The sequence below is a fragment of the Kitasatospora sp. YST-16 genome, from assembly GCF_026802215.1.
In the GTDB taxonomy this organism is placed as follows: domain Bacteria; phylum Actinomycetota; class Actinomycetes; order Streptomycetales; family Streptomycetaceae; genus Kitasatospora; species Kitasatospora cineracea.
In genome coordinates this window covers 394,026-624,711 of record NZ_CP113837.1, presented here as the reverse complement: position 1 = coordinate 624,711, position 230,686 = coordinate 394,026, and the positions used below count along the sequence as shown (strand labels likewise).

Annotated in this window: 196 protein-coding genes, 6 pseudogenes, 2 CRISPR repeat arrays and 1 riboswitch (2 of these 205 only partly in view); of the genes and pseudogenes, 117 read left to right on the top strand and 85 right to left on the bottom strand. The window is 74.3% G+C overall.

Going from position 1 to position 230,686, the window contains the following annotated elements; translation table 11 throughout:
• From OU787_RS02845 to OU787_RS02825, 5 genes are all read left to right on the top strand, one after another.
• Positions 1–880: the 3' portion of an NAD(P)H-dependent flavin oxidoreductase gene (locus tag OU787_RS02845; protein ID WP_268658434.1), read on the top strand. The gene continues 170 nt to the left of window position 1, outside the view; the window shows 880 of its 1,050 coding nt (coding positions 171–1,050); its start codon lies off the left edge, out of view; its stop codon occupies positions 878–880.
• Positions 881–900: 20 nt separating this feature from the next.
• On the top strand, positions 901–1,395 hold the full coding sequence (locus OU787_RS02840; RefSeq protein WP_268658433.1) for a holo-ACP synthase: 495 nt from the start codon (positions 901–903) through the stop codon (positions 1,393–1,395).
• A gap of 27 nt (positions 1,396–1,422) precedes the next feature.
• Positions 1,423–1,668 carry a hypothetical protein gene (locus OU787_RS02835; protein WP_030461690.1) on the top strand — a complete coding sequence of 82 codons (246 nt, stop codon included), beginning with the start codon at positions 1,423–1,425 and terminating at the stop codon, positions 1,666–1,668.
• Positions 1,665–2,885 (top strand): hypothetical protein, encoded by a 1,221-nt coding sequence (locus tag OU787_RS02830; protein WP_268658432.1) that lies wholly within the window; start codon positions 1,665–1,667, stop codon positions 2,883–2,885. The genes OU787_RS02835 and OU787_RS02830 overlap by 4 nt, the downstream gene beginning before the upstream one ends.
• Before the next feature lie 120 nt (positions 2,886–3,005).
• Complete coding sequence (locus OU787_RS02825) at positions 3,006–3,752, top strand: class I SAM-dependent methyltransferase (protein ID WP_268658431.1); 747 nt, start codon at positions 3,006–3,008, stop codon at positions 3,750–3,752.
• A gap of 103 nt (positions 3,753–3,855) precedes the next feature.
• Here OU787_RS02825 and OU787_RS02820 read toward each other — a convergent pair whose 3' ends face one another.
• Entirely contained in the window at positions 3,856–4,707 is an 852-nt protein-coding gene (locus tag OU787_RS02820; protein WP_030461693.1) for a lysozyme, read from the bottom strand.
• A 278-nt stretch (positions 4,708–4,985) separates the two neighbouring features.
• Between OU787_RS02820 and OU787_RS02815 the strand changes: the two genes are divergently transcribed.
• The 4 genes from OU787_RS02815 (at position 4,986) to OU787_RS02800 (ending at position 9,881) form a co-directional block, all read left to right on the top strand.
• A complete protein-coding gene (locus OU787_RS02815) occupies positions 4,986–5,897 on the top strand; it encodes a metallophosphoesterase family protein (RefSeq protein WP_051817237.1) in 912 nt (303 codons plus the stop codon).
• A gap of 360 nt (positions 5,898–6,257) precedes the next feature.
• Entirely contained in the window at positions 6,258–8,084 is a 1,827-nt protein-coding gene (locus tag OU787_RS02810; RefSeq protein ID WP_268658430.1) for a hypothetical protein, read from the top strand.
• A gap of 11 nt (positions 8,085–8,095) precedes the next feature.
• Entirely contained in the window at positions 8,096–8,992 is an 897-nt protein-coding gene (locus OU787_RS02805; protein ID WP_268658429.1) for a hypothetical protein, read from the top strand.
• Between the two features lie 283 nt (positions 8,993–9,275).
• Positions 9,276–9,881 carry a GNAT family N-acetyltransferase gene (locus tag OU787_RS02800; RefSeq protein WP_268658428.1) on the top strand — a complete coding sequence of 202 codons (606 nt, stop codon included), beginning with the start codon at positions 9,276–9,278 and terminating at the stop codon, positions 9,879–9,881.
• Positions 9,882–9,888: 7 nt separating this feature from the next.
• Here OU787_RS02800 and OU787_RS02795 read toward each other — a convergent pair whose 3' ends face one another.
• Both OU787_RS02795 and OU787_RS02790 read right to left on the bottom strand, forming a co-directional pair.
• Positions 9,889–11,946: a glycosyl hydrolase family 28-related protein gene (locus OU787_RS02795; protein ID WP_268658427.1), complete on the bottom strand. Its 2,058-nt coding sequence runs from the start codon at positions 11,944–11,946 to the stop codon at positions 9,889–9,891.
• A gap of 121 nt (positions 11,947–12,067) precedes the next feature.
• Entirely contained in the window at positions 12,068–12,445 is a 378-nt protein-coding gene (locus OU787_RS02790) for a YkvA family protein (RefSeq protein WP_081967069.1), read from the bottom strand.
• 193 nt (positions 12,446–12,638) lie between these two features.
• Between OU787_RS02790 and OU787_RS02785 the strand changes: the two genes are divergently transcribed.
• Complete coding sequence (locus OU787_RS02785) at positions 12,639–12,872, top strand: hypothetical protein (protein WP_030461700.1); 234 nt, start codon at positions 12,639–12,641, stop codon at positions 12,870–12,872.
• A gap of 129 nt (positions 12,873–13,001) precedes the next feature.
• Here OU787_RS02785 and OU787_RS02780 read toward each other — a convergent pair whose 3' ends face one another.
• Together OU787_RS02780 and OU787_RS02775 are read right to left on the bottom strand one after the other, a co-directional pair.
• Positions 13,002–13,586 (bottom strand): isochorismatase family protein, encoded by a 585-nt coding sequence (locus OU787_RS02780; protein ID WP_268658426.1) that lies wholly within the window; start codon positions 13,584–13,586, stop codon positions 13,002–13,004.
• 119 nt (positions 13,587–13,705) lie between these two features.
• Positions 13,706–14,200 carry a glutathione peroxidase gene (locus OU787_RS02775; protein WP_030461702.1) on the bottom strand — a complete coding sequence of 165 codons (495 nt, stop codon included), beginning with the start codon at positions 14,198–14,200 and terminating at the stop codon, positions 13,706–13,708.
• Between the two features lie 159 nt (positions 14,201–14,359).
• Between OU787_RS02775 and OU787_RS02770 the strand changes: the two are divergent.
• The 4 genes and pseudogenes from OU787_RS02770 to OU787_RS02755 form a co-directional block, all read left to right on the top strand.
• Positions 14,360–14,629, top strand: a pseudogene (locus tag OU787_RS02770) (flavodoxin family protein); the annotation flags it as partial.
• A gap of 71 nt (positions 14,630–14,700) precedes the next feature.
• On the top strand, positions 14,701–16,260 hold the full coding sequence (locus OU787_RS02765) for a recombinase family protein (RefSeq protein WP_268658425.1): 1,560 nt from the start codon (positions 14,701–14,703) through the stop codon (positions 16,258–16,260).
• Positions 16,261–16,403: 143 nt separating this feature from the next.
• Positions 16,404–17,021, top strand: a complete 618-nt coding sequence (locus tag OU787_RS02760; protein WP_268658424.1) for a recombination directionality factor — start codon at positions 16,404–16,406, stop codon at positions 17,019–17,021.
• Between the two features lie 109 nt (positions 17,022–17,130).
• The gene (locus OU787_RS02755; protein ID WP_268658423.1) at positions 17,131–17,847 is read left to right on the top strand and encodes a flavodoxin family protein; all 717 of its coding nucleotides are present in this window, start codon (positions 17,131–17,133) and stop codon (positions 17,845–17,847) included.
• A gap of 37 nt (positions 17,848–17,884) precedes the next feature.
• Here OU787_RS02755 and OU787_RS02750 read toward each other — a convergent pair whose 3' ends face one another.
• The 8 genes from OU787_RS02750 to OU787_RS02715 form a co-directional block, all read right to left on the bottom strand.
• Positions 17,885–18,844 (bottom strand): hypothetical protein, encoded by a 960-nt coding sequence (locus OU787_RS02750; RefSeq protein WP_268658422.1) that lies wholly within the window; start codon positions 18,842–18,844, stop codon positions 17,885–17,887.
• 98 nt (positions 18,845–18,942) lie between these two features.
• Positions 18,943–20,097, bottom strand: coding sequence for a hypothetical protein (locus OU787_RS02745; RefSeq protein WP_268658421.1), 1,155 nt, complete (start codon positions 20,095–20,097; stop codon positions 18,943–18,945).
• Positions 20,094–20,948, bottom strand: coding sequence for a thiopeptide-type bacteriocin biosynthesis protein (locus OU787_RS02740; RefSeq protein ID WP_268658420.1), 855 nt, complete (start codon positions 20,946–20,948; stop codon positions 20,094–20,096). The genes OU787_RS02745 and OU787_RS02740 overlap by 4 nt, the downstream gene beginning before the upstream one ends.
• A 17-nt stretch (positions 20,949–20,965) precedes the next feature.
• Positions 20,966–22,126: a lanthionine synthetase C family protein gene (locus OU787_RS02735; RefSeq protein WP_268658419.1), complete on the bottom strand. Its 1,161-nt coding sequence runs from the start codon at positions 22,124–22,126 to the stop codon at positions 20,966–20,968.
• Positions 22,123–25,206, bottom strand: coding sequence for a lantibiotic dehydratase (locus OU787_RS02730; RefSeq protein WP_268658418.1), 3,084 nt, complete (start codon positions 25,204–25,206; stop codon positions 22,123–22,125). The genes OU787_RS02735 and OU787_RS02730 overlap by 4 nt, the downstream gene beginning before the upstream one ends.
• A 113-nt stretch (positions 25,207–25,319) precedes the next feature.
• Positions 25,320–25,484 carry an FxLD family lanthipeptide gene (locus tag OU787_RS02725; protein WP_268658417.1) on the bottom strand — a complete coding sequence of 55 codons (165 nt, stop codon included), beginning with the start codon at positions 25,482–25,484 and terminating at the stop codon, positions 25,320–25,322.
• Between the two features lie 43 nt (positions 25,485–25,527).
• A complete protein-coding gene (fxlM, locus tag OU787_RS02720; RefSeq protein WP_268658416.1) occupies positions 25,528–26,760 on the bottom strand; it encodes a methyltransferase, FxLD system in 1,233 nt (410 codons plus the stop codon).
• Positions 26,761–26,940: 180 nt separating this feature from the next.
• The gene (locus tag OU787_RS02715) at positions 26,941–27,375 is read right to left on the bottom strand and encodes an ATP-binding protein (RefSeq protein ID WP_268658415.1); all 435 of its coding nucleotides are present in this window, start codon (positions 27,373–27,375) and stop codon (positions 26,941–26,943) included.
• A gap of 175 nt (positions 27,376–27,550) precedes the next feature.
• Between OU787_RS02715 and OU787_RS02710 the strand changes: the two genes are divergently transcribed.
• Complete coding sequence (locus OU787_RS02710; protein ID WP_268658414.1) at positions 27,551–28,942, top strand: Tat pathway signal protein; 1,392 nt, start codon at positions 27,551–27,553, stop codon at positions 28,940–28,942.
• 44 nt (positions 28,943–28,986) lie between these two features.
• The gene (locus OU787_RS02705; protein ID WP_268658413.1) at positions 28,987–29,490 is read left to right on the top strand and encodes a TrmO family methyltransferase domain-containing protein; all 504 of its coding nucleotides are present in this window, start codon (positions 28,987–28,989) and stop codon (positions 29,488–29,490) included.
• A gap of 108 nt (positions 29,491–29,598) precedes the next feature.
• On the opposite strand, the gene OU787_RS02700 is transcribed toward OU787_RS02705, so the two are convergent.
• Positions 29,599–30,216 (bottom strand): hypothetical protein, encoded by a 618-nt coding sequence (locus tag OU787_RS02700; protein ID WP_268658412.1) that lies wholly within the window; start codon positions 30,214–30,216, stop codon positions 29,599–29,601.
• A 515-nt stretch (positions 30,217–30,731) separates the two neighbouring features.
• On the opposite strand from OU787_RS02700, the gene OU787_RS02695 reads away from it, so the two are divergent.
• The 9 genes and pseudogenes from OU787_RS02695 to OU787_RS34740 all read left to right on the top strand — a co-directional run bounded on the left by OU787_RS02695 (position 30,732) and on the right by OU787_RS34740 (position 40,872).
• Entirely contained in the window at positions 30,732–31,781 is a 1,050-nt protein-coding gene (locus OU787_RS02695; protein WP_268658411.1) for a hypothetical protein, read from the top strand.
• Entirely contained in the window at positions 31,781–32,488 is a 708-nt protein-coding gene (locus OU787_RS02690) for an ATP-binding protein (RefSeq protein WP_268658410.1), read from the top strand. Before OU787_RS02695 ends, OU787_RS02690 begins: the two co-directional genes overlap by 1 nt.
• Before the next feature lie 110 nt (positions 32,489–32,598).
• Positions 32,599–32,976, top strand: coding sequence for a hypothetical protein (locus OU787_RS02685; protein WP_268658409.1), 378 nt, complete (start codon positions 32,599–32,601; stop codon positions 32,974–32,976).
• An 86-nt stretch (positions 32,977–33,062) separates the two neighbouring features.
• Positions 33,063–33,287, top strand: coding sequence for a hypothetical protein (locus OU787_RS02680; RefSeq protein WP_268658408.1), 225 nt, complete (start codon positions 33,063–33,065; stop codon positions 33,285–33,287).
• 178 nt (positions 33,288–33,465) lie between these two features.
• Positions 33,466–33,906, top strand: a complete 441-nt coding sequence (locus OU787_RS02675; RefSeq protein WP_268658407.1) for a MobC family plasmid mobilization relaxosome protein — start codon at positions 33,466–33,468, stop codon at positions 33,904–33,906.
• Positions 33,903–35,641, top strand: a pseudogene (locus OU787_RS02670) (relaxase/mobilization nuclease domain-containing protein). The gene OU787_RS02675 and the pseudogene OU787_RS02670 overlap by 4 nt, the downstream one beginning before the upstream one ends.
• Positions 35,642–36,490: 849 nt before the next feature.
• Positions 36,491–37,768 carry an esterase/lipase family protein gene (locus OU787_RS02665; RefSeq protein WP_268658406.1) on the top strand — a complete coding sequence of 426 codons (1,278 nt, stop codon included), beginning with the start codon at positions 36,491–36,493 and terminating at the stop codon, positions 37,766–37,768.
• Positions 37,765–40,125, top strand: a complete 2,361-nt coding sequence (locus OU787_RS02660) for a hypothetical protein (RefSeq protein ID WP_268658405.1) — start codon at positions 37,765–37,767, stop codon at positions 40,123–40,125. The genes OU787_RS02665 and OU787_RS02660 overlap by 4 nt, the downstream gene beginning before the upstream one ends.
• A 366-nt stretch (positions 40,126–40,491) precedes the next feature.
• A complete protein-coding gene (locus OU787_RS34740; protein ID WP_442788414.1) occupies positions 40,492–40,872 on the top strand; it encodes a transposase in 381 nt (126 codons plus the stop codon).
• A gap of 403 nt (positions 40,873–41,275) precedes the next feature.
• Here the strand turns inward: OU787_RS34740 and OU787_RS02650 are convergent, their stop codons facing one another.
• Positions 41,276–41,476 carry a hypothetical protein gene (locus OU787_RS02650; RefSeq protein ID WP_268658404.1) on the bottom strand — a complete coding sequence of 67 codons (201 nt, stop codon included), beginning with the start codon at positions 41,474–41,476 and terminating at the stop codon, positions 41,276–41,278.
• A 308-nt stretch (positions 41,477–41,784) separates the two neighbouring features.
• Here OU787_RS02650 and OU787_RS02645 point away from each other — a divergent pair.
• The 15 genes and pseudogenes from OU787_RS02645 to OU787_RS02575 form a co-directional block, all read left to right on the top strand.
• Positions 41,785–42,225: pseudogene (locus tag OU787_RS02645) on the top strand (flavodoxin family protein); the annotation flags it as partial.
• Positions 42,226–42,414: 189 nt separating this feature from the next.
• Positions 42,415–42,765: a hypothetical protein gene (locus OU787_RS02640; protein ID WP_268658403.1), complete on the top strand. Its 351-nt coding sequence runs from the start codon at positions 42,415–42,417 to the stop codon at positions 42,763–42,765.
• A complete protein-coding gene (locus OU787_RS02635) occupies positions 42,762–43,022 on the top strand; it encodes a hypothetical protein (protein ID WP_268658402.1) in 261 nt (86 codons plus the stop codon). The genes OU787_RS02640 and OU787_RS02635 overlap by 4 nt, the downstream gene beginning before the upstream one ends.
• A gap of 154 nt (positions 43,023–43,176) precedes the next feature.
• Positions 43,177–43,692: a CRISPR direct-repeat array (repeat unit 29 nt; unit sequence GGGGCCATCCCCGCGCGGGCGGGGAGCAG).
• Between the two features lie 248 nt (positions 43,693–43,940).
• On the top strand, positions 43,941–45,050 hold the full coding sequence (locus OU787_RS02630; protein WP_268658401.1) for an IS630 family transposase: 1,110 nt from the start codon (positions 43,941–43,943) through the stop codon (positions 45,048–45,050).
• A 25-nt stretch (positions 45,051–45,075) separates the two neighbouring features.
• A protein-coding gene (locus OU787_RS02625) for an IS5 family transposase (RefSeq protein WP_442788620.1) occupies positions 45,076–45,962 on the top strand; the annotation gives its coding sequence in 2 pieces (ribosomal slippage) (positions 45,076–45,421 and positions 45,421–45,962; 888 coding nt in all).
• Between the two features lie 426 nt (positions 45,963–46,388).
• Entirely contained in the window at positions 46,389–49,259 is a 2,871-nt protein-coding gene (gene cas3 / locus OU787_RS02620) for a CRISPR-associated helicase Cas3' (protein ID WP_327059349.1), read from the top strand.
• Positions 49,246–51,003, top strand: a complete 1,758-nt coding sequence (casA, locus tag OU787_RS02615; protein ID WP_268658399.1) for a type I-E CRISPR-associated protein Cse1/CasA — start codon at positions 49,246–49,248, stop codon at positions 51,001–51,003. The genes cas3 and casA overlap by 14 nt, the downstream gene beginning before the upstream one ends.
• Positions 51,000–51,677 (top strand): type I-E CRISPR-associated protein Cse2/CasB, encoded by a 678-nt coding sequence (gene casB, locus OU787_RS02610; protein ID WP_268658398.1) that lies wholly within the window; start codon positions 51,000–51,002, stop codon positions 51,675–51,677. Before casA ends, casB begins: the two co-directional genes overlap by 4 nt.
• Positions 51,674–52,870, top strand: coding sequence for a type I-E CRISPR-associated protein Cas7/Cse4/CasC (cas7e, locus tag OU787_RS02605; protein WP_268658397.1), 1,197 nt, complete (start codon positions 51,674–51,676; stop codon positions 52,868–52,870). The genes casB and cas7e overlap by 4 nt, the downstream gene beginning before the upstream one ends.
• A complete protein-coding gene (gene cas5e, locus OU787_RS02600; protein WP_268658396.1) occupies positions 52,867–53,625 on the top strand; it encodes a type I-E CRISPR-associated protein Cas5/CasD in 759 nt (252 codons plus the stop codon). Before cas7e ends, cas5e begins: the two co-directional genes overlap by 4 nt.
• A complete protein-coding gene (cas6e, locus tag OU787_RS02595) occupies positions 53,625–54,329 on the top strand; it encodes a type I-E CRISPR-associated protein Cas6/Cse3/CasE (RefSeq protein WP_268658395.1) in 705 nt (234 codons plus the stop codon). The genes cas5e and cas6e overlap by 1 nt, the downstream gene beginning before the upstream one ends.
• A gap of 4 nt (positions 54,330–54,333) precedes the next feature.
• Positions 54,334–55,269 (top strand): type I-E CRISPR-associated endonuclease Cas1e, encoded by a 936-nt coding sequence (gene cas1e, locus OU787_RS02590; RefSeq protein WP_268658394.1) that lies wholly within the window; start codon positions 54,334–54,336, stop codon positions 55,267–55,269.
• A complete protein-coding gene (cas2e, locus tag OU787_RS02585) occupies positions 55,266–55,616 on the top strand; it encodes a type I-E CRISPR-associated endoribonuclease Cas2e (RefSeq protein WP_268658393.1) in 351 nt (116 codons plus the stop codon). Before cas1e ends, cas2e begins: the two co-directional genes overlap by 4 nt.
• Before the next feature lie 101 nt (positions 55,617–55,717).
• Positions 55,718–57,944: direct repeats of the CRISPR family, unit length 29 nt; unit sequence CTGCTCCCCGCGCCTGCGGGGATGGTCCC.
• Positions 57,945–58,041: 97 nt separating this feature from the next.
• Entirely contained in the window at positions 58,042–58,248 is a 207-nt protein-coding gene (locus OU787_RS02580) for a hypothetical protein (protein WP_268658392.1), read from the top strand.
• Positions 58,249–58,405: 157 nt separating this feature from the next.
• Positions 58,406–58,846, top strand: a pseudogene (locus OU787_RS02575) (flavodoxin family protein); the annotation flags it as partial.
• Between the two features lie 377 nt (positions 58,847–59,223).
• Here OU787_RS02575 and OU787_RS02570 read toward each other — a convergent pair.
• The 4 genes from OU787_RS02570 to OU787_RS02555 form a co-directional block, all read right to left on the bottom strand.
• On the bottom strand, positions 59,224–61,308 hold the full coding sequence (locus tag OU787_RS02570; RefSeq protein ID WP_268658391.1) for a prolyl oligopeptidase family serine peptidase: 2,085 nt from the start codon (positions 61,306–61,308) through the stop codon (positions 59,224–59,226).
• 293 nt (positions 61,309–61,601) lie between these two features.
• On the bottom strand, positions 61,602–62,606 hold the full coding sequence (locus tag OU787_RS02565) for an MASE1 domain-containing protein (RefSeq protein WP_051818270.1): 1,005 nt from the start codon (positions 62,604–62,606) through the stop codon (positions 61,602–61,604).
• Positions 62,607–62,707: 101 nt separating this feature from the next.
• A complete protein-coding gene (locus OU787_RS02560; RefSeq protein ID WP_030464601.1) occupies positions 62,708–63,538 on the bottom strand; it encodes a PP2C family protein-serine/threonine phosphatase in 831 nt (276 codons plus the stop codon).
• A 221-nt stretch (positions 63,539–63,759) separates the two neighbouring features.
• Positions 63,760–64,479 (bottom strand): TetR/AcrR family transcriptional regulator, encoded by a 720-nt coding sequence (locus OU787_RS02555; RefSeq protein WP_268658390.1) that lies wholly within the window; start codon positions 64,477–64,479, stop codon positions 63,760–63,762.
• A 135-nt stretch (positions 64,480–64,614) separates the two neighbouring features.
• On the opposite strand from OU787_RS02555, the gene OU787_RS02550 reads away from it, so the two are divergent.
• The 8 genes from OU787_RS02550 (at position 64,615) to OU787_RS02515 (ending at position 75,419) form a co-directional block, all read left to right on the top strand.
• The gene (locus OU787_RS02550; RefSeq protein ID WP_268658389.1) at positions 64,615–65,202 is read left to right on the top strand and encodes a flavodoxin family protein; all 588 of its coding nucleotides are present in this window, start codon (positions 64,615–64,617) and stop codon (positions 65,200–65,202) included.
• A gap of 141 nt (positions 65,203–65,343) precedes the next feature.
• Positions 65,344–66,333 carry an aldo/keto reductase gene (locus tag OU787_RS02545; protein ID WP_268658388.1) on the top strand — a complete coding sequence of 330 codons (990 nt, stop codon included), beginning with the start codon at positions 65,344–65,346 and terminating at the stop codon, positions 66,331–66,333.
• Positions 66,334–66,482: 149 nt separating this feature from the next.
• Positions 66,483–66,881, top strand: coding sequence for a trypco2 family protein (locus OU787_RS02540; protein WP_268658387.1), 399 nt, complete (start codon positions 66,483–66,485; stop codon positions 66,879–66,881).
• A gap of 11 nt (positions 66,882–66,892) precedes the next feature.
• Positions 66,893–67,672 (top strand): trypsin-like peptidase domain-containing protein, encoded by a 780-nt coding sequence (locus OU787_RS02535; RefSeq protein WP_268658386.1) that lies wholly within the window; start codon positions 66,893–66,895, stop codon positions 67,670–67,672.
• Positions 67,630–71,103, top strand: coding sequence for a hypothetical protein (locus OU787_RS02530; RefSeq protein WP_268658385.1), 3,474 nt, complete (start codon positions 67,630–67,632; stop codon positions 71,101–71,103). The genes OU787_RS02535 and OU787_RS02530 overlap by 43 nt, the downstream gene beginning before the upstream one ends.
• Before the next feature lie 148 nt (positions 71,104–71,251).
• Positions 71,252–71,614, top strand: a complete 363-nt coding sequence (locus OU787_RS02525; protein WP_268658384.1) for a hypothetical protein — start codon at positions 71,252–71,254, stop codon at positions 71,612–71,614.
• A gap of 35 nt (positions 71,615–71,649) precedes the next feature.
• Positions 71,650–72,576, top strand: a complete 927-nt coding sequence (locus tag OU787_RS02520) for a class I SAM-dependent methyltransferase (RefSeq protein ID WP_268658383.1) — start codon at positions 71,650–71,652, stop codon at positions 72,574–72,576.
• Between the two features lie 203 nt (positions 72,577–72,779).
• On the top strand, positions 72,780–75,419 hold the full coding sequence (locus tag OU787_RS02515) for a glycosyl hydrolase (RefSeq protein ID WP_268661789.1): 2,640 nt from the start codon (positions 72,780–72,782) through the stop codon (positions 75,417–75,419).
• 112 nt (positions 75,420–75,531) lie between these two features.
• Here the strand turns inward: OU787_RS02515 and OU787_RS02510 are convergent, their stop codons facing one another.
• A complete protein-coding gene (locus OU787_RS02510) occupies positions 75,532–76,749 on the bottom strand; it encodes a cation:proton antiporter (RefSeq protein WP_268658382.1) in 1,218 nt (405 codons plus the stop codon).
• Positions 76,750–77,070: 321 nt separating this feature from the next.
• Positions 77,071–77,541 carry a cation:proton antiporter regulatory subunit gene (locus OU787_RS02505; protein ID WP_268658381.1) on the bottom strand — a complete coding sequence of 157 codons (471 nt, stop codon included), beginning with the start codon at positions 77,539–77,541 and terminating at the stop codon, positions 77,071–77,073.
• Positions 77,542–77,980: 439 nt separating this feature from the next.
• Between OU787_RS02505 and OU787_RS02500 the strand changes: the two genes are divergently transcribed.
• Complete coding sequence (locus tag OU787_RS02500) at positions 77,981–80,590, top strand: discoidin domain-containing protein (protein ID WP_442788412.1); 2,610 nt, start codon at positions 77,981–77,983, stop codon at positions 80,588–80,590.
• A gap of 92 nt (positions 80,591–80,682) precedes the next feature.
• Here OU787_RS02500 and OU787_RS02495 read toward each other — a convergent pair whose 3' ends face one another.
• Together OU787_RS02495 and OU787_RS02490 are read right to left on the bottom strand one after the other, a co-directional pair.
• The gene (locus OU787_RS02495; protein WP_268658379.1) at positions 80,683–82,332 is read right to left on the bottom strand and encodes an ABC-F family ATP-binding cassette domain-containing protein; all 1,650 of its coding nucleotides are present in this window, start codon (positions 82,330–82,332) and stop codon (positions 80,683–80,685) included.
• Positions 82,329–83,954, bottom strand: coding sequence for an ABC-F family ATP-binding cassette domain-containing protein (locus OU787_RS02490; RefSeq protein WP_268658378.1), 1,626 nt, complete (start codon positions 83,952–83,954; stop codon positions 82,329–82,331). The genes OU787_RS02495 and OU787_RS02490 overlap by 4 nt, the downstream gene beginning before the upstream one ends.
• A 745-nt stretch (positions 83,955–84,699) precedes the next feature.
• Between OU787_RS02490 and OU787_RS02485 the strand changes: the two genes are divergently transcribed.
• A complete protein-coding gene (locus OU787_RS02485) occupies positions 84,700–86,703 on the top strand; it encodes a sigma-70 family RNA polymerase sigma factor (protein ID WP_268658377.1) in 2,004 nt (667 codons plus the stop codon).
• Between the two features lie 54 nt (positions 86,704–86,757).
• Here OU787_RS02485 and OU787_RS02480 read toward each other — a convergent pair whose 3' ends face one another.
• The gene (locus tag OU787_RS02480) at positions 86,758–88,227 is read right to left on the bottom strand and encodes an amidase (RefSeq protein WP_268658376.1); all 1,470 of its coding nucleotides are present in this window, start codon (positions 88,225–88,227) and stop codon (positions 86,758–86,760) included.
• Between the two features lie 201 nt (positions 88,228–88,428).
• On the opposite strand from OU787_RS02480, the gene OU787_RS02475 reads away from it, so the two are divergent.
• The gene (locus OU787_RS02475) at positions 88,429–88,935 is read left to right on the top strand and encodes a hypothetical protein (RefSeq protein ID WP_268658375.1); all 507 of its coding nucleotides are present in this window, start codon (positions 88,429–88,431) and stop codon (positions 88,933–88,935) included.
• A 124-nt stretch (positions 88,936–89,059) separates the two neighbouring features.
• On the opposite strand, the gene lanL is transcribed toward OU787_RS02475, so the two are convergent.
• From lanL to OU787_RS02460, 3 genes are all read right to left on the bottom strand, one after another.
• On the bottom strand, positions 89,060–91,720 hold the full coding sequence (lanL, locus tag OU787_RS02470) for a class IV lanthionine synthetase LanL (protein WP_268658374.1): 2,661 nt from the start codon (positions 91,718–91,720) through the stop codon (positions 89,060–89,062).
• Between the two features lie 2 nt (positions 91,721–91,722).
• Entirely contained in the window at positions 91,723–91,890 is a 168-nt protein-coding gene (locus OU787_RS02465; RefSeq protein WP_162870071.1) for an SflA family class IV lanthipeptide, read from the bottom strand.
• Positions 91,891–92,488: 598 nt separating this feature from the next.
• Positions 92,489–93,499 (bottom strand): NADP-dependent oxidoreductase, encoded by a 1,011-nt coding sequence (locus OU787_RS02460; protein WP_268658373.1) that lies wholly within the window; start codon positions 93,497–93,499, stop codon positions 92,489–92,491.
• Positions 93,500–93,613: 114 nt separating this feature from the next.
• On the opposite strand from OU787_RS02460, the gene OU787_RS02455 reads away from it, so the two are divergent.
• Together OU787_RS02455 and OU787_RS02450 are read left to right on the top strand one after the other, a co-directional pair.
• Positions 93,614–94,192 (top strand): TetR/AcrR family transcriptional regulator, encoded by a 579-nt coding sequence (locus tag OU787_RS02455; RefSeq protein WP_030461097.1) that lies wholly within the window; start codon positions 93,614–93,616, stop codon positions 94,190–94,192.
• Between the two features lie 104 nt (positions 94,193–94,296).
• Positions 94,297–94,386: riboswitch (ZMP/ZTP riboswitch) on the top strand.
• A 37-nt stretch (positions 94,387–94,423) separates the two neighbouring features.
• Positions 94,424–95,587 (top strand): phosphoribosylaminoimidazolecarboxamide formyltransferase, encoded by a 1,164-nt coding sequence (locus tag OU787_RS02450; RefSeq protein WP_268658372.1) that lies wholly within the window; start codon positions 94,424–94,426, stop codon positions 95,585–95,587.
• A 28-nt stretch (positions 95,588–95,615) separates the two neighbouring features.
• Here the strand turns inward: OU787_RS02450 and OU787_RS02445 are convergent, their stop codons facing one another.
• The 4 genes from OU787_RS02445 to OU787_RS02430 form a co-directional block, all read right to left on the bottom strand.
• Positions 95,616–96,110 (bottom strand): protein-tyrosine phosphatase family protein, encoded by a 495-nt coding sequence (locus tag OU787_RS02445; RefSeq protein WP_268658371.1) that lies wholly within the window; start codon positions 96,108–96,110, stop codon positions 95,616–95,618.
• A 324-nt stretch (positions 96,111–96,434) separates the two neighbouring features.
• Positions 96,435–97,085, bottom strand: coding sequence for a response regulator (locus tag OU787_RS02440; RefSeq protein WP_268658370.1), 651 nt, complete (start codon positions 97,083–97,085; stop codon positions 96,435–96,437).
• Entirely contained in the window at positions 97,073–98,335 is a 1,263-nt protein-coding gene (locus OU787_RS02435) for a sensor histidine kinase (RefSeq protein WP_268661788.1), read from the bottom strand. The genes OU787_RS02440 and OU787_RS02435 overlap by 13 nt, the downstream gene beginning before the upstream one ends.
• Before the next feature lie 243 nt (positions 98,336–98,578).
• The gene (locus OU787_RS02430) at positions 98,579–99,331 is read right to left on the bottom strand and encodes a TetR/AcrR family transcriptional regulator (RefSeq protein WP_268658369.1); all 753 of its coding nucleotides are present in this window, start codon (positions 99,329–99,331) and stop codon (positions 98,579–98,581) included.
• Positions 99,332–99,492: 161 nt separating this feature from the next.
• On the opposite strand from OU787_RS02430, the gene OU787_RS02425 reads away from it, so the two are divergent.
• Both OU787_RS02425 and OU787_RS02420 read left to right on the top strand, forming a co-directional pair.
• Complete coding sequence (locus OU787_RS02425; protein ID WP_268658368.1) at positions 99,493–100,560, top strand: alpha/beta fold hydrolase; 1,068 nt, start codon at positions 99,493–99,495, stop codon at positions 100,558–100,560.
• Positions 100,561–100,657: 97 nt separating this feature from the next.
• A complete protein-coding gene (locus tag OU787_RS02420) occupies positions 100,658–101,854 on the top strand; it encodes an aminotransferase class V-fold PLP-dependent enzyme (RefSeq protein WP_268658367.1) in 1,197 nt (398 codons plus the stop codon).
• 596 nt (positions 101,855–102,450) lie between these two features.
• Here OU787_RS02420 and OU787_RS34735 read toward each other — a convergent pair.
• Positions 102,451–102,643 (bottom strand): annotated as a pseudogene (locus OU787_RS34735) (TetR family transcriptional regulator); the annotation flags it as partial.
• Positions 102,644–102,801: 158 nt separating this feature from the next.
• Between OU787_RS34735 and OU787_RS02410 the strand changes: the two are divergent.
• Complete coding sequence (locus tag OU787_RS02410) at positions 102,802–104,004, top strand: FAD-dependent oxidoreductase (protein ID WP_268658365.1); 1,203 nt, start codon at positions 102,802–102,804, stop codon at positions 104,002–104,004.
• An 85-nt stretch (positions 104,005–104,089) separates the two neighbouring features.
• On the opposite strand, the gene OU787_RS02405 is transcribed toward OU787_RS02410, so the two are convergent.
• Together OU787_RS02405 and xylA are read right to left on the bottom strand one after the other, a co-directional pair.
• Positions 104,090–104,323: a hypothetical protein gene (locus tag OU787_RS02405; RefSeq protein WP_030461087.1), complete on the bottom strand. Its 234-nt coding sequence runs from the start codon at positions 104,321–104,323 to the stop codon at positions 104,090–104,092.
• Between the two features lie 151 nt (positions 104,324–104,474).
• Positions 104,475–105,641, bottom strand: coding sequence for a xylose isomerase (xylA, locus tag OU787_RS02400; protein WP_268658364.1), 1,167 nt, complete (start codon positions 105,639–105,641; stop codon positions 104,475–104,477).
• A gap of 238 nt (positions 105,642–105,879) precedes the next feature.
• Between xylA and xylB the strand changes: the two genes are divergently transcribed.
• Positions 105,880–107,307, top strand: coding sequence for a xylulokinase (gene xylB / locus OU787_RS02395; protein WP_030461085.1), 1,428 nt, complete (start codon positions 105,880–105,882; stop codon positions 107,305–107,307).
• 299 nt (positions 107,308–107,606) lie between these two features.
• Positions 107,607–108,956, top strand: a complete 1,350-nt coding sequence (locus OU787_RS02390) for an ROK family protein (protein ID WP_268658363.1) — start codon at positions 107,607–107,609, stop codon at positions 108,954–108,956.
• A 149-nt stretch (positions 108,957–109,105) separates the two neighbouring features.
• On the opposite strand, the gene OU787_RS02385 is transcribed toward OU787_RS02390, so the two are convergent.
• Complete coding sequence (locus OU787_RS02385; RefSeq protein WP_268658362.1) at positions 109,106–109,723, bottom strand: polysaccharide deacetylase family protein; 618 nt, start codon at positions 109,721–109,723, stop codon at positions 109,106–109,108.
• A gap of 217 nt (positions 109,724–109,940) precedes the next feature.
• Positions 109,941–110,972, bottom strand: coding sequence for a LacI family DNA-binding transcriptional regulator (locus OU787_RS02380; RefSeq protein WP_081967005.1), 1,032 nt, complete (start codon positions 110,970–110,972; stop codon positions 109,941–109,943).
• 264 nt (positions 110,973–111,236) lie between these two features.
• Between OU787_RS02380 and OU787_RS34515 the strand changes: the two genes are divergently transcribed.
• Positions 111,237–111,578, top strand: a complete 342-nt coding sequence (locus OU787_RS34515) for an AraC family transcriptional regulator (protein ID WP_327059348.1) — start codon at positions 111,237–111,239, stop codon at positions 111,576–111,578.
• Positions 111,579–111,637: 59 nt separating this feature from the next.
• Here OU787_RS34515 and OU787_RS02370 read toward each other — a convergent pair whose 3' ends face one another.
• Positions 111,638–112,438 carry an SDR family NAD(P)-dependent oxidoreductase gene (locus OU787_RS02370; RefSeq protein ID WP_030461080.1) on the bottom strand — a complete coding sequence of 267 codons (801 nt, stop codon included), beginning with the start codon at positions 112,436–112,438 and terminating at the stop codon, positions 111,638–111,640.
• A gap of 439 nt (positions 112,439–112,877) precedes the next feature.
• Between OU787_RS02370 and OU787_RS02365 the strand changes: the two genes are divergently transcribed.
• The 11 genes from OU787_RS02365 to OU787_RS02315 all read left to right on the top strand — a co-directional run bounded on the left by OU787_RS02365 (position 112,878) and on the right by OU787_RS02315 (position 125,881).
• Entirely contained in the window at positions 112,878–113,339 is a 462-nt protein-coding gene (locus OU787_RS02365) for a DUF1508 domain-containing protein (RefSeq protein ID WP_268658361.1), read from the top strand.
• Positions 113,336–113,755, top strand: a complete 420-nt coding sequence (locus OU787_RS02360; RefSeq protein ID WP_157852409.1) for a hypothetical protein — start codon at positions 113,336–113,338, stop codon at positions 113,753–113,755. The genes OU787_RS02365 and OU787_RS02360 overlap by 4 nt, the downstream gene beginning before the upstream one ends.
• Before the next feature lie 560 nt (positions 113,756–114,315).
• The gene (locus OU787_RS02355; protein WP_030459799.1) at positions 114,316–115,347 is read left to right on the top strand and encodes a substrate-binding domain-containing protein; all 1,032 of its coding nucleotides are present in this window, start codon (positions 114,316–114,318) and stop codon (positions 115,345–115,347) included.
• A 200-nt stretch (positions 115,348–115,547) separates the two neighbouring features.
• Entirely contained in the window at positions 115,548–116,132 is a 585-nt protein-coding gene (locus OU787_RS02350; protein WP_268658360.1) for a hypothetical protein, read from the top strand.
• A 362-nt stretch (positions 116,133–116,494) separates the two neighbouring features.
• Positions 116,495–119,050 carry a hypothetical protein gene (locus tag OU787_RS02345; RefSeq protein ID WP_268658359.1) on the top strand — a complete coding sequence of 852 codons (2,556 nt, stop codon included), beginning with the start codon at positions 116,495–116,497 and terminating at the stop codon, positions 119,048–119,050.
• 113 nt (positions 119,051–119,163) lie between these two features.
• Positions 119,164–120,210 (top strand): phosphate ABC transporter permease subunit PstC, encoded by a 1,047-nt coding sequence (pstC, locus tag OU787_RS02340; protein ID WP_268658358.1) that lies wholly within the window; start codon positions 119,164–119,166, stop codon positions 120,208–120,210.
• Positions 120,211–120,224: 14 nt separating this feature from the next.
• Positions 120,225–121,454, top strand: coding sequence for a phosphate ABC transporter permease PstA (gene pstA, locus OU787_RS02335; RefSeq protein ID WP_268658357.1), 1,230 nt, complete (start codon positions 120,225–120,227; stop codon positions 121,452–121,454).
• Positions 121,451–123,226 carry a substrate-binding domain-containing protein gene (locus tag OU787_RS02330; protein ID WP_268658356.1) on the top strand — a complete coding sequence of 592 codons (1,776 nt, stop codon included), beginning with the start codon at positions 121,451–121,453 and terminating at the stop codon, positions 123,224–123,226. The genes pstA and OU787_RS02330 overlap by 4 nt, the downstream gene beginning before the upstream one ends.
• Before the next feature lie 136 nt (positions 123,227–123,362).
• Positions 123,363–124,271, top strand: coding sequence for a sortase (locus OU787_RS02325; RefSeq protein ID WP_268658355.1), 909 nt, complete (start codon positions 123,363–123,365; stop codon positions 124,269–124,271).
• A 47-nt stretch (positions 124,272–124,318) separates the two neighbouring features.
• Positions 124,319–125,218, top strand: coding sequence for a phosphate ABC transporter ATP-binding protein (locus OU787_RS02320; protein WP_268658354.1), 900 nt, complete (start codon positions 124,319–124,321; stop codon positions 125,216–125,218).
• 111 nt (positions 125,219–125,329) lie between these two features.
• Positions 125,330–125,881 carry a YceI family protein gene (locus OU787_RS02315; RefSeq protein WP_268658353.1) on the top strand — a complete coding sequence of 184 codons (552 nt, stop codon included), beginning with the start codon at positions 125,330–125,332 and terminating at the stop codon, positions 125,879–125,881.
• 65 nt (positions 125,882–125,946) lie between these two features.
• Here the strand turns inward: OU787_RS02315 and OU787_RS02310 are convergent, their stop codons facing one another.
• Positions 125,947–127,170 (bottom strand): hypothetical protein, encoded by a 1,224-nt coding sequence (locus tag OU787_RS02310; RefSeq protein WP_268658352.1) that lies wholly within the window; start codon positions 127,168–127,170, stop codon positions 125,947–125,949.
• Positions 127,160–127,765, bottom strand: coding sequence for a SigE family RNA polymerase sigma factor (locus OU787_RS02305; RefSeq protein WP_268658351.1), 606 nt, complete (start codon positions 127,763–127,765; stop codon positions 127,160–127,162). The genes OU787_RS02310 and OU787_RS02305 overlap by 11 nt, the downstream gene beginning before the upstream one ends.
• Before the next feature lie 160 nt (positions 127,766–127,925).
• Between OU787_RS02305 and OU787_RS02300 the strand changes: the two genes are divergently transcribed.
• Positions 127,926–129,356 (top strand): dihydrolipoyl dehydrogenase family protein, encoded by a 1,431-nt coding sequence (locus OU787_RS02300; protein WP_030459788.1) that lies wholly within the window; start codon positions 127,926–127,928, stop codon positions 129,354–129,356.
• Positions 129,357–129,676: 320 nt separating this feature from the next.
• Positions 129,677–130,621, top strand: a complete 945-nt coding sequence (locus tag OU787_RS02295) for a GNAT family N-acetyltransferase (protein ID WP_268658350.1) — start codon at positions 129,677–129,679, stop codon at positions 130,619–130,621.
• A 23-nt stretch (positions 130,622–130,644) separates the two neighbouring features.
• On the opposite strand, the gene OU787_RS02290 is transcribed toward OU787_RS02295, so the two are convergent.
• On the bottom strand, positions 130,645–131,301 hold the full coding sequence (locus OU787_RS02290) for a hypothetical protein (protein ID WP_268658349.1): 657 nt from the start codon (positions 131,299–131,301) through the stop codon (positions 130,645–130,647).
• Between the two features lie 267 nt (positions 131,302–131,568).
• Between OU787_RS02290 and OU787_RS02285 the strand changes: the two genes are divergently transcribed.
• Positions 131,569–132,588: an LLM class flavin-dependent oxidoreductase gene (locus tag OU787_RS02285; RefSeq protein WP_268658348.1), complete on the top strand. Its 1,020-nt coding sequence runs from the start codon at positions 131,569–131,571 to the stop codon at positions 132,586–132,588.
• A gap of 47 nt (positions 132,589–132,635) precedes the next feature.
• On the opposite strand, the gene OU787_RS02280 is transcribed toward OU787_RS02285, so the two are convergent.
• Positions 132,636–133,673, bottom strand: coding sequence for a LysR family transcriptional regulator (locus OU787_RS02280; protein WP_268658347.1), 1,038 nt, complete (start codon positions 133,671–133,673; stop codon positions 132,636–132,638).
• A gap of 271 nt (positions 133,674–133,944) precedes the next feature.
• Here OU787_RS02280 and OU787_RS02275 point away from each other — a divergent pair, with 271 nt between their 5' ends.
• The 4 genes from OU787_RS02275 (at position 133,945) to OU787_RS02260 (ending at position 139,092) form a co-directional block, all read left to right on the top strand.
• A complete protein-coding gene (locus OU787_RS02275; RefSeq protein ID WP_268658346.1) occupies positions 133,945–135,411 on the top strand; it encodes an MFS transporter in 1,467 nt (488 codons plus the stop codon).
• 146 nt (positions 135,412–135,557) lie between these two features.
• On the top strand, positions 135,558–137,102 hold the full coding sequence (locus OU787_RS02270) for an MFS transporter (protein ID WP_268658345.1): 1,545 nt from the start codon (positions 135,558–135,560) through the stop codon (positions 137,100–137,102).
• Positions 137,103–137,300: 198 nt separating this feature from the next.
• Entirely contained in the window at positions 137,301–138,062 is a 762-nt protein-coding gene (locus tag OU787_RS02265; RefSeq protein ID WP_268658344.1) for a FadR/GntR family transcriptional regulator, read from the top strand.
• Positions 138,063–138,069: 7 nt separating this feature from the next.
• The gene (locus tag OU787_RS02260) at positions 138,070–139,092 is read left to right on the top strand and encodes a hypothetical protein (protein ID WP_268658343.1); all 1,023 of its coding nucleotides are present in this window, start codon (positions 138,070–138,072) and stop codon (positions 139,090–139,092) included.
• A gap of 7 nt (positions 139,093–139,099) precedes the next feature.
• Here the strand turns inward: OU787_RS02260 and OU787_RS02255 are convergent, their stop codons facing one another.
• A complete protein-coding gene (locus OU787_RS02255; protein ID WP_268658342.1) occupies positions 139,100–140,911 on the bottom strand; it encodes a sialidase family protein in 1,812 nt (603 codons plus the stop codon).
• Between the two features lie 288 nt (positions 140,912–141,199).
• On the opposite strand from OU787_RS02255, the gene OU787_RS02250 reads away from it, so the two are divergent.
• Positions 141,200–141,856 (top strand): hypothetical protein, encoded by a 657-nt coding sequence (locus tag OU787_RS02250; RefSeq protein WP_030459779.1) that lies wholly within the window; start codon positions 141,200–141,202, stop codon positions 141,854–141,856.
• Positions 141,857–141,981: 125 nt separating this feature from the next.
• Here OU787_RS02250 and OU787_RS02245 read toward each other — a convergent pair whose 3' ends face one another.
• From OU787_RS02245 to OU787_RS02215, 7 genes are all read right to left on the bottom strand, one after another.
• Positions 141,982–142,689, bottom strand: a complete 708-nt coding sequence (locus OU787_RS02245) for an N-acetylmannosamine-6-phosphate 2-epimerase (RefSeq protein WP_268658341.1) — start codon at positions 142,687–142,689, stop codon at positions 141,982–141,984.
• A 202-nt stretch (positions 142,690–142,891) separates the two neighbouring features.
• Positions 142,892–143,668, bottom strand: a complete 777-nt coding sequence (locus OU787_RS02240) for an ROK family protein (protein WP_268658340.1) — start codon at positions 143,666–143,668, stop codon at positions 142,892–142,894.
• A gap of 235 nt (positions 143,669–143,903) precedes the next feature.
• Positions 143,904–144,827, bottom strand: a complete 924-nt coding sequence (locus tag OU787_RS02235) for a dihydrodipicolinate synthase family protein (RefSeq protein WP_030459776.1) — start codon at positions 144,825–144,827, stop codon at positions 143,904–143,906.
• Positions 144,824–145,843, bottom strand: coding sequence for an oligopeptide/dipeptide ABC transporter ATP-binding protein (locus tag OU787_RS02230; RefSeq protein WP_268658339.1), 1,020 nt, complete (start codon positions 145,841–145,843; stop codon positions 144,824–144,826). The genes OU787_RS02235 and OU787_RS02230 overlap by 4 nt, the downstream gene beginning before the upstream one ends.
• Positions 145,840–147,786, bottom strand: coding sequence for a dipeptide/oligopeptide/nickel ABC transporter permease/ATP-binding protein (locus OU787_RS02225; protein WP_268658338.1), 1,947 nt, complete (start codon positions 147,784–147,786; stop codon positions 145,840–145,842). The genes OU787_RS02230 and OU787_RS02225 overlap by 4 nt, the downstream gene beginning before the upstream one ends.
• A gap of 2 nt (positions 147,787–147,788) precedes the next feature.
• Positions 147,789–148,739 carry an ABC transporter permease gene (locus OU787_RS02220; RefSeq protein ID WP_268658337.1) on the bottom strand — a complete coding sequence of 317 codons (951 nt, stop codon included), beginning with the start codon at positions 148,737–148,739 and terminating at the stop codon, positions 147,789–147,791.
• 103 nt (positions 148,740–148,842) lie between these two features.
• Positions 148,843–150,453: an ABC transporter substrate-binding protein gene (locus tag OU787_RS02215; RefSeq protein WP_030459772.1), complete on the bottom strand. Its 1,611-nt coding sequence runs from the start codon at positions 150,451–150,453 to the stop codon at positions 148,843–148,845.
• A 194-nt stretch (positions 150,454–150,647) separates the two neighbouring features.
• Here OU787_RS02215 and OU787_RS02210 point away from each other — a divergent pair, with 194 nt between their 5' ends.
• Together OU787_RS02210 and OU787_RS02205 are read left to right on the top strand one after the other, a co-directional pair.
• Positions 150,648–151,439: a FadR/GntR family transcriptional regulator gene (locus OU787_RS02210; RefSeq protein WP_268658336.1), complete on the top strand. Its 792-nt coding sequence runs from the start codon at positions 150,648–150,650 to the stop codon at positions 151,437–151,439.
• A gap of 84 nt (positions 151,440–151,523) precedes the next feature.
• Positions 151,524–152,495 (top strand): acetylxylan esterase, encoded by a 972-nt coding sequence (locus tag OU787_RS02205; RefSeq protein WP_268658335.1) that lies wholly within the window; start codon positions 151,524–151,526, stop codon positions 152,493–152,495.
• A gap of 155 nt (positions 152,496–152,650) precedes the next feature.
• On the opposite strand, the gene OU787_RS02200 is transcribed toward OU787_RS02205, so the two are convergent.
• Positions 152,651–153,472, bottom strand: a complete 822-nt coding sequence (locus OU787_RS02200; RefSeq protein WP_268658334.1) for an MBL fold metallo-hydrolase — start codon at positions 153,470–153,472, stop codon at positions 152,651–152,653.
• A gap of 90 nt (positions 153,473–153,562) precedes the next feature.
• Here OU787_RS02200 and OU787_RS02195 point away from each other — a divergent pair, with 90 nt between their 5' ends.
• The gene (locus tag OU787_RS02195) at positions 153,563–154,162 is read left to right on the top strand and encodes a TetR/AcrR family transcriptional regulator (RefSeq protein WP_268658333.1); all 600 of its coding nucleotides are present in this window, start codon (positions 153,563–153,565) and stop codon (positions 154,160–154,162) included.
• 23 nt (positions 154,163–154,185) lie between these two features.
• Here OU787_RS02195 and OU787_RS02190 read toward each other — a convergent pair whose 3' ends face one another.
• Complete coding sequence (locus OU787_RS02190; RefSeq protein ID WP_268658332.1) at positions 154,186–154,986, bottom strand: hypothetical protein; 801 nt, start codon at positions 154,984–154,986, stop codon at positions 154,186–154,188.
• A 182-nt stretch (positions 154,987–155,168) separates the two neighbouring features.
• Between OU787_RS02190 and OU787_RS02185 the strand changes: the two genes are divergently transcribed.
• The gene (locus OU787_RS02185; protein WP_268658331.1) at positions 155,169–156,428 is read left to right on the top strand and encodes a hypothetical protein; all 1,260 of its coding nucleotides are present in this window, start codon (positions 155,169–155,171) and stop codon (positions 156,426–156,428) included.
• 214 nt (positions 156,429–156,642) lie between these two features.
• Here OU787_RS02185 and OU787_RS02180 read toward each other — a convergent pair whose 3' ends face one another.
• From OU787_RS02180 to OU787_RS02170, 3 genes are all read right to left on the bottom strand, one after another.
• On the bottom strand, positions 156,643–159,477 hold the full coding sequence (locus OU787_RS02180; RefSeq protein ID WP_268658330.1) for a cellulose binding domain-containing protein: 2,835 nt from the start codon (positions 159,475–159,477) through the stop codon (positions 156,643–156,645).
• Positions 159,478–159,831: 354 nt separating this feature from the next.
• Complete coding sequence (locus OU787_RS02175) at positions 159,832–161,712, bottom strand: hypothetical protein (RefSeq protein ID WP_268658329.1); 1,881 nt, start codon at positions 161,710–161,712, stop codon at positions 159,832–159,834.
• Between the two features lie 144 nt (positions 161,713–161,856).
• The gene (locus OU787_RS02170; RefSeq protein ID WP_268658328.1) at positions 161,857–162,939 is read right to left on the bottom strand and encodes a LacI family DNA-binding transcriptional regulator; all 1,083 of its coding nucleotides are present in this window, start codon (positions 162,937–162,939) and stop codon (positions 161,857–161,859) included.
• Between the two features lie 474 nt (positions 162,940–163,413).
• On the opposite strand from OU787_RS02170, the gene OU787_RS02165 reads away from it, so the two are divergent.
• Complete coding sequence (locus OU787_RS02165) at positions 163,414–163,893, top strand: DUF4333 domain-containing protein (protein ID WP_268658327.1); 480 nt, start codon at positions 163,414–163,416, stop codon at positions 163,891–163,893.
• A gap of 5 nt (positions 163,894–163,898) precedes the next feature.
• On the opposite strand, the gene OU787_RS02160 is transcribed toward OU787_RS02165, so the two are convergent.
• A complete protein-coding gene (locus OU787_RS02160; RefSeq protein ID WP_268658326.1) occupies positions 163,899–164,606 on the bottom strand; it encodes an alpha/beta hydrolase in 708 nt (235 codons plus the stop codon).
• A gap of 253 nt (positions 164,607–164,859) precedes the next feature.
• On the opposite strand from OU787_RS02160, the gene OU787_RS02155 reads away from it, so the two are divergent.
• Positions 164,860–165,090 (top strand): hypothetical protein, encoded by a 231-nt coding sequence (locus OU787_RS02155; protein WP_051816860.1) that lies wholly within the window; start codon positions 164,860–164,862, stop codon positions 165,088–165,090.
• 46 nt (positions 165,091–165,136) lie between these two features.
• On the top strand, positions 165,137–165,799 hold the full coding sequence (locus OU787_RS02150) for a Type 1 glutamine amidotransferase-like domain-containing protein (protein WP_030459759.1): 663 nt from the start codon (positions 165,137–165,139) through the stop codon (positions 165,797–165,799).
• A gap of 80 nt (positions 165,800–165,879) precedes the next feature.
• On the opposite strand, the gene OU787_RS02145 is transcribed toward OU787_RS02150, so the two are convergent.
• Positions 165,880–166,803: an alpha/beta fold hydrolase gene (locus tag OU787_RS02145; protein WP_268658325.1), complete on the bottom strand. Its 924-nt coding sequence runs from the start codon at positions 166,801–166,803 to the stop codon at positions 165,880–165,882.
• 122 nt (positions 166,804–166,925) lie between these two features.
• Here OU787_RS02145 and OU787_RS02140 point away from each other — a divergent pair, with 122 nt between their 5' ends.
• Both OU787_RS02140 and OU787_RS02135 read left to right on the top strand, forming a co-directional pair.
• A complete protein-coding gene (locus OU787_RS02140) occupies positions 166,926–168,884 on the top strand; it encodes a BTAD domain-containing putative transcriptional regulator (RefSeq protein WP_268658324.1) in 1,959 nt (652 codons plus the stop codon).
• A gap of 209 nt (positions 168,885–169,093) precedes the next feature.
• Complete coding sequence (locus OU787_RS02135) at positions 169,094–170,818, top strand: PP2C family protein-serine/threonine phosphatase (RefSeq protein ID WP_268658323.1); 1,725 nt, start codon at positions 169,094–169,096, stop codon at positions 170,816–170,818.
• Positions 170,819–170,829: 11 nt separating this feature from the next.
• Here the strand turns inward: OU787_RS02135 and OU787_RS02130 are convergent, their stop codons facing one another.
• Positions 170,830–171,693 carry a universal stress protein gene (locus OU787_RS02130; protein WP_268658322.1) on the bottom strand — a complete coding sequence of 288 codons (864 nt, stop codon included), beginning with the start codon at positions 171,691–171,693 and terminating at the stop codon, positions 170,830–170,832.
• 380 nt (positions 171,694–172,073) lie between these two features.
• Between OU787_RS02130 and OU787_RS02125 the strand changes: the two genes are divergently transcribed.
• From OU787_RS02125 to OU787_RS02115, 3 genes are all read left to right on the top strand, one after another.
• Positions 172,074–172,724: a pyridoxamine 5'-phosphate oxidase family protein gene (locus tag OU787_RS02125; RefSeq protein ID WP_268658321.1), complete on the top strand. Its 651-nt coding sequence runs from the start codon at positions 172,074–172,076 to the stop codon at positions 172,722–172,724.
• A gap of 423 nt (positions 172,725–173,147) precedes the next feature.
• On the top strand, positions 173,148–174,617 hold the full coding sequence (locus OU787_RS02120; protein WP_268658320.1) for an SDR family oxidoreductase: 1,470 nt from the start codon (positions 173,148–173,150) through the stop codon (positions 174,615–174,617).
• Positions 174,618–174,705: 88 nt separating this feature from the next.
• Positions 174,706–176,925: an NADP-dependent isocitrate dehydrogenase gene (locus tag OU787_RS02115; RefSeq protein ID WP_030459752.1), complete on the top strand. Its 2,220-nt coding sequence runs from the start codon at positions 174,706–174,708 to the stop codon at positions 176,923–176,925.
• A gap of 165 nt (positions 176,926–177,090) precedes the next feature.
• Here OU787_RS02115 and OU787_RS02110 read toward each other — a convergent pair whose 3' ends face one another.
• Positions 177,091–179,034, bottom strand: a complete 1,944-nt coding sequence (locus tag OU787_RS02110) for a cellulose binding domain-containing protein (protein WP_268658319.1) — start codon at positions 179,032–179,034, stop codon at positions 177,091–177,093.
• 287 nt (positions 179,035–179,321) lie between these two features.
• On the opposite strand from OU787_RS02110, the gene OU787_RS02105 reads away from it, so the two are divergent.
• Positions 179,322–179,792 carry an NUDIX hydrolase gene (locus OU787_RS02105; RefSeq protein WP_268658318.1) on the top strand — a complete coding sequence of 157 codons (471 nt, stop codon included), beginning with the start codon at positions 179,322–179,324 and terminating at the stop codon, positions 179,790–179,792.
• Between the two features lie 56 nt (positions 179,793–179,848).
• A complete protein-coding gene (locus OU787_RS02100) occupies positions 179,849–179,971 on the top strand; it encodes a hypothetical protein (RefSeq protein WP_268658317.1) in 123 nt (40 codons plus the stop codon).
• 3 nt (positions 179,972–179,974) lie between these two features.
• Here OU787_RS02100 and OU787_RS02095 read toward each other — a convergent pair whose 3' ends face one another.
• On the bottom strand, positions 179,975–180,511 hold the full coding sequence (locus OU787_RS02095; protein ID WP_268658316.1) for a GNAT family N-acetyltransferase: 537 nt from the start codon (positions 180,509–180,511) through the stop codon (positions 179,975–179,977).
• Between the two features lie 136 nt (positions 180,512–180,647).
• Here OU787_RS02095 and OU787_RS02090 point away from each other — a divergent pair, with 136 nt between their 5' ends.
• Entirely contained in the window at positions 180,648–181,802 is a 1,155-nt protein-coding gene (locus OU787_RS02090) for an FAD-dependent oxidoreductase (protein ID WP_268658315.1), read from the top strand.
• Between the two features lie 82 nt (positions 181,803–181,884).
• Here OU787_RS02090 and OU787_RS02085 read toward each other — a convergent pair whose 3' ends face one another.
• The gene (locus OU787_RS02085; protein WP_030459746.1) at positions 181,885–182,142 is read right to left on the bottom strand and encodes a hypothetical protein; all 258 of its coding nucleotides are present in this window, start codon (positions 182,140–182,142) and stop codon (positions 181,885–181,887) included.
• 144 nt (positions 182,143–182,286) lie between these two features.
• On the opposite strand from OU787_RS02085, the gene OU787_RS02080 reads away from it, so the two are divergent.
• Entirely contained in the window at positions 182,287–182,976 is a 690-nt protein-coding gene (locus OU787_RS02080) for a TetR/AcrR family transcriptional regulator (RefSeq protein ID WP_268658314.1), read from the top strand.
• Positions 182,977–183,000: 24 nt separating this feature from the next.
• Here OU787_RS02080 and OU787_RS02075 read toward each other — a convergent pair whose 3' ends face one another.
• Positions 183,001–184,752: a sodium:proton exchanger gene (locus OU787_RS02075; protein ID WP_268658313.1), complete on the bottom strand. Its 1,752-nt coding sequence runs from the start codon at positions 184,750–184,752 to the stop codon at positions 183,001–183,003.
• Between the two features lie 204 nt (positions 184,753–184,956).
• Positions 184,957–185,469 (bottom strand): MarR family winged helix-turn-helix transcriptional regulator, encoded by a 513-nt coding sequence (locus tag OU787_RS02070; RefSeq protein WP_268658312.1) that lies wholly within the window; start codon positions 185,467–185,469, stop codon positions 184,957–184,959.
• 42 nt (positions 185,470–185,511) lie between these two features.
• Here OU787_RS02070 and OU787_RS02065 point away from each other — a divergent pair, with 42 nt between their 5' ends.
• From OU787_RS02065 to OU787_RS02055, 3 genes are all read left to right on the top strand, one after another.
• Positions 185,512–186,417: an alpha/beta hydrolase gene (locus OU787_RS02065; RefSeq protein ID WP_268658311.1), complete on the top strand. Its 906-nt coding sequence runs from the start codon at positions 185,512–185,514 to the stop codon at positions 186,415–186,417.
• Positions 186,418–186,597: 180 nt separating this feature from the next.
• Positions 186,598–187,938, top strand: coding sequence for an NAD(P)/FAD-dependent oxidoreductase (locus OU787_RS02060; RefSeq protein ID WP_051816856.1), 1,341 nt, complete (start codon positions 186,598–186,600; stop codon positions 187,936–187,938).
• A gap of 105 nt (positions 187,939–188,043) precedes the next feature.
• Positions 188,044–188,703, top strand: a complete 660-nt coding sequence (locus OU787_RS02055; RefSeq protein ID WP_030459740.1) for a zinc-ribbon domain-containing protein — start codon at positions 188,044–188,046, stop codon at positions 188,701–188,703.
• 84 nt (positions 188,704–188,787) lie between these two features.
• On the opposite strand, the gene OU787_RS02050 is transcribed toward OU787_RS02055, so the two are convergent.
• A complete protein-coding gene (locus OU787_RS02050; RefSeq protein ID WP_035954976.1) occupies positions 188,788–189,039 on the bottom strand; it encodes a hypothetical protein in 252 nt (83 codons plus the stop codon).
• 313 nt (positions 189,040–189,352) lie between these two features.
• Between OU787_RS02050 and OU787_RS02045 the strand changes: the two genes are divergently transcribed.
• From OU787_RS02045 to OU787_RS02035, 3 genes are all read left to right on the top strand, one after another.
• The gene (locus OU787_RS02045; protein WP_030459739.1) at positions 189,353–189,982 is read left to right on the top strand and encodes a helix-turn-helix transcriptional regulator; all 630 of its coding nucleotides are present in this window, start codon (positions 189,353–189,355) and stop codon (positions 189,980–189,982) included.
• Positions 189,983–190,014: 32 nt separating this feature from the next.
• Entirely contained in the window at positions 190,015–190,554 is a 540-nt protein-coding gene (locus tag OU787_RS02040; protein ID WP_081966882.1) for a DUF3291 domain-containing protein, read from the top strand.
• Between the two features lie 187 nt (positions 190,555–190,741).
• Positions 190,742–191,749, top strand: a complete 1,008-nt coding sequence (locus OU787_RS02035) for an NADP-dependent oxidoreductase (protein ID WP_030459737.1) — start codon at positions 190,742–190,744, stop codon at positions 191,747–191,749.
• Between the two features lie 73 nt (positions 191,750–191,822).
• Here the strand turns inward: OU787_RS02035 and OU787_RS02030 are convergent, their stop codons facing one another.
• The 4 genes from OU787_RS02030 to OU787_RS02015 all read right to left on the bottom strand — a co-directional run bounded on the left by OU787_RS02030 (position 191,823) and on the right by OU787_RS02015 (position 197,309).
• The gene (locus OU787_RS02030) at positions 191,823–193,661 is read right to left on the bottom strand and encodes a hypothetical protein (RefSeq protein ID WP_268658310.1); all 1,839 of its coding nucleotides are present in this window, start codon (positions 193,659–193,661) and stop codon (positions 191,823–191,825) included.
• 96 nt (positions 193,662–193,757) lie between these two features.
• On the bottom strand, positions 193,758–195,185 hold the full coding sequence (locus OU787_RS34730) for a CRISPR-associated endonuclease Cas3'' (protein WP_442788619.1): 1,428 nt from the start codon (positions 195,183–195,185) through the stop codon (positions 193,758–193,760).
• The gene (locus tag OU787_RS02020; protein WP_268658309.1) at positions 195,182–195,925 is read right to left on the bottom strand and encodes a hypothetical protein; all 744 of its coding nucleotides are present in this window, start codon (positions 195,923–195,925) and stop codon (positions 195,182–195,184) included. The genes OU787_RS34730 and OU787_RS02020 overlap by 4 nt, the downstream gene beginning before the upstream one ends.
• 445 nt (positions 195,926–196,370) lie before the next feature.
• Complete coding sequence (locus OU787_RS02015) at positions 196,371–197,309, bottom strand: serine/threonine dehydratase (RefSeq protein WP_268658308.1); 939 nt, start codon at positions 197,307–197,309, stop codon at positions 196,371–196,373.
• A gap of 218 nt (positions 197,310–197,527) precedes the next feature.
• Between OU787_RS02015 and OU787_RS02010 the strand changes: the two genes are divergently transcribed.
• On the top strand, positions 197,528–198,871 hold the full coding sequence (locus OU787_RS02010; RefSeq protein WP_268658307.1) for a cryptochrome/photolyase family protein: 1,344 nt from the start codon (positions 197,528–197,530) through the stop codon (positions 198,869–198,871).
• 80 nt (positions 198,872–198,951) lie between these two features.
• Here OU787_RS02010 and OU787_RS02005 read toward each other — a convergent pair whose 3' ends face one another.
• Positions 198,952–199,743, bottom strand: coding sequence for a VOC family protein (locus OU787_RS02005; RefSeq protein ID WP_268658306.1), 792 nt, complete (start codon positions 199,741–199,743; stop codon positions 198,952–198,954).
• Between the two features lie 96 nt (positions 199,744–199,839).
• Between OU787_RS02005 and OU787_RS02000 the strand changes: the two genes are divergently transcribed.
• Entirely contained in the window at positions 199,840–200,448 is a 609-nt protein-coding gene (locus OU787_RS02000; protein ID WP_081966880.1) for an STAS domain-containing protein, read from the top strand.
• A gap of 76 nt (positions 200,449–200,524) precedes the next feature.
• Here OU787_RS02000 and OU787_RS01995 read toward each other — a convergent pair whose 3' ends face one another.
• The 4 genes and pseudogenes from OU787_RS01995 to OU787_RS01980 form a co-directional block, all read right to left on the bottom strand.
• Complete coding sequence (locus tag OU787_RS01995; protein ID WP_268658305.1) at positions 200,525–200,842, bottom strand: CAP domain-containing protein; 318 nt, start codon at positions 200,840–200,842, stop codon at positions 200,525–200,527.
• Positions 200,843–201,777: 935 nt separating this feature from the next.
• Positions 201,778–202,149 (bottom strand): annotated as a pseudogene (locus OU787_RS01990) (sigma-70 family RNA polymerase sigma factor); the annotation flags it as partial.
• A 409-nt stretch (positions 202,150–202,558) separates the two neighbouring features.
• On the bottom strand, positions 202,559–203,284 hold the full coding sequence (locus tag OU787_RS01985) for a transglycosylase SLT domain-containing protein (protein ID WP_268658304.1): 726 nt from the start codon (positions 203,282–203,284) through the stop codon (positions 202,559–202,561).
• Positions 203,285–203,694: 410 nt separating this feature from the next.
• A complete protein-coding gene (locus OU787_RS01980; protein ID WP_030459728.1) occupies positions 203,695–204,948 on the bottom strand; it encodes an SLC13 family permease in 1,254 nt (417 codons plus the stop codon).
• A 218-nt stretch (positions 204,949–205,166) separates the two neighbouring features.
• Here OU787_RS01980 and OU787_RS01975 point away from each other — a divergent pair, with 218 nt between their 5' ends.
• The 3 genes from OU787_RS01975 to OU787_RS01965 all read left to right on the top strand — a co-directional run bounded on the left by OU787_RS01975 (position 205,167) and on the right by OU787_RS01965 (position 206,777).
• Positions 205,167–205,481, top strand: a complete 315-nt coding sequence (locus OU787_RS01975) for a hypothetical protein (RefSeq protein WP_232794928.1) — start codon at positions 205,167–205,169, stop codon at positions 205,479–205,481.
• Positions 205,482–205,571: 90 nt separating this feature from the next.
• Positions 205,572–206,228: a class I SAM-dependent methyltransferase gene (locus OU787_RS01970; RefSeq protein ID WP_030459726.1), complete on the top strand. Its 657-nt coding sequence runs from the start codon at positions 205,572–205,574 to the stop codon at positions 206,226–206,228.
• Positions 206,229–206,279: 51 nt separating this feature from the next.
• Positions 206,280–206,777, top strand: coding sequence for a DinB family protein (locus OU787_RS01965; protein WP_030459725.1), 498 nt, complete (start codon positions 206,280–206,282; stop codon positions 206,775–206,777).
• A 124-nt stretch (positions 206,778–206,901) separates the two neighbouring features.
• On the opposite strand, the gene OU787_RS01960 is transcribed toward OU787_RS01965, so the two are convergent.
• Both OU787_RS01960 and OU787_RS01955 read right to left on the bottom strand, forming a co-directional pair.
• A complete protein-coding gene (locus OU787_RS01960; RefSeq protein ID WP_030459724.1) occupies positions 206,902–207,156 on the bottom strand; it encodes a helix-turn-helix domain-containing protein in 255 nt (84 codons plus the stop codon).
• A 46-nt stretch (positions 207,157–207,202) separates the two neighbouring features.
• Entirely contained in the window at positions 207,203–207,667 is a 465-nt protein-coding gene (locus OU787_RS01955; RefSeq protein ID WP_268658303.1) for a nuclear transport factor 2 family protein, read from the bottom strand.
• A 122-nt stretch (positions 207,668–207,789) separates the two neighbouring features.
• Here OU787_RS01955 and OU787_RS01950 point away from each other — a divergent pair, with 122 nt between their 5' ends.
• Both OU787_RS01950 and OU787_RS01945 read left to right on the top strand, forming a co-directional pair.
• The gene (locus OU787_RS01950) at positions 207,790–208,359 is read left to right on the top strand and encodes a TetR/AcrR family transcriptional regulator (RefSeq protein ID WP_030459722.1); all 570 of its coding nucleotides are present in this window, start codon (positions 207,790–207,792) and stop codon (positions 208,357–208,359) included.
• A complete protein-coding gene (locus OU787_RS01945; protein ID WP_268658302.1) occupies positions 208,346–208,708 on the top strand; it encodes a nucleoside triphosphate pyrophosphohydrolase in 363 nt (120 codons plus the stop codon). The genes OU787_RS01950 and OU787_RS01945 overlap by 14 nt, the downstream gene beginning before the upstream one ends.
• Before the next feature lie 84 nt (positions 208,709–208,792).
• Here the strand turns inward: OU787_RS01945 and OU787_RS01940 are convergent, their stop codons facing one another.
• The gene (locus OU787_RS01940) at positions 208,793–209,635 is read right to left on the bottom strand and encodes a helix-turn-helix domain-containing protein (protein ID WP_268658301.1); all 843 of its coding nucleotides are present in this window, start codon (positions 209,633–209,635) and stop codon (positions 208,793–208,795) included.
• Between the two features lie 117 nt (positions 209,636–209,752).
• On the opposite strand from OU787_RS01940, the gene OU787_RS01935 reads away from it, so the two are divergent.
• The 3 genes from OU787_RS01935 to OU787_RS01925 all read left to right on the top strand — a co-directional run bounded on the left by OU787_RS01935 (position 209,753) and on the right by OU787_RS01925 (position 213,112).
• Positions 209,753–210,817 (top strand): aldo/keto reductase, encoded by a 1,065-nt coding sequence (locus tag OU787_RS01935; protein ID WP_268658300.1) that lies wholly within the window; start codon positions 209,753–209,755, stop codon positions 210,815–210,817.
• Between the two features lie 184 nt (positions 210,818–211,001).
• Entirely contained in the window at positions 211,002–211,769 is a 768-nt protein-coding gene (gene map, locus OU787_RS01930; protein ID WP_268658299.1) for a type I methionyl aminopeptidase, read from the top strand.
• 524 nt (positions 211,770–212,293) lie between these two features.
• The gene (locus OU787_RS01925; protein WP_268658298.1) at positions 212,294–213,112 is read left to right on the top strand and encodes a LysM peptidoglycan-binding domain-containing protein; all 819 of its coding nucleotides are present in this window, start codon (positions 212,294–212,296) and stop codon (positions 213,110–213,112) included.
• Between the two features lie 144 nt (positions 213,113–213,256).
• Here OU787_RS01925 and OU787_RS01920 read toward each other — a convergent pair whose 3' ends face one another.
• The 3 genes from OU787_RS01920 to OU787_RS01910 form a co-directional block, all read right to left on the bottom strand.
• On the bottom strand, positions 213,257–213,613 hold the full coding sequence (locus tag OU787_RS01920) for an immunity 51 family protein (RefSeq protein WP_030459716.1): 357 nt from the start codon (positions 213,611–213,613) through the stop codon (positions 213,257–213,259).
• Positions 213,614–213,657: 44 nt separating this feature from the next.
• Positions 213,658–214,011, bottom strand: coding sequence for a hypothetical protein (locus OU787_RS01915; RefSeq protein WP_268658297.1), 354 nt, complete (start codon positions 214,009–214,011; stop codon positions 213,658–213,660).
• Positions 214,012–214,130: 119 nt separating this feature from the next.
• Positions 214,131–215,192 (bottom strand): YihY/virulence factor BrkB family protein, encoded by a 1,062-nt coding sequence (locus OU787_RS01910; RefSeq protein ID WP_268658296.1) that lies wholly within the window; start codon positions 215,190–215,192, stop codon positions 214,131–214,133.
• 145 nt (positions 215,193–215,337) lie between these two features.
• Between OU787_RS01910 and OU787_RS01905 the strand changes: the two genes are divergently transcribed.
• Entirely contained in the window at positions 215,338–216,465 is a 1,128-nt protein-coding gene (locus OU787_RS01905) for a mechanosensitive ion channel family protein (protein WP_268658295.1), read from the top strand.
• On the opposite strand, the gene OU787_RS01900 is transcribed toward OU787_RS01905, so the two are convergent.
• On the bottom strand, positions 216,456–217,613 hold the full coding sequence (locus tag OU787_RS01900; protein WP_268658294.1) for a polysaccharide deacetylase family protein: 1,158 nt from the start codon (positions 217,611–217,613) through the stop codon (positions 216,456–216,458). The two genes, OU787_RS01905 and OU787_RS01900, sit on opposite strands and share 10 nt — an antisense overlap.
• Positions 217,614–217,732: 119 nt before the next feature.
• On the opposite strand from OU787_RS01900, the gene OU787_RS01895 reads away from it, so the two are divergent.
• Positions 217,733–220,258, top strand: a complete 2,526-nt coding sequence (locus OU787_RS01895) for a SpoIIE family protein phosphatase (protein ID WP_268658293.1) — start codon at positions 217,733–217,735, stop codon at positions 220,256–220,258.
• A 115-nt stretch (positions 220,259–220,373) separates the two neighbouring features.
• Here OU787_RS01895 and OU787_RS01890 read toward each other — a convergent pair whose 3' ends face one another.
• Both OU787_RS01890 and OU787_RS01885 read right to left on the bottom strand, forming a co-directional pair.
• The gene (locus tag OU787_RS01890; protein WP_268658292.1) at positions 220,374–221,036 is read right to left on the bottom strand and encodes a response regulator; all 663 of its coding nucleotides are present in this window, start codon (positions 221,034–221,036) and stop codon (positions 220,374–220,376) included.
• Complete coding sequence (locus OU787_RS01885) at positions 221,033–222,244, bottom strand: sensor histidine kinase (protein ID WP_268658291.1); 1,212 nt, start codon at positions 222,242–222,244, stop codon at positions 221,033–221,035. The genes OU787_RS01890 and OU787_RS01885 overlap by 4 nt, the downstream gene beginning before the upstream one ends.
• 269 nt (positions 222,245–222,513) lie before the next feature.
• Between OU787_RS01885 and OU787_RS01880 the strand changes: the two genes are divergently transcribed.
• Positions 222,514–223,974, top strand: a complete 1,461-nt coding sequence (locus OU787_RS01880) for an alpha/beta hydrolase family protein (protein ID WP_442788410.1) — start codon at positions 222,514–222,516, stop codon at positions 223,972–223,974.
• Positions 223,975–224,012: 38 nt separating this feature from the next.
• Here the strand turns inward: OU787_RS01880 and OU787_RS01875 are convergent, their stop codons facing one another.
• A complete protein-coding gene (locus tag OU787_RS01875; protein WP_268658289.1) occupies positions 224,013–224,438 on the bottom strand; it encodes a MarR family winged helix-turn-helix transcriptional regulator in 426 nt (141 codons plus the stop codon).
• Between the two features lie 105 nt (positions 224,439–224,543).
• Between OU787_RS01875 and OU787_RS01870 the strand changes: the two genes are divergently transcribed.
• The 3 genes from OU787_RS01870 (at position 224,544) to OU787_RS01860 (ending at position 227,759) form a co-directional block, all read left to right on the top strand.
• Positions 224,544–225,392 (top strand): NAD(P)H-binding protein, encoded by an 849-nt coding sequence (locus OU787_RS01870; RefSeq protein ID WP_268658288.1) that lies wholly within the window; start codon positions 224,544–224,546, stop codon positions 225,390–225,392.
• A gap of 109 nt (positions 225,393–225,501) precedes the next feature.
• A complete protein-coding gene (locus OU787_RS01865; RefSeq protein ID WP_268661786.1) occupies positions 225,502–227,079 on the top strand; it encodes a sensor histidine kinase in 1,578 nt (525 codons plus the stop codon).
• Between the two features lie 32 nt (positions 227,080–227,111).
• Complete coding sequence (locus OU787_RS01860) at positions 227,112–227,759, top strand: response regulator (RefSeq protein ID WP_030464177.1); 648 nt, start codon at positions 227,112–227,114, stop codon at positions 227,757–227,759.
• A 43-nt stretch (positions 227,760–227,802) separates the two neighbouring features.
• Here OU787_RS01860 and OU787_RS01855 read toward each other — a convergent pair whose 3' ends face one another.
• The 3 genes from OU787_RS01855 to OU787_RS01845 all read right to left on the bottom strand — a co-directional run bounded on the left by OU787_RS01855 (position 227,803) and on the right by OU787_RS01845 (position 230,090).
• Positions 227,803–228,150, bottom strand: a complete 348-nt coding sequence (locus OU787_RS01855; protein WP_268658287.1) for a hypothetical protein — start codon at positions 228,148–228,150, stop codon at positions 227,803–227,805.
• Positions 228,151–228,300: 150 nt separating this feature from the next.
• Complete coding sequence (locus tag OU787_RS01850; protein ID WP_268658286.1) at positions 228,301–229,248, bottom strand: hypothetical protein; 948 nt, start codon at positions 229,246–229,248, stop codon at positions 228,301–228,303.
• A gap of 179 nt (positions 229,249–229,427) precedes the next feature.
• The gene (locus OU787_RS01845) at positions 229,428–230,090 is read right to left on the bottom strand and encodes an AAA family ATPase (RefSeq protein WP_268658285.1); all 663 of its coding nucleotides are present in this window, start codon (positions 230,088–230,090) and stop codon (positions 229,428–229,430) included.
• Positions 230,091–230,342: 252 nt separating this feature from the next.
• Between OU787_RS01845 and OU787_RS01840 the strand changes: the two genes are divergently transcribed.
• On the top strand, positions 230,343–230,686 hold the 5' portion of the coding sequence (locus OU787_RS01840; protein ID WP_268658284.1) for an ATP-grasp domain-containing protein. It continues 538 nt past the right edge of the window; the window shows 344 of its 882 coding nt (coding positions 1–344); it begins with the start codon at positions 230,343–230,345; its stop codon lies off the right edge, out of view.

Here is a 230,686-nt window from a genome sequence, read left to right as displayed (position 1 = left end):
CGACCGGGCCCTGGCCGCCGCCCTGGTCGAGCAGACCGCCGCCCGCACCACCCGCACCTTCGGCGTCAACGTCATCCCCGAGGTCGCCGACCGGCTGCTCGACCAGCAGCTCGACGCCGTCCTGGAACGGGCCGACCGGCAGCTCACCGTCAACAGCTACGGCCTGCCGCCGCAGCCCTTCGCCGCACGGGTCCGGGCCGCCGGGCACCGGCTGCTGATCCAGACCGGCAGCCACCGCGACGCCCGCACCGCCGCCGCGCTCGGCGCGCACGCCGTCACCGTCCAGGGCACCGAGGCCGGCGGCCACCACCTCGGCGGGCAGCCGCTCGCCGAACTGCTCGCCGAACTGCGCGCCGACCCCGACTTCGACCTGCCGGTGCTCGCCGCCGGGGCCGTCGGCACCGGCGCCGACCTGCTGCGGGTGCTGGCCGCCGGGGCGCACGGGGCGATGTGCGGCACGCTGTTCGTCGCCACCGCCGAATCCGCCGCCCACCCCGACTACCGGCGCGACCTGGTCGCCGCCGACCCCGCCGACACCGTCGTCACCGACCGCTTCTCGATCGGCTGGCCCGGCCGCACCCACCGGGTGCTGCGCAGCGCCGTCACCGACGCGCCCGCGCCGCTGCCCTCCGCACTGATCGCCTGGACCACCGTGATGGGCACCCGGCGCCCCGTCCCGCGCGGCTCCGCCGCCGCCCCCACCGTGGAGGCCGAGGGCCGGGTCGGCGAGATGGCCCGCTACGCCGGGCTCGGCGTCGGCGCGATCACCGGCGTCGAACCGGTGGCCGCGGTCCTCGCCCGGCTGCGCGAGCAGTACGCCCGGGCGCTGGCCGATGCCCGGCTGCCGGAGGACGTCCGGACGCCGGCCGGAGCCCGGTGACCGGGCCGGAGGGCGGGCCGGTGAGCGGGCCGGTGGGCGGGCCGGTGAGCGGGTCGGAGGCCGGTGCGGACACCCTGCGGGCGGCCCTGCACCGGATGCTCGGCGACGCCCCTGCCGGGGCCGACCCCCGGGTGCGGGTCGGCGTCGACCTGGTGCACGTCCCCCGGGCCGCCGACCTGGCCCGGCGGCACGGCGAACGCTGGCTCGCCGACCAGTTCACCCCCCGCGAGCGCGAACAGCTCGCCGCCGCCACCGGCACCCCCGACGCCACCCTCGCCGGACGACTCGCCGCCAAGGAGGCGTTCCTCAAACTCCTCACCCCCGAACGGGAGTTGATCCCGCTGCGGGACATCGAAGTGCTCCGCGCCCCCGGCGGCGCCCCCACCGTCCACCCGCGCGCCGCCGCCCTGCACCGGCTGCGCGCCCAGCACCTCACCCACTGGACCCTCAGCATCACCCACGAGGGCGATTGGGCCGTCGCCGTCACCGCGGCCCTGACCTCCCCCACCCCCTGAACGCCCCCTCTTCAAGGAGCCACCCCCATGCAGCAGATCGCCGACTGGATCCAGGGCAAGAACCCCGCGCTCGGACGGGAGGTCGCGCCCGCCGAGGACCTCATCGAGGGGCGGCTGATCGACTCGCTGGACTTCCTGGAGTTCATCTACCTGCTGGAGAGCGTCTCCGGCCGCCCGATCGACCTCGCCGAGGTCACCGTCGACGACTTCCGGACGCTGGAGCGGATCGAGGAGCGCTTCCTCGCCCCGGCCGCACCCGGCGGCGCCGCGTGAGCGGTACCGCCGCGGTCACCGGCACCGCAGCGGTCACCGGCACCGTCCGGTTCGGCAGTTGCGACGCCGAGGCCCGCTGGCGGCCCGCCGACCTGGCCACCCTGCCCGCGCTGCGCAACCCGCACAGCGAGCGGCTGACCCGAGAGATGGACCAGCTCCAGGCAGTGCTCTGCGCCCCCGGCGACACCCTGCTGATGAACCGTCAACCACCGTCCGCCTTCACCGAGTTGATGCGTACCGCCGGTTTCGGCGCCCGTCACCTCGCCGTCCCCGGCGACCCGGCGGAGCCGGTCGAGCGGCGGCTCGCCGCGCACCCCGTCCCCGGCCTGGCCGGGATGGCGGCCGCGCCGTACGCGGTGCTGGACGGGACGGCCGAGGCGCTGGCCCGACAGGGGCTGGCCGGGACGGCCCCGTCGCTGGAGGCGGTCCGGCTGGTCAACTCCAAGACCTGGACGACCCGGCTCGGACACCCCGGCTCCGGCCGGGTCGTCACCGGCCTCGCCGACCTGCGGGCCGCCGTCGAGGAGACCGGCCCGTGCGTGGTCAAGGACCCGTACGGGGTCTCCGGGCAGGGCAACCTGGTGCTGGAGTCGCCCGAACGACTCGCCTTCCTGGAACGGCACCTGACCCGCGAGGTCGAGCGGCGCGGCGCCCGGATCGAACTGATCGTCCAGCAACTGCACCGCCCCGCCGAGGACTTCGCCGCCCACCTCACCGTCGGCCCGGACGGCCGGGTCCACTGGCACGGCATCCGGCAGGTGCTCAACGACGGCCACGCGTACCGGGGTTCGGACCGCCCGAGCGCCGACCTGCTGGCCCGGCTGGAGCGCGCGGGCTACCGGGAGACCGCCGAATCGGTGGCCGCCGCGGCCGCCGCGGCCGGCTACCGGGGCCCGCTGGCGGTGGACTCGATGACCACCGCCGACGGCACGCTCGTCCCGGTGCTGGAGGTCAATGCCCGGCTCTCGCCCGGCACGATCGCCCAACGACTGGACGCCCGGCTCGAGTTGCGGCTCGTCCCGGTCGACGGCGACGACTGGTTCGACCGGCTGGTCGACGCCCTCGACCGGGCCCGGCTGCTGGCCACCGCCGGCCGCCCCGGCCTGCTCCCGCTGGCCGCCGGTACGCTCGCCGCCCCGCGCGGCTGGCTGTTCCTCGCCGTCCTCGGGGACGCCGACCCCGCCCCGCTCACCCCTGTCCTGGAACGACTCACCTGAGGGGAGCGCCGGTACGCTCGCCGCCCCGCGCGGCTGGCTGTTCCTCGCCGTCCTCGGGGACGCCGACCCCGCCCCGCTCACCCCTGTCCTGGAACGACTCACCTGAGGAGACCGCCGGCCGTGGCCGACACCGTGTACGACGCCAGCACCGCCGCCGACTACCGGGCGGCCCGGGAGATTCCCCGCGAGGGCCTGACCGCCTGGCGGGAGGCGATCGCCGAGCACGCCCCGCTGCGTCCCGGCGCCACCGTCCTCGACGTCGGCGCGGGCACCGGCGCCTTCGCCACCGCGTTCCGCGACTGGTACGGCGCCCACGTCATCGCCGTCGAACCCGCCCCCGCCATGCGGGAGTTGATCCCCGCGGGCGAGGGCATCACGGTGCTGGACGGCCGGGCCGAACGGCTGCCCGTGCCGGACGCCGCCGCCGACGCCGCCTGGCTGGGCTCGGTGGTCCACCACATCGGCGACCTCGCCACCGCCGCCCGGGAACTGCACCGCGCGCTGCGCCCCGGCGCGCCGGTGCTGATCCGCAACGCCTTCCCCGGGCGCTGCGACCGCGACCTGCGGGTGCGGTACTTCCCGGAGACCGCCGCCGGGATCGCCGACTACCCGAGCGTGGAGCGGGTCACCACCGCCTTCGCCGCGGCCGGCTTCACCCGCACCGCCCTGCGCTCCCTGCCGCAGCGCTCAGCCCCCACCCTGGCCGCCTTCGCCGCCGGCCTGCGCCGCGACGCCGACAGCAAACTGCGCGCTCTCCCCGACGACGCCTGGCAGGCCGGCCTGGCCCGCCTCCACCGGGCCGCCGCCGAACGGCCGACCGAGCCGGCCGTCAGCTGGATGGACCTGCTGGTGCTGCACCGGAGTTGACGACCCGTCCGCCCGCGACCCGCCCCGCCCGCGACCCGTCCGCCCGCGGCCGGTGCGGGGCGGATCCGGCCGCGGGCGGAGGCGGGGCGGGCAGGGGAGGGGGTCAGCCGTTGGCGAGGGCCTGGACCCGGTCGAGCGCGCCGTTGAAGTAGTTCTGGTCGCCCGGCAGGGTGCCGGCGTCGGCGTACTGCCAGATGGTCTGGTAGGACCAGCCGGCCGGGAGGGTGCCGACGCTGGAGGAGTAGCGGGCTATCCAGAGCGGGTTGGTGGCGCCGAAGGAGGAGTTGTTGCCGGTGCAGGTGGTCCACCAGTCGGTGGTGGTGTAGATCGTCGGGTAGCGGCCGGTCTTGGTGTGCACGGTGTTGGAGAAGTCGCGGATCCAGCTGACCATCCCGGCCTGGCTCAGGCCGTAGCAGGTGGCGCCGTACGGGTTGTACTCGATGTCCAGGGCGGGCGGCAGGGTCTTGCCGTCCTTGGACCAGCCGCCGCCGTGCGCGACGAAGTAGGCGGCCTGGGTGGCGCCGCTGGAGACGTTCGGCAGCGCGAAGTGGTAGGCGCCGCGGATCATCCCGGCGTTGTAGGAGCCGTTGTACTGCTGGGCGAAGTACGCGTTGGTGTAGCTGGTGCCCTCGGTGGCCTTGACGTAGGCGAACCGGCCGCCGTTGGCGTACGCGGTGCTCCAGGCGACGTTGCCCTGGTAGCTGGACACGTCCATGCCCTTGGTCTGGGTGACGGCCAGTGCTGCGAGGGTGCTCGCGGTGCGGGCTGTGTCGCCGCGGCCCTCGTGGGCGGCGACGGTCGAGCCGGCGAAGTCCCGCTCGGGGTGGAAGTTCGCGGGCTCGCCCGGCTTGGCGGCCTGGGCGGGGACGGCGGCGACGACGCCGACGAGCAGGGCGGCGGAGGCGGCCGCGGTGGCGGCGCGGCGGAGCATCCGGGTGGTGCCGGAAGCGGGCATGACGACTCCTCAATCCGGTGGGCGTGCGGCCGGGTCGGCTGCATGCGGAGAAGATATAGTCATGGCCCCGTCAGTCAACAGAGTGTTGAAACCACATATCGAATGAATGTATGTAGAGCGAACAGCCATAGGTGTGACAACTGAACACCAGTCGTTCCGCTCGATGTTGACGACCCGTCGGACAAAGCGCCTGCTGGCGCGCCCGGCCACCCCGGCGGTAGCGTGTCAACGCGCGTCCCGCTGCCGGGACGCCGGAACGGGACGGGAACGGGGGAGCGGTGCCGGACGGACGCCTGCTCGCGGTCAGCGACCTGCACGTCGGCGTCGCCGAGAACCGCGGCACCCTCGAAGCGCTTCGACCCACCGGCCCCGACGACTGGCTGATCGTCGCGGGCGACGTCGCCGAACGGGTCCGCGACGTCGAGGCCACCCTGGGCTTCCTCGCCGGCCGCTTCGCCAAGGTCCTCTGGACCCCCGGCAACCACGAACTGTGGACCACCACCCAGGACCAGGTCGACCTCCCCGCCCCCGCCCGCTACCGGCTCCTGGTCGAACGCTGCCGCGCCCTCGGCGTCACCACCCCCGAGGACCCGTACCCGACCTGGCAGGGCCCCGACGGCCCCTGCGCCGTCGCCCCCGTCTTCACCCTCTACGACTACAGCTGGCGGGTCCCCGGCGTCACCGACAAGCAGCAGTCGCTGGCCCGCGCCCGCGACAACGGCGTGGTCTGCACCGACGAATACCGGATCGACCCCGCCCCCTACCCCGGCCTCGAGGACTGGTGCCGCGAACGGGTCGCGGCCACCGAGCAGGCGCTCGCCGCGCACGACCCCGCCCTCCCGCTCGTCCTGGCCGGCCACTGGCCGCTCGACCGCCGCCCCACCGACATCCTGCGCCACCCCGACTTCGCCCAGTGGTGCGGCACCGACCTCACCGCCGACTGGCACCGCCGCTTCAACGTCGCCGCCGTGGTCTACGGCCACCTGCACATCCCCCGCACCACCTGGTACGACGGCGTCCGCTTCGAAGAGGTCTCGCTCGGCTACCCCCGCGAGTGGCGCCGCCGCGGCCACCCGCGCGGCCTGCTCCGCCAGATCCTCCCCTACCCAGGCCTGCCCGAGCAGCCCATCCCCGCCGAGCAGCCCATCCCCGCCGAGCAGCCTCTCCCCACCGAACCGCCCGTGACCTGACGGCCCGTCGACGGTGGCGGGCCCGGGCTCCGGACTCCGGGCCCCGGGCCCGCGCGCTCCGGGAGCCGGCCCGGAGGCGTGCGCGCGGTCCGCGGAGCCGGCCGGACGGCCGCGCCCGGTCCGGGGAACGCTGTTGAAACCGCCCGCCCGGCAGGGCGCGCTCCGCCGCGCGCCCGCCCCCGGCGGCCGGGTCCGCCCGGCCCGCGGCCGTGGGGAGTTGCCGGGGCCGGTGGGCGGCGTGAGGCTGGAGGCGGCCCGAAGACGCGAGTGCGTCCGTCCGTCCGGCCGCGGGTCCGCGTTCCGCGCCGCGCCGCCGGTCAGCTGCAGGACGCCCGACAGTGGGATGTGGGTGACTCCCCCATGATCGATGCCAGAACCCATGCCGCCGCACTGGCCGAGCACCGGGAGGGCCTGGCCGCCGCGCCGGTCGACCCCGCGCTGCGCCCCGCCCTGGACGGCCTGCTCGCCGAGGTAGCCGACCACCCCGCGGACGCCGCCCTCGGCAGCCTGCTGGACCACCTGCTCCAGCACGCCCAGTCGGACGGCCTGGAACTCGACCTGCTCGCCGAGGCCGCCGCGATGTGGACCGAGGGATTCGACCTCTACACGGCGATCGGCTCGGTGCGCGCCGACATCGAGACCGCCCTCGCCGACCCGGCGCAGCCGGACGCGGCGGCGAAGTACTGCGCGGCCACGGTGCGCCTGCGGAAGCTGGGCGAGGGGGTGGACGGCAAGCACCTGGAGATCCAGGACCTGGGCCGCCGGCTCGGCGAGATGCGGCACGTCCCGGAGCACCCGCGGCAGGCCGGCGCCCCGCTGGACGCCTGGGGCTGGGGCGACGTCTTCCTGGCCCGGCGCACCGACGCCTTCGTCCGCACGGCCTTCGCGGCGGCGGACACCCCCGCCACCCGGGCGACGGCCTTCGGCATCCTGTCCGGCCACGCGGCGAACGCGGCCGGCTCGGCCTACCTGGGCAAGGTGGTCGGCGGACCCCGGCGCAGCCACCGGTTCCGGGACCGGATCGCCCGCAACACCGTCGGCTGCTACCTGGCCCAACTGCGGCCGGAGGCAGGGGACTTCGGCCGGCTCGCGGCCGCGCTCCGGTACGACGCGGCCCCCGAGGCCCGGCTCCCGGACGACGCGGCGGCGTTCCTGGCCGAGGTGCTGGGGAAGACCTACGACCTCGGCGTGACGGCGCCGCTGCCGGACCTCCAGCTCGGGTACCGGCGCCTGGTGCGGCAGTTGGAGCTGCTCGGCACCTTCCGGCAGCCGCCCCGGCCGACGCTGCCCGCCCCCGGGTTCGTCCGGAAGCTGTGGGCCGACCCGGCGCACCCGCCGGCCTCGGTGATCACCACCGAGACGGCCACCCCGCCCGCCGTCGCCGACTCCGGGCTCGGGCCGGCCTCGTACTCGGGACCCGCGGTGCCCCCGTACCAGCGCCCGCCGACCGCGACGGACAGCACCCGGGGCAGCGACAACCAGTGCGGCAGCTTCTGGCTGGGCGTGCTGGGGTTCCTCGCCTGGGCCGGGATGCTGGGCGGTCCGTGCTGGGTGCCGTGGGGGAGCGGCCACTCGTGCCCCTTCTGGGACAAGTACGTGTCGGACAACTTCAAGCACGCGTTCGAGACCAGCCTCACCCCCGAGGAGCAGGCCGCCCTCGCCGCGCAGAACCAGCCGCTCACCTCGGCGGAGTTCGCCCGGGGCGCCGACCTGCCCCAACTCACCGAGCTGGTGGGCCTGTTGTTCGACTTCCAGGCCCGGCTCTGGGAGGCCCTGCGGAAGGCCGGCGGCTACCTGGCCGGGTGCGGGGTGGCGGCGCCGGACGGGCGGCTGCACCACCCGCTGTACCGGCAGTTCCTCAAGGTCCCGTCCAGCGGCGACAACATCACGCCGCGCCGCCCCGAGGCCGATCCGGTCGCGGTGTTCTACCGCTACCCGCTGACCCCGCTGGAGGAGCCGTCCGACGGCGGCGGCGGGCTGCCGGTCGGCACCGACCCCGGCTGGCTGCTGCGGGAGTCCACCGCCGCGGTGACCGCCCTGTGGACCGGGATCGCCCGGGGCACGTCCGGCGAGGCCAACCCGGACTTGGACGCAGACCGGTTCCGCCGCTACGACTGCTGGGCGGCCGGCGGCTCGATCGACGACGACCCGGTGGACGTGCGGGTCCTCGGCTACGGCGAGACGTGAGGAGGGCGGTCATGCCCGCGCGCAACGACGGCCGCGACCCGGAAGGCACCACCGACGACCGGCCGTACCTGTTCGTCCACAGCTACCCGCCGCCGGTCCTGCCGGCCGGCTCCTACCCGGTCGACAACGGCACCCGGCCGGTGCCGCCGGCGGTCTGCTGGTACCTGTGCTCCGGCATCCAGCCGCTCACCGCCTTCCAGCCGGGGGAGGACCTGACCGTCCAGGTGACGGTCGGGAACTGGCAGGGCGGCAACAGCGAGTCGATCGCCTACCTGGGGCTGTGGTGGTCGCCCCCGGTCAGCGGCCCGCTCGTCCCGGACGCCGACAAGTTCCTCGGCCTCACCACCGTGGTGGTGCCGCCGCACGGCGGGCAGGTGGTCTCCGACCCGCTGACCGGGCGGATCCCCGCGGACGCCGGCGACCACGTCTGCCTGCTGGCCAAGGTCTGGCACCCGCTCGACCTGCCGGGCACGGACATCGCCGACCCGGTCAACGACCGGCACTGGGCGCAGCACAACCTGGTCGTGCTGCCGTCCGGCAGCGCCGGGACCCTCCCGTTCCTGGCGTCCAACCCGCTGGCGGAGGAGGCCGGCTACCTGGTCGGCGTGGGGCCCGTCCCGCCGACCCGCTGGGCGGGCTTCCGGCTCGACGGGGACCCGCAGCCGGTGGCGGTCGAGGCCGGTCCGGTCGTGCTCACCGGCCCGGACGGGCAGGAGCTGGCCCGCGGCGAGGGCGAGGCGTCCTGCGCGCTCACCCTGGGCGCCGGGGAGCGGCGGCCGCTGGAGGTCGCGGTGGAACCGGCCGGGGCGGTGCCGGCCGGGGCGTTCGCGCCGTTCGAGGTCGTCCAGTACCGGCTCGGCGAGGAGGTCCCGGTCGGCGGGATCGGCATCGCGTTCACCGGCGGCTGAGCGGCCGGGCGGTTGGGCGGCTGGGCGGCCGGGCGGTCGGGCCGCTGAGCAGCCGGTGAACGTCGGCCCGCCGGGAGCGGGTTGCGGCGCGGCCGCCCCCGGCCCGGGGCCGACCGCGCCGGTCGGTGGGGAGTGCGCTCCCGGCGGACCTCGGTGGTCGGTGGGGGAGTGCGTTCTCGGCGGGGACGGGCGCTGTGGCACCATGGCGGTTCCGGCGCCCCGCCGCGGGGACCGTTCGCACCCGTCCGTACCCCGTTCGCACCCCGTTCCGAGGAGAGCGCCGATGACCGCCGCCGAGCCCACGTCCGCCCCGGCCACCGACCGGGCCACCGACCGGGCCCCCGACCGGGTTCCCGACCCGGTCTTCCGGACCGCGGGGCCCGCGGACGTGCCGGCGCTGGTGGCGCTGGTGGAGTCGGCGTACCGGGGCGAGTCCAGCCGGGCCGGGTGGACGACCGAGGCGCACCTGCTGGAGGGGCAGCGCACCGACGCGGCCGCGGTGGCCGAGCTGCTGGGCCGTCCCGACTCGGTGGTGCTGCTGGTCGAGCGGGACGGCGCCCTGGCCGCCTGCTGCCACCTGGAGCGGCGCGGCCCGGCGGCGTACTTCGGCATGTTCTCGGTCTCCCCGGCGATCCAGGGCGGCGGCCTGGGCCGCCGGGTGCTGGCCCGGGCCGAGGAGTGGGCCCGGGCCGCGTGGGGCTCGACCGCGATGGAGATGACGGTGATCGAGCAGCGCGCCGACCTGATCGCCTGGTACGAGCGGCGCGGCTTCGCCCGGACCGGCGAGTTCGAGCCGTTCCCCTACGGCGACGAGCGCTTCGGGGTGCCGCTCCGTTCCGACCTGCGGTTCGCCAAGCTGGTCAAGCCGCTGGCGCCGCAGGCCGGTTGACGGTCCGTCACCAGGGCGACGGGGCGGGCGGGGCGACCACCGGCGGGCGGTCGTCGCAGGTGAGGGTGTTGGGCAGCTCCCAGGAGGCCAGCCAGTCGCCGGTGGTGCCGCCGCCGGAGTTGCCGCCCAGGTCGGTGACCGCGAACTCGGAGCCGGCCGGGGTGAAGTGGAAGGTGCCGCAGTTGTTGATGCCGACGGCGCCGACGTTGCGGGCGGTCACGTTCTGGAAGCTGGCCGACCCGGCGACCCGGGCGCTGAGCACCGAGGTGCCGGTGCCGTCGATCTTGACGTCCTTGAACGCCAGGTTGGACAGCTTGTACTGGTCCTTCACGCCCCACTCGGCGACCGCCATGATCGCGTTGTAGGTGGAGTCCAGGTAGTGGTCGCCGGTGACCCGCACGTCGGCGTCGATGTCCCGGTCCAGCACCTCGAACCAGATCGCGCCCAGGCCGATGTTCCAGTTCAGCTCGTAGGTGCCGGCTCGCACGGTGGTGTTGTCGGTGAAGTGCAGGTACCCGGCGAACGGCTCGGCGCCGAACCGGGAGCCGGCGTGCAGGCCGGAGCCCTCGCGGACCGGGTCGGCGACCAGGTTGTCCGAGACGGTGGTGTCGGTGCCGCCGTACACCGCGATGGCGTTGGCCAGGGTCGGCGACTGCACGGTGTTGTGGTCGATGACGGTGCGGGCGTCCGCGGTCTTCTCCGACCAGAGCGCGATGCCGTCGTCGCCGGTGTTGCGCAGGAAGTTGTCGCGGATCACCGAGTCGGCCACGCCGGTGTGGAAGTTGATGCCGTCGGCGATCTGGTCGGCGATCTGGTTGCCGGTGATCTGCAGGTTCTTCATCGGGCCGTCCAGCCAGATGCCGACCTTGGTGTGGTGGATGTACAGGCCCTCGATGCTGGAGTCGCTGAACGCGCCGCCGATGCCGTTGACCTGGTCGGTGTCGATCCGCTCCCGGACGTCGCCCTCGATGGCGAACCCGGACAGGTGGACGTCGTGGCTGCCGCCCTGCGCCGCGTCCTTGCCGTAGACGCCGACGCCGGTGTGCACGCTGCCGTCCGGGGCGGGGGTGGCCAGGGTCTGCTGGGTGCCCTTGAGCACGGTGTACCAGCTGCCCGCGCCGATCACGGTGACGTCGTCGACCACCAGGTGCCGGTTGACCTGGAAGACGCCCGGCGGCAGGTACACCGGCAGGTGCAGGGCCTTGGCGAGCCTGACCGCCCGGTCGATGGCGTCCGCGGAGTCGCGCCGCCCGGTCGGGTCGGCGCCGGTCGCCAGCACGTTGACGGCCTTCAGCTCGACGTGCGGGGCGGCCACCAGTTGGGAGTCCATCAGGTCGATCGCCGCCCACGGGGCCTTCGACCCGGCGGGCAGCGCGATCCGCACCTTGTCGCCCGCCCGGTAGGTGCGGCCGAGCAGCAGCCGCTGCTCGTCGTACATGTGGCCGGGCCGGAACGGGGTGGCGATCGCGGGCGCGGGCGTGGTGGCGGCGGGCACGCAGCCGCACTCGGTGATCCACCAGTCCGGGTGCAGCAGCCCGGCCTTCGGGTCGTTGCTGAACGGGTACTGGTTGTACAGCCAGGAGTACTGGCTGGTGGCCGAGAGCTGCCGCCGGTCCTTGCCGTTGACGGTGACGTCCAGCGGGGCGGTGGTCCCGCCGCCGTCCGCCGCGTCGGGGAGGCTGTAGCGGACGGTGATCGCGTTGGCGTCCTTCGGCAGGGTGAACTCCACGTACTGGCCCGGGGCCAGTTTCACCGCGCTGCGGCCGGACGCCTCGGCGGCCAGGGTGTACGCGGTGCGGTCGGCGGCGATCACGCTGCCGGTGGTGGCGGCGTGCTCGGCCTCCTGCTCCAGGAAGTCCACCCGGGCGCCGCGGCCCGCGGTCAGCGCCGGGTCGATCCCGGCCCGGGTCACCGCGGCGCCCCCGCCGCCGGAGGCGGGCGCGGCCTGCGCGGCCGGGGCGCACAGCGCCACCCCGAGCCCGAGCACGGAGGCGACGACCACCGCCCCCGCGCGGGCCGAACGGGACAGCGCGGAGCGGGAGGGGGATGCGGGGGCAGCAGTCATCGGGGACCGGCTCTCTGAAAGGCGTGGTGGAAGTGAGCCGACAGTAGGGGCGCGCGCCACATCACCACAAGAGAGTTGCGCAGAAATTTCTCGCAGATGTCAGATTCTTGCGAAGTGAGAGTCAGTCGTTGCGGGGCGATCGGTCGCCGGCCCACTCCAGGTACCGGCCCGACTCCCGGGTCAGGCCCATCAGGAACCACAGCAGCAGCGCCGTGTCGTCACCCCAGCCGATCAGCGGCAGGAAGTCCGGCACCGCGTCCACCGGACTGAGCAGGTACACCCCCACCGCCACCGTCAGCGCCGCCAGCTTCCCCGGCCCGACCCCCGGGTAGCGCCCCGCCAGCACGTCCCGCAGCAGCCGGGGCAGCGCCAGTGCCCGCGCCCCGAGCCCGGGCGCACCCGGCCGCCGGGTCTCCCGGTACAGCCCCCACGCCGAACGCGCCACCGCCGCCCCGTCCAGCCCGCGCACCCGGGCCGCCCGGCCCTTGCCCCTGCCCATGCGGTCCTCCCGAACGTTCCCGCCGACTTCCCCTCCACGGTACGGGACCGCGCCCCCGTCCCCGGGGCGGCCGCGGTGCCGGGCCGGGCCGGGGTGCGCGGGGCGGGGTGCGCCGGACTGGGCGGGGCGACGCGTTGCGCGCGGGTGGCGGTGCGGACGTGCGAGGTGCCGCGGCCCGGCCGATGCTGGCCGCATGACGAGCAACAGCACCGCCGAAGAGCCCCTGGTCCGGGTCGCCGAGTTCCGCACCGACAGCCGCTACCGGCTGGTCCACTTCCAGGGCGAGGGGTGGAAGCCGCTCGCCCCCGAGGAGTTCGAACCCGAGCTGCACCACCACTTCCCCGACCTCGATCCGCACGACCCCGCCCGGGTGCACTGGGACGACCGCCCCTGGGAGTGGCCCGCCTGGCGCCCCGGCGAAGCCTGAACCGCGTACCGCGTACCGCGCACCACACGCACTGCACGCACCGCACGCACTGCACGCACCGGAGCCCGTCCGGGCCCGACCCCCGTCGAGGGCCGGGCCCGGACGGGCTCCGGTGCTGCGTGGCGGGCCTCAGCGCTCCGCGGCCAGCAGCGCCAGCACCTCCTCGGTGGTGCCGGTCTCGCCCAGCCGCGGGAAGATCCGTTCGACGCTGTGGCGGTGGGCCTCCGCGTCCATGTCGGTCATCGCGTCGACCACCGGCGTCACGTGGTAGCCGTGCTCGAACGCGGCCCGCGCGGTGGACTCCACGCCGATGCTGGTGGCCACGCCGGTCAGCACGATCTGGGTGACGCCCCGGCGGCGCAGCTGCACGTCCAGGTCGGTGCCGTGGAAGGCGCCCCAGTTGTGCTTGGTGACCACCAGGTCGGACGGGTCGTGCAGCTCGGCGGCCAGCCGGTCCCAGCCCTCCGGGCGGGGTGCCGCGCCGCCGGCCCGGTTCTGCTCGGTGCGGCCGGGCGGCACGTCCCCTCCGTCGGTGGCGAAGGACACCCGCACCAGCACCACCGGCAGCTTCGCGGCGCGGAACGCGGCGGCCAGCGCCACGTTGCGGGCCAGCACCTCGGTGGTCGGGTAGGGGGCGCCGGGGATGGCGAGGATGCCCTGCTGGAGGTCGATGACGACCAGGGCGGTGTTCGGGTCGAGCGCGGTGACGGACACGGCGGGCCTTTCGTCGGGGCGGCTGCGCGGACGGCCCGGGGCCCGGACTGTCCAGTTCCACTGCGCAGGTTACCTGTACAGTTCGGACGGTCCGGGCCCCGGGCCCACCACGCGCGGGCTCAGCCCGCCAGCTGCGCCTCGATCGCGGCCACCAGCTCCGCCGACTCCGGCTCGGTCCGCGGCCGGAACCGCCCGACCACCTCGCCGTCCGCCGACACCAGGAACTTCTCGAAGTTCCACTGCACGTCCCCGGCCTCGCCGGTCGCGTCCGCGACCTCGGTCAGCCGCGCGTACAGCGGGTGCCGCTCCGCCCCGTTCACGTCGATCTTCTCGAACAGCGGGAACGACACCCCGTACGTGGTCGAGCAGAACTCCTGGATCTCCTCCGCCGACCCCGGCTCCTGCCCCATGAACTGGTTGCACGGGAACCCGAGCACCGTGAACCCGCGCTCCCCGTACTTCTCCTGCAGCCGCTCCAGGCCCGCGTACTGCGGCGTCAGCCCGCACTTCGACGCCACGTTCACCAGCAGCAGCACCTGGCTCCGGTACTCGCCCAGCGAGGACGGCTCGCCCGCCAGCGTCCGGATCGGGAGCTCGAACAACGAATCCACCATGGCCTGAACCTGCCTTCTCGACGACGACGTGCCAATGCCCTCCGAACCTACCCCCGACACGGCGCCGTCCGGCGCACGGTCCCCGGCCCCCGGCCCCCCGCGTGGTGCGATGGGCCGCCGGAACAGCGGCGAGACGACGAGACGAACGGACGGACGGCGATGACCCAGTACACCGACCTGCGGGCGGTCTTCCTCAACTGCACCCTCAAGCGCAGCCCCGAACGCAGCCACACCCAGGGCCTGATCGACATCAGCGCCGGCATCCTGCGCCGCCAGGGCGTCCAGGTCGAGGAGATCCGCGCCGTCGACCACGACATCGCCACCGGCGTCTGGCCCGACATGACCGAACACGGCTGGGACACCGACGAGTGGCCCGTCCTCTACTCGCAGCTCATGAACGCCGACATCCTCACCCTGGCCGGCCCGGTCTGAGTCGGCGGAACACTCTGCCTGCCGCCAATCGCGTGCCATGATGGCCCGCCCCGGACGGAGAACGAGTGATGACCGACCTGCCGTACGTAGACCTCTACCTGCGCAAATCGCGCGTCGTCCGCGACGAGGACCCGCGTGACCTGACCTCCATCCAGTCCCAGGAGAACACCGGTCGGGCCTGGGCCGCACGGGAGGGGTGCCGGGTCCGCGAGGTGTGGGTGGACAACCTGTCCGCCTGGAGCGACATCGAGCGGCCCGAGTTCGACAAGGCGCTGGCCGCCGTCCTGGCCGGTGAAGTACCGGCGCTGTGGTGCGCCTTCCTGGACCGGTTCACCCGCAAGGGCATCGACGACATCGGCCCGATCCTGGGCAAGGCCCGCGTGATCTTCGACTACGAGGGGCTGGACTCCTCGATCGAACGGGACCGGCGCTGGATCATCGACCGCGCCGAACAGGCCCGCGAGTACTCCAACCGCCTGTCGTACAACATCAAGTCGACCAAGGCGACGATGCGGGCGCGTGGCCAGTGGACGCAAATGGCCCCCTACGGCCTGTGTGCGGACAAGGCGAGGAAACTGCGCCACGCCCCCGAGACGTGGCGGATCGTCCTGCACGTAGTCAAGTGCGTCGCGCTCGGCTTCTCGCAGCGATCCGTGGCCAAGGCGCTCAACTCCGGCCCGAACCCCGTCCCCGGGCCCGGCGGCGGAAGGTGGCAGGCGAACGCGATATCGCGGATCCTGCACAACCCGGTCTACGAGGGCTGGCAGGTGGCGCCCCGTCGGCAGAAGGCCACCCGCGGCCGCTTCGAGGCGTTCCGGGACCGCGACGGGAACCGGGTGAGCGTGCTCGCCGAAGGTGTCGAACCCGTACCGGCCGACCTGCTCGCCCGGGCCCGGCAGGTCGCGGCCGGCTTCACCTTCGCCTCCCCCGACCAGGCCGCCCGGGTGGGGACGACCCGCGAACTCCTCACCGACGCGGTGAAGTGCCCCGGCTGCAGGAGCGGTGCGTCCCCCGACTCGCAGAACTACCGGTGCTGGCGCGCCGTACAGGGCGATGTCTGCCCCGCGCCGGTGTCGGTCAGCCGGGCACGGCTCGAGGAGTACGTGACCGAAGCCTGGTTCTCCTGGATGAACGCGGCGGAGCCGGACGACCTGCTCCTGGTGAAGGCCGCCCAGCGCTGGAAGGGCCTCCAGCAGCCGGACAACGGAGCTGAACTCGCTGAAGCCACAGCCGCGTTGAAGTCGGCCGAAGCCGGAATCAAGCGGCTGGTGGAACAGCAGGCCTCGGGCTTCTTCGACCCGCCCTTCGACACGCACCTGCCGGTCCTGCAGGCCGAGGCGCGGACCGCCCTGGAGAACGCGAAGCGGAGGGTGGCGGACGCCAGCCCGAAGCGCCTCGACGTCTCGTTCCTCCTGGAGGACGCCGCGATCCGGCAGGCCTGGGCAGAGGCCGACCTGCCCCTGCGACGCGAGTTGCTGCGCCTCGTGATCCGCCGGGTCGTGGTGACGAAAGGCCGTCGAGGATGCAACGTGTTCGACGGCCCGTCGCGCGTGGAGATCCACTGGCTCGACCAGCCCGACCCGTGGTTGAAGCCGAAGGACCAGGGATCCTTCGCCGCGGCAGCCTGACCGACACGGCTGGCCTGCCGCCGTCACGCCGCGGCGGGCCGGTCCCCGGCTGAGCTGGGCTTCGAGACAAGGGGGGACGGCCGAGTCAAACCGCGCCGGATCCGGATGCTCTCACCACTCGACGAGAGGTGAGGAGGCGTCCTGTGGCGACGTACCGTTGTGTGAAGTCCGGTCTTCCGGTGGCTGCTGAGCAGATCAGCGTGATGGCCGAGGGAGGGTGGTGCTTCATCACCGGCAGCCGAGAGAGCGCAGTTGCGGTCGCTTCGGCACTGGGCGGCAGGCTCGACGAAGCTGACCCTCGCGGTTCCTCGCCCGCCAGCATGGTGAGGACCGGAGCCCACTCCCTCTCGATCACCATGCACGGGGCTGAGTCGATTTCGTTCCGGATGGTGCACCGGGGCGTGCGGGGGAGTGGCAAGGTCCGGGCGGATCACCGGAATTGTCACCGCCCTGCTGCTCTCGAAGTGAAGCAGTGCGGCCGTGGTACGGGCCTGGCGGAGCAGCGCTCTGCGGCCAGGTCCGGCCACGGCGCGAAGCCCGAGATCAAGATCGCGTTCCGGCTGACCGAGGCGCCCTCGCTCGGGGTGTTCGAGTTCGCCACCTCGTCGTGGACGCTGGCCGGGATGCTGGAACCCGTACTGCGGGCGTTCTCTGGGGGCCGGGCGTCGCTGCGATGCGAGCTCAGGATCGAGTCCCGCGGCTTCGAGACGTCCGACGGCGTGCAAGTGACCTACCACGAGCCGGTGCTCGTCCTCGGCTGAGCCGTTGGAGCGGGATCACGGCCCGACCGGGTGAGCCTGTCAGCCGGTCGGGCCCGTGGCTGGTGAGCTGACCCGAACGACCTGAGCAGCAGTCGAAGGAGAGGAAGCCATGCCCGCGCCTGGCACGTCGTACGGTGACCTTCGAGCCCTGGTGATCAACTGCACGCTGAAGCGATCGCCGGAACGGAGCCACACCCAAGGCCTCATCGACATCAGCACGGGAATCATGGAACGCCAAGGCGTGGCGGTCGAAGTCCTTCGTGCCGTCGACATCGACATCGCGACCGGCGTGTGGCCGGACATGACAGAGCACGGGTGGGAGAGCGACGAATGGCCGGTCATCTACTCGAAGGTGATGGCCGCCGACATCCTTACGCTAGCCGGGCCTGTGTGGCTGGGAGACAACTCCTCCGTCATGAAGCGCGTCATCGAGCGGCTGTACTCCTGCTCGTCGGTCCTCAACCAGCACGGCCAGTACGCCTACTACGGCCGGGTCGGCGGCTGCCTGATCACCGGCAACGAGGACGGCGCCAAGCACTGCGCGATGAACGTGCTCTACAGCCTCCAGCACCTGGGGTACACGATCCCGCCGCAGGCCGATGCGGGCTGGGTCGGCCCGGCCGGCCCGGGGCCGTCGTACCTCGACGAGGGCTCCGGCGGGCCGGAGAACGACTTCACCAACCGGAACACCACGTTCATGACGTGGAACCAACTGCACCTGGCGCGGATGCTGAAGGACGCGGGCGGCCTCCCGGTGCACGGCAACCAGCGGTCCGAGTGGGACGCGGGCTGCCGTTTCGACTTCGAGAACCCCGAGCACCGGTAGGGATCTTCGCTTTCGGGGCGCGGCGCCGTTCCTAGGATCAGTGGCGGACGAGCTCGACCTCGGCGTCCATCACTTCCCACCACACCTCTGTGTCCCATTCGGTGACCTGCGGCAGGTGGTCGGAAACCTCCTGCACCTGCGGCGTGTTCGGGATGGTTGCGGAGATGAGCGCCCGCATCAGCTCCTCGGCGGTGTAGCCGTGGTCGATCCCGCCGAGGCTGCCGGGCGGGAGGTCTTCGCCGGGGATCCGCTGACGGGCCTTCTTCGGACCGTCCCAGGTGGTGGGCCCGTCCGCGCCGGCCTGTCCGAGCACGGTGGCCGCGTACCTGCCGATGTTGACCATGCCGCGGAGGGTCATGAGCCGGTCGGGCACGTCGTCGGGCCGGGTCGTTCCGTCGGGCAGGACGATCGAGCGGTCCACCACCCATGCCTTGTCCTCAGCCCCGTCGAGGCGGAGCGGGCAGCCCCACACCGGCCAGGAGTTCATGTCGCCCTGGAAGAAGGCCAGCCACCGGTCCTTGTACATGTTGGCCAGCAGCCAGCGGATCTGGTGCTCGCGGTCGCCGGGGTCGCCGAAGTTCAGGTGGACGGATGCCACCGAGACCTCGCGCTTGCTGAGGGCGCCGGTGTGGGGGTGGATGCAGCGCAGTTTGGCCGTGGCGGGCCGGTGCCGGACCGCGTTGGTGTAGGGGATCCACTCGGGGTCGGCCTGGAACAGCTCGGGCGCGAAGAACAGCGCGTTGCGGCTGCCGGGACGCTCGTTGGGTGCCTCCACGAAGTCCAGCTGGAGCTGCTGGGCGACCTCGGCGGCCTGGTCCTCCTGGAGTTCCTGGAGGGTGAGCAGGTGTGGGCGCTCGGCGCCGCGCTCCTGGGCGAACTGACGCAGGTGATCGATCGCTTGGGTCAGCTTCCAGCCGTGCTGGATGTTCCAGCCGACGTGGACGAAGGAGCCCAGAGCGCCGGGCTCGGGCCTGGCGGTGGTGAGGGTATTGCTCATGCGGTTGCCTCTCGGTGTCGGGTCCTGCTGGAAGGCGCGCCGGGGAGTGCGCCGGACCGGCGGCGGTGCCCGTGTCCGCGGTCGAACGGACGGCCGGGTCACGGCCGCGACGGCGAGAGGGACTTGGCGGCGGCCTTGGTGATGACGGCGGCGGCCAGGGTGAGGGCGGCGGTGATCCGGTCGTCGTGGTCGGTCGTCAGGGTGGCCGGGCCGCCGACGCCGCACTCGGCGGCGATGGCTGCCAGCCGGTGGCGCTGTTCGGCGGGCAGACCGTCGGCGAGGCGGTGGCGGGCGAGGTCGCGGGCGCTGTAGCCCTCGGGGTCGGCGAGGGTGCGGCCGACGGCGGTGAGGTAGACGCGGGCGGCGTCGGGGAGTCGGCCGGCGGCGGTGGCGAGGTCAGCGACGGTCAGGGCGAGCCGGGTGTCGAACACCTCGCTGCCCTGGCGCGGGGTGACGGCGGCGTGGGCGCGGAGCATCACCTCGGCCTGATCGGCGGCCGGGTCGCCGTCGAGCAGCGTGCACGCGACGGTCAGGGCGGCGGCGATGGCGTGCTCCCACGGCTGTTCGGCGGGGGTGTCGCGGGCCAGGGCACGGGCGAGTGCGGTACGCCCTTCGAAGGCCATGGCGACGACGGCGACCTGGCGGCCCTCGAACAGGCGGTCGCTGCGGTCGGTGGACTGTCTGAGGTGGAAGTGAGCTTCGGTCCAGCGCCCGGCGCGGGCCAGGGCGCGGGTGCCCTCGAAGACCTGGATGTCGGTGAGCCACTTATGGACGTCGGCGCGGTCGGTGCTGCTGGCGGTCAGCCCGGCGAGGGGGATGATCAGGCCGCCGGGGAGGGTGGCGTCGTCGTTGTCGGCGACGGCGCGCAGCAGCTCGTCCAGGATCGCGAGTGCCGGGATGCCGTTGCCCGCCCGCAGTTCGAGGTGGGCGAGGTTGACGAGGGGCTCGAAGACCAGGCGGGCCAGGTAGACGGTCAGCGGCCGACGGGCGAGGTAGAAGCCGGCGTGGTTGAGGCACAGCACGCGGGCCAGGCCCGGCAGGCCGCGGTCGGAGGCGAGCAGCGCGGCGCGGTTGTGGACGCTGGCGGCAGTGGCCGGGTTCTCGGTGTCGGTGGCCTGCCGGGCGAGGTCGGTGAGCTGGTGCACCCGCTGCTCCAGCGGGGCGGCGAGGGCGTGCCTGCGGGGGACGAGGGGCAGGCGGGCGAGGGCGTCGCCGAGCGGACCCGTGGGCTGTGCAGTGCGCTGGGCGCTCATCGCAGCACCGCCTCGTTGGCCTCGACCAGGTCCAGGACCGCACCGGCAGCGGCGGAGGCAAGAGCGGCCTGCTGGTGGTAGGGCAGGCCGAGGCGGTTCGCGGTGAACAGTTGGTGGTGGGCGAGGACGGCGCGCTGCCCGCGCCACAGCTGGCCCTCGTCGGCCAGCGTCCGCAGGGTCAGGCCGTAGGCGGCGAACGCGCCGAACCAGGACGCGGCGTGCGCGAGTCGGCCTTCCAGGAGCGCGGAGCCGGGGGTGGTGTCGGCCTGCAGCAGGGTGCGGGCGGCGTCGACCAGGCGGCGGTCTGGGACGGCCAGCCCGGGACCGTCAGCGGACCGGTTCTCGGCGACCTGCGCCCAGGTGTCGCCGATCTCGTACCAGTCGAGTCCGGCACCGCGCATCGCGGCCGTGCCGAGCAGAAGCCACAACTCGGCTCGCTGGTCGGACAGTTCGCCGCGGTGCACAGCGGTGAGGTAGGTGAGGGCGTGGCGGCTGTCCTGGTGGAAGAGGCGGTGAGCGGCGGGCAGCGCGGCGGCCCCGCCGAACACGTAGGTCTCCGGCTCGTAGATGGCCGGGGTCCAGTCGCTGATCATGCCCGCCTCGCGGCACATGTCCAGGACCTCGTTGACCGCGGCCGCGGTGGCGGTGGCCTCCAGGGTGCCGGAGGCGGCCTCGCGGTAGCGCAGCCGCCAGCGGTCGCCCTTGCGCAGGAAGTGCCAGCAGCCGATCAGTCCTTGGTCTTCCAGGGCTATCAGGGCGGGGCCGAGGAGCCGAACGGCGTGCTCTTCGGGGGTGTCGGTGGCCAGGTGCAGGTGGACCTGCGTCCAGGTGTGGTCGCCGGTGGCGGGCACCAGAGTTCTCCTTTGGATCAGATGAGCAGCAGCAGGGCGTCCCAGCCAGCGCCGGGGCACTCGGCGGCCAGGGAGCAGCGGGTGAGGGCGATGCCGGCGGTGCCTTCGAGCAGGCCGTGGCCGGTGGCGTCGCTGCCGGGGTCGGGCAGGTTGCTGGCGGCGGCGAGAATGCGCAGGGCGGTGGCGTGGTCGTCGGTGCGTTCGGCGAAGCGCTGGGCGGCCAGGCGGACTCCGGCGGTGCCGTGGCAGACGGTGCCGTCGGTGAGGCTGTGGGCCTGGTCGGGGTCCTCGATCGCGTCGAGGAAAGCGGCTTCGGCGGTGCGGGCCCGGTCGGGGTCGCCGATGGTGCGGGCGGCGTGGTGCAGGGCGGTGGCGATGCCGGGAGTTCCGTAGCACCAGGACGGGCGCAGCGGCTTCGACTGCCGGGTCCGGCCCTCATCGGCCTCGGCGGCGGTCAGCGCCTCGGGCCACCAGGCGCGGGCGGCGCCGTTCTGCTGCCAGGCGTCCAGCCAGTCGAGAATCCGCTCGATCGCCTCCAACTGGCCCGGGACGCGGGTGCCGTCGAGGTAGGTGAGGGCCAGCAGGGTGAGCGGGCCGGGGATGCCGTGCGCGATGCCGAAGTTGCCGTGCCCGCCCGGGTAGCGGTCATCCGGATCGCCGCTGGGCGCGAGGTGCGTCCACCAGCCCGAGCGCCCGTGCACCGGGGCGGTCAGCCACACCAGGTAGGACAGCACTTCCCTCAGCAGCTCCTGGCGGCCTCGGACCCGCAGGTGCGCGCCGAGACCGGTGAGCCCGCCGAGGAGGTCGAACTCGTGGAACTCGGGGCGCTGCCCGGCGTCGATGCGGCGGTGGGCGGCGGCCAGGCGCTGCTCCACCACGTGCTCCACCGCGGTGTCCAGCAGCATGCGCGGCTGGTGGTAGGCGCGCGGTCCGTGGAGCGCGGCCAGGTGAAGGACGTGGGCGACGGCGGGTGCGCCGTAGAACACGGAGGCCCCGGTGAAGGAGTTCACGGGCTGGCTCAAGCACGCGGTGATCCACTCGTGCGCGGTGTCCCAGCTCCCCCGGCCGGTGGCGGCGCGCTCGATGTGTAGCAGCGCGGTGGCGAGGCCGCCCTTGGCCAGGGACTGACCCCACTGGGCGGAGACCTCGGCGGGCGGTGCGAGCAGTTCGGCGGTCATGCCGGTTGTCCTTCCTCGGCGCGAGCGGTTCGGGCGGTGAGGGTGAGCGCGGCAGCGCGGGCCAGGCGGTGGCAGGTGCGCTCGCTGGCCGGGTTGAGGCCGACGGCGCGGGCGTGGTGCAGGTGCAGCAGCGAGCCGAGGACGTCGGCGGGCTCCAACTCCCCGTCCCGGCAAAGCGCCCTGCGGTAGTCGGCCAGCTTCTTGGCCCGCACCCGCCACTCCAGGGAGAGGAGGCGGCCCTCCGCGGTGAGTTCCAACTGGTCGGGCCGGTCGGCGAGTTCGGCGGCCAGCCGCGATGCGGAGCGCGGCAGCGCGATCTTGCTGTGCCTGGGCACCCGCTCCAGCAGCCAGGCGTGGCCGGCCTCCCTGCCCAGCAGCGCGGTGGCGAGGTCGAGCATGCTCGCCGCCGTCATGGTGGCCGGATCGGTGGAGGTGGCGCGCTGGTAGGCGAGTTGGGCCAGCACCGTGCGGGAGTCGAGGGAGAAGAACTCCTCCGCCGCCCGTAGCGCCGCCCCGCGCCCGTACCGGCCGGACTCCGGCAGGTAGGTGTCGAGTTCCATCCGCGTCAGCAGGCCCTCCTCCCGCATCTGCTCCGCCCACCGGCCGATGCGCTCGGAGGCCAGCGACCACGCGGCGACGGCGGAGACCGGGATGCGCAGGCGCACGTGCGGCTCGGGGTCGGTGTGCCGCAGGAACCACCATTGCGGCGGGACCACCCAACCGGCGGCCAACCCGGGTACGCGGGCGAGGAGTTCGTCGGCGCGGCGCGGGTTGCCGAACAGGCGGGCCGACAGCCACCCGGACGCGCCGGGCAGGTGCCCGGACCGGACGGTGACCGGCCTGCCGGGCCGCGGGCGGGCGGCGGGCAGCGGGGTGCGGGTGGAGTGCAGCTGCACGGTGACCTCGTGGGCCCGGCCGCACCACTGGTTGTCGACTGCCCGCGGGGCCTCGATCAGGATCGCGGTCGGCTCCCGCAGCAGGTGATCGCGCAGCAGCACCAGGTGCTCCGGCACGCGCAGGTCCAGCGGCAGCCGCAGGTCCTGCTGCGACAGGTACACCGTCGCCGGGACGTTGTACCGGGCGATCCACTCGCCCGCCGCCGCCCTCCACTCCTCCCAGTCGGCGTCCTTGCCCGGGAGGTCGGCGGCGGGCAGGTGCCAGCGCGCCGGCGAAAGCACCACCTCCCCGTAGCGCACCCGCGGTAGGTAGGGCAGCTGCCCGGCCGCTCCCCAGTTGAACGCGGTCAGCCACGGGGTGTGGGCGTGGGTGATCTCGCACAGGAACCGCACCAGCGGGTCGGTGTTCGCCCGGAAGTCCACCGCGTTGAGGACCCGCACCTCCACCGGGCGGCGGTCGGAGAACCGCACCAGCCACATCCGCCGCTCGTCCGCGCACACCCCCAACTCCTCCAGCCGCAGCAGCCCTTCGCCGATCTGCGGGTACTCCCCCAGTGCCAGCAGGGGCAGCAGCGCCGGGGCCCGGGAGACGTTCTCTGCGCGGGCGTACAGCGGGGGCGCGGAGACCTGCACCACCAGCGCGTCGGCCCGCAGCGGCGGCGCGGCGGTGATCGCCGCCTCCAGCTCGCGGCGGCGCTCGGGCTCCAGCAGGTACAGGAACCGGCCCGCGGTCGTGCCCGCCCCGCGCGGCACCGCCTGCACCACGGGGGCGAACTGCGCGGCCCCGTAGGTGAAAGGCCCTACACCGTAGGCCGACAGCCGCACCGTCAGCTCGGCGTGCGGTTGCACCGCCCCGTCGGGCACCGGGTCCGGGGCGAGGCGCTCCAGCAGCGGGCCGTTGAGGTCGACCTGGTCCAGGCGCTCGACGGTGGCCATCTGCGCCAGCGCCAGAAGCTGGGCGTCGCGCCGTCCGAACTGCGGCGGCACGTCCGGCAGCACCGAGTCCCGGTAGCGGGCGGGGAAGCCCATCCCGGTGTCCGGGTTCACCAACTCCAGCACCGGCACCACCGCGCCCGGCCCGAACCGCTCCGCGAACCGGCGGTGGTAGTCCACCCACACCGGATGGCCGTCCGGGAACGGCGACAGCCGCGTCAGCACCTCGGCCGCGCCGGCCACCAGCGACGCCACCCGCTCCGGTAGCACCGCGGGACCGGCGTCCAGCCGCAGGTCCACCATCAGCGGCGTCGAACCGCCCGGGACCCAGCCCGGTTGGCGGGTCAGCTGCCGGGTCAACCGGGTTCGCAGCGTCTGCTGCTTCGTCGGGTCGTCCAGCTCGTTGTGCCGGGCCAGCTGCTCGCGGACCGTTCGAAGGGTGTTCCAGGTGGCTTCGGCGGCGGGGATCTGGTCGAGGCCGGTGGTGTGGGCGATGGCGAGCAGGTGACCGAGCGGATCGGTCACGGTGGTCGGCAGTCGCAGGATGCTGATCAGGAAGCCCTGGCGCACCAGCTCGCTGAGCATCGCCCGGACCTTGTCCGCCGGGGCTGCCGGGAAGCGGTCGGCGAGTTCGCCGAGCGTCACCGACACCGGGCCGTCGGCCGCTTCCAGCACGGCCAGCACCGGGCCGGTGGCGCGGACGGACACCTCGGCCGGTTCGCTGTCCTGCGGGTTGCGGGTCACCGGCAGCACGACGCGCTCCCCGCGCCGCACCCGCAGCTGGTTGGCCGTTACCGGCAGCAGGTCACCGACCGCTTCCTCCAACTCCCGCACCACAGAGGCCAGCCAGCGCGCATCGGGCCGCGCCACCACCCGGGACGCACCCCAGCGGGGTGCGGCGGCGACCTCGCCGAAGGGCACCGCGGTCACCCCGGCGAACAGCCCGAAGGGCGTGGGCCGCTGCTGGCGCAGCGCGTACTGCATCACCGAGGCGGTCAGGCGGCGCAGCCGCCGCCTCGGGACGTGGTCGAAGTTGAAGACCACCTCGCGTACCCGGGCGGCGAGTTGCGGGCCCGCTCCGACCTCGACGGCCGCCGCGAAGTCGGCGTCCGACCAGACGTGCTGGAGCCAGGCCCGCCAGTTCGCGGTGGCGTGGGGGCCGGTGTCGGCCAGGTCGGGCCACCAGGACGGCCCGGCCGCGGCCGGACGGGCGGCGGCCCGCAGCAGGGCCGGTCCTGCGACGGCGTACACGGGTATTCGCCTCGATTCCGGAAGATTTCAGGAGGTTTCGGGAATGCCGGGGCCCGGCGTGCGGCGGCTTGACGGCCGCACGCCGGGCCCCGGTCACACGGGGAGAGGAACGGTCAGACGTTGCCACCGAACGAGGTGCAGGCGGTGCCCGAGCAGGTGCTGCCGCAGCCGTCGTCGGTGGAGCGCAGCAGCGCGGCCACAGGGTCGGCGCCCTCGACGATCGTCACGTCGAGCTCGAAGTCGCTCGCGGCGGCGGTGCCGGTGATGGTGGTGCTCATGGTGCTTCCTCCTTGAGTCGGTGGTGCAGGACCTGGCCGCGGACTACGGCCAGGAGATCGTGAGTCGGACGTGGGTCTTGTCGACGACCAGCCCGTCCGGGAGCTGGTCGTTGGGGGTGCCGATCGGCTGGGCGGTGAAGACCGGGCCGTCGCTGGTGCGGTGCTCGCGGTCCCACTTGCGCACCTCGGTGTTGATCAGGGCGGCCAGCGGTCCCTCGTCGGGGCCGAAGCCGTGCGCGCCGAACTCGAACGTCACCGGGTCGTCGGCGATCCTGCGCAGCGCGAGGTAGGCGAGGCTGTCGCCGTCCACGATCACCGGGCATGCCATCCGGTTCGCCGGGGCGACCGTCTTGGTGTCCAGCTCCGGGTCCACGGACATCAGGCCGAACCCGGGCAGCGAGGACGCCAGCCACAGGTACAGCGAGTCGAAGGGCTCCTGGTTGCCGACCGTAACCCCGCTCCACCACTCCGCGCGGGGCGTGTCCAGCACGCCGCCCAGACGGCTGGTGTCCGGGCGCTCCAGCTCATCGAAGCGCAGCCCGATCTCCTTGGTGCCGCGCGGCAGCACCAGGAACTCGTCGTGCGCGTCCGCGCCCTGGATCTTGACGAACCCGGAGACCGTGGCGGACACGCTCACCAGCCGCTCGCCCTCCCGGCGGAAGGTGATCGAGCGGGTCAGCCCGTGCATCCGCAGCGGCACGGTGATCGTGCCGCCTTCGACCAGAGCGCCGGTCCACGCCGGCGGCAGGTCCCACGCCCCGACCGTGACGATGATCCGGTCGAACGGGCCGCCCTCCACCGGCCCGGAGCCGTCCGCCAGCACCACCCGCACCCGCTCGTACCCGGCCTCCGCGAGGTACTTCTGCGCGCGGTCGGTGACGAACGGGTCGATGTCGACCGTCACCACCTCGCCGTCCGGGCCGACGACTTCGGCGATCAGCGCCGCGTTGTAGCCCCCGGAGCCGACCTCCAGCACCCGCATCCCCGGCCGTACGTCCGCCTGCTCCAGCATCTGCGCCTGGATCCGCGCGGCCGACACCGAACTGACCGCGAGCCCGTACTCGTCCCGCTTGGTCACCAGCGCCCGCTCGGGCTCGTACGCCTCCGCGACCGGCACCTCGGGCGCGAACACGTGCCGGGGCACGGCCAGCAGCGCGGCCGCCACCCGGTCCGTACGGAGCGCGCCGCTGGAGCGCAGTGCCTCCACCATCGCGGTGCGCAGCGCCTCATCCCCGTCCGGCAACGACCGGCCGACCGAGTCTGCCAAGGTGGACATCGTTCTCCTCTTGATTCGCCGCACGGATGCGGCACCGTCCCGGAGCCGGGACGTGGCAACGTCCCAACTCCCTTTTCTGGGAAAGTCATCAGCGCGTGCCCGGAGCAGATCACCGCGTCGCCGAGCTGCCGTCACCGAGAGATGCGAGACCTGGCGCCGATATCCGAGGCTTGCCCCCACTCAAGCGGCCTCCCCGACGTCCGAGTGTTGCGACTGCCCCGACAGCCGGGCCCACACGGTCTTCGCTCCAAGATCAACCGTCACCCCCCAGTCATCGGACAGATCGGCGACCAGCAGAAGCCCTTGCCCGTCCACGCGCACACCTGCGGGGCGCGGGCGCGGTCGGAGTTCGGACCGGTTGTCGCGGACCTCCAACCAGCAGTCACCGTCGATCTCCTGGAGCCGCACGGGTACGACCTCGCCGGCACGGCAGGCGTGGCGGATGGCGTTGGTGACCAACTCCGAGCAGATCAGGACCATGTCGTCGATGCGCTCCGGAGCCCATCCCCACCCCAGGAGGCTCCGCCGGACAGCGCCACGGGCCAGTCGGGCCGATGCCGGTGTCGCCGGAAACTCCTGCTCCCACAGTCGGAGTCCCTGTACTGTCACGTCCACGCCCGCTCCCTCCGCCGTCTCCGGTCGCTGCCCCACGAACCGCACGGCTGTTCCCGGCAGTTGGTGTTCGGACGGTGCCGCCCGCTTGCTCAAGACAACCGTGGTTGGCGACCGGGAGTAAGGTGTTGGCCACTCCCGGCGGTTTAACCCGTTTAACGGGAAGTCAGGGGACGTGATGGCGAAGGAAGTTCGGGTCAACGAGCGCCTGCAGCAGGCCATCAGGGAATCCCGGATGACGTACGACCGCCTGGCCCTGGAGCTGGGCATCGTCGCAGGTAGCCACGGTGACGACGCCCGCCCGGGCAAGTCGTTGATCAGTCACTGGGTGCGCTACAGCGTGGTGCCGTCGGGGGACATGCCGTCCTACCTCGCCGCCGTGCTGTCCCGTCGGCTCGGGCGGACCGTCACCCCGGCCGACCTCGGCCTGGCCGAAGAGGTGAGCGATCTTCGGGACTGGAGCTTGGATACGCTGAGCGTCTTGGCCGATCTCCGACGAATCGACGTGGACGACGTGGAAGTGGATCGCAGCACCGCCCTCCAGCTGATGGCCTACTCCGTCGGCGCGCTCGCACTTCCCACCGAGAGCTGGTGGGAGTCGATGGCGCGCACGGGCGAGGCGCGCGGACGAGCCGGTGGCCGACGGGTCGGTGAAGCGGACGTCGAGGCGGTCCGCGACATGACCGGTCTGTTCTCCCAGGTCGACCAGCGACGCGGCGGCGGCCACGCCCGCACCGCCGTGGTGCAGTACCTCACGAGCGACGTCGCACGATTCCTGAAGGGCACCTTCGCCTCGGAGGGGACGCGTCGGCAGATGTTCTCCGCTGCGGCCGAACTCGCTTACGTGGCAGGCTGGATGGCCTTCGACAGCGCCGACCACGCCGCAGCCCAGACCTACTTCGGGCAGGCGGTCCGGCTGGCGGCCGAGGCGGACGACCCGGCGATGGCCGGCCACGTCCTGCGGGCGATGGCCCACCAGGCACTCGACCTCGGGCACCCGAAGCAGGCGCTCGACCTCGCCGCGGCGTCCATCAGCGGAGACCGGTACGCGCTCGCCTGCCCGCGCGAACGCGCGCTGCTCGGGGTGATCCACGCCCGGGGCCTGGCGGCGACCGGCCGGCACACGGCCGCCACCGGTGCCCTGCTCCAAGCCCAGCGCGATCTCGCCGCAGCGGCACCGGGCGACGACGAACCGGCCCGGGTGTTCTTCTTCGGCGAGGCGAGCCTGGCGCACGAGACCGCCTCCGCCCTGCGCGACATAGGCGATCTCGCCGGTGCGGTGAAGGAGTTCCGGCACAGCGTCGAGACCCGCAAGGCCAGCTCCTTCGCCCGGACGCACGCCGTCACCCTCGGCTACCTGGGCGCCGTCCACGTCCGGCTCAAGAACATCGAGGAAGCCTGCGCCGTCTGGTCGGACGCACTGGACGCGATGGAGCCCGTCCGGTCCGGGCGCACCCGGCAGACCGCCACGCACATGCGCACCGCCCTCTCGCCGTTCCGGCAGCGCGGCATCCGCAGCATCGACCGGGTCGACAGCCGGGCGGCCGCCTACCTGGAAGCCACCGCGTGAACCGACGTACCGTCACCACCCCGACCGCAGGAGGAGAACCGATCATGACCGACCGCGAGGTGTTCGAAGTCGAGGCCCTCGGCCACGTGGTGGGCGGCCGCACCGAACCCACCGACGACTTCTGGGGCGGCACCCGGGCGATCATCCGACTCGACGGCACCCGCTTCACCCCCGACGCCACCAAGGGATTGGAGGACTTCTCCCACCTGGAGGTCGTCTTCCGCTTCCACCTCACTGACCCCACCGACCTCAACCTCGGCGCCCGCCGCCCGCGCGACAACCCCGACTGGCCCGAGGTCGGCATCTTCGGCCACCGCAACATGCGCCGCCTGAACTGGCTCGGCGTCTCGCGCTGCCGACTCCTCAAGGTGGATGGCCTTGACCTCCACGTGGAGGACCTCGACGCCGTCGACGGCACCCCGATCCTCGACGTGAAGCCCTGGTTCGTCGACTTCGGCCCCCGCGGTGAGATCTACCAGGCGCAGTGGACCACCGACATGCTGGGTGAGTACTTCGCCCCGGGCGAGGACGGCCTGAGCGCCGAGTAGCCGAGCGGTTAACTTCCCTCCGCGGAAGCCGAATCCGAAAGGGGGCGTCCGAAGTGGCCTGCTGGGCGGCCCCACTTCGGACGCCCCGGGTGAGGGCGCCCCGACGGTTCAGCGCAGGAGGCCGAAGACCAGGGCCGTGACGCTGCCGAGGGCGGTGCCGGCCAGGATCTGCGCGAGGGTGTGGGCCTTGAGGACCATGCGGGACCAGCCGATCGCCGCGGCACCGAGCATGGTGAGCAGCAGCCAGGGACCGAGGGCGAGCGCGAGGATCATGACGGTGCCGCCAGCGACGCTGTTGTGGAGGGAGATCTGCCACCCGGTGGTGACGAGGAGGGTGGAGACCAGCCCCACGAGCATCGCGACGACCAGCGCGGACACGTCAGACGGGGCGCCGAGGGTGTGCAGCAGGATGATGCCGGTGGCGACCGACACCAGGCTGAGCACCATCGGCAGGAGTCGCTGACGGCGGACGCGGATGTGCCTGTCGGTGAGACCGCCGCGTTTCACACCGAGCGCGATGATGCTTATCGGGATGACGCCGCAGAAGATCGCGGCCAGCAGCCCCCAGCCGAGGCCCGACCAGGAGCGGGTGCTGTGCCAGCCGATCAGCAACAGGAGCGCGGTCACCAGGTTGGCCGGGGCGAGGACGTCCGTGACGACCCGCGCGGCCTTCTGGCGAAGTGTGCTGTCGGCGAAGGTGGGCGGAGCGGGTGGTTCGAACGTCACGGGGTGGCTCCGGAAGGGCGGTCGGGTCGTACGCGACGGCGTACGCGTGTGGTCTCCGGCCGCGCATCGGCGCGGCGTTCGCGCACAGCTTCTCAACAGTGAGCGGAAGACCGTGCGAAGGGGAAAGCCAAGGTTCGTCGTGACTGGTCGGGTGGCTTAACAGGGTGGATGAGTGCCCGCGGTGCGGCCTATGGTTCTGGTCCTGCCGCACACGGCAGGCAGGCTGATGGGCCGCTGCCCACGCCGACCGAAGACGATACCGGCGTCCAGAAGCACCAACTCCTGGACGCCGCACCGGCCCTCCGAAGTGGCCGATTCCCCACCGCGCGCTCGGCGGACTTCCATGCCCGAGAGACCGCCGCACGCGCTCCTACGAAGCACGGAGTATGGCTTGCGCGTACCCATGACGGAAACGGAAAACCCGGCACCGCCCTGTCGCAGCCGGCGCCTTCGCCCTGGTGTGCAGCCAGTTGGCAAGGTGCACGGTGCACGGACCGCCGTTCGGGGCCGCTGACATGGCGCGCATCCGATCGGTCAAGCCCGAGACCTGGGTGAGCGAGACGCTCGCTGAGGTCTCCATCCCCGCGATGGTCACCTTCCTCGGCATGACCAACCACGCCGACGACCACGGCCGTCACCGCGACAACGCCGCGATCGTCTACGGCCTGGTGTGGCCGATGCGCGAGGAGGTCACCCGCGCCGACGTCGAGGAGCACCTCCGGCAGCTCGCCGCCGCCGGGGCCGTGTGCCGCTACACCGGCTGCGACGGCCGGAAGTACTTCCACTACCCGACCTGGCGCAACCACCAGAAGATCGACAAGCCGTCGCTGTCCCGGCTGCCCGCCTGCCCGCACTGCGAGCCGGAGCGGTGCGGCGTCTGCAAGGGTCCGTGCATCCAGCGCAGCGCCCTCGCCGAGGCGTCGACCCCCGCGCCCGAGGTCGCCCCGACCGCTCCCCGAGTGTTCGACGAGCCCTCGGCGAACACTCCCGCCCACCTCGTCCCCCTCTCCGGACCTGTCGCGAAGCCGTCCCCGCAGGGCAGCACCGGCAGCGGCACGACCACGGCCCTGGCGGTCGGGGAGAGCCGCGAGGCCATTCCCGCCGCTGGAAGAAGTGCAGGTCAGACGGCATTTGCCGAAGCCTCTCCGAAGGTTCGGCGAAGCCTCCGGGAGCCCTCGACGCCTGGATCTAGGATCTTGGATCCTGGATCTTCTTTCCCTACGGGGCGCCAAGCGCCCGAGCCGGAGGTCGTCTCGGCCAACCAGCTCGTCGGCGAGTACGTCGCCGCCTGCGAGCGGCGCCCGCCGAACGGCGTGCTCGGCCACCTCGGCAGGACCGTCAAGGGCCTGCTGGCCGAGGGCATCGACGCTGAGCACGTCCGGGCCGGGCTGCGGCGCTTCGCCGAGATCCAGGGCCACCCGTCGCGGCTGCCGAGCCTGGTCAACGACGCCATGAACGCCCGGAACGCTGGTTTGGCCCGGCCGGGATTGCGCCCTAACCTGCCTGTTCACCAGGCGTGGACCAACCCGGTCGACGCCGCCACCGTCTATGCCGAGGAGCTGTGATGCGCCACCACCGCGACCCGCAGACCCTCGCCGACGGGACCTCCGTCCTGGACCGGATGGCCCGGATCCTCGCCGCCCGGGGCCTCGACCGTACCGCGGTGGACGCCCTCGGCGACGAGCCGGAGCGGTTCTCGCCGGAGGCCGCGCTGTCCGCCGGGACGCCGCCCCGCTACCGCGACGCCATCGCCGACCACCCGCTGGTGCTGGCCTGGGCCCGGCAGGTCGCCGCCCAGGCCACCGCCCCGAGCACCGGCGCGCGCCGCCAGGTCGCCACCGGCCCCAGCCTGCTGATGGCCGGGGTGACCGGCGCGGGCAAGACCCACCAGGCGTACGGCGCGATCCGCGTCCTGGTGCGAGCCGGCCTCGGCGTGCGCTGGCGCGCGACCACCGCCGCCGACCTCTACGCCGAACTCCGCCCCAGCACCACCACCGACGCCGAGCGGGTGCTCGCCGCCTACAGCCGGGTGCCGCTGCTGATCCTCGACGACCTCGGCGCCGCCAAGACCAGCGAGTTCGTCGAGGAGCAGACCTGCCGGCTGATCAACCGCCGGTACAACGCGATGCTCCCGACCCTGATCACGACGAACCTGCGGATCAGGGACCTCAAGGCGTACCTCGGCGACCGCGTCACCTCCCGCCTCGCCGAGATGACCACCCGGGTCGAGTTCGAACCGGTCGACCGCAGACGCCACCAGCGCGCCGCCTGAACAGCCGCCGCCCCCGCCGCGCTGTCCCATTCCGGTGGTCACCAGTGCTCTCGAATCCGGTCAGCAGACCGCCTGCGCGGTCACTGGCCGCCCAGCCGAGGTCGGTTCGGGTGACCGGCTCGCCGGTCAGCCTGGTCAGCGTGCTGCCTGTGGCGGTGACCGAGGCCGCTGACCTGGGCGGTCAGTCGGTCAGCGGCGGACCGGTCAGTGACCGTCCGGCCGAGGTCGTCCCGGTGACCGGCTCGCCGGTCAGCCCGGTCAGCGCGCTGCTCGTCACTGACCGGGCGGCTGACCGGGACACCGAGGAACTGCTGAAGATCGCCAGGCGGGCGGTCGCGGAGGCGGACAACAAGCTGACCCGCGCCGTGGTCGCGACCGCGATCCGCGGTCAGCAGATCCCGCTGTCCAGCGACACCCTGACCCAGCTGATGGCCCAGCTCCGCGAACAGCAGCGCAAGAACCAGCTCGTCGACGCCGACCGGAGCTGATCGACACCGACCGGCCGGGGCCGACTCAGAAGGTCACCCCGGCCGGTCACCCACCCGCCACCGCATCACCGAAGTGGAGCACCGTCATGCGCACCACCCCCGCCACCTGGACCGAAGCGGACGCCTGGCTGACCGTCCTGCACCAGCATGGCCACCTCCACCGCGCCGAAACCTGCACCGACGGCACCCGCACCGTCCAACGAAGCCGGCACTCCCGGCCCTGGACCCTCCACCACCCGGTCCTGGCCCTCGACTGGATCGAGGACCTCGTCCGCGACGTCGAGCAGCGCGACACGGAGATGCGCCGATGACCGGCACCGACCCGAAGGCCACACCACCGCGAGCGGTAAGCGATCCCAACCAGGCTCCTGGCGGAGCAAGTTGTGGGGTAAGGAGTCCTTACCCCGCCCCCACCCCCACGGGGGCGGGAGCACCCCGTCCGGTGGCAGACCCAGGGGGCCTGCCACCGGACGGGGAGTCGGCCCGGGGGTGCCGACGAAGAAGAAGGAGGGGGAGCAGCAGATCGAGCCGACCGCTGAAGCCGTCCGCGCCGCCACCCGCCGCCGACTGCGCCAGCCCGTCGCGCGCACCAACCGCGTCTGCCCCCGCTTCAGTGACCCCGAGTGGTCCCTCCTCCAGCATGCCGCCCGGCAGGCCAGCCTCGCCCCGGGCGGCTACGCCGCCGCCGCGACCCTGGCCGCCGCCGCGAGCAGTGATCCGAACGCCGCTGTCGCCGACTACCGGCGCGGCATCCAGGAACTCATGGAGTCCAACCGCCAACTCGGAGGCATCGGCAACAACTTGAACCAGGTCGCCCACTTCCTCAACGCCGGAGGCCAGGTGGCCGCCGACCTCCGCCAGCTCCTGCAGCGCGTTGAAGCCTCCATCGCCGCGGTCGACGACGCCATCGCCTGGATGGTCCGCCGGTGATCCCCAAGATCCGCACCGGCACCGGCGGCACCTACGGCCTGATCCGCTACCTCTTCGGACCCGGCAGGCAGGACGAGCACACCGACCAGCACGTCGTGGCCAGTTGGAACGGCTTCGCCCCCGACCCCGGCCGCAACCCCCACCACACCGTCGCCCAACTCGCCAACCAGCTCGACCAACCCGTCAAGGCCATCGGCGACCGCGCCCCCGCCACCACCATCTGGCACTGCTCGGTGCGCGCCGACCCCGGCGACCGCCACCTCGACGACGCCGACTGGGCGAACATCGCCCGCCGTATCGTCCACGCTACCGGCATCGCCCCCGACGGCGACACCACCGCCTGCCGCTGGGTCGCCGTCCGCCACGCCGACGACCACATCCACATCGCCGCCACCCTGGTGCGCCAGGACGGCCGCCTCGCTGGCCTTTCCTTCGACCGCCGCAAGGCCCAGGCCGAAGCCCGCCGCATCGAACAGGACTACGGCCTGCGCCAACTCGCCCCCGGCGACGGCACTGCCGCCAAGAAACCCACCAGCCAAGAGCGCTGGAAGGCCGAGCGCACCGGTCGCGCCGAGACCCCGCGCGAAACCCTGCGCGAAGCCGTCCGCCAGGCCGTCGCCGGAGCGGCCACCGAGGCCGAGTTCTTCGACCGGCTGCGCGAGGCCGGCCTGCGGGTGAAGCTCCGCCACGCCCCCTCCGGCGACGTGCTCGGCTACAACGTCGCCCTGCCCGGCGACCGCAACGCGAGCAAGGAGCCCGTCTGGTTCGCCGGGTCCACCCTCGCCCCGACCTCTCCCTGCCGCGCATCCGCCGCCGCCTGACCGACGCACCCGCCGACACCGTCCCGCCCCGCACCGGCACGTCCCGTACCGACCGGTCCGCCCCCGCCCGCACCCGGCGTGCCGCCGCCGACACCGCCGAGCGCGCCACCGCCCTTCTCGACGAGGGCGGCGACGAAGCCGCCGCCCAGCTCGTCGGCGCGCTCGCCCAGACCTCCCCGGCCGCCACCCGCACCGAACTACGTGACGCCGCGCGCGCGTTCGAGCGCGCCACCCGCTCCCACGTCCGCGCCGAGAAGGCGGACATCCGGGCCCTGCGTTCGGCCGCCCGCGCAATAGTCCACGCCGGAACGGCGCTTGGACGAGGAGAGGACGGCGGCGCCACCGCGATGGTCCTGTCCACCCTCGTCCTGCTCACCCTGGCCGCCGCCCGCTGGCACTCCGCCCGCGGCCACGCCCAGCAGGCCGCAGCCTCCCGCCAGGCCGCCGAACACCTGCGCGCCGCCTACCGGCAGAGCGCCGCGACCCCGCTGCGGACGATGCGGGAGAGGGCCCAAGTGCTGCCCGAACCCGAACGCCGCCGGCACGAAGCCACCATCCGGGCCGCCCTCGGCGAACCGGACACCCGCACCGGCCACCAGGTCGTCACCACCGAGCGGTTCGACGCCCTGGCCGCCACCCTCGCCGAAGCCGAGAAGGCCGGCCACGACCCGAAGGCCCTCCTCGAAGAAGCCGTCGACCGCCGAGAGTTGGAGAGCGCCCGCAACACAGACGCCGTGCTGGTCTGGCGCATCCGCCGCCTCGCCGACCTGCCCGCCCTCCCCAACGGCACGGGCAAGCCGAAGGCTGGCACCACCCCGACCAAGCAGGCACCCGGCCGCACGGCCGCTCGCCCCGCAACCCCGACACCCACCCGCCCGACCACCGACCCCCACCGCCCGGCACCCCGCCGCTGACCGGCACCCGACCCCCCCGACGCCCACTCCCACCAGGTGTTACGCAAGAACCCGCACCGCAGGAACGGAGAGCCCGTGCCCAGAAACACCGAAGATCCCACCACCCCGGCCGCGCCCGCCACGCAGCCGATCGCCGGCGACCCGCTGCTGCGGCTGGAATAGGAGACGGCCCCGCCCAGTGGACCGGAAACCACCCGCGGTCTGCAGTGCCCTCGCGCAATGGACCTGCGCGGCAGGCCGGTCTACTGCACCAAGTGCCGGGTCCAGCGCGACTGGCTGCTGACCAACTACCGCCAGCACGTGTGGATCCACTGCCGCTGCGGACACAAGTGGCTGGAGCCCGAGATCACCCGCGCCGACTTCGACGCCATGATCACCGACCCGAACTGGACGCACTACCCGACCGTCCGTGAAGGCGAGATCGCACTCGGGTTCGACGGATCCTTCGCTGTCGGGCGATCAGTGCCTGTCGCTCGCGGGTTCTCCCGTCTGGGGACGTTGCCGCTGCGGGAGAGCCGGTCGAGGCTGAGCCGGACGGTGGCCGGGCGCAGGCCGAGGCCGACGGCCAGGGCGTGCTCGTTGAGGATGGGGCCCTGCCGCAGTCGGTGAAGGACGAGCTGGTCGGTGCGGACTTCGGCAGCTCGGGCGGCGCGGCACGCGGCGAAGGTGGCTGCGCCGAGGATGACCAGGCCGACGGCTTCCCTGTCAAGTTCAGCCTTGTTGGCAGAGCAAACGGTGGAGCCAGTTAGGCCGTGCCTGTAAGCTCCGAGGTAGCCAGAGGCAGGGGAAATGTTGATCACGGTTCTGCGACAGACCACATTCGACGTGGGACCGTTCAACTCGGGTGGCATGAACCTGCACACCCGCCCCGATGGCCCTACACCTGACCTCTTCCTTTTCGTTCACGGGCTGAGCGGTCACGGCTATAAAACATGGCGAGATAAACCGCAGATGATGTTCAACGGATCCTACGATGATCCCGTTGATATTGCAACGCTTGATTATCCAAGCGGATTTAGGGCAATTTTTCGAGGTGGGTCAAACCTGGATGCCCCCATCTCGCAACTTTCTACCGCGTTTGCAGAACTAAAACAGCTGCACGGTTATGAAAGTATCTACATCGTAGCGCACAGCCTCGGGGGGATTATCACGCAGGCAGCCCTGAAAAAGCATCTACAGGGCCCCGGGAACCCCCTAATTACGCCAATTGCCGCAGTTGTACTTTTTGCGTCGCCGCGCGCGGGATCCGCATGGGCGCGACTGACCATGCGCGAGTCTCCTTTGCTAAAGCGAGGGTCCCGCCCGCTGGCCGAACTTGAGGAATTCTTTTCCTCATACATCGAGGCGCGCGCGACAAATACCCCTGATAGCAGTAGATACTTCATTCCACATTACGCATGTATCGCGTCGAATGATGGAGTCGTGAATACATTTAGCGCAGGGGTAGGAATTCCAGCTTCACAACGCCGCCACCTTAAAGGCTCGCATAAGTCGGTAGTGAAGCCAAGTGTGAAAGACCATCCTCAGGTCGAATGGTTGCATATGGTCCGCCGTGAAGTCACAGAGCTTCGCGCCTATGTCCAAACCCCGAAGCGTTCAGCAACCAATCTCACAAATTCTTCAAGTCAGATTACATCAGAGTTGCGGACGGGTCTGTACGGGAGTCGATGGGAACCGGTCTATAACGAAGTTCGCCAGGCGCTGTCAGATGATTCCTTTTATGTTCAGGACGTAAGGGATGCTGGCGGCGCCCAGCCTGATGTATTGATCATCGCTCAATCCACTGAATCATTTCTGAACGATACGGAAAGAGTTCGCCAGGAGATTTTGGCCGCTCATGCAGCACAGGAGAAAAGCGGCGGAAGCATTCTGGTCGGCATTTGCGCTATCGGAAAAGAGTCCGATTCGATTCGCGATTTGATTAGCTCCTGGATTCCAAATAAGACTTCGGGATCTTTTTACATCGAGGTTGCTGAAGATTCCTCTGATCTCTATAAGATCATGCGCGGCTGGATGCAGTCTGTAATTAGCCGGGATCCGAGAAGAACGCAGCTTTCTTCCAAGCTTGAAAAGATCCTTGATCTTCCGCCAGACCCCTATGATACCCCCGGGAGGGACCTCCTATGAATCTGGCGTGGATTGTCGCTGTTCTCCGCCCTCGCGACATCGCCCCTCACCCGAACTTCACCGACTCCGAATATGATTCACAGTCGGTGGCAAGGCTTGCGGGAATTGTTTCCGGCAGTCGCTATTTTCGGGATTATGGGAATAGTTCCGAGCTGGATGAAGGCGTACGTAATGCCGAGCTAAGTCTCACAACTGATGGCATTAGGGTCGGGCTGAATGCGCTAGTACGTGAGATCATTTCTCACAAGTATTCAGACGAGGCCAGAATCTCGGCCCTTGGCTTGCTCGCGTGCTGCGCCGCTGCTGAGCTTGACGATTACGATACTTGCGATCTGGTGCTGGATTCCCTCCTTGAAAGGGTGGACGATCGCACCCACTCGGGGATGCTGCTGCGTGTCGTCTTGCTTCTCCAGCAGAGTCTGCGTCGACAGGACTCCGGACGTCCTTACGAATCCAGTGTTGCCGAGGCTCTCGGAATGCTCGACCGGATCAACGTCAAGAGGATCGGAAGTTTCAGGCTCAGCCCCGGGGCCTCAGTTAATTCTCAGGAATCGCTGACTCAGCTACTCCTATCGCTTCGGCAGTCGGCATGGTCTCTTTCACCCATCGAGCTTCAGTTGGGGGAAGGCTCTCCCACTTTTCCGAGCTGGCAAGAGGTGGTCACGACTCCTAAGTCTGACCAAGGATTTAGGCTTGACCAGATGCGCGCTTCGGAATACTCGCGTCATGTCTCCGAGGAATTCTCTGTATTGTTTCAGAGTCGAGCTAAGGAGCTAGGCGGAAGAAGCGCGCCGAGTCTCTTCAACGTTGCGCTCGGGCTAGAATTGCTAGGGAATTCATCAGTACATGAAGCACGTAAAGAGCATGCACTTCTAAGGCTCGTTGACCTTCACAAGCGGAGTCCGATTGACCCCCGCGAGGCCGCTGACGCCATTCGTTTGCTCAGGCACTCAAATGCAAAATCAGAATTGGATCTTGCGCTTGAGTGGTTTCGGGCTGCTGGCCCAGTATCCGCTATTACAATCGACGCAAGAAATATTCTACGAAGCCGGTCCAAGCCCCACATGATCCGCGAGGTAGAACTGCGTGTCCTCCGTGCGAGCGCAGACCTGCTCTCGCCTGACGAGTCGGCTCACGCATTTCAGCTTGCGTGTGAGGTAATTTCCGCTGGAGGAGCCCAACCTCCCTATGGATCCCGTCAGATCGCTTTTGCTCGATTTGAGCCGGCCTGGCTGGCAGTCGCCCAGTTGGCCAATGCTGCAGATTTGGATGAGGCGGCGGCCAGGATCCTTCTCGGGACTGCGCAATCAAACCATCCTGAAGCAGAAAATGAGCTTTGGGACAAGGGAATTGGGCGTGCGCTGATTCACCTGGACTGGGATAAGGTCGATTCTGCAACAAAATGCGAATGGCGTCGGGTCTCCGTCGGGATGCGCGCCATTGAAAGCGTACTAGCGGCGAAGCTGGATTCCCGAGTCGGCGAAATCAATTCGATCCAGTCATTGGACGATGTCGCCCGGCAGGTAAATTCGGTGATTTCAGGATCCCCCGCTAGTGGCGTACTTTTGAGGGAATCTGCACAGCTGGTCAGGAAATCTCTGGATGAAATTCGCTTGAATGCATCACGGAACTCATGGAGCCTCCGTTCCGTCGATGCCGGCGACATCGCGGCGGCGCTTATCGTCAACTGCGATGTTACAGAGCTGTGGACTGACCTGACGAACTTTCTCATTGATACCAGATTGACGCGCTCCGACACCAGTCGGGCATTCATTCGTTTGGCTCAGTATTCTTCCGAACTCCCTCTTGAAGTAGTAGAGGCTTTTAAGCGATCTTCGGCTGACCTGCTTCAGGTGGCGACTGATTTTTTTGATAACAGGCAAATCGTTCCGTATCCTGCTGCCCTGCGATTTCTGGCCGCCCATGGGCTTCTTGAAGAAGACCGGCTTTTTGCTCTCGTTGCTAGCCTTGCGGGAAGTCGAGACTCATCTTCACGCGAAGAGGCCGCGCACACAATTGCGGCAATAGCTGGACGTTCCCACAGCCCATGGGCCGTTTCACTTGCGATGCAACTCAGTCATGATGAGGAGGTGAATGTAAGGGCACATGCGGCACGTGCCCTTGTGGCTTGCTCCTCCTCCCAGTCATACTTTGCGGCAGCAGTCATCGATCGAATCAAGTCGATGCTCCAAGACGAAGGGATCCTAGTTCCATTGCTCTCTATTATGGAGATGCGAAATGTGGGCGGAGTTCCTGATCAAATTATGCAGACCATTTGCGTGCTCCAGGAAAGTCATCCGTCGCTTCGCGTCAGAAGGGCATCTTCTCGGCTAATCTCCGAGAGCAAATTGGGATAGATTCAAGGCCTGAAGAGCTTGATACAAGTCCTGTCCGCCGACGGCGGGCCAGTCCTATCTGAAGTCCAGGTTTAACTAACCCGTGCGGCCCCGCTCGCTGGTGCGTTCCTGCGGGCGGGAAACGGTGGCAGGGCTACTGGGCTGGGCTCAAGGGCGGCGTGCAGCGGAACCACTGCTGCCCGTTTGAGGCCCTGCCCGGCGCGGAGCTGGTCGTTTTCGACTTCGAGGGCATGCACCAGAGGACATGCACCACACGAATGCACCCGCTAAGAACTCGTAATACGATCTTGGTGATCGTTGCTGGTGACGCGTGATCGATGTGACGATTCGTCTGTTCGTGATGACGTGAGCAACAAGCCGTAGATCGTGGACGACGAGCTGTGGGTCAGGATCGAGCCGCTGCTGCCGACATGGCCAGAGCGGTCTCCGGGTCCGTGTTCGGTGGACGACGGGCTGTGCCTGCAAGGAATCCTGTTCATGCTCTACGCGGGGATCGCATGGCAGCAGTTGCCGCCGGAGTTGGGCTTCGGCTTCGGGCGGACCTGCTGGCGAAGGCTCGGCCGTTGGCAGGAAGCCGAGACCTTTGAGGCACTGCACCGTATACTCCTGGCCGAGTTGAACGCGGCCGGACTGATCGACTGGACGCACGCCTGCATGGATGCCTCCCACGTGCGCGCGAAAAAGGGGGCGAGGCCACCGGTTCGTCGCCGGTCCATCGCCGCAAGACCGGCAGTAAACACCACCTGATCAGCGACGGCGGCGGCATTCCGTTCCGCGTGATCACCACCTCCGCCAATGTCAACGACGTCACTCAGGCCTTCGCCCTGGTCGACGGCATCCCGCCGACTGGATCGGCCATCCCTGCAAACGTCCCGATGCCCTGCTCGGCGACAAGGGGTACGACAGCAACTCCACCCGCCGCGAGCTATGCAAACACCGGATCCTGCTCATCATCTCCGCGGCAGCGAGTCCGACATCATCGGCCTCGGCAAGCTCCACTATGTCGTCGAGCAGACCTTCGCCCTACTCCACCAGTTCAAGCGCCTTGCCGTCCGCTGGGAACGGCGCCTCGACCTGCACGAAGCTCTTGTCCCACTCGCCTGCGCGGTCATCTGCTGGCGGCGCCTCAGGCGGCCTGCTTGGCCGACCCCTAGAACTTGAGGACCAGACGCTCGCCGCCTCCGGCTCTCGCGGCATTGACCAGGATCTCGCTGCCCTCATGGAAGCGCAGCGTGAAGACCGGATCGAGATCCATCAGGCGCTCGAAGACCTCGCGATGATCATCTGACAGACACTCGGGGTCGAGCATCGCGTCACAGGCCCAGTTGCCGTTGGCGACACGGATCAACACCCCCCGTCGAACTTGCCCAGGCATGTCGACCCATTAACCACCACTCCAACATCGCTGGCCCCTGATAGCTGTCCATCCCCCAAGTATCTCGGTCGACCAGGTGTGCGAAAGCGGGGGTGCAAGACAGTTGCAAGATCATGTTACAAGCTCTGAGGTGGCGGGACCTGGGGCGTCCGCCTTCCTGTGCGGCGGCGTCGTTCAGGCGGTGCCGCTGTTGTGTGTGGGGCTTTCGGATCGCGCGCTCCTGGACAGGCCATGAAGGTCTGGATGTCTTCGCCGCAGGTCGGCTAGGGTGCCAGAGTGTTCCGCCGGTCTGGCTCGGCGACAACTCCTCCGTCATGAAGCGCGTCATCGAGCGGCTGTACTCCTGCTCGTCGGTCCTCAACGAGCACGGCCAGTACGCCTACTACGGCCGGGTCGGGGGCTGTCTGGTCACCGGCAACGAGGACGGTGCGAAGCACTGCGCGATGAACGTGCTGTACAGCCTCCAGCACCTGGGTTTCGTGATCCCGCCGCAGGCCGACGCGGGCTGGGTGGGCCCGGCCGGTCCCGGCCCCTCCTACCTCGACGAGGGCTCCGGCGGCCCCGAGAACGACTTCACCAACCGCAACGTCACCTTCATGACCTGGAACCAGCTCCACCTCGCCCGGCTGCTGAAGGACGCGGGCGGTATCCCGGCGCACGGCAACCAGCGCTCGGAGTGGGACGCGGGCTGCCGCTTCGACTTCGAGAACCCCGAGCACCGGTAGGAATCTTCGCCGGACCTGGTGGTCCTGGCCGGCGGTGTGCCTCACGGCCGCGGCAGCGAGGGGGACTTGGCGGCGGAGCTGGCGAGGTCGGCGACGGTCGGGGCCAACCGGGGGCTGAATTTTTCGGGTGCGTGAAGTGTGTCATTCGGAGCGAGTAGCCTCGCAGCAGACGAGAGAGGGAGTGCCGCCATGAGTCAGCCCGCGCACGGCGGAGTCGAGCTGATCCCCCGGCCCGAGCAGAACCCGGCCGCGCTCAAAGCCGCACTGGCCGTCGTTGCCGCGGACCGCCTCCCCGAGATGATCGACGGACAGACGAAGGCCATGGCCGAGGCCATCACCAGCGGCAGCGTCCAGCCGATCCGGGCATTCGTCGCGCACTGGGCCGCCGTGGTGGAGATCGAACGCCACCCGGCCACGGCCCGGGCCTACCACCGGGCGAATTACCTCGCCAACCACGCCGGCACCGTCCAGGAGTGCAGAGAGCACGCCACCGCCGTCGCCGAGATCTACCGCGCCGCCTACGCGGCGGTGAACGGATGACCTGGAGCTGGGAGTACCTGCCCAGCAAACAGCACGTCACCGCTGGAGCGCCGGCCGGCTTCCTCGCTGCTGTCGAGGAACGGGCAGCCGAACTCGTCCGGGCTGCCGAAGCGCTCTACCTGGACGGGACCACCTACCAGGGCAGCGGCGAACCGATGCACTACCTCGACGTCGCAGGCGGCCTCCTCGCCTACTACGTAGTCCCACGCCTCGAACTCGTCGTCCTCTGCCAGGTCACACCACCACCGGCTCTCTGAACACACATCCACGCCTCTGGTAAACCGGAATCGGGGCCGCCCCCGCGGACGTGGGGAGCAGTTGGCGCCTGCGGTGGATCAGAAGTCGGTGGCGGGACCATCCCTGCGGACGCAGGGAGCAGGTGCGCTGCGCGGCCAGGGCCAGGCGCGGTGCGGGGCCATCCCCGCGCGGGCGGGGAGCAGCAGGCCGACTGGCACGGGTCACAGCGTGAAGGGGGGCCATCCCCGCGCGGGCGGGGAGCAGTGGAAGGAGCGGGCCCTGGCCCTGTCCGGCGCGGGGCCATCCCCGCGCGGGCGGGGAGCAGACGAGCGGCTCCTCCATCACCACATGCCGCGGGGGGCCATCCCCGCGCGGGCGGGGAGCAGGTTGCGGTAGTCCTGGCCGCCGTCGGCGAGGAGGGGCCATCCCCGCGCGGGCGGGGAGCAGCCGTCGTTCATCACCCAGACCCCCGTCCGGTGGGGGCCATCCCCGCGCGGGCGGGGAGCAGCAGCTGCTCGCCGCCGGCCCGGAGCCCTTGGAGGGGCCATCCCCGCGCGGGCGGGGAGCAGCGGGGCGCACATGAGCGCGGTGGTGCGCGGCGGGGCCATCCCCGCGCGGGCGGGGAGCAGCGCTGGAACTCGACGGCGACGGCCTTGGACTGGGGGCCATCCCCGCGCGGGCGGGGAGCAGTCTTGTTGACCTGCGGTGTTACTCGTTAGGAGCACGGAAATCCGCTAGTTTCCGAGATTCGGACATTAGGGACATGGCGTCACTCTCCTTCCTTTTGGACGAGTCGGCGGTTTTCAAGGCGTGGGTAGAGCGGAGCTTTGCGACCGTTGGTCCTGCAGCGGGTGGTGGGAGCTTGTGCCACGGCGGTGGCCACTGTTGTTCGGTGGTGCTCTAGTGTCCTGAGTCCTTGATCCGTCGTTTTTCAGCACGTGGGACGTCCTGGGCCGAAGCTGGCCGAACTGGTGTTGTCGGATCACGAGCGGCAGGTGCTCGGTGCGTGGGTGCGGAGCCAATCAGCCCCGCAGGCGCTGGCATTGAGAGCGCGGATCGTGCTGGCCTGCGGCGAGACGGAGACGGACGGGCTGCCCCGATCGGCCAGATCTGTGGCCGCTGCCACCGGAGTGACCACGGAGACGGTCTCCAAGTGGCGTGGGCGATTCCTGCGGGACCGCCTGGACGGCCTGGGCGACGCACCACGCCCGGGTCGCGAGCGGACGGTCACCGACGAGCAGGTCGCCGAGTTGGTCCGGCTCACGCTGGAGACGAAACCGAAGAACGCCACGCACTGGTCCACCCGCTCGATGGCCGGACGGGTGGGCCTGTCTCAGTCCACGGTCTCACGCGTGTGGCGGGCGTTCGGTCTGCAGCCGCACCGCGCCGAGTCGTTCAAGCTGTCCACCGACCCGTTCTTCGTCGACAAGGTCCACGACGTGGTCGGCCTCTACCTCGATCCACCCGAACGCGCCCTGGTGCTCTGCGTCGACGAGAAGTCCCAGATCCAGGCTCTGGACCGCTCCCAGCCGGTGCTGCCGATGATGCCCGGCGTCCCGGAACGGGCCAGCCACGACTACGTCCGGGCAGGCACCACGACGTTGTTCGCGGCCCTCGACGCGGTCACCGGGAAGGTCATCGGCTCCCTGCACCGGCGCCACCGCACCGCCGAGTTCAAGAGGTTCCTCGCCAAACTCGACCGGGAGATCCCGGCCGGCCTGGAAGTACACCTGATCCTGGACAACTACGCCACCCACAAGACCGAGACGATCAAGAAGTGGCTGCTGGCCCATCCCCGTTTCCAGCTGCACTTCACGCCGACCGGATCCTCCTGGCTCAACCTGGTCGAGCGGTGGTTCGCCGAGCTGACGAACAAGAAGCTCCGCCGCGGCGTCCACCGCTCCGTCCAGGCCCTCGAACGCGACATCCGCGCCTGGGTCGCCGACTGGAACGACAACCCCCGCCCCTACATCTGGACCAAGACCGCCGACCAGATCCTCGAGTCCCTCGCCGGATACATCCGACGGATCAAGGACTCAGGACACTAGGCCGTGTCTCATAATTGATCTTGTGGTGGGTCGTGGAGAGATAACGGATGCCGCGTGGGCTCGGATTGAGCCGTTGCTGCCGCAGCGGGACGGCGCCGGGCGCCCTTGGCGGGATCACCGGCAGGTGGTGAACGGGGTGCTGTGGCGGCTGCGCACGGGTGCCCCGTGGCGTGATCTGCCCGAGCGCTACGGGCCGTGGCAGACCGTCTACCGGCGCTTCGCGCAGTGGGAGAAGGACGGGACCTGGGCCGCGCTCCTGAGGGAGGTCCAGGTCCGCAACGACGCGGTGGGGGCCGTGGAGTGGACGGTCTCGATCGACTCCACGGCCGCGAGGGCTCACCAGCACGCGGCCGGGGCCCGCAAAAAGGGGATCGGCCCGAGGACGAATCGGATGATCCGGCAGCAGTCGCGCGCCGCGAGGCGCTCGGCCGGTCCCGGGGCGGGCTGACGACCAAGATCCACCTGGGAGTCGACGGTCGGGGCCTGCCACTGTCGATCGTGCTGAGTACCGGCAACACGGCCGACTGCACGATGCTGCCCGCCGTCCTCGACGCCATCCGCGTCCCACGTGTCGGAGCCGGGCGACCGCGGACCAGACCCGACCGGGTCGTGGCCGACAAGGCGTACTCCTCCCGCAAGATCCGCCACCTGCTGCGGCGCCGAGGGATCAAGGCGACCATCCCCGAACGCCGGGACCAGGTCGCTGGCCGTGCCCGCCGCGCAAGCCGCGGCGGGCGACCGCCGGCCTTCGACAAGACCGCCTACAAGGGGCGGAACGTCGTCGAACGCTGCTTCGCCAAGCTGAAGCAATTCCGGGCAGTGGCCACCAGGTTCGACAAGTTGGCCAACCGCTACCGGGCCGGTGTCGTCCTCGCCTCGCTGATCCTGTGGCTGCGGGCAGAGGAACAATGACCCACCACAAGATCAATTACGAGACACGGCCTAGAGGTGTCAAGGGTCGGTGAAGCGAGGCTGGATACTTCCACAGCGGTATGACATCGGGCAGGGGTCTCGGCCATTGGTCCCGGCTTTTTTTTAGGGGGCGAACGGGTTGAGGTCCAGGGCGTTCTTCTCGTGGGCGAACGGCGGCAGTGTGGTCGGGCGGTGCTCCCGGAATCGGCTGTGTGGTGTTCCTTGCAGCCCGGAGGGTGGGCTGAGTGGTGCGGTTCCGAAGTGGGTGGCTTGGCAGTGGGTCTGGTCGGGTCGTCGTTTCGCCAACTGACCGTAGGTCGTCGGGTTTTCGTCCTGGCTGAGGTGTGCGGTCGTTGTCGGTCCATATGATCGCCCGTCATCTGCGGCTGTCTGCCGGAGTCGTACAGGGCGAAATGGGGTGGGCGGGTGGCCGGCGGGTTCGATCTGCGGTCGCGGTTGTCGGCGGTGGCGCGGAGTGTGTGGGCGAAGCACGACAAGGGCGGCGAGGGGTGGCTGCCGTTGTGGTGCCACATGCAGGACAGTGCGGCGGTGGCGGGGCTGTTGTGGGATGGCTGGGTGCCGGAGCGGGTGCGGGCGTTGGTGGGTGGGGTGTTGCCGGAGGGGGAGGTGGACGGGCGGCGGTTGGTGGTGTGGCTGGCGGGGGTGCACGACGTCGGGAAGGCGACGCCGGCGTTCGCGTGCCAGGTGGATGCTCTGGCGGACCGGATGCGCGATGCGGGGTTGGAGATGCCGTACCGGGCGGGGTTGGGAGCGGACCGGCGGCTGGCGCCGCACGGCCTGGCGGGCCAGTTGCTGCTGCAGGAGTGGTTGAAGGAGCGACATGGGTGGCCGGGGCGGGTGACGGGGCAGTTCGCGGTGGTGGTGGGTGGTCATCACGGTGTGCCGCCGGAGCAGGTGGCGCTCCTGGAGTTGGACGGGCGTGCGGAGTTGGTGCGGACGCCGGGCGGGAGCGAGGGGGTGTGGCGGCGGGTCCAGGGGGAGTTGCTGGACGCGTGCGCGGTGGAGTTCGGGGTGGAGGGGCGGCTGGGGCGGTGGCGGGGGGTGAAGCTGCCGCAGACGGTGCAGGTGGTGCTGTCCGGGTTGGTGATCATGGCGGACTGGATCGCGAGCAATCCGGACCTGTTTCTGTACTTTCCGCTGGAGGCCGGGTTCGACGGTGGGCGCCGGGTGGCGGCGGCGTGGCGGGGGTTGGACCTGCCGGGGCCGTGGCGGCCGCGGGTGCCGCAGGAGGACGCCCCGGTGTTGTTCGCATCGCGGTTCGAGCTGCCGCCGGGGGCGGTGGTGCGGCCGGTGCAGGTGGCGGCGGTGGAGATGGCGCGGACGATGCCGGGGGCGGGGTTGTTGATCGTGGAGGCGCCGATGGGGGAGGGGAAGACGGAGGCGGCGCTGGCGGCGGCGGAGGTGTTGGCGGCGCGGGCCGGTGCGGGCGGGGTGTTCTTCGCGCTGCCGACGATGGCGACGAGCAACGCCATGTTCCCGCGGCTGCTGGACTGGCTGGACCGGTTGCCGGCCGAGGGTGGTGAGCGGCTGTCGGTGTTGCTGGCGCATTCGAAGGCGGCGCTGAACCGGGATGCCGCCGAGTTGCGGGCCCGCTCGCGGCAGCGGGTGGCGGCGGTGGATGTGGACGGCGCGGAGCGGGTGCCGAAGGCAGGTGAGGAGGGGGCGGGGCCGGCGGAGCTGGTGGCGCACCAGTGGCTGGCCGGTCGCAAGAAGGGGCTGCTGTCGTCGTTCGTGGTGGGGACGATCGACCAGCTTTTGTTCGCGGGGTTGAAGGCCCGTCACTTGGTGCTGCGGCACTTGGCGGTGGCGGGGAAGGTCGTGGTGATCGACGAGGCGCACGCGTATGACACGTACATGAGCGCCTACCTGGACCGGGTGCTTGGCTGGCTGGGCGCGTACGGGGTACCGGTGGTGGTGCTGTCGGCGACGCTTCCGGCCGGGCGTCGCCGGGAGCTGGCGCAGGCGTACGCGGGTGCCGGTGGAGGCGAGGGGCGGTTCGCCGCGGTGGAGCAGGCGCGGGAGTATCCGCTGCTGACCGCGGTGTGTGCCGGGCACGACCCGTTGCTGGGGCGTCTGGTGGCGTCCGGCCGAGGGTGCGAGGTGCGGCTGGAACGGCTCGAGGACGACGTGGAGGTGCTGGCGGGCCGGTTGGAGGCCGAGCTGGACGGGGGCGGGTGTGCGCTGGTGGTGCGCAACACCGTCGACCGGGTGCTGGAAGCGGCCGCCATCCTGCGGAAGAGGTTCGGGGCCGGAGCGGTGACTGTCGCCCATGCCGGGTTCATCGACACCGACCGGGCCGAGAACGACCGCAGGCTGCTGGAGCTGTTCGGCCCGGACGGCTCCGAGCGGCCCGGGCTGCACATCGTGGTGGCCAGCCAGGTGGCGGAGCAGTCGCTGGACGTGGACTTCGACCTGCTGGTGAGCGACGTGGCGCCGGTGGACCTGCTGCTGCAGCGGGTGGGGCGGCTGCACCGCCACCAGCGGCCGAGCCGGCCCGTGCGGCTGCGGGAAGCGCGGTGCCTGCTGACGGGCGTCGACTGGTCGGCTCCGGTGCCCGCACCGGTGCGCGGATCGGAGGCGGTGTACGGGCGGCACGCGCTGCTGCGCTCGCTCGCCGTGCTGCACCCCCACCTGGAGGAGCGGCGGAGCCTGTCCCTGCCCGAGGACATCAGCGCCCTGGTGCAGGCGGCGTACGGGGACGGGCCGGTGGGGCCCGCGCAGTGGGCGCCGGTGCTGCAGGAGGCGCGGCTGGTCCACGAGCAGTTGCGGGCGGAGAAGGCGAAGGCGGCGGACGTCTTCCGGATCCGGGAGACGGGGAAGGACGGCCGGTCGCTGATGGGCTGGCTGGCCGGCGGCACGGGTGACGCGGACGACACGCGCGCCGGGCGGGCCCAGGTGCGCGACAGCCCGGAGAGCCTCGAGGTGATCGTCGTGGAGGAGCTTGAGGACGGCTCGCTCGCGACGGTGGGCTGGGCGGGGGAGGGGCGGGGAGGGCTGCCGCTGCCGACCGGTTCGGCGCCGTCCCCGAGGGCGGCGAGGGCGGCGGCGGCCTGCGGGCTGCGCCTGCCGGCACGCCTGGCCAAGCCGTACATTATCGACCGGGTTATCGCCGAACTTGAGCGTTTCTATTTCGAAAGTTGGCAGGTTAAGGAAAATCCTTGGCTGGCAGGGCAGTTGATCCTTCCGATCCGGCCCGGTTGTCCGACCCTTCTGGCAGGGTTCCGACTCATGTACACCCGTGAGAATGGACTCGAGGTGTCGAATGCCGACGCATGACCGCGCCCAAGTCCCTTACGTACCAGAGTCGTTCGACCTGACAGGGCAGGCGTGGATCCCGGTTCTGCTGAGTGAGGGCCGCGAGAGCGAGCTGTCCCTGTGCGAGGTATTCGAACAGGCGACAAGAATCAGGCGACTGGCCTGCGAACTGCCCACGCAGGAATTCGCCCTCACCCGGCTGCTCCTGGCTATCGCCCACGACGCCCTGGACGGCCCGGGCGACATTGAGGAATGGGCCGATCTGTGGGAGGACCCGCAGGCGCTGCGCCCGGTGCTGCCCTACCTGGAAGAACACCGGGACCGCTTCGACCTCCTGCACCCGCACGCGCCGTTCTACCAGTGCGCGGGGCTGCGGACCGGCAAGGACGAGGTCTTCTCCCTGAACCGGATCGTGGCGGACGTGCCCAACGGCAACCCGTTCTTCACCGCGCGATTCCCCGGCGTCGAGCGCATCACGTTCGCGGAGGCCGCCCGCTGGGTCGTGCACGCTCAGGCCTACGACACCTCCGGCATCAAGACCGGCGTGGAGGGCGACCCGCGGGCCAAAGCGGGCAAGGCGTACCCCCAGGGCCCGGCCTGGGCGGGCAACCTGGGCGCGGTGCTCGCCGAAGGCACGAACCTGCGCGAGACGCTGCTGCTGAACCTGATCGCGGCCGACCACTGGAGCACCGTCCACGGCGACCTCCCCGTCTGGCGGCGCCCGCCCGCCGGCCCTGGCGCGGCCGACGAACTGGCCTCCCGCCCCACCGGTCCCCGCGACCTCTACACCTGGCAGTCCCGCCGCATCCGGCTGCACGCAGACCACGACGGCGTGCACGGCGTCGTCCTCACCTACGGCGACCCCCTCACCCCGCAGAACAGGTTCGACACCGAGCCCATGACCGGCTGGCGGCGTAGCCAGGCGCAGGAGAAGAAACTCGGCCGGCCCCTGGTGTACATGCCCAGGGAGGTGGACCCGACGCGGGCGGCCTGGCGCGGCCTGGGCTCGCTGATCGCCTCTGCGGCCCCGCTCCAGGGCCCGGCCGCGGACCCGGCACCGGAACTGAGGCCGGGGTTGGTGCACTGGTTGGCCCGGCTGGAAGGGGACGAGATCCTGCCGAAGGGGCGGCGGATGCGGCTGCGGACCTTCGGCGCCGTGTACGGCACCCAGCAATCGGTCATCGACGAGATCACCGGCGACGCGGTGGCGTTCGCACTGGTCGTGCTCAGCGAGCGGGATCCGCGCCTGGGTGAGACCGCGAAGACCGCCGTCGAAGACGCGGACTCCGCCGTCCGGGCCCTGGGCGACCTGGCGTCCGACCTTGCGAAGGCCGCGGGCAGCGAGTCCGAGACCCCCAAGGCGAGCGCGCGGGACGCCGGCTTCGGAGCCCTCGACGGCCCGTACCGGCTCTGGCTGACCGCCATCCGTGACAGCGACGACCCCACCGCGCTGCGCACCGACTGGCAGCAGCAGACCCGCCGAATCGTCTCCGGCCTCGCCGACGACCTCATCGCCCAGGCCGGAGACACGGCTTGGGAAGGGCGGATCGTGACCACCAAGAAGGGCGAGGCCTGGCTGAACACCTCCTCTGCAGATCTGTGGTTCCGCGGCCGCCTCAAGCGCGCCCTGCCACTGGCCTTCCCTGCTGCCCAACAACCCGAGCCGCTGCACAGCAGCCCGGTGCCCACCTCCGCCGGCCCCAGCCAGGCGCCGGATTCCGTGGACACCGGCACCGCCCCCGACTTCGAAGAGGCGACCGCATGACCACCGCCCCACCCGCCCCCGCACAGCACCACCGCAACCTCGGCCCGGTCGGCACCCTCGCCGGCAGCGAGATCGGCCGTCTGCAGAAGGGCTACCTGGACGACCGCCCCGACGCCGTCGCCGCCCTCGCCCGGCTGCGCCGCGGCGCCGGCAAGGACACCGCCACCATCCCCGACCTGTGGGGCCTGCTCGACACCGAGCACCTCTACGCCGACCCGGCACTGCACCAGGACGCCGCGCACACGGCCCTGTACACGGCGGCGACCCTGTACTCCCTGCACCAGCAGTCCCGCGGCAGCCGCATGCACCGGCCGGGCGGAGACGAACTCGGTGCCGCCGTGCGCCGCCTGATGCCCGGTGGCGACATGGACGAGCCGACCCGCAAGCGCTTCGTGCGCGCCGGATCCGCGGCCACGCTGCCCGTCCTCGCCACCCGCCTGCGCGAGATCGTGCTGCTGCTGCGCCGCGAGGACATCGCCCTCGACTACGCCCTGCTCGCCGAGCAGCTCTACCAGTGGCAGCAGCGGCCGTGGGGGCCGGACAGCGTCCGGCGCTCCTGGGGCCGCTCCCTGCACGCCCACCGCGCCAAGCCCGCCGACCCGGCCGACGTCGACCCGGCAGCCGACGGCAGCACTTCCTCCTCCACCGACGACCGCAAGGACAGCGCCCAGTGACCAGCCGCATCATCCTCGACGTGCACGCCCTGCAGAGCGTCCCGCCCAGCAACTTGAACCGGGACGACACCGGCGCGCCCAAGACCGCGGTGTACGGCGGCGCCACCCGTGCCCGGGTCTCCAGCCAGGCATGGAAGCGCGCCACCCGCCGCTACTTCGACACCCTCCTCGACCCGGGCGAGCTCGGGGTGCGCACCAAGCGGGTCGCCGAACTCCTCGCCGAACGCATCACCGAACTCGCCCCCCACACCGGCGAAGCCCAGGCGCTGGCGCTCGCGGCGGAGGTGCTGCAGACCGCGACCGGCTCGAAGATCGAGCCGCCCAAGCGCAAGGTCGAGCAGGCGAAGAAGAACGGCGGCGACGACCCGGCCCCGGAGTCCTCCTACCTGATGTTCCTCAGCGCCCGCCAGCTAGACCTCCTCGCGGCCCTGGCCGTCGAGGGCGCCGCCGACATCAAGGCGTTCTTCAAGGACAAGGACGCCAAGGCCCGCGCGAAGAAGATCGCCGACGGCCGGCACTCGGTCGACATCGCCCTGTTCGGACGGATGGTCGCCGACTCCACCGACATCAACGTCGACGCCGCCGCCCAGGTCGCCCACGCCATCGGCGTGCACCGCAGCGAGACCGAGTCCGACTACTTCACCGCCGTCGACGACCGCAACACCGACGCCGAACCGGGCGCAGGCATGATCGGCACCGTCGACTTCAACTCCGCCACCCTCTACCGGTACGCGGCCCTGGACGTCGACCTGCTCGAGCGCAACCTCGGCAAGGGCCTCGACGAACAGGAGTCGCCCGCCACCCCGGTGCGCCGCGCCGTCGAGGCGTTCGTGGAGGGCTTCGTCTCCTCCCTGCCCACCGGCAAGATCAACACCTTCGGCAACCACACCCTCCCCGACGCCGTCCTCGTCACCCTGCGCACCTCACGCCCCGTCAGCTTCGTCGGCGCCTTCGAGAAGCCCGTCACCCCCGACACCGACGGCGGCCACCTGGAACCCGCCTGCGCCCGCCTCGCCGACTACGTCCCCGAGATCGAACGGGCCTACGGCGACGACAGCTCCCAGACCTGGGTCCTGCGCGTGGGCCCCGCCACCGCCAAGCTCTCCTCCCTCGGCCAGGAGACCCCGCGGCTCTCCACCCTGGTGACCACCGTCGGCGCCGCCGTAGCCGCCCGCCTGGAGGAGCGCGGATGAGCGTGCTGGCCCTGCAGTTGGCCGGCCCCCTGCAGTCGTGGGGGGCCACCTCGCGCTTCGCCCGGCGCACCACCGAGAACGCCCCCACCAAGAGCGGCGTGATCGGACTGCTCGCCGCCGCGCTCGGCATCGAACGCGGCGACGACACCGCTCTCGCCGAGCTCGCCGCCCTGCGCTTCGGCGTCCGCATCGACCAGCCCGGCGCCCGGCTACGCGACTACCAGAGCGCCCAGCACTTCGACACCGAGGAGTCGATGCCGCTGTCCGAACGCTTCTACCTCGCCGACGCCGTCTTCGTCGCGGCCCTCGAAGGCCCCGCCCCGCTCGTCGAACGCCTCCACACGGCCGTCCGGGCCCCCGTCCACCTGCCCTACCTGGGGCGCCGCTCCTGCCCGCCCTCCCGCCCGCTCGACCTGCCCGACGACCTGACCCTCCACCAGGACGGCGACCTCGAAACCGTCCTGGCCCGGCTGCCCTGGCGCGCCGCCCCCTGGCACCAGCAGCGCCACCGCGACCGGGCGCGCATCGACCTGACCGTCCTCGCCGAGATCCGGCCGGGCAGCGACCCGGCCGCGTCCGCGCAAGGCGACGTGCTGCGCGACCAGCCGCTCAGCTTCGACGCCCGCCACCGCCGCCACGGCCTGCGCACCGTCCGCACCACCACCGTCACCGTGCCCAACCCCCACGCCAGGCCACGACCCGCTGCCGCGCCGGTGCCCGCCCACGACCCGACCACACACCTGGAAAGCGCCTGATGTACCTGACCCGCTTCCGCTTCAACACCGCGCGCGCGGGCGCCCGCCGACTGCTGTCCTCACCCCAGCACCTGCACGCCGCGGTCATGTCCGCCTTCCCCGAGATCCTCCCCACCGCCCCCGGCCCGCGCGTCCTGTGGCGCACCGACCACAACGCCACCGCCGAAGTGCAGCTGTACGTCGTCAGCCCGTCCCGCCCCGACCTCACCCACCTCGTCGAACAGGCCGGCTGGCCCGCCGCGGCCGCCACCGGCACTCCCGGCTGGCAGACCTACGCCTACGCGCCCTTCCTCGAACGCCTCGACAAGGGCACCACCTGGAACTTCCGCCTCACCGCCAACCCCCTCCACCACGCCCGCAGGAAAGACGGCGAGCCCACCAAGCGCACCGCCCACCTCACCGCCCGCCACCAGATGCAGTGGCTGCTCCAGCGCCAAGACGCGGGCGGCTTCCGCATCCTGGCCAAACCCGCGGACCGCCGGCACACCGAACACGGCGACGAACACCAACTCGCCGTCCACGGGCAGCGCAACCTCGCCTTCACCAAGCACGGCGCCACCGGACGCGTCACCCTCACCGCCGTCACCTTCGACGGCCGCCTCGAAGTCACCGACCCCGACGCCCTGCGCGCCGTACTGACCGTAGGCCTCGGCAAAGCCAAGGCCTACGGCTGCGGCCTGATGACCCTCGCCCCGATCGGCTGACCCCGTGAGCACCGTCAGCCGCCGACCGGCCAGCAGCCCGCGCGAACTCGCCCGGGCCGCCGACCGGCTCTCCTTCCTCTACCTGGAACGCTGCACCATCCACCGCGACTCCAACGCCCTCACCGTCGAAACAGCGGAAGGCACCACCCACATCCCCTCCGCCACCATCGGCACCCTGCTCCTGGGCCCCGGCACCCGCATCACCCACCAGGCGATGAGCGTCCTCGGCGAGACCGGAGCAGGCGTGGTCTGGGTCGGCGAACACGGCGTCCGCCACTACGCGGCAGGCCGCTCCCTGTCCCGCTCCTCAGCGCTGGCCGAAGCCCAGGCCCTCCGCTGGGCCAACCAGCGCACCCGACTGGACACCGCCCGGGCCATGTACCGCCTACGCTTCCCCGACGAGGACCCGGCAGGCCTCACCCGACGGCAACTCCTCGGCCGTGAAGGCGACCGCATGAAGGACTGCTACCGCGCCGAAGCCGCCAGAACCGGCATCCGCTGGAGAGGACGCCACTACACCCCCGGCGACTTCACCTCCGGCGACCCCGCCAACCAGGCCATCACCGCAGCCGCCCAAGCCATGTACGGCGTCTCGCACGCCGTCATCGCCGCACTCGGCTGCTCACCCGCCCTCGGATTCGTGCACTCCGGCCACGAACTCTCCTTCGTCCTCGACATCGCCGACCTCTACAAGACCGACGTCGGAATCCCCGTCGCCTTCGATGTCGCAGCCGCCTCCCCCGAAGACATCGGCGCCCGCACCCGCCGCGCCCTGCGCGACCGCATCCACGAACTGCGCCTGCAGGAGCGGATCGTCGCCGACATCCGCAACCTGCTCGCCGTCGCAACGGCCACCGACGACGAGGACACGGTCAGCCTCCAGAGCGACCACGGACAACACGTCGCCTCAGGCGTCAACTACGGAGAGGGCAACTGGTGACCGTCATCGTCCTCACCAACTGCCCCGTCGGACTACGAGGTCTGCTCACCCGCTGGCTCCTCGAGATCTCCGCCGGAGTGTTCATCGGCTCCCCAACCGCGCGCGTGCGGGACGTCCTGTGGGCCGAAGTCCGGCAACACGCCGGCCAAGGCCGAGCCCTCCTGATCCACACCTCGAACACGGAACAGGGCTTCACCTTCCACACCCACGACCACGCCTGGAAACCCGTCGACCACGAAGGCATCACCCTCATCCACCGACCGAACACCACCACGACACCGGCATCCAACCCGGCCAAGCCAGGCTGGAGTACCGCCTCCAAACTCCGCCGCTTCGGAAAACGATGAACCGCTATCGAAAGAGCCTGGACCCCATGTCCGTTATGTCCGAATCGGCGAAGGTTGCAGTTTCGCGCCACATCGACAGGTAAACCAGCAGGTCATCGAGACTGCTCCCCGCGCCTGCGGGGATGGTCCCAGCTCGGCGTCGAGGTCTCCGCCGGTGAAGCCCTGCTCCCCGCGCCTGCGGGGATGGTCCCATCACGAAGCCGGCGGAGTCGGCGCTGCTCGGCTGCTCCCCGCGCCTGCGGGGATGGTCCCGCCACCCGGAACGTGGCCAACCTGAGCAGCTGCTGCTCCCCGCGCCTGCGGGGATGGTCCCACCGGGCTCCCGGCGAGCTTGGCCGCGAGCGGCTGCTCCCCGCGCCTGCGGGGATGGTCCCCGATGGCCGGCCTCAACCTCGGCATGTCGGCCCTGCTCCCCGCGCCTGCGGGGATGGTCCTATGTCGCGTGGTTGCCGCAGGTGAGCGATCAACTGCTCCCCGCGCCTGCGGGGATGGTCCCTGGGTGATCCACCGGGTGTCCTTGCCGATCCGCTGCTCCCCGCGCCTGCGGGGATGGTCCCACCGCCTCCTTGGCGATGCCGGCGTAGGACCGCTGCTCCCCGCGCCTGCGGGGATGGTCCCCGCCTACGCGGTGTCAGGCGCGGCTCCCCGTCCTGCTCCCCGCGCCTGCGGGGATGGTCCCTCCACCGTCTACGCGATCGACTACGACAACAGCTGCTCCCCGCGCCTGCGGGGATGGTCCCCGCTGCGGCCACGCGTCCACCCGGGCGCCGGTCTGCTCCCCGCGCCTGCGGGGATGGTCCCGGCTACAGCGGCAGCGACGGGCCGCCGGCGGACTGCTCCCCGCGCCTGCGGGGATGGTCCCCCGCAGATCTCGAACCCGGACCTGATCTACCCCTGCTCCCCGCGCCTGCGGGGATGGTCCCCGCCGCGCCGCCTACCTGGCCGACAAGCCGGACTGCTCCCCGCGCCTGCGGGGATGGTCCCGCGCCCTACCTGGTGTTCTACCTCTACAACCACTGCTCCCCGCGCCTGCGGGGATGGTCCCAGTCGGATGCGGGCGGCCTCGGTGCGGGTGATCTGCTCCCCGCGCCTGCGGGGATGGTCCCGCCCCCGGTGCCCGGCCTTCCAGCAGTCGGGGCTGCTCCCCGCGCCTGCGGGGATGGTCCCGGGGGGCGGGAGAGGCGGGCATGCGTCTCGTCCTGCTCCCCGCGCCTGCGGGGATGGTCCCTCGGGAAGCACAACGCCCGAGGCGTCGAAGGTCTGCTCCCCGCGCCTGCGGGGATGGTCCCGTCGGCCACGGCTCCTGGGGCCTCGCCAAGCGCTGCTCCCCGCGCCTGCGGGGATGGTCCTCCCTCCTTGGGCGGCAGGCTCCGCCCTGCCGCCTGCTCCCCGCGCCTGCGGGGATGGTCCCAGCATCCCGCGCTCGTACTCGCCGGTGATGTGCTGCTCCCCGCGCCTGCGGGGATGGTCCCAGCACCACGACCGTCCAACTGCCCCGTCTCGGCTGCTCCCCGCGCCTGCGGGGATGGTCCCTGGTCGTAGACGTCGGTCACTTCACCCGGGGGCTGCTTCCCGCGCCTGCGGGGATGGTCCCACCAACGGCTCGAAGTTCACCGCCACCAACGTCTGCTCCCCGCGCCTGCGGGGATGGTCCCGAGGTGCCGGCCGTCTTGGCGTTGGCGAACTGCTGCTCCCCGCGCCTGCGGGGATGGTCCCCCGATGTTCGAGCCGTCGTACCCGATCACCGGCTGCTCCCCGCGCCTGCGGGGGTGGTCCCGCCCGCGGGGTGCGCTCCGGTGTCCGCCCGGGCTGCTCCCCGCGCCTGCGGGGATGGTCCCCCCCCCGCGAACCCGGCTGGTCCCTCGACCAGGCCTGCTCCCCGCGCCTGCGGGGATGGTCCCCGGGCCGCAGCCGGCTCCGCCCGCACGTTCACCTGCTCCCCGCGCCTGCGGGGATGATCCCGGGATGGGGAAGTCGTTCCTCGACGCGATCGGCTGCTCCCCGCGCCTGCGGGGATGGTCCCCCCGCCTACGTCACCGCCGACGGCACCCTCACCTGCTCCCCGCGCCCGCGGGGATGGTCCGGGGATCGGCAGGTTGCGGCCGTCCGTCGTGGCTTGCTCCCCGCGCCCGCGGGGGTGGTCCCGGCACCGCCGTGCCGTACGCCCAGGTGCAGTGCTGCTCCCCGCGCCCGCGGGGATGGTCCCTAACGACTACAGAAAGAGAGTTGACCAGGCTTCTGCTCCCCGCGCCCGCGGGGATGGTCCCGACTGGACCGACCTCGCCGGAATCGACACCACCTGCTCCCCGCGCCCGCGGGGATGGGCCCTGCGGGTGGTCGGCCTGCGGGGAATGGTCCTTACAGGTGCTGCGGGAAGTGCGACCGCCGCATTGGTTAGGTCCGTCGCCGACTCGTACGACGAGCGATGACTGATGCGCTGAACGGCACGTCAAAGGCTGAGCTGATCGAGATGCAGGGCTCGTGGACCGGCTTTGAGCAGGTCGAGCGGGCGATCGTCCGGTGGATCATGTGGTGGAGTGAGAACGGCTCCACCGCCCTCGGCTACGTTCCGTCGGTAGAGTCCGAGCACGACTACTGGCGAAGGCAGGAAGCCGTTCCGCAGCGTGCCTGAACACACGATCACGGACTCCATGAAACTCGGGGCAGCTCAGGTGGGATCTGGGGCGTCCGTCTGTCCGTACGCGGCGCTCTCGGATCGCGAGTTCCTGGAAGGCCGCGAAGGTCTGGCTGTCTTCGCTGCAGGTCAGCTAGGGTGCCAGAGTGTTCCGCCGGTCTGGCTGGGCGACAACTCCTCCGTCATGAAGCGCGTCATCGAGCGGCTGTACTCCTGCTCGTCGGTCCTCAACGAGCACGGCCAGTACGCCTACTACGGCCGGGTCGGGGGCTGTCTGGTCACCGGCAACGAGGACGGTGCGAAGCACTGCGCGATGAACGTGCTGTACAGCCTCCAGCACCTGGGTTTCGTGATCCCGCCGCAGGCCGACGCGGGCTGGGTGGGCCCGGCCGGTCCCGGCCCCTCCTACCTCGACGAGGGCTCCGGCGGCCCCGAGAACGACTTCACCAACCGCAACGTCACCTTCATGACCTGGAACCAGCTCCACCTCGCCCGGCTGCTGAAGGACGCGGGCGGCATTCCGGCGTACGGCAACCAGCGCTCCGTGTGGGACGCGGGCTGCCGCTTCGACTTCGAGAACCCCGAGCACCGGTAGGCGTCTTCGCCGGACCTGGTGGTCTTGGCCGGCGATGTGCCTCAAGGTCGCGACGGCGAGCGGGAGTTGGCGGCGGCCTTGGTGATGACGGCGGTGGCCAGGGTGCCCGTCCACGTCGGCGGCAGGTTCCACGGGCCGGCAGTCCGGGGATCCGGTACCGGGGAGAGTGGCGGTGCGGCCGGATGCTTCCACGGCGCTCCGGTACGGCACCGGCTTTTCCCGGGCCGGTTGTCCTACCGGGGCGCGGCAAGGACGTCTCGGCGTCCTGGCGCAGGTACCGGCCGCGAGGTGGCGGTGTGATCATGCGTCAGGGGGGGCGGCGGGCGGGCCCCCGGTGCTTCAGGGGCGGGGGTTGTCTCTGCCTGATCGGCCGCCGGTCATTCTGGTCGCGCCGGGATGCCGAGCGTCCAGCAGAGGAAGCTCAGTTCGTCGACGTCCTGCTCGATGAGGGCCGAGAGGGTGGTTCCTCCGCCGTGGCCGGAGTCGCGCAGCGGGACCAGCAGGTAGGGGCCGCCCTGCGGGGCGTCGGCTTGGAGGGCGGCGATCATCTTGAGCGGGTCGTGCGGCGGTACGGTGCGGTCGTTGAGTGCGGACACGATCGCCATCACCGGGTAGCGGCGATCGGGCCGCACGTTGTGGTAGGGGGAGTAGGCGGCGAGGTAGGCGCATTCGTCGGGGTCGTCCGGCGAGCCGTATTCGACCGTGGTGCCACTGAGGTTGGGGAAGGCGGGGAAGCGCAGCATGTCGAGCAGGGGTGCGCGGCAGTAGACGGCGCCGAACGCTTCGGGTGCCTGCAGCGCGGTGACGGCCACCAGCAGGCCGCCGTTGCTGTTGCCGCGCGAGGCGATCCGGTCGGGGGCGGTCCATCCGGTGGCGACCAGGTGGCGGGCCGCGGCGACGTAGTCGTCGAAAGCGTTCTGGCGCCGGGTGCCGACGGCTGCCTGGTGCCAGTCGCGGCCGTATTCGCCGCCGCCGCGGATGTTGGCGTAGGCCAGCACTCCGCCGAGTTGGAGCCAGGCGGCGTTGACGGCTGAGAAGCGCGGTTCCACGGGGATGTTGAAGCCTCCGTAGCCGCTGAGCCGGACCGGGCGCCGTCCGTCGCGCGGCAGGTCGGCGCGGTGGACGAGGAACATCGACACGGGGGTGCCGTCGGCCGACTCGTACCAGACCTGTTGCGTGGTGTACGCGGCCGGGTCGAGGCCGGTGTCCGGTACGTGGTAAGCCTCCAGGCGGTCGTGGGCGTAGTGGTACTTGTAGACCGACGGCGGCTGCACGAACGAGGTGAAGGCCACCCACACGTCATCGCCGTGCCACGAGCCGGTGACCCCGCTGACGACGCCCTCCCCCTCGTTCCGGTTGACCGAGCCGAGGGAGGGGAGCGCCAGGTCCCTCAAGTGACTGCCGTCCTCGGCGTGGACGGCCACCCGGTGCGAGGCGGCGCGCGAGTAGACGGCGTAGAGGCGGCCTCCGATCCCGGTGACGGTCTGCAGGATGTCCGGGCCTTCCGGGATGAGCGTGTGCCACGAGGTCGGGTCGGTGAGGGGAGCACGGCACAGGCGTCCGCGCGGCGCGTCGAGGTCGGTCCACACGAGGACCGCGTCGTCGATGACCTGCACCTGGTTGACCGACCGCATTCCGGTGGCCACCGGGATCAGCTCGTCGTCGGCGAGGCGCAGCAGGGTGACGTCGTTGGCGTGCACGAAGTCCCACACGGTGATGACGGCGTACCGGCCGCACTCGCTGGTGCGCACGGTGCACCAGCGGTCCTTGTCGCGATCGTCCCCGAAGACCTTGCGGGCCGGGGCGGCCGAGCCGATCCGGTGGTCGTAGACGGTGTGCCAGTAGGCCTCCTCGCCGGGCGGGACCTCGCCGGGCTCCGGGCGGGCGGTGTAGAAGAACCCGGACGAATCGGGGCGCCAGGCGACCGAGCCGTGGTCGGTGCCCCGCGGCCGGTCGGGCAGTAGCCGGCCGGTCTCGACGTCGAGGACGCGGATCACCGCGTTGTGCGTGCTGCCGCCGGCCCGGCCGAACGCCACCAGGGTGCCGTCGGGGGACGGCTCGGCGAACACCAGGACGTCGCCGGCCGGCCAAGCACCCGGGTCGAGCACGGTTTCCGCAGGGGAGCCGGTCGAACGGTGCATCACCAGGGCGGACTTCTCGTCGTCGGCACCGGCCTGCCAGCGGAAAGTGCGCCCGTCCCGGCCCGCAGGGATCGGCGGGGACAGACGCGTGTGACGAGCGGAACGGGCGACGGCGGCGCGCAGACCGTCGCGGCCGGGGACGCCGTCGAGCACGGTGCGGGTGACGGTCTCCTGGGCGGCGATCCAGTCGACCGTCTCGGTGTCGTCGAGCCGCTCCAGCCAGACGTACGGGTCCTCGTAGTGCCGACCGTGCAGCGTGTAACCGCCCTCGGGGGCGCGGCGCGTCGGGGGGACTTCTACCGGCAGCGTCAACCTGGCCATCAGATGCCTCTCTCACGGGCCGGCGCACGGCCCCGGGAAGTTGTCCGGGACGAAAACGGTCCCCAATCCAAGCAGACGTCCCGGCCACCGCGCATGAGCGACCTCTGTCGGTTCCGCACCACCGGGCCGATGCGCCCTTCCCGCACATCCGGGAGGAAGCCCGTCGCCCGTCCGCAGCGGATCGTTCGGAGGCAGGGACCGCGGCGCGGGGCCGGGGCGCGGTCGGCCCCTACCCGCTGCCGGGACCGGCTCGCGGCGGGCCGGGCGGGGTTCGTAGGCTGGTCGGTCGTCCGTCAGCCGGGGCGTCGGGGGTCGGCGGGGGGCGGCCAGGGGCCGTCGGCCTCGCCCGGGGCGAGGCGGTTCACCACTTCGGCGAGGGCGATGCACGCCTGCTCGATGGTGTCGAGGGTGTTCTCGCGTTCGGTGGTGACGGCGGCGAGCAGCAGTCCGGTCAGGGCGGCGACGCCGTTGAGGGCCTGCAACTGGACCATCACGGCGAGCAGGCCGTGGTGGGCGAACGGGCCGATGTGATGGACGGCGGCGGGAACGGCGAAGACGGACACCACCAGGACGCACGGCGCGGCGCCGAGCAACTGGAAGCGCAGCGCCGCCCACATCACCACCGGCAGGACCAGGAAGAGCAGGGAGAGCGGGCTGCGGGTCGCGGTGAGCACGGTGACGGCGGTGACCGCCAGCAGGCCGAGGGCCTCCGCCCAGCGGCGCAGCGGTACGTCGCGGGGCATCCGGGCGGCGCGCACCGCCAGCAGCAGCGGGGCGACCACCAGCACGCCCATCGCGTCACCCGTCCACCACGCCGTCCAGGCGGGCCAGAACTGGTGCGCCGCCAGCGCGCCCTCGGACACCAGGAGCAGGCAGGCGGTACTCGCACTGATCAGCGTGGAGACGAGCGCCCCCAGGAAGACCAGCGCCACACCGTCCCGCAGCCGGTCGAGCTCGACCCGGAAGCCCACCCGGGCCAGCAGCAGGACGGCCACCACCGGGGCGAGCGTGTTGCCCGCCGCGATGCCGAAGGAGGCGGGGGTGATCGCTCCGAACCCCGCGATGACCAGCAGGGCGCCGAGCGCGATCCCGGGCCACACGCGCAGGCCGAGCAGCAGCAGGCCGGCCACGGCGACGCCGGTCGGCGGCCACAGCGGGGTGACGTGGACGCCGCCCACGACGACCTGCGTCAGCAGGCCGAGCCGGCCCCCCGCCCAGTACACGAGCGCGACGCCGAGGATCGACAAGCCGGCCACCGCGGTCTCTCCGGCCTTCGCGTTGCGCAGCACAGCAGCCATCTCATCGCACGCCGCCGCCCGGCCCGGCCGTGACACGCCCGGAGGGTCGGCCGGGTCGGCCAGGTCGGTCGGATCCGCCGGGTCGGCCGGATCCGCTGAGGTCACCCGCCGTGGCAGAGCACCAGGACGGCGGCGTCGTCCTGGTGCCCGGTGAGGTCGGCGACCTCCAGCACCCGGCCGGCCAGCTCCCCGGGCTCGGCGCCCACCCCCGCGCGCACCCGCCGCAGGACGTGCTCCAGCCCGGTGTCGAGCGAGAACGCGGGCCCTTCCACCACGCCGTCGGTCACCAGGACGACCGCCTCCGTTCCCGACAGGCGCCGCCGCGTCACCGGGTACACCTCGCCGGGTTCGATGCCGAGCGGCAGCCCCACCGCGTCGGGGTTCTCGGTGTCCTCGATCCCGGACCGGCCGTCGGCGCTGGCCCAGATCGCCGGGACGTGGCCGGCCCGGGCGACGGACAGTTCGTGGGTGGCGGGGTCGAAGCGCAGGAAGCAGCAGGTGGCGAAGAGGCCGTCGGGCAGGGACAGCAGCAGTTCGTTGGTCCGGGCCAGCACCTCGCCGGGGTCGCTCGCCGCGGTGGCCAGCGCCCGCAGGCCGATCCGGACCTGGCCCATGAACACGGCCGCCTCGACGTCGTGGCCCTGCACGTCGCCGATGGTCAGCCCGAGCGTTCCGTCCGGCAGCCGGAAGCCGTCGTACCAGTCGCCGCCGATGTCCAGGCCGTGGCGCGCGGGCGCGTACCGGGCGGCGGTCCGCAGCCCGGGCAGGCTCGGCAGCGCGGCCGGGAGGAACTCGCGCTGCAGCGCCATGGCGAGTTCGACCCGGGCCCGCTGCCGCTCGGCGTGCTCCAGCGCCCGGGCGGTGAGCTCGCCGAGCTTGCCCAGCAGCTCGTGCGCGTCGGCGGGGTGCGACGGGTGACGGCGACGGCTCACGGGCGGCTCCAGCACGGCCTCGGCTGACGGGCGGCGGGCGGCTGTCCTGCCACCGCGTGCGTCCATTGTCCCTTCACCCGATCGGACCCGCCCCCGCGGCCGCCGGCGCCTCCGGAGGCGGGGCGGGGAGGGGGACGGGAAAGCGGGACGGGGAAGCGGGCGGGACGGGGATGCGGCGAGCGCGAGGTGGCGGCCGTGCTCGTCCGGGTGGGCGGTCCGGGTCAGCCGGCCAGTTGTTGCAGCCATTCGCGGAGCAGGGCGGTCTCCGTGGCGCGCAGGGGGAGGCCGGGGTGCGCGGTCGGCGGTTCGGCGGTGAGTGCGGCGTCGAGGGCGAGGGCGCGCGAGGCCAGGTCCGGGGCGGTGGGGGCGGGGGAGTCGGTGGTGACGGAGGCGAGGACGGTGTCGCGCAGGCGGGCGGAGACGGTCAGGTCCCGGTGCGGGGGCTCTTCGCCGATCAGGGCCAGGGTGGCCCCGGTCGTCGCCGCGTGGATGACGCGGGTGGCCGGGGCCACCGGGATCCGCAGGCGGCCGGCGTCGGCCGCGCGGTTCAGCAGGGACACCAGCAGGGCGTGCGCCTCGTCCGCGGCCGGGGGGCGCCGTCCGGGCCGCACGGTGCCGTACATGAGCACGTAGAACGCGGGGTGGCGCAGCCCGAAGTCGACGTGCAGGTCCCAGCCGCGGTGGAGGTCGGCCACCGGGTCGTCGTCGGGGGCCAGTGCCAGGGCCTCCCGCTTCTCGGCCAGGTACGTCTCGAACCCGTAGGCGGCCAGCTCGGACAGCAGCCCGTCCTTGTCGTCGAACAGCCGGTACAGCGCCGGGGCGGTGATGCCCGCGGCCGCGGCGACGGCGCGGGTGGAGACCGCCTCGCTGCCGCCCTCCTCCAGGAGTCCGGCGGCCACCTGCAGCACCTGGCGCCGCGCGGCGCGTCGTTCCTCGCTCATGGAACGACGATATCGCATCTTGCGTATCGCCGTCTTAACGGTGTTACTGTTTTGACCGGAGCAGTGATCCGGGCCGATCGCGGCCACCGGCACGCCCATCGAACAGGCCGCCGTCGCGGCAGGAGAGGCACACCCATGTCCGACATCTCGATCGTCATCGCGTCGTACTCCGGCTACGGCCACACCGCGCAGATCGCCACGGCCGTGGCCGACGGCGCACGCTCCCTCGCCGGGACGCAGGTCCACCGGGTGGACGTCGGCTCCCTCGGCGACGCCGACTGGGAACTGCTGGACGCCGCGGACGCCATCGTCTTCGGCACCCCCACCTACATGGGCACCGCCTCCGGGGCCTTCCATGCCTTCGCCGAGGCCACCAGCAAGCGCTGGAGCGAGCGCGCCTGGAGCGACAAGCTCGCCGCGGGATTCACCAACTCCGGTTCCATGAGCGGCGACAAGCTGCACACCCTGCAGTACCTCTCGCTGCTGGCGGCCCAGCACGGAATGCTCTGGGTGAGCCTGAACCTCCTGCCGGGCTGGAACACCACCACCTCCGACCCCGAGGACGACAACCGCCTCGGCTTCTACCTCGGCGCCGGCGCGCAGAGCTTCAACGACACCCCCGCCGTCCACGACGCGGACCTGCGCACCGCCCGCCACCTCGGCCGGCGCGTCGCCGAGCAGACCCGCATCCACCGGGCCGGCCTGGCCGCCGCAGTCCGCTGACGCCGCGACGCGCCCGCAACCCACTCACTCACTCACTCACTCACCACCACACACCCTCCGGTGCCGCCCCGCCGCGCCCCCCTGCCCCGGCGGGCGGCCGGCGGCGGGGCGGCACCGGTCGTCCTCCCCGAGGAGTTCCTCATGCAGCACCGGACACTGGGAAGCCAGGGCCTGGAGGTCTCGGCGATCGGCTACGGCGCGATGGGCCTGACGATGGCCTACGGGCCCACCGACGAGGGGACCGCCCTCGCCGCCCTGCGCCGCGCCCACGAGCTGGGCGTCACCCTCTTCGACACCGCCGAGATGTACGGCGGGGGCACCGGGGCCAACGAAGCCCTGGTCGGCCGGGCGGTCAAGGGCTTCCGCGACGACGTGGTCCTGGCGACCAAGTTCGGCGTCGACATGTCGGTGCCCGCGGAGCGGATGGGCCGGGCCCTCGACAGCAGGCCCGACACCATCCGCCGGGCCGCCGACAACAGCCTGCGCCACCTCGGCGTCGACCACATCGACGTCCTCTACCAGCACCGCGTCGACCCCGCGGTGCCCGTCGAGGAAGTCGCGGGCACCGTCAAGGAGTTGATCGACGCGGGCAAGGTGAGGTACTTCGGCCTCAGCGAGGCCGGACCCGAGACGCTCCGCCGGGCGCACGCCGTGCAGCCGGTCTCCGTCCTGCAGACCGAGTACTCCCTGTTCGAACGGGACGTCGAGCAACTCCTCCCGGTCCTGGACGAGTTGGGCATCGGCCTGGTCGCCTACTCCCCGCTCGGCCGGGGGTTCATCACCGGCACCGCCGCACCCGCCGGCCGGTACCCGGTCGGCGACCTGCGCAACACCGACCCGCGCTGGCAGCCGGGCAACTTCGAGCGCAACGCCGAGTCCGTCTGCCGGCTCGCCGCACTCGCGGCGGCCAAGGGCGCCACCGTCGCCCAACTGGCCCTGGCCTGGCTCCTGTCCCGCGGCGAGCACCTCGTGCCGATCCCCGGCACCCGCGACCCGCGGCGCCTCGAGGAGAACCTCGGAGGCGCCGACCTCGTCCTCACCGGCGCCGACCTGGCGGCCGTCGACGAGATCCTGCCCCGGGGCGGTTACGGCGCCCGCTACACCGAAGGGCACCTGCCGACCTGGATCTGAGCGCGACGGGGGAGCAGCGGCTGCCGCCCCGGCCCCCGCCGAGCCCCCGGACCCCGCCGAGCTGCCGGCCCACAACTGCCGTTGTCGCCTGACACGGGGGCGTGCGGTGCGGGAAGATGACGGACCGGCAGGAAACGAAGGGGAGCACAGTGACCGATCCGTCCGAAACCATGGTGGGGCTGGCCGATGCGATCGAGGCGCTCCGGACGGAGCTGCTGAAGGCCTGGGGCGGCGGCGGGGTGCGCGCGCTGCGGTTCAAGCCGGCGCCGGTCGAGCTCACGGTGCAGGTGGCCGTCACGGACGCGAAGAAGGGGACGGCGGGGGTCAAGTGGTGGGTGGTGCAGGCCGGGGGAGAGCTGTCGCGGCAGTCCGTGGCCACCCAGACCCTCAAGCTGGTGCTCGAACCGGTCGCCTTCACGCCGGACGGGCAGCAGACCGAGTTCTTCGTCTCGGACGCCGACTCGGACTCGGACTCGGACTCGGACGCCGACGGCGGTGGCGACGGGCCGCCGGTCGGGCGGGAGCAGGCGCTGGGCGACCGTGAGTAGCGCGCCGGGCCATGCTGGAGACTGACCGGGTCGTCCTGCTCCGCTACGACGTCGACGGCGAGCCCCAGGTGGGGACCGGCCTGCGGGTTGGCGGGGAGACCGTCCTGACGGCGGACCACTGTGCGGGCGGGAGCAACCTGCGCGCCGTCCGGGACGGGCGCGAGTTCCCGGCCCAGGTGGTGGTCCGCACGCACCGCAGCGACGTGGACCTGGCCGTGCTGCGGGCGCCGGGCATCGGGGTCAAGGAGCCGATGGGGTTCGCCCGGGTCGACCGGAGCGTCGCCGGGTCGGTCCGCGACTGCCAGGCGGTCGGCTTCCCGCGCTGGAAGCGGGACGCGCGCAACGGGCGCACCACGGCCCAGCCGTGCGGCTGGGTCCCGACCGCGGAGGGCATCGCGGTGGGCGGGCCGGGCGACGCCCCGGTCGGCCTGCTGTCCTTCAAGATGTCCGGGCCCGAGATCCCGCTGCACCCCACCTCGGTGGGGACCCTCGGCGCGGGCAGCCCGTGGGGCGGCATGTCGGGCGCCGCCGTGGTCGGCTCCGGCCTGGTCATCGGCGTGGTGCGCAGCCACAACCTGTCCGAGGGCACCGGCTCGCTGACCCTGACCCCGGTGGACGCCATCGACCACCTGGCACCGGATACCAGGGACCGGATGTGGGCGGCCCTGGGCGTCCCGGACCCCGCCGCGCTCCCCGTCCTCCCCGGCCCGGACGGCGGCCCCCGGCACCCGCCGCGCCCGCCGCTGCCGTGCCCGCCGCCCGCTCCCGGGCCGGCGTGGTGCGGGACCTGACGGTCAAGTGGGTGCAGAGCGGCCCCCCGGTGGCCGTGCTGCAGGGGTTCTCCGGCGTCGGCAAGACCCGGGCCGCGCTGAAGATCAAGGACGCCCACCCCCGGCGCGGCTTCATCGACGTGGAACTCCCGGCGGGTGTCCACACCCTCGAACAGCTCCTGATCCTGGTCGGCGGGGCGTTCGCCGAAGCCGGGAAGCTCGGCGTGCTGCTCGGCACCGACCCGGTGCGGGACCTCGCGGACGGCCTCAGGGACGGGACGGTCCTGCTCCTCGACGACTTCCACCGCTGCTTCGTCGACGGCTCCGGCGCGCCCGCGCCCGAGGTCCAGCACCTGGTCAACGCGGTGGCGCGGCGGATCCACGGCACCGGCGGGCGGATCCTCCTGGTCGCGGACCAGGCCGCGGCCTTCCCGTGGATCACGGACGGCGACATCCACACCCTCCCCGGGATGAGCGAGGGCGAGGGCGTGGACTTCCTCGCCGAGACCCTGCGGCGCACGGGCGTGCCGAACGACCTCCCGCCCGACCGGACCGCCGAGATCGTCGGCTGGCTCGGCGGGAACCCGCGCGCCCTGCAGATCCTCGCGGGCTGCCTGCGGTCCGACAGCCTGGAGGACCTGATCGGACTCTCCCCCAAAGCGTGGGAACTCCAGGACCGCAACGTCTCCGAACCCTTCGCCCAGAGCCTCGAACGGGCCTTCCTGGACCGGTTCATCGGCCGCCTGGACGACACCTCGGCCACCCTCCTGCGCCGCGCCTCGGTGCACCGGACCTCCTTCACCAACGAGGCGCTCAAGGTGTCGCTCTGGGACGCCCCGGGGGAGTTCGACGCGGCGAAGCGGAAACTGACCTCCGGCTTCCTGGTCGAGAAGCGCAACGAGAAGCACTTCTCGATGAACCCGATCGCCAAGGAGATCTCGCTCCGGGCCCTCTCGGCCCACCGCGGCGAACTGGCCCGCGCGCACGCGGCCGTCGGCAAGTTCCACGCCCGCCACTTCAAGGCGAAGCGGATGGGAGCCCAGGGCAGCGACTTCCTGGAGGCCCGCTACCACCTCTTCGTCTCCGGCGAGACGGAGGAACTGGCGGTCGTGGCCAAGGCCTACGCCCTCCACCTGGACCGCGTCTACGGCCACAAGACGAAGATCGAGGAGGACCCGCGGGAGCGCGACGAGCTCATCGCCCTGCTGAGCGCCGCACTCGACGAGGCGAGCCCCTCCTGGCGGCTCCACCTGCACCTCGCCCTCCTGCTGGAGGCCCGGGCCCTGCCCGACGACCTGCCGGCCGCACTCGAACAGGTCGCCTGCGCGACCGCGTCCCCCAACGCCTCCAAGCGCGCCTGGGCGATGCGGATACGCCTGACCGACCAGCTCCGCGGCACCGACGCCGCCGTCGACGTGGCCGTCGAGGCCGAGGAGCGGCTGGCGGCCGACACCTCGAACCCGATCGAGATCCACCTCCTGCACGCCGAACTGCTGGCCCGCGACCCGTCCCGCCTCGACGAGGCCGTGCAACTGCTCAAGGCCGCCATCGCCCGCTCGGCCAAGCCCTCCCCGCTCGCGCCGCTCTACCAGGCCGCCGCCGAACTGCTCGGCCGGGACGAGTCGCGGGTGGGGGAAGCCGTCGAGCTGCTGCGGGAGGGGATCGGGAAGGTCCCGGTCCAGGGCAACCTGTTCTCGCTGTACCAGGCCGCCGCCGAACTGCTGGCGCGGGACGAGAGCCGGGTGGACGAGGCGGTCGAGCTGCTGCGGGAGGGGATCGGGAGGATCCCTGCCCAGGGCAACCTGTTCTCGCTGTACCAGGCCGCCGCGATGCTGCTGGGCCGGAACGGGGGCCGGGTGGAGGAGGCCGTGGTCCTGCTCCGCGAAGGGATCGCGAAGGTCCCCGCCCAGTACAGCCTGTTCTCGCTCTACCAGGCCGCGGCCGGGCTGCTGGCGCGGGACGAGTCCCGGGTGGGCGAGGCCGTCGAGCTGTTGCGGGAGGGGATCGGGAGGATTCCCGCCCAGTTCAGCCTGTTCTCGCTGTACCAGGCCGCGGCCGGGCTGCTGGGCCGGGACGAGTCGCGGGTGGGGGAGGCGGTCGAGCTGTTGCGGGAGGGGATCGGGAGGATTCCCGCGCAGTACAGCCTGTTCTCGCTGTACCAGGCCGCCGCCGAGTTGCTGGGTCGGGACGAGTCGCGGGTGGAGGAGGCGGTCGAGCTGCTGCGGGAGGGCATCGGGAAGGTCCCGGTCCAGGGCAACCTCTCCTCGCTGTACCAGGCCGCCGCCGAGTTGCTGGCGCGGGACGAGTCGCGGGTGGGGGAGGCGGTCGAGCTGTTGCGGGAGGGGATCGGGAGGATCCCCGCCCAGTACAGCCAGTACTCGCTGTACCAGGCTGCGGCCGAGTTGCTGGCGCGGGACGAGTCGCGGGTGGGGGAGGCGGTCGAGCTGTTGCGGGAGGGGATCGGGAGGATCCCCGCCCAGTACAGCCTGTTCTCGCTGTACCAGGCCGCGGCCGGCCTGCTGGGCCGGGACGAGGGCCGGGTGGACGAGGCGGTCGAACTGCTCCGTGAAGGCATCACCAGGGTTCCGGTGCAGGGCAACCTGTTCTCGCTGTACCAGGTGGCGGCGGAGCTGCTGGGCCGGGACGCGTCGCGGGTGGACGAGGCGGTCGAGCTGCTCCGCGAGGGCATCGAGAAGGTTCCGGCCCAGTACAGCCTGTTCTCGCTCTACCAGGCCGCCGCCGAACTGCTGGGCCGCGACCGGGAACGGGTGGAGGAGGCCGTCGAGCTGCTCCGCGAGGGCATCGGGAAGATCCCCGCGCAGTTCAGCCTGTTCTCGCTCTACCAGACCTGGGCGATCATCCTCGCGGCCTGCGGGGAGGAGCCGGCGGCCGTGGAGGTGCTGCTCGACGGGGTGTCCCACATCGGCTACCGGCAGGGCGCCTACCGGCTCGCCGAGGGCGCCGCGTTCGTGTCCGCCGGGATCGACGACGACTCCTCCGTGGAGCGGCTGCGGCAGACGCTGGCCGAGGGCGGGTACGACCGGCAGGTGCTGCTCATCGACCTGATCTCCGCGGAGAAGCAGGGCGACTGGGCGGAGGCGCTGCGGATCGCGCGGTCGGGGCAGGAACTGTACGGGACGACCGCCCCGTTCCTGAGCCAGGAGGTCATCTCGCTGGTGGCGCTGGGGCGGACCGCGGACGCGGTGTCCCGGGTCCGGGCGATGGGCCACACCCGGTCCGAGGACTCCGTCCGGTGGCTCCGCGGGTTCGTCCACGCCTGCGGCGGGGACGTCGAGGCGTGCCGCGCGGACATGCAACCCTGGACCGCCGGATCGGACCTCGACCTGGCCGCGGACCCGGTGGCCTTCTGCGTCGGCGTCTGGGACGACAGCCGGGTGACGTTCGGCAGCAGCCTGCGGTTCCACTTCCCCTTCCTGCCCCACGTGACCTGACCGCCCCACCCGACGCGTCTGACCCGCCTGTCCCACCTGACCTGGCTGACCCGCCTGACCCGGCTGACCCGCCTGACCCGGTTGCCCCGCGTGACCCGTTGACCGAACGCTCCGCCGCGCCCGCCCGTCGGAGCACTAGGCTCGGGGCATGTCGAATTCTGACGGGCTGCTCGTGGACATCGCCTCGATGGTGGAGTCCGAGCACAGCAACCAGATGTCCGTGACAGTGGTCGTCCCCGGTGCGGTGATCACCGGCAGGCTCGCCCCGGTGGCCCTGTGGTGGGAACGGGTGGCGGACGTCCTGCAATCCTCCGACCACCTGAAACCGTTCGCCGCCCTGTTCGCCCCGCCGCCCGGCGGCGCCCCGACCCCGCCCACCCACCTCCACCTGCACCGGGCGCGCATCCTGCAGGGCGACTTCGGCCTGCCGCACACCGGGGGCATGTACCGGATCGCCATCGAGGACATCAGCGCCTGGTCCGTCGGCGACCTCAGCTACTCCGACAGCTGACCGGCCCCCGGCGGGGCGGGTGTTGAATGGGGCCCATGGATTCCATGGGCCCCACCGCGGAGAACGCGCGCACGGCGAGCCGGACGGCAGTGCTGGTCTGCCAGGGCCGGGCCGCCGCGGACGGCCGGGCCGGCGGCGGGCGGTACGCCGACCCGGTGGCCGGACGGCTGCTGCGGGCCGACGAACGGGCCGTGGTCGACCGGGTGCGGGCGGGGACGCCCCCGCCGGGCTGGAAGGAACGCACCGGGTACGAGAGCGTCCGGGCCTGCGCCGAGATCGCGGTGCCCCGGACGGTGGCGATCGACGAGGCGCTGCGGGCCCACGCGAACGGCCAACTCGTCGTCCTCGGCGCCGGGTTGGACACCCGCGCCTGGCGGCTCGCCGCCCTCGCCGACACCGACGTGTGGGAGGTCGACCACCCCGCCTCGCAGCGGGACAAGCGGGACCGGCTGGCCGCCGCCGACCTCCGGCCGGCGGCCCGCTCGGTCCGCTTCACCCCGGTCGACTTCGCCGCCGACGCCCTCGGCCCGGCCCTGGACGCCGCCGGGCACGACCCCGCCGCCCCCACCACCTGGCTGTGGGAGGGCGTCGTCCCCTACCTCACCCGCGAACAGGTCCGCTCCACCCTGACCGCCCTCGCCGCCCGCACCGCGCCCGGCAGCGCACTCGTCCTCAACTACCAGGCCCCGTCGGCGAAAGCGGCCGCCGGACGGCTGCTCACCCGGCTGCTCGGCAACTCCGTCACCGCGGGCGAGCCCTGGCGCTCGCTGTGGCGGCCGGAACGGATCGCCGCCCTGCTCGCCGGGCACGGCCTGCGGACCGTCGCCGACCACGACCTGCTCACCCTCGCCCAGGACCTCGACACCCCGACCGGCAGCCGCGCCTCGCTGCGCTCCGGCCGGGTCGCCGTCGCCGTCACGGAAGCCGGCGCGGACGCGGGCGCGGGCGTCGAGCGCCCCTGAGCCGGCGGGCGGGTCGGCTTCCGTGTTTATCAACTCTCTTCACTGATTTGGTTTTTGGGCGTTCTTTACGCGCGCCCCCTTCTCCCCGGCAGGGGTCGGCCGCGAAGCTGTCGGACTGATCCACCGCGGCGCGCGATCGGCGCGCCCGGATTCCCGGGGAGGGACACCGCACCGTGCCCAACAGGCATCGACGTCAGCTGTTCATGTGCACCGTCGCACTGACCGCGCTCGGCCTGACCACCAGTCAGGCCGTCGCCGCCCCCGCACCCGAGCCCCGCCCCCGGCAGGCGGGCCACCTGGCCGAGATCGGCCACCAGCACGCCCGGAAGGTCACCGCCGGCACGTTCGCGGCGAAGGCCGCCGGCGAGGACGGGGGCGACGAGGCCGAGAACTCCGCCGAGTCCACCGAGCAGTTCACCGAGGCCCGCACCGCGCCCGGCGTGGTCGCACCCGGCGCGTACGGCGCCGCCTGGGCCCAGCTGCAGTCGATGCCGCGCACCGCGGGCTCCTGGGACCACGTCACCGACAAGCCGTACAACAGCGACGACCCGCGCTACCGCGACGTCAACTCCAACTCCAGCGGCGGCTCCGGCAACGTCACCGGCCGGATCACCGGCATCGCCGCCGACGACGACGGCTACGTGTACGCGGGCGGCGCCAACGGCGGCGTCTTCCGCTCCCGCACCGGCGGCGGCCACTGGCAGTCGATCTCCGACAAGCTGCCCTCGCTGTCCACCGGCGCGCTCGGCCTCGACGGCGGCGGGCGGCTCTGGTACGCCACCGGCGAGTCCAACACCGGCGCGACCGCGTACGTCGGCACCGGCGTGTACCTGCTCGCCGACCCGAAGCACGGCGAGTTCACCCCCGGCACGCGGGTCGGCGGCGCCGAGCTGGAGTCCACCACGATCCACGCCCTGCGCTTCGCCGGGGACAAGGTGTGGGCGGCCACCAGCCGCGGCGTGTGGTCCCACTCCACCGCCGACCTGTCCGGCCCGTGGACCCTGGAGTTCGCGCCGAACCCGAGCTACCTGCCCGGCGGCGCCGACGCGAAGGACCCCGGCGCCCCGTACAAGAACATCGCCAACGACATCGCCGTCGACCCGAAGGACCCGTCCAAGGTCCTGCTCGCGGTCGGCTGGCGCAGCGGCGACACCTACAACGGCTTCTACGCCAAGGCCGCGGACGGCAGCTGGCAGCGCGTCGCCTCGCTCGGCGACCTGCCCACCGGTGCCGGGGACGTCGGGAACGTCACCTTCGCCCGCTCCACGGACGGCTCGCGCTACTACGCGGTCGACCAGTCGCCCACCAAGCAGGCCACCGACCCGGACAGCGGCCTGCAGGGCGTCTACGTCTCCAAGTCCGGCTCCCCGTTCGGCCCGTGGACGCTGATCGCCGACAAGGACAAGCTCAAGGGCTCCGGCTCGGCCCTCCAGGACGCCGGCTACCAGCCCGGCATCCAGTCCTGGTACAACCAGTTCCTCCAGGTCGACCCGAACAACGCCGACCACGTCTACCTGGGCCTGGAAGAGGTCTTCGAGACCGGCGACGGCGGCGCCGCCTGGCACACCCCCGGCCCGTACTGGAACTTCGGCTTCCCCTGCTGGTCGATCGACCCGGCCAAGCAGACCGGCGACTGCTCGCCCACCACGCACTCCGACCAGCACGCCGTCGCCGTCGGCAGCTACCACGGCCGGAGCAGCGTCTACGTCGGCAACGACGGCGGCATCTACAGCCGCCCGGTCGACGGCACGCTGGACTCCGGCGGCCACGCCGCGGACTGGAAGTCCCTCAACGACGGCACCATCGACACCCTGCAGTACTACTCGGTCGGCGTCGGCGCCGACCCCGCCGGGCACGGCGTGGTCGTCAGCGGCGGCCTCCAGGACAACGGCGAGTCCGTCCTGCGCGCCCGCGACAAGGTGATGGGCTCCGACTTCGGCGGCGACGGCGCGGACACCATCGTCGACCCGGCCAACGGCTGCAACATCGCCGAGGAGTACGTCTACCTCGACATGTGGGTGACCAACAACTGCGCCGTCAACGACGGCTCCTGGTCCACCGACCCGGCCAAGGCCACCTCCTACGAGGTCGCCCCGCCCGACAAGGCGGCCGCCGCCGCCCGCTTCATCGCGCCGATCACCTCCGACGCGAAGAACCCCGCCACCTGGGTCGCCGGCGGCCGGCACGTCTGGGTGCAGAACAAGGGCTTCGCGATCCGCAGCGGCAGCGAGTGGACCAGCGCCTTCGACCTGGGCGCCGGCCACGTCGCCACCGCCGTCGCCTCCTCCGGCGGCACCGTCTACGCCGGCTGGTGCGGCCCCTGCAACAACCAGGGCTTCACCCGCGGCATCGCCACCGGCAACGCCGACGGCACCGGCTGGCACCAGCTGAACCTGCCCGTCGACGGCACCCTGCCCAACCGGTACGTCTCCTCCTTCGCCGTCGACCCGGCCGACGCCCAGCACGTCCTGGTCTCCTTCTCCGGCTTCTCCCGGACCTGGACCGAGGGCCCCGGCGCGGGCATCGGCCACGTCTTCGAGAGCCGTGACGGCGGCGCCACCTGGACGGACGTCTCCGCCAACCTGCCCGACGTCCCCGCCGACACGCTGCGCCTGCTGCCGGACGGCGGCCTCGCCCTGGGCACCGACCTGGCGGCGTTCCACCGCGCTCCGGGCGCCGCGGACTGGAAGGTCCTCGGCACCGGCCTGCCCACCACCACGGTGATGCAGCTGAAGACCGGCCCGGACGGCAAGCTCTACGCCGCCACCCACGGCCGCGGCATCTGGTCCTTCGACCCGCGCCGCCTCGGCGGTGTCCACCACCGGGACGGGCAGGACGACTGATCCCCCGTCACCGACCGGTGCCCGGCCTGATCGATCGACCAGGCCGGGCACCGGCGTTCCCGCCACCCGCGCGGGCCGGGCACCGGCGTTCCGGCGGGGAGGCGGCGGGGCGTCAGACGTGGACGCCCGGCTCCTCGGCGAGGGGCTGCGGCTCGGCCGGGGCGGCGGCGTCGTCGCGGCGGCGGGTGAGGCGGGCGGCGATCGGCTCGGTCCAGCGGGCCGCGAGCGGGCCGATGACGACCAGCAGCAGCACGTACGCGGTGGCGAGCGGGCCCAGCGACGGCTCGATGCCCGCGGTGACGGCCAGTCCGGCGATGACGATGGAGAACTCGCCGCGGGCGACCAGCGCGCCGCCCGCCCGCCAGCGGGCCTTGACGGCGATGCCGGCCCGGCGGGCCGCCCAGTAGCCGGTGGCGATCTTGGTGAGGGCGGTGACCACGGCCAGTGCCAGGGCGGGCAGCAGCACCGGCGGGATGCTGGCGGGGTTGGTGTTGAGGCCGAAGAAGACGAAGAAGACGGCCGCGAACAGGTCGCGCAGCGGGCTGAGCAGGGTGTGCGCGCCCTCGGCGGCCTCACCGGACAGCGCGATGCCGACCAGGAACGCGCCGACGGCCGCCGAGACCTGGAGCTTCTGGGCGATGCCCGCCACCAGCAGGGTCAGGCCGAGCACCACCAGCAGCAGCTTCTCCGGGTCGTCGTGCGACACGAACCGGGAGATCAGCCGCCCGTAGCGGAGCGCGACGAACAGCACCGCACCGGCGGTGGCCAGCGCGACGGCCAGGGTGACGCTGCCGACCAGCAGCCCGGCCCCGGCCAGCAGGGCGGTCAGGATCGGCAGGTAGACGGCCATCGCCAGGTCCTCCAGCACCAGGATGCTGAGGATCACCGGGGTCTCCCGGTTGCCGAGCCGCCCCAGGTCGCCGAGCACCTTGGCGATGACGCCCGAGGAGGAGATCCAGGTGACGCCGGCCAGCACGACGGCGGCGACCGGCCCCCAGCCGAGCAGCAGGGCCATCGCGGCCCCGGGCAGCGCGTTGAACGCGAAGTCGACCAGGCCGGCCGGGTACTGGCTCTTCAGGTTGGTGACCAGGTCGGCCGCGGTGTACTCGAGGCCGAGCATCAGCAGCAGCAGGATCACCCCGATCTCGGCGCCGGTGGCGACGAACTCCTCGCTGGCACTGAGCGGCAGCAGCCCGCCGTGTCCGAACGCGAGGCCGCCGAGCAGGTAGAGCGGGATGGGGGAGAGGCCGTAGCGGGAGCCTATCCGGCCGAGCAGCCCCAGGGTGAGGATGATCGCGCCGAGCTCGATGAAGATCGTGGCGGTGTGCAAGCGTTCACCTTTTCTCTTTCGGGATGCTCCGGCCTGGCGGGCTGGGAGGAGTGGGTGCCTGGTTGGTGGCCGCGGGGCGGCGGGCCGGTTTTCGGCGGTTCCGGCCCGGGTCGTCGTCGGCGGCGGCTCTCGGCAGGTTCGGTGCGTGCATCTCCGGTACTCGTTCCGTTCGGGTCCGACGGCCGGTCAGCGGGCTGCGCCGGCGCGGACGTTCGGGCGTGCGTGGGTGGATCCGCCGATCCGGTCGTCGCGGCTCACCCGCAACGGGTTCCGGATCCGGCGGGTGCGGCCGGGATTCCCGCGGCTCGACGCGGGAGGACGTCATTCCCGTCCGAGGACGGCGGCGGCGGCGTCGACGCCCTCGCGGGTGCCGATCAGGATCAGGGTGTCCCCGCCGGCCAGCCGGAAGTCCGGGGCGGGGGAGGGGACGGCGCCGGTGCGGCGCAGGACGGCGACGATGGAGACGCCGGTCTCGGTGCGCATCCGGGTGTCGCCGAGGGCGCGGCCGTTCCAGTACGAGGAGCCGGACAGCTCGATCCGTTCGGCGACCAGGCCGAGGCCGGAGGTGTGCAGCAGGTTGGGGCTGTGGTGGGTCGGGGTCAGGGCGTCGACGAGCGCGGCGGTCTCACCCTCCGTCAGGTGCAGCGAGTGGGCGCAGGCGTCCGGGTCCTCGCGGCGGTAGGTGTTGAGGGTACGGGTGCCGTCGCGGTGGGCGATCACCGAGAGGTGCTGGTGCTCCCTGGTGGTCAGGTCGTACTGCACGCCGATGCCGGGCAGCGGGGTCGATTGCATGCGTGAGACGGGCACGGGGCATCCCTTCGGGCGCAGGACGTAGTTGGGTCGTCCCACCTTTTCAGAGGCGGGCCCGCGGCCGTAAGGGTCAACCAAAGGTAAAGACATTCCCAAGAGGGTGACCTTGCCCACGCCGGGTCGGTCGCCCGGCGGCCCCGGGGGTGCGCCCGGGGTGGCCGCCTGCGGGCCCTCGCATGCCTGCTCGGGAGAGCGCTCTCCTTGCCCGGTCCAGCGAAATCGAGATGTTGGCGTCAGGGTCTCGGCTTTTCTCTCGCCATGAACTAACCTGATGCGGCAGCGTTTCACCCAGGTGAAGCCGCGGTTTCGTGCCGACCCCACAGAAGGCGCGATCCCCGACCCGGCCTGCCCTGGGGCGCTGACCGGAGAGCGCTCTCCGTTGTTTTCCCTACCCCACCCACCGCTCACAGCAGGAGGAGCCATGCGGCTCGCCCCTCCCCCTCCCGGTGCCCCCCTGCGCCGGACGCCTGCCGTACTCGCCGCCGCGGCCCTGGTCGCGGGTGCCGTCATGACGATCCCGGGCACCGCGCAGGCCGCGGACTCGCTGATCTCCCAGGGCAAGGCGGTCACCGCCTCGTCCACCGAGAACGGCGGCACCCCGGCCACCGCCGCCGTCGACGGCGACTTCGGGACCCGCTGGTCCTCCGCGGCCTCCGACCAGCAGTGGCTGCAGGTCGACCTGGGCTCGGTCTCCACCATCAGCAAGGTGCAGCTGAACTGGGAGGCCGCGTACGGCAAGGCGTACCAGATCCAGACGTCCAACGACGGGACCACCTGGACGACGATCTACTCCACCACCACCGGCGCCGGCGGCACCGAGGTGCTGAACGTCTCCGGCTCCGGCCGCTACGTGCGGATGAACGGCATCACCCGCGGCACCGGCTACGGCTACTCCCTGTGGGAGTTCCAGGTGTACGGCACCCTCGGCGGCACCCCCACCGGCACCCCGTCCACCCCGTCGGGCTCGACCTGCTCCACCGACAACGCCGCCCAGGGCAAGGCCGCCACCGCCTCCTCCACCGAGAACGGCGGCACCCCCGCCTCCTCCGCGGTCGACGGGAACCTCGGCACCCGCTGGTCCTCGGCCGCCGCCGACCCGCAGTGGCTGCAGGTCGACCTCGGCTCCGTGCAGCAGCTGTGCCAGGTCGACCTCAAGTGGGAGGCCGCGTACGGCAAGGCGTACCAGATCCAGGCGTCCAGCGACGGCAGCACCTGGGCGACGATCTACTCCACCACCACCGGCGCCGGCGGCAACGAGACGCTCAACGTCTCCGGCTCCGGCCGCTATGTGCGGATGTACGGCACCCAGCGCGCCACCAACTACGGCTACTCGCTGTGGGAGATGGGCGTGCACACCGGCAGCGGCGGCTCCACCACCCCGCCGGTGCAGGGTGGCGGCGACCTCGGCCCGAACGTGCTGGTCTTCGACCCGTCCACGCCGAACATCCAGGCCACGGTCGACGCCGTCTTCAAGAAGCAGGAGTCGAACCAGTTCGGCAGCGACCGCTACGCGCTGCTGTTCAAGCCGGGCACGTACAACAACATCAACGCCCAGATCGGCTTCTACACCTCGATCGCGGGCCTGGGCCTGAACCCGGACGACACCACCTTCAACGGCGACGTCACCGTCGACGCGGGCTGGTTCAACGGCAACGCCACCCAGAACTTCTGGCGCTCCGCCGAGAACCTGCACCTCAAGCCGGTCAGCGGCACCGACCGCTGGGCCGTCTCGCAGGCCGCCCCGTTCCGCCGGATGCACGTCGAGGGCGGCCTCAACCTGGCCCCGAACGGCTACGGCTGGGCCTCCGGCGGCTACATCGCCGACTCGAAGATCGACGGCCAGGTCGGCAACTACTCGCAGCAGCAGTGGTACACCCGGGACAGCTCCATCGGCGGCTTCTCCAACGGCGTGTGGAACCAGACCTTCTCCGGCGTCCAGGGCGCTCCCGCCCAGGGCTTCCCGAACCCGCCGTACACCACGCTCGACACCACCCCCGTCTCGCAGGAGAAGCCGTTCCTGTACCTGGACGGCAACGACTACAAGGTGTTCGTGCCCGCCAAGCGCACCAACGCCCGCGGCACCTCCTGGGGCAGCGGCGCCCCGCAGGGCACCTCGCTGCCGCTCAGCCAGTTCTACGTGGTGAAGGACGGCGCGACCGCCGCGAGCATCAACCAGGCTCTCGCCCAGGGCCTCAACCTGCTCTTCACCCCCGGCGTCTACCACGTCGACCAGTCCATCAACATCACCCGCCCGGACACCGTGGTGCTCGGCCTCGGCCTCGCCACCGTCGTCCCGGACAACGGCGTGACCGCGGTCAAGGTCGCCGACGTCGACGGCGTCAAGGTCTCCGGCCTGCTGCTGGACGCCGGCACCGTCAACTCCCAGGCCCTGCTCCAGGTCGGCAACGACACCCCGGGCGCGAACCACGCGGCCGACCCGATCGTCATCCAGGACGTCTTCGTCCGGGTCGGCGGCGCCGGCGCCGGCAAGACCACCAACGGCATGGTGATCAACAGCAACAACACGATCGTCGACCACACCTGGATCTGGCGCGCCGACCACGGCGCGGGCGTCGGCTGGGAGACCAACCGCTCCGACTACGGCTTCGTCGTCGGCGGCAACGACGTCCTCGCCACCGGCCTGTTCGTCGAGCACTTCAACAAGTACGACGTGTGGTGGAAGGGCAACGGCGGCCGGACGATCTTCTTCCAGAACGAGATCGCCTACGACGCGCCCAACCAGGCCGCGATCCAGAACGGCAGCACGAAGGGCTACGCCGCCTACAAGGTCGAGGACAACGTCACCACCCACGAGGGCTGGGGCCTGGGCAGCTACTGCTACTTCAACGTCGACCCGACCATCGTGATGGACCACGGCTTCGAGGTCCCGAACGCGCCCGGCGTCAAGCTGCACGACGTCCTGGTCAACTCGCTCGGCGGCAACGGCCAGTTCCTGCACGTGGTCAACAACACCGGCGCCGGGACCTCCGGCACCGGGACCGTCCCCTCCAACCTGGTCTCCTACCCGTAACCACCGGTAGCGCGACCAGCGCCGAAACCGGCGGCCACCGCCCCCATGCCCGGGGCGGTGGCCGCCACCTCCGTGTGCGGGGCCGCCACCGCTCACTCCCGGGGGCCGCCGCCGGGCAGCGTCAACTCCCGCCCCCGCCAACGGCGGCGCAGCCAGCGGTCGTGCCCCGCCAGCACCACCGCGCCCGGGCCGCCGGAGCCGATCGCCTCCTCCAACTCGTCGCACAGCAGCGGCGAGAGGTGGTTGGTCGGCTCGTCCAGCAGCAGGAGCCGGGGCGGGCGGGCCACCAGCAGGGCCAGCGCGAGCCGGCGGCGCTGGCCCACCGACAGCGCCCCGACCGGGCGGTCCAGGTCGGCCGCCGCCAGCAGGCCGAGCGCCGACAGCGGCACCCGCTCCGCCGGCTCCGGTCCCAGCGCGAGCGCGTAGGTCTCGCGGGCGGTGCGGTCCGGACGCGCGAACACGGTGTCCTGGGCGAGCAGGCCCACCGTCAGGCCCGGCCGCCGCCGCACCTCGCCCACCGCCGGGTCCAGCCGCCCGGCCAGCACCGCCAGCAGCGTCGACTTGCCCGTCCCGTTCCCGCCCGTCACCAACAGCCGTTCGGTGCAGCCGAGTTGCAGCGAGACCGGGGCCAGCCGCCCGGGAACGCCGACCCCGTGCAGGGAGAGCAGCGGGGCGGACGGGTCCGGGGAGGCGGGTTCCGGGGCGGACGGTTCCGGGGCGGGCGGGGTGAAGCGCAGCGGGACGGGCGGCTCGGCGACCCGGGTGCGCTCCAGTTCGGCCAGTCGGCGGGAGGCGTCGCGCACCCGGCGGGAGACCTGCTGCTGCACCCGGCCCGCCCGGTGCCCGTAGCCCATCTTCTCGTTGTCGGTGCGCCCCCGGTCCGGCGCCACCCGGTGTGCGGTCACCCCCGCCGTGTGCTCCAACTCCGCGATCTCCTGCCGCTCTTCGGCGTGCCGGCGCTCCCAGCGGCCGCGGGCGGCCCGCTTCGCCGCCAGGTAGGCGAGGTAGCCGCCGCCGAAGCGCACCGGCCCGTCCGCCGCCGGGTCCAGGTCGACCAGGTCGGTGCAGACCGCCTCCAGGAACGCCCGGTCGTGGCTGGCCACCACCACCGCGCCCGGCAGCGAACGGAGTTGGGCCTCCAGGAAGGCGGACCCGGCGTCGTCCAGGTGGTTGGTCGGCTCGTCCAGCAGCACCGCCGAGGGGCGGCGCACCAGCAGCGCCGCCAGTGCCAGCCGGCCGCGCTGCCCGCCGGAGAGCGAGCCGAGCGTGCGCTCCGGCCCGACGGCGGACAGCCCCAGGCCGTCCAGCGCCAGCGCCGCCCGGCGGTCGGCGTCCCAGGAGCCGCGGTCCTCGGCCTGCTCCAACCGGTGCCCGTACTGCGCCAACAGGCCGGGCAGGGACGGGTGTTGCTCGGGCAGGGCGGCCAACTCGGCGCCCAGCCGCTCCAGTTCGGCGAGGTCCGCACGGGCCTCGCGCAGCGCCTCGGCCAGCACCGAGGCGACGTCCGCGGCCGGGTCGAACGGCAACTCCTGGTGCAGGAAGCCGAGATCGGCCGGCCGGACGACGCTCCCGGCCTCCGGCTCGTCGACCCCGGCCAGCACCCGCAGCAGCGTCGACTTGCCGCAGCCGTTCTCGCCGATCAGCCCGATCCGGCGGCCCGGCGCGGCCGTCAGCGACAGCCCGTCGAGCACCCGGCGGCCGCCCAGGACGCGGACCAGGTCGTGGGCGATCAGCGCCGTCACGCCGCCACCTCCGTCAACCGGCCGTCCGCCAGCCGCAGCCGGCGCCCCACCCCGATCTCCGCCAGGAACCGCTCGTCGTGGCTGACCACCACGAACGCCCCCCGGTACGCGTTCAGCGCGCTCTCCAACTGGCCCACGCCCACCAGGTCCAGGTTGTTGGTCGGCTCGTCCAGCAGCAGCAACTGCGGCGCCGGCTCCGCGCACAGCACGCACGCCAGCGTCGCCCGCAGCCGCTCGCCGCCCGACAGCACCCGCACCGGCAGGTGCGCCCCCGCGCCCCGGAACAGGAACCGGGCCAGCAGGTTCATCCGCTCCGCCTCCGGCCGCTCCGGCGCGGACCGGGCGAAGTTCTCCGCCACCGACAGCCCCTTGTCCAGCAGGTCCAGGCGCTGCGACAGGTACGCGATCCGGCCCTCGCCGCGCCGCAACTCCCCGCCCTCCGGCGCCAGATCGCCGCTGACCAGCCGCATCAGCGTGGTCTTCCCGGCGCCGTTCGGCCCGGTCAGCGCGATCCGCTCCGGCCCCCGCACGATCAGGTCCGCGCCGTCCGGCCCGAACACCTCCGTGCCCCCGAGCCGGGCCCGCATCCCCTCGCCGTGGAACAGCGTCCGCCCCGCCGGGACCTGGGTGTCCGGCAGTTCCAGGCTCAGCCGCTGCTCCTCGCGCACCGCCCGCCCGGCCTCGTCCAGCCGGGCCCGCGCCTCGTCCACCCGCGCCGCGTGCACCTGCCCCGAACGGCCCGCGGACTCCTGCGCGCCGCGCTTCATGGTGCCCGCGAAGATCTTCGGCAGGCCCGCGTTCTTCAGGTTCTTCGCCGCGTTGCTCGCCCGCCGGTCGGCCCGCTCCCGGGCCTGCTGCAGTTCGCGCTTCTCCCGCTTCAACTGCTGCTCGGCGTTGCGGACATTGCGCTCGGCGACCTCCCGCTCCGCCCGCACCGCCTCCTGGTACGCGGTGAAGTCGCCCCCGTACAGCCGCAGTTCACCGCCGTCCAGCTCGGCGATCCGGTCCATCCGGTCCAGCAGCGCGCGGTCGTGGCTGACCAGCAGCAGCGAGCCGTTGAACTCGGAGAGCACGTCGTACAGGCGGTGCCGGGCCGCCGCGTCCAGGTTGTTGGTCGGCTCGTCCAGCAGCAACACGTCCGGGCGGCGCAGCAGTTGGGCCGCCAGGCCGAGCGAGACCACCTGGCCGCCGCTGAGCGTGCCCAGGTCGCGGTCCAGCGCGAGGGCGCCCAGGCCCAGGCGGTCCAGCTGGGCGCGGGTGCGCTCCTCGATGTCCCAGTCGTCGCCGATCACCGCGAAGTGCTCCTCGGCGACGTCGCCCGACTCGACGGCGTCCAGCGCCCGGATCACCCCGTCGACGCCCAGCACCTGCGCGACGCTGAGCCCCGCCGTCAACGGCAGGCTCTGCGGCAGGTACCCGAGCGTCCCGGAGATCGTCAACGACCCGGCGGCGGGCCGCAGTTCACCCGCGATCAGCCGCAGCAGGGTGGACTTGCCGGAACCGTTCGGCGCGACCAGGCCGGTGCGGCCCGGCGGCACGCTGAACGACAGGTCGTGGAAGACCGGGGTGTCGTCCGGCCAGGAGAAGGACAGGTGGGAGCAGACGACGGCGACGTCGGACACGGTGGGACCTCGAATGGCACCGGGGGCAGCGCACGGCCCGGCAGGCTCCGGAGGGGCCCCGGGAGGTACCGGAGGGGTGCCGCGGAGCCGGGGGAACGGCGGACTGCCCGAGAGACGGGTGGGAGGGAGAAGAAGGGAACGACGAAACGGACCACTCCGGCGGCGCCTCGTGCACCGGCCCGGTGGCCGTCAGGTCCGGGTCTCACCCGGAGATGTCGTCGTCACCCGCCACGTCTGTCCCTCTTCCGTGCATGTGCCACGTGCGCAACCACTGCGCCACTCCCGACTGTAACAGCTCGCCCCACCGGGGAGTTGCCGCCGCACGGGCCGGCGGCCGGTCGATGGCCTTCGGCCGATGGTCTTCGGTCGGGGAAGGCCGGGCACCGCGCCCCGTGCAGGGGAAGGGCGCGGTGCCCGGCGGACCCTGCCGGGCCGGGTGGGCCGGGGTGGGGGCCCGGCACCCGGCAGGGCCGGACGGCGGCCGGGGCGGTGGGGGCCGCCCGGCCGCCTGGCTCAGGCGGGGCCGGAGACGGCGCGGCGGCGGTGTCCTCGTGCCATCGCGGGCCGTCCTCCTGCCCCTCGGGGTGCGGATGCACCGGGTGTACGCATCGGAGACCCCGGCCGGGGGTCCCCGCCAACACAAATTCCGGTCCGGGGAAGAATTTCTGTTGGCGGGCGCCCCCGCGGCCGGTCTCCGATCCGTACACCCGGCGCACCCGCCACCCCGACGTAGAGGAACGGACCCATGCCGAACACCAGACGCAGCGGACCCGACGCCGGGACGGTGGCGGCGGCCCGCGCCGGCGACCGGCAGGCGCTGGAACACCTGGTGGCCCACAGCCTGCCGCTGGTCTACAACATCGTCGGCCGGGCGCTGAACGGCCACGCCGACACCGACGACGTCGTACAGGAGACCCTGTTGCGCATGGTCCGCGGACTGTCCGAACTGCGGGACCCGGCCGCCTTCCGGTCCTGGCTGGTGGCCATCGCCGTCCGGCAGGTCCGCAACCGGCAGCAGGACCGGGCCGCCGCCCTCGACCGGTCCGCCCCGATCGAGGAGGCCGAGGCGATACCGGACCCCGCGCTCGACTTCGCGGGCCTGACCGTCCTGCGCCTCGGCCTCACCGAACAGCGCCGCGAGATCGCCGAGGCCACCCGCTGGCTCGACCCCGACGACCGCGAACTGCTCGCCCTGTGGTGGCTCAAGGAGACCGGCGAACTCGAACAGGCCGACCTGGTCGCCGCACTCGGCCTCAGCTCCGGCCACGCCGCCGTCCGCACCGGCCGGATGAAGAAGCAACTCGACCTCTCCCGCCTGCTGGTGCGCGCCCTGGCCGCCGACCCGCGCTGCCCCGGCCTGGCCGCCACCACGACCGGCTGGGACGGCACCCCCGGCCCGCTGTGGCGCAAGCGCCTGGCCCGGCACGTGCGCGACTGCGCCCGCTGCACCGGCGAACGCAACGGGCTGCTCCCCGCCGAACGGCTGCTGTACGGCCTGCCGTTGCTGGCCGTCCCGCCCAGCCTCGACCCGGCCCGGATCCTCGCCGCGCTCACCCCGGGCGGGCCCGGCGGCCATTCCGGCTCCGGCGAGCCCGGCGGGTCGCACTCCGATGGCCCCGGCGGCCATTCCGGTTCCTCCGGGGGCGCCCCGGGTCGGGGTTCCGGCCACCGGCGGCCGCGCCCCGTCCGGACGGCGAAGCCGCTGCTGGCCAAGCCGGTGCTGGGCGGGGCGGCGCTGGTGCTGGTGGCGGCGGCCGTCCTGGTCGGGGCCGAGCTGGTGCCGGGGCAGGACACCGTCCCGGCGGCGGCGCCCGGGCCGTCCGGGGCCGTCGCGCCGCCCACGGCCGCCGAGGCGGCGGCCCCGCCAGAACCTGACGGTGCGTCACCCTCGGCTCCGCCCACGCCTTCGCCGTCCGCCCCGCCCGCGTCCTCGCCCGTGCCGTCGGAGTCCGTCCCGCGGTCCGCCACAGCCGCCGCGTCCGCCCCGGTGGCGCAGGACGCCGCCGTCGTCGCGTCCGCGCGCAAGGGCGTCGGCGTGTGGGCCTTCGACGGGGCGAGCCAGGCGCTCGCCGCGTCCGGGGCGGGCTGGTACTACACCTGGGGCACCCAGCACCCGGGCATCAGCACGCCCGCGTCGGCGTCCTTCGTCCCGATGATCTGGGGCGCGTCCTCGGTCACCGACGCCGCCCTCGCCCAGGCCCGCGCCAACGGCCCCTACCTGCTGGGGTTCAACGAGCCCGACATGGCCGCCCAGTCGAACCTGACGGTCGACCGGGCGCTCGAACTGTGGCCGCAGCTGATGCGGGCCGGGCAGGTCCTCGGCAGCCCGGCGGTCGCGTACGGGGCCGACACGCCCGGCGGCTGGCTGGACCGCTTCATGGCCGGCGCCGACGCCAAGGGCTACCGGGTCGACTTCATCACGCTGCACTGGTACGGCGGGGACTTCCGCACCCCGCAGGCCGTCCAGCAGCTGACCGCCTACCTGGAGGCCGTCCACCGGCGCTACCACAAGCCGATCTGGCTCACCGAGTACGCCCTGATCGACTTCTCCCAGGGCACCCGCTTTCCGAGCGCCGACCAGCAGGCCGCCTTCGTCACCGCCTCCACCGAGGCCCTGGACGCGCTGCCCTACCTCCAGCGCTACGCCTGGTTCGGCCTCGGCGCGGACCCGGCGAAGCCCAGCAGCGGCCTGTTCACCGACGGGACGACCGCCACCGCCGCCGGCCGGGCCTACCGGGCCGCCCGCTGAGCCCCCGTCAGGTGCCCGGGTCCGGGCCGGGGCACCTGACGGGGCCGGGCCCGGTCAGTGGAGTGCGCGGGGCGGGCGGAAGCCGCCGAGCCGCTCCTCCAGGAGTTCGGCCAGGCGCAGCGGGGTGCGGTCCTCGTACATCGGGCCGATCAGCTGGACGCCGACCGGGAGGCCCGCGGCGGACGGGCCGGTGGGGACGGCGGTGGCGGGCAGGCCGGGCATGGTGGCGAGACCGGCCCAGACCAGCTGGTCGAAGTAGGTGTGGGCGGTGCCGTCGACGGTGATCCGGCGGTTCATCAGGTCGGGGTCCTGGTCGTGCGGGAAGGCCGCGGTGGGGGTGATCGGGGCGACGACGGCGTCGAACTCGGCGAAGAGCTGCCGCCAGGCGTGGCGGTGCAGTTCGCGGCGGCGGTCGGCGCCCAGCCAGTCGCGGTGGGAGAGCAGCAGGCCGCGCAGCCGGGCGGCGACCAGGCTGTGGTCGTCCTCGCTCAACCCGGCGACCTGGGCGGCGAGTTGCTGCTGGCTGCCGACCGGGAACTGGACGGCGACGGCGGAGGACAGCAGCAGGGTGTAGAGCTCGGCGGCGTCGGCGAGGTCGGGCAGCAGCGGGCTGTGCCGTTCGATCCGGGCGCCGCCCTCGGCGAGCGCGTCGACGACCCGGGCCAGGCCCGCGCGGACGTCGGCGCCGGTCGGGATGAGCGGGTGCTCGTCCAGGACCAGCACCCGGAAGTCGGAGAGCCGGTCGTGGCGGGCGGGCGGCAGGTCCAGGGTGTGGGCCAGGCCGGAGGTCAGCGGGTCGGGGCCGGCCATCACGTCGAGCAGCAGGGTGAGGTCGCGGGCCGAGCGGGCCATCGGCCCGGCGACGGCCAGGTCGATGTCGGCGGGCAGCGCCGGGGCGTGCGGCGGGACCATGCCGCGAGTGGGCAGCAGGTGCAGGGTCGGCTTGTGCGCGTAGACGCCGCAGAAGTGGGCGGGGGTGCGCAGCGAACCGGCGATGTCGGTGCCCAGCGACAGCGCGCCGAACCCGGCGGCCAGGGCGGCGGCCGAGCCGCCGGAGGAGCCGCCGCAGGTGCGGGTGCGGTCCCACGGGTTGACGGTGGTGCCGTGGATCTCGTTGTAGGTCTGGATGTCCTGGAGCCCGAGCGGCACGTTGGTCTTGCCGAGCACCACCGCGCCCGCCGCCTTGACCCGGGCCACCTGCAGGGCGTCCTCGGCCGGGACGTGGTCCCGGAACTGCGGCATGCCCCAAGTGGTGGGCAGCCCGGCCACGTTGTACGACTCCTTGACCGTCACCGGCACACCCAGCAGCGGCCGTTCCTCCCCCCGCGCCCGCGCTCGGTCGGCCGCCCGGGCGGCGTCCCGGGCCCGCTCGAAGTCCGGCGCGCAGATCGCGTTCAGCGCCCCGTCCTCCCGCTCGATCCGCCCGATCGCCTCCTCGGTCAGCTCCACCGAACTGACCTTCCCGGCCCGCAGGGCCGCCGTCAGTTCCCCCGCCGTCGCGTACGTCCACGTCTCATCGGTCATGGCACGGGACGCTACGTGCCTCCCGCTCCGGGCACGAAATACTTTGTGCGGCAAGGGGGAAGGGCGTCGTTCGAGGGCGTTCCGAGAGGGGGCCGAGAGCGCGCCGACAGTGCGCCGACAGCGGGCTGCGGGTGATCCGACAGCGGCCGCCGCGACGATGGGCGCACCGGAACGAAGGACGAACGACGAGGGGGCGCAACGATGGACGGACACCTGGACGGGACGCTGGTCGCGCGGATGCGGGAGTACCTGGCGGCGGGCACGGCGATGGACCTGGCGGCGCTGGAGGCGCTCTACGACGAGGAGTTCGAGAACGTCCGGACCGACGAGGCGGGCCGGGTCGCGGTGCTGACGAAGGCGCACTTCATGGCGCGGTTCCGGGCGCTGGCCGCGCGCGGCGAGGGCGTCGCGGACGGCGGCACGGACGACGTCCGCTTCCTGTCCGCGGGGCGGCGCGGCGACCAGGGCACGGTCGTCATGTACCGCTGCGAGGACGGCCTCCCGGCCCGCTACGTCTTCGTATGGCGCTGGGAGGACGGCCGGTGGACCACCCTGCTGCGGGAGTTCACCTTCGAGCGGGACGTCTCACCGCTGCTGGCCCTGCTCGCGGCAGTGGCGGCGGGCGGGAACGGGGCCGGGGCCGGTGCTGGGGCCGGGGTCGGGAGCGGTGCTGGGGCCGGGGCCGGGGGTGCTGCCGTCGAGGGGTGAGGCCGGCGGTTGGTCCGGCTCTTGCGCGGCGGCAGCAGGCGCTCCTGCGGGCCGTTGTCGTCCTGCCGGCGCAGCCGGGCGGTGAACGTCCGTCCCGGAGGCGGGAGTTCGGGTCGTCGGGCGGTCAGGGGAGGGTGCCGAGCGGGGGACTGCCGGGGGAGTGCAGGCGGCGGAGGAAGGCGAGGACGCCGGGGGTGCCGGTGGCGTGGCCGAAGGACTGGCGGACCAGGCCGGCGTCGGGGAAGACCGGCCGGGCGGCGGGGCCGGCCGAGCGGGCCAGCACGAGGGCGGCGACGGTGCCCGCGGCCTCGTGGAACTCCGGTGCGGCGGGGGCGAGTTCGAGCATCAGGTCGCCGACGCCGGCCAGGCCGCAGCACTGGGTGACCAGCGGCATCCGCGGGGCCAGGTCCAGGCAGGCGAGGGCGCACCGTTCGGCGAGCGCGCGGTGGGCGGGTTCGCTGAGCTGCTCGGCGGCGCGGGCCAGGACGGCGCCGATCCCGGCCAGCCCGCGGCACCAGGAGCCGTAGCGGCGGCTGGCGCCGGGCCGGGTGGCGGCGGCGAGCAGTGCCGGGGTGGCGTCGGCGAGGCGCGCGCAGGCCAGGGCGGCGTGGTGCCGGGAGACCGGGTCGCCGGTGGCGCGGGCGTGCGCGAGAAGGAAGTGGGCGACCCCCGCGTCGCCGTGGGCGATCCCCCGGGTGAGGGCGGCGTCGCCGGGACGGGGCGCGGCGGCAGGGGTGAGGCGGGCGTGCCCGGTGGTGAGCTGGTCGCGGCAGGCCGTGGCGGCGGCGAGGTGCCGATCGGCGGGGGCGTCGGTGACGGCGGCGGCGACGGCGGGGGCCGGGGCCGGGTGGGCGCGGGCGAGGAGCAGGTGGCCGAGGCCGGTCCCGGCGGCGCCGTCGATCAGGTCGGCTTCCGGCGGTCCGCCGCCCGGGCGCTGGTCCGGCAGGTCGGTGGCGGTGTGCGGAGGCGGTGCGCCGGCGGCGGTCAGGAACAGGTCGACGCCGGTCCGGCCGCAGTACAACCCGGCCGGGAGCGTGCGGTGTTGGCGGGCCGTCCAGTCGGCGAGCGCGGCGACGGCGGCCGGGACGCCGGGGCGGTGCAGGTGCTGGAGCAGTTCCAGCCCGAGCCCGGAACTCCCGCCGTAGACGTCGACCGGGGCGGGGACGGCGGACCGGTCGGCACGCGCCGGGTCGGCGATCCGGTGGGCCTCGGCGACGCAGACCGCGACGGTGTGCTCGACGACCTCCGCCAGCAGGTCGGCCGGTATCTGCGGTGCGGCGGGCGGCCGTCGGCGGCTCGGCCGCTCGGCTTCCCGGCGCGGGAGGCCCGTTCTGGTCAACTTGGCTTTATTCGAAGTCTGTTGGAGGGCCGCCTGCCCGGCTTCCCGGCGCAGGCGGTCCGCTCCGGCGGTCCGGGTGGCGGGGTCGGGGCTGGTCAAATCGCCGATCAGGGCGCGGAATTGCTGGTGGGCGGGGCCGGGGATGGCGAACTCCAGGCAGGCCAGGGTGCGTTCGCGGTTGACGGCCGGGTCGGGGTCGAGCACGACCGGGTCCAGGCCGGTGGCGGCGAAGTGCAGGGTCATGCCCAGGGCGTGGTAGTCGTCGGCGGGCAGTGCCGGGGCGCCGGGCCGGTGTACGGGGCCGCTGTAGCCGGGGGTGGAGCCGTCCGGGCCGGTGCCGTGCCGGGCGCTGATGCCGAAGTCGACGACGTGGCAGTGCCCTTCGGCGTCCAGCACGACGTTGTCGGGCTTGAGGTCGCGCACCACCACGCCCCGCCGGTGGGCGCCGTCCAGGACGCGCAGCAGCCGGGCGGCGAGCGGGCCGGACGGGTGCGGGCGGTCCGTTCCCATCGCGGCGAACGGCCCGTGGTCGTGCACCTCGCGGCGCAGGTCGCGGCTGCCGCAGTCGGTCGTGACCAGGTACTCGTCGGCGCGGTGGCGGAAGTAGTCGAGGGCGCGCGGGACGCCGGGGAGGCCGTCGAGCGCGGTGAGGACGGCGTGCTCGTTGCGCAGGCGGTCGCGGGCGTCGGCGCCGTCCGCGTCCTCGGCGACGTAGGCGCGGGCCTGCTTGACCACCACGGCCAGCCCGGTGACCAGGTCCAGGGCGCGGTAGACGTTGCCCTGGGCCTTGCGGGCGATCCCGCCGGTCACCCGGTAGCGCCCGCCGCCGAAACCGGCCGCCGCGGTCGGGGTGTCCGCCGCGGACGGGGTGGCTGGCGCGCCCGGCGCGGGCGACGCGGGCGGGGCGGCCGCGGGGCGGGTGAACGGGTCCGCGGCCCACGGCGGGCAGCGGTACGCGGTGCCCGCCAGGCCGTCGAAGAGCTGTCCGTCGGGGCCGGTCATCACGGATTCCAGGCGCCCGCTGCGCCCGGTCCGGTAGTCACCGGTGAACGGCCCGTACCGGTAGTAGACGGGCGCGTCGGGGGCGAGGCGGCGGTCGCCGGTGATCGGCGGCCCCTCCCGGCCGCGCAGGACGTCGGCCAACTCGGCGGCCAGCGGCAGGAGTTCGCCCGGGACTGGGTAGACGGTGACCGCCTTGCCGACCGAAGCGGCGTTCCGGGTACCGGAGTTGAGAGTGCGCAGCACCTCGGGGTCGCGGGCCCACTTGGCGTGGCAGACGTGCCGCTCCAGCACCGGCAGGACGAGCGCGAGGACGGCGGCCAGGGTGCCCGGGCGGGCGGAGACGTGGAGCTTCCAACCGTGCTCCATCGCCGGCATCCGCGGATCGTTCAGGTACGACCAGGTGTCGTCGGACCAGGGGCGGCGGACGGCGACGGAGCCGGCCACCGTCAGGAGTTGAAGTCGCAGGCGACCCGGGTGGTCGCGGTCACCCACGGGTCGGACAGACAGGCGGTGGGGTCGTGGTCGGTGCGGTCGTCGTCCTCGAACACCAGGGTCTCGTCGTCCACGGCCAGTGGGCCGGCGTCGCGGATCGCGGTGGGGGTGGCAACGGGCATGTGACGCCTCCAGGTCTTGTCGCGCGTCCGGCGCGGCCGCGGGTTTGCGTCCGGCGCCGCGGACCGTCCGGCCCGATCGGGCCGGGGTCCTGGAGCACGAAGGTAGGCAGGAACGGTGCACCTGACAAGGGGGCGGATGCTCCGCTTCCACACCGGCGGCCGGACGGTGTGAGCGGTGGTGCCACCGGGACGGGAGTGGCGTCCGGAAGATTCCTGACCTCCCGTCAATTCGCCTCGTTGGCCGAGATGTTGGTGCCCTCGGCGTCGATGTCCGGGAGGATCCGGTCCAGCCGGCGCGGGGTCCACCAGGCGCCGCCGCGCGCACCACTCGCCCAACCGCCGCAACCGGCCCCGGCCCTTCTCCGGAACGGACCCTGACACGGTGTCGGACGAGGACATCGCCCCTCCCTGTGACATGGCCGAACCCACCCGGACGCCACTGTCCGGCCCCACCCCGGTGCACCTGCCCGGCCGCCTCCCCGCCCGCCGAACATGTCGTCGACGGCGTCCTCGGTCGTCGTCCTCGGGCGTCGCCATCGCGGTCCTCCTGCCGTCGCGGGGGACTCGCTTCCCGTGGCGGCGTTCACGAACGGGGTCCTCACACGGCGGTGAGCACGATCTTGCCCCGGAGGTGTCCGCGCGCGGCTCGTTCGTGTGCCTTCCGGGCGTCCGCGAGCGGGAAGGTGCTGTCGATGGCGACGCGGAGCGTGCCCGTGTCGAGCAGGCGGCCGAGTTCTCCGAGCTGCCGGCCGTTCGAGCGCACCTGGGTGATCGAGGTCGTGACGCCCAGCCTCGTGACCTCCGCCGGGTCGTACGTGGCGATGAAGACGAAGTGCAGCGCGCCGCCGCGCCTGAGCGTCCGCAGGAAGCGGCCGCTGCCGGGGCCGCCGACGGTGTCGAGCACCAGGTCGACGTCCCGGACGGCCTCCTCGGGGCGGGTCTTGGTGTAGTCGACGAACTCGTCGGCGCCGAGCTCGCGCAGGAACTGCTCGTGCGCGCCCGAGGCGACCGCGATGACGCGCGCGCCCTTCCACTTGGCGAGTTGCAGGCCCAGGTGCCCCACGCCGCCGGCTGCGCCGTTGACCAGCACCGTCATCCCGGCCTCCAACGGTACGGGGCGGTGCTGCGCCGGCTGGAGGGGGTTGGGGTGGTCGTGCCCGAGTTCCACCAGGTACTGCCACGCGGTGAGCCCCGACATGGCCGCCCCCGCGGCGTGCACGTGATCGACGCCGGCCGGCTTGCGGGCCAGGTCGGCGGCGGGCGCCGCCACGTACTCGGCGTACGCGCGGCCGTCGAAGCTCGGGAAGCGGAGCATGCCGAAGACCTCGTCGCCGACGGAGAAGTCCGTCACGTCCTCGGCGACCGCCGCGACGACGCCCGACACGTCCGACCCCGGAACGGCGGGGAGGCTCACGGGCGGCCTCAGTTCGGGGGGAATGCCGGGCATCCCGTCGCGCAGGTACCAGTCCGGGGGGTTGAGGCCGACGGCGTGGACGCGCACGAGCACCTCGCCCGGCTGCGGCCGGGGGATCGGCACTTCGTCGTGGCGCAGTACCTCGGGGCCGCCGAACTCGTGCAGTCGGATCGCCCTCATCGTCTTCGCCGACATGGAGATTCTCCCTCTTTCCCGCAGGCGGGCTAGGCTAGGCGTAGCACTGCTACGTGTTTCCGTAGCAGTGGTACGAATATATGTAGCAGTGCTACGGCTGTCAAAGGAGGACCCTTGCGGGCCGATGCCAGGAAGAACCGCGACCAGCTGCTCGCCGTCGCGGGCGTCGTCGTCGCCGAGCAGGGCGCCGACGCGTCCCTGCGCGACATCGCCCGGAGGGCCGACGTCGCCCTCCCCACGCTCTACCGCCACTTCCCGACCCGGGAGGCGTTGCTCGACGCCCTGCTCCGGGAGAGCTTCGACGGGCTGGCGGAACGGGCGGCCGCACTCGAAGCCTCGGACCCGCCCGAGGACGCTCTCGTCACCTGGCTGCGCGACTGCGTCGCGGTCGCACGCGAGTACCGGGGCGTCACCGAGCTGATGGCGGCCGCCATCGAGGACACCGGTTCCGCGCTCCACGCCTCGTGCGTCACCATGCGCGCGGCGGGCACCCGGCTCCTCGCCCGGGCCCAGGCCGCGGGCGCCGCACGGGCCGACCTCGACGGCACGGAACTGTTCGCCCTCGTCGCAGCCCTCGCGTGGCTCGGCGACCAGGGCTCGTTCGCACCGCGCGCCGACCACCTCTTCACCGTGGTCGCGGACGCGGTCCTGGCCGGAGGAACGGACCGCGGGATCGGGGCGGAGCGCCGCTGACGCCCGGCCGAACACGGGCGCCACCGCCCCCGGCCCCACCACCACCCCCAGCCCCCAGCCCCGCCGCCGTCCCCAACTCCGCTCCCGCCGGAGGCTGCTAGCATCGGCGCCGTCGCGACTGGCGAGAGGTGGAGCACCACCGGGGAGCGGCGCCGCACAGCACGGGACCGGCACCGTCCGCCTGGGTGTCCTCCGAAGCCGACACGCGACTTCACGGAGGGGGCCACCACCATGGACCTTCGGTACGGAATCAACCCGCAGAACACCCGCGCCCGGATCGAGCCGCTGCCCGGCACCGACCTGCCGCTGCGCCTGCTCAACGGACAGCCCTCGTACGTCAACCTGCTGGACGCGCTGAACGCCTGGCAGCTCGTCAGCGAGGCCGCGGCCCTGTTCGGCCGCCCCGCTGCCGCCTCCTTCAAGCACGTCTCCCCGGCCGGCGCCGCCCTCGCCGGACCGGTCGACCGGGCCGCCGCCGAACCGTACGGCCTCGACCCGGCCACCGTCGGCCCGCTCACCTCCGCCTACCTGCGGGCCCGCGACGCCGACCCGAAGTCCTCCTACGGCGACCTCGTCGCGGTCTCGCACGAGGTCGACCTCGAACTCGCCGACCTGCTCGCCCGGGTGGTCTCCGACGGCATCGTCGCCCCCGGCTACGCGCCCGGCGTGCTCGACGTGCTGGCCCGGAAGAAGAACGGCCGCTACCTCGTCCTGGAGGCCCGCCCCGGTTGCACCCCGCCCGCCGTCGAGACCCGCGAGGTGCACGGCGTGCGCCTGGTCCAGGACACCGACACCACCCCGCTCACCGCCGCCCTGCTCGCCGACGTCCGGGTCGGCGCGCTCACCCCGGCCGCCGCCGACGACCTGCTGCTCGGCCTGGCCGTGCTGCGCCGCACCCAGTCCAACTCGGTCTGCTACCTGCGCGGCGGCGCGGCCCTGGGCATCGGCGCCGGCCAGCAGTCCCGGGTCGACTGCACCCGGCTGGCCGGCGCCAAGACCGACACCTGGTGGCTGCGCCGCCACCCGGCCGTCCGGGCCCTCGACTTCCGCCCCGAGGTCCGCCGGCAGGACCGGATCAACTGGCAGATCCGCTACCTGAAGGGCGACTTGACGCCCGACGAGCGCGCCCGCTTCGCCGCCGCCCTGCGCGACGGCGACGTCCCCGACGAGCTCGGCCCGGACGAACGCGCCCGCTGGGCGGCCGAGTTGGACGGCGTCGCCTTCGTCTCCGACGGCTGCCTGCCGTTCCGCGACAACGTCGACCACGCCCGCCGCCACGGCGTCACCGCGATCGCCGAACCCGGCGGCTCCCTGCGCTCCGCCGAGGTCGAGACGGCCTGCGCCGAGCACGGCATCACGCTGGTGCGCACCGGCCTGCGGCTGTTCCACCACTGACCCGCCGCGACCGTGCGGCCGCACAGCCTCACGGCCGGTGCGGCGGGGTGATCCGGGCGGTCCAGGCCCGCTGCTCGGGGGTGTCCGGCACGGTCAGGCCGCGGGCCCGGGCGATCCGGGCCCAGGTGTCGTCCGGGTCCGCGCCGGAGCGGACCAGGACGGCGGCCGCCAGCAGCGAGGAGCGGCCGATCCCGGCCCGGCAGTGCACCACCAGGTGGCCGCCCGCGGCCAGCCGCCGGGCCAACCCGTCCAGCACCGGCAGGACTTCGGACGGGGCGGGGACGGTGCGGTCCGGGATCGGGACGGCGGTGAAGCGCAGCCCGGCGGCGCGGGCGAGGGACGGTTCCGCGTCCAGTCCGAGCTCGGCGCACTCGGCCGGGGTGAGCGCGCTGACCAGCTCGCTCACCCCGAGGGCGGCCAGCGCGGCCAGCTCCTCCGCGAGCCAGTCGCCGCCGCGCGGCCGGGCCATGGTGCTGATCCGGCCGGGGCCGGAGCGGTCGATCGTGAACAGGGTGGGACGCATGGCGGGGCCGACCTCCGGGCGGGGCAGGGGCGTTCGGCCGCGCGGGAGGGCGTCGGCCGGTGTGGTGCGGTGTGGTGCGCTGCGGTGTGCAGTGCGCTGCGGTGCGATACCGGCCCGGCGGTCGGCAGGACAGCGGACCGGGGCGTCGGCAGCAGGGAACGGCAGCGGGAAACGGCAGCGGGGAACGGCCGGCCGGCCGGGCACGCGCGGACGGACGGGCGCGGCGCGGCGGCGGGCGGTGCACCGAGGCTAGCACCACCCGCCGGGCGCGGGGAGGAGGGTCCGTTCGGGCCGGGGCGGCCGTTCAGGGCCGGCCGGGGCCGTTCAGGACCGGGACGTGCCGAGGAAGCGCAGCACGGCCAGGACGCGGCGGTGGCCGCTGTCGGCGACCGGGAGGTCGAGCTTGGCGAAGATGTTGTTGATGTGCTTGGCGACCGCGCTCTCACTGATCGTCAGGGTCTCCGCGATGCCGACGTTGGAGTGCCCCTCCGCCATCAGGGCCAGGACGTCCCGTTCGCGCGGGGTCAGCCGTTCCAGCGGGTCGTTGCTGCGGCGCAGCAGCAGTTGGGCGACGACCTGCGGGTCCAGTGCGGTGCCGCCCCCGGCGACCCGGCGGACCGTCTCCACGAACTCCGTGACGTCGGCCACGCGCTGCTTGAGCAGGTAGCCGACGCCGCTGGTGTCGGCGGACAGCAGGTCGGCCGCGTAGCGCTCCTCGACGTACTGGGAGAGCAGCACCACCGCCGTCCCCGGCCGCCTGCGGCGGATCTCCAGGGCGGCGCGCACCCCCTCGTCGGTGAAGGAGGGCGGCATCCGGACGTCGACCAGGGCGAGTTCGGGCCGGTGCTGCTCGACCGCCGCCAACAGGGACGGCGCGTCGTCGACTTCGGCGACGACCTGGAAGCCGCCCATCTCCAGGACCTTGACCAGGCCGACCCGGAGCAGCACCGAGTCCTCGGCGATCACCGCGCGCACGGCAGCTCCGCGGTCACGGTGGTGGGGCCGCCCACGGGGCTGCTCACGTGGAAGGAGCCGTCGATCGCGTCGACCCGTTTGGCCAGCCCGCCCAGCCCCGTCCCGGCGGAGGGGTCGGCGCCGCCGAGCCCGTCGTCCGTGACGTTCACCCGCAGCACCGAACCGACCTGTCTGACCGTCACCTCGGTGCGGGTCGCCCCGGCGTGCTTGATCACGTTGGCCAGGGCCTCGGAGATCACGAAGTAGGCCACCGACTCCACGCCGGGCGGCACCCGTTCGTCGAGGTCGACCCGCAGGCGCACCGGCAGGGGGAGTCGGGCGGCCAGGCCGGACAGGGCCGCGTCCAGCCCGCGGTCCTCCAGCACGGCGGGGTGCAGCCCCCGTACCAGGTCGTTGAGTTCGGCGATCGCGTGCTTGGCCTCCAGGTGGGCTTCGGCGACCGCCGCGCGGGCCCCGTCGGGCAGGTCGGGGGTGGTGGCCAGGACCAGGCCGAGGTTGACGGCGAGCGAGACCAGCCGTTGCTGGGTGCCGTCGTGCAGGTCCCGTTCTATTCGGCGGCGCTCGGCGTCGACCGCCTCGATCAGGCCGGTACGGCTCTCCGCCAGGTGCTCGACCCGCTGCTGGAGCCGTTGGGACCGGCTGGGGCCGAGCAGGGCCGCGGCCGCGCGGGACTCGCCCCGGGCGGCCGCGCCCGCCACCCAGGGCAGGGCGCCCAGCAGGAGCAGCCCGCCCAGCGTGTACCACGGCAGTTGCGTCGCGTACTCGAGCCAGCCCCCGCGCTCCCGCGCGGGCACCGACCAGGCCCAGCCGTAGGCGGTGGCGCCGGCCAGGCCCGCGACGGCGGCGGCCAGCACCAGCAGCTCCGCGGCGGCCAGCAGCGGGCCGAGCAGCAGGTGGTAGCCGACCTGGCGCCAGGTCTGCGCCGAGGTCAGCCAGCTGAGCGCCTGCCGGGCCGCCACCGCCCACGACCACGGCTCGGGAGCGGGCGCCGGGGGCACCACGTCCACCCCGAGGAGGATGCGGTGGCGGACCCGCTGGACGGCCGTCACCAGCGGGGTGCCGAGCACGATCAGGAGGACCGCCACCTCCAGGGCCGGTTTCCAGTGCCCCGTCCGGGCCATGAACGTCGCGGCCCAGGCCCACACCGGGACCAGGGCCAGGTGCGGCAGGACGCCGGTGGCCAGGAAGCCGGCGTCACGCCGCGCCCGCCGGGCCAGGAGTGCCGGGCGCCTCAGCCCGGGTCGAATCATCACAGCTCGACGGTAGGTCACCGCCGCGGGAGCACACCATGAAGCCCGCACCCGACTTCATGGTGAACCCTGCACCACCCCGCACCACCCTGGACCACCCCGCACCGCCCAGCTCAGCCGCTGCTCGGCCCGGCTCGGCCGCTGCTCGGTCCCGCCCGGCCCCCGCCCGGCCCCCGCCCGGCCCCCGCCCGGCCCGGGCTCAGCCCCCGCCGTGCCCGGGCTCAGCCCCCGCCGGGCCCGGGCTCAGCCCCCGTCGGGCCCGGCGGTGCGCTCGACCAGGCCCTGGAGGCCGTCCAGCACGCAGGCCAGCCCGAAGGCGAGCGGGTCCGCCGGAGCGGGGGCGGGGGCGAAGGCCCCGGCCGCGGCGGCGCGGGTGAGCGCGGGGAAGCGGTCGGCGTGCCGGGCCAGCTGGTCGGCGGTGAGCCGGTCCCACTCCCGGTCGCCCTCCTCGGTGCGGTCCAGGGACTCCTGGGTGAGGCTGCGCACCAGGCTGAGCACCAGGATCGCGGCGTCGTGCCGCTGCCGGGCGTCGAGTCCGGTGGGTTCGAGGGCGGCCAGCGCGCCGTCCAGCCAGGCCACTTGGCGCGGGCCCATGGCGTGCCGGCGCAGGCCGGTCGCGGTCAGGATCCAGGGGTGGGCGCGGTAGACGTCCCAGCAGGCGCGGGCCCAGACCTCCAGGCGGGGCCGCCAGCCGCCCGGCACCGCGTCGAGGGCGGGCGGGTCGCCGAGCACGGTGTCGACCATCAGGTCGACGAGGTCGGGCTTGCCGGGGACGTAGCGGTAGAGCGCCATCGTGGTGACCCCGAGCGCCTCGGCGACCCGCTGCATCGAGAGCGCCTCCAGCCCCTCGGCGTCGGCGACCGCGACGCCGTGCCGGGCCACCTCGGCGGGCGTGAACTTCGGCCTGGGCCCGCGCCGGGGGCGCTCCTCGGCCTCGCCCCACAGCAGCGCCAGGCTGACGTTCGGGTCCCGCTGGCTCTCCTTGTTCGCCGGCACGCGACCGGCCTCCTCTCCGTCCGGGCCGCGGGCGGTCGGCCGGGTGCCGACGGCCGTCCGACCGCGGTGTTGCCAACCGCCCAACAACTGCGTATAACTTACACAGTAATCAGCTGTGTATGACATACACAGTTAACGGACCTGCATCCCTGGAGACCCGCGTGCTCATCGCCGCCGCCCTCACCGCCGCCGCCGCCGCGACCCCCGTCGCCGGACTCCTCGCCCACCGCGCCGCCGTCCGGGCCGGCCGCGCCCGCGACCTGCGCATCGACACCGGACGGGGCGTCGACGAGAGCCACTTCGCCCCGATCGGCGGCCTCGACCAGTGGATCTCGGTACGCGGCCAGGACCGCGCCAACCCCGTCGTGCTGGAACTGCACGGCGGCCCCGGCTCCTCCAACGCCGTCCTCGCCCACCTCTCCCGCGACTGGGAGCGCCACGTCACCCTGGTCCGCTGGGACATGCGCGGCACCGGCAAGACCCTGCGCCGCTCCGGCGCCGACGGCCAGGGCGAACTCACCTTCGACCGGCTGCTGCGGGACGCCGTCGAGGTGATCGAGCACGTCCGCGCCCGCCTCGGCGTCACCCGGGTCGTCCTGCTGGGCTGCTCCTTCGGCAGCGCCCTCGGCCTGCGGATCGCCCGCAGCCGCCCCGACCTGGTCTCCGCCTACGTCGGCACCGACCAGAAGATCTTCGACGGCGGCCGCGACACCACCGACTACCACGACGCGCTGGAGCGCCTCGACCGGGCCGGCAAGAAGAAGGAGGCCGCCGCCGTCCGGGCGGCGGGCCCCGACCAACGGGCCTGGAGCGCCGAGCAGTTCGCCCACTTCAACCGCTTCGCCGCCGCCACCGACCCGTACACCTTCGCCGCGATGAAGTCCGTGGTGACGAAGTCGCTCTGGTACTCCCCGCTGCACTCCCTGCCCGAACTCGGCACCTTCTTCAGGAGCTTCCTGGTCTCCGCCGCCGTCCTCCCCGGCACCGCCGCCCTCGACGACCACGCCGACGGCACCCGCTTCGACGTCCCCTTCTTCCTCGTCCAGGGCGCCCGCGACCTGGTCAACACCCCCGCCCGCGCCCGCGCCTTCTACGACCGGGTCCAGGCCCCCGCCAAGTCCTTCACCCTGATCGAGGAAGCCGGCCACTTCGCCGTCTACCGCCGCCCCGACCTCTTCCTCGACCTCCTGCGCACCACCGTCCTGCCCGCCCTCCCCACCACCCGGTGAGTCCCGGCGGACGGCGGGAACCCGGCCCCGCCGCCGGGCCGTTCACCCTGGACACCGGGGAACCGGACGGCCGTGGTCGCGGGAGGGGTGGGCGCTGGTGGCGGGGATCGACGTCGGGCGGGTGCGGCGGGAGACGGCCGGGGTCGGGCGGGTGGTGCACCTCGACAACGCGGGGGCGGCGCTGCAGCCCCGGCCGGTGGTGGACGCGGTGGTGGAGCACCTGCGGCTGGAGGAGGAGGTCGGGGGGTACGAGGCGGCGCGGCGGCAGGCCGGGCGGATCGAGCGGACGTACGACGCGCTGGCCGGGCTGATCGGCGCCGGACGGGACGACATCGCCCTGGTGGAGAACGCCACCAGGGCCTGGGACATGGCGTTCTACGCGCTGCCCTGGGCGCCGGGCGACCGGATCCTGACGGCCCGGGCCGAGTACGCGAGCAACGCCATCGCCTTCCTGCAGACGGCCCGCCGCCACGGGGTGAGCGTGGAGACCGTCCCCGACGACGCCGACGGGCAGCTCGACGTCGACGCGCTGCGCGCGATGGTCGACGAACGGGTGAAACTGATCGCGGTCACCCACGTGCCCACCCAGGGCGGCCTGGTCAACCCGGCCGCCGAGATCGGGAAGGCGGCCCGCGAGGCCGGCGCCGTCTACCTGCTGGACGCCTGCCAGTCCGTCGGCCAACTGCCCCTGGACGTCGGCGAGATCGGCTGCGACCTGCTCACCGCGCCCGGCCGCAAGTTCCTGCGCGGCCCGCGCGGCACCGGCTTCCTGTACTGCTCGCCGCGGATCCGCGCCCGGCTGGAACCCCCGTTCCTCGACCTGCACGCGGCGACCTGGACCTCGGCGGACAGCTACCGGGTCCGCGCCGACGCCCGCCGGTTCGAGAGCTGGGAGGCCAACCACGCCGCCCGGATCGGCCTCGGCGTCGCCGCCGAGTACGCCCTCGCCCTCGGCCCGGACGCGATCGCCGAGCGCGCCACCCGCCTGGGCGCAGCCCTGCGCGAGCGCCTGCGGGCCCGCCCCGGGGTGCGGGTGCACGACCGGGGCGCGCGCCGGTGCGCCATCGTCACCTTCACCGTCGAGGGCCGCGACAGCCAGGACGTCGCCGGTGCCCTCCGCGCCGCCGGCGTCAACGTCTCGGTCTCCCTCGCCGAGTACGCCCGCTGGGACTTCGACGCCCGCTCGCTCACCTCGGTCGTCCGCGCCTCGCCGCACTACTACAACACCGAGGCCGAACTCGACCGCCTGGTCGCGGCGCTGCCCGCCCCGGTGGCGGGGCCGACGGGGGCGTAGCGGGGGTCAGACCCCGGTGCCGGAACCGAGGCCGGGGGTGGGGCCGGAACCGAGGCCGGGGGTGGGGCCGGAACCGAGGCCGGGGGTGGGGCCGGAACCGAGGCCGGGGGTGGGGCCGGAACCGAGGCCGGGGGTGGGGCCGGAACCGAGGCCGGGGGTGGGGCCGGGGGCGGGTTCCGGGGGTGCGGGGCGGCCGGCGAGGCCGTGCAGGAGGAGGTCGGTGAGGGTGTCGACCACCTCGGCGTCGCCGTGGGCCGGGTGGTCGGTGGTGAGCAGGGCGTAGGAGAGCATGCCGAGCATCGCGCCCATCGCCGGGGCGAGCAGGGCGGGGTCGCCGGGGAGGGGGCGGCCCTGCTCGCGGAGGTAGTCGAGGTGGTCGCGCAGGACGTCGGTGTCCGCGGTGAGGCGCTGCCAGGCCCGGCCGGAGCGGGGGCCCTCGGCGACGATCGATTCGAACAGGGCGATGGTGACCGGGAGGTGGTCGCGCATCGCCTGCCAGGACGCGCCCAGGTGCGCGTGCAGCTGGGACCGGTCGCCGAGGTCGTGGTCGCGCGGGTGGACCTGCGCGACCACCTGCTCGCGGGCCTGGGTGCGGGCGTCGTCGAGCAGGGCCCGCAGCAGTTCGTCCTTGTCGGCGAAGTGCGCGTAGAACGAGCCGGTGGCCCGGCCGGCCGCCGCGGTGATGTCGGTGATCTTCGTGTTGAGGTAGCCGCGTTCGACGAACTGCCGCCGGGCCGCCTCCAGCAGTGCCGCCCTGGTCTCCGCCGCCTGCGCCTTGCGCACGCTCATCGCGTCCGGCCTCCCTCGCCTCGTCCTGGCCCGTGCCCCGGCCTGTGCCCCGGCCCGTTCCGGCCGGGCCTTGACCCGCCGCTCGTGCGGACATCATACTGACGGCCGGTTCAGTGAATGCTGATTCATTGAACGAGGATTCAGTGAGGGGTGGGCACATGAAGGCGGTAGTGATCGGCGCGGGAGTGGCCGGGGCGGCGAGCGCGATCGCGCTGCGCCGGATCGGCGCCGAGGTGACGGTGTACGAGGCGTACCCGGACCCGGCGGGACCGGTCGGGGCGTTCCTGAGCCTGGCCGTCAACGGCCTGCGGGCGCTGGAGTCGCTGGGCTGCCTGGAGGCGGTGCGGGCGGCGGGCTTCGAGGTCGACCGGCAGCGGATGTGGTCGGGGCGCGGCAAGCTGCTCGGCGACGTCCCGCGCGGCCGGAGGGCGGGCGACCCGCTGCGCAGCGTGACGCTGATGCGGGCCGACCTGGTGGCGGCGCTGCGGGCCGAGGCGGTCCGGCTCGGGGCGCGGATCGTGGTCGGCGAGCGGCTGCACGGGCCCGGTGGGCGGCTGCCCGGTTTTGGCGCGGGGGCGGGGCCGGCGGGCGGGGTGGTCGACGAGGCGGTGGCCGGGGCCGACCTGGTGGTCGGCGCGGACGGGCTGCGCTCGACCGTCCGGCGGATGCTCGACCCGGACGCGCCGTCGCCCGCGTACGCGGGGCTGTACGGCGTCGCGGGCATCGCGCGCGACGTGCCGGAGGCGGGCCCGGGACGGACGTTCAACATGACCTTCGGGCGGCGCGGCGCGTTCGCGCACCTGCCCGCGCCGGACGGCACCGTGTGGTGGTCGGCGCAGATCGCCGACCCCGCCGCACCCGCCGAGATCAAGCTCGGCGCGGAGGAACTGGCCGAGGTGTTCGGGTCCGAGGCGGTGCCCCGGCGGATCCTCGGCGCGACGGAGCGGATCGACGCGGCGACGCTGTTCCACGTCCTGCCGCCGGTGCCGCGCCGCCAGGACGGGCGGTGCGTGCTGGTCGGCGACGCCGCGCACCCGGTGGGCGCGGGGCAGGGCGCCTCCATGGCGCTGGAGGACGCGATCGCGCTCGCCCGGGCCCTGCACTCCGCGTCCGCCCTGCACTCCGGGTCCGGGCTGCACTCCGCGTCCGGCCTGCCTGCCGCGCTGGCCGCCTTCGAGGGCGAACGCGCCGGCCGGGCCGGGAAGCTGGCCCGTGCAGCGGCCGCCAACCGGGACGCCAAGACCGCGGGGCCGCTGGCCTCCCTGGTCCGGGAGGCGGTGATGCCGCTGGTGTTCACCCGGGTGTACACCCGGTCCACGGACTGGCTGTACGACTACCGGCCGGGCGCGCTCCCGCAGTGAGCAGTGAGCAGTGAGCAGTGAGCAGTGGGCAGTGAGCAGCGGAGGAGGGGGAGGGAGAGGGGGAGGCGCGGAGGCGCGGAGGGGGTCAGGCCCGGACGAAGCCGATCTCCACCGAGGCGAGGAACGGCTCGACGCCCACGCAGTGCCAGCCGACCGCCTCCACCGCGCGGATGATGACGTCGATCTCCTTGCGGATCCGCCGCATCGGCACCGGCCGGTCGAGGTCGAAGCCGGCGACGAACGTCAGGTCGCCCCGCTGGTGGGCGGTCCTGGCGTCCGCGACGAGTTTCTGCATCCGCCAGGCGTGGATCAGCCCCATGGGTTCCCTCCCTCCCTCTCGGTCGGTCCCTTCCACTGTTCCAGCTGTTCGTCGATCCGTCAGCGGGGTTGGTGTGTGAGGGAGTTGGGGAGAAAACCGCACCGGCCGACCCCCGGGAAGGGGGGTCGGCCGGTGGTCGGGGGTGCTGCGGTCAGCGGGCGCCGAGCAGGTGCTCGATGGCCAGCTGGTCGAGGCGCTCGAAGGCCATGCCGCGCTCGGCGGCGGCGGTGACGTTGAACTCCTCGAACGCGGAGCGGTCGGCGAGCAGCGCGGACAGGCCGTCGGCGGCGGTCGGCAGGGCGAGCTGGTCGAGGCGGGCGGCGCGCAGCGCCTCCTGCACCTCGGAGTCGGCGCGGAAGGCCAGCGCGCGCTCCTTGAGCAGCAGGTAGTTGCGCATGTTCCCGGCCGCGGACTCCCACACGCCGGCGAAGTCCTCGGTGCGCGGCGGCTTGAAGTCGAAGTGCCGCGGGCCCTGGTAGTCGGACGACTCCAGCAGGTCGACCAGCCAGAACGCCTGCCGCAGGTCGCCCGCGCCGAACCGGAAGTCCTGGTCGTACTTGATGCCGGACTGGCCGTTCAGGTCGATGTGGAACAGCTTGCCCGACCACAGCGCCTGGGCGATGCCGTGCGGGAAGTTCAGGCCCGCCATCTGCTCGTGGCCGACCTCCGGGTTGAGGCCGACCAGCTCCGGGCGCTCCAGGCGCTCGATGAACGCCAGCGCGTGGCCGATGGTCGGCAGCAGGATGTCGCCGCGCGGCTCGTTCGGCTTCGGCTCGATGGCGAAGCGCAGGTCGTAGCCCTGCTCCGTGACGTAGTCGCCGAGCAGGTCGAAGGCCTCCTTGAGCCGGTCCAGCGCCACCCGGACGTCCTTGGAGGCGCCGTGCTCCGCGCCCTCCCGGCCGCCCCACGCGACGTACACGGTGGCGCCCAGCTCGACCGCCAGGTCGATGTTGCGGATGGTCTTGCGCAGCGCGTAGCGGCGCACGTCGCGGTCGTTGGCGGTGAACGCGCCGTCCTTGAAGACCGGGTGGGTGAACAGGTTGGTGGTGGCCATCGGCACCTTCAGGCCGGTGGACTCCAGGGCGCCCCGGAAGCGCTTGACGATCGCCTCCCGCTCCGCGTCCGAGGAGCCGAACGGGATCAGGTCGTCGTCGTGGAAGGTCACGCCGTACGCGCCCAGCTCGGCCAGCTTCTGCACCGACTCGACCGGGTCCAGGGCCGGACGGGTGGCGTCGCCGAACGGGTCGCGGCCCTGCCAGCCGACCGTCCACAGACCGAAGGTGAACTTGTCGTCGGGGGTGGGGGTGAGCTGGCTCATCGCGTACTCCAAGCGCTGGTGATCGACCGGGGGGATCGACCGAGGGATCGACCGGTGGCCCGACGCGGATCGGGCCCGGCACCGACGGTAACCCGGATTGGGGGCTATTCGTAAGGCCGGAAGACAAATTAGTATGGCCGAGCCCGTGAGGGGAAGCCCCCACGCGCAACCCCGAAGAAAACCCCTGGCCGGACGACCACGGACCCCTGGCCGGACGACCGCAGACAGGAGCACGCCCATGGCACACCCGCAGGTGGTGATCGGCGTCGACAGCTCGACCCAGTCCACCAAGGCCCTGGCCGTCGACGCCGACACCGGACGCGTCCTCGGCGAAGGCCGCGCCCCCCACCGGGTCGACTCCCGCCACGGCCAGGAGAGCGACCCCGCCCAGTGGTGGGACGCCCTCACCGCCGCCGTCACCGCCACCGGCTGGGCCGACCGCGCCCAGGCCCTGGCCATCGGCGGACAGCAGCACGGCCTCGTCACCCTCGACGCCGCCGGGGCCCCCGTCCGCCCCGCCCTGCTCTGGAACGACGTCCGCTCCGCGCCCCAAGCAGCCGACCTGGTGCGGAAGTTCGGCGCCCAGTGGTGGGCCACCGAGATCGGCAGCGTCCCCGGCGCCTCCTTCACTGCCGCCAAGTGGGCCTGGCTGCGCGCCACCGAACCCGGCAACGCCGACCGCACCGCCGCCGTCCGCCTCCCGCACGACTACCTCACCGAACGCCTCACCGGCACCGCCACCACCGACCGCGGCGACGCCTCCGGCACCGGCTGGTGGACCCCCGACGGCTACCACGCCGCCGTCCTCGACCGGATCGGCCTCGACCCCGCGCTGCTCCCCGCCGTCACCCCGGCCGGCACCCCCGCCGGACACGCCCTCCCCGGCGGACCGCTGCGCCCCGGCACCCCGATCGCCACCGGCACCGGCGACAACATGGCCGCCGCCCTCGGCCTCGGCCTCACCACCGGCACCCCCGTGCTCAGTCTCGGCACCTCCGGCACCGTCTACACCGTCGCCCGCCACCGCCCCGCCGACCCCACCGGCACCGTCGCGGGCTTCGCCGACGCCCTCGACGGCTGGCTCCCGCTCGCCTGCACCCTCAACTGCACCCTCGCCGTCGACCGGATCGCCACCCTGCTCGGCCGCGACCGCCAGGACGTCGAACCCGGCGGCAGCGCCGTCCTGCTGCCCTACCTCGACGGCGAACGCACCCCCGCCCTCCCGCACGCCAGCGGCCTGCTGCACGGCCTGCGCCACGACACCACCCCCGGCCAGCTCCTCCAGGCCGCCTACGACGGCGCCGCGTACTCGCTGCTCGCCGCCCTCGACGACGTCCTCGCCGTCGACGGCCCCGAGGCGGTCGACCCCGAGCAGCCGATCCTGCTGATCGGCGGCGGCGCCCAGGGCCGGGCCTGGCAGGACACCGTCCGCCGGCTCTCCGGCCGCCCCGTCCAACTGCCCGCCGCCCGCGAACTGGTGGCCCTCGGCGCCGCCGCCCAGGCCGCCGCCCTGCTCACCGGCGAGCGCGCCGACGCCGTCGCCCGCCGCTGGGGCACCGCCGACGGCCCGGTGCTGCCCGCCCTCGCCCGGGACGACGCGGCCCTCGAACGGATCGGGACTACCATTTCGCAGACGGCCGTCCTCCAGGGGGACGGCCCGCGGTGACGCCCACCGGGCCGGTCGGCCGCCGGTGACGACACCGGCACCGACCGGCCCGGGCCGTCCGGACGGCCGACAGGTGATGGCCGGACGGCCGGCAGGTGATGGCCGGACGGCCGGCAGGTGATGGCCGGGCGGCTGCGGTCGGGCGGTCGCCGGTCGCCGGTCGCCGGTCGCCGGTCGGCGGTCGGGCAGGGACAGGGCCGGCAGCGGTCAACGGACAGGCGGCGGGCCGCGGCGGCCCGGCGGACGACGGTACGGCGCGGACAGCGACGCGGACAGCGGCGCGGAGGGACGGGGCAGACGTGGCAGCGGACGGGCAGCAGACGGCCGACGGCGACCTGGCGGCCAGGCGTGGACCCGCCTCGCAGCAGGACATGCGGCGGCAGAACCTCGCCCTGGTGATGCGCACCGTCGCCGCCGCCCACCCGCTCTCCCGCGCCGACGTGGCCGGCCGCACCGGGCTGACCCGCACCGCCGTCTCCAGCCTGGTCGACGAACTCATCGGCGGCGGCCTGCTGCTGGAGGGCGAACTGGAGCGCAGCGGCCGGGTCGGCCGCCCCGGCCGGGCCCTGGTGCTGAACGGGAACGGCCCGGCCGGGCTGGGCCTGGAGATCGGCGTGGAACACCTCAGCGCCTGCGTCCTCGACCTGCGCGGCGAGGTCCGGGTCGAACTGCACCGCCCCGCCCCCAACGCGGGCCGCCCCGCCGAGCAGACCATCGCCGAACTCGCCGAACTCGCCGCCCTGGCCGAACGCGAGGCCGTCGAACTCGGCCTGCGGGTGGTCGGCCGGGTGCTCGCCGTCCCCGGCAGCGTCCCGCTGGACGACCCCACCAGCCGGGTCGAGCACGCCCCAAACCTGGGCTGGCACCAGGTCGACGTCGCCGAGCTGTGGCCCGGCCCCGGCACCGCCCCCACCGTCGGGAACGAGGCCAACCTCGGCGCGCTCGCCGAACTCTGGCAGGGCACCGGCAGCGGCACCTTCGTGCACGTCTCGGCCGGCGAGGGCATCGGCGGCGCGCTCGTCCTGGACGGGCGGCTGTTCCCCGGCGTCCGGGGCTTCGCCGGCGAACTCGGCCACCTCACCGTCCGCCCCGACGGCCGCACCTGCTCCTGCGGCGCCCGCGGCTGCCTCGAACCGTACGCGGGCCTGGCCGCCGTGCTCCGCTCCGCCGGGTTCACCGACGAACTCGACGAGCCCTACGAGCCCTACGAGCCCTACGAGCCCGACGAACCGGCCGAATTGGCCGAACCGGCCGAGCCGGTCGCGCCGGACGGGGGACCGCGCCTGACGAGCCGTCAGGAGCGCGATCCCATCGCGGAGTTGGCCCGCCGCGCGGAGGCGGGCGACCCGGACACCCGGCGCGCGCTCCAGCACGCCGGCACCGCGCTCGGCACCGCGCTGGCCGCCGCGGTCAACCTGGTCGACCCCGACTCGCTGGTCCTCGGCGGCGGCTACGCCGACCTCGCGCAGTGGCTGCTGCCCGCGATGCGGACCGAGCTGGCGGCGCTGATCCGGGTCCGCCCCTGGCCCGAAGAGGCCCTGCGCGCCTCGCCGTTGGGCCGCCGCGGCCCCGTCCTCGGCGCGGCCCTGGTCACCGTCCGCAGTCTGCACACCGACCCGGCCGGACTCTGGCTGCCCGAGGCCGTCTGACCGGCTCCCGGCAGGTGTCTGCGGCGGGGGAGTCCACCGGTGGCCGGACGCGTGGTGCTGGGCGGGTGCGTCCGGCCACCGGAGCGTGGGGGCCGGGAGACCGGCGGGGAGAGGCCGAAAGGAGTCAGCGGGGGAGAGGCCGGGAGGGGTCAGCGGGGGAGGGGCGCCGAGCGCAGGCCGCGGGCGGCGAGCGCGGTCAGGACGGCGGGCAGTGCGGTGACGGTGTTGCGGTTGCCGTGGTCGTGCAGCAGCACGGTGTCGCCCGGGCGGGCCGCGGCCACCGCGGCGGCGACCTCGGCGGGCGGCACGCCGTTCCAGTCGAGGGTGTCGACGTCCCAGAGCGTCTCGGTCAGGCCCGCCGCGGCGGCCAGCTCGCGGATCGCCGGGCCGGTGTCCCCGTACGGCGGGCGGAACAGCGTCGGCGGGCGGCCGGTGAGCGCGGTCAGCACCCGGTTGGTGCGTTCGATCTCCTCCCGGGCGGCGGGCAGCGGCAGGCCGGGCAGCGACGGGTGCGACCAGCTGTGGTTGCCGATCGCCATCCCGGCCCGGTCGAGGGCGCGGACCAGTTCGGGGTACCGCTCGGCCTGCTCGCCGCACAGGAAGAAGGTCGCGCGGTGGCCGGCGGCGGTGAGCGCGGTGAGCAGCTCCGGAGTGGAGTCCGGGTGCGGGCCGTCGTCGAAGGTCAGTGCGAGGGTGCCGGACGGCGGCTGCGGCAGCCGGGACGGCGGACCGTCCGCGGTGTCGGTCAGGGCGGCCGGATCGGCCATGGTGCTCCCCCTCCTGGTGCTCGGCACCCGTGCTCGCTGCTCGCTGTCCGTCGCTCGCCGTCCGGCACCCAGGTGGGTGCGAAAGTTTCGAACTTCGGTCGAATGTTACGGTGCGACCCGGACGACGGTAGGGGAGCCCGGCGGGGGCGTCAACCACTCGCGCGCGGCCCGGACGGTCCGGGCCGCGCGCGTGGTCGGGGCGGGATGGAGGTGTCGCTCAGTCGCCGGCCGGCGGCGGGGCGGTGCTGGCGCGGACGACCAGGCTGGTGGCGAGGTCGACGCGGGTGGCGGCGGGGTGCTCGCCGCGGCCCAGCCCGATCGCCAGCCGGGCCGCGGTCTCGGCCATCTCCACCAGCGGCTGGCGCACCGTGGTGAGCGGCGGGCCGACCCAGCGGGCCAGCGGCAGGTCGTCGAATCCGACCACCGAGAGGTCCTCCGGCACCCGCAGGCCGAGCTCGCGGGCGGCCTCGTACACGCCGAGGGCCTGCAGGTCGTTGCCCGCGAAGATCGCGGTGGGCCGGTCGGGCCGGGTGAGCAGGGTGCGGGCGGCGGCGTACCCGGCCTCGTGGTGGAAGTTGCCCTCCAGGATCAGCTCCGGGTCCACCGGCAGCCGGGCGGTGCCCAGCGCGGTGCGGTAGCCGTCGATCCGGGCGCGGCTGCACATCATGCCGGACGGCCCGGAGATCATGCCGATCCGGCGGTGGCCGAGGTCGAGCAGGTGGCGGGTGGCGGCCAGGCCGCCCTGCCAGTTGCCGGTGCCGACCGCGGGCACCCCCTCGGCCGGGTCGCCGGCCGGGTCCAGCACCACGAACGGGATGTCCCGGCTGGTCAGTTGGTCGCGCTGGGCGGCGTCCAGCTCGGACAGCACCAGCACCACCCCGGCCGGCCGCCGGGCCAGCACGCCGTCCACCCAGGTCTGCCCCGGGGTGAGCCGCCCCGCGGACTCGGAGAGCACCACGCTCAGCCCCTCGTCCCGGGCGACGTTCTCCACCCCCCGGATCACCTCCATCGCCCAGGCGCTGTCGAGCTGGTGGAACACCAGGTCGAGCAGCCGGGACGGCGGCGCGGCGGTGCGGCGGCGCTGGTAGCCGGTGCGGCGCAGGATCTCCTCGACCTTGGCCCGGGTGGCGGGCGCGACGTCGGCCCGGCCGTTCAGCACCTTCGAAACTGTCGGCGCCGAGACGCCGGCCGCCCGGGCGATCTCCGACAGGGTCGGTGCGGGGTCGGGTTCGAGTTCTGCAGCGCTCATGGCACGGATAGTAGCGCCCCCGGAAGGCGGGGCGGGGCGGTATACGAACCGCGGGGACCGGCGGTGGGCGGCCCTGGCCCGGACGTATGCGTGTCGTAGCACCGTCGAAACATTCATTTTACCAACGAAATTTGTCGGCAGACTGGGGGCGGATCCGTTCGGTCCGCTCGCTCGGGCCGCTCGCTCGGTCCGCTGTCGGGAAGCCGTACACCGTCCAGTCGCCAGGGCCTGCGCACCCTGGGCGGGGCGGGAGCGGCGGACGCCGTGCCGGTGCTGTTCCGGGCGAGCTTCCTCGACCCGGCGACCGTCGCCGCCCGCCCCGACCGCCGGGCCTGGCGCCTCCCGCTGCTCCCCGCCCCCTCACCCGCACCAGCCTCGCGGCCACCGGCCACCGGCCACGGCGCGAAGACCTTCATTGACGAGCGCCTCGTCCTGGAGGCCAAACGCCTGCTGCTGCACAGCAGTTCGACCGCGGCGGCGATCGGCGACCGCCTCGGCTCCCCCTCCACCACCGTCTTCACCCGCTTCTTCCGCCACCGCACCGGCGAGACCCCGGCCGCCTTCCGCGCCCGGGCCCGGCTCACGGCCGGGGCGGCGGACGGCTGAGCCGCGTCCGCGTCCGCGTCCGCGCCCGGGTGCGGGCCCGGACGGCGGGGGCCAGGGGGTCAGGAGGACGGGAGCATGGCGCGGCGGCCGGGGGCGGCGGGGGACTGGGTGGTCATGCCGCCGTCGACGACGAGGAGTTGGCCGGTGAGGTAGCGGGACTCGTCGGAGGCGAGGAAGACCATGGTGTGGGCGATGTCCTCGGGGGCGCCGAGGTAGGGCAGGGCGTTGACGGCGAGCAGCGAGTCGATGACCGGCTGGGGGAGGTTGTCGCGCAGGGCGGGGGTGAGGACGGCGCCGGGGGCGATCGCGTTGCAGCGGACGCGCTGCGGGCCGTACTGGACGGCGATGGACTTGGTGATGCTGACCACCGCGGCCTTGACCGCCCCGTACGCGGTCTGGGTGACGTCGCCGACTAGGGCGGCGACCGAGGCGGTGTTGATGATGGAGCCGCCGCCGGCCCGGATCAGGTGCGGCAGGGCGAGGCGGGAGCCGATCAGGGTGGAGCGGACGTTGCGGGCGACCGCCCGGTCGAACTCCTCGAAGTCCATCCGCAGCAGGTCGAGGTCGCGGCGCGGGTCGGTGCCGCCGACGTGGTTGCAGAGCACGTCGAGGGTGCCGAACTCGCGGACGGCGGTGGCGAACAGCTCCTCGAGCGAGTGCTCGTCGGTGACGTCGACGGTGACCGGCAGGGCGTGCCGGCCGGCCGCCTCGACCAGGCGGGCGGTCTCCTCGGCGGCTGCACCGTCGTAGTCGGCGGCGACCACCAGGGCGCCCTGGGCGGCCATCAGTTCGGCGGCGGCCCGGCCGATGCCGCTGCCGGCTCCGGTGATCACCGCGACCTTGTCCTTGAGGCGTGCCATGGTGTGCGTCCTTCCGTGGTTCCGGAGGGGAGGGCGGGGGAAACGGGCCGCTCCCCGAGAATATGCAGCATACATATTGTGTGTATGGTGCACATAATATGCATGATACATAGGCTGGGGCGTGCGGGTCGGGGTGCGCGGGCTACGGTGCATGGGTCGGGGCGCAGGCAAAGTGCGGGCAATGGGCGGGCGAACTCCGGGCTCCGTCGAATCGACGGGCGCCGCACTCCGGAAAGCGCCGCCGCATTAACAAGGGAGAACTTCGGGGCGAACAGCGTCGGCGTGGGAGGGATTCCACTTCCGGACTTCCTCCGTGCACACATAGCGTTCGCAGCGTGACGATGTGCGTCCGGTTCGCGGTTCACGCGGGGCGGCAGGGCGTTCGGTGGCGCGGCCGGGGAACGGCTGCGATCCGGCGGAAGATCCGGGGGTAGCGGCGGTGCGCGGGGAGGGCCTGTTCACGGAGCGGGCGCCGAACGGGCGGTTCCAGTGGCAGCTCAAGGCGATGAACGGGCGGGTGGTGGCGGTGTCCTCCTCGGTCCACGAGTCGTCCGCCGACGCCGAACGGGCGTTCGCGGAGCTGGTCGCCCTGGGGCCGGCGCTGGTGGCGCGGATCACCCATGTCCGCGACGGGCTGGGATGGACCTGGGTGGTCCCCGGGCCGCGCGGCAATCCGCTGGTCAAGTCCAGCAGGGCGTACGAGCGTTACGCGACCTGCCAGAACGCGTTCCGGCGGTTCATGGCCCTGGTGGCCCGGATGGCGGAGACTGGCGCGCAGCCCTTGGCCGGTGCGCAACCCGTGGCCGGCGCGCAGCCCGTGACGAGTGCGCGGCCCGCAGTCGTCGGGGGCGTCGGTGCTTCCGGTGGCGAGGGTGCGGGCGGGGTCGGGGGTGGGGTGTGAGCGGAGTGGAGGCCGGCCGCGGCCCCCGGCTGGTGCCGGTGCGCGGGGCGGACGGCCGGGTCGGCTGGTCGCTGGTGGCCGCGAACGGGAGGCGGCTCGCCTCGGCCGTCCGCGCCTACCGCAACGACCGCGAACTCGCCGCTGGGATAGGGGAGTTGCTGGCCGAACGGGCGGCCCTGCGGTTCGTGCTCGGCCAACGCGAGGACCGCCTGTGGGTCTGGACGGCGCACCTTCCCGCCCGCACCACCCGGGCCGGTGCGGGCGGCGGTGAGGCGATCGCCCGCAGCGCCCGGGGCTACCTGCGCCGCGACCAGTGCCGGCAGAGCGTGACCGCCTTCCTCCAGGGCGCCGACCACGTCCAACGGCTGCGCCGCCTGGGCGGCGGCGGGGGATCGGTCCTGCCGTCCGGCTGGTAGTCGGGGTGGCGGTGTCGGTGCCGGTGCCGGTGTCGGTGCCGGTGCCGGTGCCGGTGCCGGTGCCGGTGTCGGTTTCGGTGTCGGGTTGGCGTGGTCAATGAGTTTTGGTACGTCAATCAATTGATGATCATCACTGGCCGTCCTGTTGTCAGGTCAGGTGAGGTCAGGTCAGGTCAGGGCGGGTCAGGCCGGTTCGGTGGTGGATTCGGTGTGCCCGGGTGTGCCCGGGTGCAGGCGGATGCGGGCGTGTGGTGCGGGTTGCGCGGGGCTGGTGCAGCGGGAGTGAAGCGGAGATGGCCGGGGTGACCCCGTGGGCACACCTGGAGAAGAACGCGTCCGGCCGTCGAGGGCCGGTCGACGCGTGGTCGACCGGTCCGCTGAGCAGGGGTTTCGGTGGTGGCGGCGGGGTGCGGGCGGCGGGCCGGGGGCGGTGGGCGGTGCTTCCGGGCGGCGGGGGGGCGCGGCGAGGATCGCTCCGCCGGGAAGCCGCGGAGCTCTCCGGTACCGGGCCCCGCCAGGACCGGTCCAGCTAGGACTTTCCTTTATGGAGGAACAGGACCATGCGTCACACCGCTGCCAAGGCGTTCGCGGCCGCCGCGATGACCGCCGCCGCCCTCGCCACCGTCGCCGTCCCGGCGATGGCTGACCCGGCCACGGGTGTCACCCCGGCTGCCCAGGACATCGTCGGTGCCGGCTCGGACACCACGCAGGCTCTGCTCAACCAGTTCTCCACCGACTACAACGCCTCGCTGACGGCGGCCGGCAACACCACCTCGCCGCGCCTGTACAGCTGGGACGCGACCGGCACCGACCCGATCACCCCGAAGACCGGCGCCAGCACCATCAGCCGTCCGAACGGCTCCGGCGCCGGCATCTCCGCGCTGAACGCCAACACCAGCGCCACCCTGGACTTCGCGCGCTCCTCCCGCACCCGGCAGGGCACCGACCCGTCCTCCGACCTGTTCGTGGCGTTCGCCAAGGACGCGGTGACCTGGTCGGCGCAGTCCGGCGGCCACGCCCCGGCCAACCTCACCACCCAGGACCTGAACGACATCTACTCCTGCAAGGTCGGCAAGACCAACTGGTCCGCGTTCGGCGGCACCGCCGGCACCATCAAGCCCTACCTGCCGCAGCTCAGCTCCGGCACCCGCTCCTTCTTCCTGGGCGCGATCGGCAACCCGACCCTGGGCGCCTGCGTGGTCAGCGGCCCGGAGGAGAACGAGGGCACCAACACGCTGCTGAACAACCCCGACGTGATCTTCCCGTACTCGGTCGGCCACTGGGTGGGCCAGGCCAACGGCCACACCACCGCCACCGACGACAAGGGCAGCCTGACCCTGCGCAACATCAACGGCGTCGCCCCGCTGACCGCGACCGGCACCCTGAACGCCGCGTTCGCCAACCCGACCTACGGCCGGGTGCTCTACAACGTGGTCCGTGACACCGAGTGGACCGCCACCACCGTCCAGGGCACCGCGCTGCGCGCCATCTTCGGCCCCACCGGCTACATCTGCTCGACCGCCGGCCGGACCACCATCTCCAGCTACGGCTACCTGAACCTGGCCGCGGCCTCCTGCGGCTCCACCATCTGACGCCACCACCCGCACCGGCCCGCACCGGCCAGTCCCGCACCACCTGCACCACCTGCACCGGCTCGTCCCGCTCCACCCGTTCCACCCGCACCACCTGCCGCCGCCCGCCCCGCGCGAACCCCGCCGGGACGGGCGGCGGTCCGTCCCGCCACCACGCAGCACCATGCAGCATCACGCAGCATCACGTAGAAGGAGCCACGATGTCCCGTCCCACCGTCCGGATCGCCGCTGCGGCCGCCGGCCTCGCCCTGATCGCCACCGTCGCCTCCGCGACGTCCGCCTCCGCCGCCCCGGCGACCGGGAGCGCGGTGATCAACGAGAGCAACGCCTTCTTCCAGCAGGCCGCCCAGGCCGGCATCGTGGCCGTGCCGCTGCCCACCGCGACCGCGGGCTACGATGCGAGCACCGGCCTGTCGGCGAGCTTCCCGGTGACCGGCGGCACCGGCGGCCTGCGCGACTTCTTCGGCGGCGTCCAGCTCGGCGGCGGCCTGCTGTTCGTCGACGCGCGGACCGGCAGCGCGGTCTCCTTCCACCAGTTGCGCTTCTCCTTCGAGGAGTGGACGGTCAGCGCCGTCCCGGACGGCTCGACCACCCCGGTCGCGCTGTTCGACCCGGCCGGCAACAACGCCCTCAGCTACAACGGCACCACCCAGCACCTGTCCGCCGAGTCGCTGGTGCTGGACGCCGCGGGGGCCCAGTACCTCGACGGCAAGCTGCACACCACCTTCTTCGCGGCGGGCCAGAGCGTCGGCTCCTTCGCGGTGACGTACACGCCCGCTTCCTGACGGAGAGTCAGAACCCCTGGTCATCAAGGGACTTCGCGGTGAGGATCGCCCGACCGGCCACCGGTCGGGCGATCCGCGCATGCGGCCGAGGCCCGCGCGGCAGGCGGACCCCGGCCGGGCCGGGATTTTTTTCTGACTGACCGCCAATTTCCTTGATTCGAGCACCAATTGGGCCCTCGTACACCTGGCGGACAGGGTGCGGTCAGGCGCGACTGGCCGAATATCGTCGGAGCCGCCGAGCGGCCGCTCCGTTCCCCGTCACCCGTGCGTGCCCGACCCGGCGCGCCATCGCCGGAGGTGCTGCGCCGATGAGAATCCGCCCGCCGGGGCCGAGAGCCGGATCACGTTCCCTGAAGGCCTACTTGGCGGCCGTGCTGGCCTGGACGGTGGCCGCCGCCGTCGTGCTGCTGCCGCTGGGCGGGCCGGGGGCCCAGCCGGCCCGGGCGGCCGCGGGGCAGACCTTCGAGGGCCCGGCGCGCTGGGATCCGGCCACCTGGACCGAGGGGGCGCCCGGCTCGATCACGGTCTCCCAGGTCAGCGGCCTCACCAACCAGGTGGTGCACGTGAGTTGGACCGGGTTCACGCCGACGGTGGACATCTACGGCAACCCGGTCGGCGCCGTCACGACGAAGGACACCGGGCCCGACAACGTGATGGACACCCGGGCCCTCTACGCCGTCCGGATCTACCAGTGCCGCGGCGAGAAGCCCGCCGTCACCGACTGCTACGGCTCCAGCCTCTACGGGCAGGACCCGGCGAAGGGCTTCCTGCAGCCCGGGCCGCAGGGCAACACCAACGTGCCCGAGTTCCCGTCGAACATGGCGATCGGCGCCACCCACCCGGACGGCACCGGCGAGGCGGACATCGAGCTGTGGACCGCCCAGCAGAGCCAGACCCTCGGCTGCGACCCCGTCCACAAGTGCTCGCTGGTGGTGGAGCCCAACTACGGCGGCGACTCGCTCGGCGCCTACTCCTTCCCGGACTCGCAGATCAACTGCGCCGAGCACTCCGCGGACGCGGACAACGAGTTCAACACCGCCACCGACGCCACCGTGGAGCGCAACATGCTCCGGGTGGACGGCCAGCTGATGCGCAGCGGCGAGGCCTGCGCCTGGGCCCGGCACGTCACCGTCCCGCTGGACTTCGCGCCGACCACCGACGACTGCAAGGCCGGTGACGCCGCGTTCTCGGTGCTCGGCCTGGAGATGGCCGACCGGGCGATGGCCCAGTGGCGCACCGGCGCCTGCCTGGCCGCGAACCCGGTGCAGGTGCAGTACTCGGTCGGCAACGGCGAGCCGCAGGCCCGCCAGGCGTTCCTGGACCGGTCCGGCGCGGACGTGGCGCTGACCTCGATCCCGGACCGCAACCCGCCGAGCCGCCCCTACGTGTACGCGCCGCTCGCCAACAGCGCGATCTCGGTGGTCTTCGTCGTCGACGACGCCGCCACCAGCCGGCAGGTCCGCCGGATGCGGCTCAACCAGCGGCTGCTGGCGAAGATGCTCACCCAGAGCTACCGCTACTACCAGGACGACACCGACACCGTCCGGGGCAACCCGATGTGCCTGTTCGAGGACGAGGAGTTCCGCCGGCTCAACGCGGACGTCGCCACCGGGACGACCTGGCCCAGCTGCGGCAACGCCCCGATCAGCGCGCCGGTGGTGGTCGGCGGGACCACCGACCTGGTGCACCGGCTGACCGAGTGGATCGCCGCCGACCCGGACGCCGCGCAGTTCCTGCACGGCGCCACCGACCCGTGGGGCACCCACCTCAACACCAAGTTCCTGCCGTCGGTCTACGGCGGCTACCCGGTCGATTCGTTCCAGGCGCTGGACTACACCGGGGAGAACAGCCACAAGCAGTACGAGTGGAACCCGGTGCTCGGCGGCCTCGGCCAGGTGCTCCGGATGACGCTGCAGAGCCAGCTCTCCTGCCAACTCCCGTACGTCGACGCGACCGGCCAGCACCGCAAGTGCTACCGGATGATCAACGGGCAGCGGTCGCTGTTCGCCGTGATGGACAGCGGCGACGCCCAGGCGATGAGCCTGCCCGAGGCCGAACTCCCCAACCCCGCGGGCGGGTTCACCACGCCGACGATCGGCTCGATGCAGGCCGCCGTGCACGACATGCCGCTCGACGAGGCCACCGGCACCCGGCAACTGCCCTACGACGACCCGGACTCCGCCTACGCCAAGGACCCCAAGGCGTACCCGCTGACCATGGTGCAGTACGCGATGCTGCCGACCGAGGGCCTCGGCCAGGCCAAGAGCGAGGCGGTCAGCGGCTTCGTGCGCACCGTCACCGACCCGGACCGGGGCCAGGTCTACGGCCGGGGCGCCGGACAGCTCGCCATCGGCTACGCGGGCCTGGACAAGGCCCAGGCCGCGCAGGCCAAGGCCGCCGCCGACCACGTCGCCGCGCAGGACGGCGCCAAGCCCGGCAAGGCCGCCGGCACCGGCAGCGGCAGCAGCACTGACAGCGGCACCGGCGGCGGTGGCAGTGGCAGCACCGGCGGCGGGACCACCGACGGGACCGGCACCGGCACCGGCGGCGGGTACGGCGACAGCGGCGGTTCGACCGGCGGCCTCGGCGCCGACACCGGCGGGTCCGCCACCGCGGGCGGCGCCACCGCCCAGAGCGCCGCCGTCTCCGGCAAGCCCGGCGCGGGCGCCTCGCCCGGCCTGGCCGCCGCCCCCGTCGGGCAGGCCGCCGCCGACCGGGCGGGCGCGGCCCGGCTGCTGCTGCCCGTGGTCCTCGCCACCGGCGCCGTCCTGCTGGTCGGCGGACCCGCCGCGCTGTTCCTCGGCGGCACCGCCGCCGGCGCGAACCTCCGGCGCGGCACCGGGCGGCTCTGGTCGCGGCTGACCCGCCGCAGCCGACCCGCCGCGGCCGACCGGCTGCGGCCGAGCTGCCGCGGCTGACCCCGCCCCGCCGGGCGGGCGCCCCGCGCGCCCGTCCGGCGACCGGCGCCGAACCAGCGCCGAATCGCCGCCGAACCAGCCCAGGAACCCTCACCGCGCCGAGAGTTGACACCATGACAGCCGCCGTCCAGCCGACGGACACCCGCGTCCCACCGCCGACGCCCGACCCCGACCACGACTCCGACTCCGCCCCCGACGCCGACCGGCCCCGCCCGATCGCCGCCCCCGCCCCGCCCGCCGACCGGGCCTTCCGCGGCGTGCTGCGCGCCGCGGGCCTGTCGGTGTTCGTCCTGATGGGGCTGATCGCCTTCTTCCTGCTGATGCGCGGCACCGAGGCGCTGCGGGCCGTCGGCTGGTCCTTCCTCACCGAGCAGAACTGGCGCACCGCCGCGCACACCTTCGGCATCGCCGCCGTGCTGCCCAACGGCATCCTGATCGCGGTGATCGCGCTGTGCATCGCGGTGCCGGTCTCGCTCACCGCCGCACTGTTCATCTCCGAGTACGCGCCCGTCCGGCTCCGCCCGATGCTGGTCTCGCTGGTCGACCTGATGGCCGCCATCCCCAGCATCGTGTACGGGCTGTGGGGCCTGTTCTTCCTGCAGCCGCGGTTCGTCGGCCTGTGCCGCTGGCTGGCCAACCACCTCGGCGGTCCGCTGCCGTTCCTGCGGGTGCGCACCGGCGACACCCCGACCTCGTACACCTCCTCGACGTTCATCGCGGGCACCGTGGTCTCGCTGATGATCATCCCGATCATCACCTCGCTCAGCCGCGAGGTGTTCTCGCAGGCCCCCGCCGGCGAACGGGAGGGCGCCTACGCGCTCGGCTCGACCCGCTGGGGCATGGTGCGCACCGTGGTGCTGCCGTTCGGGCGCGGCGGCGTGATCGGCGCGGTGATGCTCGGCTTCGGCCGGGCGATGGGCGAGACCATCGCCGTTGCGCTGATCATCTCCCCGGTGTTCCGGATCTCCTGGCACGTGCTGGAGAACGGCGGCGGCTCGATCTCCGCGCTGATCGCGCTGCGCTTCAGCGAGTCCGACGGCCTCTCGCTGTCCGCGCTGATGGCCGCCGGCCTGGTGCTGTTCGCCCTCACCCTGCTGGTCAACGTGGCCGCCGGGTTCGTCATCAGCCGGTCCCGGTCCGGCGCCTCGACCTCGGACTGACCGGAGGAGACCGCATGCACCCCGCGCCCCCCGCGCCCACAGACCACTCAGACCACGCAGACCACTCAGACCCTCCCCGCCTCCCCGACCTCCCCGAGCAGCGCCGGATCAAGCTCGGCGGCACCACCCGCGAGGAGGTGCTCACCCTGCTCGGCGCGGCCGCCGGCTCGCTCGCCCTGGACTGGCTGCTGTACGAGCGGGTGCTACCGTTCAGCGGCGCGTTCGGCTTCCTGCTCTGCTGGTACCTGCTGTTCCTGGCGCTGTACGCCGCCGCCGGGCGGCTCCAGTGGGACGTCCTGACCGTCCGCGAACGCCTGGCCACCGCGCTGGCCTGGAGCTCCGGGCTGCTGGTGGTCGCCGTCATCATCGAGCAGATCGGCTACGTCGCGCTGCGCGGCTTCGACGCCGCCCGGCACTGGAACTTCTTCACCGAGACCATGCGCACCACCGCCCCGCTGTCGCCAATCACCTCCGGCGGCTGCCTGCACGCCGTGGTCGGCTCGCTCGAACAGCTCGGCCTGGCCACCCTGTTCTCGGTGCCGCTGGGCATCCTCACCGCGGTCTTCCTGGTCGAGTCCGGCAACACCCGGCGCGGCGCCCGCTTCGTCAAGCCGGTGCGGGTGCTGGTCGAGGCGATGACCGCGCTGCCGTCCATCGTGGCGGGCCTGTTCGTGCTCGGCGTGGTCATCCTCACCCTGGGCGCCGAGAAGAGCGGCCTGGCCGCCTCGCTGGCCCTCACCGTGATGATGACGCCGATCGTCACCCGGGCCGCCGAGGTGGTCGTCCGGCTGGTGCCCGGCACCCTCAAGGAGGCGTCCTACGCGCTCGGCGCCTCGCAGTGGCGCACCGTGTGGCACGTGGTGCTGCCCACCGCCCGGCCCGGCCTGACCACCGCCGTGGTGCTCGGCATGGCCCGCGGCGTCGGCGAGACCTCCCCGGTGCTGCTCACCGCGGGCTTCACCGCCCGGATGAACCTCGACCCGCTGCACGGCAACCAGGCCAGCCTGCCGCTGTACGTCTGGAACTACGTCAAGCAGCCCTACCCCGACATGGTGGCCCGGGCGTTCGCCGGTGCGCTGACCCTGATGCTCGTGGTGCTGGTGCTGTTCGTCACCGCCCGCGTGCTGGGCCGCCACCGCACCCCCGCCGACCGTCCCGCCCGCCGTCGCCCGCCGCGCCGGGCCCCCGCCCCCGCCCCTGCGCCCGCGCCCGCCGCCCCCGTAGCGGTGGTGGGGAACCGATGATCCGTCAGAGCACCAGCCGCAGAAGGAAGAAGACCCGCCCCGTGCGCATCCGCCACCTGGCCACGGCGCTGCTCGCCGCCGCCCTGGCCCTGCCCGCCGCGCTGCTCGGCGCGACCCCGGCGCACGCCGCCACCTCGCTGAACGCGGACGGCTCCAGCTGGGCCGGCCCGGCCATCGACCAGTGGCGGCGCGACGTCGGCCCGATGGGCATCGAGATCGACTTCAACCCGGTCGGCTCGGCCGCCGGACGCGTCCAGTGGTCGATCGGCCAGGACGACTTCACCGCCTCCGACGTCCCGTTCCGCAGCCGGACCGACACCGGCGTCGACCCCGGGAAGGCCACCGGCGGCATGGGCGGCGCGGAGAACCCGGTGTACGGCTTCTCCTACGTGCCGATCACGGCCGGCGGCACCGCGCTGATGTACCACCTGGAACTCGGCGGCAAGAAGATCACCGACCTGCGGCTGTCGCCCGACACCGTCGTCGGCATCTTCACCAACAGGATCACCTCCTGGGACGACCCGAGGATCACCGCCGACTACGGCAAGGCGCTGCCGAAGATCCCGATCACCCCGGTGGTGCGCTCCGACGGCTCCGGCGCCACCGCCCAGTTCACCCGCTGGATGGAGCACACCCACCAGGCCGAGTGGGACGCCTACTGCGCCCAGGTCAACGGCGTCAGCTGCGGCGACTACACCGAGTTCTTCCCGCCGTCCGGCCGGATGACCGCGCAGAACGGCTCCGACGTGGTCGCCGGGTACATCCAGTCGCCGACCGGCATCGGCTCGATCGGCTACGACGAGTACGCGTTCGCCAAGCGCAGCGGCTGGCCGGTCGTCAAGGTGCTCAACCCGGCCGGGTACTACACCCTGCCGACCGCCTCCAACGTCGCGGTGGCGCTGACCGCCGCCAGGATCCGCGGCGTCGACGACAGCACCTCGCCCGACGACCCGGACTACCTGCAGCAGAACCTCGACGGCGTCTACAGCAACGGCGACGCCCGCTCCTACCCGATCTCCTCCTACAGCTACCTGATCGTGCCGCGGGCCAACACCTCCCGCCCCGTCACCCCGCGCTTCAACGACGCCAAGGGCAGCGCGCTCAGCCGCTACCTCGCCTACGTGCTGTGCGCCGGGCAGGGCGAGGCCGACCACCTCGGCTACTCGCCGATCCCGCGCAACCTGGTGCGCGGCGGGCTGCTGCAGACCCAGCACATCCCCGGCAACGCCAGCCCCGTCGACCCCAACACGCTCGCCAACTGCCAGAACCCGACCTTCAACTCGGCCGGCGAACTCACCGTGCTGAAGGAGGCCCCGCAGCCCAGCCCCTGCGACAAGAAGGGCAGCCCGCTGGACTGCACCGTGCAGAACGGCCAGGCCGTCCAGACCGGCAAGGCCAACTCCGGTACCGGAGGCGGCAGTTCGGGCAGCGGCGGGACGGGTGGCGGCACCGGCTCCGGCACCGGCGGGACGGGTGGCGGCACCGGGACGGGCGGCGCCGCCGCCGCGGGACCGGGCACCGGTGACGGCGGGCAGCAGGTGATCGACCCGCAGACCGGCGAACTGCTCGACACCGGCTCCGGCGGCACCGGGACGGGCGGCACCGGCGGCGCCGCGCCCGCCGCGGTGGTCGCGCTCGGCGGACGGCCGCAGGACTGGCTGCTGTCCACCCTCACCGCCGTCGAACTGCTCGGCGTGGTCGCCGTCCCCCCGCTGCTGGCCGCCTGGTGGCGCCGCCGCGACCGGACCGGCCGGACGGCGGCCGACCGGTGAACCGCCCGGCGACCGCCCGGGGCGCTGCGTCAGCCGCGTCAGCCGCGCCCGGCGTACCTATCGTGGCCGCTGCGCCTGCCGTGCCTGCCGTGACCGTCGCACCCACCGTGTCCGCCACGCGCGAGGAGACCAGCAGATGACCGCGCCCACCCTCGAACGACCGGCGAACGCGGCAATCACCGCCCCGGACAAGGCCGTTGGGGCATCGGGCGGCCCGCCCGGGCCCGGTCGGCCGCGGCGGCAGTGGCTGCCGGCCGCCGCCCGGGCGGTGACGCTGGCCGCCGTGCTGCTGCTCGGCTTCGCCGGGTACCTGCTGGCGCTGTCCGGCCTGCAGGAGGCCCGCCACCAGTCCACCGCCTACGCCACGCTGCGCGACCGGCTGGCCAACGCCACCGCGCCGACCGGCCCCGCCGAGGACGGCGCGCCGCTGGCCGTCCTCGACGTCCCGGCGCTCGGCCTGCGCCAGGCCGTCGTGGTCGAGGGCACCACCGGCCGCGACCTGATGCGCGGCCCCGGGCACCGGCGCGACACCGTGCTGCCCGGACAGCCCGGCGTGGCCGTCCTGTTCGGCCGTTCCACCGCGTTCGGCGCCCCGTTCGCCGACCTCGGCCGGCTGAAGGTCGGCGACCGGATCGACGTCACCACCGGCCAGGGCAGCTTCCACTACACCGTCAACACCTACGGCGACGGCGACCACCCGATCCAGGACACCGCCCCCAACCGGCTGGTGCTGGTCACCGGGAACTCCGACTGGATCCCCACCAGCACCGTGCTGGTCGGCGCCCGGCTCGACGGCGACCCCGAACCGGCCGGTGCCAGGCGGCCCGCCACCACCCCCGCCGACAAGGTGCTGGCCGCCGACAAGGGCGCCCTGTCCGCGCTCCAACTCTGGTCGCTGGCCCTGCTGTCGGCCGTCACCGCGGCCGTCGTCGCGGCCCGCCGTTGGCGCCGCGCCGCCGCCTACCTGTGCTTCGCGCCGGTGGTCGGCGCCCTGCTCTGGTCGGTGTACGAGAACGCCGCCGCCCTGCTCCCCAACGTCTACTGAGCTCCCCGTACCCCGTGCCCCGCTCCCCGGGAAAGGACCGCCCGCCGATGACCGAGACCGCCCAACCCCCCTTCCCCGCCCAGGAGTCCGGAGTCCGGGACGACCCGCCCACGGTCCCGCTGCCGCCGGTGCCCGCCGGGGCACCGCCGACGGCCGGGGCGCCGCCGACCGCCCTCTCCGGGCTGGAGACCCGCGACGTCACCGCCTGGTTCGGGCAGCGCAAGGTCCTCGAACGGGTCTCGTTCGCCATGCGGCCCGGCGAGATCACCGCCCTGATCGGCCCGTCCGGCTGCGGCAAGTCCACCTACCTGCGGATCCTCAACCGGATGCACGAGATGGTGCGCGGCGCCGCCCTGGCCGGCGAGGTCCTGCTGGCCGGCGAGGACGTCTACGCCCCCGGCCGCCGCCCCGCCGAGGTCCGCCGCCGGATCGGCATGGTCTTCCAGCGCCCCAACCCGTTCCCCGCCATGTCCATCCACGACAACGTGGTCAGCGGGCTCAAACTGGCCGGCATCAAGGCGAGCCGCGACGAGCGCGACCACCTGGTCGAGTCCAGCCTGCGTCGGGCCGGCCTGTGGGACGAGGTCAGCACCCGCCTCGGCACCCCCGGCGGCGCGCTCTCCGGCGGCCAGCAGCAGCGCCTGTGCATCGCCCGCTCGCTCGCCGTCTCCCCGGAGATCCTGCTGATGGACGAACCCTGCTCCGCCCTCGACCCCACCTCCACCCGCCGGATCGAGGAGACCATCGCCGAACTGCGCCACCGGGTCACCATCGTCATCGTCACCCACAACATGCAGCAGGCCCAACGCGTCTCCCAGTCCTGCGCGTTCTTCCTCGCCACCCACGACACCCCCGGCCGGATCGTCGAGTCCGGCCCCACCGAACGCCTCTTCACCGACCCCGCCGACCGGCGCACCGCCGACTACGTCAACGGCCGCTTCGGCTGACCGTCCTGACCGCGTGTCACGGACGGAGGACGCAGCGCAGCGCCTAGCGTTTGCGGGAGGACCGGCCACCGGTCCCGCCCGCAGCCGTACGCCACGAGGAGAGCGCAGACCATGACCGTCAGCCTGCCCGAGCTCACCGGGGACTACGTCCTCGACCCGACCCACACCCGGATCGGGTTCGTCGCCCGCCACGCCATGGTCACCAAGGTGCGCGGGGCCTTCCACCAGTTCGAGGGCACCGCGCACCTGGACGGCGCCGACCCGGCCAGGTCCGGCGGCCAGGTGGTGATCAAGACCGAGAGCATCGACACCGGCGTCGAGCAGCGCGACCAGCACCTGCGCACCAACGACTTCCTGGACGCGCCGAACTTCCCCGACATCACCTTCCGCACCACCGCGGTCGAGCAGAAGTCCGACACCGACTACCGGGTCACCGGTGACCTCACCATCAAGGACACCACCAAGCCGGTCACCATCGACTTCGAGTACACCGGCAACGCCGTCGACCCCCAGGGCAACCTGCGGGTCGGCCTGGAGGGCTCGGTCACCATCAGCCGCAAGGAGTTCGGGGTGACCTGGAACGCCGCGCTGGAGGGTGGCGGCGTGCTGGTCGGCGACAAGGTGGTGCTGGAGTTCGACGTCTCGGCGGTCAAGCAGGGCTGACGGCGCCGCCAGGGCCCGCCCCCGGAGACCGGGGGCGGGCCCTGCGCTGCTGCCGGGGGGCGGGGTCAGGCCCGCCAGGCGGGCGAGAGCGCGATCGCCTTCAGCGCGGCCAGGTCGAGGGCCGGGACGCCGGGCCTGGTGTCGTAGAACTGCTCGCCGTTCCACTCGTTGAACAGCAGCTGCGCGCCGTCCGGGTAGTACACGGTCACCGTCCAGTGCAGCAGGTTGTCGGTCGCGGTCTTGCCGTTGCCGAAGGCGTTGACCACCACCGTCCCGCCGCCCGCCATCGGTTCGCGGACCTCCAGCGGGGTCGGCGGCCGCTGCGGCAGCCCGGCCAGGTCGTCCAGCCCGCGCTGCGAGGGCGGCGTGAACGCCACCGTCAGCGAGCTGCGCCGCCCGTCCGCCGTCACGGCCAGCCTGGTGTGCGCCGCGTCCCGGTCGGCCGTGGCCGTCCCCGGCGGGAGCAGCGCGGCCAGCTTGTCCAGCAGGGCGTTCGCGGTCTCGGTGGAGGTCGGCGACGGGTGGGCGTCCGCGGAGACGGTGGCGTCCGGGGTGCCGGCCACCGGGGTCAGCGCGGCGAACGCCTCGCTCCACTGCGGGGCGGTGACCATCGCGGTGAGCTGGGCGTCCGTCAGCGGCGGCGCGGGGCGACTCGCCCGGCTGGGCTGGCCGTTGTACTCGGTCACGTGCACCTGGCGGCCGTCCGGCGCGGCCCAGAACGCACGCCATTCGAGGACGCCGTCGTCGCTCCGGCTGCGGATCTTGTCGATCACCAGCAGCGAGCCGTCCGGCAGCACCGTCCGGGTGCAGGAGTCGGTCGGGGTCTGGAACGAGTCCAGGCAGCCCAACTGCTCGATCCGGTCGGCGGTGTACTGCACCGTCACCTGGAGCAGGCTCTCGCCGGACCCGTCGTCGAACGTCAGCACCTTCCCCACCTGGTGCGGGTCGCGGTCCGCCGACCACCCGCCGCCCACCCGCCGGACGGTCCCGTGCGGCAGGAAGAGCCCGACCAACTCGTCGAACCGCTGCTCCGAGAGCTGCGGGCGCGCCGAGTCCGCCGGGGCGGTGGTGGCGAACGGCAGGTGCCCGCCGGACGCGAAGCCGCCCGCCGCGCCCAGCACCAGCACCGCCAGCGCTCCCGCGACGGCCGCCCGGCGCCGGCGCTGCCGCCGCAGTCCGGCCCGCCGGGCTCCGGCGGCCGGCTGTCCGTGCGCCGCCTCGGGCGTCAACCCGGCCGCGCCGTCGAGCGCCCGGGAGAGGGCCGAGGCCAGTTCGTCGTCAGTGGGCATGGTGCGACACCGCCTTCCGCGAGTCGTCGGGTCCGGGAGCGGGGGAGGCGGCGGGGCGTCCCACCAGGGCGTCGAGGTCGTCGCCGAGCGCGGCCCGCAGCCGGGCCAGCGCCCGCTTGGTGCGGGTGCGCACCGCGCTGTCGCCGATCCGCAGCACCCCGGCGGTCTCCTCGACGCTGCGGTCCTCCCAGAACCGCAGCACCAGCACCGCCCGGTCCGCCGGCGACAGTTCGGCCAGCACCCGCAGCAGCGTCAGCCGCAGCGCCGGGTCCGGGTCGTCGACGCCGGTCTCCGGCAGCACGTCCGTGACCCGCTCGGTGGTGCTGCGCCGCCGCCGGTACGACAGGAAGGTGTTCACCAGCACCGCCTGCACGTACCCGCTCGGGTTCTCCAGCCGGGCGATCTTCCGCCACTTCAGGAAGGCCCGCCCCAGCGCCTCCTGCACCAGGTCCTCCGCCAGGTGCGCGTCCCCGCCGGTCAGCAGGAACGCCGTCCGCAGCAGGTGCTTCGCCCGGAACGCCACGAATTCTTCGAACTCCGGAGTCCGCGGCAGCCCCGGACCGTCCGGCCCCGCCCGGTTCGATGAGTGATCCATGCCCTGGTAACGCATCGGGCCCGACGCTACGTGACACCCCCTCCGCTCCCCGCACCGGGCTCGTCGTGGCGGCGGGCGGCGGAACGTGGTGCACGATGGGGGCTGACGGGCCGTCACGGGGCGGCGGGCGAGGCGAGCGGAGAGGCCGGTGGGTGCGGGCATGGGTGCTGAGGACGGCTACGACCTGGTGGTGATCGGGGGCGGGCCCACCGGGGAGAACCTGGCGGACCGGGCGCACGCGGGCGGGCTGAGCGTGGCGCTGGTGGAGAGCGAACTCGTCGGCGGGGAGTGCTCGTACTGGGCGTGCATGCCCAGCAAGGCGCTGCTGCGCCCGGTCGCGGCGCTCGCCGACGCCCGGCGGGTGGCGGGCAGCCGGGAGGCCGTCGGCGGGAAGTTGGACGCGGCGGCGGTGCTGGCGCGGCGGGACGGGTTCGCCTCGCACTGGCACGACGACGGGCAGGTGCAGTGGCTGGCCTCGGCCGGCATCGACCTGGTCCGCGGGCACGGGCGGCTGGACGGCGAGCGGCGGGTCACCGTCGAGACGCCCGACGGCGGGCGGCGCACCCTCACCGCCCGGCACGCCGTCGCCGTGTGCACCGGCACCCGGGCCGCCCTCCCCGACCTGCCCGGGCTGGCCGGCGCCCGGGTGTGGACCAGCCGGGAGGCCACCTCCGCGCAGGAGGTGCCCGGGCGGCTCGCGGTGGTCGGCGGCGGCGTCGTCGCGGTCGAGATGGCCACCGCCTGGCGCGCCCTGGGCAGCGAGGTCACCCTGCTGGTGCGCGGCGACCGACTGCTGGACCGCACCGAGGACTTCGCCGGACAACTGGTCTCCGACGGCCTGCGGGCCGCCGGGGTGGACGTCCGGTTCGGCGTCTCGGTCACCGCCCTGCACCGCGAACCGGACGGCACCCTCCTGCTCGACCTGGCCGACGGCACCCGGCTGCCCGCCGACGAGGCGCTGTTCGCCACCGGCCGCCGCCCCGCCACCGCCGACCTCGGACTCGACACCGTCGGACTCGAACCCGGCAGCTGGATCGAGACCGACGACACCGGCCGCGCCACCGCCGTCCCGGCCGGCTGGCTGTACGCCGCGGGCGACGTCAACCACCGCGCGCTGCTCACCCACCAGGGCAAGTACCAGGGCCGGGTCTTCGGCGCCGCGATCGCCGACCGGGCCGCCGGCCGTCCGCTCGACCTCGCCCCCTGGGGCCGCTCGGTCGCCACCGCCGACCACGCCGCCGTCCCGCAGGTGGTCTTCACCGACCCCGAGGTCGCCGCCGTCGGCCGCACCCTCCAGGAGGCCCGGGACGCCGGGCTGCGGGTGCGCGCCGTCGACTACGACCTCGGCGGGGTCTCCGGCGCCGCCCTGTACGCCGACGGCTACCGGGGCCGGGCCCGGGCCGTCGTCGACCTCGACCGGGAGGTGCTGGTCGGCGTCACCTTCGCCGGGCCCGGTGTCGCCGAACTCCTGCACTCCGCGACCGTCGCCGTCGCCGGGGAGGTCCCGATCGCCCGGCTCTGGCACGCGGTGCCGGCCTATCCCACGATCAGCGAGGTCTGGCTGCGGCTGCTGGAGACCTACCGGGGCTGACCCGGCGTCAGGGGAGGGCGGCAGGGCGTTAGGGGAGGTTGGGGGGCGGAGAAGGGGGTGGGTGGAAAATCCGTTGCGACCCGATTCGGTGGGGTTCTAGGCTGGCCGCGCCGGTCCGTTCCGCGGCCGGCGCCCCGGTCGGGCCCGTGCGGCCCACGTGCAGAAAGGAGTCCGTGATGCCGACCTCGCACCCGGCGCTCCCGATCACCGCTGCCGCCCCCGCTCCCGTCCTCGCGCCCGCGCCCGTCCGGGTGCGGTAGGGCGGTCCGCCCGATCGGGCTGCGCCTCCGGTTCCCGTTCCCCCTGCCCCCGGAGGCACCGTGTTCTTCCGTCCCGCCGTCGCGTCCGACCTCGACGGCCTGCTCTCGCTGTTCACCGCCGACCCCGCCTGCGGGATGACGGCGGACACCTACCTGTCCCGGCTCGCCGCCGGCGAGTACCGCCCGGGCTGGACGTGGACGGCCCGGGCCGCCCCGGGCGGGCCGCCGCTGGCGCTCGCCGTCTGGTGGGGCCGCCCCGGGAGCGACCGGCCCGCCGCGCTCGACGCCCTGGGCGTCCGCCCCGAGTTCGGCTCCGACGCCCGACGGGCCGTGCTGGCCGCCGAGTTGCTCACCGCCGCGCACGCGGCGCACGGGCGGGCGCCCGAGTACCACCTCCTGCTTCCCGGAGACTGGCACGACCGGCCGGAGACGGTCGCCGCCGTCGCCTGGCGGCAGGAGGCGGCCCGCCGGGCCGGGCTCCCGGCCCGCCTGGAGCGGCTGCGCTACGAGTGGACGCCGGGCGCGGGCCTGCCCGCCCCGACCGGGCGGCTGCGCTTCCGGGCCGAACCGGACGACGAGGTCTTCGCCGACCTGTTCCGCCGGGCCCTGACCGGCACCCTCGACGCCACCTCCCGGACGGCCGCCGCTCGCCGCGGCGCCGAGGCACAGGCCCGGGCCGACGTCGCCTTCTACCGGGACGGCATGCCCGGCGAGCGCTCCTGGTGGCGCACCGCGCACACCCCGGACGGCGAACCGGTCGGCTTCGCCGTCCCCTCCCGGAACTCCGCGGGCCCCGTCGTCGGCTACCTCGGCGTGCTGCCCGGGCACCGGGGCCGCGGCTACGCCGAGGAGATACTCGGCGAGACCACCCGCGTCCTGGCCGCCGAGGCCGCCGCCGACCGGATCCGCGCCGACACCGACCTGGCCAACACCCCGATGGCCGCCGCCTTCGAACGCGCCGGTTACCGCAACACCGACCGCCGCCTGGTGCTCTCCGCGCACTGAACGGCGGTGCGGCTGACGGCGCGTCAGCCGCGCAGCTTCGCGCCGGCCTGCCTGCCGAGGGCCTCCTCGGCGGCGGACTCGGCGGGCGTGTTCGAGGCGTCCGTCGCGCTGCGGTCGGCGACCGCCTCGATCGCGTAGTGGGAGCTGCCGACGGTGAAGAAGAGTTCCGGCTGGCTGCCGTCCGAGGCCCGGGTCAGCAGCACGGCCCGGTCGCCGACCCCGGCGACGGGCACGGAGGTGAAGGCCGGGTCCGAGGTGGTCCGGGCGAAGGCGGCGTCGTCGACCAGCCGCAGCGACAGGTACGAGCGGCGCGAGCCCCAGGTGCACGACCACGGACGCTCGGTGGACGGCCCCTCCGCGAGCAACTGGGAGCCGCCGCCCATCGCGGCACTGACCTGCGCGTTGGTCCACACCGTGCAGGGATCGGCCGGCCGCCCGGCCGGTCCGACCGCGGACGGGTCGCCGCTGACGGTGACGGCGATCGTGGCCGCGCCCGTGGGCGAGGCTGGGGGCGAGGTCGGTGCTGACGTTTGGGCTGACGCCGGGGCGCTCGGGTTCGGGGGCGCGGCGTCCGTGCTGCCGCCCGAGGAACTGCAGCCCGCCGCGGCCAGGGCCAGCCCCGCCACCAGCAGCGCGCGCCGACCGCCGGAGAACGCGGTGGGGAACACCTTGGAGAACATCGCCGTCCCTCCCGAAGACCTGATGTCCAGTGACCGACAGCCACCGTAGCCGGGCCGCCCGGCGGCGCGGGCCGGAAGCGGGAAGGAGGGGGGAAGGGGACGGGAAGGGGACGGGAAGGGGGGCAGGCCGGGAGCGGGAAGGACGCGGGACTCCCGAGTGTTGCGGGAGCGTGACGCCGCATCACAATCCCGGCCGGTGGTTGATCGTTCCGGCCCCGGTGTGTGAGCGTGGCGGGATCGGAGACCGAACGACCGAGGAGGAACCCGGTGCCCACCCCCGACCGGCCGCTGCGCTCGCTGGGATTCCTGACCATCGGCCTGTTCGACGAGCACGACCCGGCCGGCGGCCACGAGGCCACCCTGCGACTGATCGAACTCGGCGAACAACTGGGCTTCGACAACGCCTGGTTGCGTCACCGGCACCTGCAGTACGGGATCTCCTCGCCGCTGACGGTGCTCGCCGCCGCCAGCCAGCGCACCCGCCGGATCGCCCTCGGCACCGCCGTCACCCCGCTCGGCTGGGAGAACCCGCTGCGCTACGCGGAAGACCTGGCGACCGTCGACGTGCTCTCCGGCGGGCGGCTCAACCCCGGCGTCAGCGTCGGCGTGCCGATCCACTACGAGGAGGTGAAGGGCGCGCTGTACCCGGACACCGCCGACCGCGAAGACTTCGGCTACGGGCGGGTCGAGCGCCTGCTCGGCCTGCTGCGCGGCGAGCGGGCCAGCACCTTCCAGGGCACCGAGGGCATCGAGGCGTACTCCGAGCGCGTCCAGCCGCACGTGCCCGGCCTGGCCGGACGGGTCTGGTACGGCGGCGGCAGCCTGCGCTCGGCGCGCTGGGCCGGCGAGCAGGGGCTGAACCTGCTCACCAGCAGCGTGGTCCGGGCCGAGGAGAGCGAGAGCTTCGAGGCCAACCAGCTCGCCCTGATCCGGACGTTCCGAGCCGCCCACCCCGCGGGCGAACGGGCCCGGGTCTCGCACGGACTGGTGGTCGTCCCCACCGACAGCGCCACCCCCGAGCAGCGCGCCAAGTACCGGGCGTACGCGGAGTCCCGGTACGCCCGCACGCTCGCCCCGCAGGGCCCCGGCCGCCTGCTGTTCGCCCCCGACCTGGTCGGCACCAGCGAGCAGCTCGCCGAACAGCTGTACGCGCACGCCGCGTTCCGGGAGGCCGACGAGGTCGCGTTCGCGCTGCCGTTCACCTTCGCGCCGGAGGACTACGTCCAGATCCTCACCGACCTCGCCACCCGCCTCGGCCCGCTGCTCGGCTGGAGCCCCGCCGCCTGAGGCCCGAGCCGGGCAGCGGGCAAGCGACCTGACGGTCCGTCAGGAGGTCAGGAGGTCAGGAGGTCGGACGGCCGGGTGGACAACTGGCGGCGGATCGCGTCCTGGAAGCCGGTCAGCGCCGGGTTCGCCGGGCTGCGCTCCAGCCAGGTCATGGTGATCGCGGTCCGGAGTTCCGCGTCGCCGACCTCCACCACGGCGACCTCGCCCCGGTCGGCCCGGTGGCGGACCGCGAGCAGCGGCAGCAGCGCGCAGCCCATCCCGGCCGCGACGCAGGCGCCCAGCGTGTCGATGCTGTCCACCTCGGCGACCGGCTCCGGTCCGACCGCGGCTGCGACTGTGGTCGTAGCCGTAGCCGTAGCCGTAGCCGTAGCCGTAGCCGCGTCGGTGGAGGTGCTGCCGAACGCGGTGTCGTACATCTCCCGGAAGCCGCAGCCCCGTTGGGTGGCCAGGAACGGTTCGGCGGCCAGCTCCGCCAGGTCGGCCCGACCGCGAGTGGCCAGCCGGTGGCCGGGCGGGACGATCACCACCAGGGGCTCCTCGGCCAGCGTCTCCGCGCGCAGCCCCGGGGCGTCCGGTCCGGCGTTCGGAGGGGTGTTCGGCGGGATACCCGGCGGGACGTTCAGTGGGACGTTCGGTGGGACGTTCGGTGGGGTGCCGAAGGTCAGGCAGAGGTCGAGTTCGCCGCGCCGCACCGCTCCGTGGAGTTCGCCGCGGTTGGACTGCGAGACCCGCACCCTGGTCTCCGGGTGCCGGGCATGGTAGGAGGCCAGTACGCCGGGCAGCAGGTGCCGACTCAGTGTCTCCAGCGCGCCGAGGGCCAGTTCCGGGGCGGGCCGGACGACCGCGGTGCGCGCCTCCTCGAGCAGCCCGAGGATCCGGCCGGTGTAGGAGGCGAGCACCTCGCCCTGCGCGGTCAGCCGGATCCGGCGCTGCGAGCGGTCGACCAGTTCGACGCCCAACTCCCGTTCCAGCGCCTGGACCTGGTCGCTCACGCTGGACTGCGCGTAGTGCAGTTCGCGCGCCGCCCCGGTCATGCTGAGCGTCCGGGCGACCGCCTCGAAGGTGCGCAGGTGCCGTAACTCCACTGCCGGGCCACTCCTCTGACGATCCGTCGGCCTGCCGGTGCTCCGTCGCCGATCCATCGGCCGGGCCGATTGTATCCATCGGTCCTTCCCGTGCTCAGGACGGCCGGATCCGCTCCCCGCTCCGGAAGAATGGCAGCACCGCCCCCACCGCACCGCCACGGTGCCGATCCGGGGGACCGGACGACCGCGCCCCGGCCGACCGGTTCCCCGGACGCTGCGGCCTGCGCTCTTCCCGTTCCGCCTTCTCCCCTCCACCACGAGGAGCACGCCCATGGCCACCCAGGCCGACGCCCGGTCCGCCGCTTCGGCTGCTGCCACCGCTTCCGCCGCTGCCGCTGCCGCCACCGGTTCTGCCGCCGCCGCCCCGGCCGGGTCCGCGGGGCCGCCCCGCGGACTGCTGGTCGGGCTCTCGCTCGGCTACTTCATGGTCCTGCTGGACCTGACCGTCGTCTCGGTGGCCCTCCCCGCGATCGCCGACCGCCTCGGTGTCGGCCTGAGCGGCCTGCAGTGGGTCACCAACGGCTACACCGTCACCTTCGCCGCCCTGCTGCTCACCGCGGGCTGGCTGTCCGACCGCTTCGGCGGGCGCCGGGTCTTCCTGTGCGGGCTGGTCGCGTTCGGGCTGCTGTCCGGGGTGTCCGCACTGGCCGACACGCTGCCCGTGCTGGTCGCGCTGCGGCTGGCCCTGGGCGCGGCGGGGGCGCTGCTGCTCCCGTCCTCGCTCGCGGTGATCACCCGCGCGTACGCCGACCCGGCGGCGCGGGCCCGGGCGGTGGGCGCCTGGGCGGCGATCACCGGTGCGGCGCTGGCCGCCGGGCCGGTGATCGGCGGCGTGCTGACCGCGGCCGTCGGCTGGCAGGCGGTCTTCCTGGTCAACGTGCCGCTGGCGGCGGTCAGCCTGGCCGTCACCGTCCGGCGGGCCCCGGAGACCGTCCGCAAGCCACGCGGCGGCTTCGACCCGGTCGGCCAGCTCACCGCCGCCGTCGCGCTGGCCGCCCTGGTGTACGCGCTGATCGAGGGCGCGGACCTGGGCTGGTCCGCCGCCCGGGTGCTGGGCGCGCTCGCGCTCGCCGTCGTCGCCGCGGTCGGCTTCGTGCTCGCCGAGCGGCGGGCCGGGGACGCCGCGATGGTGCCGCTGCGGATGTTCCGCAGCCCGGGCTTCTCGCCCGCGGTCGCGGCGGGCCTGCTCGCCAACTTCGGCCTCTCCGGGCTGCTGTTCGTCCTGTCGCTGTTCTTCCAGGACGCCCGCCACTACTCGCCGGCCGTCGCCGGGCTGGCCTTCCTGCCGCTGACCCTGCCGACCGCCGTCAACCCGCTCTGGACCGGCCGCCTGGTCGGCCGGATCGGCCCGCGCCGTCCCGCCACCACCGGCTTCGTCCTGATGGGCGCGGGCGCGCTGCTCCAGGCGCCGTTCACCGGCGACTCGGCGCTCGCCCCGGCCGCGACGCTGACGGGCCTGCTGGCCTTCGGCTTCGGCGTCTCCTTCGCGCTGCCCGCGCTGGTCGCCGCAGTGGCCGGCACCGTGCCCGCCGAGTTCGCCGGGACCGGCGCGGGCGTCCTCAACTCGGCCCGCCAGGTGGGCGCCTCGCTCGGGGTCGCGGTCCTCGGCGCGGTCCTCGACCTGTCGCCGTCCGGCGCCGACGGCACCCGCCGGGCCCTGCTCGCGGCCGGGGCCGCGCTGCTGCTCGGGGCCGTCGTCGCCGCCACCGGCCTGCGCGGGAAGGCGCCCGCGGCCTGAGCCGGCGGCCCGGCGGCCCGGCGGCCCGGTGGCCCGGTGGGCGGTGGGCGGCGGGTCTCCCGGGCGTCGGGACCTGCGCCGGGACCCGTACCGGAACCCTCACCGGAACCCATTGCGGAATCCGGTCGTCCGGATATCCTGCCGCGATGGACCGACCCCCGCGAGGCACCGACCCCCGCCGCCGGCCCCGCTGGTACCGGCAGGTCGGGCGGCGCGGCTGGACGGCCTTCGCCGCCGCCTGGGGCGGGTACGTGCTGGACGGCTTCGACTTCGTCCTGATCACGCTGGTGCTCACCGAGGTCCGGGCGGAGTTCGGGCTGGACGCCGTGCAGGCCGCCTCGCTGGTGTCGGCCGCGTTCGTCAGCCGGTGGCTCGGCGGGATGCTGCTCGGCGCGCTCGGCGACCGGTACGGGCGGCGGGCCGCGATGACCGCCAGCATCCTGCTGTTCTCGCTCGGGACGCTGGCCTGCGGGCTCGCCGGGAGCTACGGGGCGCTGTACGCGGCCCGGCTGGTGGTCGGGCTCGGCATGGCGGGGGAGTACAGCGCCAGCGCCACCTACGTGATGGAGAGCTGGCCGGAACGGATGCGCGGGCGGGCCAGCGGGTTCCTGATCTCCGGGTACTCGATCGGGACCGTCCTCGCCGCGCAGGTCTACAGCCAGGTGGTGCCCGCGCTCGGCTGGCGCTGGATGTTCTACCTGGGCGTGCTGCCCGCGCTGTTCGCGCTGTGGATGCGCCGCGCGCTGCCCGAGGCCGAGGACTGGGAGGAGGCGATCGCCGAGACCGCCGCCCGCCCCAACCCGTTCCGCCCGCTGTTCACCCGCCCGCTCCGGAACGCCCCGGACGCCCGCCGCCCCGCCGGGAACGCCCCGGACGCCGGCCGCCCCGCCGGGACCGGGCGGGGGAGCAGCCAGGGCCCGGACGCCCCCCGCCCCGTCGAGGTGTTCTCGGCCGGCCGGGCCGCGCTGCACCTCGGGCTCGCCGCCGGGGCCTTCGGCGCGCTGCTGGTGCTGTTCACCGGCCGGGCCGGGGACGCCGCCTGGCCGCTCGCCCTGTTCGCCGCGGGCGCGCTCGGCACCCTCGCGGTCCGGCTCGGCAGCCCCGGCCACCGGGTGCTGTACCTGGCGCTCACCGTCACCGTGTTCGCCGGGTTCCTGTACACCTGGCCGATCCAGGCGCTGCTGCCCACCTACCTCAAGACCGAGCTGCACTACACCGCCGGGCAGGTCCGCGACGTGCTGTTCTGGGCCGGGTTCGGGACGGCCGCCGGGTGCGTGCTGGCCGGGTTCACCGGCGACCGGTTCGGCCCGGCCCGGGCCTACGCGCTCACCCTCACCGCGTCGCTGGCCTTCGTCTTCCCGGTGTTCGCCGTGCACGACGACCTGCTGCTGCTCGGCGTGCTGCTGTTCCTGCTCCAGGCCACCAGCTTCGGCATCTCCGGCCTGCTGCCCCGCTACCTGGGCAGCCACCTGCCGGTCGAACGCCGCGCCTCCGGCCTCGGCTTCGTCTACAACGTCGGCGCGCTCGGCGGCGCCGTCGCCCCGCTGCTCGGCGCCCGCCTCGCCGAGGGCCGCCCGCTCGGCCAGTCGCTGGCGGTCCTCACCTTCGGCCTCAGCCTGCTGGTCGTCCTGCTGATCGGCCTGGACATCCCCGGCCGCCTGCACCGCCTCGCCGACCGCGCCCCGTCCTGACCCCGCCCCTCCCGGCCTCCGGCTCTCCCGGCCTCCGGCTCTCCCGGCCTCCGGCCTCCGGCCTCCTTCCCACCTGCTGGTCAGACATCGGATGTCCGCGAGCCGGACTGGTAGGCTGGCAGCCCCCCGTGGCCCGACGCCACGCGGGGGAACACCCGGCGGAACGCGCCGGGAAGCGGAGAAGTGGGGACAGCACCGGTGGCCGAGACCATCCGCACCAAGGGCGTCGCGTCGCCGCGCCCGCTGCGCCGGCACGAGGTGGCCGAACGGATCAAGCGGTACATCATCGACAACCGGCTGCGCCCCGGCGACCTGCTGCCCAGCGAGGGCGAGCTGTGCGAGGCGCTCGGCGCCAGCCGCTCCAGCGTCCGCGAGGCCGTCAAGACGCTGGACGCGCTGGACATCGTCGAGGTCCGGCACGGCCACGGCACCTACGTGGGCCGCCTCAGCATGTCCGCCCTGGTCGAGGGGCTGACCTTCCGCGGACTGCTCAGCCCCGACGACGACTTCAAGGTGCTGGAGGAACTCGTCGACGTCCGCGAGGTGCTGGAACGCGGCATGGCCCAGCGCATCCTGGACACCCTGCACGCCGACCACATCACCGCCCTGGAGGAACTGGTCGACGAGATGGAGGCCGGACTGGCGGCCGGCCAGGACGTCATCGGCATCGACCGCCGCTTCCACGCCCTGCTGGTCGAACCGCTCAAGAACGAGATCATCAGCCAGTTCTCCTCCGCCTGCTGGGACGTCTACGGCATCGTCGCCCCCCACCTGCACGTCATCACCAAGCAGGACGAACTCGACACCGTCAACGCCCACCGCGCCGTGGTCGCCGCCGTCCGCGCCGCCGACCCGCTCGCCTTCGACCGCGCCGTCGAAGCCCACTACCGCCCGGCCCGCCGCCGCATTGCCGCCGCCCGCGAACGCAACGCCAAGGCCGCCGCACAGAACGGCAGTTGACGTCCTCTTGGGAGCAGAGTGGCAGGACGACCCGGTCCGCCAGGAGATCGTCCGGGCCTTCCTCGACGCCGACCCGCTGGCACAGGCGGGCGGCCCGCTCGACGTCCGCGCCGTGCTCGCGGCGCTCCCCGCGGCGAGCAAGGACGCCTTCGCGTACGACGACCTCCCCTGGGAACGCTTCCCGGAGGGTGCCGGCACCCGGGACGACGTGGCGCGGCTGCGCTCCACCGACCCCGAGCAGGTGTACCGCGGAGTGCGCGGGGTGGAGGGCCAACTGGCCAACAGCTACTGGTCGGTGGCGGCCATGGCCGTCCCGTTCCTGCTCCGTGCCGCGGCCGACCCGTGCAACCGGCACCGCGGCTACGCGCTGGAGACGGCAGCCTGGACGGTGCGCCGGGTGCTGGCTCCCTGGCCGGAGACCAGGAGTGAACTGCTGCGCTTCGACGACCCGGGGTGGCGCTACGAACCGAGCGGCTACTTCGGGACGTGGGGCATCGAGGCCGCCCGGGACGCACTCGCCGCGGACGCGGACCTGCTGACAGCCCTGCTCGACGACCCCGTCCCCGGCATCCGCGCCGCGGCCGCCTACACCTTGGTGGCCGCCTCCGGCCCCGCCGACCGCACTCGCGCGGCCCTGTACGCACGGCTGCGCACCGAGGCCGATCCCGTGGTGCGGGCCGGACTGCTGCTCGCGCTCGTGCAGTGGGCCGACGAGCATCCCGACCCCGGGTGCGAGGCGTGGGTGCGGGCCCGGTGGTCCGACCCCGCCGAACCGCCCGCCGTCCGGGTGGCTGCCGCGCTGGGCTGGCTGTGCCTGACCGACGCCCCCGTCCCGGACGCGCTGCTCGCCGCACTGGACGCGTGCGCGACCGAGGAGACGGCCCGACTGATGGCGCCGCTGCCCTGGCTGCGCGAGATCGACCGCGGCGGCGACGCCGGACTCCGGCGTTTCCTGGACGGGCTGCTCCCCTCCGTGCACCCGGAGCCGGAGGGGGAAGATCCCTGGGAAGCTTCCCCCTCGCATGACTGACGGATCGTCAGGAACCGCTCACCCAGGCGGTGGTGAAGTTGGTGTACACGATGCCGCCGGTGCTGCCGATCTCGTACAGGTCGGCCACGGTGCCGTCGTTGAGGACCGCTGCGCTGGAGTAGCCGCTGGGGCCGGCCTTGAGGAGGGTGCGGTGGGGCCAGCTGGCGCCGTCGTCCTGGCTGATGCGGACGGTGAGGTCCTGGCGGGTGGAGTTGTTGGAGGTGGCGGCGTTGGACAGGACGGCGGTGGGGCTGAGCAGCGGGTGACCGGCGGCGTCGGTGTCGGTGGGGCGCAGGTAGGAGATCTCGTCGCCGTTGCAACCCGGGTCCAGCAGGCCGGAGTTCCAGGCGGTGCCGAAGCCGCCGGCGACGTCGGTGGCGCCGGAGGTGGTGGCGTACCAGCGGTTGCCGCCCGCGTTGGAGCGCATGTTCTGGACGACCTTGCCGGTGCTGCGCTGGATCGCCTTGGACTCGTTCACGCCGGTGGCCGCGGAGCCGCCGGAGTGCCAACTGGCGCCGTGGTCGTCGGAGTAGAGATTCGCCGCGTGGTCGCCCGCCGCGTCGTGGTAGACCATCGGCTGCACCAGGCGGCCGGAGGCGAGCTGCACGCCGTGCCCGGAGGAGGCGAACATGCCGGCCCAACTCGCGTCGCGGACGGACGGGTTGAGGTCGACGGGGGCGCTCCAGGTGGCGCCGTCGTCGTCCGAGGTGACGTACCGGACGTGGGTGTTGGTGGTGGCGGTGGCGGAGGTGTCGCCGGCGGTGGAGCCGTAGTAGCCGACGCCGACCTTGGGCGAGTAGGTGAAGAAGCAGAACACCCGGCCGGTGGTCCGGTCCACCAGCAGGCTGGAGTCGCCGTAGCCCTCCGCGGTGGTCGCGGGGTGGGCGATGATCCGGGGCGCCGAGAAGGTCGTCCCGCCGTCGGTCGAACGGACCATCGCCACCTGGATGTTGTTCGTTCCGCCGCCGAGGTCGGCGCCGCCGTCGATCCGGGCGTCGGCGGTGGCGATCACCGTGCCGGACGCGGTCTGGGCCAGCGCCGGGATCCGCACCGACTTCGCGGTGGTGGTCGTGGTGGTGTACGAAACCCCGTCGGCGGCAAGGGTGTTGACGCCGCTGATCGGGGTGGCGGTGGTGAGGACGGTCTGCGCGTTCATGCCCGGGGTGCCGGCCGCCAGGCCGCAGTTCGCGGTGCCGGACTGGGTGCTGCTCCAACTGCTGCCGGTGGCGGTCAGGTTGAAGGTGTAGGGGGTGCCGTTCGGGAGGGTCCAGTACAGCGAGGAGTCGCCGGACATCGCCGGAACGCTCACCGTCCACGGCGAGTTGGTGCGGCCCGGCCAGGCGACGGTGAAGGTCTGCGCGGCGGCGGTGCGGTTGTCCAGGGTGATCCGCAGGCGGTGGCTCGCGGGCAGTGAGCCGTCGGCGTTCCGCGGGCACTCCAGGCTGACGTTGGCGTCCAGCGTGTTCGAGCAGTCCAGGGTGCCGCTGACGGTGTTGTCGTAGCCCTGCGGGGTGGTGGTGCGGAAGGTGTAGGCGGTGCCGGACGGCTTGGTGAAGTAGAAGTGCGAGGAGTCGAAGGCCGCGACGGTCGCCGTCCAGGTGCCGTTGCCCGGCCAGGTGAGGGTGAAGGTGGTGGGGGTGGCGGTGTTGTTCACCACCGTCTGCTGGATCCGGCCGCCGGAGGCGCAGTCCTGGCTGACCACGGCCGACTGGCCGACCGGGGCTGCGGCGGACGCGGTGGCCGCGCCCAGCGGGAGCGCGGCCAGGGTGAGGGCGCCGACCGAGAGGAAGGCGCGGGCGTGCGGAGGGGAGAGGGCCACGGGGGTGCTCGCAATCGTCCGAGGGGGAGTCCGCGTCCGCCGACCGGCCGGGGCGCGGGCGTGGGGGCCGCGCAGGGGTGGCCGGTCGGCGGACGGGCGGAGGGAGCCGAGACATCGGAGTCAGGACATCTGATGTCTGGTCAACGACCCTAGGGAGAACGGCGGGTGGTGGTCAAGGGGTCTGACGTAAGACATCTGATGTCCAGGGTGGGGGGTGCGGCCGGACCGTCCGAAGGGTGTGCGAACATGCCGGGCGCAGGCGAACCCGGACGAGAGGACGGCGACACCATGAAGGACATCGAGGCGGAGCGGCAGCGGATCCTGGCCTCGCCCCCGGCCGCGCTCGTCGCGCAGGCGGCCGCCAACCCCGGCGGATCGGTCGCGGTGATCGACCCCGAGTACGTCGACGACCCCGACGGCTTCGTGCCGGGCGAGGCGGTCCACGGATACTGGCTGGTCGGCCCGGACGGGAAACTGACCGGCGAGTACCGGGAGAACCCGCGGCACGGGCGGCCCGTGGACGACCTCCACCACCTCACCGACCCCGACCACTGGCTCGGCTGGCTCGGCGACGACCCGGCCGCGACGGTCCGCGACTCCCTCGCCCGCTGCCTGACCCAGCAGGTCCCCGGATCGGTGGTGGAGTGGGTCAAGACCACCGGCAAGCCCGGCTTCCGCACCGGCGGCCGGCGCAGCCCCGAGGACGAGCAGCGCATCGTCGTCACCAGGGCCGGGCTCGCGGTCCCCTTCGCGCTGGCCGTGACCGCGCCCGGACGCCGGCGCGAGATCCTCACCGGCGTCTTCAGCTGGGTCGCCGTCCGCCTCGACCGGCCCGGGCAGCGCAAGGACCAGGTCTGGCTCGACCTCCGGGCCGACCTCGCCTGGGCGGAGGAGCAACTCGACCGGCGGATCTACCAGGTCGGGGAGCCCGCTCCGGAGAGCTGATCCGGCAGCCGGGGGCGGTGACGGAGCACTCGGCGGCTCAGCGGCTCAGCGGGACGGCGGGACGGTGGCTCAGCGGCTCAGCGGCTCAGCGGCTCAGCGGCTCAGCGGGACGGCGGGACGGTGGCTCAGCGGGACGGCGGCCGGTGCGCGGCGTCGACCTCGGCGGCGAACCAGCGGGTCAGGGTGGTCGGGTGGGTGATCGCGGTGCCCACCACGACCGCGAACGCGCCGGCCTCCAGCGCGGACCCGGCCTGGGCGGGGGTGTGGATCCGGCCCTCGGCGACCACCGGGACGTCCAGGGCGGCGGCCAGCCGGGACACCAACTCCAGGTCCGGGCCGGGCAGATGGGGCGAGTCGTCGGTGTAGCCGGAGAGCGTGGTCCCCACCAGGTCGGCGCCCGACTCGGCGGCGCGCAGACCCTCCTCGAAGGTCGCGACGTCCGCCATCACCAGCGCGCCCGCCTCGCGGGCGGCCGCGAACGACTCCGCGAGCGGCCGCCCGTCCGGCCGGGGGCGGGCGGTTGCGTCCAGGGCCACGATCTCCGCCCTCGTCGCCGCGACCTGCCGGACGTGCTCGGCGGTCGGAGTGATCACCACCCCGGACGCGCCGTCCTTCCAGAGCCCGATCAGCGGCGCGTCCGTCGCGGCCCGGATCGCCCGCAGATCCGCCAGCCCCTGCGCCCGGATACCGGCCGCCCCGCCCTCCAGCGCGGCGAGCGCCATCCGCCGCATCGCGTCCGGGTCGCGCAGCGGCTCGCCGGGGTACGCCTGGCAGGAGACGACCAGGCGGCCGCGCAACCTTTCGATGGGGGAGGGGAGTTGGTGAGAAGTCATGAACAGGCTCCAGTAAGGGGGAACGGCGGGAGGGTATTCAGGGGCCAGGGGAACGGCGAGTCCGTGCTGCTGGTGGCCGGAGCCCATCGGAGGTTCGTGCTGCTGCGCGCAGTGAACAGAACCGGAAGCAGATGCGCGCAACGGCAGTGCACCGTCAGCAGACCCGGGCTCGCCGTTCCCCGAGCCCCTGGCGGGGCTCTCCTTAGCCCGTCGTGGCCAGGCGGGCCGCGCCGACGATCGCGGCGGTGGGGCCCAGGGCGCAGGGGGTGAGCGGGAGTTCGGCGAGCGGGGGGAGGAGTTCGGCGGCGAAGGCGGCGCGCAGCGGGTCCCACCAGGGCGGGCCGCAGTGGGCGACGCCGCCGCCGATCAGGACGAGGTCCGGGTCGAGGACGTTGGCGAGGCCGCCGATCGCCTGGCCGAGAGCCTGGGCGCCGGTGGCCAGGACGCGGGTGGCGAGGTCGTCTCCGGCCGCGGCGAGGGCGGCGACGGCCCGCAGGTCGGGGACGTCCGGGGAGCCGCCCGCGCGGCGGTACGCGGCGTGCAGGGCGGGCCCGGCGGCGACCGCCTCGACGTGGCCGGTGCCGCCGCAGGTGCAGGGCAGGCCGGTGGCGGCGGGGACGGCGAGGTGGCCCAGGTGCCCGGCGACCTGCCGGGCGCCGTGGTGGACCCGGCCGTCGATCAGCAGCGACCCGCCGACGCCCGTCCCGACCGCGACCAGCAGCACGCAGCGGGCGCCGCGCGCGGCCCCCGTCCACGCCTCGCCGAGGGCGTGCGCGTGCACGTCGTTGTCGACGGCGACCGGCAGGCCGAGCAACTGCTCCAGCCCGGAACGGAGTTCGGTCCCCGCCCAGCCCGGCATCGCGTCGGTCGCCGAGACGACCCGGCCGCGCACCGGATCGATCACGCCCGCACTGCCGACCCCGACCGCCGCCGGCTCGCCGCCGAGGGACCGGACCGCCCCGGCCACCGCCGCCAGCACCGCGGCGGCCCCTCGGCGGCGGGCGTCGGCACGGTGACGACCGGCCCGACCGCGCCGTCCGGCCCGACCAGCGCGGCGGAGGTCTTCGTCCCGCCGATGTCCACCCCGGCCACCACGGCCGCCCCGGCCACCACGGCCGCCCCGGCCCCGGCTGCAACGCCCCTGGCCGCAACGCCACTGGCTGCCACGGCCCCGGCCGCAACGTCCCCGGCCGCCACGTCCCCGGTGATGGGGGTCAACGCAGCCCGGCCCGGTCGAGGAGGGCGGCGACGGCGGCGGTCTGCTCGGCGTCGTACGCGGTCATGGGGGTGCTCATCGCGTTGGTGGTGATGATGCCGCGCAGCATCAGCGCGGTCTTGAAGGCGCCGAGGCCCGCGGCGGTGCCGGAGGTGTCCTTGGCGACGGTGACGATCTCGAACAGCCGGGCCAGCCGGTCCTGTTCGGCCGCGGCGGCGGCCCAGTCGCCGGCGGCGGCGTGGTCGGCGAGGCGGCGGTAGCCGTGCGGGTCGACGTTGCCGAGGCCGGGGACGACGCCGTCGGCGCCGCCGAGCAGCGCGCCGTCGACCACCACCTCGTGGCCGGTGAGGACCGCGAACTCGGGCAACTCCCGTGCGCCCAGGCACAGGTAGCGGAAGGCGACGTCGTCGCCGGAGGAGTCCTTGACGCCGGCCAGCACGCCGTCCGCGGCCAGCCGGAGCAGCATCGCGGTGTCCAGCTTGTTGTGCACGCAGACCGGGATGTCGTAGGCGAACAGCGGGAGTTCGGCGGCGGCCGCGATCTCACGGAAGTGCCGTTCGATCTCCACGGGGTGGGTGCGGGTGTAGAACGGGGCGGTGGCGACCACCGCGTCCGCGCCCGACTCCCTTGATATGGCGGCCCGTTCGATCACCCGGTTGGTGGTGGTCTCGATGCAGCCGGCGATCACCGGGACCTGGCCGGCGTTCGCGCCGATCACGACCTCCAGGACGCGGGTGCGCTGGGCCTCGGTGAGGTAGGCGGTCTCGCTGGAGCTGCCGAGCGCGAACAGGCCGTCCACGCCGCCCTCCAGCAGGAAGCCGACCAGGCGCTCCAGCGAGGGGACGTCGATGTCGCCGTCGGCGGTGAGCGGGGTGACGACGGGCGGGACGACGCCGGAGAAGGCGGGGCGGCGGGCGGTCATGACGTGCTCCTTGCAGGGGTGATCTCGGGGTGGACGCAGTGCCAGCGCCGCGCGTCGTCGCCGTCGGCGGCGGGGAACGCGGTGGCGCAGGCGTCGTCGGCCTTCCAGCAGCGGGTTCGGAACGGGCAGCCGGTCGGCGGGTTGGTGGCGGAGGGGACGGGGCCGTGCAGGACGATCCGCTCGGTGTCCTCCAGCAGGCTGGGGGTGGCGGAGAGCAGGGCCCGGGTGTACGGGTGGGCGGGCGCGGCGGCGACCTGTTCGGCGCGGCCCTCCTCGACCACCCGGCCGAGGTAGAGCACGGCCAGCCGGTCGGCCAGGTAGCGGACGGTCTGGATGTCGTGCGAGATGAACACCATGCCCAGGCCCAGGCGTTCGCGCAGGTCGACCAGCAGGTTGAGGACCTGGGCGCGGACCGAGACGTCCAGCGCGCTGGTCGGCTCGTCGGCGACCACGATCTCCGGCTCCAGGGCCAACGCCCGTGCGATGGCGACGCGTTGGCGCTGGCCGCCGGAGAGCTGGCCGGGCAGGTTGCGCACCACGTGGCCGGGCAGGCCGACCAGGTCGAGCAACTCCTCGACCCGGGCCTCGCGTTCGGCGGGGGTGCCGCGCCGGTGGACGTCCAGCGGGTCGCGCAGGATCCGGCCGATCGGCAGTCGCGGGTTGAGCGCGGTGGAGGCGTCCTGGAACACCATGCCGACGCTGGAGCCGAACTCGCGGCGGCGCCGGCTGCCGGGCAGCGCCCACAGGTCCTCGCCGCGGAAGGCGACGGTGCCCTCGGTGGGGCGCTGCAGGCCGGTCAACACCCGTGCCAGGGTGGACTTCCCGCAGCCGGACTCGCCGACCAGGCCGAGGATCTCGCCCTTGCCGACGGTCAGGTTGGCGTCGGTCAGGGCGTGCACCGCGTCCCGCTTGAACAGGCCGCCGCTGCGGGCCCGGTGGCGGACGTGCACACCCTCCAGGCTCAGGACGGGACTCGGCACGGGGTTCAGCACGGGACTCAGTACCGGAGTTGTCATCGCAGGCTCCCTTCGAGGCGGTCGGCCGCCGGGTGGTGGCAGGCGAAGGCGTGGCCGGCGGAGCGGTCGGCGGCCTGCGGCGGGGTGGTGCGGCACAGTTCGGTGGCGGCGGCGCAGCGGGTGGCGAACCGGCAGCCGGAGTTGAAGCGCTGCGGGGCGGGCACCACGCCGCGGATCTGGTGCAGGCGCTCGGACCCGGCCTCCAGGGAGACCACCGAGCCGAGCAGGCCGCGGGTGTAGTGGTGCGCGGGGTCGGTCAACAGGGCGTCGGTGTCGCCGAGTTCGGCGAGCTGACCGGCGTACATGACGGCCACCCGGTGGGCCAGGTCGCCGACCAGGGCGAGGTCGTGGGAGACCAGCACCATGGCGAAGCCGAGCTCCTCGCGCAGCCGGACCAGCAGTTCGACGACCTGGGCCTGCACGGTGACGTCGAGCGCGGTGGTCGGCTCGTCGGCGATCAGCAGCTTCGGGTCGCGGGAGAGCGCCATGGCGATCAGGACGCGCTGGCGCTGGCCGCCGGAGAGCTCGTGCGGGTAGGAGCGCAGGGTGCGTTCGGGGGAGAGGCCGACCAGTTCGAGCAGTTCGGCGGGCGTCTTGGTGCCGCCGCGGGAGGTGAGTTGGCGCAGCTGCCGGCCGACCAGCACGGACGGGTTGAGCGAGGAGAGCGCGTCCTGGTAGACCATGGCGATCTCGGGGCCGGCCAGCGCGCGGCGCTCCTTGGCGTCCAGGGTGAGCAGGTCCCGGCCGCGGTACTCGATCCGGCCGGAGACCTCGGCGCCCCGGGCCAGCAGGCCCATCACGGCCAGCGAGGTGATCGACTTGCCGCAGCCGGACTCGCCGACCAGGCCCAGGGTCTCGCCCTGCCGGACGGTGAAGGACAGGCCGTCGACGACGGCGACCTCGCCGTACCGGTCGGGGAAGCGGATCGACAGGTCGCGCACCGCGAGCAGCTCGGGCGCGTCGTCCGGGACGGGCGCCACCGGGCTGGGCCGGTCGGCGATCCGCTCGGCGAGCACCTCCAGCGCGGCGGAGACCCGCTCGTCCTCGGGCTCGACGGCGGCCGCGGCGGGCTCCGAACCACCTTGCACCGGAGCGGACTTGGCGGGTGAGGCGGTGGCGTCGGTGAGGCCCTCGGCGAGCACGTTCAGCGCCAGCACGGTGACCAGGATCGCCAGGCCGGGGAAGAGCGTGGCCCACCAGCCGCCGGCCAGCAGGATCTGCTGCCCGTACGCCAGCACGTTGCCCCAGCTCGGGTTGGGCTGCTGCACGCCGGCGCCCAGGAAGGACAGGCTGGCCTCGAAGATGATCGCCTCGGCGACCAGCACGGTGGCGAACACCGCGACCGGCGCGGCGCAGTTGACGGCGACGTGCCGCAGCACGATCCAGCCGCGCCGGGCGCCGATCACCTGCTCGGCGGCCACGTAGTCCTCGCCGTACTGGGACTGGACGTTGGCCCGCACCACCCGGGTCAGCATCGGCACGTAGACGAAGGCGATGGTGCACACCAGGATCGGCACGCTGGTGCCGAAGATGGTGACCAGCACGGCGGCCAGCGCGATCGGCGGGAAGGCCATCACCACGTCGAGGGTGCGCATCACGCCCTCGTCGCCGGCCTTGCGGGAGGTGGCGGCGAACGCGCCGAGCACGCTGCCCAGCAGCAGCGCGACCAGGGTCGCGCCGAGGCCGATCACCAGCGAGTAGCGGGCGCCGCCGACCACCCGGGCGAACACGTCCCGCCCGGCCCGGTCGGTGCCGAACCAGTGGGCGCCGCTCGGGGGTTGCACCGGCAGGCCGGTGGCCAGCGGGTCCTGGGTGAACAGCGGGCCGAGGGCTGCCGCGAACAGCACCAGCAGCAGCACGCCGAGGGCGATCCGGGCGGCGGGCGACAGCCGGCGGAAGGCGATGCCGGGCCGGGCCAGCGAGCGCAGGAGTCCGATACGCATGATCACACCGTCCTGACACGGGGGTTGACGAGCAGGACGAGCAGGTCGACGAGGACGTTGACGGCGAGGAAGACCACCGCGATGGTCAGCACCGTGCCCTGCACCAGGGCGACGTCGCCGCCGGTGACGCCCTCGAGGATCAGCTTGCCCATGCCGGGCAGGTCGAAGATGGTCTCGATCACCACGGCGCCGGACAGCAGGTAGCCGACCCGCAGGCCCAGCACCGTCAGCGGGGTCACCAGCGCGTTGCGCAGCACGCCGCGGATCACCACGGAGCGCGGCAGGCCGTTGCCGGTCGCGGTGCGCACGTAGTCGCGGTCGAGTTCGGCCACCATCGAGGTGCGCACCAGCCGGGCCAGTCCGGCGGCCACCGGGATCGCCAGCGAGACGGCGGGCAGGATCATCGTCTTGAACCAACCGCCCAGCGAGTCGGCCGGGTTGACGTAGCCGCCGGTCGGCAGGATCGAGCGGTTCAGGGCGAGTTCCTGGATCAGCACGATGCCGAGCCAGAACGACGGGATGGCGACGCCGGAGATGGACAGCACCCGGGTCAGCTGGTCGGGCCAGCGGTCGCGGTACAGCGCGCCGGTGATGCCGAGGGCGAGCGCCAGCACGATCGCGATGGCCAGGCCGAGCAGGGTGAGTTGCAGGGTCAGCGGGAACGCGGTGGCGATCCGGTCCGAGACGGGCGTGCTGGGCGGCACGGTCACCCCGAGGTTGCCGTGCAGCAGGTCGCCGAGGAAGCGGACGTAGCGCACCGGCAGCGGGTCGTCGAGGCCGTTGGCGGCGGCGAACGCCTGCCGGGCCTGCTCCGAGGCGCCGTCGCCGAAGGCGTTGTACGCCGGGTCGGCGGGCGAGAACTGGAGCACCACGAAGACCAGCAGGGTCACGCCGAGGACCATCACCGGCAGCATGGCGAGCCGCCGCAGCGCGAGCCGGAGGAATACGAGCATGGGGAAGTCCTAGGGAGGAGGGAGGCGCCGGGGGCCGGCCGGTGCGGCGGTCCGGGCCCCGGCGCCGGTCAAGCGGGCGCGGGGCGCCTGTGCGGCGGGCCGGCTAGGCGGCGGAGACGCCGAGGAAGGACAGGCCGGTGGTGGGCAGCGGCTTGAAGCCGGCCAGCTTCTTGTCGTTCCACGCGGTGGGCAGCTTGCGGTGCACCACCGGGTACAGCACGGCCTGTTCGGCGACCAGGTCGATCACCTGGTTCCACAGCGCGCTGCGGGCCGCCGCGTCGCCGGTCCGGGCGGCCTGGTCGAGCAGGCCGCGCACCTGCTGGTCCTCGGGCGAGCCGGCCCAGCGGAAGCGCTTGGTGGTCCACACGCCCTCGCCGTAGAACCAGCGCAGCAGCAGGTCGACGTCGTTGCCGAACACCGACGGGTCGCCGGGCGCGGCCATCACGCCGAAGTCGCCCGCGTCGACCTTCTTGTACTGGCCGGAGGAGTCGCCGATGTCCAGCGTGGTCTTCACGCCGACCGCGTCCCAGCTCTCCTTGATCAGCGGCGCGATGTCGTTGACCCAGCCGGTGTTGGTGGTCAGCAGGGTGACGGACAGTCCGCTCGCCCCGGCCTCCGCGAGCAGCGCCTTGGCCTTCTCCGGGTCGTGCCCGTAGACGGTGGCGGCCTTGTGGTAGTCGGGGTGGCTGGGCTGCAGGTAGCTGGTGGAGGCGGTGCCGTTGCCGTACATCGCGGTGGTGACGATCTTGTCGACGTCCAGCGCGTAGTGCAGCGCCTGGCGCACCCGCTTGTCGTCGAACGGCTTGCGGGCGAAGTTGAACATCAGGAACAGGTTGCCGAAGCTCTCCACCGACTCGGTGACGGCCTTGCCTTTCAGCCCGGCCACGTCGACGTACGGCACGTCCTCGATCGCCTGCACCCGGCCGGAGACCAGCGAGGAGACCCGGGCGGTCGGGTCGGAGGTCAGCCGCCACACCATGGTCGCGGCCTTGGCCGGGCGCGGGCCGTTGTAGGCGTCGTGCCGCTGGAAGGCGATCTTGTCCTGCCGGGTCGCCTCGACCACCTTGTACGGGCCGGAGCCGGTGGGCTTGGCGTCGAACGCCTTCTGGTCGGCCTCGACGACCTTCTTCGGGACGACCTTGACCACCGAGATGCGGGTGGCGAACAGCGGGAACGCGTACTTGAGCTTGAACTCCACGGTACTGGCGTCCACCGCGGTGACGGTGTCCAGGAACGGCAGGAACTGCACGATCAGCGAGGAGTTGGCCGGGTCGAGGATCCGGCTGAAGGAGAACACCACGTCCTCGGCGGTGACCGGCGAGCCGTCGTGGAAGGTCGCGCCGGAGCGCAGTTGCGCCCGCCAGGTGGTGTCGTCGACCTGCTGCGGCATCGCGGTGGCGAGCGCCGCGTACGGCTCGCGGGTGGCCGGGTCGAGGTCGACCAGGCCCTCGAAGACGTGCAGGTTGGCGGCCACGGGGGTGGCGCCGGAGGAGGTCATCGGGTCGAAGCCGGTGGACAGCGCGTACGAGATGCCGGCCTCGATGGTGCCGTTGCCGCCGCCCTTGGCGTCGCCGCCGGAGGTGGAGCCCGCGGCGGTGGAGGACGGGCCGCCGCAGGCGGCGACCGAACCGGCGATCGCGGTGGCGGTGGTGAGGGCGCCGACCAGGCGCAGGAAGCCGCGGCGGTCGACTTCCTTGGACGTCCGTTCCAGCACGGGAGCTCCTTGTGGGGGGAGTGCGGGGTGAGGGGGTGTCACCTCGCGGTCCGGACAGCGGAACCGCGAGGGGGTGCCGGGTCGGAATCCCGGGCGGATCGAGCAGGAGAGAGACAGCTCATCCGTCATCAGACATCTGATGTCTGAGCTGTTAGGGTGTGAACGTAGCCGCCGCCACAGGGGAGGGTCAAGGGATGACGACCGCCGCAGGTTCACGATTCGGCAACGGCCCGCAACGCCGGGCCGACCCGCCGACCTGGGCATTCCGCCCCGGACCCGGCCCGGCGAAGTCGCCGGTGGTGGACCAGATCAAGGCGTACATCCTGCGCGGCCGCCTCAAGCCCGGGGACCCGCTGCCCAGCGAGAACGAGCTCTGCGAGATCTTCGGCGCCGGCCGCTCCAGCGTCCGCGAGGCGATCAAGGTGCTGGACGCGCTGGACATCGTCCAGGTCCGGCACGGCCACGGCACCTTCGTCGGCCGGCTCAGCCTCTCCGCCCTGGTCGAGAGCCTCAGCTTCCGCGGCCTGCTCAGCCCCGACGACGACTTCCGGGTGCTCTCCGACCTGGTCGACGTCCGGGAGCTGTTCGAGCGCGCCATGGCGGGCCGGATCATCGACGCGCTGCTCCCCGTCCACCTGGAGCAACTCGCCGACCTGGTGGGGGAGATGGAGATTCGGCTGCGGCTCGGACGGGACATCGTGGCGGCCGACCGCAGCTTCCACGCGCTGCTGCTCCAGCCGCTCGCCAACGAGCTGGTCGCCCAGCTCTCCTCGGCCTGCTGGGAGGTGCACGCGGTGGTCGCCCCGCACCTGAACATCGTCACCGCGCAGGACGAGGCCGACACCGTCGAGGCCCACCGCGCCATGGTCGAGGCGCTGCGGATCGGCGACGCCCGCCGCTTCACCGAGGCCGTGCGCCGGCACTACGTCCCGGTCCGCCGCCGGATCGCCGCCGCCCGCGCGGAGGCCGTCGCCAACCGGCCCTGACCCCGCGGGCAGGTCGACAGACATCTGATGTCTGACCTACGATCCGGGTGCTCCCCGCCACCGCGCCCCCTCCCGGAGACATCCGTGCCGCTCACCGACCTCACCCTCGACGAGTGCCTCGCCTACCGCCCGCACCTGCCCGAACCCGCCGACCTGGACGCCTTCTGGCAGCGCACCCTCGCCGAAGCCGGCCCCGCCGTCCAGCGCCCCGACCTCACCCCCGTCCCCAACGGCCTCGCCCTGGTCGACACCTACGAGCTCACCGTCCCCGGCTTCGGCGGCCACCCCGTCCACGGCCGGCTCCACCTCCCCGCCGGAGCGAGCGGCCCGCTCGGCTGCGTGGTCGAGTACCTCGGCTACGGCCGCGGCGCCGGACTCCCGCACGAGAACCTCACCTACGCCTGCGCCGGCTACGCCCACCTGGTCATGGACACCCGCGGCCAGGGCTGGTCCGCGGCCCCCGGCCGCACCGACGACCCCGCCCCCCAACTCGCGGGCGCCGTCCCCGGATTCCTCACCCGCGGCCTCGACCACCCCGACGACTACTACTACCGCCGGGTCTACACCGACGCCGTCCGCTTCCTGGCCGCCGCCCGCACCCTCCCGCAGGTCGACCCGGCCCGGATCGCCGTCACCGGCATCAGCCAGGGCGGCGGCATCTCCCTCGCGGCGGCCGCACTCACCGACGGCCCGCTGGCCGGCGTCCTCCCGGACGTCCCCTTCCTCTGCGACTTCCCGCGCGGCGTCCGCACCGCCCCGCAGCCCCCGTTCACCGAGATCGCCGAGTACCTGCGCCTGCACCGCGACCGCACCACCCGCACCTTCGCCACCCTCGCCTACTTCGACGCCGCCCTGCTCGCCGCCCGCATCCAGGCCCCCGCCCTGTTCTCCATCGCCATGATGGACCCGATCTGCCCGCCCTCCGGCTGCTTCGCCGCCTACCACGCCCACCCCGGCGAGAAGTCGCTGCGCGTCTACGAGTTCAACGGCCACGAGGGCGGCGGCGAGGTCCACCTGGCGGCGAAGCTGGCCTGGCTGCGCGAGCGGATCGGCTGACGGGAGCCTGCTCCGGCAGGTCCTGCCGGGTGTGCGCCGCCGCGCGCTGACCCGACCGGACCGACCGGACCGACCGGACCGACCGGAAAGGGCCTCGCGCCGCACGCGGACCGGTGGCCCGGCGCCCGGGGCTGGGCGCTGCGCGGGCCGGTCCGCTACTTCCCCGCCAGGCGGGCGTACTCCCAGGGGTCGTGGGCGCTGAAGGGCACGACCCGCCCGCCGTGTTCGCGGACCAGTTCGCGCAGCCGGGCCTGGTTGCCCAGGCGCAGCGGCCGGTCGACCTCGGTGAGCTGCTGCAGGACGTCCATGCCGGGGTGGGTCTCGGGCCGGTCCGGGTCGATCTCGCGGTGGAAGTAGTAGGCGTCCCCGCAGTGCAGCAGCCAGCGCCCGGCGGCGCGGTCCCGGACCGCGACCGCGGCGTGTCCGGCGCTGTGCCCGCCGAGGGGGACGAGCGCCAGGTCCTCGGCGAGGCGCGGCAGCGGGCGGACGGCGTCGAATCCGAACCAGGGGTCCGCGGAGGCGGGCCGGTGGGCCGTCCACCGGGGGCGGTGCGCCCAGTGGGCGGGGCGGTAGCGGATCCGGTCCTCGGGGTGGGGGCCGGGGGTGCCGAGGGCGGCGCGCTGCTCGGCCGCCAGCAGGTGGACCTCGGCGTCGGGGAAGTCCGGCAGGCCGCCGGCGTGGTCGAGGTCGAGGTGGGTGAGCAGGACGTGCCGGACGTCGCGCGGGTCGTGGCCGAGTGCGCGGACCCGGTGCAGGGCCGTCTCCGCGAGGTCGAGCGCGGGTTGGGCGCGCCCTCGGAACTCGGGCCCCAGGGTGCGCTCGGGGTCGGCGACGTCGGCGGTGCCGAGCCCGGTGTCGACCAGGACCAGGCCGTCCCGGTCGGTCTCCAGCAGCAGGCAGTGGCAGACCGCCGGACGGCGCTCGCCCCGGTGCTCGACGGTGCGCAGTGAACCGCAGTTGAGATGGTGGATCCGCACGTCCCCTCCTCGGGGAAGTGGCCGTCCGCCACGGGAGATAGCGAACGACCGATCGTTAATAGCGAACGGTCGTTAGGTTAAGCTTGCGCCATGAGTCCGCGCAAGTCCGTAGCCGAAGCCACCGCCACCCGCGCCCGGATCCTCGACCGCACCCTCGCCCTGGCCGTCGCCACCGGCCTGGAGGGCGTCACCATCGGGGCGCTCGCCGACGACCTGGGGATGAGCAAGGCCGGGGTGATCGGCCCGTTCGGCACCAAGGAGGAACTCCACCTCGCGGCCGTGGACGAGGCGGTGGCCCGCTTCCGGGCGGCGGTCCTCGCCCCGCTGTCCGGCGCCGACCCCGGCACCGGACGCCTGGTCCGGGCCCACGACGCCTGGTTCGCCTACATGACCGCCGACGGACACGCGGGCTGCTTCCTCACCGCCGTCGCCGCCGAGTTCGACGCCCGCCCCGGCCCGGTCCGCGACCGGGTCCGCGCGGCGCTCGCCCGCTGGGACGCCTTCGTCCTCGGCGAACTCGACGCGGGCCTCGCCGCCGGCGAACTGCCGCCCGGCACCGAGACGGCGCAACTGCTCTTCGAACTGCGCGGCGTCGCCCTGGCCGCCGACCAGGGCATCCAGCTCTGGCAAGACCCGCAGGCCGCCACCCGCGCCCGCCGCGCCGTCCGCCGCCTCCTCGCGCCCGCCTGACGCCCCGTCACCGCCGTACTACGTCACCGCCGCACCAGGCGCCGGTGGCGGACTGCCTGCCAGCGGGAGCGGTGGAAGATCGGGTCGGCGGCGACGACGCACAGGGCGTGCATCGGGTCGTCGGTGCGCTCCGGGTCGAAGAAGCCCGCCCAGTCGTCCCGGTAGCTCTCGCCGCGCCGGTGGACCTCGCGGTCGGTGGCGACGGACTCCCCGGCCTCGGTCAGCAAGTCGCCCATCCAGAACAGCAGTTCGGGGCGGGCCAGGACGAAGGACGTCCCGGCGTGCTCGGCGTACCGGGCCGGGTGGCGGTCGGCCAGCCGGCGGACGTCGTCCGGGCGGTCGGCGGGGCGCGGGGCCGGGGCGGTGACCGTCAGCGGGGCGGCGCCGCGGTGCGGGGCGCGGCGCAGGGCGGGCCAGTCGGACGGGCGCAGACCGGTGTCCGCGCGGGCCACCAGCAGGGGGGTCGTCCGGGCGTCCATCGGCCCGGGGCCCGGCGGGGCCGGGACGTGCAGCGCGCTGTGCGGGCTGGTCGCGGCGAGCCGGAACAGGGCGCCCAGGCGCAGCAGGTCGGCGCGGCTCGCGTACAGGAACGCGACCACGGGGTCGGGCGGGTGGAAGAAGGTGCCGCCCAGCATCGCCCCGGTGTCCAGCACCCGGCGGAGCCGCGCCCCCGTGGACACCGGCCGACCGGTCACCCGCAACCGCATCCGCCCGCCACCACCCGCACCGTCACCGCCCGCACCGTCACTGCCCACGCTGCCACCGCCCGCCCCGCCACCGCCCACGCCGCCCGCACCGTCACCGCCCGCCCCGTCGCCCGTCATGCGCCGAGTACAGCACGCGGCCCGCCGGGCGGGCAGCCCGTTTTCGGGCGCGACGGAGCCCGGGCCGCCTCACCGCCGGGCCGCCCCACCGCCGGGTCCACCCCAGTCTGCCTGCCCGTTTAGTCGACGTGCATCGGCCTGCCCCATGCTTGCGCCCGCCAGCAGCACCGGAGGAGGAACAGATGACCACTGCCGCCCAGCCGGCGAACACCAAGGCCCTCGCTCCCAACACCGGCAGTACCGTGCCCGGTAAGAACGACTGGGCGGTCCTGCCGATCACCAAGGGCAAGGCGAAGTACCCCTTCCCGGCCGAGTGGGGGGACGGCGCGCTGCACCACAAGATCTCCAAGGAGAAGCTGGCCTCCGTGGCCGAGCAGGTCGCCCTCCTGTACACCAGCCAGCCCGCGGCGCTGCAGACCGCCGTGCGCGCCTTCTGGGCGCTCTGCTGGGAGTTGGCCGGCCAGCCGGTCACGGCGGCGGTGCGGGACGCGACGCCGAAGGTCAGCGCCCACCGGCTGCTGTGGAACCTGCCGCTCAACCTCTCCCTGGGCCCCAAGAGCCCGGCCACCGACCCCGGCCAGGCCTTCGACCCCGACACCGTGCCCGACCCGCAGGCCCCCGGCAAGCGCGTGCTGGACGGCGTCAGCGCCAAGCTCCGGCTGCTGGAGGAGCGGTGGGACCGGGCGAGCGACGGCAACGCCGGACTGGGCGACTTCAGGACGCCGGCCCTGTGGAACGACCTGACCGCCCTGCTCCGCGAGGCGCACCAGGAGGCCGACGAGGCAGGCCGCGAGGGGCGGCTGCTCTACCCGCCGAAGACCGAGCAGTGGCTCTACGACGGCACCTCCCACCTGCGCAAGGGCCTGACCGAGTTCCTGAGCGCCGCAGTGGGCGAACAGCGCTTCCGGCGGGCCCGGTCGAATGCCCCCTCGATCGCGGCCCACAAGGACTCCGCCGCCGTGGTGGCCACCGCGCAGGCCACCACCACCTACCGGAAGAAGGCCGTCACCCTCACAGTCACCGTCACCGGGGGAGCCGTCCACCACGTCGGCGAGCGCCACACCTTCACCTTCTTCGACTTCTCCGGCCGGTCCCGCCCGATCACCACCCTGTGGCCGGAGATCCCCACCTTCGACGCCCTCACCGCCGTCGCCGGCCAACTGGCCCCGCACCTGGCCCGCATCTGCCTGGCGCACCTGGTCGGCCTGGAGCGCGCCGACGCGGCGGACTGGCCCTACGACGACATCGAGCTCGCCCAGCAGCCGGCCGGTGAGCACTGCGTCTACTTCATCGCCGGCATCGAGTGCATCGAGGAAGGCCCCGCCGGCGTCGCCGTCGACGTCGAGATCAAGACCTTCGCCCCCAACGGCCACAGCGGCCCCGGCCTCCTCAAGCCCGACCTGGCCGCCATCGGAACGGCCCTGAAGGCCCGCCCGCAGTAACGGGGCCCTGAAGGCCCGCCCGCAGTAACGGCACCGGTACCGCTCGGTGGCCCGCCCGCGGACGCGACGGAGCCCGGGCCGCCTCCCCACGAGACATGGGCGACCCGGGCTCCGCCGTGGTGCCGCCGCCCCCGACCGGCCCCGGACGGATTCCGGGCGGGGGCGACGAGCCTGTCGGCGCGTCAGCCTGGCAGTACGTCAGCCGGTCAGCGCGTCAGCCGGTCTTCACGGTGCACGCGGTGCCGTTCAGGGTGAACGCGGTCGGGGCGGTGTTCGTGCCGCTCCAGCTGCCGTTGAAGCCGAAGGAGGCCGAACTGCCGGGCGCGATGGCCTTGTTGTAGCCCGCGTCGGTGACGGTCACCTGCGCGCCGCTCTGGGTGGCGTTGCCGTTCCAGAGCGAGGTGACGGTCTGTCCGCTCGGGAAGGACCACTTCACCGTCCAGCCGTTGACCGCCGTGGTGCCCTTGTTGGCCACCGTCACGTTGGCGCCGAAGCCGCCGCCCCACTGGCTGGACACCGCGTAGGTGATCTCGCAGGAGGAGGTGCCGCCACCGCTGGGGGAGGAGGACGGCGAGGGCGAGGCGGAGGCCGAAGCGGACGGCGACGGGGACGGGGAAGCCGACGGGGAGGGCGAGGTGGAGCCGGAGGCCGAAGCGCTCGGCGAGGGCGAGACGCCGCCCGCCGTGTCGCCGTACACGATGCCGCGGCCGTTGGTGCCGACGTAGACCCGGCCGTAGATCCGCGGGTCGCCGGTGATCGCGCCGCCGGTCCAACCCCACTGGTGGGCGTCGTCGTTGATCCGGACCCAGCTGGCGCCGGCGTCGTCGGAGCGGAACAGGCCGCGGACGCCGCCGATCTTGGCGGAGGTGTACATCGCGGGGTAGGTCTTGCCGGGGGCGGCCTTGCCGAAGCCGATGTTGTCGGCCTGGTCGACGCCCGCCTGCTTGGTGAAGGTCGCGCCGCCGTCGGTGGAGTGCCACAGGCCGTAGCTGGTGGTGGCGGTGCCGCCGGCCAGCCAGACGTCGCCCTTCGCACCCGGCACGGCCTTGAAGCGGACCGACTCGGTGGGCAGGCCGCTCGCCTTGGCGGTGAAGGTGGCGCCCGCGTCGGTGGAGACGTAGAAGGTGCCGCCGGACCAGCCGTAGAAGGTCTTCGGGTCGACCCGGTCGGCCTGCACGCCCGCGCCCGCCGGGAGGCCGGTGACGGCCGTCCAGGAACTGCCCGTGCCGGAGGTGCGGTACACGCCGGTGCCCTTCGGGCTCCACACGGTGGCCGAGCCGTCGGCCGAGATCGCCACCTGCCCGCCGCCGGTGACGCCGGACGGCTCGGCGGAGGCCGCGAACCAGTTGGCGCCGCCGTCCATCGAGAAGCCGATGTGCTTCTCGGTCGAGCCGGACGCGGTCTCGCCGACCCGCACCATGCTGGCCGGGGAGGCTTCGGCGAAGTCCATCGAGGTGCCGGAGGTCAGGTTCGGCTGGGAGAAGATCTTCGCCGGGACCTTGGTCAGGTCGTCGTGCTTGAACCCGCCGAGGTCGCCCAGCGAGCTGAGCAGCGGCGCGCCGGTCGGCGGCGAGACCAGGTCGTTGACCGCGGTCTCCTCCAGGCCCTTGACGACGGGGGCGATGCCGACCTTGGTGCCCTTGTCGAAGTTGGTCAGGTTGGACGAGCCGTACAGCGTCGCGCCGGTGCCGTACATCATCCGGTCCGAGTCGAACGGGTCGATCTCCAGCGACTCGGTCATCCAGCCGAGCTTCGGCGACTCCTCCGGCGCGGAGACGTTCGCGTTGAAGGTCAGCCACGGCACCGAGGAGATGTCGATGCCGTACTGGTCGACCCGGGTCGGGTAGCCGTTGTACGACCAGAACGGCTTCCAGGTGGCGCCCGAGTCGGTGGAGCGCCAGATCTGGGTGTCCGGCCACCACGAGCTGTAGCCCGTCACCATCAGCACGTTGGGGTGCTGGCGGTCGACGGTCAGGCCCGAGTAGCCGAAGAAGTTGTTGCTGCTGTCCGAGGACGGCACCGGGCTGACGTTCGTCCAACTCCCGGTGCCGGTCGCGTACTTCCACACGTCGCCGTGCGCGCCGTCGTACGGGCCGCCGGTGTCCGAGTACGAGACGAACAGGTTGCCGCCGGACGCGTCCAGGACCGCCTTGTGCGGGACGAAGCCGGTGGGCTGGCCGCCGATCCTGGTCCAGGTCGAACCGCCGTCGTCCGAGCGGTAGATGCTGTTCTGCTTGTCCGCGACGCCGACGTACATGGTCTTCGTGACGCCGTTGACGGTGCCGCTGCCCTGGTCGAAGACCTCCCACAGCACGCCCAGCGGGTCGCTCTGGTAGCCCGAGGTGTCGGTCGGGTCCGGCGCGTAGCTGCCGGTCACCGGGAACGCCGTCACCTGCGACCAGGTCACGCCGTAGTCGGCGCTGCGCCACAGGCCCTTGCCGCTGGGGGCGCCGAACCAGAGCACCGCGTCGTTGTTCGGGTCGATGGTCAGGCGCTCGCCCATGCCGCGGCCCGGCATGTTGCCGCCGATCTTGAACGGCAGGGTGGTGCGCTGCCAGGTCCTGCCCTGGTCCGAGGAGCGCAGGATCGCGCCGTTCGCCGGGTCCCAGCCGTTGGTGTAGGTGCCCCCCGCGATGTACACCCGCTTCGGGTCCTTGGCGTCGGTGGCGAGGCTCGCCACGCCGGTCAGGCCCCAGTCGTCCCAGCCCAGCGAGTCCAGCAGCGGGATCCACTGCTTGGTGGCCGGGTCCTGCCGGTACGCGCCGCCGATGTCGGTGCGGGCGTACACCAGGCCCTGCTGCCCCTGGTTGAAGACGATGCCCGGGATGAACCCGCCACCGCCGATCTGCACGTTGTTCCAGGTGTACGGCTGGCTCGCCGCGGTCGCCGCACCCGCCGACTCGGCCGCGCTGGCGGTCAGTTGGGGCAGCGCCGCGGTCGCCGCGCAGGCGGCGAGGGCGGCCGCGGCGGCCACCGTCGCCAGCACCGGCCGGCGTCCGCGCACCGGGGGCCGCGAGGCGGCCCGGCGCTCCAGGGGGACAGGGGTCATGGGGGACTCTCCTCGGTCACGGGTGGGGGGACCAGAAAAGCGGCCCGGTCCACCCGCCCGACAACGACCCCGTTTCGAGAGCGTGTAAAATCGCAGGTCAGTGACGCGCCCGCGGTGAAAGTTACATCGCCCGCACCCCCTGGAACCCTTCCCCCAGGGGCGGTTGACGCCCCGTCGAAACCTTTCGGGGCCCCGCGTTCGACAGATATTCGACAGCTCTTTCGCCTGCGTGCGACCTGCGCGGCGGCCCGCCCCGACACCCCGCCGGGGCGTATTCGACAGTCGTTCGACAGCCTTGTACCAGTGCCCGCCGCCCGGTGCGAACCCGTTCGGACGGCGGGCGCCGCCGGACGGTCAGCCGAGCGGGCGGCCGGTGAACAGCCGGGCCAGCGCCGGGAGCAGTGCGGGCAGCAGCACCACGTTGGCGCGGTGCAGCGGCAACCGGAACACGGGTTCCCGCGTGCCGGTCCGGTACAGCGCTACCGAGCCGTTCTCCACCCGCACCGGGGCCAGCTCGCGCCAGGCCAGGTACTCGTCGCGCCCCTTCCAGCCGTTGCTGACCCGGGCGGCCAACCCCTCCCCGTCCAGCCGCAGTTCGCCGATCAGGGTGGTCCCACCGGTGGCGACCAGCTCGAAGTACTCCTCCAGCAGCCGCGGTTCGACGTACTGCTGGACCAGCTCGACCAGCGCCGTCCACTCCTGCGGCGGCCGGGCGTTCTTCCCGTACACCGAGAAGGGCAGACTGCTCAGCCGGCCGCTCGGCCCGGCCCCGAACCCGTACGTCGTCTCGTGCGAACTCGGCCAGAGGAAGCGGTGGGTGACGGTCCGGGTCACCGAGTAGCAGACCCACTCGATGTCGTCGAGCGCCAGCGTCTCCTTGCCGTAGGTGATCCGGGAGGTGTCGGCGTACAGGCGGCGGCGCGGGGAGTCCAGGACGACGCGGGGTGCCTGCGGCTCCGGCTGCGGCGCGGGCGCGGGCTTCGGCTCAGGTGCGGGCGCAGGCACAGGCGCAGGCACAGGCGCAGGCACAGGCGCAGGTGCGGGCTCAGGCGCAGGCGCAGGCTCAAGCACGGGGGCCGGCCCCGGGCGGTCGGCGGCCAGGTGGCGGGTCAGCCAGTCGGGGACGGTGGGGCGCGGGTAGGCGAACAGGTCCTCGCGGTAGTGGACGGCGGACAGCAGGTGTTCGGCGGGCAGCGGCTCCTCCCCGTAGTCGTAGTCGACCAGCACGCCGCCGAAGGTCAGCCCCGCGTCGGCCTCCACCAGCAGCCGGTACCAGGGCCCGTCGGCCGTCCGGGCGGCCAGGTGGCGCTGGCGCCGCACCAGGACCGCCAGCTTCTCCGGGACGCGGACCGCGGTCTCCCGGTCGCCGCGCCGGAAGCTCAGCCGGGCGATCTCGGCGCCGACGGTGCAGGAGAAGACGGCGGTCAGGCTCTCCCAGCCCTTCGGGCCGAGCAGGGCGAGCTGCTGCACGATCGGGTCGAGCAGTCCGGCGGCCCGCTTGATCAGGGTGGTCTCGGCGGGCCGGTCGACGGCGGTGGGCGCGGCGGGCGGTGCGCCGGGGAGCTGGGTGGCCGCCGCCCACAGGTCGGCCTCCTCGTCCCGGAGCGACTCCCCGTCCGGCACCCGGCGGATGAACGCCTCCTCGGCGCGGAAGCGCTCGCGTAGCACGCGCGGCGGCAGCGAGGTGGTGGCCTCCCGGATCCGGCCCAGGTCGCCGACCAGGAACACCGAGCGGCCCACCGGCAGGGACTCCGGGAACGCCGCCGGGTCGCTGTCGTCCACCTCCGCCGGCGCGTACACCGACCAGCCGCCGGGGAAGCGCTCGGCGACCAGCCGGTCCACCGGGTAGTCGGCGCCGGTCGCGGCGATCCGTTCGGCGACCAGCCGCAGCGCCTCGGTCCGCTCCAGCTCGCCGCGGGCGCCCGCCGGGGGCTCCCCAGCCAGCGGGTGGTCGGGGTCGTCGCGGCCCGGGCCCGGGTAGTGGTGCAGCAGCTCGAACCAGAGCAGCACCTCCTCCGCGGCCCGCCGGTCGACCTCGTCGCACAGCAGGTGCCAGTGGCCGCCGCCGTCGCGGCCGAACACCATCTGCCCGTCCTCGTGCATCACCTCCACGTACGGGGCCCCGCACTCGTCGCCGAACGCGCCCATCCGGGCCGCGTCCGGCCGCACGGTGTCGGCGCGGTGGCCGTGCACCACCCCCGTGGCGTCGAGCGCCATCACGTCGTACCGGGCCATCGGCGGCTCCCCTGCGGCCTGCCCCGCCCGCCGGTGCGAACGGGTGCATGGGCCAACTACCCTAGCCCGGCCGCCCGGCCGTCCGGGCGGCCTCCACGGAACCTCCAACTCCCTTGCCCTGCGAACGGTTTGACGGACGAAGAGTCAGCAGGACTGGCGCACCACCAGGTGGGTGGGCAGCACCACCGAGCGGCCCGGCGTCGGGTCCTGCAGCAGTTCCACCGCCCGGGCGCCCAGGTCCTCGACCGGCTGGCGGACGGTGGTCAGGCCCGGCCGGGCGGTCGCGGCGGCCGGGGAGTCGTCGAAGCCGACCACGGCGACGTCGTCCGGCACCCGCCGCCCGAGCCGGCGCAGCGCCCGCAGCGCGCCCACCGCCATCGCGTCCGAGGCGGCGAACACCGCGTCCACGTCCGGGTACTGGTCGAGCAGCCGGAGCATCGCGTGCTCGCCGGAGCGCGACCCGAAGTCGCCGTACGCCACCGCGCAGCGGGTCGGGTCGCCCTGGTCGGCCAGCGCCCGCCGGTAGCCGGCCAGCCGGTCGGCGCCCGCGGCGGTGTCCGGTGGCCCGGCGATGGTGGCGATCCGCCGCCGCCCGGCCCGGTGCAGCAGGTTCACGGCGGCCCGCGCCCCGCTCAGGTTGTCGGCGTCCACGTGCGCCAGCCGCTGCGACTGCGGCGGCCGCCCCAGCGACACCACCGGCACGCCCGCGGCCTGCAGCAGCCCGGGCAGCGCCGGGTCGCCCCACCGGCCGACCAGCAGCACGCCGTCCACGTGCCCGCCGCACAGGTAGCGCACCAGCGACGGCCGGGCCGGCCCCGGACCCGCCGTCAGCACCACCAACTCCCGGTCCGGGACGACCCGTTGGGCACCCGCCAGCAGCCGCACCGGGAACGGGTCGGCGTGGAAGCGCAGCACGTCCGCGAACGCCACCACGGCGATCGCCCCGGTGTCCCGGGCCGTCGCGGCGGGCGCCCGGCGGCGGACGTAGCTCAACTCGCGGGCGGCGCACTCGACGCGCGCCGCGATCTCGGCGGACACCGGCGCGGACCGGTTCAGCACCCGGGACGCGGTCGCGCTCGACACGCCCGCGCGGGCCGCGACCTGGGCCAGCGTCGGACCGGGGGGCGCGCTCGGCGCCTCGTCCGGCCCGGAGGTCGGGAACGGGACGGTGCCGCCCGGCTGGCGGGTGGCACCGATCGGGTGGGGGAGCGGGTGAACGGGCAACACGGTCGCCCTTCCTGACACGGGGTGGGGGAGTCCGCGGCCACCCGCCCGGGGCCGTCGGTGACCGCACCGTAGGGGCCTGGTCGGTGGACCGTCAAGGGATCCGACACGACCTCCTCGCCGCCTCCCCCCGCCTTCCGGCCATGCTCCGCCCCGCCTCCGTCCCACCCCGCGGACCAAGATCACCAGGCCGGGCCGGTTCCCGCCCGGGTTCCCGCCCCGGTCCGCGCCCGGCCGGAACGGCCCCGGCGGCCCGCCGCGGACCGGCCCGGCCGTCTCACCATCCGGTCGGCGACGCCCCGCGGCCAACCCGCGCGGCGCTCCCGGGAAGTGACGGTCCGTCGCCCGCACCGCCCGCCGCCCCCGTCCGCCGCCCGCCCGGGTGCGGAACCGGCCCGGTGCTAGGCTCCGGCTTTCGTCCGGGCCGGTGCCCGGCCCGTGCGGGGCCGGCACCCACAGGGGAGAGCAGGAGCCGAAGTGTTCGCAGTACGCAGTGCCAAGGCCGCGTCGATAGCCGTGGCCGCCGCGGCGGCAGCCGTCCTGACGGGGTGCAGCGCCGAGGTGCACGTGGGCACCACCCAGCCCACCACCGCCGCCCCGTCCCCGACCGCCACCACGGGCGCCGCGGACAGCGCGGCCCCCACCGACGGCGCGAGCCCCACGGGCGGTGCGGTGGCCCAGGGCGACGGGGGCGACGCGGCCCTCCCCAAGGTCTCCGCCGCCAAGGTCGCCAAGACCACGGCCCAGAAGCTCGCCGCCGCCCGCAGCAAGGCCGAGCCGAAGGTCACCTGCCCCGACGACCTGCTCGGCAAGGTCGGCACCGTCCTGCGCTGCCAGCTGGTCGCCGACGACGGCAGCACCCTGGGCATCACCGTCACCGTCACCGCGGTCCAGGGCACCAACGTCAACTTCGCCATCAAGGCCGACGACAAGGCCACCCCGGCCGCCTCCTCCTGACCCGCTCACGCCCCGCCGCGCGCCCCGTACCCGACCGGCACGGGGGTGCGCAGCGGGGCGGCGGCGTCCTCGGGCGGCAGCCGGCCGAAGGGGTCGCGCCCGGCCAGCGCGTCGAGCAGGAAGTCGACGGCCGGCGCCCAGGCGTCCGCGGCCCGGGAGAGCAACAGGTGCCCGGCGCCCGCCACTTCCAGCCGGCGCAGCGCGGTGACCGGCCGGGCCCGTTCGGCGTACGCGAGCGAGTGCGCGGCCCCGGCCTCGCCGCGGTCCCGGTCCCCGTGCACGATCAGCGCGGCCCGGCCGGCCAACTGCCCGACCGGCTCGCCGTCCGGCAGCCACGGGGCGACACCCGCCACCGCAACCACCCCCGGACCGTCCGCCGCCCGGAAGGCGGCCCGCCCGCCGAGCGAGTTCCCCAGCAGCCCGATCCGCACCCCCGGCCCGTGCGCCGCGCGCACCGCGTCCAGCGCCCAGCGGGCGTCCGCCAGGGTGTCGGCCTCCGCGCCGTTCCACCCGCGGAACCGGTAGCGCAGCCGCACCACCGCCACCCCGTCCGCCCGCCCGGCCGCGGCCAACCGCCGCGCGGGCTCCGCCATCCCGAACGCGGCCAGCCGGGACGGCCGCCCGTGCCCCCGCACCGCCCCGCCCGGCAGCAGCAGGACGACCCCGCGCACCGCCGCCCCGTCCGCCCCGCCCTGCGGCAGGAGTTCCGGCACCCGCCGCCGGTTCCCGCCCGACCCGCTCGACCCGCTCGACCCGCTCGACCCGTTCAACCCGTTCAACCCGTTCAACCCGTCCCCCTCGGTCCTGTCCGCCGTGTGCTGCCGACGATCATCCGGGGAGCCGGGGGCGGCCCGGCAGTGCCGGCGGTCCGCGATCGGGCATGACGGATGTCACCGCGCGGAGCCCCGCCCCCGGCTCCCCGGAACCCCTGTCGGGCCGCTCCGCCCCCGGCCTACACTCGCCCCCGTGACCAAGGACCTGAAGTGCACCCACTGCGGGAACCCCGGACTCGACCAGGGCTTCCTCGAGGACAGCGGCGAGCACAGCCACGGCGACACCCGCTGGATCGCCGGCCCGCTGGAGCGCGGCGTCTTCGGCCGGGCCAAGCGCCTGGGCCGCCCCCGCTTCCAGCTCGACGCCTTCCGCTGCCCGAACTGCGGCCACCTGGAACTGTTCGCCCGTCAGGAACTCGGCTGACCGGCCGGGCCCCCGCACCGCCGACCGCCCCTGCCCCGGAGGCACCGTGAAACTGCTCCTCACCTCTGCCGGAGTGAAGAACCCCAGCATCCGGCGGGCCCTGGTCGACCTGCTGGGCAAACCGATCGAGGAGGCCGACGCCCTGTGCATCCCCACCGCGGGCTACGGCCACCCGATGGGCAGCCCGGCCGGGGCCTGGCGCTTCGTCACCGGGCGCTCCACCACCCCGATGTGCGAACTCGGCTGGAAGTCCATGGGGGTCCTGGAGCTCACCGCGCTGCCCAGCATCGGCCCGGAGCGCTGGCTGCCCTGGGTCGAGCAGGCCGACGTCCTGCTCGCCAACGGCGGTGACGCGCTCTACCTGTGCCACTGGATGCGCCGGTCCGGCCTGGCGGAGCTGCTCCCCTCCTTCCCCGGGAAGACCTGGGTCGGGCTGAGCGCCGGCAGCATGGTGATGACGCCCCGGATCGGCGCGGACTTCGTCGGATGGGAGCCGCCCGGCGGCGGCGACGAGACCCTGGGCCTGGTCGACTTCTCCCTCTTCCCGCACCTGGACCACCCGGACCTGCCGGAGAACACCGCGGCCGACGCCGAACGCTGGGCCGCCGCCCTGCCGAACCCGGCCTACGCCATCGACGACGAGACCGCGGTCCAGGTCGTCGACGGCGCCGTCGAGATCGTCTCCGAAGGCCACTGGCGCCGCTTCTGAACGAGAACGGGGCGGCGTCCGAACGAGAACGGGGCGGCGTCCGAACGAGAACGGGGCCGGCGGCGCCCGTCGACGGCCCGTCAGCGGGCCAGCAGGGCCCGGACGGCCGCGGCGATCTCGTCGGGGGCCTCCTCGGCCATGAAGTGCCCCGCCCGGGTCAGCCGGTGGTCGAGGTCCGGGGCCCAGGCCCGCCAGAGCCCGGCGGCGTCGTAGCCCAGGCGGGCGCCCCAGTCCTGCTGGACGACGGTGACCGGCATGGCCAGCCGGGTGCCGGCGTCCAGGTCGGCCCGGTCGTGCAGGACGTCGATGCCGGCCGAGGCGCGGTAGTCCGCGACGATCGACGGGACGGCCGCCGCGCTCGCCCGCAGGTACTCCGCGCGGACCTCGGGCGGCAGCGCGGCCGGGTCGTTCGCCCAGGCGTCGAGGAAGGACCCGAAGAAGGCGTCCGCACTGTTGGCGATCATCGTCTCGGGCAGGCCGGGCGGCTGCGCCATCAGGTACAGGTGGTAGCCGACCGCCGCCGAGGTGCCGTGCAGGACGTCCCACATGTCGAGCGTCGGCACCACGTCGAGGATGCCGAGGTGGCTGACCGCCCCCGGGTGGTCCAGCCCGGCGCGGAACGCCACCAGCGCGCCCCGGTCGTGCCCCACCAGCGCGAACCGCCGGTGGCCCAGCGCGGCCGCCAGCGCCACCACGTCGGCGGCCATCGTCCGCTTCGCGTACACCTCGGGGCCGGTGGCCGCGGGCTTCCCACTGGCGCCGTAGCCGCGCAGGTCGGGGCAGATCACCGTGTGCTCGGTGGCCAGCCGCTCGGCGACGTGCCGCCACATCAGCCGGGTCTGCGGGAACCCGTGCAGCAGCACCACCGGACTGCCGCTGCCGCCGACCCACGCGGCGACCTCCACCCCGTCCGCACCGGGCAGCCGGACATCCTCGAAACCCCGGACGCCGAACTCCGCGGACTCCGCGGACTCTGCGAATTCCGTGAACTCTGTGAACTCCATGACAGGAACCTCTCCTCCGATCGGGAACCGACCGCACCAGCCTCGGCCCCGCCGATCAGCAACCGATCAGCACGCGCACCGCGCCCGGCGGCCCGGCCCCGCCCCGGAGGGAGGATGGGGGCATGCGAATCGACGTGCTCGGTTCCGTCCGGGCCCGGCACGCGGACGGCACCCCGGTGGAACTCGGCGGCCCCCGCCACCGCGAGGTCCTGGCCCGGCTGGTCGCCGCCGACGGCCGGCTGGTCCCCACCGCCACCCTGGTCGACGACCTGTGGGCCGAGGACCCGCCGCCGCGCGCCGTCGGCGCCCTGCGCACCTTCGTCGGCGCCCTGCGCCGCGCCCTCGAACCCGACCGGCCGCCCCGCACCCCGCCCCGCCTGCTGGTCACCGAGGGCCCCGGCTACGCGCTGCGCCTGCCCCGCGCCGACGTCGACGCCCACCGCTTCGAGGACGCCCTGGTTCGCGCCCGGCACGACCCCGCCGCCGCCCCCGACCTGACCGCCGCCCTCGCCGACTGGCGCGGCCCCGCCTACGCCGACCTGCCCGACCGGCCCTGGGCCCGCCGCGAACGGGACCGGCTCGAAGAACTGCGGCTGGACGCGATCGAACTGCGCGCCCGACTGCTCCTCGACACCCCGCCGGACACCGGAACGGAGGCCCAACTGTCCTCCCTGGCAGCCGAGTTGGGCGCCCACGTCGACGAGCACCCGTGGCGCGAGGCCGCCTGGGCGCTGCTCGCCCGCGCCCTGCACCGCTCCGGCCGGCAGGCCGACGCGCTGGCCGCCCTGCGCCGCGCCCGCACCCTGCTCGGCGAACGGCTCGGCCTCGACCCGGGCGCCGAACTCCAGCGCCTGGAAGCCGACATCCTCACCGGCACCGCCCCCCACGGGCAGCCGCCCGCCGCCTGGAGCCTGCCCGGCGGCCGCCTCGGCCCGCGCACCACCGTCGACCTCGCCCGCACCCTCTCGCTCGCGGGCGGCGACGCCCTGCTGCACGCCCGCCGCGACCGCCTCGCCGCCGTCCACGCCGCCGAACGCACCGGCGACCCGCTGCTGACCGCCCGGGTCATCGCCGCCTACGACGTCCCCGCCCTGTGGAGCCGCGCCGACGACGCCGCCCAGTCCCGCGCCGTGGTCGAGGCCGCCGAACGGACCCTCGCCGCCCTCGGCCCGGACGCCCCCGACCCCCTCACCGCCCGGCTGCTGGCCACCGTCGCCGTCGAGAGCCGCACCGCCGACCAGAGCCCCGACCGGCTGCGCCGCGCCGGCCGGGCCGCCCGCCGCGCCGAGGCCCTGGCCCGGCGGCTGGGCGACCCGGCCCTGCTGGCGTTCGCCCTCAACGGGGTGTTCCTGCAGTCCTTCGGCCGCCCCGGCCTCGCCCCTGAACGGGACCGCACCGGCGCCGAGATCCTCGACCTCGCCACCCGCCACGACCTGCCGCACTTCGCCGTCCTCGGCCGGCTGGTCCGCCTGCAGTCCGCCTCCGCCCTCGGCGACCTCGAAACCGCCGCCGAACACGCCCGGGCCGCCGAACGGCTCGCCGCCGCCACCGAGGCACCCCTGGTCGGCGTCCTCACCACCTGGTTCCGGGCCCGGGCCGCCGCCGAACACAGCACCGGCCTCGGCGGCCCCACCGCCGCCGAGGCCGCCGCCCGCTACCGGCACGCCGACACCGCCCTGCGCACCGCCGGCATGCCCGGCCTGCGCCGCGGCCTCCTCCCGCTCGCCCTGCTCGGCCTGCGCCTGCTGCACGAACGCCCCGCCCCCGTCGACCCCCGCCTCGACTGGGGCCCCCACCTCCCCTGGGCCCGCCCGCACCTGCTGCTCGCCCAGGGCCGCCGCACCGAAGCCGCCGAAGCCCTCACCGCCCTCCCCGACCCCCCGCCCGACCACCTCCAGGAGGCCCTCTGGTGCCTCACCGCCCACGCCGCCGCCCGCCTCGCCGACCCCGCCACCGCCACCCGGGCCGCCGAAGCCCTCCACCCCGCCCGCACCGAACACGCCGGCGCCGCCAGCGGCCTGCTGACCCTCGGCCCGGTCGCCCGCTACCTGGCCGAAGCCCGTTCCTGCGCCGGGAGTTGACCCCGGGGTCGACCCGGTGGTCGACCCCGGCGCCGGACGCCCCGGGCGGGCCCGCGGCCGGGTGACGGCGCGTCAGCCGGGCCGGGCCCGGCGGCTCACCCGTCCGGGCCGCCGGGGTCGCCGCCGGGCCGGGCCGCCGGAAAAGTGGCGGAGAACGCCCGGCGCAGGACGGCGGGCGGGGAGTGCCGGGCGGAGCGAGAGGGGCGGCCGTGTACGGGCGACCGGAGCAGCCCGACTGGGGCGAGGCCCTGCGCCGCACCGTCGAGCGGCTGCGCGAGGAGCAGCGCCGCTCCGCGCCCGCCGAACCGCCCGGCCCGCCGCCGGTCGTCCCGGACGCGGCGCTCGACCCGGAGCTGGCCCGCCCGCCGGACCTCGACCTGCGCCACCTGCTGGACGCCGTCCCGCAGGCCGCGGTGCTGGCCGAGCCGGTGCTCGACGGGGCGGGCGCCGTCCGGGACCTGGCCGCGGTGATCGTCAACGAGGCCGCGCTCCGGCACCCGCACCACCCCGGACAGTTGCACCGGCAGGCCGACGGGGGCGGCGGCCTCTCGCTGCGCGAGGCGTACCCGGGGCTGTGGAGCGCGGCGTTCGCGGACACCGTCGGCGAGGTGCTGCGGACGGGGTACGCGGCCCGCTCGGTGCCGGTGCGGCGGAGCCTGCGGACGCCCGACGGCGGCACCCGCACCCGCCGCGAGCACGTCACCGCGCACCGGCTGGGCCGCCGGCTGCTGCTGGTGTGGCCCGACGACCGGACCGAGGAGATCACCCGCGCCGCGCAGCGCATCGCCCGGGTCGGCTGGGCCGAGTGGGACCTGGAGGAGGACCGGCTGGACGTCTCGCCCGGCCTGGCGGTGCTGCTCGGCCTGCCGCCCGACACCGCCGCCCTCACCCCCGGCCGGGCGCTGCGCCGGGTCACCGAGACCGCCCGCCCCGCGCTGTACCGCGACCTCGGCCGGCTGCTGGCCACCGGCGAGGACATCGACGTGCTGACCGAGCTGTACGGGGTCGGCCGGCCGCGCCGGGTCCGGCTGGTGGCCGAGGCGGTGCGCGAGGGCGGCGGGCCGGTCGAGGGCCTGCGGGTGGTGCTGCAGGACGTCACGGAGCTGTCGGAGAGCCGGCGGCGGCTGCGCGAGCAGCAGGAGGAGACCGAGCGCCAGGCCCGGCGCGCCGACGCCGAGCACCACGTGGTGCAGCGCCTCCAGGAGGCCCTGCAGCCGCGCTCCGCGGCCCTGGTCGGGATCGACGTCCGCACCGCGGTGGCCTACCGCCCGGCCGAGGCCGGGGTCGGCGGCGACTGGTTCAAGGTCCGCCAACTCCCGGACGGCCAGGTGCTGCTGGCGGTCGGCGACGCGCGCGGGCACGGCCTGGACGCGGTCGCCCTGATGTCGATGCTGCGGCACGCGCTGGCCGGGCTGGCGTTCACCGGCGCGCTGGTCGAGTCGCTCGGCGGCTGGCTCAACCGGATCGCCTGCGACGAGGGCGACGAGGCCACCGCCACCGCGATCGTCTCCCGCTACTACCCCGACCGGCGCCTGCTGCGCTGGATCTGCGCCGGCCACCCCCCGCCGGTCCTGCTCCGGGACGGCCGGGCCGCCCCGATGGCCGCCGACACCGGCCCGCCGCTGGGCGTGCTGCCCGACGTCGCCTACCGGGCGGTGGAGACGTACGTCCGCCCCGGCGGCACCGTCCTGCTGTACACCGACGGCCTGGTCGAACGCCGCGACCAGGACATCGACACCCGCCTCGACGCGCTCTGCGCGGCCGTCCGGCGGCACGCCGTCGAGGACTGCGCGCACGGCCCCGACCTGCAGGAACTGGTGGACGCCGTGGTGCGCGACATGTCCGGCCCGCTGTCCGAGGACGACGCCACCCTGCTGGCCTTCCGCTTCGAGTCCGAGCCCGAGTCCGAGCCCGAGCCCGAGCCCGGGAGCTGAGCGGCCGGCGGTCAGTCGTGCGGCACCACCGCGACCGGGGCCTGCGCGTGGTGGATCACCGCGTGCGCCACCGAGCCGAGCTTGCTGCCCAGACCCAGGGTGCGCCGACGCCGGCCGACCACCACCAGGTCCGACTGCTCGGACGCCTCGACCAGCGCGGCCGCGCCGCCACCGGTGCGGACGTCCTCCAGGACCAGCGTGCGCGGGTACTTCTGCCGCCACGGGGCGACCGCCTCGGCGACCATGCCCACCGCCAGCGCCCCCAGCTCCTGCTGCTCGGTCTCCACCGGGATCCACCCGGCGTACCCGTACACCGGCGGCAGCTCCCAGCCGTGCACCACCCGCACCCGGGCGTCGCGCAGCTGCGCCTCCTGGAAGGCGAACTCCAGTACGGCGTCGTCCGGTTCGAGCGCGTCCAGGCCGACGGTGACCTCCGGCTCGTGCGACTGCGGCTCCGGCCGGCCCTCGCGGACCAGCACCACCGGCGCCGCCGAACGGCCCGCCACGCCCAGGCTGACCGAGCCGACCAGCAGCCCGCGGAAACCGCCCAGCCCGCGGGTGCCGATCACCAGCAGCTGCCCCTGCTCGGCGGCGGCCGTCAGCCCGTCGATCGCGGCGTCCGGCACCAGCTCGCCGGTCACCTCCAGGCCCGGGTACGCGGCGGCCAGCTCCTTGGCGACGTCGCCCAGCATGGATTGCGCGCCGCTCTCCAGGTCCTCGGCCTTCACCAGGTCGTTGGCCTTCCGGCCCAGGTAGGGCCAGGCGTGCAGCAGCCGCAGCGGGGCACCGCGCCGGCCGGCCTCCTGGGCGGCCCAGTGCGCGGCGGCCCGGCTGCGGACGGATGCGTCGACTGCGGCGAGAACGGGACGAGTCATGGCAGTGCCTTCCCTGTGCGAGTCCCCGCGGGCCCCCATCGCCCGACAGCGGGGTCGCCCCCCACTCTGCGCCCGCCCGCCCACCCCCGCCAGGGCCGCCGGACCCGCCCGGAACGGGCCATTGGTCCCGGCGGGCGACGGCCGACAGCGGCGGGCGAGCGGCGGGTGACGGCGGGCGAGCGGCGGGTGACGGCGTCCGGGTCCGGGCGGGCCGGTCGCCTCCGGGCGGGGCCTTCGGCAGGTCGGGACGGGTCCAAGGCCCCTGCCGGGGCGGGTCCTCCGTCGGGCACCCTGGGGGTACCGGCCGGGAGGAGCGCCGGGAGCAGTCCCGCCCCCGTGCGCACCGGTCCGGACCGACGGATCCACGGGAGGTGACCGCAGTGACCACCGAACACGCGCCCTCGAGCGCACTCGCCCGCCGCTTCGCGGACCGCGTCGCCGACCTCGGGCTGACCGAGGGGCAGGCAGCCGCGCGGGCCGGCATGTCGACGGCCTACCTGCACCGCGTCCTGGAACTCGGGCCGGCCTTCGACCCGCCCGCGCTGCTGCGGCTGGCCGCCGTCCTCGGCCTGGAGTACGAGGAACTGGTGGCCGGACGCCCCGCCGAGCGGGCGGCCCGCCCCGCGGGGCCGGTGCCGGCCGGGCCGCCGGTGCTCGGCGAGCTGGGCGTCGCGGACTGCTGGCGGCGGCTGGGCGTCCACGGCCTCGGCCGGATCGCCCGGACCGGGCCGGACGGCCCCGTGGTGCGTCCGGTCGGCTACCTGGTGCACGGCCACACCGTGCTGTACCGGACCGGCCCGGACGGGCCGCTGGCCCCCGGGGCGGGCGGCGACGCCGCGTTCGAGGTGGACCGGGCCGACCAGGACCTGAACGAGGGCTGGAGCGTGCTGATGATCGGCCCGCTCGAGTACGTCACCGAACCGGCGCTGCTCGCCGAACTGCCGCAGCCCGCCGGCCACGGCCGCTGGGTGCGGCTGACCCCCACCACCGTCACCGGACGGAGCATCCGGGCGGGCGGCCCGCGCCACTGAACCGGCCGGGCGCGTCAACCGGCCGGGCGCGTCAACCGGCCGGGCCGAAGGGGAGGGCGACCCGGGCCGGTCCGCCCGGTGGCACTGGGGAAGGCCACCGGCCGGACCGGCTACCCGCCGGTGCGGGCGGAAGAGCAGTCCGCCCCGACACGTCCGCGCTCCGGTACCGGATCGACTCCCCGCCACATCGGGAAGGAGCCGGCGCCCCCGTGGAGCACGGGTTCTCCCTGAACACGGCCCACCGTAGCCCGGCCCCGGCACCCCGACTTGGCACCGGGTCGACGGCCACTTGGCACTCCGTCGACCGCCCCGTCCACCCCCGTCGCACCCTCGTCCGCCGCCGGGCCCGCCCGGCCCGGTGATCCGTCCGGGCCGCGGTGACGAAGACCCTGGGGGATGGTGGAACGGACGGGAGGAGATGCCATGCGCTGTCTGGTCACCGGGGCCACCGGCTACCTCGGCGGGCGGTTGGTGCCCGGGCTGCTGGCCGACGGGGCGGAGGTGCGCTGCCTGGTCCGCGACCCGGCCCGGCTGCGCGACCACCCCTGGCGGGCCGCCGTCGAGGCCGTCACCGGGGACGTCACCCGGCCGCCCACCCTGGAGGGCGCCTTCGACGGCGTCGACGTCGCCTACTACCTGGTGCACTCGCTGGGCAGCGGCCCCGACTTCGAGGCCGTCGACCGGGACGCCGCCCGCGCCTTCGGCCGGGCCGCAGCCCGGGCCGGCGTCCGGCGGATCGTCTACCTCGGCGGCCTCGTCCCGCCCGACCTGCCCGAGGGCCTGCTCTCCCCGCACCTGCGCTCCCGGGTCGCCACCGGGCGGGCCCTGCGCGAGGGCGGCACGCCCGTCACCGAACTGCGCGCCGCCGTGGTGATCGGCTCCGGCTCGGCCTCCTTCGAGATGCTGCGCCACCTCACCGAGCGCCTCCCCGTGATGATCACCCCGCGCTGGGTGGACACCCGGATCCAGCCGATCGCCGTCCGCGACGTGCTGCGCCTGCTGGTCGCCGCCGCCCACCTGCCCGACGACCCGGCCACCGACCGGGCCTTCGACGTCGGCGGCCCCGAGGTGCTCACCTACCGGGCGATGATGCAGCGCTACGCCCGCCTGGCCGGCCTGCACCGCCGGCTGCTGGTCGCCGTCCCGGTGCTCACGCCCGGCCTGTCCGCGCACTGGGTGGGCCTGGTCACCCCGGTGCCCGGCAGCCTGGCCCGGCCGCTGGTCGAGTCGCTGCGCCACGAGGTGGTCCGCTCCGAGCACGACCTGGACCGCTGGATCCCCGACCCGCCCGGCGGCCCGGTCGGCTTCGACCGCGCCGTCGAACTCGCGCTGCGCCGCATCCGCGACGACGAGGTCGACACCCGCTGGTCCTCCGCCTCGCTGCCCGGCGCCCCCAGCGACCCGCTGCCCACCGACCCGGACTGGGCGGGCGGCAGCCTGTACCAGGACGTCCGGGAGCGGTACGCGGACGCGCCGCCCGAGGCGCTGTGGCGGGTGGTCGAGGGCATCGGCGGCGAGCACGGCTGGTACTCGCTGCCGCTGGCCTGGACGGTGCGCGGCCTGCTCGACCGGCTGGCCGGCGGCGTCGGCCTGCGCCGCGGCCGCCGCTCGCCCGGACGGCTGCGGGTCGGCGACTCGCTGGACTTCTGGCGGGTCGAGGAGATCGAACCCGGCCGGCTGCTGCGGCTGCGCGCCGAGATGCGGCTGCCCGGCCTGGCCTGGCTGGAGCTGACCGTCACCCCCGACGGCACCGGCTCCCGCTACCGCCAGCGCGCCCTGTTCCACCCGCACGGCCTGGCCGGGCAGGCGTACTGGTGGTCGGTGGCCCCGTTCCACGCGGTCGTCTTCGGCGGGATGGCCCGCAACATCGCCGCCCGCGCCGAGTCCGGATGAGCGCCGCCCGGGGGGTTGGTTGCGGAGATCCCCCCGGGACGAGATATCTTGACGTCAAGACGTTGCAGACGTGGAAGCTGGAGCTACGGTGACTGACTCGACCATCATCTACACCCACACGGACGAGGCCCCCGCCCTCGCCACGTACTCGTTCCTGCCGGTCGTCCAGGCGTACGCCTCCACCGCCGGGGTGAGCGTGGAGACCCGCGACATCTCGCTGGCCGGTCGGATCATCGCCGTCTTCCCGGAGTACCTCCAGGAGGACCAGCGCATCGCGGACGCCCTCGCCGAGCTCGGCGAGCTGGCCAAGACCCCCGGCGCCAACATCATCAAGCTGCCGAACGTGTCGGCCTCCATCCCGCAGCTCAAGGCCGCCGTCGCCGAGCTCCAGGCCCAGGGCTACGCGCTGCCCGACTACCCGGACGAGCCGAAGACCGACGAGGAGCGCGACATCCGCGCCCGCTACGACAAGGTCAAGGGCTCCGCCGTCAACCCGGTGCTGCGCGAGGGCAACTCCGACCGCCGCGCCCCGCTGTCGGTCAAGAACTACGCCAAGACCCACCCGCACCGGATGGGCGCCTGGTCGGCCGACTCCAAGACCAACGTCGCCACCATGGGCGTCAACGACTTCGCCTCCACCGAGAAGTCCGCCGTGATCGCCGCCGACGGCGCGCTGCGCATCGAGCTGGTCGCCGAGGACGGCACCGTCACCGTGCTGCGCGAGAAGGTCCCGGTGCTGGCCGGCGAGGTCGTCGACGCCTCCGTGATGCGCGCCGCCGCGCTCAACGAGTTCCTGGCCGCGCAGGTCGCCCGGGCCAAGGCCGAGGGCGTGCTGTTCTCGGTGCACCTCAAGGCCACCATGATGAAGGTCTCCGACCCGATCCTGTTCGGCCACGTCGTGCGCGCCTTCTTCCCGAAGACCTTCGCCGCGTTCGGCGCCGACCTGGCCGCCGCGGGCCTCAACCCGAACAACGGCCTCGGCGGCATCCTGGCCGGCCTGGACAAGCTCCCCAACGGCGCCGAGATCAAGGCGTCCTTCGACGCCGAGCTCGCCGACGGCCCGGCCCTGGCCATGGTCGACTCCGACAAGGGCATCACCAACCTGCACGTCCCCAGCGACGTCATCGTCGACGCCTCGATGCCGGCCATGATCCGCACCTCCGGCCACATGTGGGGCCCGGACGGCCAGGAGGCCGACACCCTGGCCGTCCTGCCCGACAGCTCCTACGCGGGCGTCTACCAGGCCGTCATCGACGACTGCCGCGCCCACGGCGCCCTCGACCCGGCCACCATCGGCTCCGTCCCGAACGTCGGCCTGATGGCCCAGGCCGCCGAGGAGTACGGCAGCCACGACAAGACCTTCGAGATCCCCGCCGCCGGCACCGTCCGCCTGGTCGACACCAACGGCGAGACCGTCCTGGAGCAGGCCGTCGCCCCCGGCGACGTGTTCCGCGCCTGCCAGACCAAGGACCTGCCGATCCAGGACTGGGTCAAGCTGGCCGTCACCCGCGCCCGCGCCACCGGCGACCCGGCCGTGTTCTGGCTGGACGCCGAGCGCGCCCACGACGCCGTCCTGATCGAGAAGGTCAAGGCGTACCTGCCCGAGCACGACACCGAGGGCCTGGACATCCAGATCCTCTCCCCGGTCGAGGCCACCAAGCTCTCGCTGGAGCGCATCCGCCGCGGCGAGAACACCATCTCGGTCACCGGCAACGTGCTGCGCGACTACCTGACCGACCTGTTCCCGATCCTGGAGCTGGGCACCAGCGCCAAGATGCTGTCGGTCGTCCCGCTGATGGCGGGCGGCGGCCTGTTCGAGACCGGCGCCGGCGGCTCCGCCCCCAAGCACGTCCAGCAGCTGGTCAAGGAGAACTACCTGCGCTGGGACTCGCTCGGCGAGTTCTTCGCGCTGGCCGCCTCCTTCGAGCACCTGGCCACCACCACCGGCAACGCCGGCGCCAAGGTCCTCGCCGACACCCTGGACCGTGCCACCGGCACCTTCCTCAACGAGGACAAGTCGCCCTCGCGCCGCCTCGGCGGCATCGACAACCGCGGCAGCCACTTCTACCTGGCCCTGTACTGGGCCCAGGAGCTGGCCGCCCAGACCGAGGACGCCGCGCTCGCCGCCGCGTTCGCCCCGCTCGCCGCGACCCTGACCGAGCAGGAGCAGGCCATCGTCGACGAGCTGATCGCCGTCCAGGGCTCGGCCGTCGACCTCGGCGGCTACTACCAGCCCGACCCGGCCAAGGCCGCCGCCGTGATGCGCCCGTCGAAGACCCTCAACGACGCGCTCGCCACCCTGGCCTGACGCCCCGGCACGGCACGCAGCACTGACGCCGCCGCGGCCCGCCCCCTTCCGAGGGGCGGGCCGCGGCGGCGTCCGCGTTCTCCGGCGGGGCCGGGCCGGTCGAACGCCGTACTACTACTTCTCGGCCCAGGAGTTCCTGATCCAGGGCTCCAGCCGCATGGGCGGTCAACTTCCGCCGCAGGCGGCGCCGTTCAGCGCGAAGGCGGCCGGGGCCGGGTTGGTGGCGCCCTGGGTGGCGATGAAGCCGAGGGTGACCGAGCCGCCGGCCGGGATCGTCCGGGTGTAGTCCGCCGGGGTCACGCTCACCGCGCCCCCGCTCTGCGTCGCGGTGCCGCCCCACAGTTGGTTCACCACCTGCCCGGCGGTGAACGCGAAGGACAGCGTCCAGCCGGTCAGCGCGGTCGTGCCCGTGTTGCGGAGCACGATCTCGCCCTGGAAGCCGCCGTCCCAGCTGTTGGTCACCCGGTAGTCCACCCCGCAGCCGCCCGCCGGGGCGGCCGGGGTGGTCACGGCGACGGTCGCGGAGCGCGGCGAACGGTTGCCCGGCGGGTCGAAGGCGTAGACCGCGAAGGCGTACCCGGTGCCCGCGGCCAGGCCGGTGACGGTCACCCGGGTGGTGGTGGTCGAGGCGACCACCGTCTCGCCGGCGGCGTCCACCCGCACCACGTCGTACCGCGCGACCCCGGTATCGTCGGTCGACGGCGCCCAGGACAGGGTGGCGGAGGCGGCCGTGACCGCCTCGACCACCGGCGTGCCGGGCGCGGTCGGCGGCATCGGCTCGGGCCCGACGGAGGTGCTGACGACGAAGGTGGTGACGCTCTGCGCGGGCAGCGTCGCCGTGAACGACCCGCCCGCCAGGGCCGGACCGGCCTGGGCGGTGAGCGTCCTGGTGGCGTCCGTCACCCAGGCGGAGACCGCGGACGCGGCGGTGCCCGCCAGGGCGAACTGCTGGCTCACCGCCGCCGTCCCCTGGTTGACGGCCACCACGGTCACCGCGGAGCCGCCTTGGTACGCCGAGGTCCACACGTTCGCCTGCGGGTTCGCGGGCGCGTCCAGCCGCACGTGCCCGGGGCGGACGAACTTCGCGAAGTGCGCCATCACCGCGCCCCGCTTGCTGAGCTGCCCGTCCTCGCGCATCGGCCCGTAGCTGCGCCGGATGTACCACCACACGTACGCCTGGAACCCGCCGTCCACCAGCGCGTGGTGCATGTGCTCGCCGACGCCGAGCGCCTGCGGCCACAGGTCCGCAGAGTCGGAGCTGTTGGGGTAGTACACCTCCGTCATCCACAGCTCCTTGCCCTGGCCCTTCTGCTGGAACAGCGGGTAGGGGAAGTTCGCGTACGGGGTGCCGTACAGGTGCGCGCCGAGGACGTCCAGGTTCGCGAGCGCCACCGGGTCGTTCAGGACCGGGTCGGAGAGGCCCTTGACGTACTGGAAGGACTCCGGGGCGATCACCCGGGTGCCGATCGCGCCCGCGTTCTCGCGCAGGAAGCGGACGATCTCGTCGGACGTCCACCAGGTCCAGTCCTGCGCGTAGTCGGGCTCGTTCTGCACCGAGACGGCGTACAGCTCGACCCCGTTGTCCGCCATGAACACCCGGAAGTCCTCCAGGTGTTGGGCGTACGCGCCGTACTGGTCGTGGCGCAGCCGCCGGGCATCGGTCTGGCTGCCGCGGACGAAGGTCTCCACCAGGGCGGCCGGCGGGTTCCAGGGCGTGGCGAAGACGATCGCGCCGAGTTCGGCCGCCCGCTTCGCGGTCGCCACCTCGCGGCTCCAGTTCGCCCGGTCCTCGTCGACGTGGATCCGCAGCACGGTGAAGCCCAGCTGGCCCGGGCCGTTGCCGAACGCCGTCTCGCGCTGGGCCGCCGTCAGGTCGCCGGCCCACAGCGGGTGGTTCATGCCGCCGAAGCCGCGGATGCTCTGGCGGCGCACGGCCGGGTCGATCAGCACGGTCGCGGTCGCGGTCGCGGTCGCGACCGTCGCGGCAGCGGCGGGGAGCGGGGCGGCGGCCGCGGCGAGGACCGGGAGGGCGCCGAGCGCGGCCAGCACGGTCCGGCGGCTCGGGGCGGCGGGCCGGTCGGTCGGGGGTTCCTGCGGGGCTGGCGTCACGGCTCTCTCCTGGGTCTCGGTGCGAGCGGGGACCGGTCCGGGGGCGGGGAGCATTGTCGGCCCCCGCCCGCGCCGCCGGTCAAGGCGGCCGCGGGCCCGGCGGCCCGGCCGGCCGGGCCCGGGTCGGGGCGCCCGGGGGATCGGGGTAGGTCGGCGCGGCCGGGCGGGCGGGCGGGCCGCCGGGCAGCGGGCCCGGCCGCGGTGAAACGAACAGAAAACCGGGGCGTCCGGCCGCTGCGGCCCGGACCTCCGCCGGGAACGGGCGGGCGCGCACTACAGTGCCGGGTATGCCCACTCCGCAATTCATCCTCGACCTGCGCGAACACGTCGGCCACGGCCCGCTGTGGCTGTCCGGCATCACGGCCGTGGTGGTCGAGGACGACCGGATCCTGCTCAACCGCCGCAGTGACAACGGGCGTTGGGCCCTGCTGCACGGGATCGTCGAGCCCGGCGAGCAGCCCGCCGACACCGTGGTGCGCGAGGTGGAGGAGGAGACCGGCGTCACCGTCCTCCCGGAACGGATCACCAGCGTCCACACCCTGCCGGCCTTCGCCTGCACCAACGGCGACCAGGTGCAGTACCTGGACATCGCCTTCCGCTGCCGGCCGCTGTCCGGCGAACCCCGGGTCAACGACGACGAGTCGCTCGCGGTCGCCTGGTTCCCGCTGGACGCCCTCCCCCCGCTGACCCCCAACGACACCCTGCTACTGGAGAAGGCCCTCGCCGACACCCCCTCCCCCTGGTTCGCCCTGGGCTGACCGGCCACCGGAACCTCCGTGCACCGCCGGGGAGTTGGGCCGGTCAGGAGGTGGCGATGGACTTTCCGCCGACCCGGCTGCCGCCGGGCGCCGCCGGGCGGAGCGGGTTCGTCCGGGTCGAGGTGCGCCGTTCGGACGGGCGGGTGGTGGCGCTGACGAATCCGATCCTGGTGCGGTGAGGGTCAGTTCGGGTGGCGGACGCCGAACCACTGTTCGGCGCCGTACTCCTCGTAGCGTTCGAGTTCGGTGAAGCCGAGCCGTTCGGCGACGCGGCGGGAGGCGGTGTTGGCGGTCTGGGTGGTGAGGGCGACGGGGGTGTCGGGCAGGGCGCCGGCCAGCCAGTCGAGGGCGGCGGTGCAGGCTTCGGTGGCGTAGCCGCGGCCCCAGGCGTGCGGGAGGAAGAGGTAGCCGAGTTCGCGTGCGCCGCCTTCGGGGTGCAGGTGGGCCAGGCGGTCGGAGCCGTGCGGGTCGAGGGTGACGAGGCCGATCATCGTGCCGTCCAGGTCGACCACCAGCAGGCCGGGGCGGCCCTGCGGGACCTCGGGCAGGGTGCGCTCGAACTCCTCGCGGGGGCGGGGGCCGCCGATGTACGTGCCGACCTCGGGGGAGGTGAACAGTTCGACGATCGCCGCCCGGTCCCCGGCCAGCGGCTCGCGCAGCAGCAGCCGGGCGGTCCGGATCGGGGCGGGCGGCCAGGGCAGCGGGGCGGGTTCGATCATGCCCGTCAACGTATCGTGCACGGCCGACGGGCCGTCAAGGGCTTCGGGGCCGAGCCGCGCGTGTGTCGAACTTGTTCGTTACGAACATGTTCGTTACGGTGGAGAAGAAGCCACCGACCCGACGGAGGAGCCCGCCATGACCACCACCCACCACCCCCTGGCCATCCTCGGCGGCGGTCTCGGCGGCCTGCTGCTGGCCCGCGTCCTGCACGTCCACGGCATCCCCGCCGCCGTCTTCGACCTGGAACCGGGCCCCGAGGCCCGCACCCAGGGCGGCATGCTCGACATCCACCACGACTCCGGCCAGCCCGCCCTCGCGGCCGCCGGCCTGACCGAGGGCTTCCGGGCGATCGTCCACCCCGGCGGCCAGGCGCTGCGACTGCTCGGCCCCGACGCCACCGTGCACCTGGCCGAGCCGGACGACGACACCGGCGGGCGTCCCGAGGTCGACCGCGGCGCCCTGCGCGACCTGCTGCTCGGCTCGCTGCCCGCGGGCACCGTGCACTGGGGCCGCAAGGCCGTCGCGGTCGAGCCGCTCGGCGGTGGCCGCCACCGGGTCGCCTTCGCCGACGGCAGCGCGATCACCACCGACCTGCTGGTCGGCGCGGACGGCGCCTGGTCCAAGGTCCGCCCGCTGCTCTCCGCGGCCCGGCCCGCCTACACCGGCGTCTCCTTCGTCGAGGCCGACCTGCACGACGCCGCCCGCCGCCACCCCGGCGCCGCCGCCCTGGTCGGCGGCGGGATGTTCATGGCGCTCGGCGACGGGCGCGGCTTCCTCGGCCACCTGGAGTCCGACGGCAGCATCCACGTCTACGCGGCCCTGCGCACCGGCGAGGACTGGCCGCCCGCCACCGGACCGGCCGGGTCGGTCGGTCCGGCCGGGTCCGCCGCGCTCCGGGACGCCGCGCTGGCCGCCTTCACCGGCTGGGCCGACCCGCTGCGGGCCCTGCTCGCCGACGCCGACGGCGAGTTGACGCTGCGTCGGATCCACGCGCTGCCGGTCGGCCACCGCTGGGAGCGCGTCCCCGGCGTCACGCTGCTCGGCGACGCCGCCCACCTGATGTCCCCGTTCGCCGGGGAGGGCGCCAACCTGGCCATGCAGGACGGCGCCGAACTCGCCCTCGCGCTGGCCGCCCGCCCCGACGACCCGGAGGCCGCCCTGCACGCCTACGAGCAGGACATGTTCGCCCGGGCCGAGGCCTCCGCCGCGGAGTCCGCCGCCAGCCTGGAGCTGATGTTCGGGCCCGACCCGGTCGCCGGGCTGCTCGAGGTGTTCACCGGTGCCCGCTGAGTTGGCGCCCGTTGAGCCGGCGGCCTCCGGGCGGGCCGGCGGGGCAGGACGACAGGCCCGGCGGTGGGGGCTCGGGAGCCGGTCAGGACGGGCTCGGGGGGTCGATCTCGACCCAGAGCCGTTCCCGCGAGCGCCGGTCCCGGTACCCGAACCGGTCGCCCCGGCCGAGCACCCGCAGCACCGCGACCGTGGTGGCCGCGTCCGGGTGCTCGACGACGTGCAGGGTGACCCGGTAGCCGCCGCCGGGCACCCGTTCCACCAGCGGCCGGTGGCCGGTCAGCTTGTGCAGGGCGTCGCCGATCCACTGGGCCCGCCCGGCGTGCGTGTCGTTGTGGTCCACGGGCCGATCATCCCGGCTCGCGGCCCCGCGCGGGGGCGCTCGGCGGTTTCGGCCCCGAGAAGGTGACCCGGCGGCGCGCAGAGGGGGCGCGAAAGGGGCGTGCGGGCGGTCCGGGGCGCGGGGCCGGGGCGCTAGGTTGGGGCCATGGACGACCGTACCGCCGCCCCCGCCCCGCGCAGCCGCCGCGAGCGGCCCGCCAAGCCCGCGCTCACCCAGGCCGGCATCGTGGCGGCGGCCGTCCGCCTGATGGCGAGCGAGGGACTGCCGCGGGTGACCATGCGCCGCCTCGCCCAGGAACTCGACACCGGCCCGGCCTCGCTGTACGTGTACGTGGCCAACACCGCCGAACTGCACGCCGCGATCCTGGAGCACCACCTCGGCACGGTCGACCTGACCGCCGCCGACGACCCCGGCCGGGACTGGCGGGAGCGGATCGTCGCCGTGCTGGAGTCCTACACCGCCGTGCTGTTCGAGCACCCGGCGCTGGCCCACTCCGCGCTGCTCGCCCGCCCCGCCGGGCCGCACTACCTGGCGCTGGTGGAGGCCCTGCTCGGCCTGCTCGACGAGGGCGGCGTCCCGGCCGGGCAGGCCGCCTGGGGCGTGGACGCGCTGCTCCAGGTGGCCACCGCCACCGCCGCCGAGCAGTCCGCCCGCACCGGTGCGGAGGCCGAGGCCGAGCACGGCGCGATGGTGCGCGCCCTGCGCGAGGCCGACCCGGCCCGCTACCCGAAGGTGGCCGCGACCGCCGGGGAACTGGTCTCCGGCCACCCCGCCGAACGCCTGGCCTGGACGTTCCGGATGCTGGTCAACGGGGTGGCCGCCACCGCCCGCTGACGGCGGGTCGGTTCCGGTCGGCGGTCAGGCCGGGCCGAGGACGATCCGCTCGGTGACCTGCCCGGGGTGGGCCGGCCGGCCGTGCGGGGTGGCCGGGGCCAGCCGGCCGGACCGGTCGAGGGTGAACAGCAGGTCGTGGCCGGGCGGCAGTTCGCCGTCGGCGGGGCGGCGCAGGATCCGGGCCCCGGCGGCGTGCCGGCGGGCCAGTTCGGGGCCGGTTAGGGCGGTCGGCAGGAGCGTCGCGGCGGCCCCGTCGCCGACCACGCCGGGCCCGGGCGCGGCGGCGGGCAGCCGGAACACCGGCAGCTCCGACCCGTCGCGCAGCACGGCCGCCGCCAGCGCGTTGAACTCGTCCTCGGCGGTCAGCAGGTACACCGCGGTGACGCCCTCCTGCTCGGCGCCCTCGCCGCCCGCGGCGGCCAGCAGTTCGCCGTCGGCGAGTTCCAGCCCGGCGGCCGCGATCCGCTCCCGCTGCTCGTCCCGCCCGGCCCACAGCAGCACGTCCAGCCCGGCCGAGCGGAGCACGGCGGCCAGTTCGAGCGTCCACGGCTCGCCGCCCACCAGCAGCGGGCGGGAGCGGGCCGGGCGGGCCACCCGCAGCAGCCGGGCCACCGGGACGGCGCTCAGGCCGTACAGCGTCACGGTGAACACGATCACCAGGAAGGTGGCGGGCAGGATCTTGTCGGCGCCGCCGACGCCCGCCGCGGCCAGGCCCGCGGAGAAGGTCGCGGCGGTGGACGCGGCGACGATCCCGCGCGGCGCCATCCAGCCGAGGAAGGCCCGTTCGCCCTCGGCGAGGTCCGTCCCGGCAGTGGACAGCGCCGCCACCACCGGCCGCACCACGACCACCAGCACCGCGACCAGGCCCAGCGCGGGCAGCAGCAGCGGGCGCACCGACGACCAGGCCACCGTCGAGGAGATCGACACGAACAGCACCCCGACCACCAGCGACACCAGCGTCTCGAAGAACGTCCGCCGGGCCGGCAGGTCGAACGCGGGCAGGGTGGCCACCGCCACGCCCATCACGATCGCGGCGATCAGCCCGGTGTCCTCGCGCAGCGCGTCGCAGAGCGCGGCGACGCCCACCACGGCCGCGAGTTGGGCGCTGGTGCCCAGCACGTCGTTCAGCCGCCCGCGCACCAGCAGCCACCACAGCAGCGCCGCGCCGAGCAGCCCGCCGAGCAGGCCCAGGCCCACGCTGGCGGCGAACTCCAGCAGACCCCGGCCGAACTGCCGGTGCTGCCCGCCGACCAGCGCGTGGAAGACCAGCGCGCCCAGGATGCCGCCGACCGCGTCGATCAGCGAGCCCTCCCAGACCAGGATCCGCTGCACCCGCTCGGTGGGGCGGACGAAGTTCAGCAGCGGCCCCACCACCGTCGGCCCCGACACCACCAGGACCGCGCCGAGCATCGCCGCCGCCGCGCCGGACAGCCCGAGCAGCGGGGCGGCGGCGAACGCGGCGGCCGGGGCGGTCAGCAGGGTGCCGACCCACACCAGGCGCACCACCGCGTGCCGGGTGTGGCCGGTCAGCCGGCGCAGGTCCAGGCCGAGCCCGGCGTCGTACAGGACGACCGCGACGGCCAGCGAGACCAGCGGGGAGAAGGCCGGGCCGAGCAGCCGGTCCGGGTGGATGTCGTCGGTGACCGCGCCGGCCGCGAAGCCGACCGGCAGCAGCACGATGATCGCCGGGATGCGCAGCCGGGCGGCCAGCAGCTGGGACGCCACGGCGAGCACCACGGTCAGCCCGGCCCCGATCAGGATCTGCTCAGAGGTCATCTGGCCATCCCATGCCGCGCACCGCCGCCCCGGCGCGCCACGCGCCCGGCGGGTCCCCCGTCCGGCCCAGCCCGGCGCGGGGGCGGTCGCGGAGCGGCCGGGACCGGCGTGGCGTGCGCCGCGGGGGCGGTCGTCGACGGGGCGGTCGTCGACGAGGCGGTCGTCGACGGCGCGGTCGTCGATGGCACGGTCGTCGACGGGGCGTCAGCCGGCCGGGGTGCCGGTCCGGTCGCGTTCCAGGTCGGCCCGCAGGGTGGACAGGGCACGGGCGAGGCCGTCCAGGGCGGGGGCGTCCAGGTCGGTGCCGAGCAGTTCGGCCAGGGCCTCGGTGAAGGTCCGCCCGGCCTCGGCGGCCAGCTGCTCGCCCGCCGGGGTCAGCACCAGCAGCGAGGAGCGGCGGTCGTCGGGGTTCGGCTGCCGGGCGGCCCAGCCCTGCTTCTCCAGGCGGTCGACGCCCTTGCTGGTCGCGCCGACGCCGATGGCGAACTCGGCGGCCAGGTCGGCCACCCGGCAGCCGGGGTGCTCGTGCAGGTAGTGCAGGAACTCGTACTGGGAGGTGACGATGCCGTGCCGTTCGCGCAGGCGTTCGCCGAGGCCGTTGTAGAGCCGGGTCTCGCAGCGGACCAGGTCGGCGAAGAGCGCGACGAGGTCGGCGGAGGGGGCGGGGGAGCCGGCGGTGGCGGCGCCGGCGGGGCCGTCTGCCGATGTATATTCCATGGCATATAGTGTAGCGGAAGCTACTTCTGACAGGAGTGTGCCATGAGCAGGGAGCAGCGCGCCGAGGTCGACCGGATGCTGCGGCGGCCGGCCCCCGAGGGGGAGCGGACCGTCGAGCAGATCCGGGCCGGATTCCGGGAGCTGATGGCCGGCATGCTCGTCCCGCACGAGCGGATCCGCACCGCGCCCGCCGTCCTCGGCGGCCGCCCCGCCCTGCGGGTCGACCCGGTGGGCGAGGCCCGGGACGGGACGATCCTGTACTTCCACGGCGGCAGCTGGGTGTTCGGCTCGCCGGAGACCGCCCTCTCGCTGACCGGCCACCTGGTCGCGGGCAGCGGCCTGCCCGCGTACTCGCCGGACTACCGGCTCGCCCCCGAACACCCCTTCCCCGCCGCCGTCGAGGACACCCTGGCCGCCTACCGCGAGCTGCTCGAACGCGGCGCCGACCCGGCCCGCACCGTCCTCGCGGGCGACTCCGCGGGCGGCGGCCTCGCCGTCACCACCGTCCTCGCCGCCCGGGACGCCGGACTCCCGCTGCCCGCCGGCATCCTGGCCTTCTCCCCGGGCACCGACGCCACCCGCAGCGGCGCCAGCATGGACACCAAGGAGGGCATCGACCCGATCTTCACCCGCTCCTCCTTCGAGGGCACCAGCGCGATGTACCTCGCCGGGGCCGACCCCCGCCACCCCCTGCTCAGCCCCGCCGTGCACGCCGACCTCACCGGCCTGCCCCCGATGCTGATCCAGGTCGGCGCCAACGAACTGCTGCTGGACGACTCCACCCGGCTGGCCGCCCGGGCCCGCGACGCGGGCGTGGACGTCACCCTCGACGTCACCGCCGACGTCCCGCACGTCTTCCAGTGCTTCGCGGGCGTCCTCGACGAGGCCGACGAGGCGCTGGAGCGGGCCGCCCTGTTCCTGCGCCAGCGCACCGCCGGCGGTCGCTGACGCCCGCCGACGGCCGCTGACGGACCGTCGGCCGCCGGGGCCCGGGCCCCGGACAAGGCGGGCGGCACCGGGCGGAACCGGCGAAATCGCCCGGCCCGGAAGGGAGTTGCCCGTCACGAAAAGGCTGCCGAACTGCGGACTTCCGGTGACCCAGCGCGCCGTGTCCCTTACTGTACGGGCATGAGTTCTAGGGGGAGCGCGGCCGGTGACCGCGGCACGGCAGTGGTGATCGGCGGCGGACTGGCCGGATGTCTGGCCGCCTGGGCGCTGCACGGCGTGGCGGAACGGGTCGTGGTGGTCGAACGCGACCGCTACCCGGACGGGGCGGACTTCCGCCCCGGCGTCCCGCAGGCCAAGCACGGCCACCTGCTGCTGGAGGCCGGCCAGCGCACCATCGACGAACTGCTGCCCGGCGCCCTCGCCGAACTCCTCGCGGCCGGCGCCACCCGGGTGTCGCTCTCCGGCGGCCTGCGCTGGCTCACCTCCGCGGGCTGGCTCGCCCCCTACGACAGCGACCTGGCCGTGCTCACCTGCAGCCGCCCGCTGATCGACCAGGTGGTGCTGGACCGGGTCCGGGCCGCGCCGAACGTCGAGTTCCGCACCGGCACCGAGGTGATCGGCCTGCTCGGCGACCGGCACACCGTCACCGGCGTGCAGGTCAACCGGCGCGGCCGGCGCGGCGAGGAGACCGCCGAGATACCGGCCGAGCTGGTCGTCGACGCGGCCGGCCGCGCGACCCACGCCGCCAAGTGGCTCTCGGTGCTCGGCGCGCCCGCCGTCCCCCGCGACCGGGTCGACGCCGGCGTCTCCTACGCCACCCGGTTCTACCACCGCCCCGCCGACGCCCCCGCCGACTCCGCCCTCTACCTGCAGAGCCACGCCCCCGACCAGGGCCGCTTCGGCGTCCTGCTGCCCGTCGAGGGAGACCGCTGGATCGTCGGCATGGGCGGCATGCGCGGCTACGAACCCTCCATCCAGCCCGAGGAGTTCGAGAAGCAGCTCGGCCTGCTCCGCGACCCCTGCATCGCCGAGACGGTGACCGGCGCCAAGCCCACCGGCCCGGCCCGCGGCTTCGTCCCCGGCCCGAGCGTGTGGCGGCACTACGAACGCTCCTCCACCCACGGCTTCCTCGCCCTCGGCGACGCCTCCTGCACCTTCAACCCGGTCTACGGCCAGGGCATGACCGTCGCCGCGCTCGCCGCCCGCGCGCTGCGCGACGCCGTCCGCAAGCACGGCGACCTCGGCCACGCCGCCGTCAAGGAGACCCGCGACGCCATCGCGGGCGTCACCCGCAACCCCTGGCAGATGGCGGCCGGCGAGGACGTCCGCTTCGCCGGCACCACCGGCGGGCCCTCCGGCCTCCAGGTCAAGGTCCAGCAGCGGATGCTGGACCGGGTGCTGGCCCGCGCCGTCACCGACGCCCGGGTCGCCGCCGCCTTCCACCAGGTCGCCGCGATGGTGGAACCGCCCACCCTGCTGTTCCGTCCCTCCGTGCTGGGACCGGTCCTGTTCGGCGGCTGACCACACCGCCCGCCGGAACACCGGCCCCCGTACCGGCGGCCACACCCGGGTGTGGCAACCTGTGCGATCCATCCAGACGGCACGTGCAAGGGTTGGGCAGCCGACATGAGCGAGATCTACTTCAGCAACAACTACCGCGACCTGAGCGAGCAGCACGGCACCGGCGCCGGTTTCCAGTTCGAGTTCTCCTGCTCGCGCTGCTACGACACCTGGCGCTCCGAGTTCGAGCCCTTCCGCACCGGGCAGGCCGCGGGCTGGATCAACAAGGGCGTCAGCGCCGCCTGGAGCCTGCTCGGCGGCAGCGCCTCCAACGGCCTCAGCAACGCCGCCGACGGCCTGGCCGGCGCCAGCTGGGGCAGCGGCCGCGACGCCGCCTTCCAACGCGCCATCGGCAACGCCCAGCAGCACTTCAACCGCTGCGCCCGCTGCACCCACTACGTCTGCGGCCGCTGCTGGAACGCCGCCCAGGGCCTGTGCCTCGACTGCGCCCCCGACACCGCCGCCGAGGCCGCCGCCGCCCGCCAGCGCGGACTCAACGACGCCGTCACGCAGAACGCGTACGACCACGGCCAGTCCCGGGCCGGGCAGTTCGACGTCACCGCGGAGCGCCAACTGGTCTGCCCGCAGTGCCGCGCCGAGACCCACGGCACCCCGTTCTGCCCCGGCTGCGGCTTCCGGCTCGCCCAGCCCGCGCAGTGCACCTCCTGCCACGCCGAGGTGCCCGACGGTTCCGCGTTCTGCCCCAGCTGCGGCACCCGGCGCTGAGGGCCGGACGCCGACACCGCACCGGCCGGGCCGGGCCCCTGAGGGTCCGTCGCCCGGCCGGTGCGGTGCTGCGCTCCCGCGCGGTCAGGTGCCGTGGGTGGGGAGCAGCAGGATGCGTTCGGGGTCGTAGCGGCGCCACTCGGGCTCGCCGGTGGTGCCGATCAGGCGCAGGCGGCACCAGGGCTCGCCCGCGGGGGAGTGCCACCAGGCGTTGATCCGGCCGAGGGCCCAGGTGCCGGAGCCGTCGAGGAGCACCTCGACGGGCTGGTAGGCGGGCCGGACCTCCGGCTCCGGCGGGGACCAGGCGGGGTCGGTCTGCAGTTGCGGAGGGAGCACTGCGGGCCTCCTTCGAGTCCGGTCGACGGGGGTGACGGGTGCGGGGTGCCCGAACGACCCGGCTGGTGGCGGTCAGGGACACTCTACAGAGGTGTAGAAGCCGATGCCGGGCAATCCGCGGGCAATCCGCCGTCGTGGCGCAACGGCGCCGCCCCGCTGGCGCGTTCGCGTCGGACCGGGGGCGGGAGCGGGGGCGCGTTCGCGTCGGACCGGGGGCAGAGGTGGGGCGGGAACGGGGGCGGGGCGGGAGGGGAATCGGGAGTGGTGGGTGCCGGGCCCGGGGCGGTCGGTCGGCCGGTCATAGACTCGGCGGATGACTGCTGAGGACTCCTCGATCGAGGCGCTGGGCGCCCTCGCCGACCCGGTGCGGCGCGCCCTCTACCGGCACGTGGCCGGCGCGCCGGAAGAGGTCGGCCGGGACGCGGCGGCCGAGGCCGCGGGCGTCTCCCGTTCGCTGGCCGCCTTCCACCTGGACAAGCTGGTGGCGGCGGGCCTGCTGGCGGTCTCCTACCGCCGTCCGGACGGGCGCGGCGGCCCCGGTGCGGGCCGCCCGGCCAAGCTGTACCGCCGGGCGGCGGAGGAGTTCGCGGTGGCGCTCCCGCCCCGGGACTACGGCGGGGCCGGCCGGCTGCTCGCCGAGGTGGTCGAACGGGCCGGGCTGGACCGGGAGTTGCAGGCCGCGGCCCGGGCCGCGGGCTCGGCCGACCCGGCCCCGGACCTGCCGGCGGCGCTGGCGGAGCGCGGCTACGCGCCGTTCCCGGACGGCGAGGTGGTGCGGCTGCGCAACTGCCCCTTCCACGCACTGGCGGAGGAGTTCCCGGCGCTGGTGTGCGGGATGAACCTGGCGCTGCTGGAGGGCCTGGCCGGGGCGGAGTGGACGCCCGTGATGGACCCGGGCGCGGGCCGCTGCTGCGTGGCACTCTCTAAAAACAATAACCATTGACGATAGAGGCCGGGCCGGGCCATGCTTGCCGCATGACTGCCCCTCAGGCCGCCGTGCCCGCCCCTGCCGTGCCCGCTCCCGCCGAGTCCGTTCCCGCCGTGCCCGCTCCCGCCTCCGGCCACCAGCTCGCCCAGGTCAACGTCGGCCGCACCGTGGCCCCGCTGGACAGCCCCGAACTCGCCGGTTTCATGGACCAGTTGGCGGAGATCAACGCACTCGCCGAGCGCAGCCCCGGCTTCGTCTGGCGGCTGGTCGACGACGCGGGCGCCGACGCCACCGGCCTGCACCCCGACCCGGACGACGGGCTGCTGCAGATCAACTGCTCGGTCTGGCAGTCGGTCGAGGCGCTCCGGGAGTACGTTTACCGCAGCGACCACCTGCGGGTGCTGGCCCGCCGCCGCGAGTGGTTCCAGCGTCCGGACGGGGCGCACCAGGCGATGTGGTGGGTCCCGGCCGGACACCGCCCGAGCGTGGCCGAGGCGATGGCGCGGATCGCGTTGATCCGCGACCACGGGCCGGGCCCGGAGGCGTTCACCTTCCGGGAGCCGCACCCGGCGCCGGACGCCCGCTGAGCCGGGAGCGGCCCGCCCGCCGGTCGGGCGGGAGGGGGCCGGAGGGTGAACCCCCGGCCGGTCGTGCGGTGAACCCCTGGCCAGATGACTAAGCGCTTGCTTAGACTCGGGTGGGCGGGGCCGCCGGTCCACCCCCCGAGCACCGACGGCCCCGTCGTCCCGTCCAGCACCCTCGCAGGAGCGCGCCATGCCGGCCACCAACCGTCAGATCCGACTCGCCCGCCGCCCCGTCGGCCCGGTCCGCCAGGAGGACTGGACGCTCACCGAGGAACCGGTCACCGGCCCGGCCGACGGCTGGTTCCTCGGCCGCACCCGCTACCTCTCGCTCGACCCGGCGATGCGCGGCTGGCTGGACGACCGCCCCTCCTACCTGCCGCCGGTCGGCCTCGGCGAGGTGATGCGGGCCGGCTCGATCCTCGAGGTGGTCGAGTCCGCCCACCCCGACTTCCGGGTCGGCGAGTTCGTCAGCGGCAGCTTCGGCGTCCAGGAGTACGCGCTGTCCGACGGCCGCGGCACCCGCCGGATCGACCCGGCCGCCGCCCCGCTGCCCACCCACCTCGGCGCGCTCGGCACCCCCGGCATGACCGCCTACTTCGGCCTGCTGGAGGTCGGCGCGCTGAACGAGGGCGAGACGGTCGCGGTCTCCGGCGCGGCCGGCGCGGTCGGCAGCCTGGTCGGCCAGATCGCCAAGCTCAAGGGCTGCCGGGTGATCGGCATCGCCGGCGGGCCCGCCAAGTGCGCCTGGCTCACCGAGGAGTTGGGATTCGACGCGGCCGTCGACTACCAGACCGAGGACGTCCGCAAGGCGCTGCGCACCCACGCCCCCGACGGCATCGACGTCTACTTCGACAACGTCGGCGGCACCGTCCTGGACGCCGCCCTCACCCGGCTGGCCGTGCACGCCCGGGTGGTGATCTGCGGCGCCATCAGCCAGTACAACAACGAGCACACCGTCCAGGGCCCCGCCAACTACCTCTCGCTGCTGGTCCGCCGGGCCCGGATGCAGGGCTTCGTGGTCTTCGACTACGTCACCCGCTACCCGGAGGCCGCCCGCGAGATCGCCGGCTGGATCGCCGACGGCCGCCTCAGCACCCGCGAACACCTGGTCAAGGGCGGCGTCGACGCCTTCCCGGAGACCTTCCAGATGCTGTTCCGCGGCGCCAACACCGGCAAGCTGATCCTCGACCTGACCTGACCTGACCTGACCTGACCCGGCCCGATCTGTTCCGGTCCGACCCGGCCGCTGGTGCACGGCACCTGACGGCGCGTCAGCCGATCGGGCGCAGCCGGGTGCCGGAGGCGGTGACCGCCTCCACGGTGCTGGGCCCGCCGCCCGGGTTGTCCAGCGCCAGCGTGCGGGTCGGCGGCACGGCCTGGTCGACCCGGCGGGCCTGGGCGGTGACGGTCAGCCGGGCGACCCGGCGGCTGGCGGCGACCAGCAGGTACGGGGTGCCGTTCGGCGCGCGCCAGCGGTACTGGGCGACGGTGTCCTGCTCGTAGCGGCTGCACGCCCGCCCGTCGGCGCGCGCCAGCCGCTCGGCCCGCCCGCCGTCCGGCGGCAGCACGGCCGCCGCCGCGCTGCCCGACCCGTCCCAGCGGTCGGCCCGCAGGCAGGCCCAGGCCAGCTCCCCGGCGTTCTGCGGCAGCTTCTGGTCGGCGAACTCCCACAGGTTCAACTGCCGCACGCCCGGCCCCGCCTCGGGCACCGCGCAGGCCCCCGCCGCCCACCGCCGCAGCGCCTGCGCCCCCACCGCCTCCCGGGGCGGCCGGGCCGGGGCCGCGGCGTCCGGCGGCGGGGTGTACGTCAGGTGCGCCGGGGCCAGCCCGCCGAGGTCGGCCAGCAGGAACGCGTGCTGCTCCGCCACCACCGGGTCCGAGCGCAGCCGCAGCACCGGCCCCGGGCAGCCCGGCGCGGCCGTCCCCGGCACCGGGTCGGTCACCCCGTCCGCGAACGCCAGCGGGTGCTCCGCCTCCTCCGGCCGGTCCAGCCGCCGGGTCGCGGCCGCCGCCACCCACGGCGCCAGCAGGTACCGCGCCCCGCGGCCGTCGCGCCGCAGTACCACGGCCGCCCCCGCCGTCACGTCGCTCTCCCCGGCCGCCGCCAGCGCCAGCACCGGGCCCCCGCCCGCCGCCGGGTCGTCGCCGTACCGGGCCAGGGTCCGGCCGTCCGTCAGCAGCACCACCGACGCGCCGTCCAGCCGCCCCGCGTACAGCAGTTGGGGCACCATGACGGGCGGGCCGGGCACGCTGCCCGGCTCGGCGGCGGTGCCCGGACCGGCCTGCTGCCAGGCGGCGACCGCCCGACCGACCAGCGCGGCGTCGTCCCGCAACTCGCCGCGGGCCGGCCAGACATCGAGGCCCAGCCTCGCGCTGGTGCGCCACAGGCCGTCGGCGCGCCGTTCGGGCGGCACCACCTGCGCAGCCGATCTGCCGGTACCGGGCCGGGGCGAGAGCAGCATCGGCAGGACGGCGGCGGTCAGCGCGACCGCCACCGCCGCGGCCGTGAACGCCCGCCGGCGGCGGCGCAGCAGGTCGCCCGGCCGCAGGTGGACCGTGCAGGCGTCGTAGCCCGGCGGGAGCTCCGGCCAGCCCGCGCCGTCCAGCGAACCCAGCAGCTCGGCCCCGGCCCGGGCCGCCTCGGCCGGCTCCTCCACCCCGGCCCAGGCCAGCGCCTCGGCGGCCTCCGCCAGGCCCAGGCCGTCCAGCGCCTGCACCGCGAAACCGGCCCGCGCGGCGGCGGGCAATCCGGCCAGCCGGGCGTCCAGTTCGGCGTCCGCGTCGTCCGGCGGCGTGAACAGCCGCACCCCCCACACCCGCGGGAACACCGCCCCCGGCCACCGCCGCCGGCGCAGCGCCCCGCGCAGCACCCGGGCCCGCACCGCGTCGTACCCCTGCTGCCCGGCGACCTTCCCGCCCGCCACCGGCAGCGCCCGCTGCACCACCGCGTGCGCCGCCACCACCCGGGCGTGCCGCCCCCGGTCGGCCGGCAGGGTCAGGTACGCCATCCCCACCAGGTGCCGGTAGTGCCGCACCAGCACCGCCTCCGCGGACTCCGGCCGCCCGCCGCCCCCGACCGCCCGGGGCCGCGGCAGTGTCCTGAGATCCATCGGCCCCTCCAAGGCTCGGCGGCAAAGCCGGGTACGTCGGACGGACCAACGAGTGGATCATCGGATGGTTGCGCCGGAGGGCCCGGGGCGGCCCGATCACCCTTGCGGGGCCTGCGGGTTGGGGCCGTCGTGGCGGGCGCTGGAACGCCAGTCGGCGGTGCGCACCAGGGCCTCCAGGTGGGCCAGGCGGAACGGGCCGAGGCCGGGGTCGGCCAGCAGCGCGGCGACCAGCCGGGGCCAGGGGCCGTCCGGGCGGAACGGTTCGGCCGGGGCCAGGTCCAGGGCCGGGAAGCGCTCGCCGGTGGCCAGGGCGAACGGCGGGGTGCGGTCGCCGGGGCGGACGCCGAACAGGGCGGCGGCGGCCTCGCCGGGCTCCGGGCGGACGGTGACCCGGACGTGGCCGTGGTGGGCGGCGGCCAGGTAGGCGACCAGGGACGGGTCTGTGCCGGGCGGGTGCCAGTGGTCGCCCGCCAGCAGCAGGAGCGCGGTGACCAGCTCGTGCCGGAAGAACAGCCGGGACGAAGTGCCGTTGTTCCAGGGGGCCTTGGACTTGGCGAGCAGCCCCTCGGGCGGGTCGCCGCCGCCGTCGCGGAGCTTGTCCTGGAAGACGTGGTGGCACTTGCCGACATCGTGCAGCCGGGCGGCGAGGGCCACCGCCTCCCGCTGCGGCCCGGTCAGGCCGGGCAGCGCGGCGGTCAGGGCGCGGGCCTCCTCCTCGGTCTCCCGCAGGTGCTGCTCCAGGGACACCCAGGCGGCGCACGCGGTCGCCGGGGGCGTGCGGCCGGTGAACAGCGAGGGCACGGGGGTGCGGCTGCCGGGCGTCCAGCCGGTGCCGGGCAGGTGGCCGCCGCGCGCCGCGTCGAGCAGCAGCAGCGCGCCCGCGCACAGGTCCGCGGCCACCGCCCGCCGCCACCGGCCGTCGACCCGGTCCCGCAGCCAGGCCCCGCCGCCGTTCCCCTCCTCCTCCGCTGCCGCAGCCGCCAGCCACGCCGCGACCTCGGCGAGCGGCGCCTCGCACTGCTCGTGCCGCCCGGGCTCCGGCTCCTCCGGCGCGGGCCCGTCCGGCCCGAACGCGCGCCAGGCGACGAAGACCGTCCGGTCCGCCGCGGCCTGCACCCACGGCCAGACCCCGGCCGGCCCGGCCCCGCGCGCGGTGTCGAACAGCGCCACCAACTCGGGCCCGCCCAGCGCGTCCGGCGCGTCCGGCGCGTTCGGTACGTCTGGCACGTTCGGTGCGTCCGGCGCGTCCGGCGCGGGCTCCGGGACGGGGGAGCGGGGTGCGTCGACGGCGAACAGGTCGGCGGCGGTGACGGCCGCCCCCTCGTGCGCCGTCAGCCACCGGGCCACCGCGCCGTCCGGCCCCGGGCCCTCCGGCGGGACGCACCACAGCAGGTCGCCGCCGTCCGGGTGCTCGCCGTGCCGGTTGCAGCGCCCGGCGCGCTGGACCAGGGCGCTCCACGGCGCGAGTTCGGTCAGCACCGTGCGGCCCGACAGGTCGGAACCGGCGTCCAGCGCTCGCGTCACCACCAGGAAGCCGTCCGCCGACTCCCTTGTGGGCAGCGGGAGTTCGGCGGAACGGTGGTACGGGAGCAGCAGCGCCACCGGCCGCCCCGGGTGCGCGGCCCGCAGTGCGGCGTGCACCGCGCGGGCCCGGGCCGGGGAGCCGAGCGCGGCGATCGTCCGGGTGCCGGGCCGGTGCGCGGCGCCCAGCGCCGCCACCAGGTCGGCCACGTACCGCTCCGGGTCCGGGTGCAACTGCCGGATCCGGCGCACCGGGGCCGGGCCGGGCCCGGCCGGGGAGCGCTGCCGTCGCCGACCGCGGACATCCAGGTGCTGCCGGTCGGCGCCGTCGTGCCCAGCGCCTCGCGCAGCGCCTGCAGCCGCTCGCCCGTCGGCAGGCCCGGGCCCAGCAGGCCCGCCTCGTCGAACACCCAGTGCGCGTCGTTGTTGAGCAGCCCGAACGAGACCGGCGCCATCGTCCGGCTGTCGGCGAGACCGCGCATCAGCGCCCGGCTCAGCAGCACGTCGTGGGTGCCGACCAGGATCGCGCTCCGCTCCGGGTGGCGCCGCCAGGCGCCGTTCTGGCCGTCCGGCCCGGCGAGCAGGTGCAGGTCCACGGCGTCGGCGAGACCGAGACGGTGCAGCCAGCGGCCGATCCGGGCGTGCGTCCAGTGCGCGAGGCTGCCCTGCGGCAGCACGTACACCAGCCGCCGAGCGGTCGCCTCCGGCGCGGCCACCGTCCGCCGGTACAGCCAGGCCAGCACCGCCCCCGCGGTCTTCCCGCCCCCGCGGTCTTCCCGCCCCCCGACGGCACCCGCACCGAACGCGGCAGCCCGTCCTCCGCGAGCACCCGCTGATAGGCGTACGGCCGGTGGCCGGTCGCCGCCCGGAAGAACTCCTCGAACCCCTGTGCCATCCCCGTTCCCCTCCGTTGGCCGGACTTCCGAACTCTAGGGGGCGGAGCGGACGACGGGGCGTCAGTTTCGCTGCTGCTGGCGGGGGCTGGCGGGGGCTGGCGGTGAGGTGGCAGAGAGGGGCGGGCGGCGGCCGGACCCCCGAACTCTAGGGGGCGGAGCAGGTGACGGGATGTCAGTTTCGTTGCCGCTGGCGGGGACTGGTGGTGAGGAGGCGGCAGCCGGATCCCCGAACTCCAGGGGGGCGATGCGGACGACGGAGGGTCAGTTTCGCTGCTGCTGGCGGGGCCAGGGCTCAGGCGGCCGGGGTGGTCAGGGTGGTCAGGTCGGTGTTGGCGCCGCACAGGACGACGCAGACCCGTTCGTCCTCGGCGGGGTGGTAGGTGGTGCCGAGGGCGGCCAGGGCGGTGGCGGCGGCGTGTTCGACGGCGAGGCGGTGGTCCTCCCAGAGGTGGTGGCGGGCCCGGACGATCGCGGTGTCCGGGACCAGGGCGGTGCGGACCGTCGCGTGCCGGGCTGCGGCGAGGGCGTCGGCGGAGGCGCGGCGGGCGCCGAGCGAGTCGGCGGCGACCGAGTCGACGGGGACGTCCACGGGGGCGCCGGCGGCCAGGGCGGCGTGCAGGGCCCGGCAGTTCTCCGGTTCGACGGCGACGGTCCGCACCCCGTGCTCGCGGGCCGCGGTGGCGACGCCCGCGAACAGGCCGCCGCCGCCGACCGAGACCACCACGGTGTCCAGGTCCGGGACCTGTCGGCGGATCTCGGCCAGCAGGGTGCCCGCCCCGGCGGCCACCAGCGGGTGGTCGTACGCGTGCGAGGCCAGCGCGCCGCTCGCCGCCGCGTGCTCCTCGCAGGCCGCCAGGGCTTCCGCGTACTCGTCGCCCGCCAGCCGGACGTCGGCCCCGTAGCCGCGCAGCCGGGCGACCTTCACGGCGGGGGCGTTCACCGGCAGGAACACGGTGGCCCGCACGCCCTCCTGGCGGGCGGCCCACGCGCAGGCCAGGCCCGCGTTGCCGCCGGAGGCGATGGTGACGCCCGCGTCCGGGAGGGTGCCCGCGGCCCGGTGGGCGCGCAGGAAGTTGACCGCGCCGCGGGCCTTGAACGAGCCGGTGTGCTGCATGTGCTCCAGGGCCAGCCACACTCCGCCGGGCCCGCCCGGCACCACCCGGACCGGGCGGACCGCACCCGCGATCCGGTCGGCGGCGGCCCGGACGTCGGCAGGGCTGAGCTGGTGCACGGTACGGCTCCCGGTGGTCGGTACGGAGAGGGGACGGGCCGACAGTACCGGTGTCGCGCGCCCGGGACCCATCCGTTCGGGCCGCGGCTCCGAAGAGCGGGCGGGGGACACCCGTCCCCGCCGCAGTCCACCCAGGTGTTCGACCGGCCGCCCGACCGCATCGAGGTCGACAGGCCGCCATGTCGACACCGCCAGGCACCCGTACGGAAACCAGCACCATGACTCTCGCCGTCGTCCTGTTCACCCAGGACCTGCGCCTGCACGACAACCCCGCCCTGCACGCCGCCCGCGCCGGGGCCGACCAGGTGGTGCCGCTGTTCGTCACCGACCCGGCGGTCGCCGCGGCCGGCTTCGCCGCCCCCAACCGGGCCGCGTTCCTGGCCGGCTGCCTCGCCGACCTCGACGCCGCGCTGCGCCGGGCCGGCGGCCGGCTGCTGGTGCGGGAGGGCGACACCGCCGAGCAGACCGCGAAGCTCGCCGCCGAGACCGGCGCGGCCACCGTGCACGTCGCCGCCGGGGTCAGCGGGTACGCCCGCCGCCGCGAGCAGCGGCTGCGCCGGGCGCTGGGCGACCGGCTCCGGGTGCACGAGGGCTCGCTGACGGCCGTCCCGCCCGGGGCGGTGCACCCCGTCGGCCGCGACCACTACGCCGTCTTCACCCCCTACCAGCGGGCCTGGCAGCAGGCCGTCCGCCGCACCCCGCTGCCGCCCCCGCGCGCCCTGCACACCCCCGAGGGCCTGCACGGCGCCCCGCTGCCCACCGCGACCCCCACCGCCCGCAGCCTCCCCGCCCCCGGCGAGGGCGCCGCCCGCCGGGCCTGGCAGCACTGGCACGGCGACCGCTACGCCGACCTGCACGACGACCTCGCCGCCGACGGCACCTCCCACCTCTCGCCGTACCTGCACTTCGGCTGCCTGTCCGCCAACGAACTCGCCCAACTCGCCGAACGCCGCGGCGGCCCCGGTGCGGAAGCCTTCGTCCGGCAGCTGGTCTGGCGCGACTTCCACCACCAGGTGCTGGCCGCCCGGCCCGACGCCGCCCACGCCGACTACCGCCCCCGCAAGGACGGTTGGCACCGGGACGACCGCGAGTTCGAGGCATGGCGGGACGGCCGCACCGGGTTCCCGATCGTCGACGCGGGCATGCGGCAGCTCGCCGAGACCGGCTGGATGCACAACCGGGCCCGGCTGCTCACCGCGAGCTTCCTGGCCAAGTCCCTCCACCAGGACTGGCGGCCCGGCGCCGCGCACTTCCTGCACCACCTGGTCGACGGCGACCTCGCCAACAACCAGCTGAACTGGCAGTGGGTCGCGGGCACCGGCACCGACACCCGCCCCAACCGGGTCCTCAACCCGCTCGTCCAGGCCGACCGCCACGACCCGGACGGGGCCTACGTCCGCCGCTGGGTCCCCGAACTCGCCCACCTGCCCGGCCGCGAGATCCACCGCCCCTGGCGGTCCCCGCACCGCCCGGCCGGCTACCCCGACCCGCTGATCGCCCCGGACGCCACCGGCCACCGCCTCCGCGCGATCCTCCGCCAGCCGGAGGACGCCCAGCTCTGACCGTCCTGCTCCGACGCCGTCCTGCTCCGGCGCCGCCCGGCCCCGGCGGGCCTCGGCGCCCCGGCGGGCCCCGGTGGGCCTCAGCGCTCCGGGGTCATCAGCACGAAGTCCGCGCCGGACGGGTCGGTGCAGACCGCCATCCGGCCGATGCCCGGGGCGGTCTCGGGCCCCATGACGACGATGCCGCCCCGGTCGCGGACCCGGTCCGCGGCCTCGTCGCAGGAGGGCACGGCGAAGACCGGGTGCCAGGAGGGGGTGCCGCGGGAGAGGGTCAGCTCGGCCGGGCCGACCTGGAGGATGCCGCCGTGCATGCGCTCGGCGGGCTGCCCGGCGGGGGTGACGATGGTGTAGACGCCGTCGCCGCCGCCCGGCATCGGGGTGTCCTCGTGCTGCCAGCCGAAGACCGTCTCGTAGAAGGCCAGCGCGCCCGCCGCGTCCGTGGTGTAGAGCTCCGTCCAGCACAGCCCGCCCGGGCCGTCGACGGCGCCGAGCCCGCCGACCGGGCCCGGGGTGAGGACGGCGAACCGGGCGCCCTGCGGGTCGGTGAACTGGGCCAGCGAGGCCCACTCGGGCACGTCCCGGGGCTCGACCCGGACGGTGCCGCCCGCGCGCAGGACGGAGGCGGCGGTCTCGTGGACGTCCGGGGTGAAGAAGTACGGCATCCAGGCGGAGCGGGCGCCGCGCTCGGTGAGCGGGCCGATCCCGCCCGCGGTCCGGCCGGCCGCGGTGGCGAGCAGGAAGTCGTCCGCGCCGGGCGGCGGGGCGAGTTCCCAGCCCAGCACCGGTCCGTAGAACGCGGCGGCGGCGGGCACGTCGGGTGCTCCCAGGTCCAGCCAGCACGGTGAGCCGGGCACGAAGTCGGTGGTGATCACGGCGTTCTCCCTTCGCCGGGCGTTCTCCGGGCGTTCTCCGGGCACTCCTTCCCAGCCTGGCACCGGCCCGCGGTACCGCCAACCGGAGTAAATCCTGTGCAGATCATCGGATCGGACCGCGAATTCCGCCGTCGAGCGGACCCTGCGCATGACATTTCGCGGAAATTCCTCCGCCCAGCCGCCAAATCATCACCCGGAACAGGGTTGCCGCCGGAGGAAACGGGCAGGGGCCGCATACCCCAAGCGACACCAGAGAAAGGCAACAGCGTGGCATTGAGCGTGAGCTACGGGGAGCGATACGGCTGGACAGTGGTCCAGGTGGCCGGAGAGGTGGACATCAGCGGAGTCGCCGCCCTCCGCGAACGCCTGCAGCGACTGGTCACCGACGGCTGTCTGCGGATGGTGGTCGACATCAGCCGGGTCGACTTCTGCGACTCCACGGGTTTCGCCGTCCTGGTGGCCACCCGCCGCATGCTGTCCTCCCGCGACGGACAACTCCGGCTGGTCCTGCCCGGACCCGAGGTCCACACCCGCAAGATCCTCCAGCTGTTCGGGATCGAGCGGATCTTCGACGTCCACGACTCGGTGGACGACGCACTGGCCGACCTGCGCGAGCCCCTCCTGACCGCGGACGCCGCCGAGACCGCCGAGGTCGCCGAGGCCGTCCCCCGCCCGCGCGAAGGGACGCACGCCGCCGCCGACTGACCGCCCGGCCCGGAGCGGGGGCGGCCCCGCGGCGGGACGGTCGGCGGCGGCGACGGCGGGACGGCCGGCGGCGGCCTCAGCGCGGCGTGCCGAAGTCCTGCGTCCACCAGGGCCCACCGCTGCCCAGGTGGACACCCACCCCGAGTTCGGTGAACTTGCAGTTCAGGATGTTCGCCCGGTGGCCCGGGCTGTTCATCCAGCTGTCCATCACCGCGGCCGCGTCCTTCTGCCCGCGCGCGATGTTCTCGCCCCAGCCGCTCCACGCGTACCCGACGGCGTCGATCCGCTGCTGCGGGCCGGCGCCGTCCGGGTTGGTGTGGTCGAAGAAGTTGCGCGCCGCCATGTCCTCGGAGTGCCGCTGCGCCGCCGTCGCCAGCTTCGCGTTGGACCGCACCGGACCGCAACCCGCCTGCGAACGCTGCGAGTTGACCAGGTCCACCACCTGCTGCGCCAGATCCGCCGAGCGCTTCGCGGCCGTCGCCGAGGCGGCGTTCGCGGTCGGGGCCGCCGGGGTCGCCGACGCGGCGGGCGCGGCCGGCGCCGAGGACGCGGACGGCGACGGCACCTGGCTGGGGAGGGCGGGGCCGACGGCGACGGGGCGGCCGACCCGGACCCGGACGCCGAGGCGGACGGTGACGGGTCCCCGTCCGGCGCCGGGGCGGTGCCCTGCGCCGGGTCGACCAGCGCGACCGCGGACTGCGGCGCCTGCTCGGCCGTGTCCACCGCCGACGGCGCGTCCGACCCGCCGACCACCACCAGCAGCCCGACCACCACCGCCACCGCGGCCACCACCCCGCCGCCCAGCACCACCGGGGCCGGACCGCGCCGCCGGGCCCGCCGGTGCCCGCGCCGCGCCCCCGCCCGGTGCGAACCGCCCGAGGACGACCCCCGCCGGTGCACCGCCCGCCCGGGCCCGGCGGACCCCGGAACGCCGCCACCACCACCGTCGTAGCCAGGGCCGTCGTAGCCGCCGGAGCCGGGGTCGAAGTCGGGGGCGAAGCCGTCGCCGGGGCCCGCGGCGAGGTCCGGGCCGAGTCCCGCGCCGAACTGCGCCCCGTCCGGCAGCGGGACCAGCGCCAGCCCGGCCAGCAGCCCCTCCGCCGGGACCAGGCCGCGGCGCTGCTCCCCGCACACCGCGCACTCCCGGGCGTGCCGCCCGATCCGCTTGCGCCACAGCGCGCCCGGCACGCCGTCCCAGCCGGCCGTCAGCTCCGCCAGCCACGGGCAGCCCGGCACCGCGGCCAGCGCCCGCACCACCACCCGGGCCGCCTCCAGCTGCCCCTTCATCCGCTGCACCCGCACCGCCGCGTGCTGCGGCGACACCTCCAGCGCCGCCGCCAGCTCGGCCCGGGACAGCTCGCCCGCCGCCTCCAGCCACCACAGCGCCAGCAGCTCGCGGTCCCCGCCGTCCAGCCAGCGGGTCGCCTCGGCGACCTCGCGGCGCTGCTCGGACAGGCCCAGCCGGACGATCGTCAGGCCCACGAAGTCCGCCGCCGGGTCGGCCACCGCCGTCGGGTCCGGCACCGCGTCCAGCGCGTGCTCGTCCCGGAACCGGCGCCGCACCTGGTTCAGCGCGATCGCCACCAGCCAGCTGCGGAACCCGGCCGGGTCACGCAGCCCGGCCAGGCCGTCCACGGCCCGCAGCATGGTCTCCTGCACCACGTCGTCGGTGTCCGGGTGCCCCGACAGGGCCCGCCCCACCACGTTGTACACCAGCGGCAGGTGCCCGCCGACCAGCTCCGCCACCGCCTGCCGGTCACCGTGCTGCGCCCGCCCGACCAGCGCCGCCACCCGCCCACTGTCCACAGCCCGGCCCGTCCTCGTGTTCTCGCGTCCTGCCCTCACACCTTCGGAGATCCGTCGGCCCCCGGCGGATAACGCAAAAAGCGGAAGGAAATCCTCGGCAGACGCGAAGCTTAGTGAGCCCCCGGACGACTCCCGCGGCGGGAACGGACGGGAGGGGTGAGGGGGACGTGCGGAAACGGGGGAGGACCGGTGCTCGCCCTGCCGGACGGCTGGCCGCAACGGTGAGGCCCGCGCCTCCCCGGAGGGACGCGCGGGCCTTCGAACCGCGGCCGGAACCGGCGGCCGGGATCAGTACCAGCCGGGATCAGTACCAGTGGTGCGACTGCCAGAACGACCAGGCGCCGCACGGGCTGCCGTAGCGGCTGTTCATGTAGTTGAGGCCCCACTTGACCTGGGTCGCCGGGTTGGTCCGCCAGTCCGCGCCGGCCGAGGCCATCTTGGAGCCCGGCAGCGCCTGGACCAGGCCGTAGGCACCGGAGGAGGAGTTGGTGGCGGTGTAGTCCCAGCCGCTCTCGCGGGTGACGATCTGGCTGAAGCACTGGAACTGGGTGTCGTCGCCGACGATCTGCCGCGCGATGTCCTGGACCGAACCGGCCGGGATGCTGGCGAGCACGCTGCGCGCGGAGTCGCGGCTGGCCTGCTCGGAGGCCCGCTTCGCCTCGGCGTCCTTGGCCGCCTTCGCCTCGGCGGCGGCCTTCTCCGCGGCCGCCTTGGCGTCGGCCTCGGCCTTGTCCGCGTCGGCCTTCGCCTGGGCGTCGGCCGCGGCCTTCTGCCGGGCGGCCTCGGCGGCGGCCTTCTTGGCGGCCGTGTCGGCGGAGACCTGCTGGGCGTTCGCCTGGCGGCTGATGCCGTCGCCGACGCTCTGGGCCTGCGCACCGGTGGGCGCGTCGGCGAGCAGGGTCGCGCTCGCCACGTCGACCGTCTGGACGGTCTTGCCCTCACTGCCGGACGCCGCACCGACGACCGCTCCGACGGCGGTCACCGCGGTGGCGGAGGCGACAGCGACGCCCCGGACCGAGATCCGAGTCACATGCTTTCCTTCCGGCGTCGCCCGGCGTGTGACCGTCCGGGCGCGTATCTGCCCCTGGCACTGGCCTCCGTCGAACACCGGTCACGGGAGGCACGGGCTCGGCCGTCCCCCCGGGCGGGCCCGGGGAAGTCGGCGGGATCGAGCGGCGTACGGCCTCGCGGTGTTCAGTTGTCCGTCCACCGACCGGAGTTGGCGGGCGCGCAGGGCCGTACGCAGGGCCTGACGCCGATTCACCCTGCCGCACCCGGGCGCGTCTACGCAATTCCCCCGGCCGTGGCGGATCTCACACCCCCGGCTGCCGGAAAACCCGGCGGACCGGCCCCGACACCCCGTCAGCCCGCCCGGCGGACCCGGCGATCCCGCCGCCGGCCTGCGCGGACACCGGGCGGCCGGACCGCCCCCGGGCCCGGTCAGAACAGGCGCAGCGACACCCACAGGGCCGGCACCGACACCGCCAGGGTGGCCGGGACGACGAGCGCGCCGAGCGCCGTGAACAGCCGCGGCCCGCCGTCGTCGACCGCCCGCTCCCGGGTGATCCGGCGCCACAGCAGGGTGGCCAGCGAGCCCGCGTACGTCAGGTTCGGGCCGAGGTTCACGCCGAGCAGCACCGCCAGCACCGGGCCCGGACCGGACGGGGCGGCCAGCGGGACCAGCAGCAGCGTCGCCGGGAGGTTGTTCACCAGGTTGGCCAGCACCGCCGCCAGCCCCGCCAGCGCGAACAGCACCGGCAGCCCGTCACCCGCCGGGACCACCGCCGCCAGCCGCCCGGCCAGCCCGTTGTCCACCACCGCCCGCACCACCACGCCCAGCGCCAGGACGAAGGCCAGGAACGGGACGGCCGCCGCCGACAGGATCCGCCGCGGCGTGCTGCGCCGGCCGGCCAGCGCCCGCACCGCCAGCACCAGCGCACCCGCCGCCGCGGCCCACGCCGGGGACACGCCGACCGCCGAGGCCAGCACGAAGCCGGCCAGCGTCCCCGCGACCGTCCCCAGCGCGAACCGCGGCAGCCGCACCCCGCCCGCCGCCACCGGCCGCTCGGCCGGCACCGCCAGCTCCGCCGCGAACCACCGCCGCAGCACCAGGTACTCCACCCCCACCGCGGCCAGCCACGGCAGCGCCATCAGCGCCGTGAACCGGCCGAACCCCAGACCGCTGGCGGCGAACGCCAGCAGATTGGTCAGGTTGGAGACCGGCAGCAGCAGCGACGCGCTGTTCGCCAGGTGCCCGCACGCGTACACGTGCGGTCGGGCCCGCACCCCCAGCGCACCCGCCGTGGCGATCACCACCGGCGTCAGCAGCACCACCGTCGCGTCCAGGCTCAGCACCGCCGTGACCAGCGCCGCCACCGCGAACACCTGCCCCAGCAACCGCACCGGCCGCCCGCCCGACGCCCCCGCCATCCAGCGCCCGCACGCCTCGAACAGCCCCTCGTCGTCGCACAGTTGCGCCAGCACCAGCACCGCCGCCAGGAACCCCACCACCGGCGCCAGCCGTTCCACCTCGGCCCACGCCGCGCCCGGCGACACCGCCCCCACCGCCACCAGCAGCCCCGCCGCCGGCACCGCCACCACCGCCTCCGGCCACCCGAACGGCCGCCGTACCGCACACCCCAGCACCGCCGCCAGCAACACCAGCGACAGCACCTCGGCGGACACCCCGTGCACTCGAACCCGCTCCTTCCACCGCACCCGACCACCGGACCGACCGGACCGACCGGACCGACCGGATCCCGTCTGTCCGGCGAACGCCCCATCCAAGCAGCCCCGCCGTCCAGCCCCGCCCCCACCACCCCCCCCGACCGGCGCCTTTGCGCGGGCGGCGGCCCGGCGGAAGGCTGGGGGCCGGCACCGGCGACCGGCCCGGGGAAGAGAGAGAAGGGGACATGTCCGTTCCACCACCCGCCCCGGGCACCGGTGCGCGACGGCTGCGGGCAGCGGCGGCCCGCGGCTTCTCGCTCGGCTCCACCGGCTCCCTGCTGTCGATCGGCTCGGTGGGGTCGATCCTGTCGATCGGCTCGGTCGGCTCCGTGCTGTCCCTCGGCTCGGTCGGCTCGGCGCTCTCCGTCCTGTCGCTCGGCTCCTGGCGCAGCACCGCCGCCGTGCTGTCCGCCGAGTCGACCCTCGCGGTGCTCTCCTACCGCTCGGTCCGGGCCGTCGCCGCGGCCCACCGCCGTCGCGGCGGATCCCGGCACGGCTGACCCGCCCCGCCCGCCGGTCCGGGGAACGAGGGTCGGGGAGCGGGGGTCGGGGGATCGGGGAGTGTCAGTGGCGGGTGGGAGCGTGCCCGGATGGACGGACCGCTCGACTCGATCGCCGCGTACTGGAACGATGCCGCCCCCGGGTTCGACCGGGAGCCCGACCACGGGCTGCGCGCGGCCGGGACCAGGGGGGCCTGGCGCCGCCGGCTGGCCGGGTGGCTGCCGGGCGCGGGGCTCGACGTGCTGGACGCCGGGTGCGGCACGGGTTCGCTCTCGGTGCTGCTCGCCGAGGCCGGGCACCGGGTGACGGGCGTGGACCTCGCCCCGGCGATGGTCGGCCTGGCCCGGGCCAAGTTCGCCGCGGCCGGGCTGGCGGGGAGTTTCCTGGTCGGCGACGCGAGCCGCCCCCCGACCGGTGACGGGCGCTACGACGCGGTGCTCTGCCGGCACCTGCTCTGGACGCTCCCGGACCCGCACGCCGCCCTCCGGGAGTGGGCCGCCCGCCTGCGTCCGGGCGGTCGCCTGGTGCTGGTCGAGGGCCGCTGGCGGGAGGCCGGCGCGGCCGTCGAGCCCTACGCCCCCGGCGCGGAGGGCCTGCCCTGGGCCGGCGGCATCACGGCGTCCGCCCTGACCGCCGCGCTCCGCCCGCTGGTCCGCGAGCTGCAGGTCGAATCGCTCGAAGCGGACGAGGAGCTCTGGGGCGGCCCGGTGCGGGACGAGCGCTACGCGATCGTGGCCCGGGTCTGAGCCGGGCGGCGGCGGGGGCGGCTGTCGGTGGAGCGGGGTACGGTCCGGCCCATGGCCGACACTGAACTCACCACGCTGCTGGGCGTTTTGAACGGCAAGCGCAAGCACGTCCTGGACATCCTGGCGGGCCTCGACGAGGCGGCGCTGCGCCGCCCGGTGCTCCCCTCCGGCTGGACGTGCCTCGGGCTGGTGCACCACCTCGCCCTGGACGACGAGAAGTTCTGGTTCCGCGCGGTCGCGGCGGGGGAGCAGCACGCGATCGACGAGATCCTCGGCACCGGGGCCGACGCCTGGCGGCCCGACCCGGAGCGGAGCGCCGAGGAGGTCTTCGCGCTCTACCGCACGGAGGCGGCGCGCGCCGACGCCTTCCTCGCCACCGCCGACCTCGACGCGCCCCCGGCCTGGTGGCCGGACTTCTTCGGCTCCTGGCGCTACGACACGCTGCGCGAGGTGGTCCTGCACGTGATCACCGAGACCGCGACCCACGCCGGCCACCTGGACGCCGTCCGCGAGCTCATCGACGGCCGCCAGCACCTGGTCCTCGACTGACCGGCCCGACCCGTCGAGCCGCCCGACCTGACCGAGTCGCCCGACCGACCTGACCTGCCGAACCGCCCGACCTGACCGAGTCGCCCGACCTGCCGAGCTGCCCGGACGGCCGCCTGACGCCGCGTCAGCCCGCGGGCTCGCCGAGCCAGACGTGGGCCGCGGTGTCGAGGGGGAGGTCGAGCGCGGCGCAGAGGCCGACGACGGTGCCGAAGCCGGGGCTGGGTAGGCGGCCCATCTCGATCTTGCGGAGCGTCTCGGGGGAGATCCCGGCGCTCTGCGCGACGGTGGCGGGGTCGCGGCCGGCCCGGGTCTCGCGCAGCAGCGCGCCCAGGCGGCGGCCGGCCTCGATCTGCTCGGGGGTCAGGGGGACTCGCACCATGCGGACACGCTACTGAACCGCCCCGCCCGCCGCCCAGGCGGGCGGCTCAGCGCAGCGGCAGTTCCGGCCCGTTCCGCTCGTCGGCGGGCCGGGGGCCGTGGATGCGGCGGTCGGCGGCGTCGATCCGGACGTCGTCGATGCTGGCCTCGCGCCGGCACATCAGGCCGTGCGGGTCGAACTCCCACAGCTCGTTGCCGTAGCTGCGCCACCACTGGCCGTCCGCGTCGTGCCACTCGTACTGGAAGCGGACGGCGATCCGGTCGTCCTCGAACGCCCAGAGGTCCTTGCGCAGGGCGTACTCCCGTTCGCGCTGCCACTTGGCGGTGAGGAAGGCGGTGACCTCGGCGCGGCCGGTGAGGAAGGTGTCGCGGTTGCGCCAGACCGTGTCGGGCGTGTAGGCGCGGGCGACGGCGGCGGGGTCGCGGGTGTTCCAGGCGTCCTCGGCGGCCCGGACCTTGGCCAGGGCGGTGGCGCGGGTGAACGGGGGGAGCGGCGGGCGGTCCTCGGGCACGGCGGCCTCCAGCGGTTCGGCGAGGTGGAGAACGGTCGTTCTCCACTCTGGCGGGCCCTACGCTAGGGAACGACCGTTCTCCACGTCAAGCACGCCCGAAGACCGCCGAACCGGAGCCGCCGATGCCCGCCCCGCCCACCGAGGAGCAGACCCGCCAGGACAGCGAGGCGCTGCTCGACGCCGCCGAGGCGCTGTTCTACGAGAAGGGCGTCCGCGCCGTCGGCATGGACGAGGTCCGGGCCGCCTCCGGCCTGCCGCTCAAGCGGATCTACCGCCTGCACCCCGCCAAGGACGACCTGGTGGTGGCCGTGCTGCGCCGTCGCGACCTGCGCTGGCGGGCCCGGCTGGCCGCCGCCGTCGAGGCGGAGTCCGAGCCGCGGGCCCGGCTGCTGGCCGCGTTCGACTGGCTGGGCCGCTGGTTCGCCGAGCCCGGCTACCGGGGCTGCGCCTGGATCAACGCCTTCGGCGAGCTGGGCCCGTCCTCCCCGGCCGTGCTCGCCGAGGTGCGCGCCCACAAGGCGGCCTTCCACGCCCAGCTCGCCGACTGGTCGCGCGCCGCGGGACTGGCCGACCCGGCCCCCGTCCACCTGCTGGCCGAGGGCGCCATCGTCACCGCCGCGATCGACGCCGACCCCGCCCCCGCCCGCCGGGCCCGGGCCGCCGTGGAGGTGCTGCTCGATGCCGCCCGCTGAGCCGCTCGCCGAGCCGCCCGCCGAGCCGCCGGCCGGCCCGGGCAAGCTGGTCCGGGACGGGATCCCGGCCATCATCCGGGCCGCCGGGAAGGAACCGCAGGTGTACGTCGCCGACGCGGCCGAGTACCTGGCCCGGCTCGGCGACAAGCTGTCCGAGGAGGCCGCCGAGGTGCGGGCCGCCCACGGCGAGCAGGAGGTGCTGGAGGAACTGGCCGACCTGCTGGAGGTGGTCCGCGCACTGGCAACGGCCCACGGAGCGGACTTCGCCCGGGTCGAGGAGCTCCGACGCCGCAAGGCCGCGGAGCGCGGGGGCTTCGCCGGACGGGTGGTCTGGACCGGCAACCACTGAGCGCGGCCGACCGCGAGTCGCCGGTCTCCCCGGCGCCGGTCTCCCCCGCACCGGTCTCCTCGGCACCGGTCTCCCCGGCACCGGTCACTGCGCGTACAGGCGGTCCAGGGACGCGCGGCTCTCCTCGTCCGCGGGGCGGTAGACCAGCAGGCGCAGTTCCGGGTCCTGGAGCGGTAGCAGGATCTCGAAGTCGACGGTGATCGGACCGGCGGCCGGGTGCCGCAGCAGCTTCCGGCCGCGTCCGTTGACGCCGACCTCCCGCTCGGCCCACAGGCGGGCGAAGTCCTCGTCCTGGGTGGCGAACTCGGCGATGAGGGCGGACAGTTCCCGGTCCTGCGGGTGCGCGGCCCATGCCGCGCGCAGGTGGGCGATCCCGTCCCGCAGCGCTTGCTCCCGGTCGGCGTAGAAGCCGCGCATCGCCGGGTGCAGCAGGCACAGCCGCATCGCGTTGCGCCGCGCCGGCGGCACGGCCTCGAAGTCCGGTAGCAGCCGGGCCATTTCGGGGTTCCAGGCGAGGATGTCGTAGCGGTGGTCCAGCAGCATGGCCGGCAGCGGCGAGAGGTCGCCGACCAGGCGGGCCAGCGCCGGCGCCGGCGCCGCGCCGGCGGCCGGCCCGCCGGTGGTGCCCGGGCGGCGGTGTCCGGCCAGGTCGAACAGGTAGTCGCGTTCGCCCGGATCCAGGCTCAGGGCCCGGGCCAGCGCCCCCAGCACCTCCGCCGAGGGCCGCAGCCCGCGGCCCTGCTCCAGCCGGACCACGTAGTCCGTGCTGACCCCGGCCAGTTCGGCGACCTCCTCCCGGCGCAGTCCCGGCGTCCGCCGGGGCCGGCGGTGCGAGGGCAGGCCCAGCCGGTCGGGGTCGAGGCGTTCGCGCCTGCTCCGCAGGAAGGCGGCCAACTCCTGGGCGGCGTCCATCGCTCGGGTCGTCATGAGCGGTCCAACCGCCGGGGTGGGAGCGCTCTTCCCAGGAAGCGCCGTCCCTTACCCGCGGACCGCCGCCGCCACAGACTCGGTTCCGGCAACGGACCACGAGCACAGGAGGACCTGATGGCACTGACCCTCGACGCCTACCGGCTGCTGGGCCGCTCGGGACTGCGGGTCTCACCGCTGGCCCTGGGCACGGCGACCTTCGGCACCGAGTGGGGCTGGGGCGCCGAACGGGCCGAGGCCCGGAAGCTGTTCGACCACTACGTCGGGCTCGGCGGCAACCTCCTCGACACCGCCGACACCTACACCGACGGCAGCTCCGAGCGCCTGCTGGGCGAGTTCGCCCACGAGGAGCGCGAACGCCTGGTGCTGGCGACCAAGTACTCGACGCTGCGCCGCCCCGGCGACCCCAACTCCGGGGGCGGTCACCGCAAGGCGCTGTTCGGGTCGGTGGAGGGGAGCCTGCGGCGGCTGGACACCGACTACATCGACCTGCTGTACCTGCACGTCTGGGACTTCCGCACCTCGGCGGAGGAGGTCTTGCGCGGCCTGGACGACCTGGTGCGGCAGGGCAAGGTGCTGTACGTGGCGATCTCCAACACCCCGGCCTGGCAGGTGTCCCGGATGCAGGCGGTCGCCGACCTGCGCGGCTGGTCGCCGCTGGTCGCGCTGCAGCTCGAGTACAGCCTGATCGAACGCACCGCGGAGCGCGACCTGATTCCGATGGCCCGCGAGATGGGTCTGGGCGTGGTGCCGTACTCGCCGCTGGGCGGCGGGGTGCTCAGCGGCAAGTACGGCCGGGACGACCTGACCGCGACGGGCGCCGGCGCCGGCGACGGCACCCGCAGGGGCCACAACCTCGCCCTGGGCACGCTCACCGAACGCAACCTGGCCGTGGCCGGGGCCGCCCGGGAGGTCGCCGCCGAGCTGGGCCGCACCCCGGCCCAGGTCGCGCTGGCCTGGACCCTGCGGAACCCGGGCGTGGCGACCACGCTGATCGGGGCCCGCACCCCCGCCCAGCTGGAGGAGAACCTGGGCGCCCTCGAAGTCGAGTTCACGCCCGCCCAGTTGACCCGCCTGGACGCGGCGAGCGCGATCGGACTCGGCCAGCCGCACGACCTGCTGACCAGCGAGCCCATCCGCCGGGTGACCACCGGCGACCTGCGGATCGAGCCCCGCCGCTGACCGCTGCCCCCCAGGAACCGGCCCCGCCTCCCGCGACCGGGTCCCCACCGGCGCGCCACTCGCCCGCCCCCTGGTATTTGAATACCGGGGGGCTGCTAGCGTGTCGCTGTCCGCTGCCGGTATTTGAATACCGGTGGTTCTTTCGACCGGGCGGCCGGGCGGCCGCCGTGCAGGGAGCGGTGCCGTGATCGAGCTGAAGACTCCGCAGGCGATCGAGAAGATGGCCGTCACCGGCCGGTTCGTCGCCGGGACGCTGGCCGAGCTGTCCGGGCTGGCCGAGGTGGGGCGGGACGTGATGGACCTGGAGCTGCGGGCCCGGAAGCTGGTGGCGGACCGCGGTGCGGAGTCCTGCTACTGGGACTACGCGCCGTCCTTCGGGCGCGGCCCGTTCCGGAACGTGATCTGCCTGTCGGTGAACGACGCGGTGCTGCACGGGCAGCCGCACCCCTACGTGCTGCGCGACGGCGACGTGCTGAGCCTGGACTTCGCGGTGTCGATCGACGGCTGGGTGGCCGACTCGGCGGTCACCGTCATCGTCGGCACCCCGGCCGAGCAGGACGTCCGGCTGGCGCAGTCCACCCGCACCGCGCTGGACGCGGCGATCGCCGCCGCCGTGCCCGGCAACCGGATCGGCGACATCTCGGCGGCCATCGCCGCGGTCGGCCAGGGCGCGGGCTACCGGATCAACACCGACTTCGGCGGCCACGGCCTGGGCCGCACCATGCACGAGGACCCGCACGTGGCGAACGTCGGACGGCCCGGCCGCGGCCTGGAGCTCAAGCCCGGGCTGACGCTCGCTCTGGAGCCGTGGTGGTGCACCGGCTCGGCGAAGCTGCGGGTGGACGCGGACGGCTGGACGCTGCGCTCGGCGGACGGCTCGCGCGGCGCGCACTCCGAGCACACGGTGGCCATCACCGAGGACGGGCCCCGGGTGCTCACCGCGCTGTCCTGACCGGGGAGTTCGGGCCGGGGGCCCGGTCACGGCGGGTGACCGCGAGGTGGACGGCGGGTGGCCGCTGTGGCCCGTCCCATAGGCGGATCGCTGGACGGTCGGCGCGCCGTCAGCGGGGGGCCACGGAGGGTGCGCGGTTCCCCGTCCGGGGCGGCCAAAACCGGTGAGCCCGGTCACAACGGCCGCCGGCCGGGACCGGCCCGGGCCCGGAAAATCGCGGTCGGGGCGCCCGCCGCCCGCCGCTGTACTGCCGGTAACGGGCCCTTGACCTGCGTAAACCTTCGAATGCTTGGAGTTCGGGCCGGGCGCCCGTAGCTTCGTAACCAGTGCAGGGCGCACTACCCGGGATCACCCGAAACCAACGCCCCGGTGCGGCCACCGAGCCGCCCGACGGGCAGGGTGACCGCGACGGAGCGCAGGTCGGACCTCGACCGCCCCGTCCGATCCACAAGCGCGAGAGACCGCAGGGCCCGTCCGGGCCCCTGGTTCCGCCTTGCCTGCCCGGGGCATCCGAAAGGAATCGCATGATCTTCCGTAACGAGACTGCCGCCACCAAGACCGCCACCACCGCCGAGCAGGGCAACCGGAAGCGCAACCGCGTCCGGGCCGCCGTCGTCGCGGGCAGTGCGGTGGCCGTTCTCCCGGTGGCCGGCCTCGTCGCGGCGACCTCGGCCTCGGCCGCGGACGTGTCCACCTGGGACAAGGTCGCCCAGTGCGAGTCGACCGGCAACTGGTCGATCAACACCGGTAACGGCTTCTACGGTGGCCTCCAGTTCACCTCCTCCACCTGGGCCGCGTACGGCGGCACCGCCTACGCCCCGCAGGCCGACCAGGCCACCAAGGCGCAGCAGATCGCCGTCGCCGAGAAGGTGCTGGCCTCGCAGGGCCCGGGCGCCTGGCCCGTGTGCTCCGTGCAGGCCGGTCTGACCCAGGGCGGCGCCGCCGCCCAGGTCGACACCTCCTCGACCGGCAGCAGCGCGAGCTCCTCGAAGTTGACCCCGTCGACCTCGTCCTCCTCCAGCAGCACCGGCGACAGCAGCACCGGCAACACCAGCACCAAGTCCGCCAAGCCGGCCACCACCCAGACCGACTCGGGCTCCGACGCCGCCTCCGCCAACACCTCCGGCAGCGGCAAGTACTCCTCCGGCCAGGGCCACCAGTCCTGGAAGAAGAGCAGCACCGCCACCACCTCCGGCGGCAGCTACACCGTGAAGTCCGGTGACACCCTGGGCGCCATCGCGGCCGCCAACGGCACCACCGTGGACGCGCTGTACAGCGCCAACGCCCAGGTCATCGGCGCCTCCGCCGACGTCATCTACCCGGGCCAGGTCCTCTCCCTCTGATCGACCCCGATCGGATGCCGGCAGGACCCCGGTAGGACTGGACCGGACCGGACCGCACGACGCCGACGGCCGCCCCTCATGTCGGGAGGGGCGGCCGTCGGCGTCCGCGCGTGCGCACCGGCCGGATCGGTCGGATCGGCCGGATCAGTCGAACCAGTCGGGCTCGGCGGCCTCGATCAGCTCCCGCAGGGCCGGCCGGTCGTGGAAGGCCCCCGACAGCAGCGCCCCGAGCTCGCGCAGCGCCGCCGCGTCCTCCCCGTACGCGACGAACATGCCGGCCTCCGGGTCGTACCGGAAGCGCCCCTCCAGCTGCGGCGCCCGCGACCGGACCGCGGAACGGGCCACCGCCTCCCAGCCGTAGCCCCCGTTCTGCTGCCCCGCCGCCTCGAACACCTCGTCCACCTCGACCATCCGGTCGTCGGTCAGCAGCAGGCCGTACGAACCCGGCCTGTGGTCGTACTCCAGGAACACCAGCGGGGCGTAGGTCTCACGATCAGTCATGGCCCGGACGCTACCGGCGCCCACCGACACCGCCCCCGGCGGGCTCAGACGGGCAGGACCTCCTCGACGGCGCTGGTCCCCGCGCCGGGCCGGGACTCCCACCGCCAGCTCTCCTCCAGCCGCAGCCGGCCGTCCGGGAGCCTGGTGAGCACGCTGGTGCAGTGCCCCGAGCTGGTCTCCCCGGCCCGGTTGAGCTGCACGTACCGGAAGTCGACGGTGTCCCCGGTCCGGGTGCCCACCAGGTGCCCGTGCACCACCTCGCCGCCCCGGTAGTCGGCCCACACCAGCCCGTCGTCCTCGTGGTACGCGAACCGCGTCCCCGGGTCGACCTCCCCCAGCTCCGCCCGGCCCACCGGCGCGAACTCCAGCCCGTCGAGCGAGGGCAGCACGGACAGCATGGCGAAGCTCCTTCGGCCGGGCGGCGAATCTCCCGCCCAGTCGACCACGCCGCCCCCCGCGCCCACCGGGCCATCCGCATCATGGACACCCCGCCGCGCGGCAGGGCCCGCGGCGGACCTCACGCCGCGGCGCCGCCCCGGCCGTCCGGCGAGTGCTTGTCCGACGGCGAGTCCTTCGGCCGGGAGTCCTTCGACGGGGTCTCGTCCGACGGGGCCTCGTCCGACGGGGGGTCGGTGAAGTCGACGTCGACGTGCTGTTCGGGGCGGCGTTCCTCCTGGCGGGCGATGTCTTCGAGGACCTGTTCGTCGGGGCCGGTCAGCGGGGGCTGGAGGAGGGAGCGGGGCCACAGGCGGCGGGCGAGGACGGTGTTGGACTCGGCGGCGTAGACGGTGATCTGGGCGGCCAGGTAGAGCCAGGAGAGCAGGCCGATCACGGTGGCGAAGAAGCCGTACACGGCGGTGGCGTGCCGGAGTTGGTGGGCGACCAGGGCGGCGCCGAACGCCTGGAGGAGGGTGAACAGCGGGCCGGCGAGGAGGCTGCCGGGTCGCAGGGCGCGGGCCGGGACCTGTTTGGGGGTGAGGATCCGCAGGCAGGCCAGGAACAGCAGGGAGTTGAGGGCGGCGGACAGCAGCAGTCCGCAGATCCGGGCGGCCGGGCCGCCCAGCGCGGCGCCCAGCAGCGCGGCCGCGGCCGTGGACAGCAGCAGGCCGGTGCCGAGCGTGGCGAACAGCGCCAGGCTGCGGCCGAGCCGGGGCCAGTAGCCGGGCCGCCGCACCCCGGGGACGTTCCACACCTCGGCCATCGCGTGCTGCAGCACCTGCGCGATGCCGAGCGCGCCGTACAGCAGGCCCGCCACGCCGATCACCAGGGCCAGGCCGCTGCCCTGCACCGAGTGCACGTTCGCGCGCAGCTGGTCGCCGATGATCGGGAAGTCGGCGAGCGCCGAGTCGACCACGGCGCGCTGCGCGTCCGGGTGGCCGTGCAGGACGAAGCCGAGCGCGGTGGAGAGCAGGAGCAGCAGCGGGATCAGCGAGACGAAGCCGTAGTAGGTGATCAGCGCGGCCAGCAGCCCGCCCCGGTCGTCCCCGTACTTCTTGACCACCCCGACCACGACGGCCAGCGGCCGGTGGCGCTGCTGGGTGCGGTCGACGGTGCGCAGGGCGCGTTCGACGGGGTTCATGGGCGCTCCTCCGGTGGCGGGCGGCGGGGTGGCCGTCCGGCGGCGGACGGCACCTGCGCGTATGCCCGGCCGGAGGGTGTGAACGCCCCCAGGAGGGAAAGGCGGCCGGGGACATCCGGAGCCGGGGAGCGAGGAGGGCGGGCAGGTGTGGTGGTGGAGCGCGGTGCGGCTGGCGGTGGCCGGTGCGGCGGTGGTGGTGCTGCTGTACGGGGCGGACCGGGTCGTGGAGGTGACCACCCGTCGGCTGCCGGCCCGGGTCGGGACGGTGCCCCGGGTGCTGCGCGGCTGCCGCCGCCCGATCCTCGCGGTGGCCGGCTGCGGGCTGCTGCTGGCCGCGATGCCGTGGGTGCGGGCGCCCGGCGGGATCGGGCACCTGCTGGTGCTGGCCACGATCGGTTCGTGCGGCTGGCTGGGCGCGCGGGCCGCCGCGCTGGTGCTGGACGGGGCGGTGCGGCTCGCGGTGCGCCGCCGGGACGCCGCCTGGGCCGGGCGGGCCCGCACCCAGGTGGGGCTGCTGAGCCGGATCGTGCAGGCGGCGATCGCGCTGCTGGCGCTGGCCGCGATGCTGATGACCTTCCCGGCGGTGCGGGTGGTCGGCACCAGCCTGCTGGCCTCGGCCGGGCTGGTCGGCGTGGTCGCGGGCATCGCCGCGCAGAGCGCGCTGTCGAACCTGTTCGCGGGCATCCAGATGGCCTTCGGCGACCTGGCCCGGATCGGCGACGTGGTGGTGGTCGGCGGCGAGTGGGGCACCGTCGAGGAGATCACCCTGACCGCGGTGGTGATCGCCACCTGGGACCAGCGGCGGATCGTGATGCCGATGTCGTACTTCGCCGGGCGCCCGTTCGAGAACTGGTCGCGCCGCTCCGACCGGATCACCGGCACCGCGCTGCTGCACCTCGACCACAGCACGCCGGTCGGCCTGCTGCGGGCCGAGTTCGAGGACTACCTGGCCAAGAACCCGCGCTGGGACGGCGAGGGCAGTGCCCTGCAGGTCGTCGACACCACCCCCAGCACCCTGGTGGTGCGGGCCCTGGCCACCGCCGCCAACGCGAGCGACGCCTTCGAGCTGCGCTGCGACCTGCGCGAGCACCTGGTCGGCTTCCTGCGCGAGCACCACCCGCACGCGCTGCCCCGGGTCGCGGTGGCCGCCGCGCCCGGGGAGCGGACGGGGACGGGGACGGACGCGGAGGCGGGGGCGGGGACGGGCCCGGGGTCGGACGCGGAGGCGGGGACGGGCCAGGGGGCGGACGCGGAGGCGTCGGGTCAGAGGTAGTCCTCCAGGCGGGCGATGGCGAAGCCCTGGGCGGTGGCGGCGTCGACCACCCGGCGCAGCATGTCGGGCATGGTGCCCTTCCAGTCGCCGGAGGGGGCGCGGAAGTGGGTGAGGACGATGTCGCCGGGGTGAAACTTCTGGTCGGCGTAGCGCCACTCCAGGTGGTCGGGGAAGGCCTCCTCGTTCCACAGCGGGAAGGCGGTGACGCCGCAGGACGCGGCGGTGCGCAGGGCCGCCTCGGTGTACTCGCCGTACGGGGGGCGGAACAGGCGGGGGCGGGTGCCGGACTCCTGCTGGAGGTGGTCCTGCTGGTCGCAGATCTCGTGCCGGAGCGCGTCGGGGCCCAGTCGGCGCAGGTCGGGGTGGGTGAGGGTGTGGTTGTCGAGCGTGACCCCGTGGGCCTGCAGGCCGCGGAAGTAGCCGTAGTCGGAGCGGGCCAGGTAGTCGGAGAGGAACGCCGACATCGGGACGCCCAGCTCGGCGGCCATGGCGGCGAACTGCGGGTCCTTCTCGGCGCCGTCGTCGACGGTCAGGAACACCACCTTGTCGCTGGTCGGCACGCGGTAGACCACCGGCGGCAGCCCCGGCAGGCGCTTGACGCCGGGCCCGTCGGCCAGCTCCGGCTTGACGGCGGGCGGGGCGGGCGGGCGCAGCGGGAGCGCGGCCAGGCCCCAGCGCCGGGCGGCCGCGAGGACCCGCTGCATGCCCGCCTGCTGCTCGGCGGCGGCGAGCCGGCCGTTCAGCTCCTGCCCGGCGGCGGCCTGCGGGCGGGCGGCGGGCATCGCCGCGAGGGCGGCCTGCGCGGCCTGCGCTGCTTGGGCGGCTTGGGCCTGGGCGAGCTGGGCGCCCTGGGCGGGTGCGGCCTGGCCCTGGGCGGCCTGGACGGCGGGGGTCCCGGCGGCGGGCGGGGCGGCCGGGGCGGAGGCGCGGGCGGGGTCGGGGTCCTGGGCGCGCAGGGCGGAGCAGCCGACGGTGAGGGTGGCGAGTGCGGTGAGGGCGGCCAGGCCCCGGCGGTGGTGGCGGACCGGACCGCAGCGGCGGGCGCGGCGGGCGCGGGTGCGGGCGTCCGGGGCGGAGGAGCCGGGGGTACCGGGCGTGTTGGGCGTGTTGGGCGTGCTACCGGGGGGTGTGGCGGAGGGTGTCGGCATACCGGCCGATGATCCCCTTGGCGTACTTGTCGTATCGGCGCGCCGAGGGGCCGTCACCCGGACGGACCGGTGCCGTCCCCCGTTTGACGCGGCCCGACCGGCGGCGTACAGAGTGAGACATGCGCCCGGGTGTCCCGGCGGACCCGTCCGGCCCGCCCCCACGGACCGACCCCGAAGCGGCGACGCGCCCCGACCCCCCGCGCGGCGACGCCCGCCCGCGCTGGGACGCTGCCGCCGAACCGCTGCTCGCCGACGGCCTGCTGCGCGCCGTCCGGTCCACTGCCGCGTACGGGGGCGTGCTCTACCTGCACTCCGCCGACCGCCGCTCGCTGGCCGTCGCCGCCGTCGTCGGCATCCCGCTCAGCCTGCTCGAACCGTTCCGGCGGATCGCCGTCGCCGCACCCCTGCCGGTCGCCGACTCCTACCGCGGCGGCCGCACCATCGTGCTCGCCGACGCCGACGAGACCATGCGCCGCTACCCCCGGCTCGCCGTCGGACTCCCGTACGCGCACGCCTCCGCCGCCACCCCCGTCACCGCCGGTGACCGGACCTTCGGCGTGATCGCCGTCTTCTGGCCCGCCGGCGGCGGACGCCCGCCCGCCGCCACCCGCCGCCAGTTGCGCACCGCCGGCAACCGCCTGGCCACCGGCCTGCTCCCGTACGGCGACCGGGTCGGCGGGGAGGGGCCGCCCGTGGTGGTGCCGCTGCCGGTGCCCGGCGGCGACGGCATCCGGCTCGGCTTCCTCGACTGGGACCTCGCCGCCAACCGGCTCACCGTCGACGAACGGCTGCGCGAGATCCTCGGCACCGGCCCCTTCGACGGCCGCGGCGCCGCCCTGCTGGACCGGCTCGTCCCCGAGGACGTCGCCCCGCTGCGCGAAGCCGTCCGGCAGGCCGCCCGGCAGGGCCGCCCGTTCACCCACCGGGTCCGGCTGCGCGACTCCGGCGGCGGCACCCGGCAGCTCGACCTGTCCGGACACCCCGTCCCCGACTCCGCCCGGCTGGTCGTCGCCGTGGCCGACGCCACCGCCGCCGAAGCCGCCACCGCCGCCGTGGAACGCCTGCGCGACGGCGTGTTCGCGCTCGACCCGGACGGCCGGCTCGGCTACGTCAACCGCAGCGCCGAGATGCTGCTGCACGCCACCCGCGCCGACCTGCTCGGCCGCCGCCCCTGGGACGTGCTGACCTGGCTCGCCGACCCCGCCTACGAGGACCGCTACCGCTCCGCGATGCTCTCCCAGCAGCCCACCGCGTTCCTCGCCCGCCGCCCGCCCGGCCACTGGCTGGCCTTCTCGCTCTACCCCGACGCGCACGGCCTCACCGGCCGCATCGTGCCCGCCGCCCCCAGCGAGGACACCACCCTCCCCGAGGCCCCGCCCCCCACCCCCGCCTCCCTCGGCGGCGTCTACCACCTGCTGCAACTCGCCTCCGCGCTCACCGAGGCGGTCACCGTCCGGGAGGTCGCCGAGGCCGTCGTCGACCAGATCCTGCCCGGCTTCGGCGGCCAGGAACTCGCCCTCTACCTGGCCCGCGGCGGCCGGATGCACCTGGTCACCGAGAGCGGCTACCCCCAAGGCTTCCTCGACCCGTTCGAAGGCACCCCGATCCGGGCCCGGCTGCCCGGCACCGAGGTGTTCACCACCGGCGCGCCGATCTTCTTCGAGTCCGCCCGCGAACTCTCCGCCGCCTACCCCGGCATCCCGCGCGACGAGATGGCCGCCTGGGCCTTCCTCCCGCTGATCGCCTCCGGCCACCCCGTCGGCAGCCTCATCCTCGGCTTCGACCGCCCCCGGCCGTTCACCGCCGAGGACCGCTCCGTCCTCACCGCCCTCGGCGGCCTGATCGCCCAGGCCCTCGAACGCGCCCGCCTCTACGACGCCGAGTCCGCCGTCGCCCGCGGCCTCCAACAGGCCCTCCTCCCGCACCGGCTGCCCGCCGTCCCCGGCCTCGACATCACCGCCCGCTACCTGCCCGGCACCCGCGGCATGGACATCGGCGGCGACTGGTACGACGTCCTGCCCACCCCCGACGGCGGTGTCGTCCTGATCATCGGCGACGTCGAGGGACACAGCGTCAAGGCCGCCGCCCTCATGGGCCAACTCCGCAGCGCGGTACGGGCGTTCGCCAGCGGCGACGACCCGGTCGAGACCGTCGCCCGACGCACGAACCACCTCCTGGTCGACCTCGACGCCGGACTGCTCGCCTCCTGCTGCCTGCTGCGCCTGCACCCCGGCACCCGCACCCTGCGCGCCGTCCGCGCCGGACACCCCCCGCCACTGCTGCGCGAAGCCGACGGCCGCACCACCGCCCTCGACCTCGCCGGCGGACCGCTGCTCGGCATCGACCACGACCTCGACTTCCCCGCCACCGAGGCCCGGCTGCCGCCGGGGGCCACCCTCGTCCTCTACACCGACGGGCTGGTCGAATCCGCCACCGCCACCATCGGCGAGGGCATCGACCGCCTCCGCACCGCCCTCGCCCACGCCACCACCCCCGCCCTCGAACCCCTCGCCGACTTCCTGCTGGGCCAGGCCCGGCACGACGCCCACCGGGCGGACGACATCGCGGTGCTGATCGCGCGGCTGACGGGGGCGGGGAGTCAGGGGGAGGAGAGCGTGGGGACGCCCTGGCGGGCGGGGAGTTGAGGGGAGGGGAGTTCGGGCACCGGGCGGACGACATCGCGGTGCTGATCGCGCGGCCGGCGGGGACGGTGCTCTGACGGGCGGGTGGGCCTGGGGTGGTGGGCGGGGGTGGCGGGGGTCAGGTGGGGTGGACGAGGTGGTGGGTGTGGGCGAAGACCACGGCTTGGACGCGGTCGCGGAGGGCGAGTTTGTGGAGGATGCGGCCGAGGTGGGACTTCACGGTGGCTTCGGCGAGGTGGAGGGTGGCGGCGATCTCGGTGTTGGAGAGGCCCTGGCCGACGGCGACGAGGACCTCGCGTTCGCGGGTGCTGAGGCGGCCGAGGCGTGCGTGGTCGTCGGGGGTGCCGGTGGGGAGGAGGTGGGGGCGGAAGTCGTCCAGCAGGCGGCGGGTGATGCGGGGGGAGAGGGCCGCGTGGCCCGCGGCGACGTTGCGGATCGCGGTGAGGAGCTCCTTGGGCCGGGTGTTCTTCAGCAGGAAGCCCGAGGCGCCGGCGGCGAGCGCGGCGAAGGCGTACTCGTCGAGGTCGAAGGTGGTGAGGACGAGGACCCGGGCGGGCGGGGAGAGGCGGGTGATCCGCCGGGTCGCCTCGATCCCGTCGGTGCCGGGCATCCGGACGTCCATCAGGACGACGTCGGGGCGCAGTTCGCGGGCGAGGCGGACGGCCCGGTCGCCGTCCTCGGCCTCGCCGACCGGGGTCAGGTCGGGCTGGGCCGCCAGGATCGTGGTGAAGGCCATCCGGAGCAGCGCCTCGTCGTCGGCGACCAGGACCCTGACCGTCATGCGGACGCCGCCGGGCCGCCGTCGAGCCGCAGGCGGGCGCGGACGGCCCAGCCGCCGTCCGGGAGCGGGCCGGCCGACAGGGTGCCGCCGTGGGCGGCGGCGCGTTCGCGCATGCCGGGGATGCCCTGGCCGGAGGCGGTGGCGGGGCGCGGGGCGGGGTTGTCGTCGGTGACGTCCACGGTGACGGCGGCGGGTGCGCAGTGGATCCGGACCTCGGCGCGGGTGCCGGCGGGGGCGTGTTTGAGGGTGTTGGTCAGGGCTTCCTGCACCAGGCGGTGGACGGTCAATTGGACGGTTGCGGGCAGGCGCTCGGGTTCGCCGTGGACGTCGAGGCGGACGGGCAGCCCGGCGGCGCGCATCCGGTCGGCCAGCGGTTCCAACTCGGCGATGCCGGGCAGCGGGTGGCGCTGCGGGTCCGGTTCGCCGGTGCGCAGCAGGCCGAGCGGCCGCCGCAGGTCGGTCAGGGCCTGCCGGCCGGTCTCGGCGGCCCGCAGCAGTACGGCGGTGGCCTGCTCGGGGGCCCGGTCCCGGACGTGCACGGCGGCGTCGGTGAGCGCGACCATCACGGACAGGTGGTGGCCGACGATGTCGTGCACCTCCCGGGCGATTCGGGCCCGCTCCTCGGCGACGGCCAACCGCTCGCGCTGCTCCTGCTGCCGGGCCAGGTGCGCGGCCCGTTCCGCCAGCACCGCGAGGTGGGCGCGGGTGGTGCGGGCGTGCGCGCCCAGGGTGGCGGCGGTGACGGCCGTCGCGGCCAGGGCGACGAAGGGGGCGGCGAACGCGCCGTCCGTCGACCAGCGCAGGCAGGCCGCCAGGGCGCCGCCCACCACGACGGCGCAGGCGGCGAGCGTCCCGCGCCGCCCGGTGTGCGCGGCCACCGCGTACAGGGCCACCAACAGGGCGACGTCCGCGGGAAGTTGGACGTCCGCCAGCCACTGGAGGAGAGCCGCGGCGGCCACCGTGCCGAACACCGCGTACGGGGCCCGGTGCCGCCAGGCCAGCGGCAGCACCAGGGCGGTGGTGAGGGCTGCGGCCAACGGGAGGTCCGACGACCGGGCGGTGCCCGCGAGGTGCAGCAGGAGCAGCGGCAGCAGCAGTGCCACCGGCAGTGCCTCCCGGGCGGCGGGCGGCAGCCGGCGGATGGACAGGTGGAGGGGCAGGCGGAGGGGCAGGTGGGCCTCCTCGGGTCGGGCGGCCGCCTCGGTCATCGGGTGTTCCTGTCGCTCGGTGGGCGCGGTGGTGGAGGGGGAGGGGAACCGGGCGTCCCGGTGCTGCCACGCTAGGCGGCGGGGCGGCCGTGCGCATGAGCCCGCCGTCGGAGGGCGGCGGGTCCGGGTACGACCGGAGGAGGAGGGGCGGTACCTCCCGGGGTCGCAACGGGACCGGCCGGCCGGGGGCTCGGGGTGCGACCGGGGTGGCGGCGGCCGGCGACCGGGGGCCGATGCGGCGGGGGGCGTGCCGCTTCGAGGATGGCGGCGTGACCGAGACCATCACGGGGCTGTTCCTGTCCCTTCCGGAGTTCCTCGTCGTCCTGGCCGCCGCCGCGCTGGTGGCGGCGCGCTGGCTTCCCGCCGCCGCCCGGCCGCGCGGCCGGGCCGCGGCGGTGGCGGTGTTCGTGCCGTCCGCGGCGGTGCTGGGCGTGCTGGGGGTGCGCTGGCAGTTGCTGCCGGTGCTGGCGGGCGGGGCGGTGGCGCTGCCGTTCGCGGCGGCGCCGCTGCTCCGGGGGCTGCGGCGGCGTCCGGGCGGGCCGGGGTGGCGGGCCCGGTGGTGGCTGGCGCTGCCGGGGTCGGTGGCCGCCCTGGGGCTGGTGGCGGCGGGGCCGTTGGCGGCGTGGGCGTTCCCGGTGCCGGTGTTCCCGGTGCCGTCGGGGCCGTACCCGGTCGGGACCCGGGTGGTGCAGTGGACCGACCCGGACCGGCCGGAGACCTTCACCGCCGACCCGGACGACCGGCGGACCGTCGTCGTCCAGCTCTGGTACCCGGCGGGGGCGAGCCCGGCGGGTGCGCCGCGGGCCCCGTACCTGGGGCGGACGGAGCAGGAGGCGCGCACCGTCGCGGGTGCGCTGGCGGGCGGGGCCGGCCTGCCCGGGTTCCTGTTCGACGGGGCGGCGCGGGCCCGTTCCCGGGCGGTGGCGGGGGCGCCGGTGGCCGGCGGGGGCGGGCGGTTCCCGGTGGTGCTGTTCTCGCCGGGGTCGGGCGGGGCGCGCACCCAGAACACCGCCTGGGCCGAGGAGTTGGCCGCCCACGGCTACCTGGTGGCGGCGCTCGACCACCCGTACGACTGCGCGGCCGTGGTCCTGGACGACGGCCGGACGGTCCGGGCCGCGACCGCCTCCAGCGGCGACCGGGACCGGGACGAGCAGCTCGCGGCCGACTGGACGGCGGTCCGGGCCGCGGACCTGCGCTTCGCCCTGACCCGGCTGGCGGACCTGGGCCGGGCCGGGGGCGGCGACCCGCTGGCCGGACGGCTGGACACCGGCCGGGCCGCGGTGGCCGGGCACTCGATGGGCGGGGCCGCCGCGCTCCAGGCGGCCCGGCAGGACGCCCGGTTCGCCGCGGCCGTCGACCTGGACGGCTTCCCGCACGGCCCCGCCACGCCCGCCCTGCACCAGCCGGTGCTGGCGCTCACCCAGGCCGTCACCCCGGCCACCGACCCGCGCTACCTGCCCCGCCTCACCGAGGCGCTCGCGGCCGACACCGCGACCAGCTACCGGCTGACCGTTCCCGGCGCCGCCCACCTCACCTTCACCGACGCCCCGCTCTACCTGCCGCCGCTGCCCTCGGTCACCGGCACCCTGGGCCGCACCGGGAGCCCGCGGATGCTCGCCGAGACCACCCTGGCCTTCCTGGACGCCGTCCTGCGGCAGACCCCCGGCGACCCGGCCGCCGCACTGGCGGCCCACGGGAGCCTCACCGTCCACCGCCCGGACGGCAGTTGACGAGGAGGCCGGAAGGACCTGCTCCTCGGCGGGCGGGGCTACTCGGCGGGCAGGGCGGTGGCCGCGCGGTGGATCTTGGCGAGGGCGGTCAGCAGGTGGCGGCGCTCGGTCGCGGTGAGGCCGGCGGTGACCTGCTCCTCGAGACGGCGCCGTTCGGCCTCGACCGGCTGCTGGAGGGCGCGGCCGGCGTCGGTGAGCCAGAGGCGGACCAGGCGCTGGTCGCGGTCGTCGCGGGCGCGGATGAGCAGGCCCGCGGTGGCCATCCGGGTGGCCATCTTGACGACGGTGGGGGTGGTGACCTCCAGGGCGGCGGCGATCTCGCCCGGGGTGCGGCCGTCCTGCTCCCAGAGGGCGGCGAGCAGCAGGTTCTGGCCGAGGTGCAGGCCGTGGCGGCGCATGCCGGCGTCGGCGGCGGCCCGCAGCGCCTTCGAGGTCTTGCCGTGCAGGTCGAGGAAGTCGGGCATGGCGGCTCTCCGGTCGGTGCCAGCAGGTCGATTGACGGCTAATCAGTTACCGGCTAGCGTCCTGTCCGGGAAATCAGTAGACGGCTAACGGCTTCTGGGGGAACGATGATACTGGTCACCGGTGCGACGGGGAACGTCGGCCGCGAACTCGTCCGCGCGCTCGACGCGAAGGGCGCCCGGATCCGCGTCCTGGTGCGCGACCCGGCCCGGGCCGCCGCGCTGCCCGCCCGGATCGAACGCGCCGTCGGCGACCTCGGCGAACCCGCCACCCTGGCCCCGGCGTTCGCGGGCGTCGAACGGCTCTTCCTGCTCACCCCCGGCCTCGGCACCGCCCACACCGCCCACGCCGTCGCCGCCGCCCGGGCCGCCGGGGTGCGGCACCTGGTGCACCTGTCCTCGGCCAACGTGCTCGGCGACCCGGTGCCCGCGATGGGCCGCTGGCACCGCGAACGGGAGGAGGCCGTCCGCGGCAGCGGCATCCCGTACACGGTCCTGCGGCCCGGCGGCTTCATGACCAACGCCCTCGAATGGGCCGACACCGTCCGCACCGGCGGCTACGTCCTCGACCCGGTCGGCCCCGGCCGCCTCGCCCCGATCGACCCCGCCGACATCGCCGACGTCGCGACCCTCGTCCTCACCGGGGACGGACACCGGGGCGAGCACCACGCGCTCACCGGCGGCGAGGCGCTCACCGTCACCGAACAGGTCGCCCTGCTCGCCGCCGCCACCGGCCGCCCGATCGAGGTCCGCCCCGCCGCCACCCCCGCCGAGGCCGTCCGGGCCCGCTTCCCCGCCGGAGCCCCCGCCGCCCTCGCCGAGGCGGTCACCGAAGCCTTCGCCCTGCTGCGCGCCGACACCACCGGCTTCCGCACCGACACCGTCGCCCGCCTGCTCGGCCGCCCGCCCCGCACCTTCGCCGACTGGTGCGCCCGGCACGCCGACGCCTTCCGCTGAGCTGGGGCCGCAGGCCGCTCCGGCGGGGCAGCGACGATGGTCGGGGCGCGGCGTCGACTTTCGGCGGCATCGGGGCCGGGGCGGGGCTGGCTAGGGTCGGGGGGTGCGGATGCGGATGCGGGCGTGGATCGGGCGGGCGTTCCCCGGGCCCTGGCGGTGGAAACTGGCGGTCCGGGAGGTGCTGGGCGGGCTACTGGTGTGCGGGCTCGCGGCGCTGTTCCAGGCGGGGGACAGCGGCGGGTGGCCGTCCGGGCTGGTGGTGGGGGCGTGCGCGGTGCTGTTCGCGCTGCGGCGGGGGCTGCCCGGGCCGGTGCTGGTGGTGTCGGCGGCCGGGGTGGGCGGGCCGACCGGGTTCCTGCCGGTGCTGGTCGCCGCCGGGTACTCGGCCGGGCGCCGGATCAGCCGGCCCTGGCGGACCCCGGCGGTGCTGGGGCTCGGCTTCCTGGCCACCGTCGGCGTCGGCCTGCTGCAGAACCGGCGCGACCACTTCCCGCTGCCCGTCCTGCTCGGCCTGTGCATCGCCGGGTACCTGCTGACCGGCGTCCTGCCCGCCGTCATCGGCCGCTACCGGGCCCAGCGCGTCGCGCTGCTCGACAGCCTGCGCGAACGCAACGCCCAACTGCTCCGCGAACGCGTGATGATCGCCCGCCAGGCCCGGCTGCGCGAACGCCACCGGATCGCCCAGGACATGCACGACAGCCTCGGTCACCAACTCGCCCTGATCGCCGTGCACACCGGCGCCCTGGAGGTCGACCGCACCCTCGGCGAGCAGCAGCGCGAGGCCGTCGCCGTGCTGCGCCAGGCCGCCACCGGCGCGATGCGCGAACTGCGCGAGGTGGTCGGCCTGCTGCGCGAGGACACCGCGACCGCCCCCGGCGGCGTCGACGCCATCGACCGGCTGGCCGAGACCTCCGGCGCGGCCGGCGCCCGGATCGAACTGCGCCACCTCGGCACGCCCCGCCCGCTCCCCGCGCCCACCGGCCACGCCGCGTACCGGATCGCCCAGGAGGGCCTGACCAACGCGCACAAGCACGCCCCGGGCACGGCGATCGAACTGACCGTGCGCTACGAGCCGGACACCCTGGTGGTGGAGGTGGTCAACGGCCCCGGCGGCGACGGCACCGCGGCGGTCTCCGGCGGCCAGGGCCTGACCGGGCTGCGCGAACGCGCCCGGCTGCTCGGCGGCATGGTGCACAGCGGGCCGCTGCCGGACGGCGGCTTCCGGCTGGCCGGGATGCTGCCCTACACCGCCGAGGGGGCCCGCGCCGCCCTCCCCGACGACGAGGAACTCGCCCTGCTCGCCGGGGAGTTTACCGAGCCGGAGAAGCGCCGCCGGAGCCCCGCGGTGGGCTGCGCGCTCGGCGCGCTCGCGGTGCTCGGAGTGGTGGCCGCGGTCGCCGCGCTCGGCGCCATCATGTTCGTCAGCTCGCTGCGGGACGCCACCGTCCCCACCCGGCTCTACGACGCCGTCGAGGTCGGCCAGAGCGAGCAGTCCGTCAACGAACGGCTGCCGGTCGGCAGCGAGTTCCTCACCCAGGACTTCCGCCGGATCGGCCCGCCGCTGCCCGAGGGCGCGCACTGCCGCTGGTTCGCCGGGGACCGGGACGGCGACGACCAGGACGTGGTGCGGTTCTGCTTCAAGGACGGCCTGCTGGTCGAGAAGCAGCACTTCCATGGCAAGGTGTGAGCAGGCCGAAGAGCAGCAGAGGAAGGTGCCCGGTGATCCGTGTCCTGGTGGCCGACGACGAGCCGCTGATCCGGGCCGGCATCCGGATGATCCTCACCTCCGCCGAGGACATCGAGGTGGTCGGCGAGGCCCCCGACGGGGCGCAGGCCCTGCGGATGGCGGCCGAACTCGCCGCGGACGTCCTGCTGCTGGACATCCGGATGCCGGTCATGGACGGCCTCAGCGCGCTCGCCGAACTGCCCCGCGCCGCGCCCGGCACCCGGGCCATCGTGCTCACCACCTTCGGCGAACGGGAGAACGTGCTCCGGGCGATCACCTCCGGCGGCGCCGGCTTCCTGCTGAAGGACACTGCGCCCGGCGAACTGATCCAGGCCGTCCGGGCCGCCGCCACCGGCCACGCCTTCCTCTCCCCGGCCGCCACCCGGCACATCGTGGACAGCCTCGCCGACGGCCCGGCGGCCGCGCGCGGCGAACAGGCCAGGCGGCGGCTGGCCGTGCTCACCGCGCGCGAACGCGCGGTGGTCGATCTGCTCGGCGAGGGGCTGTCGAACGCCGACACCGGAGCCCGGCTGCACATGAGCGAGGCGACGGTGAAGACCTACGTCAGCCGGATCCTGGCCAAACTGGACTGCGAGAACCGGGTGCAGGCCGCCCTGCTGGCCCGCGACGCGGAACTCTGACGAAGCGTCAGATCGCTTGGAGAAAAGCCGATCCGATGGTGCGTCAGATCGTTTCGGGGTGCGGGGGGATGTCGAGTCGGACGGCCTGTTCGGCGTACGCCTTGCGGATCTGCCGCAGCGCCTCCGGCCGGAACGGGTCGTCCGCCGGGATGGCCGCCGCGACGGCCAACGCCTCGGCCATCAGGCCGAGTTGCAGGTCCCGCCGGAGCAGCACCGGGTAGTGGCCGGTCAGTTCGATCGCCGCCAGCGCCAGCTTCGGCAGGTGCACCGCCGGGTTGTCGCCGGCCAGCAGGCGGTGCGCCCGGTACGCCTGCCACGGGGTGGGCGGCTCGCTGCCCGCCAGCAACACCCGGGCCCGCAAAGCCAGTTCCAGATCAACGTGTGAGGACACACGGCTCCCATCGCTCTCGTCCAAAGGGGGGAATGCGGACGAGTCTGCGGCCGGCGGGGTGCGCCGGACAAGGGAGGACGGATGTGCGCTCAGTCCTACCGGAAGCGGCCGTGAACAGGCAGAATGAGGACCGATACGCTGCCGGGAGGGTTACCGGGCGGCGGCGGGAGCCTCGGTGAGGGGCTCAGCGAGAGGTTCGGCGAGGGCGTCGCCGGGGGGTTCGAGGAGGGGCTCGACGGCGGTGGCTGCGGCGGGCGCCCCGGCCGGGGATCCGGCGGCAGCGGCCAGGCGTTCGCCGATCGCGTCGAGTTCCGCCGAGAGCTGGGCGCGCAGCACGGGCAGCAGGGCGAGGGCCGCGCGGGCGGCGTCCGGGTCGGGCCGAGGGTCGCCGTGGGCGGCGGCAACGGCGGTGCGCACCGGCAGCACGGCCAACGCGCTCTCCCACGCGGTGCGGTGCACGCCGGTGGCGTAACGGGAGGTCAGGTACTCCAGCGGGGTGAGCGCCAGGGCGTCCCGGTCGGCGGGCCCGGCCAGGCGGTGCTCGGGCAGCAGCCAGGCCACCCCGTCCCGGGCCACCAGGTCGAACGCCCGGGACAGGTCGGGGGAGACCGGGCCGCGCGCCGATTCGGGCGTCGCCGCGGCCAACAGCCGCTCCAGCATGGCCGCTTCGCGCGGATCGGCCGGCCGGTCCGGGTGCTCCTGCCCGGCCAGCAACTGCTCCAGGTGGTAGCGCTGGCCCCAACTGCCCACCGAGCGGTGCATCGCCCCCGCCCGGGTCTCCCGGATCGCGGCCAGCGCCAGCGCCCGGGTGGTCACGTCCCGGCGCACCGCGAGCGCGTCCGCGGCCCCGTCCGGGAACAGCCGGGCCAGCGCGCACCGCACCGCGTCCACCGTCGGCCCGTCGTACCAGCGCAGCGTCCAGCGCCGGCCGACCGGCTCGAACTGCGGCTCGACGGGGACGCGGAACTGCACGGACAGCCGGTCGGCGATCCGCCGGGCCCGCGGCGCGTGCAGGGCCTGCGGGGAGCGTGGAGTCTGCGGCGCGGACCCGGGCGCGGGTGCGGCGGCGCGCTCCGGGGTGCGTTCGGGGGTGCCCATGGCCGGAGCCTAGCCACGGGCGGCCCGGGCAGCCGCGGCGGCGGGCGACGCGCGGGGCGGCTCAGCCGTTCGCCGCAACCCGCTGCGCGGGGCCGGGACGGGCGGCAGCGGTCCGCAGTGGGCGGGGTGAGGCGCCGTCAGGCGGGGCGTGGGGCCGGGGCGGAGTGGCGGAGGCGCCGTCAGGTGGTGCGGGCGGCGCAGTCGGTGACCCGGGCCTGGACGGGGACGGCGACGGGGACGGGAGCGGGGGCCGGGGCGGGGGTGAACTCGATGGCGGTGAGGCGGGGGGCGGCGGCGCGGGGGAGCAGGACGGCGGAGGCGACGCCGGGGGGCAGCGGGCCGGCGGCGGTGACCAGGGCGCGCAGGGTGGCGGCGGAGCGGCGGTGGCGGGCGAAGGCGTACCGGGAGACCCGGCGGCCGCGGCGGCGCTGGCCGTCGGCGGCCTGCGCGGGGGTGGCGTCGAGCAGCAGCAGGTGCAGGCGGCGGCCCTGCCGGGCGGTGGCGCGGGCCAGGGCGCGGCGGACCCAGGGCAGGGTGCCGCAGTCGTGGACGACCAGCGGGCCGCCGGCCCGTACCGCCGCGCGCAGCCGCAGGTAGTGGGCGAGCCGGACCAGCGGCCGGTACAGCGCGTACGGGACGCCGGGCAGGGCGCGGGCGAACCGGGCCCGGGTGTGCTGGGAGTCGATCACCCGGGCGCGGGCGCAGCGCCGCATCAGGGTGCTCTTGCCGCTGCCGGGCAGCCCGGAGACCACCAGGACGTCGTCCGCCGGGTAGGCCAGTCGGGCCGGGGCGGGACGGCCGGTCAGGTCGTGCCGGGCGTGCGGGCGCAGCTGCGGGGGCACACGGTCCTCCTCAAGGGGTCTGCCGGTCAAAGGGTCTGCCAAAGGGTCTGCCAAGGGGGCGTCATGTGAACGTCATGCCCAGGGAAGTCGGTTCCAGCCCCTCGGCGGTGCAGCTGTGACGCGGCTGTTTCCGTTCCCGGACACCCTGGGTGAAATGCGGCGGATGATCCATGGCAGGGTGGGCGGATGCGATTCGCCCCGGGGGAGACCGACGGGGGCGCAGGGGATCAGTGGGAAAAGGGGTGGGGGCACATGAGGTTCTGCTTCCTGGTCGAGGAGCACTACCGCAACGACGGGATGCCGCTGGCCGTGGTCGAGCACCTGCGGGCCACCGGCCACCGGGTGGACGTGCTGCGGCCCGGCGCCGACCTGCTCGACCTCGCCGAGCTGGTGCGCACCGGCGCGCACGACGCGTGGGTGCTCAAGACCGTCTCCGGCGGCCCGGGCCTGGGCCTGCTGGAGTCCGCCGCCGCGGCCGGCCTGACCACCGTCAACGACGCCCGGGCGATCCGCCCGGTCCGCGACAAGGCGCAGACCGCGGTGGTCGCCGCGCTGCACGGCCTGCCGATGCCCCGGACCTGGGCCGCCGCCGATCC

Coding starts and splice junctions, on each gene's coding strand:
- OU787_RS02835 (WP_030461690.1), top strand. CDS start 1,423: ATGCAGCAGATCGCCGACTGGATCCAGGGCAAGAACCCCGCGCTCGGA.
- OU787_RS02820 (WP_030461693.1), bottom strand. CDS start 4,707: ATGCCCGCTTCCGGCACCACCCGGATGCTCCGCCGCGCCGCCACCGCG.
- OU787_RS02810 (WP_268658430.1), top strand. CDS start 6,258: ATGATCGATGCCAGAACCCATGCCGCCGCACTGGCCGAGCACCGGGAG.
- OU787_RS02805 (WP_268658429.1), top strand. CDS start 8,096: ATGCCCGCGCGCAACGACGGCCGCGACCCGGAAGGCACCACCGACGAC.
- OU787_RS02800 (WP_268658428.1), top strand. CDS start 9,276: ATGACCGCCGCCGAGCCCACGTCCGCCCCGGCCACCGACCGGGCCACC.
- OU787_RS02795 (WP_268658427.1), bottom strand. CDS start 11,946: ATGACTGCTGCCCCCGCATCCCCCTCCCGCTCCGCGCTGTCCCGTTCG.
- OU787_RS02790 (WP_081967069.1), bottom strand. CDS start 12,445: ATGGGCAGGGGCAAGGGCCGGGCGGCCCGGGTGCGCGGGCTGGACGGG.
- OU787_RS02785 (WP_030461700.1), top strand. CDS start 12,639: ATGACGAGCAACAGCACCGCCGAAGAGCCCCTGGTCCGGGTCGCCGAG.
- OU787_RS02775 (WP_030461702.1), bottom strand. CDS start 14,200: ATGGTGGATTCGTTGTTCGAGCTCCCGATCCGGACGCTGGCGGGCGAG.
- OU787_RS02765 (WP_268658425.1), top strand. CDS start 14,701: ATGACCGACCTGCCGTACGTAGACCTCTACCTGCGCAAATCGCGCGTC.
- OU787_RS02755 (WP_268658423.1), top strand. CDS start 17,131: ATGCCCGCGCCTGGCACGTCGTACGGTGACCTTCGAGCCCTGGTGATC.
- OU787_RS02750 (WP_268658422.1), bottom strand. CDS start 18,844: ATGAGCAATACCCTCACCACCGCCAGGCCCGAGCCCGGCGCTCTGGGC.
- OU787_RS02745 (WP_268658421.1), bottom strand. CDS start 20,097: ATGAGCGCCCAGCGCACTGCACAGCCCACGGGTCCGCTCGGCGACGCC.
- OU787_RS02735 (WP_268658419.1), bottom strand. CDS start 22,126: ATGACCGCCGAACTGCTCGCACCGCCCGCCGAGGTCTCCGCCCAGTGG.
- OU787_RS02725 (WP_268658417.1), bottom strand. CDS start 25,484: ATGAGCACCACCATCACCGGCACCGCCGCCGCGAGCGACTTCGAGCTC.
- fxlM (WP_268658416.1), bottom strand. CDS start 26,760: ATGTCCACCTTGGCAGACTCGGTCGGCCGGTCGTTGCCGGACGGGGAT.
- OU787_RS02710 (WP_268658414.1), top strand. CDS start 27,551: ATGGCGAAGGAAGTTCGGGTCAACGAGCGCCTGCAGCAGGCCATCAGG.
- OU787_RS02705 (WP_268658413.1), top strand. CDS start 28,987: ATGACCGACCGCGAGGTGTTCGAAGTCGAGGCCCTCGGCCACGTGGTG.
- OU787_RS02695 (WP_268658411.1), top strand. CDS start 30,732: ATGGCGCGCATCCGATCGGTCAAGCCCGAGACCTGGGTGAGCGAGACG.
- OU787_RS02690 (WP_268658410.1), top strand. CDS start 31,781: ATGCGCCACCACCGCGACCCGCAGACCCTCGCCGACGGGACCTCCGTC.
- OU787_RS02680 (WP_268658408.1), top strand. CDS start 33,063: ATGCGCACCACCCCCGCCACCTGGACCGAAGCGGACGCCTGGCTGACC.
- OU787_RS02665 (WP_268658406.1), top strand. CDS start 36,491: ATGAACCTGCACACCCGCCCCGATGGCCCTACACCTGACCTCTTCCTT.
- OU787_RS02660 (WP_268658405.1), top strand. CDS start 37,765: ATGAATCTGGCGTGGATTGTCGCTGTTCTCCGCCCTCGCGACATCGCC.
- OU787_RS02640 (WP_268658403.1), top strand. CDS start 42,415: ATGAGTCAGCCCGCGCACGGCGGAGTCGAGCTGATCCCCCGGCCCGAG.
- OU787_RS02635 (WP_268658402.1), top strand. CDS start 42,762: ATGACCTGGAGCTGGGAGTACCTGCCCAGCAAACAGCACGTCACCGCT.
- casA (WP_268658399.1), top strand. CDS start 49,246: ATGCCGACGCATGACCGCGCCCAAGTCCCTTACGTACCAGAGTCGTTC.
- casB (WP_268658398.1), top strand. CDS start 51,000: ATGACCACCGCCCCACCCGCCCCCGCACAGCACCACCGCAACCTCGGC.
- cas5e (WP_268658396.1), top strand. CDS start 52,867: ATGAGCGTGCTGGCCCTGCAGTTGGCCGGCCCCCTGCAGTCGTGGGGG.
- cas6e (WP_268658395.1), top strand. CDS start 53,625: ATGTACCTGACCCGCTTCCGCTTCAACACCGCGCGCGCGGGCGCCCGC.
- OU787_RS02580 (WP_268658392.1), top strand. CDS start 58,042: ATGACTGATGCGCTGAACGGCACGTCAAAGGCTGAGCTGATCGAGATG.
- OU787_RS02570 (WP_268658391.1), bottom strand. CDS start 61,308: ATGGCCAGGTTGACGCTGCCGGTAGAAGTCCCCCCGACGCGCCGCGCC.
- OU787_RS02565 (WP_051818270.1), bottom strand. CDS start 62,606: ATGGCTGCTGTGCTGCGCAACGCGAAGGCCGGAGAGACCGCGGTGGCC.
- OU787_RS02555 (WP_268658390.1), bottom strand. CDS start 64,479: ATGAGCGAGGAACGACGCGCCGCGCGGCGCCAGGTGCTGCAGGTGGCC.
- OU787_RS02550 (WP_268658389.1), top strand. CDS start 64,615: ATGTCCGACATCTCGATCGTCATCGCGTCGTACTCCGGCTACGGCCAC.
- OU787_RS02545 (WP_268658388.1), top strand. CDS start 65,344: ATGCAGCACCGGACACTGGGAAGCCAGGGCCTGGAGGTCTCGGCGATC.
- OU787_RS02535 (WP_268658386.1), top strand. CDS start 66,893: ATGCTGGAGACTGACCGGGTCGTCCTGCTCCGCTACGACGTCGACGGC.
- OU787_RS02525 (WP_268658384.1), top strand. CDS start 71,252: ATGTCGAATTCTGACGGGCTGCTCGTGGACATCGCCTCGATGGTGGAG.
- OU787_RS02520 (WP_268658383.1), top strand. CDS start 71,650: ATGGATTCCATGGGCCCCACCGCGGAGAACGCGCGCACGGCGAGCCGG.
- OU787_RS02515 (WP_268661789.1), top strand. CDS start 72,780: ATGTGCACCGTCGCACTGACCGCGCTCGGCCTGACCACCAGTCAGGCC.
- OU787_RS02505 (WP_268658381.1), bottom strand. CDS start 77,541: ATGCAATCGACCCCGCTGCCCGGCATCGGCGTGCAGTACGACCTGACC.
- OU787_RS02500 (WP_442788412.1), top strand. CDS start 77,981: ATGCGGCTCGCCCCTCCCCCTCCCGGTGCCCCCCTGCGCCGGACGCCT.
- OU787_RS02485 (WP_268658377.1), top strand. CDS start 84,700: ATGCCGAACACCAGACGCAGCGGACCCGACGCCGGGACGGTGGCGGCG.
- OU787_RS02480 (WP_268658376.1), bottom strand. CDS start 88,227: ATGACCGATGAGACGTGGACGTACGCGACGGCGGGGGAACTGACGGCG.
- OU787_RS02475 (WP_268658375.1), top strand. CDS start 88,429: ATGGACGGACACCTGGACGGGACGCTGGTCGCGCGGATGCGGGAGTAC.
- OU787_RS02465 (WP_162870071.1), bottom strand. CDS start 91,890: ATGCCCGTTGCCACCCCCACCGCGATCCGCGACGCCGGCCCACTGGCC.
- OU787_RS02460 (WP_268658373.1), bottom strand. CDS start 93,499: ATGTCGGCGAAGACGATGAGGGCGATCCGACTGCACGAGTTCGGCGGC.
- OU787_RS02450 (WP_268658372.1), top strand. CDS start 94,424: ATGGACCTTCGGTACGGAATCAACCCGCAGAACACCCGCGCCCGGATC.
- OU787_RS02445 (WP_268658371.1), bottom strand. CDS start 96,110: ATGCGTCCCACCCTGTTCACGATCGACCGCTCCGGCCCCGGCCGGATC.
- OU787_RS02435 (WP_268661788.1), bottom strand. CDS start 98,335: ATGATTCGACCCGGGCTGAGGCGCCCGGCACTCCTGGCCCGGCGGGCG.
- OU787_RS02410 (WP_268658365.1), top strand. CDS start 102,802: ATGAAGGCGGTAGTGATCGGCGCGGGAGTGGCCGGGGCGGCGAGCGCG.
- OU787_RS02405 (WP_030461087.1), bottom strand. CDS start 104,323: ATGGGGCTGATCCACGCCTGGCGGATGCAGAAACTCGTCGCGGACGCC.
- xylA (WP_268658364.1), bottom strand. CDS start 105,641: ATGAGCCAGCTCACCCCCACCCCCGACGACAAGTTCACCTTCGGTCTG.
- xylB (WP_030461085.1), top strand. CDS start 105,880: ATGGCACACCCGCAGGTGGTGATCGGCGTCGACAGCTCGACCCAGTCC.
- OU787_RS02385 (WP_268658362.1), bottom strand. CDS start 109,723: ATGGCCGATCCGGCCGCCCTGACCGACACCGCGGACGGTCCGCCGTCC.
- OU787_RS02380 (WP_081967005.1), bottom strand. CDS start 110,972: ATGAGCGCTGCAGAACTCGAACCCGACCCCGCACCGACCCTGTCGGAG.
- OU787_RS02370 (WP_030461080.1), bottom strand. CDS start 112,438: ATGGCACGCCTCAAGGACAAGGTCGCGGTGATCACCGGAGCCGGCAGC.
- OU787_RS02355 (WP_030459799.1), top strand. CDS start 114,316: ATGCGTCACACCGCTGCCAAGGCGTTCGCGGCCGCCGCGATGACCGCC.
- OU787_RS02350 (WP_268658360.1), top strand. CDS start 115,548: ATGTCCCGTCCCACCGTCCGGATCGCCGCTGCGGCCGCCGGCCTCGCC.
- pstC (WP_268658358.1), top strand. CDS start 119,164: ATGACAGCCGCCGTCCAGCCGACGGACACCCGCGTCCCACCGCCGACG.
- pstA (WP_268658357.1), top strand. CDS start 120,225: ATGCACCCCGCGCCCCCCGCGCCCACAGACCACTCAGACCACGCAGAC.
- OU787_RS02330 (WP_268658356.1), top strand. CDS start 121,451: ATGATCCGTCAGAGCACCAGCCGCAGAAGGAAGAAGACCCGCCCCGTG.
- OU787_RS02325 (WP_268658355.1), top strand. CDS start 123,363: ATGACCGCGCCCACCCTCGAACGACCGGCGAACGCGGCAATCACCGCC.
- OU787_RS02320 (WP_268658354.1), top strand. CDS start 124,319: ATGACCGAGACCGCCCAACCCCCCTTCCCCGCCCAGGAGTCCGGAGTC.
- OU787_RS02315 (WP_268658353.1), top strand. CDS start 125,330: ATGACCGTCAGCCTGCCCGAGCTCACCGGGGACTACGTCCTCGACCCG.
- OU787_RS02310 (WP_268658352.1), bottom strand. CDS start 127,170: ATGCCCACTGACGACGAACTGGCCTCGGCCCTCTCCCGGGCGCTCGAC.
- OU787_RS02305 (WP_268658351.1), bottom strand. CDS start 127,765: ATGGATCACTCATCGAACCGGGCGGGGCCGGACGGTCCGGGGCTGCCG.
- OU787_RS02300 (WP_030459788.1), top strand. CDS start 127,926: ATGGGTGCTGAGGACGGCTACGACCTGGTGGTGATCGGGGGCGGGCCC.
- OU787_RS02290 (WP_268658349.1), bottom strand. CDS start 131,301: ATGTTCTCCAAGGTGTTCCCCACCGCGTTCTCCGGCGGTCGGCGCGCG.
- OU787_RS02275 (WP_268658346.1), top strand. CDS start 133,945: ATGGCCACCCAGGCCGACGCCCGGTCCGCCGCTTCGGCTGCTGCCACC.
- OU787_RS02270 (WP_268658345.1), top strand. CDS start 135,558: ATGGACCGACCCCCGCGAGGCACCGACCCCCGCCGCCGGCCCCGCTGG.
- OU787_RS02250 (WP_030459779.1), top strand. CDS start 141,200: ATGAAGGACATCGAGGCGGAGCGGCAGCGGATCCTGGCCTCGCCCCCG.
- OU787_RS02245 (WP_268658341.1), bottom strand. CDS start 142,689: ATGACTTCTCACCAACTCCCCTCCCCCATCGAAAGGTTGCGCGGCCGC.
- OU787_RS02235 (WP_030459776.1), bottom strand. CDS start 144,827: ATGACCGCCCGCCGCCCCGCCTTCTCCGGCGTCGTCCCGCCCGTCGTC.
- OU787_RS02230 (WP_268658339.1), bottom strand. CDS start 145,843: ATGACAACTCCGGTACTGAGTCCCGTGCTGAACCCCGTGCCGAGTCCC.
- OU787_RS02225 (WP_268658338.1), bottom strand. CDS start 147,786: ATGCGTATCGGACTCCTGCGCTCGCTGGCCCGGCCCGGCATCGCCTTC.
- OU787_RS02220 (WP_268658337.1), bottom strand. CDS start 148,739: ATGCTCGTATTCCTCCGGCTCGCGCTGCGGCGGCTCGCCATGCTGCCG.
- OU787_RS02210 (WP_268658336.1), top strand. CDS start 150,648: ATGACGACCGCCGCAGGTTCACGATTCGGCAACGGCCCGCAACGCCGG.
- OU787_RS02195 (WP_268658333.1), top strand. CDS start 153,563: ATGAGTCCGCGCAAGTCCGTAGCCGAAGCCACCGCCACCCGCGCCCGG.
- OU787_RS02190 (WP_268658332.1), bottom strand. CDS start 154,986: ATGACGGGCGACGGGGCGGGCGGTGACGGTGCGGGCGGCGTGGGCGGT.
- OU787_RS02185 (WP_268658331.1), top strand. CDS start 155,169: ATGACCACTGCCGCCCAGCCGGCGAACACCAAGGCCCTCGCTCCCAAC.
- OU787_RS02180 (WP_268658330.1), bottom strand. CDS start 159,477: ATGACCCCTGTCCCCCTGGAGCGCCGGGCCGCCTCGCGGCCCCCGGTG.
- OU787_RS02175 (WP_268658329.1), bottom strand. CDS start 161,712: ATGGCCCGGTACGACGTGATGGCGCTCGACGCCACGGGGGTGGTGCAC.
- OU787_RS02145 (WP_268658325.1), bottom strand. CDS start 166,803: ATGGAGTTCACAGAGTTCACGGAATTCGCAGAGTCCGCGGAGTCCGCG.
- OU787_RS02140 (WP_268658324.1), top strand. CDS start 166,926: ATGCGAATCGACGTGCTCGGTTCCGTCCGGGCCCGGCACGCGGACGGC.
- OU787_RS02130 (WP_268658322.1), bottom strand. CDS start 171,693: ATGACTCGTCCCGTTCTCGCCGCAGTCGACGCATCCGTCCGCAGCCGG.
- OU787_RS02120 (WP_268658320.1), top strand. CDS start 173,148: ATGCGCTGTCTGGTCACCGGGGCCACCGGCTACCTCGGCGGGCGGTTG.
- OU787_RS02105 (WP_268658318.1), top strand. CDS start 179,322: ATGCCCACTCCGCAATTCATCCTCGACCTGCGCGAACACGTCGGCCAC.
- OU787_RS02100 (WP_268658317.1), top strand. CDS start 179,849: ATGGACTTTCCGCCGACCCGGCTGCCGCCGGGCGCCGCCGGGCGGAGC.
- OU787_RS02095 (WP_268658316.1), bottom strand. CDS start 180,511: ATGATCGAACCCGCCCCGCTGCCCTGGCCGCCCGCCCCGATCCGGACC.
- OU787_RS02090 (WP_268658315.1), top strand. CDS start 180,648: ATGACCACCACCCACCACCCCCTGGCCATCCTCGGCGGCGGTCTCGGC.
- OU787_RS02080 (WP_268658314.1), top strand. CDS start 182,287: ATGGACGACCGTACCGCCGCCCCCGCCCCGCGCAGCCGCCGCGAGCGG.
- OU787_RS02075 (WP_268658313.1), bottom strand. CDS start 184,752: ATGACCTCTGAGCAGATCCTGATCGGGGCCGGGCTGACCGTGGTGCTC.
- OU787_RS02070 (WP_268658312.1), bottom strand. CDS start 185,469: ATGGAATATACATCGGCAGACGGCCCCGCCGGCGCCGCCACCGCCGGC.
- OU787_RS02065 (WP_268658311.1), top strand. CDS start 185,512: ATGAGCAGGGAGCAGCGCGCCGAGGTCGACCGGATGCTGCGGCGGCCG.
- OU787_RS02060 (WP_051816856.1), top strand. CDS start 186,598: ATGAGTTCTAGGGGGAGCGCGGCCGGTGACCGCGGCACGGCAGTGGTG.
- OU787_RS02055 (WP_030459740.1), top strand. CDS start 188,044: ATGAGCGAGATCTACTTCAGCAACAACTACCGCGACCTGAGCGAGCAG.
- OU787_RS02045 (WP_030459739.1), top strand. CDS start 189,353: ATGACTGCTGAGGACTCCTCGATCGAGGCGCTGGGCGCCCTCGCCGAC.
- OU787_RS02040 (WP_081966882.1), top strand. CDS start 190,015: ATGACTGCCCCTCAGGCCGCCGTGCCCGCCCCTGCCGTGCCCGCTCCC.
- OU787_RS02035 (WP_030459737.1), top strand. CDS start 190,742: ATGCCGGCCACCAACCGTCAGATCCGACTCGCCCGCCGCCCCGTCGGC.
- OU787_RS02030 (WP_268658310.1), bottom strand. CDS start 193,661: ATGGATCTCAGGACACTGCCGCGGCCCCGGGCGGTCGGGGGCGGCGGG.
- OU787_RS02010 (WP_268658307.1), top strand. CDS start 197,528: ATGACTCTCGCCGTCGTCCTGTTCACCCAGGACCTGCGCCTGCACGAC.
- OU787_RS01975 (WP_232794928.1), top strand. CDS start 205,167: ATGTCCGTTCCACCACCCGCCCCGGGCACCGGTGCGCGACGGCTGCGG.
- OU787_RS01970 (WP_030459726.1), top strand. CDS start 205,572: ATGGACGGACCGCTCGACTCGATCGCCGCGTACTGGAACGATGCCGCC.
- OU787_RS01965 (WP_030459725.1), top strand. CDS start 206,280: ATGGCCGACACTGAACTCACCACGCTGCTGGGCGTTTTGAACGGCAAG.
- OU787_RS01960 (WP_030459724.1), bottom strand. CDS start 207,156: ATGGTGCGAGTCCCCCTGACCCCCGAGCAGATCGAGGCCGGCCGCCGC.
- OU787_RS01950 (WP_030459722.1), top strand. CDS start 207,790: ATGCCCGCCCCGCCCACCGAGGAGCAGACCCGCCAGGACAGCGAGGCG.
- OU787_RS01945 (WP_268658302.1), top strand. CDS start 208,346: ATGCCGCCCGCTGAGCCGCTCGCCGAGCCGCCCGCCGAGCCGCCGGCC.
- OU787_RS01940 (WP_268658301.1), bottom strand. CDS start 209,635: ATGACGACCCGAGCGATGGACGCCGCCCAGGAGTTGGCCGCCTTCCTG.
- OU787_RS01935 (WP_268658300.1), top strand. CDS start 209,753: ATGGCACTGACCCTCGACGCCTACCGGCTGCTGGGCCGCTCGGGACTG.
- OU787_RS01925 (WP_268658298.1), top strand. CDS start 212,294: ATGATCTTCCGTAACGAGACTGCCGCCACCAAGACCGCCACCACCGCC.
- OU787_RS01920 (WP_030459716.1), bottom strand. CDS start 213,613: ATGACTGATCGTGAGACCTACGCCCCGCTGGTGTTCCTGGAGTACGAC.
- OU787_RS01915 (WP_268658297.1), bottom strand. CDS start 214,011: ATGCTGTCCGTGCTGCCCTCGCTCGACGGGCTGGAGTTCGCGCCGGTG.
- OU787_RS01910 (WP_268658296.1), bottom strand. CDS start 215,192: ATGAACCCCGTCGAACGCGCCCTGCGCACCGTCGACCGCACCCAGCAG.
- OU787_RS01900 (WP_268658294.1), bottom strand. CDS start 217,613: ATGCCGACACCCTCCGCCACACCCCCCGGTAGCACGCCCAACACGCCC.
- OU787_RS01895 (WP_268658293.1), top strand. CDS start 217,733: ATGCGCCCGGGTGTCCCGGCGGACCCGTCCGGCCCGCCCCCACGGACC.
- OU787_RS01890 (WP_268658292.1), bottom strand. CDS start 221,036: ATGACGGTCAGGGTCCTGGTCGCCGACGACGAGGCGCTGCTCCGGATG.
- OU787_RS01885 (WP_268658291.1), bottom strand. CDS start 222,244: ATGACCGAGGCGGCCGCCCGACCCGAGGAGGCCCACCTGCCCCTCCGC.
- OU787_RS01875 (WP_268658289.1), bottom strand. CDS start 224,438: ATGCCCGACTTCCTCGACCTGCACGGCAAGACCTCGAAGGCGCTGCGG.
- OU787_RS01870 (WP_268658288.1), top strand. CDS start 224,544: ATGATACTGGTCACCGGTGCGACGGGGAACGTCGGCCGCGAACTCGTC.
- OU787_RS01865 (WP_268661786.1), top strand. CDS start 225,502: ATGCGGATGCGGGCGTGGATCGGGCGGGCGTTCCCCGGGCCCTGGCGG.
- OU787_RS01850 (WP_268658286.1), bottom strand. CDS start 229,248: ATGGGCACCCCCGAACGCACCCCGGAGCGCGCCGCCGCACCCGCGCCC.